This is a genomic window from Paracoccus liaowanqingii, from assembly GCF_004683865.2.
Taxonomy (GTDB): Bacteria; Pseudomonadota; Alphaproteobacteria; order Rhodobacterales; family Rhodobacteraceae; genus Paracoccus; species Paracoccus liaowanqingii.
On record NZ_CP040764.1, the window covers coordinates 1 to 230,686 of the forward strand.

General features: G+C 69.3%; 190 protein-coding genes, 1 tRNA gene and 12 pseudogenes (1 of these 203 cut by a window edge). 99 read left to right on the plus strand and 104 right to left on the minus strand.

Going from position 1 to position 230,686, the window contains the following annotated elements; genetic code table 11:
* Positions 1-124: 124 nt before the first annotated feature.
* The 7 genes from E4191_RS20940 (at position 125) to E4191_RS24390 (ending at position 7,229) form a co-directional block, all read left to right on the plus strand.
* Positions 125-1,642, plus strand: a complete 1,518-nt coding sequence (locus E4191_RS20940) for a polysaccharide biosynthesis/export family protein (RefSeq protein ID WP_139616291.1) — start codon at positions 125-127, stop codon at positions 1,640-1,642.
* On the plus strand, positions 1,639-2,319 hold the full coding sequence (locus E4191_RS20945) for a hypothetical protein (protein ID WP_139616292.1): 681 nt from the start codon (positions 1,639-1,641) through the stop codon (positions 2,317-2,319). The genes E4191_RS20940 and E4191_RS20945 overlap by 4 nt, the downstream gene beginning before the upstream one ends.
* Positions 2,312-3,136 (plus strand): hypothetical protein, encoded by an 825-nt coding sequence (locus E4191_RS23950; RefSeq protein ID WP_176562839.1) that lies wholly within the window; start codon positions 2,312-2,314, stop codon positions 3,134-3,136. The genes E4191_RS20945 and E4191_RS23950 overlap by 8 nt, the downstream gene beginning before the upstream one ends.
* Positions 3,133-4,662 carry a GT4 family glycosyltransferase PelF gene (gene pelF, locus E4191_RS20955; protein ID WP_139616449.1) on the plus strand — a complete coding sequence of 510 codons (1,530 nt, stop codon included), beginning with the start codon at positions 3,133-3,135 and terminating at the stop codon, positions 4,660-4,662. The genes E4191_RS23950 and pelF overlap by 4 nt, the downstream gene beginning before the upstream one ends.
* Positions 4,662-6,086 carry an exopolysaccharide Pel transporter PelG gene (gene pelG / locus E4191_RS20960; protein WP_139616293.1) on the plus strand — a complete coding sequence of 475 codons (1,425 nt, stop codon included), beginning with the start codon at positions 4,662-4,664 and terminating at the stop codon, positions 6,084-6,086. Before pelF ends, pelG begins: the two co-directional genes overlap by 1 nt.
* A gap of 301 nt (positions 6,087-6,387) precedes the next feature.
* Positions 6,388-7,056, plus strand: coding sequence for a response regulator (locus tag E4191_RS24385; protein ID WP_228461904.1), 669 nt, complete (start codon positions 6,388-6,390; stop codon positions 7,054-7,056).
* A complete protein-coding gene (locus E4191_RS24390; RefSeq protein ID WP_228461905.1) occupies positions 6,996-7,229 on the plus strand; it encodes a LuxR C-terminal-related transcriptional regulator in 234 nt (77 codons plus the stop codon). The genes E4191_RS24385 and E4191_RS24390 overlap by 61 nt, the downstream gene beginning before the upstream one ends.
* Before the next feature lie 111 nt (positions 7,230-7,340).
* Here the strand turns inward: E4191_RS24390 and E4191_RS20970 are convergent, their stop codons facing one another.
* Positions 7,341-8,996, minus strand: coding sequence for a BCCT family transporter (locus E4191_RS20970; protein ID WP_139616295.1), 1,656 nt, complete (start codon positions 8,994-8,996; stop codon positions 7,341-7,343).
* A 257-nt stretch (positions 8,997-9,253) separates the two neighbouring features.
* Between E4191_RS20970 and E4191_RS20975 the strand changes: the two genes are divergently transcribed.
* On the plus strand, positions 9,254-10,498 hold the full coding sequence (locus E4191_RS20975) for a glycosyltransferase (protein WP_139616296.1): 1,245 nt from the start codon (positions 9,254-9,256) through the stop codon (positions 10,496-10,498).
* A 15-nt stretch (positions 10,499-10,513) separates the two neighbouring features.
* Here E4191_RS20975 and E4191_RS20980 read toward each other — a convergent pair whose 3' ends face one another.
* Positions 10,514-11,104 carry a DUF2585 family protein gene (locus E4191_RS20980; RefSeq protein ID WP_139616297.1) on the minus strand — a complete coding sequence of 197 codons (591 nt, stop codon included), beginning with the start codon at positions 11,102-11,104 and terminating at the stop codon, positions 10,514-10,516.
* 181 nt (positions 11,105-11,285) lie between these two features.
* Here E4191_RS20980 and E4191_RS20985 point away from each other — a divergent pair, with 181 nt between their 5' ends.
* A complete protein-coding gene (locus E4191_RS20985) occupies positions 11,286-11,636 on the plus strand; it encodes a DUF4112 domain-containing protein (RefSeq protein ID WP_228461906.1) in 351 nt (116 codons plus the stop codon).
* A gap of 3 nt (positions 11,637-11,639) precedes the next feature.
* On the opposite strand, the gene E4191_RS20990 is transcribed toward E4191_RS20985, so the two are convergent.
* A complete protein-coding gene (locus tag E4191_RS20990; protein WP_139616298.1) occupies positions 11,640-12,716 on the minus strand; it encodes a hybrid-cluster NAD(P)-dependent oxidoreductase in 1,077 nt (358 codons plus the stop codon).
* Positions 12,717-13,961 (minus strand): aromatic ring-hydroxylating oxygenase subunit alpha, encoded by a 1,245-nt coding sequence (locus tag E4191_RS20995; protein WP_228461907.1) that lies wholly within the window; start codon positions 13,959-13,961, stop codon positions 12,717-12,719.
* A gap of 236 nt (positions 13,962-14,197) precedes the next feature.
* On the opposite strand from E4191_RS20995, the gene E4191_RS21000 reads away from it, so the two are divergent.
* Complete coding sequence (locus tag E4191_RS21000; protein ID WP_139616299.1) at positions 14,198-15,898, plus strand: ABC transporter ATP-binding protein; 1,701 nt, start codon at positions 14,198-14,200, stop codon at positions 15,896-15,898.
* Between the two features lie 69 nt (positions 15,899-15,967).
* On the opposite strand, the gene E4191_RS21005 is transcribed toward E4191_RS21000, so the two are convergent.
* Positions 15,968-16,948: a siderophore-interacting protein gene (locus E4191_RS21005; protein ID WP_139616300.1), complete on the minus strand. Its 981-nt coding sequence runs from the start codon at positions 16,946-16,948 to the stop codon at positions 15,968-15,970.
* A gap of 188 nt (positions 16,949-17,136) precedes the next feature.
* Here E4191_RS21005 and E4191_RS21010 point away from each other — a divergent pair, with 188 nt between their 5' ends.
* Positions 17,137-19,290 (plus strand): malate synthase G, encoded by a 2,154-nt coding sequence (locus E4191_RS21010; protein WP_139616301.1) that lies wholly within the window; start codon positions 17,137-17,139, stop codon positions 19,288-19,290.
* Between the two features lie 84 nt (positions 19,291-19,374).
* Positions 19,375-20,550 (plus strand): nucleotide sugar dehydrogenase, encoded by a 1,176-nt coding sequence (locus E4191_RS21015; RefSeq protein WP_139616302.1) that lies wholly within the window; start codon positions 19,375-19,377, stop codon positions 20,548-20,550.
* Positions 20,551-20,555: 5 nt separating this feature from the next.
* On the opposite strand, the gene E4191_RS21020 is transcribed toward E4191_RS21015, so the two are convergent.
* Positions 20,556-21,167 (minus strand): hypothetical protein, encoded by a 612-nt coding sequence (locus E4191_RS21020; RefSeq protein WP_139616303.1) that lies wholly within the window; start codon positions 21,165-21,167, stop codon positions 20,556-20,558.
* A gap of 150 nt (positions 21,168-21,317) precedes the next feature.
* Here E4191_RS21020 and E4191_RS21025 point away from each other — a divergent pair, with 150 nt between their 5' ends.
* Entirely contained in the window at positions 21,318-21,581 is a 264-nt protein-coding gene (locus E4191_RS21025; protein WP_135818501.1) for a hypothetical protein, read from the plus strand.
* Here E4191_RS21025 and E4191_RS21030 read toward each other — a convergent pair.
* The 5 genes from E4191_RS21030 to E4191_RS21050 form a co-directional block, all read right to left on the minus strand.
* Positions 21,578-22,942 (minus strand): ABC1 kinase family protein, encoded by a 1,365-nt coding sequence (locus tag E4191_RS21030; protein WP_139616304.1) that lies wholly within the window; start codon positions 22,940-22,942, stop codon positions 21,578-21,580. The two genes, E4191_RS21025 and E4191_RS21030, sit on opposite strands and share 4 nt — an antisense overlap.
* On the minus strand, positions 22,939-23,883 hold the full coding sequence (locus tag E4191_RS21035) for an NAD(P)/FAD-dependent oxidoreductase (protein ID WP_139616305.1): 945 nt from the start codon (positions 23,881-23,883) through the stop codon (positions 22,939-22,941). Before E4191_RS21035 ends, E4191_RS21030 begins: the two co-directional genes overlap by 4 nt.
* A gap of 74 nt (positions 23,884-23,957) precedes the next feature.
* Positions 23,958-24,839 (minus strand): LysR family transcriptional regulator, encoded by an 882-nt coding sequence (locus tag E4191_RS21040; RefSeq protein WP_139616306.1) that lies wholly within the window; start codon positions 24,837-24,839, stop codon positions 23,958-23,960.
* A 99-nt stretch (positions 24,840-24,938) separates the two neighbouring features.
* Entirely contained in the window at positions 24,939-25,196 is a 258-nt protein-coding gene (locus E4191_RS21045) for a hypothetical protein (RefSeq protein ID WP_135819096.1), read from the minus strand.
* A 159-nt stretch (positions 25,197-25,355) separates the two neighbouring features.
* Entirely contained in the window at positions 25,356-26,303 is a 948-nt protein-coding gene (locus E4191_RS21050; RefSeq protein ID WP_176562840.1) for a nucleoside hydrolase, read from the minus strand.
* A 152-nt stretch (positions 26,304-26,455) separates the two neighbouring features.
* Between E4191_RS21050 and E4191_RS21055 the strand changes: the two genes are divergently transcribed.
* Positions 26,456-27,214: a DeoR/GlpR family DNA-binding transcription regulator gene (locus tag E4191_RS21055; protein ID WP_135819094.1), complete on the plus strand. Its 759-nt coding sequence runs from the start codon at positions 26,456-26,458 to the stop codon at positions 27,212-27,214.
* A gap of 3 nt (positions 27,215-27,217) precedes the next feature.
* Here E4191_RS21055 and E4191_RS21060 read toward each other — a convergent pair whose 3' ends face one another.
* Positions 27,218-28,228, minus strand: a complete 1,011-nt coding sequence (locus tag E4191_RS21060; RefSeq protein WP_139616308.1) for a nucleotidyltransferase family protein — start codon at positions 28,226-28,228, stop codon at positions 27,218-27,220.
* Between the two features lie 171 nt (positions 28,229-28,399).
* On the opposite strand from E4191_RS21060, the gene xylB reads away from it, so the two are divergent.
* Positions 28,400-29,848 carry a xylulokinase gene (gene xylB / locus E4191_RS21065; protein WP_139616309.1) on the plus strand — a complete coding sequence of 483 codons (1,449 nt, stop codon included), beginning with the start codon at positions 28,400-28,402 and terminating at the stop codon, positions 29,846-29,848.
* A gap of 46 nt (positions 29,849-29,894) precedes the next feature.
* Here xylB and E4191_RS21070 read toward each other — a convergent pair whose 3' ends face one another.
* A complete protein-coding gene (locus E4191_RS21070; RefSeq protein ID WP_168217608.1) occupies positions 29,895-30,512 on the minus strand; it encodes a helix-turn-helix transcriptional regulator in 618 nt (205 codons plus the stop codon).
* Between the two features lie 142 nt (positions 30,513-30,654).
* Here E4191_RS21070 and E4191_RS23960 point away from each other — a divergent pair, with 142 nt between their 5' ends.
* Both E4191_RS23960 and E4191_RS21075 read left to right on the plus strand, forming a co-directional pair.
* A complete protein-coding gene (locus E4191_RS23960; protein ID WP_168217607.1) occupies positions 30,655-30,858 on the plus strand; it encodes a hypothetical protein in 204 nt (67 codons plus the stop codon).
* 11 nt (positions 30,859-30,869) lie between these two features.
* The gene (locus E4191_RS21075; RefSeq protein ID WP_176562841.1) at positions 30,870-31,478 is read left to right on the plus strand and encodes an acyl-homoserine-lactone synthase; all 609 of its coding nucleotides are present in this window, start codon (positions 30,870-30,872) and stop codon (positions 31,476-31,478) included.
* Here the strand turns inward: E4191_RS21075 and E4191_RS21080 are convergent.
* From E4191_RS21080 to E4191_RS21090, 3 genes are read right to left on the minus strand one after another with little or no spacing between them, the layout of a single operon-like run.
* Positions 31,475-33,019, minus strand: coding sequence for a PhnE/PtxC family ABC transporter permease (locus tag E4191_RS21080; RefSeq protein ID WP_139616311.1), 1,545 nt, complete (start codon positions 33,017-33,019; stop codon positions 31,475-31,477). The genes E4191_RS21075 and E4191_RS21080 overlap by 4 nt on opposite strands.
* Entirely contained in the window at positions 33,012-33,668 is a 657-nt protein-coding gene (locus tag E4191_RS21085; protein WP_139616312.1) for an ATP-binding cassette domain-containing protein, read from the minus strand. Before E4191_RS21085 ends, E4191_RS21080 begins: the two co-directional genes overlap by 8 nt.
* Positions 33,669-33,675: 7 nt before the next feature.
* Positions 33,676-34,539 carry a putative selenate ABC transporter substrate-binding protein gene (locus E4191_RS21090; RefSeq protein WP_139616313.1) on the minus strand — a complete coding sequence of 288 codons (864 nt, stop codon included), beginning with the start codon at positions 34,537-34,539 and terminating at the stop codon, positions 33,676-33,678.
* Between the two features lie 320 nt (positions 34,540-34,859).
* Between E4191_RS21090 and fdnG the strand changes: the two are divergent.
* The 6 genes and pseudogenes from fdnG to selB all read left to right on the plus strand — a co-directional run bounded on the left by fdnG (position 34,860) and on the right by selB (position 43,863).
* Positions 34,860-37,939 (plus strand): annotated as a pseudogene (gene fdnG, locus E4191_RS21095) (formate dehydrogenase-N subunit alpha).
* 5 nt (positions 37,940-37,944) lie between these two features.
* Entirely contained in the window at positions 37,945-38,934 is a 990-nt protein-coding gene (fdxH, locus tag E4191_RS21100; protein WP_139616451.1) for a formate dehydrogenase subunit beta, read from the plus strand.
* On the plus strand, positions 38,934-39,623 hold the full coding sequence (locus E4191_RS21105; protein WP_135818721.1) for a formate dehydrogenase subunit gamma: 690 nt from the start codon (positions 38,934-38,936) through the stop codon (positions 39,621-39,623). The genes fdxH and E4191_RS21105 overlap by 1 nt, the downstream gene beginning before the upstream one ends.
* A 69-nt stretch (positions 39,624-39,692) precedes the next feature.
* Positions 39,693-40,607, plus strand: a complete 915-nt coding sequence (gene fdhE, locus E4191_RS21110; RefSeq protein WP_139616314.1) for a formate dehydrogenase accessory protein FdhE — start codon at positions 39,693-39,695, stop codon at positions 40,605-40,607.
* Positions 40,607-41,968, plus strand: a complete 1,362-nt coding sequence (gene selA / locus E4191_RS21115) for an L-seryl-tRNA(Sec) selenium transferase (protein WP_139616315.1) — start codon at positions 40,607-40,609, stop codon at positions 41,966-41,968. The genes fdhE and selA overlap by 1 nt, the downstream gene beginning before the upstream one ends.
* The gene (gene selB, locus E4191_RS21120; protein ID WP_139616316.1) at positions 41,965-43,863 is read left to right on the plus strand and encodes a selenocysteine-specific translation elongation factor; all 1,899 of its coding nucleotides are present in this window, start codon (positions 41,965-41,967) and stop codon (positions 43,861-43,863) included. Before selA ends, selB begins: the two co-directional genes overlap by 4 nt.
* On the opposite strand, the gene E4191_RS21125 is transcribed toward selB, so the two are convergent.
* Positions 43,846-44,316 carry an Lrp/AsnC family transcriptional regulator gene (locus E4191_RS21125; protein ID WP_135818956.1) on the minus strand — a complete coding sequence of 157 codons (471 nt, stop codon included), beginning with the start codon at positions 44,314-44,316 and terminating at the stop codon, positions 43,846-43,848. The two genes, selB and E4191_RS21125, sit on opposite strands and share 18 nt — an antisense overlap.
* Before the next feature lie 106 nt (positions 44,317-44,422).
* Here E4191_RS21125 and putA point away from each other — a divergent pair, with 106 nt between their 5' ends.
* Complete coding sequence (gene putA, locus E4191_RS21130) at positions 44,423-47,863, plus strand: bifunctional proline dehydrogenase/L-glutamate gamma-semialdehyde dehydrogenase PutA (RefSeq protein WP_139616317.1); 3,441 nt, start codon at positions 44,423-44,425, stop codon at positions 47,861-47,863.
* A 77-nt stretch (positions 47,864-47,940) separates the two neighbouring features.
* Positions 47,941-48,036: transfer RNA gene (locus tag E4191_RS21135), tRNA-Sec, on the plus strand.
* A 55-nt stretch (positions 48,037-48,091) separates the two neighbouring features.
* Here E4191_RS21135 and E4191_RS21140 read toward each other — a convergent pair.
* The 10 genes from E4191_RS21140 to E4191_RS21185 all read right to left on the minus strand — a co-directional run bounded on the left by E4191_RS21140 (position 48,092) and on the right by E4191_RS21185 (position 60,727).
* Positions 48,092-48,349 carry a hypothetical protein gene (locus E4191_RS21140; RefSeq protein ID WP_139616318.1) on the minus strand — a complete coding sequence of 86 codons (258 nt, stop codon included), beginning with the start codon at positions 48,347-48,349 and terminating at the stop codon, positions 48,092-48,094.
* Between the two features lie 192 nt (positions 48,350-48,541).
* The gene (locus E4191_RS21145) at positions 48,542-49,744 is read right to left on the minus strand and encodes an SGNH/GDSL hydrolase family protein (RefSeq protein WP_139616319.1); all 1,203 of its coding nucleotides are present in this window, start codon (positions 49,742-49,744) and stop codon (positions 48,542-48,544) included.
* Positions 49,745-49,760: 16 nt separating this feature from the next.
* Complete coding sequence (locus E4191_RS21150; protein ID WP_176562842.1) at positions 49,761-50,435, minus strand: hypothetical protein; 675 nt, start codon at positions 50,433-50,435, stop codon at positions 49,761-49,763.
* Positions 50,436-50,514: 79 nt separating this feature from the next.
* Positions 50,515-51,581, minus strand: a protein-coding gene (locus tag E4191_RS21155) for an IS630 family transposase (protein WP_135314351.1) whose coding sequence is annotated in 2 segments (ribosomal slippage) — positions 50,515-51,095 and positions 51,095-51,581 — 1,068 coding nt in all. Because the reading frame shifts where the segments join, the coding sequence is not laid out codon by codon here.
* A 553-nt stretch (positions 51,582-52,134) separates the two neighbouring features.
* Positions 52,135-53,484 (minus strand): glycosyltransferase, encoded by a 1,350-nt coding sequence (locus E4191_RS21160; RefSeq protein ID WP_139616320.1) that lies wholly within the window; start codon positions 53,482-53,484, stop codon positions 52,135-52,137.
* Complete coding sequence (locus tag E4191_RS21165) at positions 53,481-55,061, minus strand: hypothetical protein (protein ID WP_139616321.1); 1,581 nt, start codon at positions 55,059-55,061, stop codon at positions 53,481-53,483. Before E4191_RS21165 ends, E4191_RS21160 begins: the two co-directional genes overlap by 4 nt.
* Positions 55,062-55,081: 20 nt before the next feature.
* Positions 55,082-55,639 (minus strand): hypothetical protein, encoded by a 558-nt coding sequence (locus tag E4191_RS21170; RefSeq protein WP_139616322.1) that lies wholly within the window; start codon positions 55,637-55,639, stop codon positions 55,082-55,084.
* A gap of 11 nt (positions 55,640-55,650) precedes the next feature.
* Positions 55,651-58,293 carry a glycosyltransferase gene (locus tag E4191_RS21175; RefSeq protein WP_139616323.1) on the minus strand — a complete coding sequence of 881 codons (2,643 nt, stop codon included), beginning with the start codon at positions 58,291-58,293 and terminating at the stop codon, positions 55,651-55,653.
* 2 nt (positions 58,294-58,295) lie between these two features.
* Entirely contained in the window at positions 58,296-59,675 is a 1,380-nt protein-coding gene (locus tag E4191_RS21180) for a DUF6212 domain-containing protein (protein WP_139616324.1), read from the minus strand.
* Positions 59,676-60,037: 362 nt separating this feature from the next.
* Positions 60,038-60,727: a hypothetical protein gene (locus tag E4191_RS21185; RefSeq protein WP_139616325.1), complete on the minus strand. Its 690-nt coding sequence runs from the start codon at positions 60,725-60,727 to the stop codon at positions 60,038-60,040.
* Between the two features lie 454 nt (positions 60,728-61,181).
* On the opposite strand from E4191_RS21185, the gene E4191_RS21190 reads away from it, so the two are divergent.
* From E4191_RS21190 to E4191_RS21200, 3 genes are all read left to right on the plus strand, one after another.
* Positions 61,182-62,486 (plus strand): AAA family ATPase, encoded by a 1,305-nt coding sequence (locus E4191_RS21190; protein ID WP_139616326.1) that lies wholly within the window; start codon positions 61,182-61,184, stop codon positions 62,484-62,486.
* A complete protein-coding gene (locus E4191_RS21195) occupies positions 62,483-63,586 on the plus strand; it encodes a ParB/RepB/Spo0J family partition protein (protein ID WP_139616327.1) in 1,104 nt (367 codons plus the stop codon). The genes E4191_RS21190 and E4191_RS21195 overlap by 4 nt, the downstream gene beginning before the upstream one ends.
* A 246-nt stretch (positions 63,587-63,832) precedes the next feature.
* Positions 63,833-64,765, plus strand: coding sequence for a DMT family transporter (locus E4191_RS21200; RefSeq protein WP_139616328.1), 933 nt, complete (start codon positions 63,833-63,835; stop codon positions 64,763-64,765).
* Here the strand turns inward: E4191_RS21200 and E4191_RS21205 are convergent.
* The gene (locus E4191_RS21205; RefSeq protein WP_139616329.1) at positions 64,738-65,412 is read right to left on the minus strand and encodes a GntR family transcriptional regulator; all 675 of its coding nucleotides are present in this window, start codon (positions 65,410-65,412) and stop codon (positions 64,738-64,740) included. The genes E4191_RS21200 and E4191_RS21205 overlap by 28 nt on opposite strands.
* 202 nt (positions 65,413-65,614) lie before the next feature.
* On the opposite strand from E4191_RS21205, the gene E4191_RS21210 reads away from it, so the two are divergent.
* The 4 genes and pseudogenes from E4191_RS21210 (at position 65,615) to madM (ending at position 69,628) form a co-directional block, all read left to right on the plus strand.
* The gene (locus E4191_RS21210; RefSeq protein ID WP_176562843.1) at positions 65,615-66,844 is read left to right on the plus strand and encodes a malonyl-CoA decarboxylase domain-containing protein; all 1,230 of its coding nucleotides are present in this window, start codon (positions 65,615-65,617) and stop codon (positions 66,842-66,844) included.
* A gap of 34 nt (positions 66,845-66,878) precedes the next feature.
* Positions 66,879-68,395: pseudogene (locus E4191_RS21215) on the plus strand (malonate--CoA ligase).
* A 71-nt stretch (positions 68,396-68,466) separates the two neighbouring features.
* Entirely contained in the window at positions 68,467-68,859 is a 393-nt protein-coding gene (gene madL / locus E4191_RS21220) for a malonate transporter subunit MadL (RefSeq protein WP_139616331.1), read from the plus strand.
* Positions 68,860-68,863: 4 nt separating this feature from the next.
* Positions 68,864-69,628: a malonate transporter subunit MadM gene (madM, locus tag E4191_RS21225; protein ID WP_135819177.1), complete on the plus strand. Its 765-nt coding sequence runs from the start codon at positions 68,864-68,866 to the stop codon at positions 69,626-69,628.
* Between the two features lie 70 nt (positions 69,629-69,698).
* Here madM and rhaI read toward each other — a convergent pair whose 3' ends face one another.
* Both rhaI and E4191_RS21235 read right to left on the minus strand, forming a co-directional pair.
* The gene (gene rhaI / locus E4191_RS21230) at positions 69,699-70,973 is read right to left on the minus strand and encodes an L-rhamnose catabolism isomerase (protein WP_139616332.1); all 1,275 of its coding nucleotides are present in this window, start codon (positions 70,971-70,973) and stop codon (positions 69,699-69,701) included.
* 3 nt (positions 70,974-70,976) lie between these two features.
* Entirely contained in the window at positions 70,977-73,064 is a 2,088-nt protein-coding gene (locus tag E4191_RS21235) for a bifunctional rhamnulose-1-phosphate aldolase/short-chain dehydrogenase (RefSeq protein WP_139616333.1), read from the minus strand.
* Between the two features lie 184 nt (positions 73,065-73,248).
* On the opposite strand from E4191_RS21235, the gene E4191_RS21240 reads away from it, so the two are divergent.
* The 7 genes and pseudogenes from E4191_RS21240 to E4191_RS21270 all read left to right on the plus strand — a co-directional run bounded on the left by E4191_RS21240 (position 73,249) and on the right by E4191_RS21270 (position 80,281).
* On the plus strand, positions 73,249-74,052 hold the full coding sequence (locus E4191_RS21240) for a DeoR/GlpR family DNA-binding transcription regulator (RefSeq protein WP_139616334.1): 804 nt from the start codon (positions 73,249-73,251) through the stop codon (positions 74,050-74,052).
* A gap of 33 nt (positions 74,053-74,085) precedes the next feature.
* The gene (gene rhaS / locus E4191_RS21245) at positions 74,086-75,075 is read left to right on the plus strand and encodes a rhamnose ABC transporter substrate-binding protein (RefSeq protein WP_139616335.1); all 990 of its coding nucleotides are present in this window, start codon (positions 74,086-74,088) and stop codon (positions 75,073-75,075) included.
* A gap of 51 nt (positions 75,076-75,126) precedes the next feature.
* Entirely contained in the window at positions 75,127-76,650 is a 1,524-nt protein-coding gene (locus E4191_RS21250) for a sugar ABC transporter ATP-binding protein (protein ID WP_139616336.1), read from the plus strand.
* Positions 76,647-77,615 (plus strand): ABC transporter permease, encoded by a 969-nt coding sequence (locus tag E4191_RS21255; RefSeq protein ID WP_139616337.1) that lies wholly within the window; start codon positions 76,647-76,649, stop codon positions 77,613-77,615. Before E4191_RS21250 ends, E4191_RS21255 begins: the two co-directional genes overlap by 4 nt.
* Positions 77,612-78,604 carry an ABC transporter permease gene (locus E4191_RS21260; protein ID WP_139616338.1) on the plus strand — a complete coding sequence of 331 codons (993 nt, stop codon included), beginning with the start codon at positions 77,612-77,614 and terminating at the stop codon, positions 78,602-78,604. Before E4191_RS21255 ends, E4191_RS21260 begins: the two co-directional genes overlap by 4 nt.
* Positions 78,604-78,918, plus strand: a complete 315-nt coding sequence (rhaM, locus tag E4191_RS21265; protein WP_139616452.1) for an L-rhamnose mutarotase — start codon at positions 78,604-78,606, stop codon at positions 78,916-78,918. Before E4191_RS21260 ends, rhaM begins: the two co-directional genes overlap by 1 nt.
* A pseudogene (locus tag E4191_RS21270) lies at positions 78,915-80,281 on the plus strand (FGGY-family carbohydrate kinase). The gene rhaM and the pseudogene E4191_RS21270 overlap by 4 nt, the downstream one beginning before the upstream one ends.
* On the opposite strand, the gene kdgR reads toward E4191_RS21270, so the two are convergent.
* Positions 80,272-81,054, minus strand: coding sequence for a DNA-binding transcriptional regulator KdgR (kdgR, locus tag E4191_RS21275; RefSeq protein ID WP_135816885.1), 783 nt, complete (start codon positions 81,052-81,054; stop codon positions 80,272-80,274). The pseudogene E4191_RS21270 and the gene kdgR sit on opposite strands and share 10 nt — an antisense overlap.
* Positions 81,055-81,248: 194 nt before the next feature.
* On the opposite strand from kdgR, the gene bglB reads away from it, so the two are divergent.
* The 6 genes from bglB to E4191_RS21305 all read left to right on the plus strand — a co-directional run bounded on the left by bglB (position 81,249) and on the right by E4191_RS21305 (position 87,937).
* Positions 81,249-82,367 carry a beta-galactosidase BglB gene (gene bglB / locus E4191_RS21280; protein ID WP_139616339.1) on the plus strand — a complete coding sequence of 373 codons (1,119 nt, stop codon included), beginning with the start codon at positions 81,249-81,251 and terminating at the stop codon, positions 82,365-82,367.
* A 39-nt stretch (positions 82,368-82,406) separates the two neighbouring features.
* Positions 82,407-83,381 (plus strand): TRAP transporter substrate-binding protein, encoded by a 975-nt coding sequence (locus E4191_RS21285; protein WP_228461911.1) that lies wholly within the window; start codon positions 82,407-82,409, stop codon positions 83,379-83,381.
* Complete coding sequence (locus E4191_RS21290; protein WP_139616340.1) at positions 83,381-83,893, plus strand: TRAP transporter small permease; 513 nt, start codon at positions 83,381-83,383, stop codon at positions 83,891-83,893. The genes E4191_RS21285 and E4191_RS21290 overlap by 1 nt, the downstream gene beginning before the upstream one ends.
* Positions 83,894-83,896: 3 nt before the next feature.
* Positions 83,897-85,195 (plus strand): TRAP transporter large permease, encoded by a 1,299-nt coding sequence (locus tag E4191_RS21295; protein WP_135816881.1) that lies wholly within the window; start codon positions 83,897-83,899, stop codon positions 85,193-85,195.
* A 149-nt stretch (positions 85,196-85,344) separates the two neighbouring features.
* Positions 85,345-87,054, plus strand: a complete 1,710-nt coding sequence (locus tag E4191_RS21300; RefSeq protein WP_139616341.1) for a catalase — start codon at positions 85,345-85,347, stop codon at positions 87,052-87,054.
* 127 nt (positions 87,055-87,181) lie between these two features.
* Positions 87,182-87,937, plus strand: a complete 756-nt coding sequence (locus tag E4191_RS21305) for a DUF2243 domain-containing protein (RefSeq protein ID WP_139616342.1) — start codon at positions 87,182-87,184, stop codon at positions 87,935-87,937.
* On the opposite strand, the gene E4191_RS21310 is transcribed toward E4191_RS21305, so the two are convergent.
* The 3 genes from E4191_RS21310 to E4191_RS21320 are packed head-to-tail and all read right to left on the minus strand — an operon-like array spanning position 87,934 to position 91,048.
* Positions 87,934-89,319 (minus strand): M20 family metallopeptidase, encoded by a 1,386-nt coding sequence (locus tag E4191_RS21310; protein ID WP_139616343.1) that lies wholly within the window; start codon positions 89,317-89,319, stop codon positions 87,934-87,936. The genes E4191_RS21305 and E4191_RS21310 overlap by 4 nt on opposite strands.
* Positions 89,316-89,969, minus strand: coding sequence for a ceramidase domain-containing protein (locus E4191_RS21315; protein WP_139616344.1), 654 nt, complete (start codon positions 89,967-89,969; stop codon positions 89,316-89,318). The genes E4191_RS21310 and E4191_RS21315 overlap by 4 nt, the downstream gene beginning before the upstream one ends.
* A gap of 26 nt (positions 89,970-89,995) precedes the next feature.
* Positions 89,996-91,048 carry a fatty acid desaturase gene (locus E4191_RS21320; RefSeq protein WP_139616345.1) on the minus strand — a complete coding sequence of 351 codons (1,053 nt, stop codon included), beginning with the start codon at positions 91,046-91,048 and terminating at the stop codon, positions 89,996-89,998.
* 244 nt (positions 91,049-91,292) lie between these two features.
* Between E4191_RS21320 and E4191_RS21325 the strand changes: the two genes are divergently transcribed.
* Positions 91,293-91,970, plus strand: a complete 678-nt coding sequence (locus tag E4191_RS21325; RefSeq protein WP_139616346.1) for a YciE/YciF ferroxidase family protein — start codon at positions 91,293-91,295, stop codon at positions 91,968-91,970.
* Positions 91,971-92,028: 58 nt separating this feature from the next.
* On the opposite strand, the gene E4191_RS21330 is transcribed toward E4191_RS21325, so the two are convergent.
* Together E4191_RS21330 and E4191_RS21335 are read right to left on the minus strand one after the other, a co-directional pair.
* Complete coding sequence (locus E4191_RS21330) at positions 92,029-93,195, minus strand: extracellular catalytic domain type 1 short-chain-length polyhydroxyalkanoate depolymerase (protein WP_176562844.1); 1,167 nt, start codon at positions 93,193-93,195, stop codon at positions 92,029-92,031.
* Between the two features lies 1 nt (position 93,196).
* Complete coding sequence (locus E4191_RS21335; protein ID WP_139616348.1) at positions 93,197-93,619, minus strand: CopG family transcriptional regulator; 423 nt, start codon at positions 93,617-93,619, stop codon at positions 93,197-93,199.
* A gap of 308 nt (positions 93,620-93,927) precedes the next feature.
* On the opposite strand from E4191_RS21335, the gene E4191_RS21340 reads away from it, so the two are divergent.
* Entirely contained in the window at positions 93,928-94,164 is a 237-nt protein-coding gene (locus tag E4191_RS21340) for a hypothetical protein (protein ID WP_139616349.1), read from the plus strand.
* On the opposite strand, the gene E4191_RS21345 is transcribed toward E4191_RS21340, so the two are convergent.
* The gene (locus E4191_RS21345) at positions 94,114-94,791 is read right to left on the minus strand and encodes a sugar transferase (RefSeq protein WP_139616350.1); all 678 of its coding nucleotides are present in this window, start codon (positions 94,789-94,791) and stop codon (positions 94,114-94,116) included. The genes E4191_RS21340 and E4191_RS21345 overlap by 51 nt on opposite strands.
* Before the next feature lie 808 nt (positions 94,792-95,599).
* Here E4191_RS21345 and E4191_RS21350 point away from each other — a divergent pair.
* The 3 genes from E4191_RS21350 (at position 95,600) to E4191_RS21360 (ending at position 101,811) form a co-directional block, all read left to right on the plus strand.
* Positions 95,600-96,874, plus strand: a complete 1,275-nt coding sequence (locus E4191_RS21350; protein ID WP_139616351.1) for a glycosyltransferase family 4 protein — start codon at positions 95,600-95,602, stop codon at positions 96,872-96,874.
* A 126-nt stretch (positions 96,875-97,000) separates the two neighbouring features.
* Positions 97,001-101,056 (plus strand): non-ribosomal peptide synthetase, encoded by a 4,056-nt coding sequence (locus E4191_RS21355; protein ID WP_139616352.1) that lies wholly within the window; start codon positions 97,001-97,003, stop codon positions 101,054-101,056.
* On the plus strand, positions 101,056-101,811 hold the full coding sequence (locus E4191_RS21360; RefSeq protein ID WP_139616353.1) for a WecB/TagA/CpsF family glycosyltransferase: 756 nt from the start codon (positions 101,056-101,058) through the stop codon (positions 101,809-101,811). The genes E4191_RS21355 and E4191_RS21360 overlap by 1 nt, the downstream gene beginning before the upstream one ends.
* Positions 101,812-101,827: 16 nt before the next feature.
* Here E4191_RS21360 and E4191_RS21365 read toward each other — a convergent pair whose 3' ends face one another.
* The 6 genes from E4191_RS21365 to E4191_RS21390 are packed head-to-tail and all read right to left on the minus strand — an operon-like array spanning position 101,828 to position 109,913.
* Positions 101,828-103,162, minus strand: coding sequence for an oligosaccharide flippase family protein (locus E4191_RS21365; RefSeq protein WP_228461908.1), 1,335 nt, complete (start codon positions 103,160-103,162; stop codon positions 101,828-101,830).
* The gene (locus tag E4191_RS21370; protein ID WP_139616354.1) at positions 103,159-104,085 is read right to left on the minus strand and encodes a T9SS C-terminal target domain-containing protein; all 927 of its coding nucleotides are present in this window, start codon (positions 104,083-104,085) and stop codon (positions 103,159-103,161) included. Before E4191_RS21370 ends, E4191_RS21365 begins: the two co-directional genes overlap by 4 nt.
* Positions 104,082-104,960 (minus strand): SDR family NAD(P)-dependent oxidoreductase, encoded by an 879-nt coding sequence (locus E4191_RS21375; RefSeq protein ID WP_228461913.1) that lies wholly within the window; start codon positions 104,958-104,960, stop codon positions 104,082-104,084. Before E4191_RS21375 ends, E4191_RS21370 begins: the two co-directional genes overlap by 4 nt.
* On the minus strand, positions 104,960-106,537 hold the full coding sequence (locus tag E4191_RS21380) for a GMC oxidoreductase (RefSeq protein ID WP_139616356.1): 1,578 nt from the start codon (positions 106,535-106,537) through the stop codon (positions 104,960-104,962). Before E4191_RS21380 ends, E4191_RS21375 begins: the two co-directional genes overlap by 1 nt.
* Positions 106,537-108,507, minus strand: coding sequence for an acyltransferase family protein (locus tag E4191_RS21385; RefSeq protein ID WP_139616357.1), 1,971 nt, complete (start codon positions 108,505-108,507; stop codon positions 106,537-106,539). Before E4191_RS21385 ends, E4191_RS21380 begins: the two co-directional genes overlap by 1 nt.
* Positions 108,504-109,913, minus strand: coding sequence for a hypothetical protein (locus E4191_RS21390; RefSeq protein WP_139616358.1), 1,410 nt, complete (start codon positions 109,911-109,913; stop codon positions 108,504-108,506). The genes E4191_RS21385 and E4191_RS21390 overlap by 4 nt, the downstream gene beginning before the upstream one ends.
* A gap of 191 nt (positions 109,914-110,104) precedes the next feature.
* Here E4191_RS21390 and E4191_RS21395 point away from each other — a divergent pair, with 191 nt between their 5' ends.
* Genes E4191_RS21395 through E4191_RS21410 form a run of 4 tightly spaced genes read left to right on the plus strand, consistent with a single transcriptional unit; the run spans position 110,105 to position 122,763 of the window.
* Complete coding sequence (locus E4191_RS21395) at positions 110,105-116,455, plus strand: type I polyketide synthase (protein WP_176562845.1); 6,351 nt, start codon at positions 110,105-110,107, stop codon at positions 116,453-116,455.
* Positions 116,452-117,456, plus strand: a complete 1,005-nt coding sequence (locus tag E4191_RS21400) for a glycosyltransferase family 2 protein (RefSeq protein ID WP_228461909.1) — start codon at positions 116,452-116,454, stop codon at positions 117,454-117,456. The genes E4191_RS21395 and E4191_RS21400 overlap by 4 nt, the downstream gene beginning before the upstream one ends.
* A complete protein-coding gene (locus tag E4191_RS21405; RefSeq protein ID WP_228461910.1) occupies positions 117,443-122,065 on the plus strand; it encodes a MupA/Atu3671 family FMN-dependent luciferase-like monooxygenase in 4,623 nt (1,540 codons plus the stop codon). The genes E4191_RS21400 and E4191_RS21405 overlap by 14 nt, the downstream gene beginning before the upstream one ends.
* Positions 122,062-122,763, plus strand: coding sequence for a 4'-phosphopantetheinyl transferase family protein (locus E4191_RS21410; protein ID WP_139616361.1), 702 nt, complete (start codon positions 122,062-122,064; stop codon positions 122,761-122,763). Before E4191_RS21405 ends, E4191_RS21410 begins: the two co-directional genes overlap by 4 nt.
* Here the strand turns inward: E4191_RS21410 and E4191_RS21415 are convergent.
* From E4191_RS21415 to E4191_RS21430, 4 genes are all read right to left on the minus strand, one after another.
* Positions 122,656-123,864 (minus strand): glycosyltransferase, encoded by a 1,209-nt coding sequence (locus tag E4191_RS21415; protein ID WP_139616456.1) that lies wholly within the window; start codon positions 123,862-123,864, stop codon positions 122,656-122,658. The genes E4191_RS21410 and E4191_RS21415 overlap by 108 nt on opposite strands.
* A gap of 83 nt (positions 123,865-123,947) precedes the next feature.
* Positions 123,948-124,628 carry a sugar transferase gene (locus E4191_RS21420; protein ID WP_139616362.1) on the minus strand — a complete coding sequence of 227 codons (681 nt, stop codon included), beginning with the start codon at positions 124,626-124,628 and terminating at the stop codon, positions 123,948-123,950.
* A gap of 262 nt (positions 124,629-124,890) precedes the next feature.
* The gene (locus E4191_RS21425; RefSeq protein ID WP_139616363.1) at positions 124,891-125,730 is read right to left on the minus strand and encodes a glycosyltransferase family 2 protein; all 840 of its coding nucleotides are present in this window, start codon (positions 125,728-125,730) and stop codon (positions 124,891-124,893) included.
* The gene (locus E4191_RS21430) at positions 125,727-126,707 is read right to left on the minus strand and encodes a glycosyltransferase family 2 protein (protein ID WP_139616364.1); all 981 of its coding nucleotides are present in this window, start codon (positions 126,705-126,707) and stop codon (positions 125,727-125,729) included. The genes E4191_RS21425 and E4191_RS21430 overlap by 4 nt, the downstream gene beginning before the upstream one ends.
* A gap of 73 nt (positions 126,708-126,780) precedes the next feature.
* Here E4191_RS21430 and E4191_RS21435 point away from each other — a divergent pair, with 73 nt between their 5' ends.
* From E4191_RS21435 to E4191_RS21470, 8 genes are all read left to right on the plus strand, one after another.
* Positions 126,781-127,476 (plus strand): CpsD/CapB family tyrosine-protein kinase, encoded by a 696-nt coding sequence (locus E4191_RS21435; RefSeq protein ID WP_135818876.1) that lies wholly within the window; start codon positions 126,781-126,783, stop codon positions 127,474-127,476.
* 1 nt (position 127,477) lies between these two features.
* Complete coding sequence (locus E4191_RS21440; protein WP_139616365.1) at positions 127,478-128,941, plus strand: GumC domain-containing protein; 1,464 nt, start codon at positions 127,478-127,480, stop codon at positions 128,939-128,941.
* Positions 128,942-129,101: 160 nt separating this feature from the next.
* Positions 129,102-130,049 (plus strand): 2-hydroxyacid dehydrogenase, encoded by a 948-nt coding sequence (locus E4191_RS21445; protein ID WP_139616366.1) that lies wholly within the window; start codon positions 129,102-129,104, stop codon positions 130,047-130,049.
* A 56-nt stretch (positions 130,050-130,105) separates the two neighbouring features.
* Positions 130,106-131,893 (plus strand): sensor histidine kinase, encoded by a 1,788-nt coding sequence (locus E4191_RS21450; RefSeq protein ID WP_228461893.1) that lies wholly within the window; start codon positions 130,106-130,108, stop codon positions 131,891-131,893.
* Positions 131,841-133,214: a sigma-54-dependent transcriptional regulator gene (locus E4191_RS21455; protein WP_228461894.1), complete on the plus strand. Its 1,374-nt coding sequence runs from the start codon at positions 131,841-131,843 to the stop codon at positions 133,212-133,214. The genes E4191_RS21450 and E4191_RS21455 overlap by 53 nt, the downstream gene beginning before the upstream one ends.
* A 197-nt stretch (positions 133,215-133,411) precedes the next feature.
* Positions 133,412-134,368 carry a TAXI family TRAP transporter solute-binding subunit gene (locus E4191_RS21460; RefSeq protein ID WP_139616368.1) on the plus strand — a complete coding sequence of 319 codons (957 nt, stop codon included), beginning with the start codon at positions 133,412-133,414 and terminating at the stop codon, positions 134,366-134,368.
* Positions 134,369-134,486: 118 nt separating this feature from the next.
* Positions 134,487-136,643 (plus strand): TRAP transporter permease, encoded by a 2,157-nt coding sequence (locus E4191_RS21465; protein WP_139616369.1) that lies wholly within the window; start codon positions 134,487-134,489, stop codon positions 136,641-136,643.
* Positions 136,640-137,008 (plus strand): DUF1850 domain-containing protein, encoded by a 369-nt coding sequence (locus E4191_RS21470; RefSeq protein ID WP_139616370.1) that lies wholly within the window; start codon positions 136,640-136,642, stop codon positions 137,006-137,008. The genes E4191_RS21465 and E4191_RS21470 overlap by 4 nt, the downstream gene beginning before the upstream one ends.
* A 22-nt stretch (positions 137,009-137,030) precedes the next feature.
* On the opposite strand, the gene E4191_RS21475 is transcribed toward E4191_RS21470, so the two are convergent.
* From E4191_RS21475 to E4191_RS21490, 4 genes are all read right to left on the minus strand, one after another.
* Positions 137,031-137,357 carry a hypothetical protein gene (locus tag E4191_RS21475; protein WP_139616371.1) on the minus strand — a complete coding sequence of 109 codons (327 nt, stop codon included), beginning with the start codon at positions 137,355-137,357 and terminating at the stop codon, positions 137,031-137,033.
* 31 nt (positions 137,358-137,388) lie between these two features.
* Positions 137,389-138,567 (minus strand): N-acetylglucosamine-6-phosphate deacetylase, encoded by a 1,179-nt coding sequence (gene nagA, locus E4191_RS21480; protein ID WP_139616372.1) that lies wholly within the window; start codon positions 138,565-138,567, stop codon positions 137,389-137,391.
* On the minus strand, positions 138,567-139,592 hold the full coding sequence (locus tag E4191_RS21485) for an SIS domain-containing protein (RefSeq protein WP_139616373.1): 1,026 nt from the start codon (positions 139,590-139,592) through the stop codon (positions 138,567-138,569). The genes nagA and E4191_RS21485 overlap by 1 nt, the downstream gene beginning before the upstream one ends.
* A 93-nt stretch (positions 139,593-139,685) precedes the next feature.
* On the minus strand, positions 139,686-140,528 hold the full coding sequence (locus tag E4191_RS21490; RefSeq protein WP_139616374.1) for a BadF/BadG/BcrA/BcrD ATPase family protein: 843 nt from the start codon (positions 140,526-140,528) through the stop codon (positions 139,686-139,688).
* 238 nt (positions 140,529-140,766) lie between these two features.
* On the opposite strand from E4191_RS21490, the gene E4191_RS21495 reads away from it, so the two are divergent.
* The 7 genes and pseudogenes from E4191_RS21495 (at position 140,767) to E4191_RS21530 (ending at position 147,982) form a co-directional block, all read left to right on the plus strand.
* A complete protein-coding gene (locus E4191_RS21495) occupies positions 140,767-142,038 on the plus strand; it encodes an ABC transporter substrate-binding protein (protein WP_139616375.1) in 1,272 nt (423 codons plus the stop codon).
* 93 nt (positions 142,039-142,131) lie between these two features.
* Positions 142,132-143,049: a carbohydrate ABC transporter permease gene (locus tag E4191_RS21500; protein ID WP_139616458.1), complete on the plus strand. Its 918-nt coding sequence runs from the start codon at positions 142,132-142,134 to the stop codon at positions 143,047-143,049.
* A 10-nt stretch (positions 143,050-143,059) separates the two neighbouring features.
* Positions 143,060-143,899: a carbohydrate ABC transporter permease gene (locus E4191_RS21505; protein ID WP_139616376.1), complete on the plus strand. Its 840-nt coding sequence runs from the start codon at positions 143,060-143,062 to the stop codon at positions 143,897-143,899.
* Positions 143,896-144,918, plus strand: coding sequence for a Gfo/Idh/MocA family protein (locus E4191_RS21510; protein WP_176562846.1), 1,023 nt, complete (start codon positions 143,896-143,898; stop codon positions 144,916-144,918). Before E4191_RS21505 ends, E4191_RS21510 begins: the two co-directional genes overlap by 4 nt.
* Positions 144,919-144,929: 11 nt before the next feature.
* Positions 144,930-145,931, plus strand: a complete 1,002-nt coding sequence (locus E4191_RS21515; protein WP_139616377.1) for an ABC transporter ATP-binding protein — start codon at positions 144,930-144,932, stop codon at positions 145,929-145,931.
* An 84-nt stretch (positions 145,932-146,015) separates the two neighbouring features.
* A pseudogene (locus tag E4191_RS21520) lies at positions 146,016-146,992 on the plus strand (diguanylate cyclase).
* Between the two features lie 165 nt (positions 146,993-147,157).
* On the plus strand, positions 147,158-147,982 hold the full coding sequence (locus E4191_RS21530; RefSeq protein ID WP_139616380.1) for a manganese catalase family protein: 825 nt from the start codon (positions 147,158-147,160) through the stop codon (positions 147,980-147,982).
* 100 nt (positions 147,983-148,082) lie between these two features.
* Here E4191_RS21530 and E4191_RS21535 read toward each other — a convergent pair whose 3' ends face one another.
* From E4191_RS21535 to E4191_RS21580, 10 genes are all read right to left on the minus strand, one after another.
* The gene (locus tag E4191_RS21535) at positions 148,083-148,844 is read right to left on the minus strand and encodes an ABC transporter permease (RefSeq protein ID WP_135818620.1); all 762 of its coding nucleotides are present in this window, start codon (positions 148,842-148,844) and stop codon (positions 148,083-148,085) included.
* Positions 148,841-149,629: an ABC transporter ATP-binding protein gene (locus E4191_RS21540; RefSeq protein WP_139616381.1), complete on the minus strand. Its 789-nt coding sequence runs from the start codon at positions 149,627-149,629 to the stop codon at positions 148,841-148,843. Before E4191_RS21540 ends, E4191_RS21535 begins: the two co-directional genes overlap by 4 nt.
* 9 nt (positions 149,630-149,638) lie before the next feature.
* Complete coding sequence (locus tag E4191_RS21545) at positions 149,639-150,646, minus strand: ABC transporter substrate-binding protein (protein ID WP_139616382.1); 1,008 nt, start codon at positions 150,644-150,646, stop codon at positions 149,639-149,641.
* A 114-nt stretch (positions 150,647-150,760) separates the two neighbouring features.
* Positions 150,761-151,792 carry a histone deacetylase family protein gene (locus E4191_RS21550; protein ID WP_139616383.1) on the minus strand — a complete coding sequence of 344 codons (1,032 nt, stop codon included), beginning with the start codon at positions 151,790-151,792 and terminating at the stop codon, positions 150,761-150,763.
* A complete protein-coding gene (locus E4191_RS21555) occupies positions 151,789-153,180 on the minus strand; it encodes an FAD-binding oxidoreductase (protein ID WP_139616384.1) in 1,392 nt (463 codons plus the stop codon). Before E4191_RS21555 ends, E4191_RS21550 begins: the two co-directional genes overlap by 4 nt.
* 81 nt (positions 153,181-153,261) lie before the next feature.
* Positions 153,262-154,158 carry a DMT family transporter gene (locus tag E4191_RS21560; RefSeq protein WP_139616385.1) on the minus strand — a complete coding sequence of 299 codons (897 nt, stop codon included), beginning with the start codon at positions 154,156-154,158 and terminating at the stop codon, positions 153,262-153,264.
* A 234-nt stretch (positions 154,159-154,392) separates the two neighbouring features.
* The gene (locus tag E4191_RS21565; protein ID WP_139616386.1) at positions 154,393-154,725 is read right to left on the minus strand and encodes a hypothetical protein; all 333 of its coding nucleotides are present in this window, start codon (positions 154,723-154,725) and stop codon (positions 154,393-154,395) included.
* A 244-nt stretch (positions 154,726-154,969) separates the two neighbouring features.
* On the minus strand, positions 154,970-156,004 hold the full coding sequence (locus E4191_RS21570; RefSeq protein WP_139616387.1) for a DUF3618 domain-containing protein: 1,035 nt from the start codon (positions 156,002-156,004) through the stop codon (positions 154,970-154,972).
* Positions 155,994-156,395, minus strand: a complete 402-nt coding sequence (locus E4191_RS21575; protein WP_139616388.1) for a phage holin family protein — start codon at positions 156,393-156,395, stop codon at positions 155,994-155,996. Before E4191_RS21575 ends, E4191_RS21570 begins: the two co-directional genes overlap by 11 nt.
* Positions 156,388-157,017 carry a hypothetical protein gene (locus E4191_RS21580; RefSeq protein ID WP_139616389.1) on the minus strand — a complete coding sequence of 210 codons (630 nt, stop codon included), beginning with the start codon at positions 157,015-157,017 and terminating at the stop codon, positions 156,388-156,390. Before E4191_RS21580 ends, E4191_RS21575 begins: the two co-directional genes overlap by 8 nt.
* A 286-nt stretch (positions 157,018-157,303) precedes the next feature.
* Between E4191_RS21580 and E4191_RS21585 the strand changes: the two genes are divergently transcribed.
* Positions 157,304-157,687 carry a DUF1622 domain-containing protein gene (locus E4191_RS21585; RefSeq protein ID WP_139616390.1) on the plus strand — a complete coding sequence of 128 codons (384 nt, stop codon included), beginning with the start codon at positions 157,304-157,306 and terminating at the stop codon, positions 157,685-157,687.
* Between the two features lie 18 nt (positions 157,688-157,705).
* On the opposite strand, the gene E4191_RS23965 is transcribed toward E4191_RS21585, so the two are convergent.
* Together E4191_RS23965 and E4191_RS21590 are read right to left on the minus strand one after the other, a co-directional pair.
* A complete protein-coding gene (locus E4191_RS23965) occupies positions 157,706-157,873 on the minus strand; it encodes a hypothetical protein (RefSeq protein WP_176562847.1) in 168 nt (55 codons plus the stop codon).
* A gap of 144 nt (positions 157,874-158,017) precedes the next feature.
* The gene (locus E4191_RS21590) at positions 158,018-158,875 is read right to left on the minus strand and encodes an SDR family oxidoreductase (protein WP_139616391.1); all 858 of its coding nucleotides are present in this window, start codon (positions 158,873-158,875) and stop codon (positions 158,018-158,020) included.
* Positions 158,876-159,107: 232 nt separating this feature from the next.
* On the opposite strand from E4191_RS21590, the gene E4191_RS21595 reads away from it, so the two are divergent.
* The 3 genes from E4191_RS21595 (at position 159,108) to E4191_RS21605 (ending at position 161,061) form a co-directional block, all read left to right on the plus strand.
* Positions 159,108-159,581: a sigma-70 family RNA polymerase sigma factor gene (locus tag E4191_RS21595; RefSeq protein WP_139616392.1), complete on the plus strand. Its 474-nt coding sequence runs from the start codon at positions 159,108-159,110 to the stop codon at positions 159,579-159,581.
* 200 nt (positions 159,582-159,781) lie between these two features.
* Complete coding sequence (locus E4191_RS21600; RefSeq protein WP_139616393.1) at positions 159,782-160,222, plus strand: sigma factor-like helix-turn-helix DNA-binding protein; 441 nt, start codon at positions 159,782-159,784, stop codon at positions 160,220-160,222.
* A gap of 95 nt (positions 160,223-160,317) precedes the next feature.
* On the plus strand, positions 160,318-161,061 hold the full coding sequence (locus E4191_RS21605; protein WP_139616394.1) for a Crp/Fnr family transcriptional regulator: 744 nt from the start codon (positions 160,318-160,320) through the stop codon (positions 161,059-161,061).
* Between the two features lie 19 nt (positions 161,062-161,080).
* Here the strand turns inward: E4191_RS21605 and E4191_RS24395 are convergent, their stop codons facing one another.
* Together E4191_RS24395 and E4191_RS24400 are read right to left on the minus strand one after the other, a co-directional pair.
* Positions 161,081-162,067, minus strand: coding sequence for an HWE histidine kinase domain-containing protein (locus tag E4191_RS24395; RefSeq protein WP_228461895.1), 987 nt, complete (start codon positions 162,065-162,067; stop codon positions 161,081-161,083).
* 52 nt (positions 162,068-162,119) lie between these two features.
* Positions 162,120-163,328, minus strand: a pseudogene (locus E4191_RS24400) (PAS domain S-box protein); the annotation flags it as partial.
* 262 nt (positions 163,329-163,590) lie between these two features.
* On the opposite strand from E4191_RS24400, the gene E4191_RS21620 reads away from it, so the two are divergent.
* Positions 163,591-163,959 (plus strand): response regulator, encoded by a 369-nt coding sequence (locus tag E4191_RS21620; RefSeq protein ID WP_139616396.1) that lies wholly within the window; start codon positions 163,591-163,593, stop codon positions 163,957-163,959.
* Between the two features lie 82 nt (positions 163,960-164,041).
* On the opposite strand, the gene E4191_RS21625 is transcribed toward E4191_RS21620, so the two are convergent.
* The 12 genes and pseudogenes from E4191_RS21625 to E4191_RS21675 all read right to left on the minus strand — a co-directional run bounded on the left by E4191_RS21625 (position 164,042) and on the right by E4191_RS21675 (position 174,677).
* Positions 164,042-164,530, minus strand: a complete 489-nt coding sequence (locus E4191_RS21625; protein WP_139616397.1) for a hypothetical protein — start codon at positions 164,528-164,530, stop codon at positions 164,042-164,044.
* A 143-nt stretch (positions 164,531-164,673) separates the two neighbouring features.
* Positions 164,674-165,660 (minus strand): PRC-barrel domain-containing protein, encoded by a 987-nt coding sequence (locus E4191_RS21630; RefSeq protein ID WP_139616398.1) that lies wholly within the window; start codon positions 165,658-165,660, stop codon positions 164,674-164,676.
* Positions 165,661-165,923: 263 nt separating this feature from the next.
* The gene (locus E4191_RS21635; protein WP_139616399.1) at positions 165,924-166,817 is read right to left on the minus strand and encodes a hypothetical protein; all 894 of its coding nucleotides are present in this window, start codon (positions 166,815-166,817) and stop codon (positions 165,924-165,926) included.
* Between the two features lie 222 nt (positions 166,818-167,039).
* Entirely contained in the window at positions 167,040-167,489 is a 450-nt protein-coding gene (locus E4191_RS21640) for a ferritin-like domain-containing protein (protein ID WP_139616400.1), read from the minus strand.
* A 105-nt stretch (positions 167,490-167,594) separates the two neighbouring features.
* Positions 167,595-168,764 carry a zinc-dependent alcohol dehydrogenase gene (locus tag E4191_RS21645; protein ID WP_139616401.1) on the minus strand — a complete coding sequence of 390 codons (1,170 nt, stop codon included), beginning with the start codon at positions 168,762-168,764 and terminating at the stop codon, positions 167,595-167,597.
* The gene (locus E4191_RS21650; RefSeq protein ID WP_139616402.1) at positions 168,764-169,378 is read right to left on the minus strand and encodes an SRPBCC family protein; all 615 of its coding nucleotides are present in this window, start codon (positions 169,376-169,378) and stop codon (positions 168,764-168,766) included. The genes E4191_RS21645 and E4191_RS21650 overlap by 1 nt, the downstream gene beginning before the upstream one ends.
* Positions 169,379-169,473: 95 nt before the next feature.
* Positions 169,474-169,938 carry a DUF421 domain-containing protein gene (locus E4191_RS21655; protein ID WP_139616460.1) on the minus strand — a complete coding sequence of 155 codons (465 nt, stop codon included), beginning with the start codon at positions 169,936-169,938 and terminating at the stop codon, positions 169,474-169,476.
* An 88-nt stretch (positions 169,939-170,026) separates the two neighbouring features.
* Entirely contained in the window at positions 170,027-171,739 is a 1,713-nt protein-coding gene (locus tag E4191_RS21660; protein ID WP_228461897.1) for an ABC transporter permease, read from the minus strand.
* Positions 171,729-172,697 (minus strand): ABC transporter substrate-binding protein, encoded by a 969-nt coding sequence (locus E4191_RS21665; RefSeq protein WP_139616404.1) that lies wholly within the window; start codon positions 172,695-172,697, stop codon positions 171,729-171,731. Before E4191_RS21665 ends, E4191_RS21660 begins: the two co-directional genes overlap by 11 nt.
* A gap of 84 nt (positions 172,698-172,781) precedes the next feature.
* Positions 172,782-173,528 (minus strand): ABC transporter ATP-binding protein, encoded by a 747-nt coding sequence (locus tag E4191_RS21670; RefSeq protein WP_269436685.1) that lies wholly within the window; start codon positions 173,526-173,528, stop codon positions 172,782-172,784.
* 91 nt (positions 173,529-173,619) lie between these two features.
* Positions 173,620-173,889: pseudogene (locus E4191_RS24650) on the minus strand (ATP-binding cassette domain-containing protein); the annotation flags it as partial.
* 109 nt (positions 173,890-173,998) lie between these two features.
* Positions 173,999-174,677 (minus strand): annotated as a pseudogene (locus tag E4191_RS21675) (GntR family transcriptional regulator).
* A gap of 209 nt (positions 174,678-174,886) precedes the next feature.
* On the opposite strand from E4191_RS21675, the gene E4191_RS21680 reads away from it, so the two are divergent.
* The 10 genes and pseudogenes from E4191_RS21680 to E4191_RS21725 all read left to right on the plus strand — a co-directional run bounded on the left by E4191_RS21680 (position 174,887) and on the right by E4191_RS21725 (position 188,328).
* Positions 174,887-176,122, plus strand: a complete 1,236-nt coding sequence (locus E4191_RS21680) for an NRAMP family divalent metal transporter (RefSeq protein WP_139616405.1) — start codon at positions 174,887-174,889, stop codon at positions 176,120-176,122.
* A 9-nt stretch (positions 176,123-176,131) separates the two neighbouring features.
* Positions 176,132-176,892: pseudogene (locus E4191_RS21685) on the plus strand (LamB/YcsF family protein).
* Positions 176,892-178,450, plus strand: a pseudogene (locus tag E4191_RS21690) (5-oxoprolinase subunit B/C family protein). Before E4191_RS21685 ends, E4191_RS21690 begins: the two co-directional pseudogenes overlap by 1 nt.
* A gap of 16 nt (positions 178,451-178,466) precedes the next feature.
* Positions 178,467-180,191, plus strand: a complete 1,725-nt coding sequence (locus tag E4191_RS21695) for an acetyl/propionyl/methylcrotonyl-CoA carboxylase subunit alpha (protein ID WP_139616461.1) — start codon at positions 178,467-178,469, stop codon at positions 180,189-180,191.
* An 89-nt stretch (positions 180,192-180,280) separates the two neighbouring features.
* Positions 180,281-180,505, plus strand: a complete 225-nt coding sequence (locus E4191_RS21700; protein ID WP_135817684.1) for a hypothetical protein — start codon at positions 180,281-180,283, stop codon at positions 180,503-180,505.
* Positions 180,506-180,613: 108 nt separating this feature from the next.
* Complete coding sequence (treZ, locus tag E4191_RS21705) at positions 180,614-182,332, plus strand: malto-oligosyltrehalose trehalohydrolase (protein WP_139616406.1); 1,719 nt, start codon at positions 180,614-180,616, stop codon at positions 182,330-182,332.
* Positions 182,329-184,602, plus strand: coding sequence for a malto-oligosyltrehalose synthase (treY, locus tag E4191_RS21710; RefSeq protein ID WP_139616407.1), 2,274 nt, complete (start codon positions 182,329-182,331; stop codon positions 184,600-184,602). Before treZ ends, treY begins: the two co-directional genes overlap by 4 nt.
* 106 nt (positions 184,603-184,708) lie before the next feature.
* Positions 184,709-185,881, plus strand: a complete 1,173-nt coding sequence (locus tag E4191_RS21715; protein WP_228461898.1) for a sugar phosphate nucleotidyltransferase — start codon at positions 184,709-184,711, stop codon at positions 185,879-185,881.
* Positions 185,874-187,949 carry a glycogen debranching protein GlgX gene (gene glgX / locus E4191_RS21720; protein ID WP_139616408.1) on the plus strand — a complete coding sequence of 692 codons (2,076 nt, stop codon included), beginning with the start codon at positions 185,874-185,876 and terminating at the stop codon, positions 187,947-187,949. The genes E4191_RS21715 and glgX overlap by 8 nt, the downstream gene beginning before the upstream one ends.
* Before the next feature lie 37 nt (positions 187,950-187,986).
* A complete protein-coding gene (locus tag E4191_RS21725; protein ID WP_228461899.1) occupies positions 187,987-188,328 on the plus strand; it encodes a DUF2934 domain-containing protein in 342 nt (113 codons plus the stop codon).
* 76 nt (positions 188,329-188,404) lie between these two features.
* Here the strand turns inward: E4191_RS21725 and E4191_RS21730 are convergent, their stop codons facing one another.
* The 7 genes from E4191_RS21730 to E4191_RS21760 all read right to left on the minus strand — a co-directional run bounded on the left by E4191_RS21730 (position 188,405) and on the right by E4191_RS21760 (position 194,549).
* Positions 188,405-189,250 (minus strand): SMP-30/gluconolactonase/LRE family protein, encoded by an 846-nt coding sequence (locus E4191_RS21730; RefSeq protein ID WP_139616410.1) that lies wholly within the window; start codon positions 189,248-189,250, stop codon positions 188,405-188,407.
* Positions 189,247-189,852 (minus strand): 2-dehydro-3-deoxy-6-phosphogalactonate aldolase, encoded by a 606-nt coding sequence (locus E4191_RS21735; RefSeq protein ID WP_139616411.1) that lies wholly within the window; start codon positions 189,850-189,852, stop codon positions 189,247-189,249. The genes E4191_RS21730 and E4191_RS21735 overlap by 4 nt, the downstream gene beginning before the upstream one ends.
* 24 nt (positions 189,853-189,876) lie before the next feature.
* On the minus strand, positions 189,877-190,767 hold the full coding sequence (locus tag E4191_RS21740) for a 2-dehydro-3-deoxygalactonokinase (RefSeq protein WP_139616412.1): 891 nt from the start codon (positions 190,765-190,767) through the stop codon (positions 189,877-189,879).
* A gap of 75 nt (positions 190,768-190,842) precedes the next feature.
* On the minus strand, positions 190,843-191,616 hold the full coding sequence (locus E4191_RS21745; protein WP_139616413.1) for a hypothetical protein: 774 nt from the start codon (positions 191,614-191,616) through the stop codon (positions 190,843-190,845).
* A gap of 9 nt (positions 191,617-191,625) precedes the next feature.
* Positions 191,626-193,059 (minus strand): dihydrolipoyl dehydrogenase, encoded by a 1,434-nt coding sequence (locus tag E4191_RS21750; protein ID WP_139616414.1) that lies wholly within the window; start codon positions 193,057-193,059, stop codon positions 191,626-191,628.
* 180 nt (positions 193,060-193,239) lie between these two features.
* Positions 193,240-193,998, minus strand: a complete 759-nt coding sequence (locus tag E4191_RS21755; protein WP_139616415.1) for an anti-sigma factor — start codon at positions 193,996-193,998, stop codon at positions 193,240-193,242.
* Positions 193,995-194,549 (minus strand): sigma-70 family RNA polymerase sigma factor, encoded by a 555-nt coding sequence (locus tag E4191_RS21760; protein ID WP_228461900.1) that lies wholly within the window; start codon positions 194,547-194,549, stop codon positions 193,995-193,997. Before E4191_RS21760 ends, E4191_RS21755 begins: the two co-directional genes overlap by 4 nt.
* A gap of 183 nt (positions 194,550-194,732) precedes the next feature.
* On the opposite strand from E4191_RS21760, the gene E4191_RS21765 reads away from it, so the two are divergent.
* Positions 194,733-195,515: a DUF4394 domain-containing protein gene (locus E4191_RS21765; protein WP_139616416.1), complete on the plus strand. Its 783-nt coding sequence runs from the start codon at positions 194,733-194,735 to the stop codon at positions 195,513-195,515.
* 169 nt (positions 195,516-195,684) lie between these two features.
* Here the strand turns inward: E4191_RS21765 and E4191_RS21770 are convergent, their stop codons facing one another.
* The 3 genes from E4191_RS21770 to E4191_RS21780 all read right to left on the minus strand — a co-directional run bounded on the left by E4191_RS21770 (position 195,685) and on the right by E4191_RS21780 (position 198,442).
* Positions 195,685-197,181, minus strand: coding sequence for a PQQ-dependent sugar dehydrogenase (locus tag E4191_RS21770; RefSeq protein WP_456320287.1), 1,497 nt, complete (start codon positions 197,179-197,181; stop codon positions 195,685-195,687).
* 74 nt (positions 197,182-197,255) lie between these two features.
* Positions 197,256-197,690, minus strand: a complete 435-nt coding sequence (locus E4191_RS21775; protein WP_139616417.1) for a DUF2231 domain-containing protein — start codon at positions 197,688-197,690, stop codon at positions 197,256-197,258.
* A gap of 116 nt (positions 197,691-197,806) precedes the next feature.
* The gene (locus E4191_RS21780) at positions 197,807-198,442 is read right to left on the minus strand and encodes an arylesterase (protein WP_139616464.1); all 636 of its coding nucleotides are present in this window, start codon (positions 198,440-198,442) and stop codon (positions 197,807-197,809) included.
* 100 nt (positions 198,443-198,542) lie between these two features.
* On the opposite strand from E4191_RS21780, the gene E4191_RS21785 reads away from it, so the two are divergent.
* The gene (locus E4191_RS21785) at positions 198,543-199,250 is read left to right on the plus strand and encodes an ABC transporter ATP-binding protein (protein ID WP_139616418.1); all 708 of its coding nucleotides are present in this window, start codon (positions 198,543-198,545) and stop codon (positions 199,248-199,250) included.
* On the plus strand, positions 199,247-201,784 hold the full coding sequence (locus E4191_RS21790; RefSeq protein WP_139616419.1) for an ABC transporter permease: 2,538 nt from the start codon (positions 199,247-199,249) through the stop codon (positions 201,782-201,784). The genes E4191_RS21785 and E4191_RS21790 overlap by 4 nt, the downstream gene beginning before the upstream one ends.
* Before the next feature lie 141 nt (positions 201,785-201,925).
* Here E4191_RS21790 and minE read toward each other — a convergent pair whose 3' ends face one another.
* The 12 genes and pseudogenes from minE to E4191_RS21850 form a co-directional block, all read right to left on the minus strand.
* Positions 201,926-202,204, minus strand: a complete 279-nt coding sequence (gene minE / locus E4191_RS21795; protein WP_176562849.1) for a cell division topological specificity factor MinE — start codon at positions 202,202-202,204, stop codon at positions 201,926-201,928.
* Positions 202,201-203,049 (minus strand): septum site-determining protein MinD, encoded by an 849-nt coding sequence (gene minD, locus E4191_RS21800; protein WP_135819248.1) that lies wholly within the window; start codon positions 203,047-203,049, stop codon positions 202,201-202,203. The genes minE and minD overlap by 4 nt, the downstream gene beginning before the upstream one ends.
* Complete coding sequence (minC, locus tag E4191_RS21805) at positions 203,046-203,786, minus strand: septum site-determining protein MinC (protein ID WP_139616420.1); 741 nt, start codon at positions 203,784-203,786, stop codon at positions 203,046-203,048. Before minC ends, minD begins: the two co-directional genes overlap by 4 nt.
* Positions 203,787-205,408: 1,622 nt before the next feature.
* Positions 205,409-206,155, minus strand: coding sequence for a fumarylacetoacetate hydrolase family protein (locus E4191_RS21810; RefSeq protein WP_139616421.1), 747 nt, complete (start codon positions 206,153-206,155; stop codon positions 205,409-205,411).
* A complete protein-coding gene (locus E4191_RS24655; RefSeq protein ID WP_269436686.1) occupies positions 206,152-206,694 on the minus strand; it encodes a PfkB family carbohydrate kinase in 543 nt (180 codons plus the stop codon). Before E4191_RS24655 ends, E4191_RS21810 begins: the two co-directional genes overlap by 4 nt.
* 1 nt (position 206,695) lies before the next feature.
* Positions 206,696-207,616 carry an NAD(P)-dependent oxidoreductase gene (locus E4191_RS21820; protein WP_139616423.1) on the minus strand — a complete coding sequence of 307 codons (921 nt, stop codon included), beginning with the start codon at positions 207,614-207,616 and terminating at the stop codon, positions 206,696-206,698.
* A complete protein-coding gene (locus E4191_RS21825; protein ID WP_139616424.1) occupies positions 207,613-208,344 on the minus strand; it encodes an amino acid ABC transporter ATP-binding protein in 732 nt (243 codons plus the stop codon). Before E4191_RS21825 ends, E4191_RS21820 begins: the two co-directional genes overlap by 4 nt.
* Before the next feature lie 52 nt (positions 208,345-208,396).
* The gene (locus tag E4191_RS21830; protein ID WP_139616425.1) at positions 208,397-209,185 is read right to left on the minus strand and encodes a transporter substrate-binding domain-containing protein; all 789 of its coding nucleotides are present in this window, start codon (positions 209,183-209,185) and stop codon (positions 208,397-208,399) included.
* Between the two features lie 23 nt (positions 209,186-209,208).
* Positions 209,209-209,865, minus strand: a complete 657-nt coding sequence (locus E4191_RS21835) for an amino acid ABC transporter permease (RefSeq protein WP_139616426.1) — start codon at positions 209,863-209,865, stop codon at positions 209,209-209,211.
* Position 209,866: 1 nt separating this feature from the next.
* On the minus strand, positions 209,867-210,535 hold the full coding sequence (locus E4191_RS21840) for an amino acid ABC transporter permease (RefSeq protein WP_139616427.1): 669 nt from the start codon (positions 210,533-210,535) through the stop codon (positions 209,867-209,869).
* A gap of 69 nt (positions 210,536-210,604) precedes the next feature.
* Positions 210,605-211,618, minus strand: a complete 1,014-nt coding sequence (locus tag E4191_RS21845; protein ID WP_139616428.1) for a LacI family DNA-binding transcriptional regulator — start codon at positions 211,616-211,618, stop codon at positions 210,605-210,607.
* Between the two features lie 1,172 nt (positions 211,619-212,790).
* Positions 212,791-213,835 (minus strand): annotated as a pseudogene (locus E4191_RS21850) (IS5 family transposase).
* A gap of 94 nt (positions 213,836-213,929) precedes the next feature.
* Here E4191_RS21850 and E4191_RS21855 point away from each other — a divergent pair.
* The 3 genes from E4191_RS21855 (at position 213,930) to E4191_RS21870 (ending at position 216,599) form a co-directional block, all read left to right on the plus strand.
* Entirely contained in the window at positions 213,930-214,541 is a 612-nt protein-coding gene (locus E4191_RS21855; protein WP_228461915.1) for a DUF927 domain-containing protein, read from the plus strand.
* A 24-nt stretch (positions 214,542-214,565) separates the two neighbouring features.
* Positions 214,566-215,489 carry a hypothetical protein gene (locus E4191_RS21860; RefSeq protein ID WP_139616430.1) on the plus strand — a complete coding sequence of 308 codons (924 nt, stop codon included), beginning with the start codon at positions 214,566-214,568 and terminating at the stop codon, positions 215,487-215,489.
* A 540-nt stretch (positions 215,490-216,029) separates the two neighbouring features.
* Positions 216,030-216,599, plus strand: coding sequence for an IS630 family transposase (locus E4191_RS21870; protein WP_176562850.1), 570 nt, complete (start codon positions 216,030-216,032; stop codon positions 216,597-216,599).
* Here E4191_RS21870 and E4191_RS21875 read toward each other — a convergent pair.
* From E4191_RS21875 to istA, 3 genes and pseudogenes are all read right to left on the minus strand, one after another.
* Positions 216,566-217,600 (minus strand): annotated as a pseudogene (locus E4191_RS21875) (IS3 family transposase); the annotation flags it as partial. The gene E4191_RS21870 and the pseudogene E4191_RS21875 overlap by 34 nt on opposite strands.
* Before the next feature lie 140 nt (positions 217,601-217,740).
* Positions 217,741-218,505, minus strand: a complete 765-nt coding sequence (gene istB / locus E4191_RS21880; protein ID WP_139616433.1) for an IS21-like element helper ATPase IstB — start codon at positions 218,503-218,505, stop codon at positions 217,741-217,743.
* Positions 218,502-219,989 (minus strand): IS21 family transposase, encoded by a 1,488-nt coding sequence (gene istA / locus E4191_RS21885; protein ID WP_176562851.1) that lies wholly within the window; start codon positions 219,987-219,989, stop codon positions 218,502-218,504. Before istA ends, istB begins: the two co-directional genes overlap by 4 nt.
* 236 nt (positions 219,990-220,225) lie before the next feature.
* Here istA and E4191_RS21890 point away from each other — a divergent pair.
* Positions 220,226-220,649 (plus strand): annotated as a pseudogene (locus E4191_RS21890) (transposase); the annotation flags it as partial.
* Positions 220,650-220,866: 217 nt separating this feature from the next.
* On the opposite strand, the gene E4191_RS21895 reads toward E4191_RS21890, so the two are convergent.
* The gene (locus E4191_RS21895) at positions 220,867-221,868 is read right to left on the minus strand and encodes a sensor histidine kinase (protein ID WP_228461901.1); all 1,002 of its coding nucleotides are present in this window, start codon (positions 221,866-221,868) and stop codon (positions 220,867-220,869) included.
* A 341-nt stretch (positions 221,869-222,209) separates the two neighbouring features.
* Between E4191_RS21895 and E4191_RS21900 the strand changes: the two genes are divergently transcribed.
* The 7 genes from E4191_RS21900 to E4191_RS21935 all read left to right on the plus strand — a co-directional run bounded on the left by E4191_RS21900 (position 222,210) and on the right by E4191_RS21935 (position 227,030).
* Positions 222,210-222,515, plus strand: a complete 306-nt coding sequence (locus E4191_RS21900) for a BufA1 family periplasmic bufferin-type metallophore (protein WP_135819150.1) — start codon at positions 222,210-222,212, stop codon at positions 222,513-222,515.
* Positions 222,516-222,582: 67 nt separating this feature from the next.
* Positions 222,583-223,431: an MNIO family bufferin maturase gene (gene bufB / locus E4191_RS21905; RefSeq protein WP_139616466.1), complete on the plus strand. Its 849-nt coding sequence runs from the start codon at positions 222,583-222,585 to the stop codon at positions 223,429-223,431.
* A gap of 4 nt (positions 223,432-223,435) precedes the next feature.
* Positions 223,436-224,170 (plus strand): HvfC/BufC N-terminal domain-containing protein, encoded by a 735-nt coding sequence (locus E4191_RS21910; protein ID WP_176562852.1) that lies wholly within the window; start codon positions 223,436-223,438, stop codon positions 224,168-224,170.
* Positions 224,164-225,330: a DoxX family membrane protein gene (locus E4191_RS24410; RefSeq protein ID WP_228461902.1), complete on the plus strand. Its 1,167-nt coding sequence runs from the start codon at positions 224,164-224,166 to the stop codon at positions 225,328-225,330. The genes E4191_RS21910 and E4191_RS24410 overlap by 7 nt, the downstream gene beginning before the upstream one ends.
* 16 nt (positions 225,331-225,346) lie before the next feature.
* Positions 225,347-225,757, plus strand: coding sequence for a thioredoxin family protein (locus E4191_RS21925; RefSeq protein WP_139616437.1), 411 nt, complete (start codon positions 225,347-225,349; stop codon positions 225,755-225,757).
* Positions 225,754-226,392, plus strand: coding sequence for a sigma-70 family RNA polymerase sigma factor (locus E4191_RS21930; RefSeq protein ID WP_228461903.1), 639 nt, complete (start codon positions 225,754-225,756; stop codon positions 226,390-226,392). Before E4191_RS21925 ends, E4191_RS21930 begins: the two co-directional genes overlap by 4 nt.
* Positions 226,389-227,030, plus strand: a complete 642-nt coding sequence (locus tag E4191_RS21935) for an NrsF family protein (protein WP_139616438.1) — start codon at positions 226,389-226,391, stop codon at positions 227,028-227,030. Before E4191_RS21930 ends, E4191_RS21935 begins: the two co-directional genes overlap by 4 nt.
* 252 nt (positions 227,031-227,282) lie before the next feature.
* Here the strand turns inward: E4191_RS21935 and E4191_RS21940 are convergent, their stop codons facing one another.
* A complete protein-coding gene (locus tag E4191_RS21940; RefSeq protein WP_139616439.1) occupies positions 227,283-229,307 on the minus strand; it encodes a prolyl oligopeptidase family serine peptidase in 2,025 nt (674 codons plus the stop codon).
* A gap of 304 nt (positions 229,308-229,611) precedes the next feature.
* Here E4191_RS21940 and E4191_RS21945 point away from each other — a divergent pair, with 304 nt between their 5' ends.
* Positions 229,612-230,686: the 5' portion of a glycosyltransferase gene (locus E4191_RS21945; RefSeq protein ID WP_139616440.1), read on the plus strand. Its footprint extends 170 nt past the window's final position; 1,075 of the gene's 1,245 nt are visible here — the first part of the coding sequence; the start codon lies at positions 229,612-229,614; the stop codon falls past the right edge of the window.

Here is a 230,686-nt window from a genome sequence, read left to right on the forward strand (position 1 = left end):
CCTGCGGCGGTCATTCTCCGCTCGCCCTTAAGCCAATTGAGCGCAGATTCGAATTATCGTAGTTTCCCGGCACTGCAAAGTTATTTCTCCAAAGCCCCGCGACATGGCAGGCAGAGGACAGGGCATGACGACTGGTGTAAGTGGTTTTCTGGTCAGCGCGGGCATCGTCGCCACGGGTCTGGGCGGGTTGTGGGTCTGGCCCGCGGTGCAGCAGGACGGCCTGGTCGCGCTGACGGACCGGGCGGCGGAACTGGTCGCGCGCATGGGGATCGCGGGCGGCGGGACGGTCGTGCCGCCCGACAATTCGGGCGAGGGGCGGCTGCCGCGCGCGGCGGTGTCGGAATCCCTGCCGCCCGCGCCGGTCGCGGCGCTGCGGCAACCAGCCTCGGCAATGCCCATCCCCGCGGAATGCGACGCGGCGGGCCGCGGCCCGGACGTGGCCGTGCCGGGCGACCGGATCAGCCTGCGCATCTTCGAGACCTCGGTCCTGGCCGCCCCCGATGCCGCGGCCCCGGCGACCGACATCGTCTTCGAGCGGCTGGACCTGTCAGGGGTCTACGACGTCGCGGGCACCGGCGCCCTGTCGCTGCCCGCCCTGGGGCATCTGGACGTCGCGGGCCGGTCGCTTTCCTGCATCGAGGCGCTGGTCGCCCGCGCGTCCTTCGACCGGATGGCCAGCCAGACCCTGATCAGCGCGGCCTTCGACAGCCGCCCTCCGGTGCTGGTGCAGGGCGCGGTCCGCGCGCCCGGGGCGCATGGCTACAGCCCCGGGCTGACGGTCGCCCGCCTGCTGGCTCAGGCCGGGGCGCTGGACGACCGCGACCCGGCGGCGCAGGTGCGGCTGATCGCGCTGAAGGCACGCGAGGCCGAACTGGCCAAGACCCGCGCCAGCCTGGCGCTGGAGCGCCTGCGCCTGCAGGCGTCGCTAAACGGCACCGGCGACCTGCCCGCGGACAGCTCGGCGGTGCAGGCGGCGCTGGACCTTCTGGGCCCCGAACGCGTGGCCAGCGAACGCACCGCCCTTGCCGCGGACAGGCGTGCCGAGGACCTGCGCCGCGCCCGGACCGAGGCGACGCTGGCCGATCTGGCCGCCCGGATCGAAAGCGCCGAACAGCAGCGCGCCGTGGCCGACACCCAGCTGGCCTATTACGCCGCCCGCCGCGCCCAGCAGGCCGAGATGCTGCAGAACGGCTTCATCACCGACCAGCGCCTGGACGAGACGGCCATGCGGGCGATGGATGCCGAACGCATCCATCTGGAAAAGCTGGACCTGATGTTCCGGCTGCAGGCCGACCGGCGGCTGGCCCAGCAGGACGCCCAGCTGGCCAGGTCCGAGCGGATCCGCGAGATGACCGCCGAGCTGCGCAAGGTCGCCACGGCCTCGGATGCGGCCGACAGCGCCTTCGACACCGTCATGGCCGAGCTGGAGCTGTTCGCGCAGGACGGCCTGCGCCTGTCGGTGACCATCGATCGTCCCGCCGATGCGACCGCGACCACCGCCATCGCGGCGGCGATGGACACGCTGATCCGCCCGGGCGATCTGGTGACGGTCCAGCCCGCCCCGGCCTCTGATGACGAGGATCTGGCCGGACCGGCGGGCGCGACGCCCCCCGCCCCGATCCAGAGCGCGTCGCGCGAATGACCCGGCCCGTCCAGACCCTAACTTCGGACCTGCCCCGCCCCCCGGCCGCCACCGACAGCTTCCTGCGCGGCTTCGTGGGCAGCGCCGTCCTGCTGCTGGCGATCGACCTCTCCGAACGCCTGCTGTTCGGCGAGGGCTATTTCTCAAGCCTCTCTTGGCATCCCTTCTGGATCGTCATCCTGCTGGCCGCCGTCCAGCACGGGCTGTTCGTGGGCCTGTCGGTGGTCGGGCTGGCGACGCTGCTGATGGACTGGCCCACCCGCCCGGTCGGCGTCGACATCACCGAACATTACGGCGACATCGCGACCGTGCCCGCGCAATGGCTGGTCATCGCGCTGTTGATCGGCCTCTACCGCCAGCAGCAGCTGGCGCGCGAGCGGCGGATCATCCTGGAGCGCGACCGGCTGCGCGAGGTCAATCTGGTGCTGGCCGGAGAGATCCACCGCCTGGACGCCTTCGTGGCCCGGGCCGAGCTGGCGGCGGCGACCGGGATGCCGGGGGCCGGGGCGACGCCCGGGCACCCGGTGCTGGCCCCGGTGCCCGAGGACGCCGACGGCGGCGACCGGGACGACCGCGACCCGGGCGGGTCCGAGCCCGCGCCCGAGGTGCCCGAGGATGACCGGCTGCCCGCCGACCGCGCCGCGGTCCCGCACGCCGCGCAGGCGGCCCGTGGCTGAGCGCGCCGCAGCGCGGCCTTGGGCCTTCGGCCTGGCGCCGGCGGTGCTGACGGGGCTGGCGGCCTTGGCGGATATCGTCCTGATCCTGGGCTGGCTGGCGGGGGACCTGTCGGCGACGGCGGTGCTGGGGTGCCATCTGGCGCTGGTAGCGGCCGTCGCGGGCGCGGCGCGGCTGGTCTGCCGCGAGGCCCCGTCCGAGGGGCTGGTCCGGGTCGTCCTGCTGCTGCTCTTCGGTCCCTTCGGCGGGCCGGTGCTGATGATCGCGGCCCCCGGCCCCGCCGCGACCGACACGGCCCTGCGCGGGACCCCGCGCCCGCGCGGCGCCCGGCCCCGCGATGCGGCGGACCGGCTCCACGACCAGATCCGCCAGGGACGCCGCCACCCGCTGCCCCAGATCGCCGCCCCGGCCTTCCTCGACCGGCTGGCGGGCGGCACGCTGGACCAGCAGCAGCAGGCGATCGCCGCGATCTCGCGCAGCTACCACCCCGACATGCGGCCCGCGCTGATGGCGGCGCTGGCCTCGCCCGTGCCGGCGCTGCGCGTGCAGGCCGCCGCCGTCTTCGCCCGGCTGCGCGGCAGCTATGGCGCGCAGGCCAAGGCGCTGCTGGCCCGGCCCGATGCCCCCGCGCAGGCGCTGCGCGATGTCGCGGCCTCGGGCTTCGTCGATGCCGACACCTGCGCCCTGCTGCGGGCGGCGCTGCTGCGGTCCGAGGAGGACCGGGCCGCGCAGATGTCGGGCGCCGCCACCGCCGCCTTCCGCCCCGCGCTGCTGGAGGCGCCGCGCCTGCGCCGCTATGCCTGCGGAGGGGTCGGATGACCGCCGCCCCCACCACCAACCCTGCCGCCACCCCCGCCGATGTCTGCCTGGTGGTCGAGGGCTGCTATCCCTTCGTCGCGGGCGGCGTGTCCTCGTGGCTGGACTGGCTGATCCGCACGCAGCCCGACACGACCTTCGCCGTGGTGGCCATCGTCGCCGACCAGCGCCCGCGCCAGATGCGCTACGAGCTGCCCGCCAATGTCGTGGCCTTCCAGGTCCTGCCGCTAGCCCCGCGCATCCGCAAGCCGGGGCTGCGCCGCCCCGATCTGGACGGGCGGCGGCTGGCCGACCTGATGCACCGGGTGCTGCGCCAGGGCGATGCGGCCGGGTTCGATGCGCTCTGCGACCTGCTGGCCGAACCCGTCAGGCGCCAGCCCTTCGGATTTCTGGGCCCCGCCGCGCCGCCCGATTTCGGTGACCTCACCTCGTCGCCCGCCGCATGGCAGGCGCTGACCGACTGCTACGGACGTATCGCGCCCGAGGCCGCGTTCAGCGACTTCTTCTGGGCGTGGCGCAACCTGGCGGGCAGCCTGCTGGCCATCGCCACCGCGCCGGTGCCGCCCGCGCGGACCTATCACGCGATCTCGACCGGATATGCGGGGCTCTATGCGGTGCGGGCGGCGCGCGCGCAGGGGCGCACCGCGGCCATCACCGAACACGGCATCTATACCAACGAGCGCCGGATCGATCTGGTCATGGCGGACTGGATCGCCGACACCATCGACAGCGGCCTGTCGGGGGACGACGCGCGCACTGATGTGCGCCGCTTCTGGATCGACAGCTTCGAATCCTTTGCCCGCATCGCCTATCAGGGCTGCCTGCGGGTCACGACGCTCTATGGCGCGAACCAGTCGTTCCAGCGGGCCCTGGGCGTCCCCGAGGCCAAGCTGCGCGTCATCCCCAACGGCATCGCGCTGCAGAAATTCGCGGCCATCGCCCCGCAGACCGCAGGCCGCCGCCCTACCGTGGCGCTGATCGGGCGCGTCGTGCCGATCAAGGACATCGAGGCCTATATTGCCGCCGCAGCCCTGGTGCGCCGCGCGATCCCCGATGTGCGGGTGCTGGTCATCGGCCCGACCGACGAGGATCCCGACTACGACGCCCTCTGCCGGCGCCGCGTGGCCGAGCTTGGGCTGGAGGAGACCATCGCCTTCACCGGCAAGGTCGACATCATGGACTATCTGCCCGTCATCGACGTGCTGGTGCTGACCAGCATCAGCGAGGCCCAGCCCCTGGTGCTGCTGGAGGCCGGGGCGGCGGGCATCCCCTGCGTGGCCACCGATGTGGGATCCTGCCGCGAGATCATCGAAGGCGCCCCGGACGAGCAGCCCCCCCTGGGGCTGGCCGGGCGCATCGCGCCGCCCATGGACGCCGAGGCGATCGGCACGGCCATCACCCAGCTGATGGCCGACCCGGCCCTGCGCGCCGCCTGCGGCGAGGTGCTGCGCCGCCGCGTGCAGACCTATTTCACCTCCGAGATCTCGGCGGGGCGCTATGCGGACCTCTATCGCGAGCTGGTCGCCTGATGGCCGCCACGGCGCGCCTCGGCGCCCATCTGCGAGCCATCCTGCGCGAGGCGCGATGGGTCGCGGGCGATCCGCTGCTGGCCTCGGTCCTGCGCCTCGGCGCGGCGATCATCGTGGCGGCGGGGCCGTGGCTGGTCTCGGTCACGGCGCTGGCGATCATCTCGGTCACGATGACGCCGGTGATGGGCTTCGCGGCGGTCGAGGACCTGCGCCTGACGGTCGTCTATGCCTTCTGCATCGCGCCGCTGGCCGCCGGACCGATCGGTGCCATCGCCGCCCGCCGCGTCTCTGCGGCCCTCGAGGCGGGGCGGCCCGCCACCGTTGCCGAGCTGTTCCTGTCCGCCGCCGCCCTGTCCTCGGCCGTGGCGCAGATCATCGCCATCCTCGCCTGCCTCATCCTGGAGATTGAACCCGTGGGCGTGGCCATCGGCTTCGTCTTCCTGACCGGCACGGCGGCGCTGCTGTGGACCAGTTTCGCCGTGCTGGCCGCCCTGCGCGCCTTCGGCTTCCTGATCGCGGCCTTCACCGGCGGCATGGCCCTGTCGGTGGCCTGCGCGCTGGTCGCCGCCAGCCGCGGCCCCACGACCGAGATCCTGATCTGGTGCCTGGCCGCGGGCCTGTCGCTCTGCGTCGCGCTGTCGATCCGCCATGTCCAGCGGCTCTGTCCCAGCAGCTACGCGACCCTGCGCGCCACCAGCCTGGACCTTCTGGCCCAGCTGCGGGCGCATGCGGTCCTGTGTGCGGGCGTGCTGTTCGCCATCTGCGGGGTCTGGATCGACAAATGGGTGTTCTGGTTCGGGCCCGACGGCGTGCGCTCGGCGGCGGGCTATCTGCATGCCAGCGGCTATGACAGCGTGATGTTTCTGGCGCATCTGTCGGTCATCCCCAGCTATGCCGCCCTGCTGATCTTTCACCATGGCGATCTGGTCGCCGCCATCGACCGCTTCCACGCCGCCCTGGAGGATCGCGCGACCTATGCCCTGCTGCAGGAGCGGCTGCAGGATCTGGTCCGCACCGCCTGGTCGGGGGTCTTCACCATCGTCGTGGTGCAGTCGGCGGTGACCGTGGGGCTGGTGCTGATGTCGCCGCTGCTGGAGCGGTCGCTGGATTTCAGCTTCGACCAGTTCCTGATGCTGCGGATCGGGTTCATCGGCTGCCTCGGCCATGCGGTGATGTTCCTGTGCTGCGCGCTGCTGCTGGTCGCCAACCGCACGGCGCATTTCGCGCTGATCCAGGGGGCGTTCCTGGTGCTGAACCTAGGGCTCAGCATCGGGCTGTCCCTGGTCCTGGGCATCTCGGCCTATGCGTTCTTCTGCAGCGCGCTGATCGCCGGCGCGGTGGCCTTCTATGCCGCCTACCGGGCGCTCTCGGATTACGACTACCACCTGTTTCTGGCCGAGAATGATTCGCTTTATGCCAAGTGAGTCGATCGGGCGCGGGGGCCGGGCGCCGTTTCAAATGACCATGCAAATCCTTGGGTTGATCGGGCGGCAAACCCGCTCAATCTGAGTCCGACACCACCCCCCGCCCCGTCGCCCGGATCGGCAAAACCCGGCCGTTTCGCAGGTGAATCCAGACTGATCGGTACCATTTGAGGCGACACCCTCCGCCATTTGTCGTAACGTGGGTGTGATCGGGCCGATGGCGCTGTCGGGCAAGATGCCGATCATGTTTTTTACGGTAACCGGTTCATAACGGGGCGCATTCGGAATGATTTCCTGCACTTTGGTTCTGCACGACCCGAACGCATTGCGGGCGGCAGCTTTCGCATCGATCCTCTCTCCCTGGGCGCAGCAGTCCCAAGTCGAGCTGCGGATCACCCATGACCCGGAGGAGCTGGCGAACCTGCCCGATCTGGGCACGACCGCCTGCATCTATCCCATCGGCGGGTGGTCCCTGCGCCATCCGAACGTCACCCGGACCATCGCCCGGCTGCGCGCCATCTCTCCGACCAGCCCGCTGATCGTCTTTGCCGACGAGGCCGACAGTGCCGAGATCGCGGCGGCGATCAATGGCGGCTTGCAGGGCTTCATCCCGACGACCATGCCCGCGAACGTGGCGCTGGCGGCGATCCAGTTCATCATCAATGGCGGGACCTATCACCCCCATCCGCTGGCAGGCGCCCGCAGCCCGGCGCCCCTGCCGGTGGCGCGTGTCCGCACCTTGGACGATCACCGGCCCGCCGCCCCCGACCGCCCCGCCCCCTGGCCACCCGCCCGTCCCCGGTCCTGGCCGGCAGCCCGCGCTGGACCGGCCCCAACCAACCCGTGGCGCGTCCCGAGACGGAGGCTCCCTTCCAGCCCGACGCCCCGACCAAGCGGCGCCATGTCGAGGTGCTGGAGTTTCTGGCCAAGGGCGAGACGAACAAGGAGATCGCCCGCCATCTCAACCTGACCGAGGCGACGATCAAGGTCTATGTCCGCGAGCTGATGAAGCATTTCAGCGCCAAGAACCGGATGCAGGTCGCGCTGAAGGCCTCGGCGCTGGTGCAGGCTCAGGCGACCACGCCCCAGCCCGAGGACGACCCCGAGCAGATCGCGCCCCGCCCGGCGATGAGCTGCCGCTGACGGATAGGCTGGGGCCCATGTCCAGGACTGGCATTAGCCGGGGACGATGCCCCGGCGACGTCGTTCAACCTGCTGCGAACCGACAGCCGCAGGGGTTGTAAGCCCCAGTATTCAGGTCGGGGACTGCACCTTTTCGGGTTCCTCCGGCACCGTCGGGTCGAACTCGCTCAGGGCGGGGCGCTTGCCGATGGTGATGTGCTCGATGTCCTCGGCCGCGAAGCCCCGGATCAGCGCCGGGATCATCATGAAGACCAGCAGGAAGATCGGCAGGCCCACGACCGTGATGACCTGCTGCAGCGCGGTCAGCCCGGCCTCGCCCGCCAGCAGGATCAGGGTCGCGGCGATGGCGCCCTCGGCCAGGCCCCAGAAGACGCGCTGGCGCACGGGGCCGGGCTCGGCGGTGCCCGAGCACAGCATGTCGACCACCAGCGAGGCCGAATCCGACGAGGTCGCGAAGAAGATTGCTACGACCAGCACCGCCAGCCCCTGCATCAGCGGCGCCCAGGGAAGTTCGGCGAAGAAGGCGAACATCGCCAGCGGCACGGATTCGGTCACCGCTGCGCTGATGCTGCCCGCGGCGGGGCCCATCGCCTCGCGTGCGGCCAGTCCCAGGCCGTCGATCTGCAGCGCCTGCCAGCCGAAGATCGCGAACCAGATCACCGTGAACAGCGACGGCGCCAGCAGCACGCCGAAGACGAATTCCCGGATCGTCCGCCCGCGCGAGATGCGCGCCACGAACAGCCCGATGAAGGGCGACCAGGTCACCGTCCAGGCCCAGTAGAAGACCGTCCAGTCGCCCTGCCAGCCCCAGTCCCCGGTGGCCATCCCCTCGCCATGCAGCATGTCGTTCCAGAACGCCAGCCGCGGCAGGTTGGACAGGTAGAGGCCCATCGTCTCGACGATGCCGCGCAGCAGGAACAGGGTCGAGCCGGTGATCAGCACGAACAGCATCAGCCCCACGGCCATGCCGATATTCAGGTTCGACAGGAACTTCACGCCCTTGTCCAACCCCGCCACGATCGAGATCGTGGCCACGATGGTCAGGCTGCCCAGGATCGCCAGCCGCAGCCCGGTGTCGTTGGACCAGCCGAACAGCTCGGACAGACCCGCCGCCACCTGCGACGATCCCAGGCCCAGGGACACCGCGACGCCGAACAGCGTGCCCAGGATCGAGACGATGTCGATGGTCTTGCCGATGGGCCCGTGGATCCCCTCGCGCAGCAACGGGTAGAAGACAGAACTGACCCGCACCGGCAGGTCGTAGCGGTTGATGAAATAGGCGAAGGCCAGCCCCGGCAGCGCGAAGATCGTCCAGGTGTGCAACGCCAGGTGATAGAGCGAGATCGAGATCGCGTCCTGCGCGGCCTGCAGGGTGAAGGGCTCGACCCCCGGCAAAGGCGGCGTCTGGTAGTGGCTGATCGGCTCGGCCACGCCCCAGAACATCAGGACCGTGCCGATGCCGCCCGCGAACAGCATCGTGAACCATGACAGATTGGTGTATTCGGGGCGCGAGTTGCGCGGCCCAAGCCGGATATGGCCGTGCCGCGACATGGCGGCATAGATCAGGAAGCCCAGCCAGACATTCACCGCCAGGATGAAGAACCAGCCCAGATTGGTCACGATCCAGGCCCGCCCGGTGGCGAAGGCGGCGCCGATCGGCTCGGGCATGGCGACCAGCAGGACCACGAAGACGAGGCTGAGCCCCGCCGAGGCGAAGAAGATTGTCGGGTCCACCCGAAGGCCCAAACGCTGTGCCAACTTGTCCATGTTCTGCCCTCACGTCCTTGATTTGTCAGGGTCAAGTTCCCCGCGCCCCGATCGTTCCGACCGAATGTCGCATTCTTCGATCTGATCGCACGCCAGCCAATTCCGCCGGCAGCGTCTGAGCCCCTGTCACGACCCCGCGCTGGCCGTGTGTGAACGGGTCGTTTCGGCACCACCGGCGGGGCGGGGTTTTCTCCTGCGGGAACAACTCACAGCCGCCATGGTTGAGGGATGACAGAAGGCTGTCGCCGGAGACGACAATGGTACTGCATGACAAGCCGGGGTCGTCCATCGTCATGGTCTGTCCCCCCTATCCCAGCCACGTGCAGGCCTTCGAGGCGCTGGCCCGCGAATTGCGCGCACGCGGGCATCAGGTCCGATATCTCTGTGCCGACAGCGCACGCTGCCTGCCCGTGCCGCCCGTACCCCCGCCCGCGCGGCAGCGGCTTGCAGGGCTGCGCGACGACATCGCGCAGGGCGCGGACCGCACCGACCGGCTGTGCCGCCACGGCCCGGCGCTGATCGCGGGGCTGCGCGCCGACCTGATCCTGGGCGACCAGACCGAGCCGGCCGCCGGGCTGATCGCGGAGCACCTGGGCCTGCCGATGATCTCGGTCGCCTGCGCCCTGCCCTTCGACCCCGAACCCGGCGTTCCGCTGCCCTTTCTGGGCTGGCGCTGCGATCCCTCGCCCAAGGGGGTCGAGAGGCTGGCCTCGGCCCGGCGCATCGCCACCTGGGTCATGTCGGCGCATGGCCGGGTGATGCAGCACCATGCCGATGCCTGGGGGCTGGGGCGGCGGCGCGATTTCGCGGATTGCCTGTCGCCTGAACTGACACTGGCGCAGACCCCGCCGGGCTTCGACTATCCCCGCCCGGTGGGCGGCGCGCGGGTCCGGCATCTGGGACCGTTCCGCGACGCCCCCACCGCGCCCTTCCCAGACGACATCCGCCTCGATCCCGACCGGCCCTTCGTCTTCGTCAGCCTGGGCACGCTGCAGGGTCACCGGCTGGCGCTGCTGGCGCGCATCGCGCGGGCCTGCCGCCGCGCCGGGGCGCAGGTGCTGGTGACCCACGGCCAAGGACTGTCGGCGGCCCAAGCCGCCCGCATCCCGGCCGAGTGGGTCCGCGCCTTCGTGCCGCAGCGGGCGGTGCTGGCGCGGGCCGACCTGTGCGTGACCCATGCCGGGCTGAACACCACGCTGGAATGCCTGGAGCAGGGCGTGCCGATGCTGGCCCTGCCCCTGGCCAACGACCAGCCGGGGGTGGCGGCGCGCATCGCGGCCTGCGGGGCGGGGCTGCGCCTGTCGCCACGCTTCGCGACCGAGCGGCGCCTGTCGGCGGCGGTCCGGCGCCTGCTGGACGAGGGGGCGTTCCGTGCCCAGGCCCAACGCTTTGCCCGCCAGGCCCCGGCCTGGCCCGGCGCCGCGGGCGCGGTGGACCTGATCGAGACGCATCTCTTCGGGCAGGCCAGCGACCCGGTCACCCCGGCGATCCTAAGGGCCTGAAACCCCAAGCCGCGCTCAGATCATCTGCACCGCGCGCAGCGTGGCCATGAGGAACCCGTCCCCGATCCAGAGCGAGACCAGCACCTCGATGGCGGCGGCCAGCACCAGCACCGCCCGCCATGGCAGCAGCCGCCACGCGATCCACGCCCCCAAGGCGGCCGCCGCCGTGTCGGCCATCGCGTTCAGCAGGCTGTCGCCGCGATAGTCGCGCGGGTCGCCGGTGTCATAGTTGAACAGCTGGATGGATTGCGGCAGGTTCTCGGCCAGCTCCCACAGGGTGCTGCCGGTCACGACCACCGCGATCAGGGTCCAGGTCCCCCAGCCCGGGCGCATCCAGGCCAGCCAGGCCACCAAGAGCGCGCCGAAGACCAGATGCAGCAGGCTGTAGGGGTCCAGCATGATCAGCGAGTTCGAGGCCGGGTTGTCCGGCATCGCCCAGATTCGCCCACAATCGCAGCCCAAGGGGCGGTCCAGCACGGCGAAGAAGACAAGCTTGGCCGCCACCGCCAGCGCGATGACCAGAAAGGCCGGGCCGGGGGCCAGCCCCGTGCCGCCCCAGCCCAGAAGCGGGCGGCGGCTTGCGGTCGGGGCGCTGTCATCTGTCATCAGGGTTCATTCTGGTCACGTCCGGCAGGGATGCAAGGCGGCTTCTGCCCGGGCGGGACGGGAACCGCCAGCCCAACGCCGCCCCGCGGCGAACGTTTCCCGGCCCGGATGCCGCAGGCCCCCGCCCGGCCCCTCGCGGCGCGCCAAGGGAACCCGGACCGCCCCCCAAGGCTTCGGCCCCATGACAGATCATCCCGACATGGCCCGATTCCAGCGCCTCGACCGGCTGTCGCAGCGGCTCGATTCGATCTTTCGCATCCCGGGCACGCGCATCCGCATCGGCTTCGATTCCATCGCCGGGCTCTTGCCGGTGATCGGGGATGCGGCGGCGACGGTGCCCGCCGCCTGGATCGTGCTGGAAAGCCGCCGCATGGGCCTGCCGCGCCACAAGATGATGCGCCAGATCGGCAATGTCGCGATCGACGGCATCGTGGGCAGCATCCCGCTGCTGGGCAGCCTCTTCGACATCGGCTTCAAGGCCAACCTGCGCAATGTCGAGATCCTGCGCCGGCATCTGGACCGCCAGCCCTGACGTTCAGACCTCGACGGCGATGCGGCCCATCGGGTTGGAGCAGCAGGCCAGGATCCAGCCCTCGGCGATGTCCTCGTCGCTGATGCCGCCATTGTGGACCATGTGGACCTCTCCGGCGGTCTTGCGGATCCGGCAGGTCCCGCACAGCCCGAAGGTGCAGCCCGAGGGGATGTTCAGCCCCGCCCGCTTGGCCACGGCCAGCACGGTGTCGGTCTCGGCGCAGACCGCCGTCACGCCGCTGGTCGCGAAATGCACCTGCGCGCGGGCGTCCTGATCGGGGGCCACGTCCTCGATCACCGGCGCCTCGGCCTCGGAGGCCACTGGCGCGCCGAAGCTTTCCTGGTGATAGCGGTCCATGTCGTAGCCAAGCGAGACCAGCATCTCGCGCACCGCCTGCATGAAGGGCTCGGGGCCGCAGCAGAAGACCTCGCGCTCCAAGTAATCCGGTGCCATCAGGCCCAGCATCAGGCTGTTCAGGCGACCCTGATAGCCGTGCCAGACGCGGAACGGCTCTGGCTGTTCCACCGTCAGGCGCAGCTGCAGGCCCGGCACGCGGGCGACGTAATGTTCCAGCTGGTCGCGGAAGATGATGTCGGACGGGCGCTGCGCGGCATGGACGAAGACGATGTCGGTGTCCTGCGCCCGGTCCCAGGCCCAGGTGGTCATCGACATCATCGGCGTGATGCCCGAGCCGGCAGAGATGAACAGGTATTTCGCCGCCGGATGGCGGTGAAAGCTGAAGATGCCGTTCGGGCCATAGGCCCGGATCCGCATCCCCGGCGTCAGGTGGTCCAGCATCCAGCGGGTGCCCACCGAGGCCGCCTGCGCCTTGACCGTGACCGAGATCGACAGCGGCCGCGAGGGCGACGAGCTGATCGTGTAGGTCCGCTGCACGTTGCCACCCGGAACCGGCAGGTCCAGCGTCACGAACTGCCCCGGCTGATAGTCAAACCACGCCCCCGAGGGCGCGCGGAAGATGAAGCTGTAGGTGTCGCGCGTCTCGGGCACGACCATGACGCATTCCAGCGCCTCGTCATCCGCCCAGGGTTCGGCGGTCCAGTTCTGGCGGGGGCGCGCCATCTATTCCGCCGCCATCCGCGTTCTCAAGCGCGCCGCCATCAGCCCGCAATACCAGTCGATCAGGTGGATCACCCCGGCCTCCTGGCTGGGGGAATAGGGGCCGGGCTCGTAGGCGGGCGACAGGATGCCCGCCTGGTTCTCCTCGACCACCTGGCGGTCCTCGTCATTGGTGTTCAGCCAGACGCGGGTCAGCGTCTCCAGATCGTAATCCACCCCCTCGACGGCGTCCTTGTGGACCAGCCAGTTGGTGGTGACCTGCGTCTCCGTGGGGCTGATCGGCAGGATGCGGAAGACGATGGCATGATCGGCCAGGAAGTGGTTCCAGGACGACGGGAAGTGATAGAACATCAGGCTGCCCGCGTCATTCCACGGCATCTGGCCCATGCGCCGCGCGACCGCGGCCTTGCCCGACATGGTGAAGCTTTCCTGATCGTCCATCAGCGGCACCCGCGCCATGCGCCACTGCATGTCGGGCGCATTGATGAAGCGCGCGGGCAGCCCCGCCGCATCGCAGCGGTCCCAATGCGCCAGGATCTCGGGCGAGGCCGCGTTCGGCCCCTCCATCACCGTCATCAGCGGATCGTCGGAATAGGTCCGGCAGAGCGAGGGATGGCTGCCGCCGCAATGATAGCATTCGCGGTTGTTCTCCATCACCAGCTTCCAGTTGCCCTTCTCGACGATGGTCGAGCTGTGGGCCACCTTGGCCTCCGCCAGCCCCGAGGGGGCGACATAGCGCATCAGGTTCACGGCCAGCTCGTTGATGGCGGGCGGGATCTGCGCCAGGCAGATGAAGACCATCCCCTTCAGATCGACGCAATGCACGGGCTTGAGGCTGTATTTCGACGGGTCGAAATCGGGGCCCATGTCGCGGGCGAACAGCAGCTTGCCGTCCAGATCGTAGGTCCATTGGTGATAGGGGCAGACCAGCTTGGGGTTGGTGCCCCCCGCCTTTGCGCACAGCCGCTGGCCGCGATGGCGGCAGACATTGTGAAAGGCCCGGATGCGCCCGTCCGCGCCGCGCGTCAGGATCACCGGGTAATCGCCGACCTGCATCGTGACATAGCTGCCGGTCTTGGCCAGCTCGCAGGCGGGGGCCGCGAACAGCCATTCGCGGTACCAGATCTGCTGCAGATCGTCGCGATAGGCGTCCTCGCCGCAATAGAGGTCGCGCGGCAGCGCGTGGCCCGGACGGCGCGTGGCGATCAGCTCGGCGGTGGTCATCGGGGCGGTCGGGGCATGGGTCATGGCGGGCTCGGGGATTTTGGGGCGGGTGGCGTTCGGCTCACCCTAGTCGTCCCGGCGCCGCGACGTGGCAGGATTGCGACATTCGGCCAGCGGAAACAGACATGGGCGCGACATGTGCCGGGGCTAATCCTAGCAATTGGGTAAGGTATGCCTTGACACCCCTGCCCGATTGGGCCGATCACCCCGGCAGCTTGGCCCCCTTCCCCTGCCCGTCCCGCCCGAAAAGGACGCCCCCGATGCTGCGCCAGTTCTTCGCCTATTACCGCCCCTTCATGGGCCTCTTCTGGCTGGATTTCGGCTGCGCCGTCCTGTCGGGCCTGCTGGAACTGGCCTTCCCGCTGGCCGTCACCTATTTCATCGACCGGCTGCTGCCGCAGGGCGACTGGACGCTGACCGTCGCCGCCGCCTGCGGGCTGCTGGTCCTTTATATCGTCAATACCGGGCTGCTGACGGTGGTGATCTACTGGGGCCACAAACTGGGCATCAACATCGAGACGGCGATGCGCGCCCGGGCCTTCGACCACCTTACGCGCCTGTCCTGGCGCTGGTACGACCGCGCCCGCACCGGCAAGCTGATCGCCCGCGTCACCCGCGATCTGGAGGAGATCGGCGAGGTCGCCCATCACGGCCCCGAGGATGCCTTCATCGCCATCATGACCTTTGTCGGCGCCTTCGGGCTCATGTACTGGATCAACCCTCAGCTGGCGGTGATCGTGGCGCTGATCGTGCCCGCCATGCTGGCGCTGGTCATCGTCTATGGCGGCCGGATGACCCGCACCTGGCGCGCCATCTATTCCCGCGTCGGCGATTTCAACGTCCGCCTGGAGGAGACCTTGGGCGGGGTCCGCGTCGTGCAGGCCTTCGGCAACGAGGCGCATGAAAGCCACCTGTTCGCCGCCGACAATGCCCGCTACCGGCAGGCCAAGCTGGACGCCTACCGCGTGATGGCGGCATCCTCCGCGCTGCAATACATGGGGCTGCGGCTGGTGCAGGTGATCGTGATGGTCGTGGGCGCGGGCTATGTGCTGTCGGGCGATCTGACCACCGGCGGCTTCGTGGGATTCCTGCTGCTGGTCGGCGTCTTCTACCGCCCCCTGGAAAAGATCGCCGCCGTGATCGAGACCTATCCGCGCGGCATCGCCGGATTCCGCCGCTATCAGGAGCTGCTGGCCACCGAACCCGAGATCGCGGATGCCCCCGACGCCATCGACGCCCCCGCTTTGGCCGGAGAGATCCGCTTCGACAACGTGGGCTTCGCCTATGACGAGGGCCGCCCGATCCTGCAGGGGATCGACCTGACCGTGCGGGCGGGCGAGACGCTGGCCTTCGTCGGCCCCTCGGGCGCGGGCAAGACGACGCTGCTGGCGCTCTTGCCACGCTTCTACGACCCCACGCAGGGGCTCATCACCATCGACGGCATCGCCCTGCCGCAGATGCGCCTGTCCAGCTTGCGCCGCCAGATCGGTCTGGTCAGCCAAGACGTGTTCCTCTTCGGCGGCAGCCTGCGCGAGAACATCGCCTATGGCCGCCTCGACGCCTCGGAAGACGAGATCCGCCAGGCCGCCGCCAAGGCGCAGCTCTCCACGCTGATCGACGGCCTGCCCGAGGGCCTGGACACGATCGTGGGCGAACGCGGGGTGATGCTGTCGGGCGGCCAGAAGCAGCGCGTGGCCATCGCCCGCGCCTTCCTGAAGAACCCGCCCATCCTGATCCTGGACGAGGCCACCAGCGCCTTGGACAGCCAGACCGAACGAGAGATCCAGTCGGCGCTGGACGCCCTCTCGCAAGGCCGCACCACGCTGGTCATCGCCCACCGCTTGGGCACGATCCGCAATGCCGACCGCATCGTCGTCATGGACCATGGCCGCATCGCCGAACTCGGCACCCATGCCGACCTGATCGCGCAGAGCGGCATCTATGCCCGCCTCGCGGCCTGACCTTTCTTCTTCACGCAAATATCCGGATCCGGCGCCCCCGCCACCCCGCCGCCGGGCAGGGGCGCCGCCTCAATCCCAATAGGCCGCGGCGGTGAAGTCGCGCCGCGGCCAGCCCCGCGCCAGCAGATGCTGCCGCGCCGCCCGCGCCTCGGGCGCGTGGCCCGCCAACCAGACATGGCCCTGGGGCAGATTCGCCGCCGCCAGCGCCCCCAGCAGATCGTCGGTCCGCGTCAGGCGCGGATCATCGGCCAGCGCACCCAGATCCTCGGGCGCCGCGCGGATCCAGGCGCGGACCGGCCCGCTGACCAGATGCGGCGCCAGATCCAGCATCCGGGCGATGGCCGGCAGCGCCGTCTGGTCACCGAAGAGGCTCAGCGCCGGTCCCTCGGGGCACCAGCCGCCGCCCGGGCCGATGATCGCCACCTGCGATCCCTCGACCCCCGACATGGCCCAATCGCAGGTCGGGCTGCCCGCATGGCGGAAGATGTCGAACTCCAGGCAATCCCCCTGCTGCGCCGCAACCGTATAGACGGGCCGGTGCAGCGCATCCGCCCCCTCGGGCCATGAGGTCCGCCCCGAGGCCGCGACGCGCGGCCAGACCGCCGCCCGGCCCGGGGGCGGCAGCAGCAGGCGGAAATGCAGGCTGGTCTCGCCGAAGCGCGCGGCCTCGGGGCCCTGCAGGCGGATGCGCAGAAAGCCCGGGCTGCGGCGGATGACGGCGGCCACGCGCATCACCGACAGGCCCGGCGCCAGCGCGCCCTCGTCGACGCGGTCCCATGCGACCTCCAGCCCGGCCTCGGCGAAGATCTCGGTGGCGCTGTCCTGCAAGGTGCCGATCAGCCGCGCCTCGGGGGCCAGCAGCTCGATCCGGGCGCTGTCGGTCTCGGCGGTCAGGCGCAATTCGCAACCCCAGACAAACAGGGACAGCACCCCCGGCGTCTCGGTCAGGGGCGCCTCCCACGCGCTGGCGCGGGCCTTCAGCGCGGCGGCGGCGGCGCCCGAGGCGCGGGGAATGACGCCGTGGCGGCGGTGGCTGGCAAGAAGCGACATGCGCGGACCCTTTTTTCCTGCCCGCATGTTTCTGGTTCCAGACGGAATTTGTCAACTTTGATTCGTCGCGCTGTTTTGCCGATTCTGGAAAATGCTTCCAGAACGCTTGGCAAATGGTGCCGCCTGTCGTATCCCATGGGGGACGGGCACCGAGTGCCGAATCCCGACAGACCCCGAGGAGACACCCCATGGACCGATCCTTCACCCCCCTTCACGGCCTCGAGGTCGATGCCGAATTCGCCGATTTCATCGCCGACCGCGTCCTGCCGGGCACCGGGGTCGCGCCCGACGCCTTCTGGCAGGGCTATGCCACGTTGCTGGACGGCTTCGCGGCCGAGAACCGCGCCCTTCTGGACCGCCGCGCCGAGCTGCAGGCGCAGATCGACGCCTGGCACAAGGGCCGCGGAAACCAGCCCTGGGACGCCGCCTCCTATCGCGCCTTCCTGACCGAGATCGGCTACCTGACCCCCGAGCCCGCCCCCTTCAGCGTCGAGAACGGCGCCATCGACCCCGAGATCGCCACCCTGGCCGGGCCGCAGCTGGTCGTGCCGGTCAGCAATGCCCGCTTCGCGCTGAACGCCGCGAATGCGCGGTGGGGCTCGCTCTATGATGCGCTCTACGGCTCGGACGTGATGGGGCCGGTGCCCTCGGGCGGCTTCGACGCCGCGCGCCGCGATGCGGTCGTGGCCCGCGCGGCCCAGGTCCTGGACCAGGCGCTGCCGCTGCTGGCGGGCAGCCATGCGGGGGTCGAGGCCTACGGCGCCGACGATCAGGGCCTGGTCGCCACCGTCGCCGGTCAGCCGGTGCGGCTGGCCGATCCCGACGCCTATGTCGGCACCCGCACCGAGGGCGCCCAGACCGCGTACGTGCTGCGCCACAACGGGCTGCATGTCGAACTGGTCATCGACCCCGGCCATCCGATCGGCGCGGCCTCGGCCTCGGGCCTGCGCGACGTGGTGATGGAGGCCGCGCTGTCGGCCATCCAGGACTGCGAGGACAGCGTGGCGGCGGTGGATGCCCCCGACAAGATCGGCGTCTATGCCAACTGGCTGGGGCTGATGCGCGGCGATCTGGAGGACAGCTTCGACAAGGGCGGCAAGACCATGACCCGCCGCCTGAACCCCGACCGCCGCGTGACCCGGCCCGACGGCACGACCGTCACCCTGCAGGGCCGCGCCCTGCTGCTGGTGCGCAACGTGGGCCATCTGATGACCACCGACGTGATCCGCAAGGACGGCCAGCCCACCCCCGAGGGGCTGATGGATGCGATGGTCACCGTGGCCTGCGCGATGCACGACCTGAAGAAGACCGACGGCCCCCGCAACAGCCGCGCGGGCGCCGTCTACGTGGTCAAGCCCAAGATGCACGGCCCCGACGAGGCGGCCTTCGCCGACCGCGTCTTTGCCCATGTCGAAGCCGTGCTGGGCCTTGCGCCCAACACCGTCAAGCTGGGCCTGATGGACGAGGAGCGCCGCACCAGCGCGAACCTGGCGGCCTCGATCCACGCGCTGCGCCATCGGCTGTTCTTCATCAACACCGGCTTCCTGGACCGCACCGGGGACGAGATCCACACCTCGATGCAGGCGGGCGCCTTCCTGGGGCGCGACGCGATGAAGGCGGCGGCGTGGCTGTCCGCCTACGAGGATCGCAACGTGCTGATCGGCCTGGCCTCGGGGATGCGCGGCCGGGCGCAGATCGGCAAGGGCATGTGGGCCAAGCCCGACGCCCTGGCCGAGATGCTGGAGGCCAAGATCGGCCATCCGAAATCCGGCGCCTCGACGGCCTGGGTCCCCTCGCCCACGGCGGCGACGCTGCACGCGCTGCACTACCACGTGGTCGACGTGGCCGCGCGCCAGGACGAGCTGGAAGGCCGCCCGATCCCCGATCTGGACCTGCTGCTGACGCCTGCGCTGGCCGATGCGCCCATGGCCCAGGACAAGGTCGCCCGCGAGCTGGAGAACAGCGCGCAGGGGATCCTGGGCTATGTCGTGCGGTGGGTCGATCAGGGCATCGGCTGTTCCAAGGTGCCCGACATCGACGACGTGCAGCTGATGGAGGACCGCGCCACCTGCCGCATCAGCGCGCAGTATCTGGCCAACTGGCTGCAGCACGGCGTCGTCTCGACCGAGCAGGTCGAGGATGCGCTGCGCCGCATGGCCGCCAAGGTCGATGCCCAGAACGCGGGCGATCCCGCCTATCGCCCCATGGCGCCGGACTTCGACGGCCCGGCCTTCCTGGCGGCGCGCGATCTGGTCCTGACCGGGGCCGACCAACCCTCGGGCTATACGGAACCCGCGCTCCATGCCCGCCGGGCCGAGGCCAAGGCGCTGCAGGCCGGCTGAACCCGCGCGCGCGGGCCGGGCGGTTGCGATGCCGCCGCCGCGCGCCTAGGGTGCGCTCCGCAACAAGGGCAGGAGCGTACCCACATGTCGGGACATATCATCGCGGTCGCCGGGATCGGCTATGTGGGCCTGTCGAACGCGGTCCTGCTGGCCGGGCGCAACACGGTGCGCGCGCTGGACGTGGACGCGGGCCGCGTGGCCATGCTGAACGACCGGCGCTGCCCGATCATCGACGCGGACATCGCCCACCACCTGGCGACCCGCGATCTGGACCTGACCGCCACGACAGATCCCGCCACCGCCTATGCGGGCGCCGACCATGTCATCGTGGCCACGCCCACCAACTACGATCCCGTCACCAACCGTTTCGACACCTCCAGCGTCGAGGCGGTGATCGCGGATGTCATGCGGCTGGCCCCGCAGGCGGTGATCGTGGTGAAATCGACCGTGCCCGTGGGCTTCACGCTGGACGTGCGGGCGCGGCTCGGCACCGATCAGGTGATCTTCAGCCCCGAATTCCTGCGCGAGGGCCGCGCGCTGCACGACAACCTGCACCCCTCGCGCATCGTGGTGGGCGAGGACAGCCCGCGCGGCCGCGTCTTCGCCGACCTGCTGGCCGAGGCGGCGCTGGACGACGATGTGCCGATCCTGCTGACCGGCCCGACCGAGGCCGAGGCGATCAAGCTGTTCGCCAACACCTATCTTGCCCTGCGTGTGGCCTATTTCAACGAGCTGGACAGCTATGCCCTGACCAGCGGGCTGGACAGCCGCCAGATCATCGAGGGCGTGGGCCTGGATCCGCGCATCGGCGGGCATTACAACAACCCCTCCTTCGGCTATGGCGGCTACTGCCTGCCCAAGGACAGCAAGCAGCTTCTGGCCAACTATGCCGACGTTCCCCAGAACCTGATCGCCGCCGTGGTCGAGGCGAACCGCACCCGCAAGGACGTGATCGCCGACCATATCCTGGCGCGGAAGCCGCAGGTGGTGGGGATCTATCGGCTGGTGATGAAGGCAGGGTCGGACAATTTCCGCCAGTCCGCCGTGCAGGGCATCATGAAGCGGCTGAAGGCCAAGGGGGTCGAGGTCATCGTCTACGAGCCCGCCATGTCCGAGGCGCGGTTCTTCGGATCCGAGGTGATCACCGACCTGGCGGCCTTCAAGGCGCGTGCCGGGCTGATCGTGGCGAACCGGCTGACCGACGACCTGACGGGCGTCGAGGACAAGGTCTATACCCGCGATCTCTTCGGCGGCGACTGACCGCCCTACAGCCCCTTGCGCATCTGCGCCTCGATCTCGCGGCGCTGGCGGCGCGAGCGGATCTGCTGGGCGGCCAGGTTCAGCGGACGCAGGGACAGCGTGTCGCCGTCGCGGCGCATGGCGAAGCGGCGGGTGGCGGCGGTGATATGGCTGTCGGCGGCGGTGATGGCGGCCACGGTGATCTGCAGATGGCGGATGTCGGCGGGCGCGATCTGGTCGAAGCCTTGGTGCCGGGCGCGGTCCAGCAGGTCGGTGACGCTGCCGATCTCGACATGGTCGCCGCTTTTCAGCGCGCCCTGCAGCGTCGCCTGGCGCGGGGTCTCGTGCTGGTCGCGGGCGATCTCGGTCCGGTCGGCGACGGATGACATGCGCTCGCCATCGGCGGTCCAGACGGTCAGCATGATCTCCAGCACGTAGAGCGGCTCCAGCCCCAGGTTGCTGACCAGGATGCGGGCGGACAGGTCGCGCGCGCCGCCCAGATGGATCAGGATCTCGGTCCGGCGCTGGCGGCGCATGCCCAGCACCAGGATATGCAGATAGACCACCCAGACCAGCGCCGTGATCGCCGCCATCGCGGCCTGCACCAGCCCGCTGTTCTCCGACACCCAGTCCCACATGGACGCGCCCCCTTTCCTTTTGCAACGCGCCCAACCCCCGCGAGGGGGCGATGTTCCATCGGCGCTTCTTCGCGGCGCCGCCGGACCCCTGCGGCGACGGGGCGCGTTTCCAACGTCCAAGACCCCCCACAACCCCCCATGAGGCCCGCCATGACCGACACCCCCATCTCCGTTCTGGAAGCGCGCCTCGAGGCGCAGCGCCGCCTGCTGGCGCGGATCGTCGCGGCCTTGGCGCCCGAGGCGCGCCAGCCGGTGATCGACTGGCTGGACCAGCACGACACCCTGCGCGACGGGCAGGAGGATCCCGGCGCCGTGCCGACCGAGGATACCGGCGCGGCCCTGGCCGTGTCCGAGGAGTTCCGCATGATCGCCCGGCTGGTGGGAGACCGCCTGCACGAGGTCGACCAGGCCTAGCTGCGCGCCGCCAGCATCCGGTCCAGATCCTCGGGGCGGATCAGCGCGTCCAGATCGACCCGCGCCCGCAGCCGCGCCAGCAGCAGATAAAGTCCCGCGATCTTGCGGTGCAGGAACAGGATCTCGGGCGGGGGCATCTCGGCCGGGGCGCGGGTGCGGGCCGCCTGCATGGCCGCATCTGCCACCTGCTGCGGGATGCCGCTGGAGGCCGGATCGAAGATCCCGCCCGCCCGCAGCGGCGCGAAGGCCACGTCCATCATGCCCAGAAGCATCTCCTGATGCGCCTCGGGCGTCTCGGGCCGGAAATAGCCGATGGCGATGGCGGCCTCGCGGATGTCGGCGCGATCCCCCGACAGGGCGGCCCGCAGCAGCGCCAGATAGCGCGGCGCGACGGGGGGTGAAAATCCCCGCGTGGCGCCGAAATCCAGCAGCACGATGCGGCCTCCGTCGGGATGGCCGCCCTCGGCCTGCCAGCGGTAGTTGGCGAAGTTCGGGTCGGTCTGCATCAGGTCGAAGCGGAACAGCTCCTCGATGACCAGGCGGCCCAGGTTCTGGGCGGCGCGGTCGCGGATGTCCTGAGGCGCCTCGGCCAGGGTCTCGATGGGGCGGCTGTCGATGAAGTCCATCGCCAGCACGTCGGGCGTGCTGAACTGATCGTCGGGCACCGGCAGCAGGAATTCGTCGCGCCCCGCCAGATTGGCGGCGTAGCGGCGCATCTGCTGCGCCTCGCGCAGGTAGTCGGCCTCGGCATGCAGCTGCTCGCGCGCCTCGGTCATCAGCGCGGGCAGGTCGATGCCGGGGGGCAGCAGGCCGGGGATCCGCATCATCAGGCCCAGATTGGCGATGTCGCTGTCGATGCTGTCCCGCACGCCGGGATACTGCACCTTGATCGCCAGATCGCGCCCGTCCTTGGTTTGCGCCCGATGCACCTGCCCGATCGAGGCCGCCGCGATCGGGCGCACCTGGAAGCGGGCGAAATGGCGCAGCCAGCCCGTCCCCCAGGCCGTGTCCAGCACCCGCTGCAGCTGCTTGGGGGGCATTGGGTCGGCATCGGCGCGCAGCCGCGACAGGATCTGCGTCAGTTCGGGCGGCAGCATGTCGCCCGCCTCCATCGAGACCAGCTGCCCCAGCTTCATCGCCGCCCCGCGCATCTGCGCCAGCTGCGCGGCCAGCCGCGCGGCATTGGCCGGGGTCAGGAACAGGTCCTGCGCGTTGGGGCGCTGGCCGGTGGCCAGCTGCCGCGCGCCCTGCGCCAAGGCGCGACCGCCGATGCCGCCCGCCAGCCCGCCGATGCGCAGCATGCGTGTCAGCCGCCCTTGCGGGACGGCGCGGGGGGTGCGGTCCGGGGGATCCTCGCTCATGGCCGGGCCAACAGATGGGCGGCCATCGCCTGCCCGCTGTCCCAGGCATGTGCGGCATCGGACCCAAGCGCCCAGTCCCCGCCCGCGACCAGCCCCGAGGCGTCATCGGCCAGGAAGGGCCGCCCGAGCGCGCGGTCGGTCCGGGCGTAAAGCCAGCGATGCGCCGCGCTGTGGCGCAGATGGGCGGCGTCCGCGCCCAGCTCGGCCAGAAGCAGCGGCGCCATCAGTTCGGCCAGCTCGGCGAAGGGCAGGTCGATATGGGCCATGCTCCAGTCCGGATCGGCATGGGCGACCCAAGGGGTCAGGGGCAGGTCCGCGCGGCCGGGCTTGGCGCCGTCCTGCCAGATCTGGTGCAGCGCGCCCTGGCACCGCCGGTGGACGAAGGGACGCGGCGCGGCGGGGTCCAGCCCCGCCATCAGCGTGACGCAGGCGTGATAGCTGATTTGCCCCAGATCCGCCGCGAAGGGATGATCCGCCCCCAGCAGGTCGCGGGCCTGCGGGGCGGGAATGGCCAGGACGACCAGATCGGCCTGATGCGCGATCCCCTCGCCGCCCAGATGCCAAACGCGGTCCTGGCGCTTAAGGGCGGTGACCATGGCGCCCTGCCGGACGTCCAGCCCTGCCGCCAGCGCCTTGGGGATGGCCGACATGCCGGGCAGGCCGGTCACGGCATGAGGATCGGCGTCGGGCCAGGGGGCGGCATGGCCCCCGGAGATCAGCCCGTCCAGACAGGCGGCAAGGCCGGGATCGCTTGCGGCCAGCCAAGGGGCGCCGTGATCGAAGCGCAGGCCGCCCTCCGCCCGGCGGGTGGCCAGACGGCCCCCGGGGCCGCGGCCCTTGTCGAACAGCGTGACGGACAGCCCCGCCTGCGCCAGACGGCCGGCGCAGGTCAGCCCCGCCAGCCCCGCGCCGATGATGGCCACCCTGATCCGTTCGCTCATGCGCCGCTTCCCGTCGTAATGCTGCGCCCATCAGCGCAGCCCCCGACGCCGGGCGCAAGGCGGCGTTTTGTCCGTCAGCGCAGATCTAGCCGGCCCATGAACTCCAGGAAGGCGGCCAGCGCGGCGGTGACCAGCTTGCGGCTGGAATAGACGATGTGGATGGGCACCCCGGGCAGGGCGTGGTCGGTCAGCACCGCGACCAGCCGCCCCTCGGCCAGATCCTCGGCCACCTGGAACTCGGGGGTCAGCGCGATGCCCTTGCCGCTGACCGCCAGCGCGCGCAGCAACTCGCCGTTGTTGCTGGAGAAGGTCGGCACGATCTTCTGATAGATCACCTCGGATCCCTGCCGCATGGGCCAGGTGCCGGTGCCGGGCAGGTTGGTGTAGTGCAGGCAATGGTGATCGCGCAGGTCGGCCGGACGTCGCGGCTGGCCCATGCGGGCGATGTAATCGGGCGAGGCGACCAGCAGGATGCAGGCATCCTGCAGATGCCGGGCATGCAGGCTGCTGTCCTCCAGCCGGCCGATGCGGATCACCGCGTCGAAGCCGTCGCGCGACAGGTCGGACCGGCTGTCGTCCAGCACCAGGTCCAGCTGGATGTCGGGATATTCCTCCATGAAGCGCAGCAGATGCGGCTGGAAGACCCGCATCGTGTACTGCACCGGCACCCCCAGCCTGAGCGGCCCCGAGGGATGGGCCGAGGCCGCGCGCACCGCCTCGGTCGCGGCGTCCAGGCGGGCCAGGACCTCGATCAGCTCGGCGCAGTAGCCGTGGCCCGCCGCCGTGGGCGTCACCGCGCGGGTGGTCCGCGTCAGCAGCCGGGTGCCCAGGTCCGCCTCCAGGTCCGAGATCATCTTGCTGGCCATGCTTTTCGAGATGCCGACCCGCCGGGCGGCGGCGGCAAAGCTGCCCTCGTCGACGATGGCCACGAACAGGCGCAGGCTCTTGATGTCCATGATCGGCCCCCCTGCCGGGACCGCGACATGCGCAAGGGCCGCCGACCGGATGGTCGACGGCCCTCGGGCCCCGTCAGCGGGGCCGTCCGGTCGCAAGGATCAGTAGAAGCCGCGGCTGGAATTATCAATGCCGGCGGTGTCTTCGCTGGTGTTGATCTGGGTGACCGTCACCAGGTCACGGGCGTTCAGGCCGGCCTGTGCCAGCTCGCGCGAGGTCATCACGTCGCCTGCGGGGACCTGCACGGTCTGGGAGGCCTCGGCGGGAGCGGTGGTTTCGGTCATCCCGCCGCTGCTGGCGGCGAAGGCGCCACCGGAGGCCAGGGTCAGGGCGGTCAGTGCAAACACAAAAGTTTTCATGGTCGTTTTTCCTTGGTTTTGGCAGTCGGCCGGTAAAGGTCGGGGCCGTTTCAATGACTGTCAGATAGTCCGCCCAAGGAGGCGCGATTAGACGCGAATTCGCGCGCTCTGTGTTCGATGAGGCAGGACAATCCGCGCGGATCGTCCTGCATCGGTGATTTATGCGGTGCAGACCTGCGCGATGCGATCCAGGATCGCCTGCGGCTGGCCATCCAGCGCGGCGCCCTGCCGGGGGCGACCCTCCCATGCGCCCAAGGGGCCCTGGCGGTCCTCGGGGTTCATCAGGGTCAGGCCTAGGGCGATGCCCTCGGACAGGACCCGCACCTCGCCCTTGGTCAGCGTGAAGAGGTCGGGATCGGTCAGGAACACCGCCGCCGTCGCGTCATGGACCAGCATCCCGTCATAGCCCGCCGCCTGGTAGAAACGCACGTAGCCCTGCGACAGGGCGGTGACCAGCTGCATCCCCGGCCCCCCGCGCCGTCCCAGATCGTCCAGCAGGGGGCGGTCCATGAAGGTCCGCGTGGTCAGGTCCAGGGGCACCGCCACCACCGGCCAGGAGGCGCCGAAGACGATGTCGGCGGCCAGCGGATCGCCCCAGATGTTGGCCTCGCCCGCCGGGGTGATGTTGCCCGGCACGCGGAAGGCGCCACCCATCAGCGTCACGTCGCGCACCAGCCCGGCGATCTCGGGCGCGATCTGCAGTGCGCGGGCCAGGTTGGTCATGCGGCCCACCGCCAGGATGCGGATCTGGCCGGGATGGGCGCGGATCTGGTCGACCAGGAACTGCGCCGCCGTGTCGGGATCCTCGGTGGGCGCCAGGTCGACCGGGTGGTCCCCCAGGCCGTTCTCGCCATGGATATGGGTGGGAAAGGCGTCCTCGGGCATGTCCGGGGTCAGCGGCCCCGCGGCGCCCGCATGGACCGGGGCGCCGTGGCCCCAGGCCCCCAGCAGGAAGCGCGCGTTGCGGGTGGTCAGCGCCACCGGGGCATTGCCGAAGACGGTGGTGACGCCCACCAGGTCGATCTGCGGATGGCGGATCAGATAATACAGCGCCAGCGCGTCATCCACGCCCGGATCGGTGTCGAAGATCACCTTGTGACTGGTCATGTCGAATGTCCCCCGTTGTGATCGGCCCGGCATAGCGCGGTTTCGCGGCGGGTCAACCGCACTGCGGCGACGCATTGCCCCGAACCGCGCGGAAACGAAAATCTTGCCTGATCGCGGCTGCCATGCGACATCCGGTGAAACAGGGGAACTTCATGTCGCAGACCTTCCGCCAGCCCGAGATCCTGGACATCGCCCGGCGCGACGGCAAGGTGACGGTCGAGGGGCTGGCCGGGCATTTCGGCGTCACCTTGCAGACGATCCGCCGCGACCTGACCGAACTGGCCGAGACGGGGCGGCTGGAACGCGTGCATGGCGGCGCGATCCTACCCTCGGGCGTGGCCAATATCGGCTACGAGGAACGCCGCGCCCTGCATCTGGCCGCCAAGACCGCCATCGCGCGCGCTTGCGCGGCCGAGGTGCCCGACAAGGTCAGCCTGTTTCTCAACATCGGCACCAGCACCGAGGCGGTCGCGCGCGAGCTGCTGGGCCATCGCGAGCTGCTTGTCGTCACCAACAACATGAACGTCGCCAACATCCTGGCGGCCAATCCCGATTGCGACGTGATCGTCACCGGGGGCAGCCTGCGCCGCGCCGATGGCGGGCTGGTGGGCACGCTGGCGGCCGAGACGATCCGCCAGTTCAAGTTCGACCTGGCGGTGATCGGCTGTTCGGCGCTGGACCGCGACGGCGACCTGCTGGATTTCGACATCCAGGAGGTGGGCGTCAGCCAGACCATCCTGCGCCAGTCGCGCCGCACCTTCCTGGTGGCCGACCATTCCAAGCTGGCGCGCAGCGCACCCGCCCGGATCGGATCGCTGTCGGAACTTGACGCGATCTTCACCGACCGCCCCCTGCCCGAGCCCTTGGCCCGGGCCTGCCGGGACTGGCAGACCCGCGTGGTGGTCGTCTAGGCGTCACAGCTCCGCCAGAAGCGCCGCCGTGTCGGGCATCCGCGCCAGGCTGGCCGCGATGCGGTCGCGCCAGCGGGGGCCGCGGGCCAGCGCGTCCTCAAGCGCCTCGGCCAGGTCGTCGGGGCGGTCGCGGGCCAGCACCTCGATCAGCACGGCGGCCTGCGCGCGGTCCTTGGCGGATTTCATCCGGTCCTGCGCGCGCCGCCGGTCCGCCACGATCAGCTTGTGGATGGCGAACCGTTCCGGGCGCGGGATCTGCACCAGCACGCCGCTGCGATAGGGGATGGCCGCCGGGATCGGCTCGGCGATCAGATAGTTCAGATGCCGCAGCGCCTGCGCCTGCACGCCAAGCGCGGGCAGGTCGCGCAGCCCCTCCTCGCCGAAGGCGGGGGTCAGGAACTCGACCAGCGCGGTGCCCGTCGTCTGCCGCCAGCGCCAGGCCCGGCCCGGTTCCAGGCTGGGGGCGGGGGCAAAGTCGAACTCGGCCAGCACCTGCGTGACCGGAGGGGCGGTCACGTCGTCCAGCGCCAGCGACAGGCGCTCGAAGCTGGCGATGTCCAGATCGTCGGTCTGCGCGGTCTGCTCCAGCGACAGGGCCAGGTTCAGCTCTCCCTCGTAGAGGCGGAAGGCATGGGTGCCCACGACCGTGCCGCCAAGCCGGAACACCCCGGCGCCTGCCAGCGCTGCCATCAGGCTGCCGCTGGTGGGATCGAGGCCTAGGAACCCCTCGGCCCGCAGCAGCCGCACCAGCCGCGCCCGGTCGCGGCGGCGCTGGCCGTCGGGCGCGCGGTCCTGCCGCAACGCCGCCATGCGCGCCGCCAGGTCGGGGCTGTCCTCGCCCAGATAGCGCTTGCGGACCTCGGTGCCGACGCGAAAGCTGTCATACCAGTAGCCGCGCCCGTTCCGCGTCACCAGGGTCGGCGTGCCGCGCAGGTCGCGCAGCCCCTCGTCGCGCAGGGACCGCAGCAGGTCGTGATAGGCGGCATGGGCCAGGGCGGAATGGGTGCGGGGCATGATGTTCAACAGTTGGGACGACTGTTGACTACACCCATGTTCAACATCGGGCAAGACTGTTGAACATGAGATGCCGCCGCCCCCCCCCGGCTGGACATTCGCGCCCCGGTCGGCAAGGTCTGGTCCGGGGACAGGGCCGTGCCGCACGGCCCCACGGGAAAGGGACAGGCCATGAGCTATCTGGGAATCGATCTGGGCACGTCGGGCCTGCGGGCGCTGCTGGTGGATGACGAGGGCCGCCCCCTGGGCGCGGCCGAGCGTCATTACGCCGTCGCCAACCCGGCCTCGGGCTGGTCCGAACAGGACCCGGCCGACTGGATCGCGGCCTTCCGGGGCGCCGTGGCCGACCTGCGCGCCGCGCATCCCCAGTTCGCCGGCCTGCGCGGGATCGGGGTGGCGGGCCACATGCACGGCGCCACCGTGCTGGACGCGGCCGACCGCGTGCTGCGGCCCTGCATCCTGTGGAACGACACCCGCAGCCATGTCGAGGCGGCCGCCCTGGACGCCGATCCGCGCTTTCGCGCCCTGACCGGCAACATCGTCTTTCCGGGCTTCACCGCGCCCAAGCTGGCCTGGATGGCCGCGCACGAGCCCGAGCTGTTCGCCCGCGCCGCACGCGTCCTGCTGCCCGCCGCCTATCTGAACCTGTGGCTGACGGGCGAGCATGTGGGCGATCTGTCGGATGCCTCGGGGACCTCTTGGCTGGACACCGGCGCGCGCGACTGGTCGGAGGACCTGCTGGCCGCGACCGGCATGACCCGCGCCCAGATGCCGCGTCTGGTCGAGGGCTCGGGCGCGGCGGGGCGGCTGCGCGCCGATCTTGCCGCCGAATGGGGCCTGGCCGCGCCCGTTACCGTGGCCGGGGGGGCGGGCGACAATGCCGCCGCCGCCTGCGGGATCGGCGCGATGGCCGAGGGGGCGGGCTTCGTCTCGCTTGGCACCTCGGGGGTGCTGCTGGCGGCGCGCGACGGCTATGCGCCCGCGCCCGACACCGCGCTGCACAGCTTCTGCCACGCGGTGCCGGGGCGCTGGTACCAGATGGGGGTGATGCTGGCCGCGACCGACTGCCTGAACTGGCTGGGGCGGATCACCGGCACCAGCCCCGCCGCGCTGACCGCCGATCTGGGGCCGCTGCGGGCGCCGGGGCCGGTGCGCTTCCTGCCCTATCTGTCGGGCGAGCGGACGCCCCACAACGACCCCGCGATCCGCGGCAGCTTCACCGGGCTGGCCAGCGCCACGGGCCGCGACGACCTGACCCGCGCCGTGCTGGAGGGGGTCGCCTTCGGCCTGGCCGACAGCCTGGCCGCGCTGCAGGCGACGGGCGCGCATCCCACCCGGCTGATGGCCATCGGCGGCGGCGCGCGGTCGCGCACATGGCTGCAGATCATCGCCACCGCGCTGGACGTGACCCTGACCCTGCCCGCGGATGGCGAGTTCGGCGCGGCGCTTGGCGCCGCCCGGCTCGGCATGGTCGCGGCGGGCGGAGGCGAGGTCGATCAGGTCATGACCGCGCCCGATGTCACCGACGAGATCGCCCCCGACCAGGCCCTGCGCGGGGCCTTCGACGCGGCGCTGCAGGGGTTCCGCGCCGCCTATCCGGCCATCCGCGCGGTCCAATAGGCCCCGATCGGCCGGCGGGCAGCGAAAACCTGCCCGATCGGACATCTCACAGATAATTGCGCGCCACGGCGATGGCGACGGCCTGGGTGCGGCTTTTCGCGCCCAGCTTGCTGCAGGCCTTCAGGGCCCGCTGCTTGACCGTGGATTCCGCGATGCCCAGATGGCCCGCGGTCTCGATCTGCCCCAGCCCGTCGCGAAAGCAGCGCAGCACGTCCAGCTCGGCCGCGGTCAGGGCGGCGCGGTTCAGCACCATGTCGGTCCACAGGTGGAAGCGCGCGGTGCAGCGCGCGATCTCGTCATCGGTGAACTCGCGGTCGGGATGCGACAGCGTCAGGAACGACCGCTTGCCCGCCACCTTGCGCGAGATCGCCACCCCGTGGTTCAGCCGGAACCGCTTGGCCGCACGCATGACGCCGCGCAGGTCGGGGATGCGCACCTCGGACCAGCGGGCATGGCCGTCATGGGTCATCGTCCACATCGCGATCGGATCGCCGAAGAAGTAGTTGCGCTCTTCGTAGATCGCGCGCCAGGCGTCGGGATAGGCGTTGTAGAGATGCTCGGGGCCCTTGTAGGTCAGGTTGAACCCCATGATCCAGCCCGAGGGCGCCAGCGCATGCATCTGCGCGATCTCGTCGTCAAAATTCGGGATCAGGTCATTCAGCATCGGGCTCTCCTGCCGTGTCGGACGGACATTATGCCTTTTCGGACATACTGAAAAGGCAGCCCTGTCGCTTTTCGCGCGACAGGGGGGGCCGGTCGGTCGCACAGCTTGTCTCATCCAGCTTGCAAGAAGGAGATCGACTGCAATGGGAATCAGAGAACCGAAACTGGCCACCGCGGAATTCAGCCGCGACATGGTCGAGACGATGCTGACCTATTTCGACGCCTATGCCGACGAGGGCGTCCTGAAGGTCGAGGTGACCAGCTGGGGGCTGTGGCTGCCCAACAAGACGACCGGCGGGCGCCAGTTCCTGGGCCTGGCGAAGCTGCCCGAGGGGTATCGGCAATGAAGGATACTCTCATGGCGCATTCCACGTCCGATATTCAGGTCGACACGATCATCCTGCCCCGCGACATGCACCGCTTCGATCTGGTGGCCAGCTTCTTCCGGCTGCGCAAGCAGATCTTCGTGGACCGCATGGCCTGGCCCTTGCACCACGCCGAAGGCATCGAGTTCGAGCAATACGACACCTTCGACACCGTCTACGTGATCGCCCATCAAGATGGTCGCGCGGTCGGTGGCGCGCGGCTGAAGCGCACCGACTGTTCCTTCGGGGGCGGCACGGTGCGCTATTCCTACATGATCCGCGACGCGCATCTGGGGCTGCTGCCGGGCATGCCCACCAATCTGTGCCATGGCGAACCCCCGGTCGATCCGCAGTCCTGGGAACTGACGCGCTTTGCCGCCCTGCCGCTGCCGGGCCTTGCCGAGCGCATCCTGGAGGCGTCGAACACCCATCTGCACCGGATCGGCGCATCGGACTGCCTGTTCCTGGGTCCGCCCGCCTTCCTGCGGATGGCCACGCGGCTTGGCTGGACGCCCCGGAAGATGGGCGATCTGGTCGGCAATGACGACGGCAAGTTCCTGGCCTTCGCCTGCGCCGTGCGCCAGCCGCAGATGGCCGCCTAGCAGATGGACGCCTGGCCGGGGGCACCCCCCGGCCGCGCGGCGTGCTGCTGCAGATCTTTCGCGCCAAGCCGGGCGCGGATCGCGCGCGACAGCGCGTCGATGCCGACCGTGACCAGCCCGGTCGCGGCCAGGATGACGACTGCGCGGTCCATGCGCAGCTCTCCGATCGCGTCGTCCAGATAGAATCCCAGGGTGGCGATGCCCAGGATCCCCATGATCGCGGATTCGCGGATGATGATCTCCCACCGATACAAGCACAGCGCCACGAAGGGCGCGAAGAGGCGCGGCGCCAGCTCCCACCCCCACAGCGTCAGCCCGCGCGGCGCGTCGGGGCGCAGCGCGAGGCCCGTGGCCTGCCGCCCCAGCAGATGGCCGATGATGGCGCCGTTGTGCAGGCCCAGGGCCAGGATGGCGGGCAGCATGGACGGCCCCCAGACCTGCAGGAACAGGTAGGCCAGCATGTATTCGGGAAAGGACCGCAGGATCACCAGCACCAGATGCCCAAGCGCCGCGCCCACGCGCCCTGTCACGCGCGGCACGATCAGCGCCTGCGCGGCGAAGGCCACGGCGCCGGCCAGCACCAGCGCCAGCTGCGCCACGATCAGCGTCGCGGCAAGCCCCGGCAGGATCGCGACGGTGGCCAGATCCCACAGCCATGGCAGCAGCGCGGCCGGATCGCCCTGCCGCAAGGGCGCGGGAACGATGTCGCTGGACAAAAACCGCCACAGCGCCCCCTGCCCCATCGGCGGCGAGGTGACGCGGCCCAGCATCACCACGGCAAAGCCCAGCCACAGGACCACCAGCCGGGGCCGCATCCAGACCCGCACGCCGGCGATCAGTGCGATATAGATCGCCATGACCGCGCCCGCCGCGCCGTAATCCCCCTGCCGGAAAAAGGTGTCCAGCTGATAGCCAAGCGTCGGCAGCCCGACGAAGCCCAGCACCGCCGAGGACCGCAGCCCGCATTCCAGCCGGTAGAGCGCATAGGTCGCCATCTCGGGCACAGCCAGCGGCGCGCGGGCCCAGAGGAACCGCGTCAGGGGATCGACGCGCGGGCCCAGCCACAGGCCCGGGCGGGGATCGGACTCGTCCAGGATCTCGGACAGGACCTTGGCGAAGATGCCCGCATAGGGCAGCGCGATGGCCAGAACGCCGGTCCAGACGCTGATGCCCAGCACCTGGAGAAGCAGCAGCGCCCAGAACAGCTCGTGCACGGATCGCAGCGCGATGGCCAGCCAGCGCACGGGCCTGAGGCGATAGAAGGGCGCCAGCACCAGCCCGGCCAGCCCGCCAAGCGCCACCCCCGCCACGGCGAAGGCCACGGTCAGGGCGACGGCGCGGGCGATCTGCTCGATGGCGCTGAAATCAGGGGACAGGAAGCCCTGCCCCATCCGCGCCAGCGCGGCCCAGGGATCGTGCCCCGCGACGGCCAGATCGGCCAGCGGCAGGCAGACCAGGGCCAGCAGGACGAACCCCGCCACCACGCCGGGGCGTGACAGACGGGGGGACCGCGACAGGCGGGGGGACGCAGGCCTAGCCATAAAGCGCCTCGATCCGCGTCGCATCCAGATCGCCCACCGGCAGATCGAAGAGGAACCGCCCCTGCCGCAGCCCGATCACCCGCGTGGCGAAGGCGCGGGCGATGGCCACGTCATGCAGCGCCAGGATCGCGGTCGGGAAGGCCGCGCGCAGCACCTCGGCCAAGGCCCCGGACTGGCGGGGATCGACGGCGGAGAGGGGCTCGTCGCCCAGGATCAGCTCGCCGCCCCGGTGCAGGGCGCGGGCCAGCGCCACGCGCTGCTTCTGCCCGCCCGACAGCCCCTCGACGGCGCGGTCGGCCTCGGGCGTCAGGCCGACGCGGGCCAGATCGGCCAGCGCCGCCGCCCGGTCGGGGGCCGAGGGCCGGACCAGGGTGCGCAGGTTGCGCCAGGCGCCGTGATCGTCCAGCCGCCCCATCAGCACGTTGCGCAGCGCGCTCAGCTGCGGGACCAGCGCCGCGTCCTGCGGCACCAGCGCGACCCGCAGCCCGCGCGCCTGCGCCACGCCGTGCAGCGCCGCCAGCAGCGTCGACTTGCCCGACCCGCTGCGCCCCAGCAGCGCCACCCGCTCGCCGGGCGCGACATGCAGTCGCACGTCGGCCAGCACGGGGGCGCCGCCATAGCCCAGATCGGCCCCGTCCAGACGCAGCATGGAAGGCTTACTCCAGCAGGTCCAGCTGGCGGCCGACCTCTTCGATGGGGGCGTAATCGTCGTTCGTGGCGGCGATGAAGGCATTGCGGGGGAAGGCCGCCAGCAGGTCGGGATCGTCCATGCCGATCAGCGCCGCCTGCACGCGGTCGGCGAACCCCTCGCCCCACCGCGCGTCCACGTCGCCGCGGATCGTCCAGTTGTAATCGGGATAGGGCGGCGTCTGCCAGATGACCTTGGCCGTCTCGACCTCGGGGGCGCCGTCGGCCACCGCCTGGTCATAGACGGTGAAGTTCAGCGCCCCCACTTGCCAGGCGCCCGAGGCGACCAGCCGCAGCGTCTGGCTGTGATCGCCCGAGAAGCCCACGCGGTCGAAGAACTCCTCGGGCGCCTCGCCGGTATTCTCGCGGATGGCGAACTCGGGCATCAGCCGCCCCGAGGTCGAGGTCTTGGCCCCGAAGGTGAAGGACATGCCCCGCGCGGCCTCGGGGAAATCGTCGGATTGCGTCAGCCCCGTATCGGTATGGGCGATGAAATAGCTGACGAAACTGGTGTCCTCGTCGCCTTGGGCGATGGCGCGGGCGCCCGGCACGACCAGCCGCGCCTGCACGCCCGACAACCCGCCGAACCAGGCCAATTGCACCTGGTCGTTGCGGAAGGCGGTGACCGCGGCGGGATACGACTTCACCGGCACGAACTGGACCGGCACGTCCAGCTCCTCGGACAGGTATTCGGCGACCGCGCCGAAGCGTTCGGCCAGGCGCGTCTCGTCCTCGTCGGGGATGGCCGAGAAATAGAGCGTGTCCTGGGCATGGGCCATGCCGGCCAGCAAGAGGCCGGCGGCAAGGATCGGGGCAGTCAGGCGCAAGGTCATGGGGGGTAGCCTTTCGAAGGAACGCGACAGAAGGGGGATGAGGACCGGCGGGCCCCGCCTTGCGGGCCGCGCGCCATGTCGTCAAGCCCCCGCGTATCGCGGCGCACCTTGCGGCCCGAGCGCCCCCGGCGCATCGGCTTGCCGCCCCTGTCTAGCCCGGCCTCCCGCCCCGCTGCAAGACGCCCCGTGACGCCCCCTGCGCGCGCCCGGACGCGGGCGGACGCACGGGCAGACGCGCGGGCGTGTCTTGACACGGACGGTTCAGCGGCGGACGATAGGCACGTACCTATCTATGACAGACAGGCAAAAGGGGGGGTCCCATGAATATCGACCTTTCGCGCCGCGGCTTTCTGAGGCTGGCGGGTGCGGGGGTTGCGGCAACGTCGCTTGGAGCCATGGGCTTCGGCAGCGCCGAGGCAGCGGAGGCCGCGCAGGTGCGCGCCTACAAGCTGGCCACGACGACGGAAACACGCAACACCTGCCCCTACTGCTCGGTCGCTTGCGGGATCATCATGTATTCGCGCGGCGACGTGAAGGCCGGCGAGACCGCCGAGCTGATGCATATCGAGGGCGACGCCGATCACCCGACGAACCGCGGAACGCTGTGCCCCAAGGGTGCGGCGCTGAAGGATTTCGTCCATGCGCCCACGCGCCTGACGCATCCGCGCATCCGCCGCGCGGGCAGCGACCAGTTCGAGGAGATTTCCTGGGACGAGGCGCTGGACAAGATCGCCCGCGAGCTGAAGGACGACCGCGACGCCAACTTCATCGCCACGAACGATGACGGCACGCCGGTCAACCGCTGGACAACGACCGGCTTCCTGGCGGCCTCCGCCACCACGAACGAAACCGCATGGCTGACCTACAAGACGGTCCGGTCCATGGGGATCGTCGGCTTCGACAATCAGGCGCGAGTCTGACACGGCCCTACGGTGTCCAGTTTGGGCCCGACATTCGGCCGTGGAGCGATGACCAATCCATGGACTGACATCAAGAACACCGACCTGGTGATCGTGATGGGCGGAAACGCCGCCGAAGCGCATCCCTGCGGCTTCAAATGGGTGACCGAGGCCAAGGCGCATCGCGGCGCCAAGCTGGTCGTGGTCGATCCCCGCTATACCCGCACCGCATCGGTGGCGGATTACTACGCGCCCATCCGTCCGGGCAGCGACATCGCCTTCCTGATGGGGGCGATCCGCTGGTGCATGGAGAACGACAAGGTGCAGTGGGACTATGTCCGCAACTACACCAACGCCTCGTTCCTGGTGCGCGAGGACTTCGGCTGGCAGGACGGGCTCTTCACCGGCTATGACGAGGAAAAGCGCGACTTCGACAAGGAAAGCTGGGACTACCAGTTCGGCGAGGACGGCTTCGCGCTGACCGATCCGACGCTTCAGGATCCGCGCTGCGTCTGGCAGATGCTCAAGAAGCATGTCGATGTCTACACGCCCGAATTCGTGGAAAACATCACCGGCACGCCGCGCGACAAGTTCCTGGATATCTGCGGAATGATCGGGGAATGCTCGGCCCCCGACAAGACGATGACCTCGATGTACGCGCTTGGCTGGACCCAGCATTCCAAGGGCGCGCAGAACATCCGCGGCATGGCGATGCTGCAGCTGATCCTGGGCAATATCGGCGTCCGGGGGGGGGCATGAACGCGCTGCGCGGGCATTCCAACATCCAGGGCCTGACCGATATCGGCCTGATGTCGAACCTGATCCCCGGCTATCTGAACATCCCGACCGAGGCCGAGGTCGACTGGCAGACCTATCTGTCCACCCGCAGCTTCACCCCGCTGCGTCCGGGCCAGACCAGCTACTGGCAGAACTATCCCAACTTCATGGTCAGCTTCCTCAAGGCCATGTGGGGCGATGCCGCGACCGAGGAGAACGATTGGGCCTTCGACTACCTGCCCAAGCTGGACGTCCCGGCCTATGACATCCTGCGCATGTTCGAGCTGATGAACCATGACCGGGTGAACCTGTATTTCTGCCAGGGCTTCAACCCGCTCCTGTCCATCCCCAACCGGGAGAAGGTCACCACGGGCCTGTCCAAGCTGAAGATGCTGGTCGTGATGGACCCCCTGTCCACCGAGACCTCGCATTTCTGGCAGAACCACGGCGCGCATAACGACGTGGACACGGCCGCGATCCAGACCGAGGTGCTGGAGCTGCCCACGACCTGCTTCGCCGAGGACGAGGGCGCGCTGGTCAATTCGGGCCGCTGGCTGCAGTGGCACTGGCCGGGCGCGACGCCGCCGGGCGAGGCCAAGCACGACACCTGGATCATGGCGCAGATCTGGACGCGGGTGCGCGAGCTGTATCGGACCGAAGGCGGCGCCTTCCCCGATCCGATCGTGAACCTGTCCTGGGACTATGCCGATCCCGGAGAGCCGCATCCCGCAGAACTGGCGCGCGAGATGAACGGCCGCGCCCTGACCGACGTGACGGATCCGGCGACGGGCGCGGTGGTGGTGCAGGCGGGCCAGCAGGTGTCCGGCTTCGGGCAGCTGCGGGCCGACGGCTCGACCATGGCGGGCTGCTGGATCTATGCCGGCAGCTGGACCGAGGAGGGCAACATGATGGCGCGGCGGGACAATTCCGATCCCGACGACGTGGGCATGTACCTGAACTGGGCCTTTGCCTGGCCCGCCAACCGGCGCGTGCTCTACAACCGCGCCTCGGCGGACATGAACGGCCAGCCCTGGGACGCGACGCGGCCCCTGGTGCAATGGGACGGCGAACGGTGGGGCGGCTACGATGTCCCCGACATCGCGCCCACCGCGAACCCGTCCGAGGTCGGCCCCTTCATCATGAACCAGGAAGGGGTCTCGCGGCTCTTCACCCGGGGCATGATGCGCGACGGGCCCTTCCCGACGCATATGGAGCCCTTCGAAAGCCCGATGGCCAACGTGTTCAACCCGCGCATGCGCGGCAACCCGGTGGCCCGGATCTTCGAATCCGACGTGGCGCGGCTTGGCGGCAGCGACGAATTCCCGTTCGTCGCGACCTCCTATCGCCTGACCGAGCATTTCCACTACTGGACCAAGCACAACCCGGTGAACGCCGCGTTGCAGCCCGAGTTCTTCGTGGAAATCAGCGAGGAGCTGGCGGCCGAACGCGGCATCACCAAGGGTGGTCGCGTGCGGGTCTGGGGCGCGCGGGGCCAGGTCTGGGCCAAGGCCGTGGTGACCAAGCGGATCAAGCCCATGACCTGCGACGGCAAGACCGTCCATGTCGTCGGCATCCCGCTGCACTGGGGCTTCATGGGGGCCGCCAAGAAAGGCTGGGGGCCCAACAGCCTGACGCCCTTCGTCGGTGACGCCAACACGGACACGCCGGAATTCAAGGCGTTCCTGGTCAACATCGAACCCGCCGCAGAGGAGCCGGTCGCATGAACGATATGGCCAACAGCCCGACCACGGCGGTCTCGAACCCGCCCGTGCAGCCGACCGAGGCCTATTTCGATGCGCGCGACATCGTGCGCATCTCGGCCACCCGGAACGTGCCGCAACCCGACCGCCAGCTGGAGAAGCTGGCCAAGCTGATCGATGTGTCCAAATGCATCGGCTGCAAGGCCTGCCAATCCGCCTGCGTGGAATGGAACGACACGCATCCCGAGATCGAGGAGAACGTGGGGGTCTACGAGAACCCACACGACCTGACGCCGAACATGTTCACCCTGATGCGCTTTGCGGAATGGGAGAACCCGGCGACGAACGATCTGGAATGGCTGATCCGCAAGGACGGCTGCATGCATTGCGAGGATCCGGGCTGCCTCAAGGCCTGCCCGGCCCCCGGTGCCATCGTGCAGTATTCCAACGGGATCGTCGATTTCGTGAAGGACAACTGCATCGGTTGCGGCTATTGCGTCACCGGCTGTCCCTTCGACATCCCGCGCATCAGCCAGGTCGATCATAAAAGCTACAAGTGCACGCTCTGTTCGGATCGCGTCGCGGTGGGCCAGGGCCCTGCCTGTGCGAAGGCCTGCCCCACGCAGGCCATCGTCTTCGGCACCAAGGCCGACATGCAGGCCCATGCCGAGACGCGGATCGAGGATCTGAAGTCGCGCGGCTACGAGAACGCAGGCCTCTACGACCCCGCGGGCGTCGGCGGCACGCATGTGATGTACGTGCTGCACCATGCCGACAAGCCGGGCATCTACAACGATCTGGCTGAGAACCCCCGCATCTCGCCCATCGTCGAGGGCTGGAAGGGCGTCACCAAGACCGCCGGTCTGGCCGCCATCGGCCTGGCCGCCATCGGCGCCACGCTGCACGGGCTTCTGGCCCGCGGCAACGAGGTTGAGGAGCATGACACCGAGGCCGCCAAGACGCTGGTGGTCGAGGGTCGCGATCCCGACGAGCCGCATGACAAGGGGGGGCATCTCTGATGGCGCCGCGCCCCTATTATTCGGAACGCGGCGACCGCATCGAAAGCCGTGCCCCGGTCGAGGTGAGTCGCTATCGCGGCTTCACCCGGGCCAACCACTGGGTCACGGCCTTCTGCTTGATCGCGCTGGCCCTGTCGGGGCTGGCGCTGTTCGACCCGGCCCTGTACTTCCTGACCGCCCTCTTCGGCGGCGGGCAGATCACCCGCTGGATCCATCCGATCATCGGCGTGGCGCTGTTCGTCAGCTTCGCGCTGATGTTCATCCAGCTGTGGCGCCTGAACATGCCCAAGCCCGAGGACACGACCTGGGTCACCAAGATCGGCGACGTGGTCAAGGGCAACGAGGACAACCTGCCGGAACTGGGCAAGTACAATGCCGGGCAGAAATTCGTCTTCTGGGGCATGACCGGGCTGATCGTCGTGCTGATCGTCTCGGGCGTGCTGATCTGGCAGCAGGTCGTGGGCCATCTGGTCAGCGTGCCGGTGCGCCGCGTCGCGGTGCTGGTGCATGCGCTGGCGGCGGTGGCGATCATCCTGGTCTTCATCATGCATGTCTATGCCGCCATCTGGACGCGCGGCACGCTGCGGGCGATGACCCGGGGCACCGTGACCGGCGGATGGGCCTGGCGCCATCACCGCAAATGGCTGCGAGAGATCGCCAGCCGCGACACAAAGGGACCGGCAGAGTAATCTGCCGGCCACAACCGCCGACTGAACCCCCGAGGACCATCCCTGTGGCCGGTCGGCCCGGAGACCTTCATGACCCGCTTTCCCCAACCCGACCCCTCCGCGATCGGCGGCGTGCCCACCGCGCCCCTGGCCTTCCTGCCCGATCCGGCGCGGCTGTTTGCGACCCGCGCCAAGCGGCTGGACTTCCTGGCCGGGCACAGCGCCAATCTGGGGCCCTGGCTTGCCTTCCTGGGCAGGCTGTCGGACCTGCAGGCGCGGCTGGCCCGCGACCTGCCCCCCGCCACTCCCCTGTCCCCCGAGCGCGTGCAGCTGGCCCGCGAAAGCCGCATGCCGCCGCTGGACCGTCGGGCCGAGGCGACCGATCCGCAGCTGCACGACATCCTGGACCGGGTGCTGACGGCGGCGGCTGATCTCGAGATGCCCGACCCTGCCCGGATGGCGCTGCTGGCGGTCAGTTCGGCCCCGCTTGGCGACCGGCACTGGCTGCTGGAGAACATCCTGTCCGACACCGTGCCCGAGGACAGCGTCGCCCCGCATCTGTTCGCGGCGTTGGCGGTGCAGCTGCACATGGCGCGCCGCGCCGCGACGCTGGAGGCGCGCCAGCTGGTCGCGATCCGCACCGGGGTCTGCCCCGCCTGCGGGGGGCGGCCCGCGACATCCTCGGTCATCGGGGTGGGCGATCTGGACGGCGTGCGCTATGCCGCCTGCGCCTGCTGCCAGACGCAATGGAACGAGGTGCGGCTGACCTGCCTCTGCTGCGGGTCCACCGCCGCGATCAGCTATCGCAGCGTCGAGACGACCGAGGCGACCGTCCGGGCCGAGGTCTGCGGCGATTGCGATTCGTGGGTCAAGATCCTCTACCAGAACAAGAACCACAGCCTGGAGCCGGTGGCGGATGACGTGGCCAGCTTGGGCCTCGATCTGATGATGAAGGACACCGGCCTTCGGCGCGGGGGCGTGAACCCCTTCCTGACCGGGTTCTGATGTCGGGCTTTCGTGCGCTGCCCGCCGTCGACCAGCTGCTGGCCGCCCTGCCCGCGCTGGTCGAGGATCATGGCCGTCAGGCCGTGACGCAGGCCGCGCGCGCCCGGCTGGACGCGGCCCGCGCGGCCATCCGCGAGGGTGCCGACGGCGCCTCCGAGGCCGCGCGCCTGCCGCATCTGCTGGCCGCCGATCTGGCGGGGCAGGCCGCGACCCGGCTGCGGCCGATCCTGAACCTGACCGGCACGGTCCTGCACACCAATCTGGGCCGCGCGATCCTGGCAGACGAGGCCATCGCCGCCGCCCGCGCCGCCATGGCCGCGCCATTGGCCCTGGAATACGACCTTCAGACGGGCGGGCGCGGCCAGCGCGACGACCACCTGCGCGGGCTGCTGTGCGAGCTGACGGGGGCCGAGGACGCCACCATCGTCAACAACAACGCCGCCGCCGTGCTGATCGCGCTCAACACCTTCGGTCTGGGGCGCGACAGCCTCGTCTCGCGCGGCGAGCTGATCGAGATCGGCGGCGCCTTCCGCATGCCCGACATCATGGCCCGCGCCGGCACCCATCTGGTCGAGGTCGGCACCACCAACCGCACCCATCCCCGCGACTATATGGATGCGATCACCGAGCGGACGGGCCTGATCCTCAAGGTCCACACCTCGAACTATCGCATCGAGGGCTTCACGACCGAGGTCGCGGCCCCCGATCTGGCGGCGCTGGCGAAGACGGCGGGCGTCATCATGATGAACGACCTTGGCGCCGGGTCGCTGGTCGATCTGTCCCGGTGGGGGCTGCGCCGCGAACCCACCGTGGCCGAGGCAGTGGCCGAGGGCGCCGACCTCATCACCTTCTCGGGCGACAAGCTCTTGGGCGGCCCGCAGGCGGGCTTCATCCTGGGCCGCCGCGACCTGATCGCCCAGATCAACAGGAACCCGATGAAACGCGCCCTGCGGCTGGACAAGATCCGCATCGCGGCGCTGGAGGCGACGCTGCGCCTCTATCGCGATCCCGACCGGCTGGACCGGCGCCTGCCGGTGCTGCGGATGCTGTCGCGCCCGCAGGCGGACATCGCCGCGCAGGCCGCGCGGCTGGCCCCGCAGGTGGCGGCGCTGCTGCCGGGTCACGCGGTGACGGCGACCGATTGCGCCAGCCAGATCGGCTCGGGCTCGCTGCCCACCGACACCATTCCCTCGGCAGGGCTGCGGATCACCGGGGCGGGGGGCGATGCGCCCGACCGGCTGGCCGCACGGCTGCGCGCCCTGCCCCGCCCGGTGCTGGGCCATATCCATGCGGGCGCGGTGATCCTGGACCTGCGCTGCCTCGGCGCCGACGGCGACCTGCTGGACGCACTGGCGCCATGATCGTCGGCACCGCAGGCCATATCGACCACGGCAAGACGGCGCTGGTGAAGGCGCTGACCGGCACCGATGCCGACCGCCTGGCCGAGGAGAAGGCGCGCGGCATCACCATCGACCTGGGCTTTGCCTATGCCGACCTTGGCGGCGGCGCGGTCACCGGCTTCGTCGACGTGCCCGGCCACGAACGCCTGATCCACACCATGCTGGCGGGCGCGGGCGGCATCGATCTGGCGCTGCTGGTCGTGGCCTGCGACGACGGCGTGATGCCGCAGACGCGCGAGCATCTGGCGATCCTGGACCTGCTGGGCCTGCCGCGCGGGCTGGTCGCGCTGACCAAGGCCGATCTGGCCGACGACGCGCGGCGCACGCAGGTCACCGCCCAGATCCGCGAGACGCTGGCGGGCAGCGCGCTGGCCGATGCGCCCATCCTGCCCGTCTCGACCGTCACCGGCGAGGGGATCGAGGCCCTGCGCGCCGCCCTTCTGGCGGCCGAGGCCGAGACCACCGCCCGCGCGGCCCTTGGTCCCTTCCGGCTGGCGGTGGATCGCAGCTTCACCCTGCAGGGCGCGGGCACGGTCGTCACCGGCACCGTGCTGACCGGCCGCATCGCGGTGGGCGATGCGGTCACCGTCAGCCCCTCCGGCATCACCGCCCGCGTCCGCGCCATCCACGCCCAGAACCGCCCCGCGACCGAAGGACTGGCAGGCCAGCGCTGCGCCCTCAACCTGGCAGGCGAGGACGTGACCAAGGACGCGCTCCATCGCGGCGACATCGTCCTGAGCCCCGCGCTGCACGCCCCCACCGCCCGCATCGACGCCCGCCTGACCGTGCTGGCCGGAGAGCCGAAGCCCATCGGCACCTGGTTCCCCGCGCGCCTCCACAGCCACGCGGCCGAGGTCGGCGCCCGCATCGTGCCCCTGTCCGATCCCATCGCCCCGGGCGAGGCCGGGCCCGTCCAGATCGTGCTGGACCGCCCCATCGCCGCGGCCATCGGCGACCGCTTCATCCTGCGCGACGTCTCGGCCAGCCGCACCATCGGCGGGGGCCGCTTCCTGGACCTGCGCCCCCCCGCCCGCAAGCGCCGCACGCCCGAACGCCTGGCCCTGATCGAGGCCGCCCGTGCCCCCGATCCTTTGACCGCTCTGCTGGCCATCGCGCCCCAGGACATGACCGTCTTCGCCCGCGACCGCAGCCTGTCCCCGGATCAGGCGCAGGCCGCGCTGGCAGCGGCGGGCGGCACGACCGTCGCGGGCCTCGCCCTGTCGCCCGCCCATCTGGACGCGCTGCGCACCGGCATCACCGAACATCTGACGCAATTCCACGAGGCCAATCCCGACCTGCCGGGCCTGGGGCGCGAGCGCCTGCGCCTGGCGCTGACCCCACGCCTGCCCAAGGACGCCTTCCTCGCGCTGCTGCGCATCGAATCCGACGCGGGCCGCATCGTCCCGGACGGCGCCTTCCTGCGCCTGCCCGGCCACGAGGTCCGCCTGTCGCCCGAGGACGAGGCGATCTGGGACCGCATCCATCCCGCCCTTCTGGGCGATCTGCGCTATCGCCCGCCCCGGGTCCGCGATTTCGCGACCGAGTTCGGCGCGGACGAAAAGGACATCCGCCGCATCCTGCGCCTGACGCAGAAGCTGGGCCGCACCGACCAGATCGCGCATGACCATTTCTTCGCGCGCGAGGTCACCGCCGCCATGGTCGCCATCCTGCGCGACGTGGCGGACGCAACCCCGGACGGCTGGTTCACCGCCCCCCTCTTCCGCGACCGGGTTCAGAACGGCCGCAAGGTCGCCATCGAGATCTTGGACTTCTTCGACCGCCACGGCGTCACCCTGCGCAGGGGCGACCTGCGCCGCCTGAACCCGCACCGGCTGGACCTATTCGGAGAGGCTTAGGCCCCCCTGCTCCACCACCGCCTCCATCGCCACATGGCTGGAGGTCGCATGCACATGCGGCAGCACCGAGATCCGCTCGGCCATGATCCGGCGATAGTCCGCCATGTCGCGCGAGCGCACCTTCAGCAGGTAATCGAACCCCCCCGCGATCATGTAGCATTCCTCGACCTCGGGCACGGCGCGGATGGCCGTGTTGAACGCCTCCAGCGCCTTCTGGCGGGTGTCGCTGACGCGCACCTCGACATAGGTCACATGGGTCAGGCCAAGCCGGACCGGCGACAGGATCGCGCGATATCCGGTGATCAGCCCGGCCTCCTCCAGCTGGCGGATGCGCAGGGCGACGGGGGTCTTCGACAGCCCCACCTTGCGCGCCAGTTCCGTCACCGGGATGCGGGCATTGGCCAGCAGCTCGGCCAGGATGCGGCGGTTGATCGGATCCAGCAGGTCGGTCATGTCAAGGCGCCATCATTTGGGACATCCGCCTGCATCCTGCCCCAAGATTGGTCACAACGTCCAGCCATGCCGCGCTATCCTCTCCATGCAACCAAGGGGGCCCGCCATGCACGATCTCGATTCGACCGCCAAGTTCCAGCCCGAAGGCCCCCTTCTGGACCGCCTGATCCGGGATGCCGCGCTGCCCGCCGACATCCGCGCCCGCATCAGCGCGCGCGCCGCCACTCTGATCCGCCGCATCCGCAGCGAATCGAAGCCCACGATGATGGAGCTGATGCTGGCCGAATACGGCCTTTCCACCCGCGAGGGCGTGGCGCTGATGTGCCTGGCCGAGGCGATGCTGCGCGTCCCCGACCGCGCCACCATCGACGCGCTGATCGAGGACAAGATCGCGCCCTCGGACTGGGGCCGCCATCTGGGCGACAGCTCGTCCAGCATGGTCAATGCCTCCACCTGGGCGCTGATGCTGACGGGCCGCGTGCTGGACGACAACCAGCCGGGACTGGCGGGCACCCTGCGCGGCGCGATCCGACGGCTTGGCGAGCCTGTGATCCGCACCGCCGTCACCCGCGCCATGCGCGAGATGGGGCGGCAGTTCGTGCTGGGCCAGACCATCGATGCCGCGCTGGACCGCGCCCGCGGGCAGGAAGCCAAGGGCTATACCTACAGCTACGACATGCTGGGCGAGGCCGCGATGACCGCCCATGACGCCGACCGCTACGCGCAGGAATACCGCAAGGCGATCACCGCCATCGCGGGCGCCTGCACCCATGGCTCGGTCGCCAAGAACCCCGGCATCTCGATCAAGCTGTCGGCCCTGCACCCCCGCTACGAGGTGGCGCAGGAGGCCCGCGTGATGGCCGAACTGGTCCCCGTGGTCCGCGACCTGGCCCGCCAGGCCCGCGCCGCGAACATGGGCCTGAACATCGACGCCGAGGAACAGGACCGCCTGGCCCTGTCGCTGAAGGTGATCGCCGCCGTGCTTCCCGACCCGCAGCTGGCCGGATGGGACGGCTTCGGCGTGGTCGTGCAGGCCTATGGCAAGCGCGCGGGCGCCATGATCGACGCGCTGCACGCAGTGGCCACCCAGCACGACCGCCGCATCATGCTGCGGCTGGTCAAGGGCGCCTATTGGGACACCGAGATGAAGCGCGCGCAGGTCGAGGGGCTGCCCGACTTCCCGCTCTTCACCTCCAAGACGGCCACCGATGTCAGCTATGTCGCGCTGGCGAAGAAGCTTTTGGCCATGACCGACCGGATCTATCCGCAATTCGCCACCCACAACGCCCATTCGGTGGCCGCCGTCCTCGAGCTGGCCGGCAATCCCGGCCCCGCCGCCCCGTTCGAGTTCCAGCGCCTGCACGGCATGGGCGAACGCCTGCACGACATCGTGCTCAAGGACCACGGCACCGCCTGCCGCATCTACGCCCCCGTCGGCGCGCATCAGGACCTTCTGGCCTATCTGGTCCGCCGGCTGCTGGAAAACGGCGCCAATTCCAGCTTCGTCAACCAGATCGTCGATGACGAGGTCGCCCCCGAGGACATCGCCCGCGACCCCTTCGCCGCCCTGGCCGAGGCCCACGCCCCCGAGGCCCTGCTGCCCCCCCACGCCCTCTACGGCGCGGGCCGCACCAACTCCCAAGGCTTCGACCTGACCGCCGAAGACATCCTCGCCCGGATCTTCGCCGCCCGCGACACCCGTCCCGAAGACGCCACTCCCCTCCTTCATCTTGGCGAAAATATCCCGGGGGGCCCGGGGGGCTGGCCCCCCGGCGATGCGGCGACGCAAGCGATCACCAACCCCGCCACCGGCGAACCCATCGCGCAGGTCACGAACGCCGAAGACACCACCGTCGCCCAGGCCATCACGAATGCCCGCCCCTGGACCGCCCCCGCGCCCGAGCGCGCCGCGATCCTGCGCCGCGCCGCCGATCTCTACGAGGTCGAGTTCGGCCCGATCTTCGGCATCCTCGCGCGCGAGGCCGGCAAGACGCTGAACGACGCGGTGGCGGAACTGCGCGAGGCGGTGGACTTCCTGCGCTACTATGCCGTCCAGGGCGAGGGCGACACGCGCGCCCCGCGCGGGATCATCGCCGCGATCAGCCCGTGGAACTTCCCGCTGGCGATCTTCACCGGCCAGATCGCCGCCGCGCTGATGGCCGGGAATGCCGTCTTGGCAAAGCCCGCCGAACAGACGCCCCTGATCGCGGCCCATGCCGTGCGCCTGCTGCACCGGGCGGGGGTGCCCGCCCATGCCCTGCAGCTCCTGCCCGGAGAGGGCGGCACGGTCGGCGCGGCGCTGACCCGGGACGCGCGCATCAAGGGCGTGGTCTTCACCGGCGGCACCGACACCGCGCGGCTGATCGCCGCCAGCATGGCCGATCACATGGCCCCGGGCACGCCGCTGATCGCCGAGACCGGCGGGCTGAACGCGATGATCGTGGACAGCACGGCCCTGCCCGAGCAGGCGGTGCGCGACATCATGGCCTCCAGCTTCCGCTCGGCCGGGCAGCGCTGCTCGGCGCTGCGCTGCCTCTACGTGCAGGAGGACGTGGCCCCCCACCTGATCGCGATGATCCAAGGGGCGATGGGCCAGCTGCGCGTGGGCGATCCCTGGGACCTGTCCACCGATGTGGGCCCGGTGATCGATGCCAACGCGCAGGCGGGCATCCTCGACTATCTCGCCACGCACCAGGGCCGCATCCTGCATCAGGTCGCGGCCCCCGGAACCGGCCATTTCGTCCCCCCCACCCTGCTGCGCGTCACGGGCATCGAGGATCTGGACCGCGAGATCTTCGGCCCCGTCCTCCATGTCGCGACCTACCGCGCCCGCGACCTGGACAAGGTCGTCGCGGCGATCAATGCGCGCGGCTACGGGCTGACCTTCGGGCTGCACACCCGCATCGACAGCCGCGTGCAGGAGGTGACCCAGGCCATCCACGCGGGCAACATCTACGTGAACCGCAACCAGGTCGGCGCCACGGTCGGCAGCCAGCCCTTCGGCGGCGAGGGGCTGTCGGGCACCGGCCCCAAGGCGGGCGGGCCGCTCTACCTGCCGCGCTTCTTCGCGCCCGAGCCCGCACAGCCCGGCACCGCCTGGACCACCGCCGACACGCCCGCCCGCCTGGCGCAGGCGCTTGGCGCGCCGCCCGCCGCCCCCGCGCCCACCGAGACGCTGATGCCCGGCCCCACCGGAGAGCTGAACCGGTTGCAGACCCTGTCCCGGGGTCCCGTCCTCTGCCTCGGCCCCGGCCCGGCGGCGGTGGCAGCACAGGTCGCGGCGGTGACCCGGGGCAAGGGCCAGCCCGTCGCTGCCCAAGGCGGCCTCGACGCTGCGCAGGTGGCCGGGCTGCCCGATCTGGCGGGCGTCCTCTGGTGGGGCGACGAGGTCACCGGCCGCGCCTTGGCGCAGGCGCTGGCCGACCGCCCCGGCCCCTTGGTCGCGCTGATCACCGCCCTGCCCGACCGCGCGCATCTCTGCCACGAGCGGCATCTCTGCGTCGACACCACCGCCGCCGGGGGCAATGCCGCCCTGCTGGCCGGCTGACGCGTCATCCCGCCACCCTTGTCATCGCAGCGCCCCCGGTCCATCAACAGGACCGGGGGCGCGTGCGTTCTTGGTGCGGAAGGGATTCGTCCCCGGTGGGGCGGCCGGACTTCAACTCCGGTTGGGGCAGCGAGCCTGTCCCGGGTGGGTTCGACTCCCATTCCCTTCCGCCAGTCTTCCGACCGCGATCAGGCATGGTCCGAAGGCGCGATCGCGTCAAAGGTCAACTCAGCACTGAGCGACCGGCTCCGCCAACCCCGCCAGATCCAGCCCCCGCGCCGTCGGCGGCTGCCAGGTCGGAGAGCTGCCCGTCGCCCCCTGGATGTTCGTCCCCAGCTGAGACCCCCCGGTCCCCCCGCTCCACCCCGTCGTCCCGGTATTCTCGGGCGCGGTCGCATCCTCGGAGGGATCGGGCTGGTTCGCCGGCTCCGCCATGGTGTCGGCGGCAGGGCAGGTGCCGGCCTCGCTGAGACGGTCTTGGCTCACTGCTGGTACGGGAGTCTCGCTCCTTGTGACCTGAGCTTGCACGCTGCCCACAAGCCCTGCAACGATGAATGGGCATGAAACCAACACCCTGCGGAAAAAACCCTTTGTCATCGCGTGCCTCACTTTTTGAAAGAAACCGAACGTGAGGTCGCCTGCCTCAGTTCCCGTCGCCCATTTTGCAGGCTTGAGTTTTCACGTCGCGATCACCTTCGGTAGATCAAGACGAGGATCCTCAAGTTCAGAGGTGACATCAACCAACCTGACATTCGACATTCGCCCTGTGTAGAGAATTGCGCAAATGGGCAGTCGCTGCTGCGGCCGGACAGGTTTGCGCGTCCCGATCTGGCGAAGCTGCCGAACCTCTACGCCTTGCGGTGCAGTCCCGGTCATATCATACCGGCGTTTACCTTCGGCTTTTGGCAATCCGGTGAAACTCAGCATAGACAAGAGAAAGCGGTATTTCGGTTCGGCCATTCCGGGCTGCAAACTATCGGTCTGATACCAGTCATCGTCCACCTTGATATAGCAATTACAGATATCTTCGGTACAGACGTAGCGAACAGCCAGCAACGCCCCATCCTCTATGTCAAAGGATAAAACTGCTTTTCCAAGATCAGCCCCAGTCTCGTTGTACATATGATTATGGAAGGTTTGGAGCGTGGCACCAGCCAGAGAGGACGGGTTGAGCATCTGAGCTGAAGCCCAATTCCGATCGTCTAAGGCCCCCGGCAGTTGCTGCCGCACGGATGGTTTCTTCACATGGTCCGCGATCTTTTGGGCGACAAGTTCGGCAGCCAGCGTCGTAAACACAGGTCTTTGATAATGAGCGAAATCGCTGTAGACGCCGGATACGTCATGAATATCTCGGCCAAAACGTTGCATCAGGTTGGCATTCACGTCCACCACCGGAAGGTCATAGTAATGCGCGAGGTAGTGCATGCCTCCGTGAAGGACATTGACAGCGTTGCGATGGACACCAGTCTTTGTTGCGAAAATTACGGGAACTACAACAATAGCTGGATTGACCGTACGGGCGAAGCGAATGGCACCTTCCATAGCCTGACACCAAGTTTCGAACCCTGCCATATCTCGGGAAAACAAGCTGGTATCATTCAGCGTATACTCGACGAGAAGAAGATCAGCGCTTTCGAGAAGATTCCTATTATCGAGAAGATTCAACAGACCCATCTGTATGGTCGTATTGCCAATCGCGAGATTGGCCGACATGTTTAGATTTATCCCATGATGCAAAAGGCACTCTGGAAGCTGGGTCAACCATCCGGGACGCATGACGGTGTTGGAACCACCGATTGCCAAAGCTGTCATCTGTCTCATCTGGCACCCGCAAAAAATAGCGCCGCAGGGCTGCGGCAAAAGCAAAATGGTGGCGCCCAAAGGCGCCACCTTATTGTTATTCGGCTGAGACAGGCTCGGGCTTGGCATCCACCGGTGCAGGATTCGCCAAATTTTCCAGATATGCTACGGGCTTCAACTTAGCACCCCGCAGGAACTCCAAGTACCGACCGACCTTCATTTTGCGATGCGCGTCATAGGCAGCACCGTCGAACTTAATGGCCTCTTTCAGAGAGGTTCGCGTGATCGGGAAAGTCAGATCGGCTGCACGAAGGAAGGGCACGCCGGTCTCGCGGCACATCTCTTCGGTGCGGGTATCGATGGTCACGGTGCAAGCCATGCGCTCGGCTTGGATGCCGAGTTGCGCACCGTGGAAGCGCGGGCCGATCAGCAAGTCATGGCGGCGCAATTCGTCCATCCACGCGGTCACGTCATAGTAGGACCGTGCATAGTTCAGCGCCCACTGCTTGAACTCGTCCATCGTGTAATGAGGAACGGTGTGCTTGTGGATGCGGTCCAGCTTGTCCGGTTCGATCCCATCAAAATCCCCGCGCGAAATACGGATCATCGCGCCCATCGACTGCACGATGTAGCAACCCGGAAACTGCGGATCCATCATCAGCGAGATCAACTGCTGCTCGATCTTGCGCGTATCACGCCAGCTTTCGTGCCCACCCGCTACGGCAACCCGACGCGGCAGCGGACTGGATGCCCATTGTTTGGCGATCCGCATGCCAAGGTCCGGGTTTGGATTCATAAAATGGGACGGGCATCCACCTGCGACCGTCTCGACACCAGTAATACCAACGGCCCTAAGCACTGACCCCTTTTGCGTATTCACGCGTGGCAATCGATCGGACGCGCTCGGGGTCGTTTGCGAAGGCGTTCCATGCGCTGCAGCATCGGTCGACAATGTCTGCGTAGGTGTCAAAGACGGTGATGGCGAGGCAGTTTGCGCGCAGATAGGCCCAGATGTTCTCAACCGGATTCAGCTCTGGCGCATAGGGCGGAAGCGTCACGATGGTGATGTTGTCGGGGATGCGCAGAGCGCTGGAGTTATGCCAGCCGGCGCCGTCCATCACGAGCACGGCATGGGCGCCCGACGCGACGGTTTTCGCGATTTCAGCGAGATGAGCGTTCATGGCCGAGGTATCGGCACGTGGCATGACAAGTGCCGCGGTCGTGGCGCGCGATGGACAGACGGCGCCGAAGATATAGGCCCATTTGTAGCGGGTGTCGCGCGGCGCACGAGGCCGGGTTCCGCACTCGGCCCAGGTCCGGGTGAGCGTCCCCTGTTGACCTACGCGTGCTTCATCCTGAAACCACACCTCCAATGGCTTCCCGTGCGCCGTCTCCGGCAGGGCGGCCTTTACCGTAGCGGCAAAGTTTTTTTAAATGCCTCCTGTGCCAACGGGTCGGATTTGGGGTGCTGTGGGCGCACTGAAAGGCGGCGGAAGCCAAGGGCTGCCAGCTGCTTGCCGACCGTCCGCTCGTGCATGACCACGCCGAAGCGATCTTCGATCTTGCGCTTGAGATCGACGCAGCGCCAGCGGACCACCCCATCGGCCTCAAGGTCAGGCCCTTCACGGACCATCCGGGCAAGTTCCGCTTTCTGCTCAGAGTTCAGGAGCGGCGTCGGGCCTGCCCAATACCGGTTCGACAGACCGGTGATCCCCTCGGCGTTGTAGCGATGAACCCAATCGCGCAGGGTCTGCCGGTCCATGCCGCAGGCCTCCGCCGCCGTCTTGCGATCCGCGCCCTCCAGAACAAGAGCGATCGCCAAAATCCGCCGCACCGCTTTTGCATCCTTTGTGCGCGCCGCCGCCGCCCGAAGCTCACTTGTCGACATATCCGTTCGAGTGATCTCAATCGCCATCAGAACCTCCATCTCTTGATGGCAATGATTCAGATTTTCAGGTCGAAGGGAATCCCGTGAGTCAGAGCTTAGGGCTGTTGGTATAAGCTTGTGGATCTGCTCGGTCGTATACGGACCACGGGTATAGATGTTCTGGATACCATGACGGCGCCCGTTCTCGATCAGCGCGTCCAGCCAGGCACGCGTACCGTCGGAGAGTTCAACATCAGCGCCAAACTCACGCGATTGCGCGCCCAAACCGATGGCAATGACCGGGACAGTCACCTCGGAAACGTTCTTCGCCAGACCACCGAGATCAGTGTGCTTACCCAGCTGATTGGCGCAGGGAATGACGACGATGTCGCACTTTTCGCTCAGAACGGCTCCCTTGGTGTGCCAAGGAAAATATTGGATCGTGCCATCCAGCTGGGTCTTGACCGCATGGACGAAGGCCAAGTTTCCGTTGTTGTGCCCCACCTTGCGATAGAGCGTTTCGAAATCCGAAGTTGCGTACATTCCGCAATCCGGGCTTTCCCAAAGCAGGCCGATTCTCATATTTTGTTCCTTTTAGGGTTCTTCAGTCAACACGCGCTGGACGGCGCCGCTCAGGATGCCGCCTTGCTTCTTCTGTCCCACACGCCACCCGCCATTCCTCCATGAACCCCGCCATATCCAGCGGCGGGGCGATCAGGGCGATGTGCTGGGCCAGGATCTCGGGGCGGTCGTGGACCGACAGGATCGCTGAGGCGAGGGCGTCGGGGTCTCCGACGGGGAACTGGACGCCCCATCCGGCGGTCTTCTCGGCCATCCCGCCGATATCCGAGGCGATCATCGGCGTGCCCGCGGCGCGGGCCTCCTGAATGACCACCGGGGAATTCTCCCACCAGACCGAGGGGATCACGATCCAGCCGAAGCGGCGCATGATCGCGATGCAGTCCTGGGGCCGGTAGCGGCCGCGGAAGCGCACCCAATCGGGCGGCGTCAGCGCGGGCCAGAGCGCGGCGAACCCCTCGGCGGTAACGCCGTAGATCTCCAGCGAGATCGGCGCCAGCGGGGCGGTCGGCACCGCCGCCCTTGGCGCGGACCGGGCCGACGCCTTGGCGGGTGCGGCGACGGGCGGGGCCACGTCCTGCGCGCGCATCTGGGCGTCGATCTCCTGCGTGGCGCGGATCAGCACGTCCAGACCCTTGGTCGGCGTCGCCTGCCCGAAGAAGGCGAAGCGGCGCGACCGGCGGGTCAGGTCGGCCTGGGACTGCACCGGGGGCGCGTCGCCTTGGTCCAGCCCGTTCTCGATCACGCCCACCCGGCCCGGCGCGGTGCCCCAGGCCTCGAAGCGGTCGGCCATGAACTGGCTGGGCGACAGCAGCACGTCGAACAGGTCCAGCATGCCCGCCATGCGCGCGCGGCGCAGCATGAAGTCGGCGGGCGAGCGCTTGAGGCAGGCCGCGCAGGCCACGTCAGACGCGGCATGGCACAGCTCGCCGCTGGTCTTCACCATCTGGCCGTGATTGGCGCAGATCGCGGTCATCTCGTGCAGGGTGCAGATCATCTGCGCCTGCGGGCGGGCGGCGCGCAACCGGCGCAGGGTACCCGCGCCGATGTTCCAGAAATGGTGGAAGTGATAGACGTCCCCCTCCAGCGCCAGCAGGAAGTCCAAGAGCCAGTCCTCGGTCTCGATCCGGGGATGCTCCATCACGAAGGCGTCCATCCCCAGACCGCGCAGGCAGAAGTCGCGGTCCGAGAAGGACAGCACCCGCTGCGCCGGGCCGAAGAAACGCGCGCCATCCTCGGGGCCGATGGTCGAGCCCACGAAATACACGTCCTCGCCGCCCGCCAGCATGTGCTGGAACTGGCGATGAGCCGCGACCTCGCCGCCGCCATAGCGCAGCGCCGGATGCGAATGAGAGATGATCACCGTGCGGGTCATCGCGCGTCCTCCTGCACCAGACGGGCCGAGAGCGCGTCGAAATCATGCCCGGTCAGGCTGTCGAACAGCGGCGCGGCGAAGGGCCCCTGATCGCCCGCGTGAAAGCCGGTGGGATCGGCGGGCAGGATCTCCAGCCGCCCCGCCGCGTCCATCTGCGCGGCCAGTTGCCGGAAGGCCGACTCGGGCACCAGCGCATCGCCCAGGAGCGGCGCCAGCGCGGGCAGCAGCCGGGCGGCATCGCCCCAGCACAGGAAGGCCGGGCGATCGGTGCCGAAGCGTGCGGCGATCCGCCCTGCGCCGCCGGGCAGGCTGGCCAGCACGTCCAGCGCCAGCACCTGCAAGTCGTGACCCGGCACCTCGCCCCGGACGGGCAGCCGCCCCGCCAGATGGAACAGGACCGAGCTGCGGGCATAGACCAGCAGCGCCGGGCCCTGCGCCGCCACCGGAGGCTGCGGTGTGCAGGCGACGATCCGCACGGGCTGCGGACATTCGCGCGCCGCCCCGGCGATGGCGTCGCGCAGGTCGGGCGTCAGCGTCGTGCGCAGCAGGTGCAGGTCGATGCCGCGCCCGGTGGCCTGCGCCACGCGGCGCAGCACGTCGCGCAGATCGGGCGCGGCCAGGTCATGATCCAGGATCAGCAGCAGGGACGCGTCGCCCGGCAAAGGCGGGCTGTCGGGAAGGACGAGGGCGGGCGCGCCGGGGGCGACCAGCGTGGCGCGGTGCAGCGCATCGGCGCCCTCGGGATCCTCCTGCCACAGCCGGGCCTCGACCAGCAGCCGGGCGATCTGCGGCGCGGCCACCTGGGTCAGCGGATGAATAACACCTAACTCCGCCAGCTGCCCCGGCAGCATGACCAGCAGCCGCGCCGCGCCGCTGGCCGGGCTAGCGAAGCGGAAGGCCGCCAGCCAGCCGTCGCGGCCGCCATAGACGTAGCGGTCGGCATAGGCGGCCAGATCGGTGCGCGCCACCGCGCCCTGAGCCATGGTGACCCGCGCCAGCTGCCGGTCGTCGAAGGCCAGCGCGTGCAGTGCCCCTTGGGTCGCCGCGGTGGGCAGAAACCAGCCCGAGGCGACCCCCTGCCCTGCCCCGGCCACCTGACCCAGATCCACGCTCAGCGCATGGGTCTCGGCCTCGGCGGGCAGCGCCCGGGCGGCACGGATGCGGGTGATGACCGGACCCGACAGCGCCCGGTCGGGCATCGGCACCGCGCCCTCGGCCATCAGGCGCAGCAGCGCGAAGAAGGCCTCGTCGACGCCGATCTCGACCATGCTGCGCGCGTCCGAGGACAGGCGCGCGCCGCCGATGCGGGAATGCTCGGCACCCACGGCCAGGAAGATGTCCTCGGAGGGATCGTTCAGCGCGTCGGGATGATCCGACAGATCGAAGACCGCCAGATAGCCAAAGGGCTCCAGCGAGCGCAGATCGCGCCGCGCGAAGCGGACCAGATGCGCGGGCGGCAACGAGGCTGATCCCGCATGGATCATCAGCGCCGGACGTGGGTTCTGGCTCCAACCGGCGGCCACGACCCGGCCACCGGGGCAGGAAAAGCAGAAATCGACGTGCAGTTTCAGGTCCAAGTCGGGCCCCTTCCGGGAGGTCAGATCAGCGTCATTGCCAGCTTGCGGATGGTGAAGCGCACCGGCGGCTGGCGCAGGTGAATGACGATGCGGCGGTTGGCGACATCATCGGCCGCTTCGGGCAGCTCCAGCTTGCAAACGGTGGCGCGGTCGTTGCCCAGCAGCCATTCGGTCTGCAGGCTGTCGCGGATCGTGCCGGCATCGGTGAAGTCGCGCAGGAAGACGTCAGCCACGGTCGGCGTTGGGAAGGCCACATCGGCATCCAGGTAGCAGCCACAGGGATCCATGGACGAGACCAGCCCCTCCATGGTCATCCAGGTCGCGCCGGAATTGCGGAACTCCAGCCCGTCGCCCTCCGGGGTCATCGAGAACTCGCCCCGGGTATCTTGCGGGATGCAGATGCCGAAGCGCGGCGACAGGGTGTTGTAGCCCTCGGTCAGCAAGGCCTTGGGACGTCCGTCCAGCAGGGCTGCGGCCTCACCGGTCAGCACCAGCCTGCGGCCCTGCAGGGCGATCAGCAGGTTGGCGGCCATCTGGAAATTCCGGACCGCGCTGTCGTGGATGGTCTGCGGCATCATCTACTCCGTCTTCAGGAAAATACGTATCTGGGGCGGACCGCATCGGCCGGGGCCGGTGCGGGAAACTCGGGCAGCCGCTGGTCCAGCCAGTCGCGCAGACCTTCGGTGGCCTGGACCCAGGTGCGGCTGGTCTCGGCGGCGGCCTGGGCCATGGCGGCCAGCCGGGCGCGGTCGCCGTCCAGCATCAGGATGCGGGCGACCATCTGTTCGGCGCAGTCCACTTGCGGGACGACAAAGCCGTTATGGCCGTCCTCGATCGCCTCGCGCACGGCCCCCGCCTCGGCCACGATCGGCACCACGCCGCAGCGTTGCGCCTCCAGCACCGACAGCGGCAGCCCTTCGTAGAGCGAAGGCAGGATCAGGATGTCGGTCTGGCCAAGCAGCTCGGAGATCGCCGCCGGGCCGCGCACCGCGCCCAGAAAGCGCGTCTCGGTGGGCCAGCTGAGCGTGGCGCCATCCTCCTCGACGATGGCGCGCCCGGCGACCGACAGGGTGATGCGCGGCGCCTGGTCGGACAGCGCATGGGCGACGGCGCAGACGCGGTCGATGCCCTTCTGCTTGTCCAGCCGGCCCAGAAACAGCACGCGCAGCGGCTGGCGGCGGGTCCGGGCGGTGGCGCGCGCGGCGGTCATGAACCCCTGCTCGGCCCGCGACATGGGATAGCCCGGCGCATTGACCACCGGCATCAGCTTCTCGCGCGGCACGCCATTGGCATGCATCCAGCCCAGCAGCCCCTCCGAGCAGGTCAGGAACAGATCGTAGGCCTGCTCGTAGGCCAAGGCGAGTTGCGGAGGCCCGTAGCCACGACCATAGGTGGAGCGTTCGACCAGATGCTCGTGGTCGATCATCAGCACGCCCCGGCGGCGCAGCCGGTCGGCGACCTTGTGCAGGGCGGCGGAATGGGCGTTGATGACCGCATCCATCCCTCCCAGCAGCCCCATCAGGTCGGCGCCTTCGGCCCCCTGCCCCCATCGGGGTTCGGCGGTGCCCAGGAACTCCTCGCCGCTCCAGTCCAGCGCGTCGCCGTCGGGCTGCCAGGTGATGGTGGTGAAGGGCTCCAGCGACCAGGCGTCGGTGTCGATGGGCCGGTCGCTGAGGACGACCAGATGCAGCCGGTGACCGGCGGCGACCAGCTCGCGCGCGATGCTGGCTGCCACGCGTTCCACGCCGCCGATGTTGAAGATCGGCAGCACCATGGCGATGTCGTGCTTGCCCGGCGCGCGCAGCAGCGGGAAGGTCACCCCGCCATTGACCGCGTTCCTGGGGATCTGCACGGTGCGGTCGCGGCTGATCGCGGCGCCGGGATGGCGCCAGCCCCACCCGGTCTGCAGCGCGCCCAGATAGGGGCTGCGCAGCAACGCCAGCATGGTCCCGCGCAGCACCTCGCCCGCCGCCGCCCCGCCGGCCAGCCCGCCCACCTGCCCGGGCGCGCGCAGCGTCCAGCTGGAGACGTCCTCCTGCGTGGGCACCAGGTCCAGCTTGCGCAGCCGGTCCTCGGCCCCGCGCCGCACCCAATCCTGGGCGGTGGACAGGCGCAGGCAGATCGCGTCGGGCACGCGGTCGGGATTGCCGCTGTCGGTGGCGATGTCATGGCCACCGGACGGATGGCGGTCCAGAAACAGCAGGTCCAGATCGTGCGGGTTGCGCAGCGCCCGGCGCTCGAAATTCCACAGCACCCCGTGCAGCAGCCGCGCCTCGCGCAGATAGTCCTCGACCCCCTCGCGCAGGAAGATCATGTAGGCGGGCGCGTGGTTGGCATGCGGATCGGCCATCGCGGCCAGCACCATCCGCTCGAACTCGGGCGTGGCGACCGGGGTCTGGTGATCGGGGTCGACGCAGGTCGAGACCTGGCGCCCCTCGCCCGTGATCAGGGCAAAGCGCGGAAAGCTGGCGGCCTCCAGCGCGACCAGCGCGGCCGGGTTGAACAGCCACGCATGCTTGTGGCGCAGGAAGCGGCGCAGGTCCTGGTCGACCTCGTGGGAATGGCTCAGCATGCTGGCCGGGCGCTTGCGATACAAAAGCAGAGGCCGTCGCGCAGACCGCCCGGTGAAACCCGCCTTGGCCGCCTGCAGCCAGAAATCCCAGTCCTCGTAGCCCTGCCGCATCTCCTCGTCGAAGCGCAGGCCCGCATCGAAGACCCGGCGCCGGATCAGGCTGCCCGCGTCGCACTGGTTGGCCTCGGCCTGCAGCAGCGGGCTGAAGGCGGGCTCGGTGCGATAGTTGCCGGCCTGCCCGAAAAAGTCGAACTCGGGATAGAACCAGTCCTGATCGCGATGCGTCTCCAGCAGATGGCGCATGGTCAGCCCGGCCCGCTCGGCCAGCAGGTTGTCGCTGTCCAGAAGGAAGATCGCGTCCAGCCCCGGATCCATCCGCAGCGCCGCCTCGATGCCGCGGTTGCGCGCCGAAGACAGCCCGCCATTGGCATGGTGCAGCACCAGCATCTGCGACCCCATCCGTGCCTGCCAGTCGTCCAGGCATTGCCGCGTCTCGGCATAGGCACAGCCGTCGTTCACCACCACCAGCCGCAGGATCACGCCCTCGGCCATCTCGCGGCGGACCGAGGCGATGGCGTCGTCCAGCAGCACCGGATGTCCCTTGACCGGGATGACCACGGTGACCTGCGGGGGCACCAGACGGATCGGGCTGTGCTGCATCGCTATTCCTCCTGCGTGGCACGCTGGCCGGTCACGGCGCGGAAGCTGCGGAAGAGACCCCAGCTGTGCTCGTTGGGCATGTCCTGGGCCAGCGAGGTGGCCAGGTAGATGTCGGCCCGCTCGATCGGGCCCTTGGGCACGCAATGGACCTGGCCCCAGCCATTCGCGGGCAGGCCGTGGACCCAAGACCCCATGCAGCTTTCCCAGATGCCGTCGCGGCCGATGGCGCGATGCGGCGTGACGCCGATGGCAAAGTTCAGGTTGGGCGAGCGGGCATGGCCGGTGTTGACCACCGCCGAGAGCTGCAACAGCCCGCGCATCGGCACGTCCCGGATCACCGCGCAGACGGCGCCGCTGCGCGAGGGATGGACCATGATCGCATCCTCGGCCGCCCAGAAATCGGCGGTGATGTAATCCGTGGCCGAGCTCGGCATCGCGAAGATCTCGGGCGCGGGCAGCGCCGAGGGCTGCAGTAGGCTGGCCGTCATCTCCAGGCGCGGGTCGATCATCGGCGCGTCGCGCCGCTCGGGGATCGAGGCGCCCGCTAAGGCCTTCCAGACCCGCAGCGCCAGGACCTGGTCGCCGGGCATCGTGTCGCCCTGCGCGGTGAAGCGGGCATCGGGCATGCGCATGCCCAGACCCAACACCAGCCGCGCGGGCCCGGCGTTGCGCAGGATCAGCGAGCAGTTGCGCGCATCCCCCTGCAGCGCCATCGGCAGGGCGAAGCGCACCCATCCCGACCCGATCCGCATCTCGTCGGGGATCTCGGCCAGCGCGTGCTCATCGCCGGAGCTGTCCTGCAGCGACACCCGGATCTCGCAGTTGCGGACATGCAGGCGCTCGGGCAGCCACAGATCGATCGCGGTGATGCTGACGATGTTCAGGGGCAGATGCTGGACGACCGAGCCATCGGCGGGCAGCTCCGCCACCGCGCCCGAGGGCTCCCAGTTCAGGGACTGTGCCACATGCGGATTGCCGAGCGCGTACAGGAAGCTTTCGATCTCGCGGAACCGCCCCGCGCCCGAGATGTTTTCACGCCGCAGCAGCGCGGCCGCTTCGCGCGATGCGGCGGCGGCCGTCTCGCTGCGCTGCAGCCGTTCGACCAGAAGCGCGGTGACCCGCTCGGCCAGCAGTTCGGGATGGTCGGGATCGACCTCGATGACGGGCAGCCCGTGATGCCCGCTCTCGGACAGCCGCTTCGCCTCGTCCGCGCCGGCCCCAAGCGGCATCAGCTGCGCCAGGCACGTGCGCCCGGGGACGGGGCCATCGGTCTCGGCGACATCCAGCATGCCGAGCAGGGTCGGTGGCAGATGGCGTTCCAGAAGTCCGTCGCAGACGCGGGCGAGCGTAGGATCAACCGCAATCGAATAGGCAAAGGTCATCGGACCGTTCCACTGTCATAGACATACGCTTTTTGGGGTGCCGACAAAACGACAACTGGTTAGGCCAACTGAGGTCTCCGGCGTCCTCACCTATCTAAATAGACAGTACAGTTTAGGTGGCGCAAGGGGGTAAACAATTGCCTATTATGATCCCCTTTCACCAAGTATACCGGTTTGTTCATTATTTTTGAAGCCCATTCAATCGCTTGACGCAAGCAACCTGTACACTTCGAAAAGCCGAATGTGTGGATTTTTTGCAATATGTGAAAATTTTAGCGTCCAAGTGCGGAATCCGTCACCATTCCGTGATTCACCCGAAAATTCTCCTTTAGCGTGTATTCGGGTTGCCTTGGCTGTCGAAGTTAATCGACGCGGACCGAATGCAGGCTGGCATCGGCCCGCCGCGCCGCCATCTGCAGGCGGCCCAGCAGGTGGGTGCGGACATAGGTCGAGTGAAAGCGCGTGGGGGCGGCCAGGTGCAGGATGCCCTCGCCCTGCCCCGTCTCGACGAGGCAGGCGAACCAGGCCTCGAACAGCGCCGGATCCTCCGCCAGCAGGCGGTCGCGAATCACGGCCCAAGGCCCCTGCCCCACCGGTGTCGCCTCGCTGCGCCGGAACGGCACCACGTTTGGAGCCTCCTCCTCGGGATCGCCCAAGGCCGCCTCGCGGCCGGTCATGCGAGCGATGTAGTCCTCGCCGATGTTCGGCCAGGCCGGGCGGCTGTCCAGCAGCATCCGGTCCAGGTCGATGCCCAAGACCGACACCCGTCCGCGCGCACCCTGGCGCTTGACCGTGATCCAGCCCATCGCCCGCAGCCGGGCCATGTCGCGCTTGACCGTGCGTTCGTCGACGCACCACAGCCGCGCGATCTCCCGCTGGCCCACCGACAGCTCGTTTCTCTGCCAGTTGTAGCGCGTGGTGATCAGCGACATCAGCCGCAGGACCAGCCGCTGCCGATGCGCATCGCCCGCCAGCGCATGCGCCATCAGCGCCGACAGGATGTCGTATTTCTTCGCCGCGGCCTCGCGGCCGACCGGACGGACGATCTGCATCTTGGCTCCTGCCTGCCGGGGGGCCCGGCGCTTGCTCCGGATGGCGGGGTCTGGTGTCTCCCCAAACGCCTTTCACCATCCTGTCGGCATTAGCGTCCTAAATGTCCGATCTGTCAAGCACATCGCCCCGTTGCGCCGTGCAACGCACGCTGACAGTCCAGAAAAATCGGTATCGATGGTATAGGAGGCCGCCCTGCGTGTCCCTCATTTTGCGTCCGATGTCCCCCATTCGGGGTCACCCGACACTGGCCTGTCCCCTGTTTTCCGACCGGTCCGGCCCTGTTGCGGGGCGTTCTCCGAGGCAGGGGCAGCGCGCGTTGCAGGGGCGATTCGCGCAACAGGGGCTGGAAACGGCGTATTCTTCGTCCCGAGTGAACAAGGCTTTTGCCAAAAGCGCAAATCAGGCGTAAAACCGGGTTCAGCAATAATCAGCGTCCTTGGAAACAGGCACAACATGTATACCCACGACGACCTTGCCCGGCTGCAATCCCAATCCCTCAAGATGCAGGGCTGGATCCGCCGCCAGACCTTCAGCCCTGCCAATGAGAAGACGCTGCGGCGCTTCTCCTCCTGGGAGGTGTCCGAACTGATTTTCCGGATCAACCAGTCGACCTTCCGCGGCAAGCTGGCCGCCGATCCGAACCTTCCCCTCGGGGAAGTCGAGGAGGACGGCCGCCAGCGCTGGTTCAGCCTCGACGAGGTCAACGAGCTGCGCCGCCGCATCCGCATCAACAAGAAGTCGCTGATGCCCCACCGCCCCGAGGGCAAGCGCGCCTTCCGTGCGGCCATCGCCAACTTCAAGGGCGGCGCCGGCAAGTCGACCGTGGCCCTGCACTTCGCCCATGCCGCGGCGCTGGACGGCTACCGCGTGCTGGTCGTCGACTTCGACCCGCAGGCGACCCTGTCCCACAGCATGGGCCTGTCCGACGTGGGCGAGGACCACACGGTCTGGGGCATCATGGCCCGCGATCTCGAGCGCGAGACCGACCGCATGAACGCCGCCGCCTCGGGGGCGGAATCGGGCACCACCCTGCCCCATCGCAAGCTGCCGGCCTCGATCCGCGACATGGGCCTGGGCACGCTGCGGCCCGCCGACTTCATCAAGGCCACCGCCTGGCCCACCATCGACATCGTCCCCAGCTGCGCCAACGCGGCCTTCGTCGAGTTCGCCAGCGCCCAGTACCGCCACCTCAATCCGGAATGGACCTTCTTCGGGGCCGTGTCGCGCTTCCTCGACAGCCTGGCGGACGATGCCTACGACCTGATCCTGTTCGATTGCCCGCCGGCCATCGGCTATCAGTCGATGAACGCGGTCTTCGCCGCGGACATGCTCTATATCCCCTCGGGCCCCGGCTACTGGGAGTATGACAGCACAACCAGCTTCATCGGCCAGCTGGCCGAGGCGCTGGAGGATCTGTCCCATGGCTTCGAGAACTTCCCCACGGGGAAGATCGCCCTGCCCAAGACCTTCGCCGACATCCGCTTCCTGATGACCCGGTTCGAGCCTTCGAACGAGCTGCACCAGGCAATGTTCGCGGCCTTCCGGCAGGTCTTCGGTGACCGGCTGGCGCAGCATCCGATCGAGCTGACCCGGGCGGTCGAGCAGTCGGGCCGCTTCCTCAGCTCGATCTACGAGATCGACTATCGCGAGATGACGCGGGGGACCTGGCGCCGGGCGCGGGCGACCTTCGATCAGGGTTACGAGGAGTTTCGCGGCCATGTCCTGGCCGCCTGGACGCAGCTGGAGGAGACAGCATGAGCCGCAAGCGCCGCATGTTCGATATCGACCTGCCCGAGGAGGACGCCCCCGAACCTGCCGAGACCGTCCCCGCGGGGAAGGAACAGCGCCGCGGCCCGATGGCCGCCGCGATCAACGAGACCGCGGAATCCACCCGCGACCGCGCGGCGATGGAGGCGCGGATCCGGGCCGAGAATGACGCGCTGGCACAGGAGCATGTGCGGCTGAAGCGGGCCGGGCTGATCACCGACCTGATCCCGCTGGACGCCATCGACACGGGCAAGCTGGTCCGTGACCGCAAGCCGGTGGCCGATTTCGACCTGGCCGAGCTGGTCTCGTCCATCCGCGAGATCGGGCTTTCGAACCCGATCCAGGTCGAGCCCTCGACCGAAGGCCGCTACGAGCTGATCCAGGGCTGGCGGCGGCTGTCGGCCTATCGGCAGCTGCTGGAAGAGACCGGCGATGCCGAGGCCTGGGGGCGGATCCCGTCCGGGATCGCGGCGCGCGGGGACCAGCTGGAGGCGCTGTATCGGCGCATGGTGGACGAGAACCTGGTACGCAAGGACATCTCGTTCGCCGAGATGGCGCAGCTGGCGGTGCATTACGCGATGGATCCGATGACGGCCGAGCATGATGCCGAGAAGGCGGTGGCGATCCTGTTCCGCTCGGCAGGCTACCAGAAGCGCAGCTATATCCGCAACTTCATCCCGCTGGTCGAGCGCTTGGGCGAGGTGCTGATGTACCCGCAGGAGATCCCGCGGGCCCTGGGCCTGTCGCTGTCGCAGAAGCTGGAGGAGGTGCCGGGCATCGTCGCGGCGATCAAGTCCGAGCTGAAGGACTGGGATACGCGGTCGATCACCGACGAGCTGGCCGTGCTGCGCCGCTATGCGGGGCAGGGGGAGGAGGCGCTGGCCTCGGGCCCCGCACCCCGACCCACCAGCCCCGCGCCGCAGGCCGAGGCCAAGGCCAAGACCACCTTCCAGCTGGCCCGCCCGCAGGGGCAGGCCAAATGCACCGCCGCCAACGGGCGGCTGGAGATCCGGCTGTCGCGGGACTTCTCGACCATCGACCGGCGCAAGCTGGAGGCGGCGGTGGCCTCGATGCTGGACCAGATCGAGTGACCTTCCCCCCGGGGAAGGTCGGCCGCGGCGGGGGAGGGGGCGCCCTCTTCCCCGCGGGGAAGGTGCCGGGGCAGGGCTCGGCAAAGCCTTCCCTTAAGGCAATATTAGATCCTTCTAATATATTGATCTTGCTGGATTAATTCCGAAACGATCCGTTCCCGCCCGGACCATCCCGCGAACCATCTTGCAGATCGTGCAAGCGACGGCTAGCACATCGGGACCCCCGATCCCAGCAAGGCCGCTGCCATGCCCCCCAGTGATTCCCCCCTGCGCGGCATCGCGCTGAAATGCGCCAGCGTGACCGTGTTCACCATCATGGCGGCGCTGATCAAGGCCACGGCGGAAAGCGCCGCGATCCCGCCCGGGCAACAGGTCTTCTTCCGGTCCTTCTTCGCGCTGCCGGTGATCTTCGTCTGGCTGCTGTGGCGCCACGAGATGCGGGTGGGCCTGGGGACCGCGAACCCGATGGGGCATCTCTATCGGGGGCTGGTGGGCACTACGGCCATGGCGCTGAACTTCTGGGCGCTGTCGATCCTGCCCTTGCCCGAGGTGACGGCGATCGGCTTTGCGGCACCGCTGCTGGTGGTGATCCTGGCGGGAATGTTCCTGGGCGAGAACGTGCGCGCCTTCCGCCTTGGCATGGTCGGGCTGGGGCTGGCCGGGGTGCTTCTGGTCCTGTCGCCGCAGATTCGGGCAGGGACGGGGGGCGACCCGGTGCGGATGCTGGGGGCGATGGTGGCGCTTGGCGGGGCGGCGGCCGCGGCGCTGGCGCAGATCTTCGTGCGGCAGCTGGTGCAGGTGGAACGCACCTCGGCCATCGTCTTCTGGTTCTCGGTCACCTCGACGGGGCTGTCGCTGCTGACGCTGCCCTTCGGATGGGTGATGCCGGCGGGCTATGTGCTGTTCCAGCTGGTGCTGACCGGGCTGCTGGGGGGCCTGGGTCAGATCCTGCTGACCTCGGCCTATCGGCATGCGGATGCCTCGGTCGTGGCGCCCTTCGACTATGTGGCGATGATCCTGGCGGTGGCGATCGGCTGGTGGGTCTTTGCCGAGGTGCCGGGGGCGGCGGTGATCGGGGGATCGTCGCTGGTGATCCTGGCGGGCATCCTGATCATCTGGCGCGAGCATGCCCTGGGGCTGGAGCGGCGGCGTCAGCGCAAGGCCACGCCGCCCACCTGAGGGTCCAGCCGACCCACCAGCGCCACCAGGTCGCGGAAGCGTTCGCCCTGCACCAGCACATGGTCGGTCATGGCACGCGCGGCTTCGTCTGCGTCGCCCGTGCGGATGGCGTCGGCGATGCGGCGGTGTTCGTCCAGCGAGCGGGCCACGCGGCCCGGGGCCTGCAGCTGGCGGCGGCGATAGGGCTGCAGGATGGCCTGCAGGCGCAGCGTCTCGCCCTGCAGGAAGTCGTTATGGGCGGCGCGGTAGATCGCCTGATGGAAGGCGGTGTTCTCGGCATAGTAGCGGTCGGGATCGGCGCGGGCGTCGTCGCAGGCGGCCAGCGCGGTGTCGATGCGGCCGAGGTCGGCGGGATCGGCACGGCGGCAGGCCAGGCGCGCGCAGAAGGCCTCCATCTCGGCCATCAGCTCGAAGCGTTCCATCAGCTGCGGCACGCTGAGCTTGGCCACAAAGGTGCCGCGCTTGGGCTGCACGATCAGCAGGCCCGACGCCTCGAGCGCCTGCAGCGCCTCGCGCACGGGGGTGCGGGAACAGCCGTAGTCGGCGGCGACCTGATCGGGGTCGATGCGGACGCCCGGCGCGAAACGGCCATCGACGATGGCGTTTTCCAAGGCAAGGCGGATGCGCTGTGCGGTGGGCAGGGTCATGGCGGCCTGTGCAAGAAAGGTGCAGTCATCTCACCCCAAAGGGGCAGAAAAGTCCATGCGGCGGGTTGTTATATACAACAGGCCAGAATCGGTGTATATCGAATCTCGGGGAGGATCGCATCATGGGCAAGCAGAGACTGGGGTTCCTGTCGGATTTCGTCGAGGCCATCACCCGGCGCAAGCGGGGGGCGAGGCCGAGACCTTGCAGGCGCTGGCGCGGCCCGCATCGGAACGCGCGCGGGTCGCCTGCACGGTGCTGATGGGCCGGATCGGGGACGCAGCAAGGGTCGCGGTGGCCGAGCAGGCGCTGAGCGCCTATGCCGAGCTGGACGCCGATCAGCGCCTCGCCTTCTTCCGGTCGATGCGCGACGATCACGGCGTCGATCCGCAGGCGATCCGCGAGGCCTATGCGGCCTGGGACAAGGCGCCCGATGCGGCGGCGGTGGCCGATCTGTTCCGGGTGGTCGAGCCCGCGCGACAGACGCTGCTGCGGCGGCTGAACCTGGCGCCGGGGGCCACGCTGCAGCTGGTGCGGATGCGCCAGGACCTGCTGGCCGCCATGCGCGCCGATCCCGGGCTGGCGCCCATCGACCAGGATTTCGCGCATCTGCTGGCCTCGTGGTTCAACCGGGGCTTCCTGACCATGCGCCGGATCGACTGGAACGCGCCCGCCGCGATCCTGGAGAAGCTGATCGAATATGAAAGCGTCCACCGGATGGAAGGCTGGGGCGATCTGAAACGGCGCCTGGCCGAGAACGACCGCAGGCTCTATGCCTTCTTCCATCCCGCGACCGGGGACGAGCCGCTGATCTTCGTCGAGGTCGCGCTGACCCAAGGGATGCCCGACGCCATCGGCCCGATCCTGACCGCGCCCGAGGCGAAGCTGCCCGAGCCCGCGGACACGGCGGTCTTCTATTCCATCAACAATAGCCTGGCGGGGCTCAAGGGCGTCAGCTTCGGCAACTTCCTGATCAAGCAGGTGGTGGCAGTGCTGAAGGCCGAGCTGCCCGAGCTGAAGACCTTCGTCACCCTGTCGCCGGTGCCGGGCTTCGCCGCCTGGCTGGCCGCGCAGACCGACGCCCCGGCGACCGAGCTGCGCACGGCGCTGGCGGGCGACTGGCCGTCCAACCCCGGCGCGGTCGTGGCGCTGCGCCCGCAGGTCATGGCGGTGGCCGCGCGCTATATCCTGCAGGCGCGGGCGCGGGGCGGGCAGCCCGCCGATCCGGTGGCGCGCTTCCATCTGGGCAACGGCGCCGCTGCCCATCGGCTGAACTGGCCCGCCGACCTGTCGGCCTCGGCGCAGAAGACCGCGCATGGGCTGATGATCAACTATCTTTACGAACTGGACCGGATCGAGGATCGCCACGAGGCGTTCATCCGCGACGGCACCGTCGCCCATGGCCCGCAGCTTGCCGAGGCGCTGAAGGGCTGAGACGACCAAGACGCATCAGGGGGAGGAGAGACCCATGCAGACCATCCACGAGCATTTCATCCAGACCGCAGAGGTCATGCAGGGCAAGACCCTGTTCGAACGTCCGGGGCAGCCCGACATCAGCTTCGCGCAGATGCGCGGATCGGTCGAGGCGCTGGCCGGCGCCCTGACGGCCCTGGGCGTCGCGCCCGGCGACCGGGTGGCGGTGCAGGTCGAGAAATCGCCCGAGGCCATCGCGCTGTACCTGGCGACCTTGCAGGTGGGGGGATCTTCCTGCCGCTGAACCCGGCCTATACCGGGGCCGAGATCGACTATTTCATCGGCGATGCCGCGCCGCGCCTCTTCGTCTGCGATCCGGGCCAGCAGGAGGCCCACGCGCATCGGGCGGGGCCGTCGCTGGCCCTCGAGACGCTTGGCGCGGACGGGCAGGGGTCCTTGATGGACCGCGCCGCCGGCGCCGTGCCGCGCGAGGACGCGCATCCCTGCGGGCCGGACGACCGGGCGGCGATCCTCTATACCTCGGGCACCACGGGGCGGTCCAAGGGGGCGGTGCTGACGCATGGCAACCTGACCTCGAACACCGAGGCGCTGCTGGACTGCTGGCAGTTCACCGCCAACGACCGGCTGATCCACGCGCTGCCGATCTTTCACACCCACGGGCTGTTCGTCGCGGCCAACATGGCGCTGGTCGCAGGCGCCACGATGATCTTCCTGACCAGGTTCGACGCGGATCAGGCCATCGACCTGATGGAGCGTGCGACCGTTCTGATGGGCGTGCCGACCTTCTACACGCGGCTGCTGAAATCGCCCCGGCTGGACCGCGAAGCGACCGCGGGGATGCGGCTGTTCGTGTCGGGATCGGCGCCGCTTCTGGCCGAGGATCACCGGGCGTTTTCGGACCGCACCGGCCAGATGATCCTGGAACGCTATGGCATGACCGAGACCTGCATGATCGCCTCGAACCCCTATGAGGGCGCGCGGATCGCGGGCGCGGTGGGCATGGCGCTGCCCGGCATCGCCATCCGCATCACCGACCGGGAATCGGGCGCGTCCCTGCCGGAAGGCGAGATCGGGCTGATCGAGGTCAAGGGGCCGAACGTCTTCGAGGGCTACTGGAACATGCCCGAGAAGACCGCGTCCGAGTTCCGCGAGGACGGCTATTTCATCACCGGCGATCTGGGCACGATCGCCGAGGACGGATACCTGCGGATCGTGGGGCGCGACAAGGATCTGGTGATCTCGGGCGGCTACAACGTCTATCCCAAGGAGGTCGAGGAGGCCATCGACGCGTTGCCCGGCGTGCTGGAAAGCGCGGTCATTGGGCTGCCCCACGCCGATCTGGGCGAGGCGGTCACCGCCATCGTCGTCCCCAAGGGCGGCCCCCTGGAGGCCGAGGCGATCCGCGCCGCGCTGGAGGGCACGCTGGCCCGCTTCAAGCAGCCCAAGCGCGTGATCGTCGCCGAAGCCCTGCCCCGGAACGTCATGGGCAAGGTGCAGAAGGCGGAACTGCGCAAGACCCATGCGGGGCTCTACGACCACGCCACGGCCTGACATCCGACCGGCCCGCATGACGAGGAGGTCATGCGGGGCCATCCGGTCCACATCATCACGGGAGGAAGATCATGATCATTTACGGAGTCGCGGCCCTGGCCGCCTGCCATCTGGCGGGCGTCATCCTGGGCGACCTGCTGGGGTCCCTGCTGGGCGTCCAGTCCAATGTGGGCGGCGTGGGCTTTGCCATGCTGCTGCTGATCGTGGCCAGCGACTGGCTGCGCCGCACCGGCCGCCTGCCCGCGCTGTCCGAACAGGGCATCCTGTTCTGGAGCGCGATGTACATCCCCATCGTCGTGGCCATGGCCGCGCAGCAGAACGTCGTGGCGGCCCTGGCGGGCGGGCCGGTGGCGATCATCGCGGGCGTGGGCGCGACCCTTGCCTGCGTGGCGCTGGTGCCGGTCGTCGCCCGCATCGGCGGGCAGGACGCGCCGCTGCCGCCCCTCATGGCGCAGGAGGCCTGAGACCATGGAGATGATCACCGAAATCCTGTCCAAGAACGGGCTGGTCTTCGCCTTCGTCGTCGTCGGCGTGGTGATGTGGGTGTCCTATCAGATCTCGGACCGGCTGTCGGCGGGGCGGCTGCACGGCTCGGCCGTGGCCATCATCATCGGGCTGGTGCTGGCTTGGTGGGGGGGGCTTGCCACCGGCGGGTCCAAGGGCCTGGCCGACGTGCCGCTGTTCGCGGGCATCGGGCTGATGGGCGGCGCGATGCTGCGCGACCTGGCCATCGTGTCGACCGCCTACGGCGTCGACATCCGCGAGATCCGCAAGGCGGGGGCGGCGGGCGTCGTCGCGCTGGCGCTTGGGATCGTGGTGTCCTTTGCCGTGGGGGCGCTGGTGGCGGCGGCCTTCGGCTATACCGATGCGGTCAGCATGGCGACCATCGGCGGGGGGGCCGCGACCTATATCGTGGGGCCGGTCACCGGGACGGCGCTTGGCGCCAGCTCGGACGTGATCGCGCTGTCGGTCGCGGCGGGCCTCTTGAAGGCCGTGCTGGTGATGATCGGCACGCCGCTGGTCGCGCCGCTGATCGGGTTGAACAACCCGAAATCGGCCATGGCCTATGGCGGGCTGATGGGCACGACCAGCGGCGTCGCGGGGGGCCTGGCCGCCACCGACAAGCGGCTGGTGCCCTATGGCGCGATGACGGCGACGTTCTATACGGGGCTGGGCTGCCTGATGGGGCCGTCGGTCATGTACCTGGCGCTGCTGGCGATCACCGGGGGCTGAGCAGGCCCCTTGACGCAGAAGGCGGCGCCAGTTTGGCGCCGCCTTTTGGCGTTCGGGCAGGGCAGGGGGGTCAGACGATCCCGCCGCCTCCGCCCGCGCTGGCCGGGCGCACCGCCGCCACCTGTGCGCGCCAGCCGGACGCGCGGAAGGCCGCGATCGGGTCGATGGCCGCGCCTTGCCGCTGGCGGGCCATCTGCAGGATCGGCTCGACATCCGTGCGGAAGGCCGCGCGCAGGGTCGCCGCCGCCATCAGCGCGTCGTTCTCGGTGCGGTATCCCTCCAGAGCCGCGCGGTCGACAAGGCTGGCCTGCACATAGGCGCGCTGGATTTCGACCGCCGAGATCATCAGGCTTTCCATCGGGTCCGTGACGTTGTGGCTCTGGTCGATCATGTGGGACAGGTTCAGGCCGGGGGTGTCCTCCAGCTCGACCAGCTCGTTCCAGACGAGGAACAGGCGGAAGGGCTCGATGGTGCCCGCGTCCAGATCGTCGTCGCCGTACTTGCTGTCGTTGAAGTGGAAACCGCCCAGCTTGCCCGCGCGGATCAGGCGGGCGACGATCATCTCGATGTTCACGTTGGGCGCGTGATGGCCGAGGTCCACGAGGCACTGCGCCTTGGGACCCAGCTCCTGCGCGATCATCAGGCTGGTGCCCCAGTCCTGCACGACGGTCGAATAGAAGGCGGGCTCGTAGATCTTGTGTTCCGAGAACAGCCGCCAGTCGTCGGGCAGGCCGGCATAGACCTGGGCCATCGCGTCCAGATAGCGGTCGAACTGGCGCGACAGCGAGGTCTGGCCGGGGAAGTTCGAGCCGTCCCCGATCCAGACCGTCAGCGCCTTCGACCCGAGGGCGCGACCGATCTCGATGCAGTCGAGGTTGTGGTCCACCGCCTGCGCGCGGGTGGCGGCATCGGTATGGGAGAGCGAGCCGAACTTGTAGCTCAACGCCTGGCCGGGCTGGTCCTGGAAGGTGTTGGAGTTCATGGCATCGAAGCCCAGCCCCGTGGCCTCGGCCTTTTCCAGCAGCAGGGCGGGGTCGGTGCGGTCCCAGGGGATGTGCAGGCTGACCTTTGGCGTTGCGGCGGTCAGCTGGTGGATGACCCCGCAATCGTCCATCTTGTCCATGATGCCGCGCGGCTCTCCGGCGCCCGGGAAGCGGGCGAAGCGGGTGCCGCCGGTGCCGGTGCCCCAGCTGGGGATCGCCACGCCGAACCTCATGGCGCGGGCGGTCAGGGCCTCGATGTCGATGCCCCGGCGCGACAGGCGCGCGCCGAGCGCGTCGTAATCGGCGGACAGGTCGGTCTGGCGGGCAGCGTTGTCCGCCTCGATGATGTCGCGGTTGATCATGGCTTACCTCGTGAAGGCCTGGACGTTGCCCGCGTCCACGTTGAGGATGTTGCCCGTCGACTTGGCCGACAGGTCGGAGGCGAAGAAATACGCGCCCTCGGCGATGTCCTCGGGCAGGACGGATCGCTTGAGCAGCGAGCGTTGGCGGTACATCTCCTCCAGCCCTCCCTTGTCGGTGCCGTAGGTGCTGGCGCGCTGGTCCAGCCATTCGCCCTCCCAGATGCGGGATCCGCGCAGGACGGCGTCGGGATTGACCACGTTGACGCGGATGCCGCCCTCGGCGCCCTCCAGCGCCAGGCAGCGGGCCAGGTGGATCTCGGCCGCCTTGGCGGTACAATAGGCGCTGGCGTTGGGGCTGGCGGCGAGGCCGTTCTTGGAGGCGACGAAGATCACCGATCCGCCGATATCCTGGGCGCGGAAGGTGCGGAACGCCTCGCGCGAGACCAGGAAATAGCCGGTGGACAGGATGTCCATGTTGCGGTTCCACAGCGCCAAGGTGGTCTCCTCGACCGGGGCGGAGGAGGCGATGCCCGCGTTCGACACGAGGATGTCGATGCCGCCGAACTCGACCGCCATCTGCGCATAGGCGGTGGCGACCTGCGCCTCGTCGGTGACGTTCATCTGCACCGCGCGCACGACATCGGCGCCGAAGCTTTTGGCCAGCCCGTCATGGGTGGTGGCCAGCGCGCCTTCGTCGATATCGGCCAGCATCACGCAGGCGCCCTCGCGCAGGAAGCGTTCGGCGGTCGCCGCCCCGATGCCGCCCGCGCCGCCGGTGACCAGCGCCACGCGGCCCGCCAGCGACTTGGGCCTGGGCATGCGCTGCAGCTTCGCCTCTTCCAGCAGCCAGTATTCGATGTCGAAGGCCTCCTGCTCGGGCAGGCCCTGATAGGTGCTGACGGCACTGGCACCGCGCATCACGTTGATGGCGTTGACGTAGAATTCGGCCGAGACGCGGGCGGTGGGCTTGTCCAGCGCGAAGGTGATCATGCCCACGCCGGGGATCAGGTAGACGACCGCGTTCGGATCGCGCAAAGCCGGGCTGTCGGGCCGTCTGCAGCGGTCGTAATAGGCGGCGTAGTCGTCGCGATAGGCGGCCACCGCCTGCGGCAGGGCGGCCAGCGTGGCGTCCAGATCGGGGGCGGCGGGGTCGAAGTCGACGACCAGAGGCCGGATCTTGGTGCGCAGGAAATGGTCGGGGCAGGAGGTGCCCATCGGCGCCAGGCTCTCCAGCATCGCAGAGCCGACGAATTCCAGCACCGCGGGCTGGTCGTCGAAATGGCCGACCTTGTGGCGGTCCTTGGAGATCAGGCCCCGGATCACCGGCATCAGCCGCGCGGCGATCTTGCGCCGTTCGGGGGCGTCCAGCGTGGGGCGGGCGGGGCCGCCGAAGGCAGGCGCCGTGCTGCGGGATTCCAGCCATTCGGCGGCGGTGTTGATGATCTCCAGCGTGGTCAGGTAGCAGTCCTTGGCGTCATCGGCCCAGGTGAACAGACCGTGGCTTTCCAGCACCGCGCCGCGCATGCCCGGGTTCTCGACCGCAAGCCTCTCCAGCCACAGGCCCAGCTCGTAGCCGGGCTTCTTCCACGGCAGCCAGCCGATGTCGGTGCCGAAGATCTCGGCGGTCAGCTCCTTCGAATTGACCGAGGCCGCGAGGGCGATGATCGCGTCGGAATGGACATGATCGACATGCTTGCTGGGGACATAGGCGTGCAGCGGGGTGTCGATGGAGGCGGCGCGCGGGTTCAGCGCGAAGGTGCAATGGGGCAGATAGGCGACCATCTCGTCCTCATGCGCCAGACCGCGATACTTGCCCTTCAGCGCGCGCAGCTTGTCCATGTAGAGGGTCGAGAAGCCGTCCATCGCCATGGACCCGATGTCGCCGCCCGAGCCCTTGACCCACAGCACCTCGACCGTCTCGCCGGTCAGAGGATCGACCTCCTGCACCTTGGCCGAGGTGTTGCCGCCGCCGTAATTCGTCACGCGCTTGTCCGAGCCCAGCAGATTCGAGCGGTAGAGCAGCTTTTCGGGCTCGCTCATGCTGGCGGCGCGGGCGTCGTCCCACAGGTTGTCCAGTCGATTGGCGGTCATGGATGCCTCCCCTTCTGGCGGCATCGTGCCGCGCGGTCCTGCTGCCCGGATAGCCCGGCGGGCGGCGGTCGGTCAATCATTTTCGATCATAACCGATCATTGTGCAGGTGCAGAAAGACGATCACGATCAAAAATGATTGACAGTGAGCGGCAATGATGGAAACTGGCCGTCAGAGGGGGAGCCATGCTGGAAACCGAACGCCATCGCATCATCCTGTCCGCCGTGCAGGAACGGCCCGTGGTGACGGTGGCCGATCTCTGCGCGCTGACGGCGGCCTCCGAGGCCACGGTGCGCCGCGACATCGCGCAGCTGCATCTGGCCAAGAAGCTGCGCCGGGTGCGCGGCGGGGCCGAGGCGATCTCTCCGCCCCAGTTCGTGGGGATCAACGCGCGGCCCTTCGCGATCAACCAGACGATCAACATCGCCTCGAAGCGGGCGATCGCGCAAGCGGCGGTGGATCTGTGCGAGGATGGCGACGCGATCATCGTGAATGGCGGCACGACGACCTTCCAGATGGTCCATCCGCTGACGACCAAGCGGCTGCAGGTCTTCACCAACAGCTTTCCCATCGCGGAACATCTGCTGAAGCAGTCGAAGAACACGGTGATGCTGCCCGCCGGTGCGATCTATCGCGAACAGAACATCATCCTGTCGCCCTTCGACGACGACGGCAGCAATCATTTCTATGCGCGGCGCATGTTCATGGGCTGCCGGGGCCTGGGGCCCCTGGGCCTGATGGAGGGCGACCCGCTGCTGGTGCAGGCCGAGCAGAAGCTGATCGGGCAGGCCGACGAGCTGGTCGTGCTGGCCGACAGCTCGAAGTTTTCGCAATGCTCCAGCCTGCTTCTGTGCCCCTTGTCGCGCATCCACACGGTCATCACCGATGACGGGATCGACGACCGGGCCGCAAGCATGCTGGAGGCTGCCGACATTCGCCTGATCGTGGCGGACGCCCGGCGGGACGGAAGGACACGCGCCGAGGAGTAGGGGCGCGGGGGATCACTTATTAGGGAGGATGAGATGAGCATTTCGAGGACATTACTGACGACGGCCACGGCGCTGGCGTTGATGGCGGGCGCGGCGCAGGCCGAGACCGTGCGCATCGCGCTGGTCGCCAAGGCGCTTGGCATCGGCTTCTTCGAGGCCGCCAACAAGGGCGCCGAGGAGGCCGCCGCCGAGCTGGGAGATGTGGAGATCATCTATACCGGCCCCACCGACACCACCGCCGAGGGCCAGATCGAGGTGATCAACAGCCTGATCGCGCAGCGCGTGGATGCCATCGCCGTCAGCGCCAACGACACGGACGCGCTGGTGCCGACGCTCAAGCGCGCCATGGATCGCGGCATCACCGTCATCAGCTGGGACAGCGGCGTGGCGCCCGAGGGGCGGGCGATGCACCTGAACCCGTCCTCGGCGCCGCTGATCGGCAACACGATCATCAAGCTGGCCGCCGACCATCTGCCCGAGGGCGGGCAGGTGGCGGTGCTGTCGGCGACCACCACCTCGACCAACCAGAACATCTGGATCGAGGAGATGACCAAGGTGATGGGCGACTATCCCGGCATCGAGGTCGTGGCGACGGTCTATGGCGACGACCTGGCCGACAAGTCCTATCGCGAGGCCCAAGGGTTGATGCAGAGCCATCCGGACCTCAAGGCGATCATCGCGCCGACCAGCGTGGGGATCGTGGCGGCGGCGCAGGCGGTGACCGATGCGGGCAAGGTGGGCGAGGTCAATGTGACGGGCCTGGGCCTGCCGTCCGAGATGGCGGGGCATGTGAAGTCGGGGGCATCCAAAAGTTTCGCGATCTGGAATCCGATCGATCTGGGCTATTCGGCCACGATGATCGCGCATGCGCTGGCGACGGAAGGTGCCACGGCGGAACCCGGTGCCACCATCCCGATCGGGCGCATGGGCGAGGTCACGCTGGACGAGAACGGCGAGGCCGCGATGGCCGATCCCTTCACCTATGACGCCGGCAACATCGACGAATTCTCGTCGGTCTTCTGAGTGTGTGCCCCCGGCCCCGCGCCGGGGGCGCCTTTGCCCAAGGATCCCATCATGCAGCCAGACCCCGCATCGCGGGACGGCGCCGTGCTGTCGCTGCGCGGTATCGTCAAGACCTTCCCGGGCGTGCGCGCACTGGACGGCGTGCGGCTGGACCTGTTCCCCGGCCAGGTCACCGCGCTGATCGGCGAGAACGGCGCGGGCAAATCCACCATCGTCAAGGTCCTGACCGGCATCTATCAGCCCGACGAGGGGCAGATCTTCGTGGCGGGCGAACCCGTCCGATTTCCCACCGCGCAGGCGGCGGGCGCGGCGGGCGTCACCGCCATCCATCAGGAGACGGTGCTGTTCGACGAGATGACGGTGGCCGAGAACATCTTCATCGGCCATGCGCCCCGTAACTGGTTGGGCCTGATCGATCGCCGCGCGATGCGCAGCCGGGCGGCGGCGATCCTGCGCGGGATCGGCTCGGATCTGGACCCGGCCACGCGGCTGCGCGATCTGGGCATCGCCAGCAAGCATCTGGTGGCCATCGCCCGTGCCCTGTCGGTCGATGCCCGCGTGGTGATCATGGACGAGCCCACCGCCGCCCTGTCCCACAAGGAGATCGGCGAGCTGTACGAGCTGGTCGAAAAGCTGAAGGCGCAGGGCAAGGCCATCCTGTTCATCAGCCACAAGTTCGACGAGATCTTCCGCATCGCCGACCGCTGGACGGTCTTCCGCGACGGCGCCTTCGTGGGCGAGGGGGCGATGGCCGACGTGACCGAGGGCGATCTGGTGCAGATGATGGTCGGCCGCAGCGTCGATCAGATCTATCCCAAGCGGCCCGCGAAGATCGGGCCCCCGGTGCTGACGGTCGCGGGATATTGCCACCCGACGGAATACGAGGACATCACCTTCACCCTGCATCAGGGCGAGATCCTGGGCTTCTACGGCCTCGTCGGCGCGGGCCGGTCCGAGGTGATGCAGGCGCTGTTCGGCATCAGCCAGCCCGCCAAGGGCGCGTGCCGGATCGCGGGCGACGTGCGGGTGATCCGGTCCACCGCGCAGGCGGTTCAGGCGGGCATCGTCTATGTCCCCGAGGATCGCGGGCGGCAGGGCGCGGTCAAGGGGCTGCCGATCTTCCAGAACGTCACGCTGCCCTCGCTGGCGCGGACCAGCCGGGGCGGGTTCCTGCGGCTGGCCGAGGAATTCGCGCTGGCCCGCGAGTACACGCAGCGGCTGGACCTGCGGGCGGCAAGCTTGGACCAGGACATCGGCCTGCTGTCGGGGGGCAACCAGCAGAAGGTGGTGATCGCCAAATGGCTGGCGACCCAGCCCCGCATCATCATCCTGGACGAGCCCACCAAGGGCATCGACATCGGATCCAAGGCCGCCGTCCACGACTTCATGTCGGAACTGGCCGCCCAAGGGCTGGCCGTGATCATGGTCAGCAGCGAGATCCCCGAAGTGCTGGGCATGTCCGACCGCATCATCGTCATGCGCGAGGGCCGCATCGCGGGCGAGTTCGCGGGCGCCGCCATGACGCCCGAGAACCTGATCCGCGCCGCCGTGGGCATCGAGAGGACCGCCGCATGAGCATCCTGAAATCGCGCGAGGTGGTGCTGGGCGGGGTGATCCTGCTGCTGCTGGCGGCCATCGCCAGCCGCTTTCCGGGCTTCGTCGCGCCTGCCAATCTGGCGCGCGTGTTCACCGACACCTCGCCGCTGATCCTGCTGGCGCTTGGGCAGATGGCGGTGATCCTGACGAAATGCATCGACCTGTCGGTGGCGGCCAATCTGGCGCTGTGCGGGATGGTGGCGGCGCTGATGGACGGGATGGGGGTGCCGATGCCCGTCATCCTGGGGACGGTCGTTGCGATGGGTGCGGGGCTGGGTGCGATCAACGGCGCGCTGGTCTGGGGCCTGGGCATCCCGTCCATCGTGGTGACGCTTGGGACGATGACGATCTATCGCGGCTCGATCTTCCTTCTGACCGAGGGCGCGTGGATCAACGCGCATCAGATGAGCGACGCCTTCAAGGCCGTGCCGCGCCAGGTGATCGGGGGCCTGCCGGTCATGGCCTGGATCGCGGTGGGGGCGATTGCCGGGGTCGCGGTGCTGATGACGCGCACGCCCCTGGGGCGGGCCTTCTATGCGGTGGGGGGCAATCCCCATGCGGCGGTCTATACCGGCATCTCGGTCGGGCGCACGCAGTTCGCGGCCTTCGTGCTGGCCGGCGCGCTGGCCGGGCTGACCGGCTATCTGTGGGTCGCGCGCTATGCGGTGGCCTATGTCGACATCGCGGGCGGGTTCGAGTTGGACGTGGTCGCCGCCTGCGTGATCGGCGGCATCGCCATCGCAGGGGGCGCGGGCACGGTGGCGGGCGCGGTCATGGGGGCCCTCTTTCTGGGCATCATCAAGAACGCGCTTCCGGTCGTGGGCATCTCGCCCTTCTGGCAGATGGCGATTTCCGGGGCGGCGATCCTGGCCGCCATCGCCTTCAACGCGCGCCGCCAGGGTCCCGGCCGCATCATCCTGAAACGGGCCGAGGTGCGGACATGAGCCATTCTCCCCAACCCGGGCGCGTCATCCCCGACCGCCTGACCAGCCCCGCCGTCCGCGCGCTGAAAAGCTGGGAGGCCCTGCTGGCCGTCGTGGCGGTGACGATCTTCCTGCTGAATGCCTGGGCCTCGCCCTATTTCCTCGACCCGTGGAACCTGTCGGACGCGACCTTCAACTTCACCGAGAAGGCGATGATCGCCTTTGCCATGGCGTTGCTGATCGTGTCCGGAGAGATCGACCTGTCGGTGGGCGCCATCGTCGCGCTGGCCTCGACCGCGATGGGCGTGGCGATGGGGATGGGCGCGCCGACCCCGGTGCTGGTGGCGGTGGGTCTGGCCACGGGGCTGGCCTGCGGGGCCTTCAACGGGGCGCTGGTCGCGCGCTTCGGCCTGCCCTCGATCGTGGTCACCATCGGCACGATGAGCCTGTTCCGGGGCATCAGCTATATCGTGCTGGGCGACAGGGCCTTCACCGGCTATCCCGCCAGCTTCGCATGGTTCGGGCAGGGATATGTGGTCTGGGTCATCACGGTCGAGCTGGTGATCTTTGCGATCTCGGCCGTCGTCTTCGCCGTCCTTCTGCACCGCACCAGCTTTGGCCGCACCGTCTATGCCATCGGCAACAACGCCACCGCCGCGCGGTTCTCGGGCATCCGGGTGGACCGCGTGCGGTTCATCCTGTTCCTGCTGACCGGGCTGATGAGCGGGATCGCGGCGGTCTGCCTGACCTCTCGGCTCGGCTCAACCCGCCCCTCCATCGCGGCGGGGTTCGAGCTGGAGGTGGTGACCATCGTGGTCCTGGGCGGGGTCAGCATCCTCGGCGGATCGGGGACGATCCCCGGCGTGGTGCTGGCCGCCTTCGTGCTGGGGCTGGTGACCTTCGGGCTGGGCCTTCTGAACGTGCCGGGCATCGTGATGTCCATCGTGGTGGGCCTGCTGCTGATCGGGGTCATCGCCGTGCCCCGCCTGATTTCGAAACTGAGGACATGATGCCAAAACACGCCTTTCGCATGCAGTTGAACCCGGGCGCGGCCGAGGAATACCGCCGCCGCCATGACGCGATCTGGCCCGAGCTGGCCGCCCTGCTGCACGAGGCGGGGGTGCGGGACTACTCGATCCATCTGGACGAGGAGAGCCACGCGCTGTTCGCCGTGATGTGGCGGGCCGAGGATCACAGCATGGACGCGCTGCCGGATCACCCGGTGATGCGGCGCTGGTGGGCGCATATGGCGGACCTGATGCAGACCAACCCGGACGGATCGCCCGTGGCCGTGCCGCTGGTGCCGATGTTCCACCTGCCATGACCCATGTCGCGGTCATCGACATCGGCAAGACCAATGCGAAGCTGGCGCTTGTCGATGGCACGACCCTGTCCGAGATCGCGGTCGTCACCCGCCCCAACCTGTCCCTGCCGGGCCCCCTTGGCCGCATGTGGATCTGGAGGGGCATTGGGACTTCTTCCTGACCCATCTGGCGGTGTTCCAGGCGGCGCATGGGGTGGATGCGATCTCGGTCACCACCCATGGCGCGGCGGCGGTGCTGCTGGACAAGCAGGGCGGGCTGGCCGCACCCATGCTGGATTACGAGCATGACGGCCCCGAGGGGATGGCCGATTACGACGCCCTGCGCCCGGGCTTTGCGGTGACCGGATCGCCGCGCCTGCCTTTGGGCCTGAACCTGGGCGCGCAGCTGCACTGGCTGATGGCGCAGCCGGGGGTGGGGACCCGGGTGGCGCATGTGGTGACCTATCCGCAATACTGGGGCTGGCGGCTGACCGGAGAACTGGCCAGCGATGTGACCTCGCTTGGCTGCCACACCGACCTGTGGGACCCGTGGCAGGGGCGGTTCTCGCCGCTGGTGGGTGCGCTTGGGCTGGCGGGGCGCATCGCGCCCGCGCGGCGGTCGGACGCGGTGCTGGGCGGGCTGACCACGGCGGTCGCGGCGGCCACCGGCATTCCGGCGGGGACGCCGGTCTCGGTGGGCATCCATGACAGCAACGCGTCGCTGATGCCCCATCTGCGGGGGCGGCAGGGGGTGTTCTCGGTCGTGTCCACGGGCACCTGGGTGGTGGCGATGGCGATGGGGGGCGGGGCCGCGGCGTTGGACCCGGCGCGCGACGTGCTGGTCAACGTGAACGCGATGGGCCGGCCCGTGCCCTCGGCCCGCTTCATGGGCGGGCGCGAGTTCGAGCTGGTCCGGGCCGGATGCGACGCGGTGCCGTCAGATGCAGACCGCTGTGCGGTGCTGGCGGCGGGGGCGATGATCCTGCCCTCCGTCCAGCCCGGATCGGGGCCGTTCCCGGACCGCGCGACGGGCTGGACCGCGCCGCCTGCGACCGAGGGCGCGCGGATGGCGGCGCTGTCGTGGTATCTGGCGCTGATGACGCAGACCTGCCTGGATCTGATCGCCGCAGACGGTCCCGCGATCATCGAGGGGCCCTTCGCGCGCAATCCCGATTTCCTCGACATGCTGGCCGCCCTGCGCCCGGGGGGCGTCGAGGTCGCGGCCTCGGCCACCGGCACCAGCGTGGGGGCGGCGCTGCTGTGCCTGCCGGACGCGCAGCCGCCCGCGACGCGGAGCCATGCCGCGCCCGGCCATGCCGAGGGGCTGCGCGCCTATGCCCGCGACTGGCAGGCCAGAACGGCCCGCCCGGAATGTCAGCTGTAGCCGAGCGCCGCCGAGGCGCCGGCCCCGGCCTGCAGCAGCAGGGCGGCATATTCCGCCTTGCGCGTCTCGTCGAAGCGGACCAGCGGAAAGGCGATGCTGATCGCCGCGACCGACCGGCCCGCATGGTCCATCACCGGCACCGCCATGCAGCGCACCCCGGCCTCGCTCTCCTCGATCTCTTCGGCATAGCCGCGGGCGCGGGTGGCGGCCAGTTCCGCCCGCAGGGCATCGGGATCGGTGATCGTGCGGGGCGCCAGCTTCCTGAGGTCCATCAGGGCCAGCCGTTCCTCGATCTCGGCCGCGTCGCGGAAGGCCAGCAGCGCCTTGCCGAGCGAGGTCGAGTGCAGCGGGTTGCGCTTGCCAAGCGTGGACTGCATCGACAGGCCATAGGCGCTGTCGTACTTGTGGATATAGGCGACGCGCTGGTCGATGTCGTCCATCACGCCCAGGTTGATGGATTCGCCCGTGGCGCGCGACAGGCGCCCCATTTCCCGGTCGCAGGAGCGCAGCAGATCCTCCTGCCCGCGCAAGACGCGGGCGCCCAGCCCGAACAGCTTCAGCGTCAGGCCGTATTTCTCGGTCTCGGGCTCCTGCTCGACATAGCCCAGATCGACCATGGTCTGCAGCAGCCGGTGCGCGGTGGTCTTGGACGTCATCGCCCGCTGCGCGATCTCGGCCAAGGGGGCGCGGCGCGCCTCGGCCAGCGATTCGAGGACGGCGAAGACCTTGAGAACGGCGGCGGCATTCTCGGTCCTGGGGGGTGTCGGTGCCATGATGCCATTCCTGAAAATTCGGAACCCTATTCTGAAAAGCAATCACTCTTCTGTCAAGGGGCGGCGTGAAGTCAGTTGATGCTGGCTAACCCGATCTTCCCAGCCCATGTCAGAAATCTGTTGATTTCCGAAACGGGCTGTGGTTCCTTGAATTCCGGAACGGCGTTCCGAAAATATCAAAGGGAGAGTCGACCATGCATCCGCTGCTGCGCCAGAAAGACCGCTTCATCTCGCGCGCCGAGGTCGGGGGCCTGATCGAGCGTCTGGCCGACAACCTGGTCAACATCACCGACGAGACGGGCGAGTTCCTGCTGCGGCTGGAGGATGGCCGCGTGATCGACACCAAGGGCTGGGCCGGGTGGGAATGGACCCATGGCATCGGGCTTTACGGGCTGCTGCAATACTGGCAGCTGACCGGCAGCGACACCGCCATGGGCATCATCCGCGACTGGTTCGAGGCGCGGCTGTCCGAGGGCACGCCCACCAAAAACATCAACACCGTCGCGCCCTTCTTGACGCTGGCGCATCTGTACGAGCGCGACCGCAATCCGATGTGGCTGCCCTATCTGGATGCCTGGGCCGAATGGGTCATGCACGAGATGCCGCGCACCCGCGAGGGGGGCCTGCAGCACATCGTCTACAACAGCGTGAACGACCAGCAGCTGTGGGACGACACGCTGATGATGTCGGTCATGCCGCTGGCCAAGATCGGGCTGGTCCTGGACCGTCCGCAGTATGTGGACGAGGCCAAGTACCAGTTCCTGCTGCACGCGCAGTATCTGGCCGACACGCGATCGGGCCTGTGGTTCCACGGCTGGACCTTCGAGGGCGATCACAACTTCGCCCGCGCGCTCTGGGCGCGGGGCAACAGCTGGATCACCATCGTCATCCCGGAATTCATCGAGCTGCTGAACCTGCCCGAGGGCGACCCGACGCGCCGCCATCTGCTGTCGCTGTTCACCCGGCAGGCCGCCGCGCTGAAGGCCACGCAGGATGACAGCGGGCTGTGGCATACGCTGCTGGACGACAAGGGCAGCTATCTGGAGACCTCGGCCACCGCCGGCTTCGCCTATGGGCTGCTCAAGGGCGTGCGCCGCCGCTATCTGCCCGCCGATTACGCGCCGGTGGCCGAACGCGCCATCCGGGCGGTGATCGACAACATCTCGCCCGCGGGCGAATTGCAGAACGTGTCCTTCGGCACCGCCATGGGCCACGATCTGGACTATTACCGCCGGATTCCGCAGACCTCGATGCCCTATGGGCAGGCGATGGCGATGCTGGCGCTGGCCGAATATCTGCGCGGCTATATCTGACCGCGCCTGTCCTTGGAGGAGGAGACCCTGATGACCCGCATGATCCCGATGATCCCGATGATCCCGATGACCGCGCTGGCCGTGATGCTGACGACCGCCGCGCAGGCCGAGACGCTGCGTTTCGGCTATGCCCAGAACGCCACCCCCACCGTCGAGGCGATGCAGACCTTCGCCGATCTGGTCAGCGAAAAGACCGGCGGCGAGGTGACCGTGCAGTTCTTTCCCGATGGCCAGCTGGGCGGCGAGCGCGAGATGGTCGAGATGGTGCAGGGCGGCGCGCTGGACGTGACCAAGGTCTCGGGCGGGCTTCTGGAAAGCTTCGCGCCGGTCTATGGCGTCTTTCCGATGCCGTACCTGTTCGACGACCAGGACCATTTCTATGCGGTCATGGATGACGGCGCGATCATGGACCCGATCTATCAGTCGACCGCCGATCTGGGGTTCCTGGGGCTGACCTACTACAATTCGGGGGCGCGCAACTTCTATACCTCAAACACGCCCATCGAAAGCGTCGAGGATCTGGCCGGGCTGAAGATCCGCGTGCTGCAAAGCCCCACGGCGATCCGCATGACCGAACTGCTGGGCGCCACCCCCGTCGCGATGGGGCAGGCCGAGGTCTATACCTCGTTGCAGCAGGGCGTGCTGGACGGGGCCGAGAACAACGAGTTCGCCCTGACCATCGCGCGCCATGCCGAGGTCGCCAAGCATTACAGCTATGACGGGCATACCCGCATTCCCGACATCCTGCTGATCGGCACCGCCACCATGGACCGCCTGTCCGAGGAGCACCGCACCGCCGTCACCGAGGCCGCCGCCGAATCCACTGCCTTCCACAAGACCGTGTGGGACGCCGCCGTCGAGGCCGCCGCCACGGAAGCCGCCCAGCAGTTCGACGTGCAGTTCTACGAGCCCGACCTGGCGCCGTTCCGCGAGGCCGTGGCGCCCATGTATGACGAGCTGGACGCGGGCAATGCCGCCGTCGTGGACCAGATCCGCGCCGCCGGGGGGGCCTGATGGACCGGCTGCGGCGCGGGCTGGACCTTGCCTTGGGCAGCCTGTGCTGCGGCCTTCTGCTGGTGCTGGTGGCAGTCCTGGTCTGGCAGGTCTTCAGCCGCTATGCGTTGAACGCGCCCTCGTCCGTGACCGAGGAGATCCTGCGCTACGGGGTCATCTGGATGTCGCTGCTGGGGGCGGCCTATGCCACCGGGCGCGGCGCCCATATGAGCGTCGACATGCTGCGCGACCGGCTGGCCCCGCGCGGGCGGCTGCGGCTGGACGCGTTGGTCGCGGTGGCCTTCGTGGCCTTCGCGGGCATCGTGCTGATCTGGGGCGGGATGAAGGGCGTCAACATCGCCGCCCGCCAGACCAGCGCGGTCATGCGCATCCCGATGAGCTGGGTCTATCTGTCGCTGCCGGTCAGCGGCGGGCTGATGATCGCCTATGCGCTGCTGAACCTGGGCGATCTGATGCGGGGGCGGACCCGGCATCTGGATTCCGAGACGCAAGCCGAGATGATGGGGGAATAGACCATGGCCGGACCCGCCAGCCTGATCCTGATCTCGGTCTTCGCGGTGCTGACCGCGCTTGGCATCCCGCTGGCGCTGTCGATCACGGCGGCGGCCATCGCGGCGGTGCTGCTGGTCCTGCCCTTCGATATGGCGCTGTTCACGGCGGCGCAGAAGATGCTGGCCAGCCTCGACAGCTTCACCCTGCTGGCGGTGCCCTTCTTCATCCTGTCGGGCGTCATCATGAATTCGGGCGGCATCGCCATCCGTCTGGTGGATTTCGCCAAGCTGATCGCGGGGCGCATCCCGGGATCGCTGGCCCAGACCAACATCGCGGGCAACATGCTGTTCGGCGCGATCTCGGGCTCGGCCATCGCGGCCTCCACCTCCATCGGCGGCGTCATGGTGCCCATGCAGAAGCGCGAGGGCTATGACCCGGGCTTCGCGGCCGCCGTCAACATCGCATCCGCGCCCACGGGCATGCTGATCCCGCCCTCGACCGCCTTCATCATCTATTCGCTGGTGGCGGGGGGCGCGTCGATCAGCGCGCTCTTCATGGGCGGGGCGGTGGCGGGCGCGCTGTGGGGGGTCGGCATGATGATCCTGACCGGGATCATCGCGCGGCGGCGCGGCTGGCCGGTGGCCAAGGGCATCAGCGCGCGCGACGCGGTGGGCGTGGTGGGCCGCGCGATCCCCAGCCTGATGCTGATCGTGCTGATCATCGGCGGCATCATGGCGGGCATCGTCACGGCCGTCGAGGCGTCGGGCATCGCCGTCATCTACACCATGCTTCTGGCCTTCGTGATCCACCGCACCGTGCCCTTGCGTGCGCTGCCGGGCTTCCTGATCGAGACGGTGCAGATGACCGGGGCGATCATGCTGCTGCTGGCGGCCTCGGCGGCGCTCAGCTTCGCGATGGCCTTCACGGGGATCCCGGCGGCGGTCACCTCGATCATCCTGGCGATCTCCGAGGATCCGGTGATGGTCATGCTGATCATCAACGTGCTGCTGCTGGTGGTGGGCTGCTTCATGGACATGGGCCCGGCCATCCTGATCTTCACGCCGATCCTGCTGCCCATCGCGCAGAAGGTCGGATACGACCCGGTGCATTTCGGGGTCATCATGATCTTCAACCTGGCCATCGGCACGATCACGCCCCCGGTGGGGACGGGCCTCTTCGTGGGCGCGAACGTGGCCCGCGTGAAGGTCGAGACCGCCGTCCGCGCGCTTGGCCCGTTCTACCTGCTGCTGCTGGCGATCCTGCTGGTCGTGACCTATGTGCCGGCGCTGACCATGTGGCTGCCGCGCCATTTCGGGCTGTGACGCAGCGGGACTGTCCGCAGGCGACGTGAAACATAATCACGTCTCGCGGGTTGGGCGGGTCGAACACGGGATCGGCGGGCACCTGCGCGCCGTCCCCTGCGGCGCCCGGACGGGCGCCCGGAGCCGACCCTGCACAAGGATGCATTTCCATGACAGATCATGACAACCAAGGCACCCGCCCCGCCGCCCGCAGCGATGGCACGCTGACCAACCGCCAAGGCCACGCCGTGTCCGACAACCAGTCGCAGCGCACCGTGGGCAGCCGCGGTCCCGCCACGCTGGAGAACTATCAGTTCCTTGAGAAGATCTCGCATTTCGACCGCGAGCGGATCCCGGAGCGGGTCGTCCATGCGCGCGGCTTCGTCTGCTATGGCGAGTTCGAGGCGACCGGCATGATCGGCGACGAGCCCGCCAGCACCTATACCCGCGCCAAGCTGTTCCAGGAGAAGGGCAAGAAGACGCCCCTGGCGATCCGCTTCTCGACCGTGATCGGCGGGCGGGATTCGTCCGAGACCGCGCGCGATCCGCGCGGCTTCGCGGTCAAGTTCTATACCGAGGACGGCAACTGGGATCTGGTCGGCAACAACCTGGCGGTCTTCTTCATCCGCGACGCGATCAAGTTTCCCGACGTGATCCACTCGCTCAAGCCCGATCCGGTGACCTTCCGCCAGGAACCGAACCGCATCTTCGACTTCATGAGCCAGACGCCCGAGGCGATGCACATGCTGACGCATCTGTTCAGCCCGCGCGGCATCCCGGCCAGCTATCGCCACATGGAGGGGTTCGGCGTGAACACCTACAAGATGGTGAATGCGGCGGGCGATCCGGTGCTGGTCAAGTACCACTTCCACCCGCGCCAGGGCGTGGCCTGCCTGACCGGCGAGGAAGCCGCCAAGGTGCAGGGGCAGGATCTTGGCTCGGCCTCCAAGGACCTGTTCACCGCGATCGAGATGGGCAACTTCCCGCAATGGGACATGTTCGTGCAGGTCATGGACGATCACGACCATCCCGAGCTGGACTGGGATCCGCTGGACGACACCAAGATCTGGCCCGAGGACGATTTTCCGCTGCGCCATGTCGGCACGATGACCCTGAACCGCAACGTGCAGGACTTCTTCAACGAGAACGAGCAGATCGCCATGGGCACGGGCGTGCTGGTGGACGGTCTGGACTTCTCGGACGACAAGATGCTGGTGGGGCGGACGTTCTCCTATTCCGACACGCAGCGCCACCGGGTCGGCACGAACTATCTGCAGCTGCCGGTGAACCAGCCCAAGGGCGCGGCGGTGGCCACGAACCAGTCGGGCGGGCAGATGTCCTTCTATCGCGACTCCGCTCCCGGGCAGAACCCGTCGGTCAACTACGAGCCGTCGATCCATGACGGGTTGCGCGAGGCGCCGCGCCAGCCTTCGACCAGCCCCGAGATCACCGGACGCCTGACCCGCAGCGTCATCGAGCGCCGCAACGACTATGTGCAGGCGCGCGCCCGCTATTGCACCATGATGGACTGGGAGCGCGACGATCTGGTCAAGACCATGGGCGAGCTGCTGGCGCAATGCGAGGCCGATGTGCAGCAGCGCATGGTCTGGCATTTCCTGATGGTCCATGACGATTACGGCACCCGCGTGGGCGCGGCGATCGGCCTGTCCGTCGCGGATGTCCGCGGCATGGCCCCGCTGGACGGTCAGGTGCTGACCGACGAGGACCAGCGCCGGCTGCAGAAGCTGGGCGCCAACGGCGACGCCATCGACGGCGCGCCTTGGGGCCAATGGACCGGCTCGGTCGAGAACCGGCAGGCCAAGGCCGACGAGGTGCTGGCCGGATCGCTGCCCGAGACCCACAAGATCGCCGCGCAGTAAGCCGCAACTGACTGGTGTGACCTTGGCGCCTGTCCCCGGAAGGGGGCAGGCGCCTTGCCATGCGGGAACATCGCCACGGCGGGGCGGTTGACGATGTGCGGCACGACGCCGCGCGGGGGGCAGGCGCATGGGATCATCGAGCAGGGGACTGGCGGCGGGCACCTTGGGCGTCGCGCTTGGCGGCTTCTTCGACGGCATCCTGCTGCACCAGATCCTGCAATGGCACCATCTGCTGAGCCTCGTGCCCGGGATGGACGACCTGCGCGGCCAGGTGCTGTGGGACGGCTATTTCCACGCGGGCATGTATCTGCTGGCGCTGATCGGGCTGGTCGCCATCTGGCGGGGCCGGGCGCGGATCGGGCAGGACACGCGGGCGCGGTTGTGGGCGCCGATCGTGATGGGCTTCGGCGCGTGGCACGTGCTGGACACGATCCTGTCGCATTGGCTGCTGGGGATCCACCGGGTCAAGCTGGATGCGACATATCCGCTGGCTTGGGATCTGGGATGGCTTCTGGCCTTCGGGCTGCTGCCGGTGCTGGCCGGGCTCCGCGTGGCCCGGAGGGGCGGGGGCGGCAGCGGAAGGCTGCCCGCGGGGACATGGGCCGCGCTGGTCCTGCTGACCGGGGGCCTCGGGGCTTGGGGGCTGGTGCCGCCACCGGGGATGCCGCTGACGGCGGTGGTCTTTCGCGCCGGCGTGACCGAGGACCAGATGCAGGCGCGGTTGGCCGAGGCGGGGGCCGAGGTCGTCTGGCAGGACGGCGCGGGCGGCATCGCCATCGTCGCGCTGCCTGGCGGGCAGGGCTGGCGCCTCTATGGTCAGGGCGCGCTGCTGGTCGCCGGATCGGGGCTGCCGGCGGGCTGCTTTTCCTGGACCGAGGCCTAGGCCGGGCCGCCCGTCTCGGCAATGTCCCAGTAGAGGCCGGTCATCGCGATCAGCGCCTGGCGTGACAGGGGCATCAGGACGTGTTCGTCCGGGGCATGCTGGCTGCAGCCCGCATAGGAATGCGGCACCCAGAGGGTCGGCAGGCCCAGCACCTCGGCAAAGCAGTCATTGGGCAGCGAGCCACCCAGGTTCGGCAGCAGATGCGGCGCCTCGCCGGTCGTGCGCTGCAGCGAGGCCGCGGCAAAGCGCACCCAAGGGTGGTCGGGGTCCAGGCGGGTGGCGGGAAAGGATCCGTTCTCGGGCGCGGTGATCGTCACGCCCTGGAAGCCGTGACGGTCCAGATGGCGGCGCAGCGCGGGCAGGATGTCGCCGGGATCGGTGCCCACCACGAAGCGCAGCTGGCAGGTCGCCCGCGCCCATCCGGCGATGGCGTTCAGGGGCGCCTCGGGGATGCCCGCGACCATCGCCAGCACCGCGAAGCTGTTCCAGCCGAAGACACGCTCGGCTAGGGTCTGGTCCTCCTCGCCCCACTCGGCGTCCAGCGGGATGCCGGTATCGGGATCGGGCAGGGCGGCCAGCACCTGGCGGATGCGCGGCGTCAGGCTGTCGGGGCGCCATTCCGGCACCGTGATCCGCCCGCGCCGGTCGGTGATGCACGCCAGCGCATGGGCCAGGATGATCGCCGGATCGGCCAGAAGCCCGCCGAAATTGCCGGAATGGTTGGCGCCCTCGCGCAGGTCCACCCGCAGATCGAAGCTGGCCCCGCCGCGCGATCCGGTGAAGATCGTGGGCCGCGCGGGCGACAGGCGCGGCCCATCCGAGGCGATCAGCACATCCGCCGCCAGCCGGTCGCGATGCGCCTCGCAGAAGGCCCGCAGTCCCGGAGAGCCGATCTCTTCGCCGGTCTCGATCAACACCTTGGCGTTGAAGCCCAAGGCCCCGCGCGCCGCGATCACCGCGCCCATCGCGCGCAGGTTGATCAGGTGCTGCGCCTTGTTGTCGGCGCTGCCGCGACCGTACAGCCGGTCGCCCTTGGCCGTCAGCACGAAGGGCTCAAGGCCTGCCCGCCAGCGATCCTCCTGCGCGCGGACCACGTCGCCATGGCCATAGGTCAGGACGGTGGGCAGGGCGGGATCCTCGATCCGCTCGGCCACCAGCAGGGGACCCGCGCCGGGCACGGGGTTGTCGAGGACCTCGCAGGAAAAGCCCATCGCCTGCAGCATCGGCGTCATCGCCTCGGTCAGGTAGGCGCGCAGATGCGGGGCGCCGCGCGGGTCCTGGCTTTCGGTCGGGCGGGCGACCAGGGCCGCCAGATCGCTGCGGAACCCGCCCGCGTCGGCATAGGCGGCGATGTGGTCCAAGGCGGCGGCGCGGTCGGTCACGGGGCGGTCCTTTCGCGGTGGCGGCGCCAGACCTCGATCATCCAGCCCAGCATGACGGCGTTCAGGATGTGCCACATCGGGTGGGTGCCAAGCGGGAAGACCTCGCAGAGCGGCTGGTCCAGCGTGCGGAAGGTCAGCGAGACGACCAGCACCCCCGCCCCGATCGCCAGCCCCCGCGCGGTGGCGGGATCGCGGTGGCGCAGGATCAGCGCATAAATGGCGATCAGCAGCGGCACCGGCGCATAGCCCGCCGAGGACCCCAGGCCCGGCACCATCGAGAAGACCGGCACCGTCAGCGCCGCATAGGGCAGGAAGGCCAGTGTCGCCAGCCCCGCGACCCAAGGCCGGGCGCCCAGGAAATCGCGCGTCGCGGCAAAGACATAGAGCAGGATGAAGCCCAGGATCGGCAGCACGTCCATCAGCGAGGTCAGGCCGTTTGCATGGGTGTGAAACAGCCAGGAGCCGATGCCGATGACGAACAGCACCCCGGCCAGCGCCCGCCCCATTGCCATGCCCGGCCCGCGCAGGCGGCGGGCCATGATCAGCGCGGCGATGAGGAAGGCGAGGTTGGTCAGCGCGTTGACCGGCTCGGACCAGTAGTCCGGGCCGGTGCGCTCGCAATAGGCGTCGATGGGGGCCAGCCAGTCCATCGCGTCACGGCCCTCCGATCAGGTCGTCAGGCCGCGCCGGGCGTGCCATAGCGCGTGCGCGCCTCGCGGAAGGACATCAGGCGGCCCAGCTTCTCGTCCCACAGGTGCAGGTTGACCGAGCGCAGGCTTTCGCCAAGCGTCAGCCGCTGCGCCTGCGCCAGCTCGGCATGGTCGCGCAGGATCTCGGGCAGGCGATAGAAGGGGATGCGGCTGTAGAGGTGGTGGACGTGATGCACGCCGATATTGGCCGTCAGCCAGCGCAGGGGCTGGGGCAGGATGTAATGCGACGACCCGGCCAGGGCGGCGTGATGCAGCTGCCAGTCGGGGGGCTGGGCCCAATGCGTCTCCTCGAACTGGTGCTGGACGTAAAAGAGCCAGACCCCAAGCGTGCCCGCCACGACCGTGGTCGGCAGGAAGATCAGCAGCACGGGCGCGGGCCCTGCCAGCCAGATCATGATGCCCAGGATCACCGCCAGCGCCAGATTGGTGCCGAGCGCCGAGGCCCAGAAGCGCCATCCCGCCCGCATCAGCCCCAAGGGCAGGCGGTTCTGCAGCAGGAAGAGGTAGCTGGGGCCCAGCACGAACAGCACGAGCGGGTGGCGATAGAGCCGATAGAGGAAGCGCCCCCACCGGCTGCGGCTGCGATATTCCTCGACCGTCAGGGTCATGACGTCGCCGATGCCCCGCTCGTCCAGATTGCCGTGCTGGGCGTGGTGCAGCGAATGGGTGCGCCGCCAGACGTCGTAGGGGGTCAGCGTCAGCACGCCCAGGCCCCGCCCGATCCAGTCCTGGACCTGGCGGCTCTTGAAGAATGAGGCATGCCCGCAATCGTGCTGGATGCAGAAGATCCGCACCAAAAACAGCCCGTTCACCATGGCGATGGCCACGGCCAGCAGCCAGCTGTAGGACAATGTGGCCCAAGCCAGCGCCCAGAGCGCCAAGAAGGGGAGAATCGTCACCACCAGCTCGAACACGCTGCGGAAGGTGGACGGTTCGCGGTATTTTGCCAGGATCTGCACCCATTCCTTGGCCTGGCGGGGCGCGGCCGGTTGGGAGGCAGCCTGGTTCGGATTCGTCATGTTCAGCGCCTTATGCCTTTCCAGAGCCGGAAGACGATGGTTAGCACGGATTGCCCGGTGCCGACTATGGCCCGTTTGATGCAGCAGTGTCGCGGGGTCCATCCTCACGCAGGTGTCATCGCTTCCGGTCCGAAGATCTGACCGATCAGGTCCGCTTTTGTCAACGGAACATCCGGGCGCTTTCGCGGTTCTTGGGAAACTGAACGATCCAGGCAATTTTGCCGCGACACAGTGAGACAGTATCATGGCCACAACAGCCGACGACACGAAGACCAAGACCGCCACCCGCAAGAGCGCCCGCGCCTCGGGTGCCAAATCGACCAAGGCCACCCCCGAGGCCCGCAAGAAGCGGTCCCAATCGGTGGCCAGCAAGTCCAAGGCCAGCAAGACCGCCCAGAAGGCGCAGTCGAACGGCAAGGGCCTGGCGGACCTGTTCGAGCATGCGCTGGCGGACATCTATTACGCCGAGAAGAAGATCTACAAGTCGCTGCCCAAGATGATCAAGGCGGCCGACCATCCCGACCTGATCGCCGCGCTGACCCAGCACCGCGAGGAGACCGCCGACCAGATCGAGAAGCTGGAGCAGATCTTCGCGCTGCTGGACCAGCGCCCCCGGGCCGAGAAATGCGACGCCATCGACGGCATCCTGGAGGAGGGCGACGGCCTTCTGGAGGATTTCGGCGACAGCATGGCGGCGGATGCGGCGATCATCTTCAGCTGCCAGGCGGTCGAGCATTACGAGATCACCCGATACGGCTCGATGGCGGCCTTTGCGGATGCGCTTGGCATGGACGAGGCCAAGGCGCTGCTGGACGAGATCCTGGCCCAGGAAAGCGCCACCGACACCAAGCTGAGCGCGCTGGCCGAGGATTCGGTCAACGATGCCGCCGCCGATTACGACGAGGACAGCGAAGCCGCCTGATCGCGGTTCGCATCGTCCAATCAGGAAGGGGGCCCCGGCAAGGGGCCCCCTTTTCGCATCAGTCCAGGAAGAACTTGAGCATCGCCTGCGTGGCCGAGGGGCCGGTCGCGGTGTGGCTGCCCTGCGGGTTGCCGCCCGACCAGGCGTGGCCCAGCCCCTCGACACGCCAGCTTTCGATGCGCAGTTCGCCTGTCGCATTGCGATAGCGGCCGATCTGGACGTTGCGGCCGTCCAGCTTGGCGTCGGCGGCGCGGCGCTGCAGACCCTCCTGCCGGTGCAGGGCCTGGGACAGGACCGCATCGCCGTTGCGCGGCGAGACCGTCCCGTCGGTCGATCCGTGCAGCACGAAGAGGCGGCACCCCACCCCGGTGCCCCGGTCCGACCCGCCCTGCGACATCGCCTGGAAGGCGCCCGACATGTCGCGGGCCGCGCCGTTGGGCAGGCCCGAATGGCAGGCGACCGCGCCGAAATCATCGGCGAAGACCGCGCCCAGGGTCACGGCCATCGCGCCCCCGGCCGACAGGCCCGCCGCAAAGCGCAGATCGGGCGGCACCGCGAATTCATGCGCGATGGTGCGGGTCAGGTCGGCCAAGAAGGCGGCCTCGCCGCTGTCCGTGCCGCCGTGGCGGGCCTCGAACCAGTTCCAGCAGCGGTTCATGTTGGCCTGCGACGGCTGCTTGGGAGCGATCACGATGACGCGGTGCTGCTCGGCGGCCTCGAGGATGCCGGTGCCGCGCGCGAAGTCGTCGGGATCCTGCGTGCAGCCGTGCAGCAGCAGCAGCAGGCCCGCGGCAGGCTCGCCCGCCAGCGAGGCAGGGACATAGAGGCGCAGGTCGCGGGTCTCGCCCGCCGCCTGATGGCGCCGCCAGGTCCATTCGGCGCCCTCGGGCAGGACGGGGGCGGGGCCCGAGGCGCGGGCGCCCGGCAGGCCGGCACCGAAGCCGCCGGTCAGGCCGCCAGAGAGGCCGCCCGCCAGACCACCGGGCAAGCCGCCCGTGAGCCCGCCGCCGCCCATGCCGGGCAGGCGCAGGTTGCTCAGCAAAGCCTGCATGTCGGGCAGGTCGGGGGCGCTTGCACCCGCACCGGCACCGGGTGCCGCATCGGGCGCCGCGCCGATCCCGCCCGAGCCGAGGCCCGTCTGGATCATCTGTGTCGCCTCGGACAGTTGGCCCGCACGCATCAGGCGGGTGATCTCGGCCATGTTCATCTGGATCGGTTTGGTCATCTTACAGTCCTTTTTTCGGGCGGCAGGCGTCGAGGGCCGACTTGACCCCCGCATCCGCCTGAAGGGTTCCCAGAACCTCGATGGTCCTGATCGTTTGGGTGACGAGGTCGGCGGGAATGTCGCGGGCGAATCGGGCCAGCCCGATCACCCGCAGGTCCAGCATCTGGTTGGCGGCCTTCAGGCCCTGCAACTCGGCCAGGGTGACGTCGCGCAGGCCCATGACGAAGTCGTCGCGGATGATGGTGGGGGCCACCGCCGTGTCGTGGCGGTCCAGCTGTGCGCGGATCGCGGTGCGGATCAGGTCGCTGCGGCTGGCATAGAACCCCTCGCGCACCAGAAGGTCGATCCGTCCCAGATCGACGAAGCCCAGGTTGATGGTGATCTTTTCGGTGTCCGCGCTGCGGGCCGGTGATGGTGATGCCATGTCATGTTCCTCTGTCTACCATCCATATGGATGTCTGACGGAGGGTTTGCGACTTGATCTTTGTCAATTCGGACGGAAATCGTCACAACGCCGCGACGCCCCGCAAGCGGGGGGGAACCAGCGGGTCCGTCAGGCGTCAGGTTCTTGCGCGTGAGGGAAACCGCCGGCGGGACGCCTGAAAAGGACGCTGCGTCCTGTTGTCCTGCTTGGCGTGCAAATCAGTCAATTGAACCGGATTGGTAATTGACAACCGTAGGATAAAGTCCACAACGGATCGGGCCGAGGAGGCGCGTGACATGCTTGTTGGAATGATCGGAACTTCCGTCCTGGTCGGCCTCATCGCAGCGCTGGCGATGGCTTTCAGCGGCGCCGATCTGCTGACCGCGTTCCTGCAGGGCTATGTGGGGGGCGGGGTCGCATCCATGGTCGTGCTGGCCACCGCCCTGTCCCTGCGCGACCGCCTGTCCCGCCGGGCCGAGGAGCGGCGCGACCGGCTAGCAGCCGGTGGCGCGCAGCACAATCCGGAAGGTCCGTACAATCAGTGACAGGTCCATCGACAGGCTGACCTCTTCGCAATAGCGCTGGTCATAGACCGACCGGGCCGCGAAGGTGGTGCCGTTGCGCTCGGACACCTGCCACAAGCCGGTCAGGCCGGGGCGGTGCAGGGCATAGTAGGACCCGGGATACATGGACCGCTGTTCGGTCATCATCGGACGGGGGCCCACCAGGCTCATCTGGCCGAACAGAACGTTCAGCAGCTGCGGCAGCTCGTCCAGCGAGGTCTTGCGCAGGATGCGGCCCACGCGGGTGATGCGGGGATCGTCGCGCAGCTTCTGGTGATGGTCCCATTCGATCCGGGCTGCGGGGTTCGCTTGCAGATGGGCGGTCAGCAGGGCATCGGCCCCGGGCCTCATCGTGCGGAACTTGTACATGCGGAAGGGCGTCCAGGCCCGGCCAAGTCGTTCCTGGACATAGAACGGCGAGCGCCCGTCCAGCATCACCGCCAGGGCCACCACCACCAGGAAGGGCAGCAGGATCGGCAGGGCGATCAGAATGAGGAAGGTGTCCAGAAGGCGCTTGCCTCCCTGGACGTAAAGTCCTTGCGTATCAAGCGACAGATCGAGCGCCGGATCCGAGGTCAGGCCGTTTCCAGCCTCGTTGTGGTGAGCCATGTGACAACTCCGGCCTGGGAACCAGTAAAAAAGACCACGTTTTCAAGATGAAGACCGACCGTGTCTCATTCATCGGCAACGGGTTCTGTCTACCGGTGCAGTTCAGGTATTGATAGTTGTCTAAAAAGAGAAGTTTGGTTTAAAAATAGGAATATCCGAGCCTGCCGCGCAGGCGGCCGGTGCGGGGAAAACCGGGGCGGTCGATCCGGTCATTCCTGCAGTGATCCTGCCCCGCATGGGTCCGGGGAGGGGGCCTGTCGCATCAGATCAGCTCGACCTCCCCTGACAGAAGGCCCGAATCGATGCCGCCCAGGTTGAGTAACCCGCCATCCCGAAGATCGCGGTCAAGACAGAGACGGTCGCCCAGGTGCAGAACGTCCGGCTCCCACGGGGTATCGGTCCTGGCCGTCCCCCGCAGGATCTCGATTCTGGTCGTTCCGCGAATCCTGAGCATTTTTGTCTCTGCACTAAGCTGTCCCGGATATGTGCTAACCCAGAATTGTCCGGCAGAGAGGCCCGATCTTCGTCCGGAGGCGCCGAGCGGCGGGAAGTTGCAAATGTACAGCTTTGTTCAGCAGATTTTTGCCTAAGAAAAACATGCATATGCATCATGTTGCTTCCTGAAGTTGCAGCCGGTGCGGTCGCGTGCTGCCAGCGGCTGAGCCGCGGCCCCCTCGGGCAGCCGTCCGCTTGGGCAGGCGGACGGTACGGCACGGACCTTGGGCGCAGACCCGCGCAGATCGTCGTAGCCTCGCGCAAGGGTTTGAGTTACCGTCCCGTTCAGTCGTTTCCAGTAAGGTTGTCCTGCATGCCCCACCGCCCGCGTGTCCTGATCATCGCCGAGGCGGCCAATCCGGAATGGGTGTCGGTTCCCCTGGTCGGCTGGTCCCTGGCCCAAGCGATGCGCCGCCGTGCCCATGTCCATGTCGTGACGCAGACCCGCAACCGCGACGCCTTCGTCCGCGCCGGGCTGGTCGAGGGGCAGGATTTCACCGCCATCGACAGCGAGGCCGTGGCGGCGCCCATGTACCGGCTGGCCAACCTGCTGCGCATGGGCAGCGGCAAGGGCTGGACCATGGTCACCGCCATCGCCTCGCTCAGCTATCCCTATTTCGAGCGGCTGGTCTGGAAGAAGTTCGGCGCCCGCATCCAGGCCGGGGAATTCGACGTGGTGCATCGAATCACGCCGCTGTCGCCGACCATCGCCTCGTCTCTGGCGCCCAAGGTGGCGGCGGCCAAGGTGCCCTTCGTGCTGGGCCCCCTGAACGGCGGCGTGCCCTGGCCCAAGGGTTTCGACAGCGAACGGCGGCGCGAGCGCGAATGGCTGTCCTATGTGCGCGGCGCCTACAAGGCGAACCCGGCGCATCGCAAGATGCTGCGGTCCTCGGCGCTGATCATCGCCGGATCGCGCCACACCGCCGGAGAGATCCCGGCCGCCCATCAGCACAAGACCGTCTGGCTGCCCGAGAATGCCATCGACCCCGCCCGCTTCAACCTGACCGCCCCGCAGGACCTGACCGGCCCGCTGCGCGCCTGCTTCCTGGGCCGCCTGGTGCCCTACAAGGGCCCCGACATGCTGCTGGAGGCCGCGGCGCCCCTGATGCGCGAGGGCAAGCTGGTCCTGGACATGATCGGCGACGGGCCGATGGCGGACGATCTGCGCGCGCAGGCCGAGCGGCTGCAGATTTCCCATGCCGTCACCTTCCACGGGCATCTGCCCCATGACCAGGTCCAGCCGGTGCTGGCGCGGGCGAACCTGATGACCTTCCCCTCGATCCGCGAATTCGGCGGCGGCGTCGTGCTGGAGGCGATGGCCCTGGGCGTCGTCCCGATGGTCGTCGACTATGCGGGCCCGGGCGAGCTGGTGACCGGAGAGACGGGCTATCTGATCCCGGTGGGTCCGCGCCCGCGCATCGTCGCGGCCTTCCGCGCGGCGCTGGAGGCGCTGGCCGCCGACCCCTCGGGCCTGCCCGTCAAGGCGCAGGCGGCGCGGCGCACGGCGCTGGCCGACTTCACCTGGGACGCCAAGGCGGCCCGGATCCTGGCCTTCTATGCCGCGATCCCCGACCTGCAGGCCGCCTGATCCCGCAGGATCCGCCCGTTCAAGGGGGCTTGTTTGCCTTGACACCCTGATGGCATGCTGGCACGCCGGACGATGATGTAAACCAGATCGTTCTTGGTTTCCACAACTGCGGGTAGGCATAGCCAGATGACACAGACACGTCCTGCCCCCAGGACCCCGCGGGACGACATCACCGATCTGGGCCCCGCCACCGACAGCCAGCTGGGCTTCCTGCTGCCGACCCTGTCGGGCCATGCATGGGCGCATGTCGAGCAGATCCTGGTCGATGCGCCGTCAGACCTGCTGGACCCCCGGCGCCTGGAAGAGGCCTGGACCACCCTCGCCACCCGCCACGAGTCGCTGCGCACGGTGCTGCGCGCGGACGGCTCGGGCGAGATGCGGCTGATGGTGCTGGACCGCCCTGCGGTTGATCTGCGCCATCACGATCTGTCGGGCGGCGATCTGGGCGCGCAGGGCTGCGCGATGGACGCGCTGCTGCGCGCCGACCGCGAGGCCGGGGCCGATCCGGCGCAGGTCCCCTCGTGGCGCGTGACGCGGATCGAGCTGGGCGGCGGGCAGGCGCGGCTGATCTGGACCATCCACCACGCGCTGATCGACGGCACCGGGATCGAGGTCGTGCTGACGCAGCTGTGGCTGCTGCTGGGCGGCCAGCCCGTCGCCTCCACCCCGCCCGCGCCGGATTTCTCGACCGCCGTGGCGGGACGGGTGCTGGACCGCGCCGCGGCGCAGGCGGTCTTCGCGCCGATGCTGTCCGATGACGAGCTGGCCTCGCCCCTGCCCGCGCGCGCAGCCAACGGACAGGGGCGCATGGTCCAGCTGTCCCATGCGCTGCCCGGGGCCGCCGCGCAGGATCTGCGCGCGGCGGTGGGGGCTGCCGGGGCGACGGTGCTGAACGCGGTGCAGGCAGCTTGGGCATTGGTGCTGGCGCGCTGGACCGGGCGGTCGGGCGCGGCCTTCGGGCTGGTCGAATCCGGGCGCGCGGGCCCCGACATGGCCGAGGTCGTGGGCTGCCTGATCTCGACCCTGCCGATGCAGGTGCGGCTGGACGACGTGCCCGACATCGCCACCCTGCTGACCCGCATGCGCGAGACGACCCTGCGCCTGCGCCCCCATGCCGGGGCCAGCCAGACCCAGATCCGCCGCCTGGCCGGGCGCAGCGGGGCGGAATCCCTGTTCGACACCATCGTGATGTACCAGCGCGGCACGCTTGGCGCCCGGCTGGCCGACCGGGGCTGCGGCTGGACGAATGTCCGCCTGCTGGAGGAGGGGACGGCGCTGGTCACCGTCTCGGTCCATGACGAGGCGCGGGGTCAGGCCCGCACGGCCTCGACCGGGGATGCGGGGCGCGGGCTGCGGCTGGACATCGAATACGATCCCACCCGCCTGCCTGGCGACATGGGCGCACGCCTGCTGGACCATCTGGCCCGGCTGCTGGAGGCGATGGGCCGGGTCGATCCCGCCACGCCGCTGTCCGACCTGGACATGCTGGGCCCCGACGAGACCGCGCGGCTATTGGCCCTGGGCACCCCCGATCAGGGCCCGAGCGATGCCGCGCCCTGCCTGGCCACCCGCTTCGAGGCGGTGGCCGCCGCGCGCGGCGATCATCCGGCGGTGATCGAGGCCGCGACGGGGCAGGCGACCTCCTTTACCGCGCTGGACCGCAGCGCCAATGCCTTGGCGCATCAACTGACGCGGGCCGGGATCGCCGAGGGGCAGGTCGTGGGCGTGGCCCTGCCGCGCGGCGCGGGCCAGATCGCGGCCATGCTGGCGGTGCTGAAATCCGGCGCGGGCTTCCTGATGATGGACGAGGCGCAGGCCACCGACTATCTGGCCGGGCTGGTCCGCAGCACGGGCATGCGGGTGCTGATCGCCCCCGCAGGCTCCGCGCTGGCTGCCAGCCTGCCCGGGGACGGGCCGCTGCATGTGGTGCCGACCGCCGATCTGGCCGACGCCGCGCCCCCGCGCCCGGCACCCCGGGCCGACCGGATGGCCTATGTCATCCACACCTCGGGCTCGACCGGCACGCCCAAGGCGGTGGTCGGGCTGACCGGCGCGCTGGCCGCCCATGCCGAGGCCGTCATTGCCCGCTATGGCCTGCAGCCGCAGGACCGGGTGCTGCAGTTCGCGGCGCCCAGCTTTGACGTGATGCTGGAAGAGGTCTGGCCGACGCTGCTGGCCGGCGCCACCGTCGTCGCCCGCGACGACCGGCCCACCGATTCGATCGACGGGCTGTGGCAGCTGGTGGCGCAGCACCGCGTCAGCGTGCTGAACCTGCCTGCCAGCTACTGGCGCCACCTGGTCGCGGAACTGCACGAGGCCGCGCCCGCCGGGCCCGCCCGGCTGCCCGACAGCCTGCGCCTGCTGGTCACCGGCAGCGAGCGGATCGCGCCGGCCTCCTATCGGCACTGGCGGGCGCTGGCCCCGGACATCGCGTTCTTTAACGCCTATGGCCCGACCGAGGCCACGATCACCTGCGCCGCCTGGCAGGGGGGCGATCTGCCCGAGGGGGCGGAACTGCCCATCGGGCGGCCCCTGGACCACGCGCGCCTGCTGCTGCGCGCGCCCGACGGCACGCTGACCCCCAAGGGCGGCGAGGGAGAGCTGTGGATCGGCGGCGCCGCCGTCACCGGCGGCTATCTGGGCGATCCCGACCGCACGACGGCGGTCTTCGCGCCCGATCCCTGGACCCGCGACGGGCGGCTCTATCGCAGCGGCGACCGCGCCGCCTGGTCGGCCGAGGGGCAGCTGATGTTCCTGGGGCGCGGCGACCGTCAGGTGAAGCTGCGTGGCCACCGGATCGAGCTGGGCCAGATCGAAACCGTGCTGGCTCATCAGCCCGGCATCGTCGAAAGCCATGTCGATCTGGACGCGGGCCCGCCCGCCCGGCTGCTGGCCTGGGTCGTGGCAGAGCCCGGCACGGATCTGGGCGCAGTGACGGCGGGCATGGGATCGCGCCTGCCCGCCTACATGCTTCCCCGCCTGATCGCGGTCCCGGATCTGCCGGTGACTGCCAGCGGCAAGATCGACCGCCGCGCGCTGCCCCGCCCCGATCCCGCGCGGTTGGGCGCCGTGCCCGACGCGGCGGGGGATGCCCCCGCGGACGTGCTGGCCCGCACCATCGCCGCCTGCATGGCCGAGCTGCTGGACCATGCTCAGGTCTCGATCGACGACGATTTCTATGACCTGGGCGGGGATTCCCTGCTGGCCCTGCGCCTGTCGGGCATGGTCGCGGCGCGCAGCGGCCTGCGGCTGCAGACCACCGACCTGATGCGCAACGCGACGCCGCGCGAGCTGGCCCGGTTGTCGCAGGGCGATCCGGCGCGGCCCGACAGCCTGGTGGTCATCCAGGCGGATGGCCCGCATATCCCGGTGATCGCCGTCCATGTGCTGGGCCGCAACCAGGACCTGTTCCGGCCGCTGTCCGCGGCGCTCGGGCCCGACTACCCGGTCTGGGGCCTGACCGTGGGCGTGCCCGGGGACCTGTCCCAGATCGACGTGCGCGCCACCGCGCGTGTCTATTTCGACGAGCTGCAGCAACATGCCCCCGGCCAGCCGGTCTGCCTGATCGCGGTGTCGATGGCGTCCTATTTCGCCTTCGAATTGGCGCGGCTGCTGACCGAGGCCGGGCGGCAGGTGCCGGTGCTGGCCATCCTGGACGCCACGGGGCCGGGCGGGCGCCCCTCGGTCCAAGGCTTTGGCAAGCTGCGCGCGCATCTGGGGCAGTTGCGCCGCCTTGGCTGGGGCCATGTCGAGACGCTGCTTGAACAGGTCCGCGAGCGCCGCATCCAGGCCCGCGACCAGGCCCAGATCGACGCGCATCCCGACGCCGCGGCGACCGAGGTGGTGAACATGGAACAGGTGATCCAGGCCAATGTGCTGGCGGTCGCGGCCTATGATCCCGTGCCCATCGACGCGCCGATCGCGGTCTTCCGCGCCGATCACAGCTTCTGGGACGCCCCCGAGGCGCGGCGGACGGGCCTGGGCTGGGCGCCGGTCGCGCGCGGCGGCTGGTCGCTGCACGACCTGCCCGGCACGCATCTGTCGATCCTCGAGCCGGGCAATGTCGACGCGCTGGCGGGCCATCTGCGCCGGATGATCGCCGCCGCCGAGAAGGCGGCCGAGGACGCGGGGCACAGCGAATCCGTCCGGGGCACGGGTCCCGGACCAGGGAGGAACGGATAATGCAATTTCAGGTGGGCCAGGGGCGCGTGGCGCTGACCGTGCCCGATTCCGAAAGCCTTCTGGCGATCATCGGGCGGCGGCTGGAGGAGGGGCGGGGCTTTGCCTTGGCCACTATGAATGTCGACCATCTGGAGAAGCTGCGCTCGGACGACCGCTTCCGGACGGCCTATGCCGCCCATGACCTGATCGTGGCGGATGGCAACCCGATCGTCTGGCTGGCGAAGCTGGGCGGCGAGCCGGTGTCGCTGGTGCCCGGCTCGGATCTGGTCGAGGCGCTGTGTGCGGTCGCGGCGGGCAAGGGCCGGTCGGTGGCGATCATCGCGGGCACCGAGGAGTCGGGCCGGATCGCGGCGGACCGGCTGATGGCGAAGATCCCCGGCCTGCGCGTCGCGATGATCTCGGCGCCGGGCTTTCCCTTCGATCCCGAGGGCCCCGAGGCCGACGCGCTGCTGGACCGGTTGACCGACAGCGGCGCAGGCCTGTGCCTGCTGGCCGTGGGCGCCCCGCGGCAAGAGATCCTAGCGGCGCGCGGGCGCGGGCGTTGCCCGAACGTGGGCTTCGCCTCGGTGGGCGCGGGGATCGACTTCATCGCGGGCCGGCAGAAGCGGGCGCCGGGCCTGGTGCGGGCGGCGCGGATGGAATGGCTGTGGCGCGCCTCGCTCAGCCCGATGCGGCTTGGGCCGCGCTATCTGCGCGGGGCGCTGATCCTGCCGGGCCATGCGCTGCGCGCGCTGGCGCATCGGCGGCGCCGCTAGGCGCCGCCGCCGGTCCTCAGACCAAGAGCGCCGCCGCCAGGATCAGGCCCAGGATGGCAAAGCCCAGATCGTGCCAGGGGTCCCAGACATTGTGGCGCCGGGCCAGGCGGACCAGCATCGGATAGGCCAGGATCGCGGCCATCGCCTGTCCGGCCAGCGCGCCCGGGATGCCCGCCTGCCAGGCGCCAAGCGTGAACAGCGACAGGAACAGCGTCGCGCGCACCAGCGTCACCCAGAAGAAGTTGCGCGAATCCCCGGCGGCCAGTGCCGCCTGGTCGTAGCTGAGCCCGATCAGCGCCGGGATGCCCGCCAGCGCGATCAGCGTGACCAGTTCCCCGGCCGCCGTGTAGCGGTCGTCATACATCAGCCCGACCAGCCCCTCGCCGAAAGTCGCCAGCAGGGCCAGCAGCAGCATGAAGCTGCCGGTCATGCCGATCCGCATCAGCCGCACGCGACGCATGTGGTGGGGCGTGGGATCCTCGGCGGTGGACCGATAGATGGGGATCATCACGCGCGAGATCAGCGCGATCCCCAGCATCATCGGAAAGCTGGCGAGGAAGAAGGCGATGTTGTAGATGCCCAGGTCGGTCAGGCTTAAGAGCCGCGCCAGCACCGCCTTGTCGCCCTGCGAGATGACGAAGCCCACCACGGTCGCGGGCAGGATCCACTTGCCGAAGCTGATCAGCTCGGCCGCGCAGTCGCGGTCCCACTGGAAGCGATTGGTGGGGCCCGGCATCAGCCATTGCACCATGGCCACCTTGATCAGCGCGCCGGTCACAAGGCCGATGATCAGCGCCCAGGCCGAACCCAGGATCGCGGCCAGGATGATGGTGAGGATGGTGGTCACCGCCGACGAGGCCAGCTCGACCATGGTCAGGCGGCCCATGCGCAGGTGGCGGTTCGCGGTCTCCTCCTTGGTGGGCAGAAGGCCGAAGATGATGGTCGTGGTCGCCGCCACCGGCAGGAACCAGGCCAGCTCGGGCACGTCGTAGAAGCGCGCGGCGGGCACCGCCAAGATGCAGCAGCCCAACCACAGGATCACGCCCCGGATGGCCTGCATCGTGTAGGCGGTGTTCAGGAAGGTCTGGTCGTCGCCGCGCTTGCTTTGCAGGATCGCGGGCGTGATGCCCACGTCCGAGAAGTTGTTCAGGCCCTGGATGATCACCATGATCAGCGTCATCAGGCCGAAGGTCTCGGGGAACAGCAGGCGCGTCAGGATCAGGTTGGACGCCAGCCGGATGGCCTGCATCCCCCCGAAGCCCAGGATCGTCAGCGCCGAGCCGCGCACCGCGCGCTGCACCAGGCTTTCCCCGCTGAAGAGCAGCCCGATCCGGGCCCGGCGCAGGTTCACCGGGCGCCGTCCTGCAGGATCTGCCAGATACGCTCCGCGGTCTGGTCATAGGCCGCGGCGAATGTCGGGTCGATCGTGTCGGGGAACTGCATCCCGGCCGGGGGCGGCGCGCCATAGATCGAGGCATAGGTGATCATCGCGGCCAGCAGGTAGATCGTCTCGGTCCCGTGGGGCGAGAGGTCGGAATAGAGCACCTCGGCCGGGATCTGCACCAGGGGCTCTTCGGACAGGACCTGCGCCATGACGCGGCCCACGGGGATCAGCGCGACCCCGGCATCGGGGCGCAGCGCCGCCAGGCGGGCGACGTAATCGTCGTACCACCGGGCATAGGTGCCGCTGGCATGGGCATAGTACTGCGCCATCTCGGGGGCGGTCGGGGGGAACTCCCGCGCGAAGGGGTGCAGGTCGGCCCAGCCCTCATAGATCAGGAACTGCGGCGCCTCGGCATTCTCCATGACCCAGTCCAGCACGTTCATGGTCGCGCCGAGCGGCGTCGCCCGATCGGGATTGTCGCCGTTGTAGGGCTGGTCGGCCCGGTCGTACTGGATGAAGTTCTCGGGGTTGAAGATGATCGTGTCGAAGCCCGCCGCGCCGAAGGGCTGGCGATAGGAATTCCACACCTTCTCGACCTCGGCGAATTCCCAGTTGGTGTGGGGCGGCAGTTCGGTCGCGAAGTTGCGCGGAAAGCCCCACCGGCCATCGGCCCCGAACTCGCGCCCGTCCTGCCGGGCCATCAGTGCCATCCAGTGCGGCACCGTCGTCTCGTCGCTGTCGGTCAGGTGGTGGACCAGGCTGTTGCCGAAGAAATAGATCCGCGCCTCGTCGCGCGCGGCGGCGGGGGGGATCTCGGCCAGGGCGGGGGCCCCCAGGGTGATCCACAGGGCGGCGGCGGCGGTGGCAAGGCGGGCAGGCGGGCAGGTCATTCAGGGTCTCCGGTTCGGGGATCGGCAAGGGCGGGGGCGGGCGCCATGGCGGGGGCCAGGATGCGCGGGCGCCGGGAGGGTTTCAGCAGCAGCGCGTCCTTGACGCGCCGGCGCAGCGAGCGGGGCGGCAGCATCTCGGCGTCGCAGAGGAAGATCGCGCCGTGCAGGTCGGGGCTGTCGTCCAGCGCCAGGGTCGCGCCCCAGGCCGCCACCGTCTCGGGCGGGATGCCCGAGGGGCGGCCGGTGCGCGTGGCCATGATGCCGGGGATCCATTCGGTGACGGTGATATGGGGCATGCGGCGGGCCAGCTCGACCGTCAGGGCCTGGGAAAAGACCCGCGCCCCCGCCTTGGACACCGTATAGCCCAGGCTGCCCGGCAGGGGATTGCCGCCCGCGAAGCTGGAGACGTTGATGATCCGGCCCCGCCCGCGATCCAGCATGCCGGGCATGAAGGCCGCCGTGACATTGATCGGGCCGCAGGTGTTGACCATCACGTGGTCCACGACCTCTTCCGCGACGGCGCCCAGGAAATCCTGGCGGCGATAGATCGCGGCGTTGTTGACCACGATCGAGACCGGGCCGACCTGTGCCTCGACCTGCGCGGCCAGCTCGCGCATCGGGCCGGGCTGGCTGACATCGCCGCGCAGCGCCGTGAACTGGCCGGGCACGCACAGATCGCCGGTCTGGGCCAGATGGCAGGGGTCGCGTCCGATGCCCGCGACATGGATGCCCCGCCGGGTCAGCTCGACCGACAGCGCGCGGCCCAGGCCCAGGCCCGCGCCGGTGATCACCGCCACCTGCCGTCCGCCGGCGGCGAGGCAGGTCCCGGTCGCGCGGTGCCGCAGCACGGGGCTGGCCGTCATGTCGGCGCGCATCACGTCTGCTCCTTCAGGCGGCGGGTCATGGCCTCGGCCACGCGCAGGGCGTTGGCCACGATGGTCAGCCCCGGATTGACCCCGGTGGAACTGGGCATGAAGCTGCCATCCACCGCATAGAGGTTGTCCAGGTCATGCGCCCGGCAGTCGCGGTCCAGCACGCCCCGCTTGGGGTCGTCGGAAAAGCGCAGCGTGCCGCAGGGATGGGCGATGTTGAGTTCGGGCGTGTGGTTCAGCCACATGGACCGCACTCCTTTCAGCCTGGCCTTGAGCAGCCGCCGGAAGCGCTTGCGCCGCGCCATCAGCTCGTCCGACATCGTGTAGTCGTAAAGCAGCATCTCGGGTCGGTCCGGGTCGAAGCGGACGCGGTTGGCGTCGTCGGCCAGATCCTCAAGGATGCCGGCGAAGACGCGCGCCTCGCCCAGCATGCGCGCGGCGATCAGCGCGGGGATGCGCATGAACTCGCGTCCCATCCCCAAGCTGCCCAGCATCGAGGCGTCGTAGCGCTCGTGCAGGACATAGAGGATGTTGCCGTAATCGGCGGGCAGGCCGAGCGACTGGAACAGCCCCATGCGGTCGCCCTTGTGGGCATAGAAGTCGCGCAGCGAGAAGGTCTTGAGCGGCCCGGGCGAGGGCGGCGGGGCGTCGCGCGGCGGCCAGATGGCGATGCGTTCGTTGATGTGGAACATCAGTCCCCGGCCCACCAGCCCGCTGGAATCCGCGCCGCCCTGCGGCCAGGCGTCGGTGCCCGAGGCCATCAGGAGGCGCGGCGAGGCCAAGGCGCCGGCCGCCAGCACCACCGCCCGGCCCTGCAACTCCAGTTCGGCGCCGTCGCGCAGGACGCGCAGGCCGGTCACGGTGCGTCCCTGCCCGGTCAGGGCCAGCGCCCGGGCGCCGTGCAGCACCTCGGCCCGGCCGGTGGCCAGCGCGGGCAGCACGCCCGCCGAGCGGCCGTCCATCTTGCAGTCGCGTGGGCATTTGCGCCCGATGCATTCCATGCAGCCCTCGACCTGCCGGATGCCCAGCTGCGCGCGATAGGGGTGCAGCCCGACGCCTTCCAGCGCCTTTCCCAAGGCCGCGTCGCGCGGCGACAGCGGGCGGGGTGTGGCCAGCCCCGTCACCGGATCGCCCAAGGGATCCTGACCGCCATTGATGCACATCAGCTGCCGCGCCCGGTCGTACCAGGGCTGGAACTCGTCATGACCCACCGGCCAGCCGCCGGTCGGATGGGGCATCTCGGGCGTCGTCTCGAAATCGTGCCGCTCGGGCTGTTCCAGCGCTGCCGCGTAGAAGGCCGAGGTGCCGCCGATGCCCACGCCCTGCGAGCCGTAGGCGGTCGTCGTCTCGCCGTTCACGGTGGATTCGACCGGCAGCGGCCAGCTGCCATACATCAGGCGGGCGAAGGGATCCTCGTGCTCGGTCTCCTGACCGTTCTCGGCCTGGCGGGGCGTGGCGGGGCCCTGCTCGACAAACAGGACCGACAGCCCGGCCTCGGCCAGGGCGCGACCGCAGAGGCCCCCGCCCAGGCCCGCGCCGACGATGATCACATCCCAAGTCTTGTCCGCGACATCCTTCATCAGGAGCGGTTCCGCAAGGTCAGCAAGGGGTCGAAGAGATGCCGCATCTGCAGGGCCCCCTGGTTGGTGAGGTGGTTGTTATCAAAGTAAACAGTTCGACCGTTCCGCAGAACGCTGCAGGTGTTCGCGTCGCAGTGCAAGGGCCAGGGGTCGATCAACTCGATCCTGGACGGTCCTGCGACAAATGGCGCAAGCCCCGCAGCCTCTCGGGACAAAGCATCAAGCAGCGCGACCTGAAAACGATCCTGCGGGACGGCTTCGTTGCGGGCCAACGCGCGCGCCACCGGAAGGGATCCATAATTGGGAATTTCCGGGGCCTGGCGCAGCACATGGACGCGGCTGCCCATCGCGGTCAGCGCCCGCAGCGTGGCGTCGACGGCGGTGGGCCAGGCCGGGACGACCTCGATCCGGTTGTGGGCATCCGCGCCGACGCCCGAGCCGGTCGCGTAATAGCTCCACCGGCCGACCAGCAGCACGTCGGGGAAGGGGTTGTCGCGCAGCGCGGCCTCAATCCGGGCATTCGCATGGGTGCAGGCGATGTCCTGCACGCGGGTCGCGGCGGATTCGCGTTTCTCGACCCCGAACATCGGCGGGCAGCCCGCGCGCCAGATCAGCAGGCCCGGGGTCCCGGCCTCGTGCGCAGCGCGGTCCAGCCCCTCCTTGATGGCGCGCAGGTGGCTGTCGCCCCAGGCCAGCATCTGCGGCGGGCCCTCGGGGCCGATGGGGCAGGTCTGGATCCCGGCGAAGTGCCCCGTTTGCGGCGTGAAGCAGCGCGACCAGTCCTGGATGAAGTCCTGCGCGGCATCGGCATGGGTCAGCACCGTGGGCGACCAGCGTTCGGGCAGGCCGTCGCGCGTGTAGGACCAGCCCCCCAGGCTCAGCAGCAGGAGGGATGACAGCGCCACCCCCGCGATCATGCGCCGCGAGGGCAGCCGCGTGGCATTGCGGGTGGGCTGTTCGACCCACCGCCAGGTCGCATAGGCCAGCAGGACCGACAGCCCGATCAGGCCGATATTGCCCAGCAGCCCCCGCCCGGGGCCAAGCGCGAAATCCGACAGGCTGCGGATCGGCCAGTGCCACAGGTAGAGAGAATACGAGATCAGCCCCAGCCCCCGCATCGGCCCCCAGGCAAGCAGCCGGTTGACCGGGTTGGCGGCCTGCCCGTGGCGGATCAGCAGCAGCGTGCCCAGGACCGGGATCAGCGCCCAGGCCCCCGGAAAGCCCGCGCCGGGCCGGATCACCATCATCCCCGCCACGACCAGCGCCAGCCCCGCCGCCGAGCCCATCCAGCCCCGGCGCGGCCCCGGACGATCCTGCGCCCAGATGGCCAGCAGGACGCCGGACAGCAGCTCCCATGCACGAAAGGGGAACAGGAAGAAGGCCGCCGTCTGGTCGCGCGCGGTCAGGCCCACCGACAGGGCCAGCGACAGCGCCGCGCCCCCGCCCAGCAGCACCAGCGCCAGCCGGGGCCGGCGGATGCAGATCAGCAGGACCAGCGGCAGGACGATGTAGAACTGCTCCTCCAGCGACAGCGACCACATGTGCAGCAGCGGCTTTTCGGCCGAGCTGCTGTCGAAATAGCCCGCCTGCCGCCAGAACTGGATATTGGCGATGAACAGCGAGGCGGCGATCAGCGACTTGCCCAGCTCGCGCAGGTCGTGGGGCAGAAGGATCAGGTAGCCGGCCGCGAAGACCGCCAGCGCCACGACCGACCAGGCCGGCGCCAGCCTGCGGAAGCGGCGCAGGAAGAAGCGGACCGGGTCGATCCGCCCCGTGGCGGTGAACTCGCGCCACAGGATCGCCCCGATCAGGTATCCCGACAGCACGAAGAACACGTCGACGCCGGTGAAGCCCCCGGGCAGGCCCGGCAGGTCGAAGTGATACAGCACCACGCCCCCCACGGCGACGGCGCGCAGGCCGTCGATCTCGGGGCGATAGCCTGCATGGCGGTCGGCCAGCGGGCCGCTCATCTCAGGATGGTCCGCAGGGGCGCCTCGCCCCGGGAGACGGGGACCAGCCGCGCATCCTCGGCCGCGGGCGCGGTGGCGCCGCGTGCGGCCAGCCCCGCCAGCGCGCCGGCGGTCAGCCAGCTCAGCGGCGTGATGGTGGCGTTGGGGATCAGGTCGACCAGGTTGGCCGCCATGATCAGCGTCAGGCCCGCCGTCCAGCGGTCGATCCCGTCCCGCCGCGCCGCCATCCACAGCCGGATCACAGATCCGCACAGAAGCCCGAAGGCGCCCACATAGCCCATGACCCCGCTCATGGTCATGACCACGATCCAATAGCCGTCGCTGACGCTGGTGTAGTCGCCCGAATTGGGATCCACCTCCAGGTTGCGGCCCCATCCGCCCCAGCCCGCCAGCGGCTTGAGGCTGGCGCGGTCCAGCAGCACCTGCTCGTTGTTGAAGCGGAAGATCAGCGAGCGGCCGCGTTCGGCGTCCAGCGCCAGGGCGGTGTCGGCGAAGAAGCTGACCGGGAACAGCCCCAGCCACAGCAGCAGCGGATACATCAGCGCCGCCAGCGCCAGCGCCGCCGCCGCCCGCACGTGCCAGATGGGGGGCATGAACAGGATCAGCGGCACCATCGTCAGCGCATAGAGCATCGAGGCGACGCTCTTGCACAGGAACAGCACCAGCAGCAGATAGAGCAGCACCGCCCAGTGCCGCGTCCGCGACGTCCCCTGGGCGTCGCGCAGCGCGACCGCCGCGCTCAGGATGCCCATGACGGCGAACAGCGCCACCCACAGCCCGTGTTCCAGGAAGACCATCGGGCGATAGCCGCCGTAGCGGATCGACTGGCTGAAATCATGGGCGAAGAAGCCATAGATCCACACGTTCAGCTGCGGGCTGAGGCGGATCTCCAGCAGCATGGGCAGCGAATAGGCCAGCCCCGCCAGGGTCAGCGCGGTCATCCAGGCCCGGATCCCCGCGATCGAGGACAGGATCATGTAGCCCAGCAGGAAGGGCAGCAGCTCCAGCATGACGGCCAGGGTGCCGTTGATGAAGTCGAAGGCCGTCAGGCCGGGGCGGTAGGACACGCCCTCGATCAGCGGCTCGGGATTGGTGATGACGGTGAAGAGGGGCGTCGCCAGCATCAGGCCCGCCAGGAAGACGACCCAGCCCTCGGGGCGCCGCCAGGGCAGGGGGGACTGCTGGCGCAGCATCAGCGCGCCCACGGTCGCGGCGAGCGCCGCGATCGAGTACTTGTTCATCTGGGGCAGAAGCGGGATGTTGATGGCGACAATCGCCGGCGGCAGCAGCAGATAGCCTGCCAGGACGGTCCAGATCACGGCCTTCGTCTGGTCCAGCCGCGAGAACAGGACGGCCGCAACAACCGGCCACGCGGCCAGCATCATCAGCGCCAACGGATTACCCAAGACCACCCCCTCAACAATGGGTCATCGCCTATGCGAAAAGGGACCCTATTTCCATACACTTTCGTTTAAATTAACATGCATCCGTCTGGCGGGTTTGGTAAAGCTTTCGTCGCAGGTTCACATGGTATGTCCTGATCGGCCGATGCCTCTCGGTACCGGGGATAAAAGAGTTGTCAGTCAGGGAGCCGGTCTTGTCAAAGATCCCAGCCAACGCGCGAGATATTGCTATTGTCGGTTTCGGCCTTGATTTGCCCGGTGCGGGCGATCCGGACAGCTATTGGCACAACCTGAGGGAGGGGGTCGAATCGATCCGCGACCTGACGCCAGAGGACCTCCGCGCGGCGGGCGAATCACCCGCGCGCAGCGGCCATCCCGATTACGTCGCCCGGGCCGCGCTTCTGGACGGGTTCGACCAGTTCGATGCCGAATTCTTCGGATTCAGCCCCAAGGACGCGGCGGTGATGGACCCCCAGCACCGAAAGTTCCTGGAAACCTGCTGGCACGCGCTGGAACATGCGGGCCACCGGCCCGACGATCTGGGCGCGGTCGGGGTCTGGGCCGGCTGCGGCATGGGCAGCTACTTCTCGGTCAACATCTGTTCCAACCGCGACCTGGTCGAGGAGACGGGCCTGTTCCTGCTGCGCCATACCGGCAACGACAAGGATTTCCTGTCCACCCGCATCAGCTATACCTTCGATCTGCGCGGGCCGAGCGTGTCGGTCCAGACCGCCTGCTCGACCTCGCTGGTGGCGGTCCACTCCGCCTGCCAGGCGCTGATCGCGGGCGATTGCGACGCGGCGCTGGCGGGCGGCGTGACCATCGAACTGCCGCAGGGGCGCGGCTATCTGTACAAGCCCAACGAGATCCTGTCGCCCGACGGCCATTGCCGCGCCTTCGACCATCGCAGCGAGGGCACGGTCTTCGGCAGCGGTGCGGCGGTCGTGCTGCTGCGGCGCCTGTCGGACGCGCTGGCCGACGGCGACCACATCTGGGCGGTGATCCGGGGCAGCGCCATCAACAACGACGGCTCGGCCAAGGCGGGCTATCTGGCCCCCTCGGTCGAGGGGCAGGCCGCGGCCATCGCCGAGGCGCATCTGCTGTCGGGCGTCGATGCCGCGACCATCGACTATGTCGAATGCCACGGCACCGGCACGCGGCTTGGCGACCCGATCGAGGTCACCGCACTGACCGAAGCCTTCTCCCTGGGCCAGGGGGGCGGGCGCACGGGGCTGGGTTCGGTCAAGACCAATATCGGGCATCTGGACACGGCGGCGGGCACGGCGGGGCTGATCAAGGTCGCCCTGTCGCTGCATCACCGCGAGATCCCCCCCAGCCTGAACTTCGAGGCGCCGAACCCGGTCATCGACTTCGAGGGCACGCCCTTCCATGTCGTGGCCGACCGGATGCCCTGGCCCCAGACCCCGGGCCGGCCGGCGCGGGCGGCGGTGAACTCGCTCGGCGTGGGCGGCACCAACGCGCATGTCGTGGTCGAGGCCGCACCCGAACGCATGGCCTCCGAAGACTCCGACTGGCCGGTGCAGCCGCTGGTCGTCTCGGGCCGCACCCGGGCGGCGCTGGACGCCAATTCCGCCGCGCTGGCTGCCTGGCTGCGCGACAACCCGGGTGCCGATCTGGCCGACGTGGCCTTCACCCTGCAGCAGGGTCGCAAGACCTTCGACAAGCGCCGCGTGCTGGTGGCGGCGGATGCGACCGAGGCCGCCGATCTGCTGGAGCGCGGCGATCCGCGCCGGGTCTTCACCCATGACCGCCCGGCGGGCACGCCGAAGCTGGCCTTCCTGTTTCCCGGCGGCGGCGCGCAATCGGTGCACATGGCGCGTGGCCTGTACGAGACCGAGCCGGTCTTCCACGACTGGATGGACCGGGGCCTTGCGGTGCTGGAACGCCTGACAGGCCGCGATCCGCGCCCCCTGTGGCTGCCCGAACCGGGCGCCGAGGCCGAGGCCGCGCAGGCGCTGAACCGCCCCTCGGTCCAGCTGCCGCTGATCATGATCGTGGAATATGCGCTGGCGCAGCTGTGGATCAGCTGGGGCGCGGTGCCGAAGGCGCTGGCCGGTCACTCGATGGGCGAGAACACCGCCGCCTGCCTGGCCGGGGTCCTGAGTTTCGAGGACTGCATCGCGCTGGTCGAACTGCGCGGGCGCCTGTTCGACACCGTCGCGCCGGGCGGCATGCTGAGCGTGCCGCTGCCGGTCGAGGAGCTGCTGGCCGAGGCGGGCGAGGGGCTGGATCTGGCCGCCGACAACGCGCCGGGCCTGTCGGTCGTGTCCGGCCCGCAGGACCGCATCGCGGCCCTGCAGGCGCGGCTGGAGGCGCGCGGCATCGACTGCGCGCGCATCGCCATCGACATCGCCGCCCATTCGCGGATGCTGGACCCGATCCTGCCGGAATTCGAGGCCTTCCTGCGGTCGATCACCCTGTCGGCGCCGCGCATCCCGCTGCTGTCGAACCGCAGCGGCGACTGGATGACCGACGCGCAGGCGACCGATCCGCGCTATTGGGTGGAGCACCTGCGCCATTCGGTCGATTTCCGCGGCTGCCTGACCACGCTGCGCGCCGATCCCGACCGGGTCTTCCTGGAGGTCGGGCCGGGCCGCGCCATGTCGGCGCTGGCCCAGGCCAATGGCGCCGCGCCCGACCGGGTCATCAGCAGCCTGCGCCATCCCGACCAGCAGATCGACGACGACGCCTTCTTCCTGATGGGCTTCGCGCGGCTCTGGGCGGTGGGGCTGCCGCTGGACTGGTCGCCCATCTGGGGCGAGGGGCGGCAGCGTGTGCCGCTGCCCGGCTATGCCTTCCAGAGCCGGCGCTATTTCATCGAGCCCGCCACCGCCGAGGCCTCGAGCGCCGCGAACGACACCGCGCCGCTGCGCCTGCCCGATACTCAGGGCTGGGCCTGGCGCCCCGCCTGGCGCCTGTCGGCCCCCGATGTGGAACTGGACGCCAAGGGCGCGCCGCAGGGCGACACGGCCCGCTGGCTGGTGCTGGCCGATGACAGCGGGCTGGCCGATGCGGTCATCGCCCAGCTGCGCCGCGCCGGGCACGAGGTCGTCACCCTGCGCCCCGGCGACTGCTTCGCGCAGCCGGGCGCGGACGACTTCATCCTGGCGCCCGAGAACGGCGCTTCGGATTTCGAGCTGCTGATCGCCGCGCTGGTGGCGCAGAACCGGCTGCCGCAGCGGATCGTCAGCTTCTGGCTGGTGCCCGATGCCAGCCGGGCCGGCGCCCGCGCGGGCTTCAGCCCCTTCCACCGCCATCTGGAACAGGGCTTCAACACCGTCCTGCACCTGATCCGCGCCCTGGCGGGCGAGGGGGGCGGGCAGCCTATCGACCTGGTGGCCATCACCTCTGATGCGCAGCGGACCGGCACCGAAGCCGTGCGCAATCCCGAAAAGGCGATGGTGCTGGGCCCCTTGGCCGTCGGCATGCGCGAGTTTCCCTGGCTGTCGGCGCGCAGCATCGATCTGGCCGCGCAACCCGACATGGCGGCGCTGGCGCCGCGCCTGGTCGAGGATCTGATGGATCCCGCGCCGCCCGCCCGCACCGCCTGGCGCGACGGGCGCCGTCTGGCGCGCCACTTGGTGCCCGCGGCCCTGCCGGAAGGAGGCACGCCCGCCTTCGGGCCGGGCGACGTGGTGCTGATCACCGGGGGCCTGGGCGGCATCGCCCTGACGCTGGCCCGCCATGTGGCGGATCAGGGCGCCGCCGTGGCGCTGCTGTCGCGGAGGCCCCTGCCGCCCGAGGCCGAATGGGACGCGCGCATCGCGGCCGATCCCGACCACCGGCTGGCCCATCAGATGACGGCGGTGCGCGCCCTGCGTGCCTCCGGTGCCCGGCTGGTGCTGGACGCCGCCGACGTGACCGACGCCGCCGCCCTGACGCAGGCCGTGGCGCGTATCCGCGCAGAACTGGGCCCCGTCACCGACCTGATCCACGCGGCGGGCCTGGTGGCCGACGCGCCCATGCAGGTCAAGTCCAGCGCCGAGATCGAGGATGTGCTGGCCCCCAAGGTCCACGGCACCCGCAACCTGGCGCTGGTCTTCGCCGAGGCGCCGCTGCGCCGCACGATCCTGTTCTCGTCGACCTCGACCGAGATCGCGGCGACGGGGCAGGTCGATTACGTGGCCGCCAACGAATATCTCAACGCGGTGGCGGCGATGCAGCCCCGCGCCCTGGGGCAGGTCACCGCCGTGAACTGGGGGATCTGGGCCGATGTCGGCATGGCCGCCGATGCGCTGACGGGGCGGCGCGACGTCGCGGCCCCGGTGCCCGTGACCCAGCCCCTGCTGAGCGCCCGCGCCGATCAGGGCGGGGTCGAACGGCTGACCGGACGGCTGTCCTCGGACGACTGGATCATCGCCGAACACCGCACCCGCGACGGCGTGGCGCTGATGCCCGGCACCGGCATGATCGAGCTGGCGGCCCAGGCCCTGCAGGCCACCGGACGGGCGGGCGGCGCATGGGCGCTGCGCGACCTGACCTTCCTGCATCCGCTGATCGTGGGGCCGGGCGAAAGCCGCGACTTCACCGTGACCCTGACCCCGGACGAGGGCAGCACCGCCTTCCTGCTGGAGGCCGATTTCGGCGCGGGATCGGTCCCCGTGGCCGAGGCGCGCATCGACGCCGCCGACCGCGCCGGACCGCCCCTGGATGCGGACGCGCTGCGCGCCGCGATGACCGTCGATCAGGCCCCCACCGGGCATGCGCTGGAATCGGCGCAGGAAGGCCAGCTGGCCTTCGGTCCCCGCTGGCGGGTGCTGCGCGCCACCTGGCTGTCGCCCGCGACCTCCGAGGGGCTGGCCGAGCTGCGCCTGTCGCGCGACGGGCAGGCCGATCTGGACCAAGGCTACATCCTGCATCCCGCGCTGATGGACATCGCCACCGGATGGGCCATGTCGCTGATCGACGGCTATGACCGCGCCCAGCTGTGGGTGCCGCTGTCCTACCGGTCGCTGTCGGTCCACGGCCCGCTGCCGGCCGAGATCCTTAGCCATGTGCGGCTCAGCCATGCCTCGGACGGCTATGCCAGCTTCGACGTGACGCTGGCCGATCCGCAGGGCACCGTTCTGGTCCGGATCGAGGGGCTGACGCTGCGCCGCCTGGAAGGCGCGCCCGCCATGCTGCTGACCGTGCAGCAGGCCGGGCCGCGCCCCGTGTCCCATCCCGGCCACGGGCCGGGTCAGGACCGGCTGGCGCGCATGGTGGCCCAAGGCATCCCGCCCGATCAGGGCCCTCTGCTTCTGGACCGCGCGCTGCGCTCCGGGCTGGGGCAGATCGCCATCTCCAGCATGGACCTGCCGCAGCTGATCGCGCAGGAAACCCGCAGCAGCCGCGCCCGCGAGGCAGGCGCCGCCACCGCCTTCGAGCGCCCCGAACTGGACCACGACTATGTCGAGCCGCGCAGCGATCTGGAACGCAGCCTGGCCGGGTTCTTCCGCGAACTTTTGGGCGTGCAGCAGGTGGGGGTCGATGACGGCTTCTTCGATCTGGGGGGCCATTCGCTGATCGCGGTGAGGCTCTTCTCGATGATCCGCAAGGCCTATGGTCTGGACCTGCCGCTGGCCACGCTCTTCGAGGCGCCGAACGTGGCCGCGCTGGCCACGCTGATCGAGGGCCGGATCGGGGTGCGTCCCGACGCCCCCGCGGGCGCGGTGGCCACGACCGCCCCGGCGGCGCAGGGCTTCACGCACCTGATCTCGATGAGCCAGGGCGCCGCCGGAGGCGGGCGGCCCCTGTTCATCGTCGCGGGCATGTTCGGCAACGTGCTGAACCTGCGATCCCTGGCGCAGCGCCTGTCCCCCGACCGCCCGGTCTGGGGCCTGCAGGCGCAGGGCCTGTTCGGCGACGCGCCCCCGCATGCCACCCTGGCCGAGGCCGCCGCCAGCTGCCTGGCCGAGATCCGCCAGATCCAGCCCGACGGCCCCTATCTGATCGCGGGCTTCTCGGGCGGCGGGCTGACCGCGCTGGAGATCGCGCGCCAGGCCGACGCGGCGGGCGAGGCCACCGCCCGGCTGATCCTGCTGGACACGCCGGTGCCGATGCGTCCCGTCCTGTCGCGCCGCGACCGGCTCATGATCCGCGCCGCCGAGATCCGCGAGGAGGGCGCGGGCTTCGCCGCCCGCTGGCTGCGCGACAAGCTGGCCTATCGCCAGGCGCAGCGCCGCCCCTCGGGCGAGGCCGAGGCGACCGGGTTCCACAACGCCGCCATCCACGCGGCCTTCCTGGGCGCGCTGCCACAGTTCAGGATGGAGACCTGGGACGGCCCGGTGACGCTGTACCGGCCCCGGCTGGACCGGCGCTTCAAGGTCTCGAACGGGATGCATGTCAGCGCGGCGCGGGAATACGTGTTCGAGGACAACCTGTGGTCGCCCTGGATGCCCGACCTGACCGTGACCGAGGTGCCGGGCGATCACGACAGCATGGTGCTGGAACCCTGCGTGCGGGTGCTGTCGGCGCGCATGCGCGAGGAGCTGGCGGCCGCCGACCGGGCCGTCCCCGCGCTGCTGCAGAGGGCCGCGGAATGAGCGACGGAACGATGAACGGCGCCTCGGTCCATGTGATCATCCTCAACTGGCGCAGCGCCCCCATGACGCTGCGCGCGGCCCAAGCGGCGATGACGGCGATGGCGGGGATCCCCGGCACCGTCACGCTGGTCGACAACGATTCGGGCGATGGCAGCTTCGAGGCGATGACCGAGCACGCGGCGGCGCAGGGCTGGACCGAGGGCGGCCGGCTGCGGGTGCTGCAATCGGGCCATAACGGCGGCTTCGGCGCGGGCAACAATGCCGCGCTGCGGGTGCCGCTGCCGCAGGCGGCGGATTTCACGCTGGTCGTGAATTCCGACGCCTTCCTCGCCGCCGACACGATCGGGGCGATGCGCGACTATCTGCAGGCCCATCCCCGCGTGGGCCTCTTGGGCTGCCGCGTGGTGGGCGAGCACCAGAACCACCATACCACCCATTTCCGCTTTCCGACCGCTGGCAGCGAGCTGGAGGACAGCGCCCGCACCGGCCCGGTGACCCGGCTGCTGCGCCGCCATGTCGTGACCCTGCCCATGCCGAAGACGGCCGGGCCGGTCGATTGGGTGGCGGGCGCGTCGCTGATGATCCGGGCCGAGGTGCTGGCGCAGATCGGCGGCTTTGACGAGGCGTTCTTCCTCTATTTCGAGGAGACCGACCTCTGCCTGCGCGCCGCGCAGGCGGGCTGGCCCACGCATTACCTGCCCGATGTCCAGGTCGTCCATATCGGCTCGGTCAGCACGGGCATGCGCGAATGGACGCTGCCGCCCGACTACTGGTTCGCCTCGCGCGAGCATTACTATCGCCGCAACCATGGCCGCGCCTATGCCGTCTTAGCGCTGGCGGCGCATCTGACGGGGCTTGGCATCCGCCGCCTGCGCGGGTCGATGGGCCGCCCCGATCCCGACTTTCCGCGCGGTCAGGGCCGCGCGCTGATCCGACATGCGCTGGCCCCCTCGCGCCCCCGACAGATCTTCCGACCGGAGAATGACCGTGACCCAGCTTGATATCGCGCTGATCGGCAACGCCTCGCTGACGCTGGAGGCGGCGCGCCTTTTGACCGCGCGCGGACACCGGGTGGTGTCCTTCACCGTCGAGGATCCGGCCCTGGCCGAGGCCGCGCGCGGCCTGGACCTGGCCGTGGGACCGGTGGCGCCCTGCGACTATCTGCTGTCGGTGGCGCATCTGACGGTGATTGCGCCCGAGGTGCTGGCGCAGGCCCGGCGCGGCGCGGTGAACTTCCACGACGGGCCGTTGCCCGAGCGCGCGGGCCTGAACGCGCCGATCTGGGCGCTGATCGAGGGAGCCTCTGCCCATGCCATCACCTGGCACCGCATCGGCGGCGGCGTGGACGAGGGGCCGGTGCTGCTGCGCGTGCCCGTCGAGATCGCCCTGGGCGAGACCGCGCTGACCCTGAACGCCCGCTGCTGGGAGGCCGCCCTGCGCAGCCTGCCCGATCTGGCGGCGATGCTGGAACGCGGCGAGGATGCGGGCACGGCCCAGCCCCATGCCCCCACCCGCCGCCACATGCGCATCGACCGCCCCCAAGGCGCGGCGGTGCTGGATTTCGCGCAAGGCGCCGATGCGATCGCGCAGCTGGTCCGCGCGCTGGACCATGGCCCCTACTGGAACCCGATGCTGCGCCCGCGCGTGGCGCTGCTCCAGGGGCTGCTGCTGGTGGGTCAGGCCGATCCCGCGCCGCGACCCGACGCCCCCGCCGCGCCCGGCACGGTGCTGCGCGCCGGGGCCGACGAGCTGCTGGTGGCCTGCGGCGACGGCCGCGCCATCGCGCTGTCCGGGCTGACCGGCATGGATGGCCAGCCCCGCCCGCACGGGCTGTCCGTGGGCGACCGCCTGCCGGTGGGCACCGCCACCCCCGATCTGGACGCCGCCATCCGCCGCGCCGCCCGCGACGAGCCCTTCTGGCGCGCGCGCATGGCCCGGCTGGCGCCCTTGGTCCTACCCGAACTGACCGCCTCGGATGCCGCGCCCGACTGGCAGGCGGCGCGTCTGGTCCTGCCGCAGCCGCAGGAGGCAGGCCGCGTGCTGGCCGCCCTGGTAGGCGCGCTGATGCGGATGACCGGCTCGACCGCCTTCGACATCGGCCTGGCCCCGTCGCTGCCCGAGGGGGTGCGCGATCACATGCACGGCTTCCGCCCGCTGGCCGTCGATGCCGACGACCAGACCCTGGCGGCGCTGGCCGAGACGCTGACCCGCGATCTGGCGGCCCTGTCCGCGCGCGGCCCGATCCTGGCCGACCTGATCGCCCGGGCGCCCGAGCTGGGCCGCCCCGGCACGCCCGGGCTGGTCGTCGCCCGCGACCCCGCCGACGTGCCCCAAGGCGCCGCGATCTGCGTCGACCTGCCCGACGGACCGCAGGCGCAAATCGCCCTCTGGTGGGACCGCGCCCGTCTGCCGCAGGGCGCCTGGCAGGCCATCCTGGACCTGGCCGAGACGCTGGCCGCCGCCGATCCCGCCCTGCCGCTGGCCAAGGCGCCGACCCTGCGCGACGGCCGCGCCGCCACCGTGGCCGTGAACGACGCGACCGCGGGCGATGCCCCCGCCACGATTGCGGCCGCCTTTGCCGCCCAGGTCGCGGCCAGTCCCGACGCCACCGCGCTGGTCTTTCGCGGCGAGACGCTGAGCTATGCCGATCTGGACCGTCGCGCCACGGCGCTGGCCCGCCAGCTGGCGGCGATGGGGGTCGGACCCGACCGCCCCGTGGGCCTGTTCGCCCCGCGCGGCATCGGTCTGGTGGTGGGCGCGCTGGCCATCCTGAAGGCCGGGGGCGCCTATGTGCCGCTGGACCCGGAATACCCGGCCGAGCGGCTGGAACATTACATCGCCGACAGCGGCGCGCAGGTGGTGCTGGCCGATCCCCGCATCGCCGGCGACCTGCCGCCGCACCAGGCGCAGGTGCTGATGCTGGACGCCGTGGGCCAGGGGTCCGACCCGACGCCCGCCGGCGCCGCCGATCTGGCCTATCTGATCTATACCTCGGGCTCGACCGGCACGCCCAAGGGGGTGATGGTCGAGCATCGCAACGCGATCAACTTCTTCGCGGGCATGGACACGGCGCTGCAATCGCCCCAACCCGGGACCTGGCTGGCCGTCACCAGCCTGTCCTTCGACATTTCCGTGCTGGAGATCTTCTGGACCCTCACGCGCGGCTGGAAGGTCGTCATCGCGGGCGACCTGCTGGGCGGGGCCGAGGCGCCGGACGGCGCGCGGGCGGGGACCGAGATGTCGCTCTTCTACTGGGGCAACGATGACGGCGCGGGCCCGCGCAAATACGAATTGCTGCTGGAGGGTGCGAAGTTCGCCGACCGCCACGGCTTTGCCGCCGTCTGGACGCCCGAGCGGCATTTCCACGCCTTCGGCGGCCCCTATCCCAACCCCGCCGTCACTGGGGCGGCGGTCGCGGCGGTCACCAAGACCATCGCCGTGCGCGCCGGATCCTGCGTGGCGCCGCTGCACCATCCCGCGCGCATCGCCGAGGAATGGGCGGTGATCGACAACCTGACCAACGGGCGGGCGGGGCTGGCCATCGCCTCGGGCTGGCAGCCGGACGATTTCGTGCTGCGCCCCGAGAACACGCCGCCCGCCAACAAGGCCGCGATGCTGACCGTGATCGACCAGCTGCGCCGGTTGTGGCGGGGCGAGGCGGTGGAATTCCCCCGCGCCGACGGCACCCCCTTTGCGGTCGTCAGCCAGCCGCGCCCGGTGTCCAAGGAACTGCCGATCTGGGTCACCACGGCGGGCAATCCCGCGACCTGGCAGGAAGCCGGACGGATCGGTGCGAACGTGCTGACCCACCTGCTGGGCCAGAGCATGGCCGACATCGCCGCGCGCATCCCCGAATACCACGCGGCCCTGCGCGAGGCGGGGCACGATCCGGCCGATTTCTCGGTCACGCTGATGCTGCACAGCTATCTGGCCGACACGCGCGAACAGTCGATGGAGGTCGCACGCGAGCCGATGAAGGATTACCTGCGGGCCGCCGCCGCCCTGGTCAAGCAATATGCCTGGGCTTTCCCGGCCTTCAAGCGCCCGGCGGGCGTCAGCGATCCCATGGCGATCGACCTGTCCACGCTGGACGAGGGCGAGATGGAGGGGATCCTCGACTTCGCCTTCCAGCGCTATTTCAACGACAGCGGGCTGTTCGGGACCGTCGACGAGGCGGCGGCGCGCGTGGCCGAGCTGAAGGCCATCGGCGTGACCGAGATCGCCTGCCTGATCGACTATGGCATCGCGCCCGCGCAGGTGCTGACGGGGTTGGAATATCTGGCCCGGCTGCATGACCGCGTGAACCCCGCGTCCGAGGGCGATTACGGCATCGCCGCCCAGATCGCGCGCCACAAGGTCACCCATCTGCAGGCCACGCCGTCGATGGCGCGGCTGCTGCTGGAGGATGCGGCCTCGCGCGCGGCGCTGTCGCAGCTGCAGCTGATCTGCCTGGGGGGCGAGGCGCTGAGCCCCGGCCTGCTGGCCGACCTGCGCGCCGCCAGCCCGGCGCGGATCATGAACATGTACGGGCCCACGGAAACCACCATCTGGTCGGCCACCGCCGATCTGGGCCATGCGGGCGATCAGGTCTGGCTGGGCGATCCCATCGCCGCCACCAGCCTGCACCTGCGCGACCCGTCGGGAGATCCGGTGGGCGACGGCGTCGCCGGAGAGCTGTGGATCGGCGGGGCGGGCGTCACGCGCGGCTACTTCGCCCGCGAGGCGCAGACGGCTGCCGCCTTCCCCGAAACGCCCGAGGGGCGGCTCTATCGCACGGGCGATCTGTGCCGCCGCGACAGCGCGGGGCGGCTGCGGTTCCTCGGTCGGGTCGACCAGCAGGTCAAGCTGCGCGGCTACCGGATCGAGCTGGGCGAGATCGAGGCGCGGCTGGCCCGCCTGCCCGGCATCGCCGAGGTCGCCGTGGTGGCGCAGGCACAAGTGTCGGGCGAGCGCCAACTGATCGGTTTCGTCACCGGGGCGGCGGATCTGGATCCGGCCGGGCTGCGCGCGGCCCTGTCGCGCGATCTGCCCGATTTCATGGTGCCGCTGCGCATCCATGTGCTGCCCGCCATGCCGCTGACGCCCAATGCCAAGATCGAACGCAAGGCGCTGGCCAGCGCCGCCCCGGCCCCCGCACCCCGCCCGGTGCCCGCGACCGTGGTGGCGCCTGCGCCCGCAGCAGCGACCAACGGCGCGGTCCCGGCCCCCGTGGCCCCGGCCCCGGCGGGCAGCGTGGATGCGGCGGATCTGCAGGACCGGATCGGCCAGCTGATGGCGCGGATCTTGGGCCTGCCCGCCGTGCAGCCCGGCGACAACTTCTTCGATCTGGGCGGCCATTCGCTGCTGGCGGTGCAGCTGCACCGTGCGATCCGGGACGAGCTGGGGGTGGCGCGCAGCTCGATCACCGACATCTTCCGCTTTCCGGTGATGGGGAACCTGGCCGCGCATCTGGCGGGGACCCGACAGGCCGCGGCGCCTGCCGCCCCTGCCGCCGCCCCGACCCCGGTGGCCGCTCCTGCGGACGCTCCGGCTCCGGCGGCAGCCACCGACCTGATGGCGGCCAGGCGCGCCCTGCGCGCACGGATGAGGCCACAGGGCACCGGCCAGTGACACCCGCGGCGCTGCACGCCCTGCTGCCCCAGGGCGTGGGCGCGGCGCTGCGCCGGGTGGAGGCGCCCGCCCCGCCGCTCTGGGCGGGCGAAACCAAGGCGGTGGCCCGCGCCATTCCCGCCCGGCAGCAGGAATTCGCTGCCGGGCGGGCTGCCGCCCGCGATGCCCTGCAGCAGGCGGGGCTGGCGCCCTGCAGCCTGCCCATCGGCCCCGATCGCGCCCCGATCTGGCCCGAGGGTGCGGTGGGGTCGATCAGCCATGCCGGGGGTTGGGCGGCGGCGGTCGCCGCGCGCAGCGATGTCTGGGCCGGAATAGGACTGGATCTGGAGATCGTCGCCCCGATGCCGGGGGACATGGCCGCGCTGGTCCGCGCGCAGGGGGACGACGATGGCGGGCTTCTGCCCCCGGCCCTGACGGCCACGTTGGTCTTCAGTCTCAAGGAGGCCGCGTTCAAGGCGCAGTTCCCCCTGACAGGCCTGTGGCTGGAGCCGCGCGACGTTCCCCTGACCCTGACGCCGGACCGGTTTCACCTGCAGGTCGGAGGGGTCGCGCTGTCGGGCCGGTGGGCCCGGGCGGGCGCGATGTTCGTCTCAGTCCTGCTGGTGGGCGCGGAACAGGGCCGCCAGCTTGGCCGCCTCGGCGTGGATGTCATGGCGCGACAGGGCGCGGGCGCGGGCGGCGAGGCCCATCTGGCGTAGCTGGTCGGGGTCGGTCGTCGCCGCCCGATCCAGCGCGCGGGCCAGCGCCTCGGCATCGCCTGCGGGGACCAGCCAGCCGGTCCGGCCGTCGACCATCAGCTCGGGGATGCCGGCGATGATCGTGGCGATGGCGGGGCGGGCGGCGGCCATCGCCTCCATCAATGCAACCGGCAGGCCTTCGGCAAAGCTGGGCAGCACCATCGCATGCGCCTGCGCCAGCGCGGCGCGCACCCCGGCCTCGTCCGCCCATCCGGGCAGGGCCACGCGGTCGGTCAGGCCCGCTTGCGCGATGGCCGCGCGCAGGGCCGGGGCCAGCGGGCCGTCGCCCACCAGCGTCAGGTGCACGGGGGCGGTGGTCCGCGCCATCGCCTCGATCAGCAGCATCTGGCCCTTCTGCTCGGCAAAGCGGCCGACGCAGACCAGCCGCAGGGGATGGTCGGCCGAGGGGCCGGGCGGCAGGGGCAGGGGGTCAGGGAAGGCGGCGGGGTCGATGCCGCAATGCACGACCTTCAGCCGGTCCCACCGGTCGAACGGCGCCCACCGGGACAGCTGGCTGCGCCCGAAGGCGCTGACGGCCACGGCAAAGCGCGCCTCGCGCAGCTTGTCCCCCAGGGACAGGGCGTGGGGCGCGTCGAACTCCTCGGGGCCGTGGGTGGTGAAGCTGTAGCCGGGACCCTCCAGCAGGCGCACATAGCGCACGACGTCGGTCGAGTTCGTGCCGAAATGCGCGTGCAGGTGGGTCAGCTTCTCGTCGCGGCAATGGCGGGCCAGGATGGCGGCCTCGGCCAGATAGATCAACTGCCGCAGCCGCCCGCGCCCCGGGCCGCCCCGCGCCCCCGCCCGCAGCGCGGCGCGCAGGGCCGAGGGGTGGCGCAGCACCGCGCCCGCCAGCGCCAGCGCCAGCCGCAGGGCGCCGCTGTCCAGCACATAGCGGGTCTTGTCCTGTTCGGCGCGATCCTCGGCCGAGGTGACGGGATCGGCGTCGCGGCGCATGGCGAAGCGCGCGACGGGGATGCCCTGCGCCTCCAGCGCCAGGATCTCGCGCCGGATGAAGGTCTGCGAGGGACGGGGATAGGTGTTCACGACATAGCCGACGCGCAGGGCCGTGTCGGCCTGCGCGTCGGGCAGTGTCGCGGAAAGCTGTTGCCGCATCGCGAGCCTCGCCTGGTGGACCAGTCTGCCCCTTAGCAGCCGGTGCAGCGGGCGACGACCGCAAAGGTGCGGAAGATCGTGGAAAGATCCAGGCGCAGGCTCAGCTCGCGGTAGTAGCGCTCGTCATAGATGGCGCGGGCGGCGAAGGTCGATCCGCTGCGGGCCGAGATCTGCCACAGCCCGGTCAGGCCCGGACGGTGCGCGGCATAGTAGGTGCCGGGATACAGCACGCGCTGTTCCAGCATCATCGGGCGGGGACCCACCAGGCTCATCGAGCCCAGCAGCACGTTGATCAGCTGCGGCAGCTCGTCCAGCGAGGTCTTGCGCAGGAAGTGGCCCACGCGGGTGATGCGGGGATCGTGGCGCAGCTTCTGGTTCATGTCCCATTCAGCCCGGGCGGCGGGATCGGCGGCCAGATGCGCCGCCAGAATGGCGTCGCCATCGGGACGCATCGTGCGGAACTTGAACAGGCGGAACCGCTGCCAGCCGCGACCAAGGCGCATCTGGCTATAGATCGGCGACCCGCCGTCCAAGGCGACGACCGCCGCGACCACGATCATGATGGGAAGAAGGAAGGGCAGAGCCAGCAGGATCAGCATCGTGTCCAGCAGCCGCTTGCCCCCGCTCATGTACAGGCTCTGCGGCTCGGATGCGGGCAAGTCGCACGCGTACTTGGCGCGGCCGACATTCAGCCCGTTATTATCGAACAGCATTATTAACTCCGACCACTAAATACGGATACATTGAGTAGATTTGTAAGGAAATTTTGCCGGTACCCACTCAAATCACCAGCATTTTGTCTGTGCATCCGATCTATTGGCCGATCAGAGCCGAGACAACCTGTCTAAAAAGGGGTGTGCAATGTCGCAGGGTCAGGTCAAAACAGATGGAACCCGCCTGAAATGCAATTCAAAATTGTTTTGAATGCCGGGAATGGGCTCATACTCAACCTGGAGGAGGGCGCAGGCCAATTGTCTATCTGGCCCGTTCCCAATGATGTGAAGGACGGCGCAGCCGCACGGCCAGGCTGACGACCGCATAAGCGGCAAATCCGGCCGGATCCGCCAGTCCCAGGTGCAGCGCGCGGCGTCCCGAGGGGCGGTCGCCCGAGGCATGGCCCGCCAGGTCGGGATAGAGCCGCGCCAGCTCGGCCGTGCCGGCATCCTGCCTGCGCCGGACTCGGATCAGGGTGGCCAGCCCCTCGCTGATCGGCCAGTGATAGGGCACCTCGACGCGCTGGCGCTCCGAGGGGGCGAAGTTGAGCCGCGCGAAGCCGTCATCCGAGATGACCTGCGGAAAGCGCCCCCACCGGGCGCGGCCCTCGGCATTGACGGCGAAGAGCCCGGCGCCGGTGACGCCCTCGGCCACGAAGGGCAGGCGCTGCCAGAACCGCGCATAAGCGGCCGAGACCGGGCTGGCCGGGCGCGGCACGACCAGCCGGGCGCCCGCATAGCGCGCGCCCGGCCCGTCCAGCGCCGCGATCAGGGCCGCGATCATGCCCTCGCCCACCACCACGTCGGCATCCAGATACAGGCGCAGATCCCCGCGGGCGGCCTCGTCGCCCAGGTTGAGGGCACCGATCTTGCCGCCCTCGGCCGTCTCGATCACCGTCAGCGTCCAGCCCGCCGCGGCAAAGGCCGGACCTTCGGACCGGGCGCGGTCGGCGGTGGCGTCGGTGCAGCCGTTGGCGACCACGATCACCTCCTTGCCCCAGGCCTCGGCGCCGGTCTGGCGGGCGAGGGCGCGAAGGCAGCACAGTATGTGGTCCTGTTCCTGATGGGCGGGCAGGATCACGCTGAGACGGGTCTGGGTCATTTGTATTCGATCAGTGAGGCGCGGCGGTTCGTCAGCCGGTTGGCATGGAAACCGAGGGCGCCGAGGGCTTCGGGGATCTTGCCCAGCACGGTGAAGGCCGCGCGGGCGGCCCCCATGCGGGGGGTCAGGCGCAGGATCTGCGCGGGATAGGCCAGCAGCAGCAGGATCAGGGCCGGATGGACCAGCAGCGCGCCCAGAGCCGCCAGCAGCGGCAGCGCCGCACCCCAGATCAGCGCGCGGCGCGTCTCGGCCCGCCAGTGGCGTTCGGGGGGCGCGCCGTGCAGGGCCGCGCCCTCGGCGAAGGCATGGCCCGCGCGGCGGGTGCGGCGCCACCATTGCCCGAACCGGGTCATGTCGGCATCGTGAAGCGTCATCTCGACCGCCAGGCGGCGGATGGTCCAGCCCGCCGCGCGCAGGCGCACGCACATCTCGGGCTCTTCCCCGGCGATCAGGGTCGGGTTGAAGCCGCCGATCCCGGTGATGGCCGCGTGGCGCACCAGCATGTCGCCGCCCACCGCCCGGGCCGGACCCACCGGCGTGTCCCATTCCGCGTCGCAGAGCCGGTTATAGACCGAGCGTTCGGGATGCATCTCGCGCCGCCGCCCGGCCACCGCGCCCAGGGTCGGGTCGGCCTGCATCTCTGCCCGCGCGGCAGGCAGCCAGCCAGGCTGCAGGACGCAATCGCCGTCCAGGAACTGCACGAACTCCGGCGGCGCCTCGGCCAGCGCCTGCAACCCGGCGTTGCGTGCCCGGGCGGCGGTGAAGGGCTGCGTCATGTCCAGCGCCACCAGCTGGGCGCCGATACTTTGGGCAAACGCCCCGCTGCCATCGGTCGAACCCGAATCGACATAGACGATTCGGGTCATCTGTGCCGACAATGCGGCCAGACAGGCGCGCAGACGGGCGCCTTCGTTGCGGCCGATGACCACGGCGGCGACAATACTGCCCGAGAGGACAGGTTCGGAAAGTGGGGACATTTCATACTTCTTTATGCTATCGGGCTAGCATTACGATATGATTCGGTCATTGGGCGAGAGAAAAGAGTTGCGTATGGACGGAGCCGTCAGCGGCTATCACGACGGGCGGCCACGGGCATGGGCAGGATTGCTGCCTTTGGCCCTGCCGCACAGGGCGGGGCTGCGCGCGGTCATTGCCGATGAAAAAAACCCTGAGCGTGCAGAAGGTTACGATTTGCTGCGGACGCGCATCCTGGCGGGCACCAGTGCCTTGGGATGGACGCGGATCGGCGTGACGCAGGCGCGGGGCACATCCGGTGCCGCGCCCCTGACGGCACTCAACCTGGCATTGTCCGAGGCGCGTCGCCCGGACCGCCGAGTCGTGCTGGTCGATCTGGACATCGCCCGGCAGCCGATCCTGAAGATTCTGGGGGCCACCGTGCCCGCCCCCGCCCCCACGATGGCCTGGCAGGGCCATGCCCTGTCTGAACGCCTGGCGCTGCTGACCATCTCGGCCCCGGCGGTCGAGGCGGCGACGATGCTGATGTCCGACCTGTTCCAGGCGGAACTGGCGCAGCGTCTGGCCTCGCTGGACCCGGATGTGGCAATTCTGCATCTGCCGGCGCTGCTGACCGGCGATGCGGGCCTGGCGGGACTGCCGCTGGCGCAGACCGTGCTGCTGGCGATCGACGGACGTTCCGACACCGGCGCCGACCTGCGCGCCTGCGAGCGCCGGATCGGCGAGACCCGCCCCATCCTGGGGCTTTTCCTGCACGACGGAGAGGTGTGACATGGGACCGATCGTCGGAGTGAGGGAATTCGTGGCCATGCTGCGCCGTCGCGGCCCGCTGATGGCCTTCGTGGCGGCGGTGGGCATCTACCTGGCCATGGCCTATGCGATGTCGCTGCCCCGCGCCTACGAGGCCATCACCGTCATCCAGATCCAGCCGACGCTGCTGTCGGGAGGCGCCACCGCGGCCGCGCAGGGGGAACCCGACACCGCCAACCGCCTGCGCCTGATCGAGCAGCGGCTGATGGCGCGCGACAACATCACCGACATGATCGAGCGCTTCAACCTGTTCGAGGACGCGCCCGAGCTGACCGATGACGAGCGCATCGCCCAGTTCCGCCAGGACGTGCGGATCGACTTCGTCCCCGCCGTGGGCGGCGTGCCGGGGGCCGAGCGCGAGATCTCGGCCATGATGATCACGGTGCGGACCGGCCGGGCCGCCGATGCCGCGAACCTGGCCAACGACATGGCCGACCAGATCATGACCGGCAACCAGGCGGGGCAGGCCCGGCGCCTGGTCGAGCTGATCGAGACGCTGGAGGCCGAGAACATGCGCGCCACCGCCGCGGTGACCGAGGTCGAGTCGGAGCTGTCGACCTTCCGCAGCCTCAATCCCGACCGCATGCCCGAGAACCTGGACAACCTGACCGCCGAGCAGACCCGGCTGGAGAGCCAGCGCAGCGCGCTGCTGCTGACCCTGCAGTCGCTGGAACGCGAGCGGCTGGCGCTGGAGGTGGGAACCTCCGCGGACGGACCCCCGGCCTCGCTGTCCCAGCAGCTGCGCATCCTGGAGGTCGAGCTGGCCCAGGCCCGCCGCACCTTGCCGGCCGAGCACCCCGAGGTCATGCGCCTGATGCGCGAGATCGAGATGCTGCGCGACGGCACCGAACAGCAGCTGCCGCAGCGCCTGAGCCGCCAGATCGAGCTGATCCGCGACCAGGAGGCCGCGCTGAGCGCCGAGCGCGCCGAGATCGACCGCCGCCTGCCGCAGATCGAAGCCGCGATCGAGGGGATGCCCGACGTCGCCTCGGAACTGGCCGACTATCAGCGCCGCATCACCGCGCTGGAACTGCCGCGCGCGGCCATCGCCGAACGCCTGGCCGCGGCGCAGCTGGAACAGCGCCTGGCCTCGGGCAATTATGGCGAGCGGATGGTGGTGCTGGAACGCGCCACGGTCCCGGAACATCCGCTCAGCTCCGGGCGGCGCCGGGTCGCCGTGCTGGGCGCCGCGATGGCGGTGGCGATGGCGCTGGCGGCAGGCTTCGTGATGGAGCTGGCCCGCCCGGTGCTGCGCACCCCCGCCCAGGTCCGCAAGGCCCTGGGGGTCGAGCCGATCGCCTTCGCCCCCTATCGCCCCACGCCCAAGGCGCAGGTCATGGCGCGGGTGCAGGATGTGGTGGCCTTGGGGATCCTGGCCTTCGGCGCGCTGGCCGTGGTCATCCTGATCCTGCAAGGCGCCGGCTGACACGCTCTGCCCCCTGCCCGCGATCGCGCGGGCGGGGGGCCTCGGCCACGCGGGCCCTTGCGCCCGCCCGGTCGTTTCCCGATGCTGGTGCGAACATCCGCCGCATGAAGGACCGACCCATGACCCATCCCCGCCCGCCCCTGGCCCTGCCGGTCCGCGCATGAAGCCCTCCGTCCTGATGCTTGCCCCCGCCCGCCCCTCGGCCATGGAACGGCTGGCGCGCGACTACGACCTGCTGCGGCTGGACGAGGCGGAGGACCGCGACGCCTTCCTGGACCGCCACGGCGCGACCTGCCGGGCCATCGTCACCCATGGCCACAAGACCATCGACGACGCGCTGTTGGACCGCCTGCCCGCGCTGGAGATCGTCAGCTGCTCCTCGGCCGGATACGACGCCTTCGACGTGGACGCGCTGGCGCGGCGCGGCATCCGGCTGACCAACGCCTCGCCCGCGCTGGCGCAGGAGGTCGCCGACATGGCGATGCTGCTGGCCGCCGCCGGCTGGCGCCGCCTGGTCGAGGCCGATGCCTGGGTCCGCAGCGGGGACTGGGCGCGACAGGGCGAGTTCCCCCTGCGCCGGGGCCTGCGCGGCCGCACCCTGGGCATCGTCGGCATGGGCACGATCGGCCAGCGCGTCGCCGATCTGGCGGGCGCCTTCGGCGTGAACGTGGCCTACTGGAACCGCAGCGAGCGGCAGGTGGAGGCCGTCTATCACGCCGATCTGGTCGATCTGGCGCGCGCCTCCGACATCCTGATCGTCATCGTCGCGGGCGGCGAGGGGACGCGGCACCTGATCTCGGCCCCGGTCATCGCGGCGCTCGGCCCCGAGGGGCTGCTGGTCAACGTCGCGCGCGGATCTGTCGTGGACGAGGAGGCGCTGATCACCGCGCTGCAGGACGGCACCCTGGGCGCGGCGGCGCTGGACGTCTTCGCCAGCGAGCCCGAGGCCGACCCGCGCTTTGCCGCGATGGCCAATGTCACCCTGTCGCCGCATCTGGGCTCGGCCACCGTCGAATCGCGCGAGGCGATGTCGGCGCTGATGGTCGACAACCTGGATGCGCATTTCGCGGGCCGCCCGCTGCTGAGCGAGGTCGCCCTGGCGCGGTGACCCCCGCCCGCCGGAGGGGGCTTTCCTTCGGCGGGAAACCTGCCACGATGCGGGCCATGACGCCGCCGCGCCCCCGCCATCTTCTGCGCCTCGCCGCCCTCGTCGCGGCGATGGCGGCGCTGGCGCTGCTGGTGCTGGACGGTGCGCGCCAGGCCGGGCTGGCGCGGCTGGACGCGGATCTGCAGAACCGCCTGACCCTGACCCGCCACGCCGTCACCGCCCAGATCGAGCGCTATCGCTATCTGCCCGCGCTGATCGGGCAGGATGCGCGCATCCTGTCGCTGCTGGACCGTCCGGGCGACGACCGCAGCGCGGCCAATGCCTATCTGAAGGCCACGCGGGCCCTGTCGGGCGTCGACCAGATCTATGTGCTGGATCCGCAGGGCCGCGCGCTGGCCGCCAGCAATGCGGGCGAGCCGGGCAGCTTCGTGGGCCAGGACTATGCCTTCCGCCCGTATTTCCGGCAGGCACTGACGCGGGGGGCGGCGCGCTATTACGCGGTGGGGGTCACGACCGGCATCCCGGGCTATTTCCTGGCCTCGCGCATCGGGTCGGCCGAGGCGCCCCTGGGCGTGGCGGTGGCCAAGGTCGACATGGGCGGGCTGCAGGCCACCTGGGCCAGCGCGGACCAGTCGGTGGCGCTGGCCGACGCGGCGGGGGTGGTGTTCCTGGCGGGCCAGCCCGACTGGCTGTTCCGCCCGCTGGATCCGCTGGACGACGCCACCGCCCGGCAGCTGGACGGCGAGCAGCGCTATGCCGGGCAGGCCGTCCCCACCGCCGCCCCCCTGCGTGCCGCGCTGACCGGCCTGCGCCTGGCCGAGGTGCCGCTGCAGCCCGACGGCTGGCCCATCTTGGCCGCCGAGCCGCTGGCCCCGGTCGAACGGCAGGCGCAGCTGCTGGCGCTGCTGGCCGGGCTGTCGGGGCTGCTGGTCTCGGCCCTGGCGGTGGGCTGGCGGCAGCGGCGCCAGTTGATCCGCGTGCGCCTGAACCAGAATGCCGAGCTGGAGCGGCGCGTGGCCGAGCGGACCGAGGCGCTGGCCCATGAGATCGACCAGCGCCGCCGCGCCCAGGACGAGCTGCGCGAGGCGCATGAAAGCCTGGTCCATGCCGCCAAGCTCGCGGTGCTGGGCCGCATGTCCACCACCATCGTCCACGAGGTCAGCCAGCCTCTGTCGGCGCTGGACAGCACGCTGGCGGCGGCGGAACTGCACCTGGGCGCCGGCCGCGAGGCGCGGGCGGTGGCCAGCCTGGCGGCGGCGCGGGCGCTGCTGATGCGGATGCAGAAGATGGTGCGCAACCTGAAATCCTTCGGCGCCCGCCAGCGTGCCGACCCGCCCGAAGCTGTGGACATGGCCCGTGTCCTGACCGCAGGCGCCGAGGTGCTGGCCCCGCGCCTGCGCGATCTGGGCCAGCGGCTGGCCCTGACCCTGCCGCCGGGCCTGCCCGCCGTCAGCGGCCAGGCCGTGCGGCTGGAACAGGTGGTCATCAACCTGATCCTGAACGCCGCCGAGGCCGCCGCCGGCGCGGGCGCCCGCGCGCCTGTGCGCGTGGCGCTGGAGCCCGCGCCGGGCGGGCTGCGGCTGACCATCCTGGATCGCGGGGCGGGGATCGACCCGGCGCTGCAGGACCGCATCCAGGAGCCCTTCTTCACCACCCGCGTCACCGGCGAGGGGCTGGGGCTGGGCCTGTCGATCACGCGCGGCATCCTGGACCAGATCGGCGCCACGCTGGCCTTCCACCCGCGCCCGGGCGGGGGCACGGTGACGGTGGTGGACCTGCCGCTGTATCACGATGCCGCCCATCCGGCCGCTGCCCCGCGCCTCGACGACCGGCTGGCGGGCTGAGGGGCGGATGCGCGGCCGGATCGCCTTCATCGACGACGAGGCGCCGCTCTGCGCGGCGGCGGCGGACTGGCTGGAGGCCTCGGGCTTCGAGGTGGCGACCTTCACCGATCCCGCCGAGGCGCTGGCGGGCATCCGGGCCGAGGCCTGCGACTGCGTGGTGACCGACCTGCGGATGCCGGGCCTGTCGGGCCAGCAGGTGCTGGACGCGCTGCGGGGCCAGGACCCCGACCTGCCGGTGATCCTGCTGTCGGGCCATGCCGACGTGCCGGTGGCGGTGGCCGCGATGCGCACCGGGGCGCATGACTTCCTGGAAAAGCCCTATCGCGCCGAGCATCTGGTCGAGGTGCTGGACCGCGCCGTCGACCTGCGCCGGATGCGGCGCGAGGCGCGGATCCGGCGGGCCTCGCCCCTGTCGGCGGGGCGGCTGGAGACGCGGCTGCCCGGCAACAGCCCCGCCCTGCACCACCTGCGCCGCGCGGTGCAGCACCTGGCCGACCTGCCGCTGGACCTGATGCTGGTCGGAGAGCCGGGCTCGGGGCGGTCCGAGGTCGCGCGCTGCCTGCATGATCTGGGCCGCCGTGCGCGCCGCCCCTTCGTCGTCATCCACGGTGCGGGCCTGCCCGACGGGGCGCTGGAGGCGGAATTGCTGGGCCACGAGCGCGGCCATCTGGCCGGCGTCTCGGGCGCGCGGGCGGGGCGGCTGGAACAGGCACAGGGCGGCACGCTGTATCTGGCCGACCTGCAGGCGGTGCCGCTGTCGGTGCAGGCGCGGCTGATGCGGGTGCTGCAGGCGGGCGCGGTGGAACGCATCGGCGGGCAGACCGCGCGCCCCGTCGATCTGCGCCTGATCGCGGCGGTCGAGGGCGATCCCGCGGCGCTTGTGGCGCAGGGGCGGCTGCGGCCCGACCTGTTCCACCGCCTGTCCGCCGGCGCGCTGCACATCCCGCCCCTGCGCGACCGGGCCGAGGACGTGCCCGCGCTGTTCACCGCCATGGCCGAGGCCGCCGCCGCGCGCTTGGGCCTGCCGATGCCCGACCTGCGCCCCGCCGATCTGGACCGCCTGTCCGCCCGGCCCTGGCCCGGCAACCTGGCCGAACTGCGCGCCAGCGCCGAGCGCGCCGTGCTGGCCCTGCCCGCCGGTCCCGCGCCCGCAGGCGACGCCCCCAGCCTGCCCGACCGCATGGCACGGGTCGAGGCTCAGATCATCGCCGAGGCGCTGGCGGTGGCCGACGGCTCCTCGGCCCGGGCCGCCGATGCCTTGGGCATCCCCCGCCGGACGCTGAACGAAAAGATCGCACGGCACGGCCTGCGCGCCGATTGAGGGGCGGATTTCTGCCCGCGCCCTGGCGGGTCGGGCAAGAAAATGCCCGAACCGGTGGCGATAACAGCCGAAATTCCGACGCCATGTCAGGGAGTTGCGCCAATTCACCTTTCCGCTCGCCGGATCGTGACTCCGCCGCTGTTTCACGAACGCAATCTTGCTACTCTGCCTGCCAGAACATCATGGGAGGAAACCGCATGTTCCATCGTATCGCCGCCACCGTTCCCGCCATCGCCCTGGGGGGCCTGATGGTCACGGCGCCGCAGGCGCAGGCGCAGGACTTCATCAACGTGCTGACCGGGGGCACCTCGGGCGTCTACTACCCCCTGGGCGTCGCGCTGTCGGAAATCTATGCCGAGGGGATCGAGGGCTCGCGCACGCAGGTCCAGGCGACCAAGGCCTCGGTCGAGAACCTGAACCTTCTGGCGCAGGGCCGGGGCGAGATCGCCTTCGCCCTTGGCGACAGCGTGCAGGCCGCGTGGGACGGCAACGAGGAGGCCGGTTTCCCGCGCCCCCTGACGGAATTGCGCGCCATCGCCGCGATCTATCCCAACTACATCCAGATCGTCGCGGATGCGGCGGCGGGCGTCTCGACGCTGGAGGATCTGCGCGGCAAGACCCTGTCCGTGGGCGCCCCGGCCTCGGGGACCGAACTGAACGCGCGGGCGATCTTTGCCGCCGCCGGCATGAGCTATGACGATCTGGCCAAGGTGGAATACCTGCCCTATGCGGAATCGGCCGAGCTGATCAAGAACCGCCAGCTGGAGGCGACGCTGCAATCCTCGGGCCTGGGCGTGGCCTTCATCCAGGATCTGTCGGCGACCCACGACATCACCATCGTGTCGATCCCCGAGGAAACCGTGACCGCCATCGGCGCGCCCTTCGCGCCCGCGATGATCCCGGCGGGCACCTATGCCGGCATCGACGAGGACATCCCGACCGCGGCCATCGGCAACATGCTGATCAGCCACGAGGGCGTGTCCGAGGAGACCGCCTATCAGATGACCAAGCTGATGTTCGACAATGTGGACCGCATGCGGTCCTCGCACGGGGCCGCCGAGGGCATCAGCCCCGAGACCGCACTGGAGGGGATCTCGATCCCGCTGCATCCGGGCGCCGAGCGGTATTACCGCGAGATCGGCCTGATCGAGTAAGCGACCCCGGCCTGCGCGCAGAGGCGCGCGGGCCTGCCCCTTGCGGGTCGGTCCCCGAGCGGACCCGGCCCTTCAGGCCCATCCCCCCTCAGGCCAGCCCCCCTTTCAGGAGAGTGCCATGTCCGCATCCCCCGTTTCCGGCGGGTCGCCCCGCCCTGCCTCGTCGATCCCCGAAACCCCCCGCCCCGGTCATGCCCCAGGCCATGGGCACGAGCCCGAGATCGAGGTCAGCGAGGGCCTGCCCCCCGGCTTCGGCGAGGGCTGGACCGGCCGCGTCGCCTTCTGGCTGGCCGTCGCCTTCTCGCTCTTCCAGCTGTGGGCCGCGGCCTATGGCACGCTGCCCAGCCAGATCGTGCGGGCCATGCATGTGGGCTTCCTGCTGCTGGTGGGCTTCGTGCTGGTCGGCAACCTGGTCGCCAAGACCAAGGGCGGGCAGGCGTTCTTCTGGGCGCTCGGGGGTCTGGGCTTCTTCACCGGCCTCTATCAGTGGATCGAATATGCCGACCTGATCCGGCGCACCGGGTTCCTGACCCAGATGGACCTGATCATGGGCACCGTGCTGGTGCTGCTGGTCTTCGAGGGGGCGCGGCGCCTGATGGGCTGGCCCTTGGCGGTGATCGCGGGGATCTTCCTGGCCTATTGCTTCTTCGGCCAGCACCTGCCCGCGCCCTTCATCCATCGCGGCTACGGCTATGAGCAGATCGTCGAGCATTTCGCCTTCGGGACCGAGGGCATCTATGGCAGCCCGATCTATGTCAGCTCTGCCTATATCTTCATCTTCGTGGTCTTCGCGGCCTTCCTGGAACGCGCGGGCATGCTGAACCTGTTCAACGACTTCGCGCTTGGCATGGTCGGCGGCGTGCGCGGCGGGCCCGCGCAGGTGGCGGTGCTGTCCTCGGCGCTGATGGGCACGATCTCGGGGTCGGGGGTGGCCAATGTGGTGGCCTCGGGCCAGTTCACCATTCCGATGATGAAGAAATCGGGCTTCCGCGCCTCCTTCGCGGGGGGTGTCGAGGCGACGGCCTCGATGGGCGGGCAGATCATGCCGCCGGTCATGGGCGCGGTGGCCTTCATCATGGCCGAGACGCTGAACGTCCCCTATGCGGCGGTCGTGCAGGCGGCGATCATCCCGGCGGTGCTGTATTTCGGCGTCGTCTTCTGGATGGTCTGGCTGCAGGCCGGGCGCGACGACCTGAAGGGCCTGCCCAAGGCCAGCCTGCCCAATCCCTGGCAGGCCGTGCGCGAGCAATGGCCGCTGATCCTGCCGCTGGCCGCCCTGGTCTATCTGCTGTTCGCGGGCTACACCCCGATCTTCGCGGGCACGATGGGGCTGGCGCTGGTGACCGTGCTGATCCTGGGGGCGCCGCTGGCCGCGATGATCGGGCCGATGGTCTTCCGCGTGGTCTTCTGGGTGGCGCTCGGCGTGGCCTCGGCGTCCTTCGTGGAATACGGGGTCGATCTGCTGGCCATCGTCATCGCCGGTCTGCTGGTCGCCTGCGCGCTGTTCAAGGGCGCGCGCCCGACCATCGGGATCGTGCGCGACGCGCTGGCCCAAGGGGCGCGCAACGCCCTGCCGGTGGGCATGGCCTGCGCGATCGTGGGCATCGTCATCGGCACGCTGACCCTGACGGGCATCGCCTCGACCTTCATCGGCGCGATCATCGCCATCGGCGAGAACAACCTGTTCCTGTCGCTGGTCCTGACCATGCTGACCTGCCTGGTGCTGGGCATGGGCATCCCCACGATCCCCAACTACATCATCACCTCGTCGCTGGCGGGTCCGGCGCTCTTGGAGCTGGGCGTGCCGCTGCTGGTCAGCCACATGTTCGTCTTCTACTTCGGCATCATGGCCGACCTGACGCCGCCCGTGGCGCTGGCCTGCTTCGCGGCAGCGCCCATCGCCAAATCCTCGGGGCTGAAGATCTCGATGCAGGCGATCCGGCTGGCGGCGGCGGGGTTCATCATCCCCTTCATGGCGGTCTATACCCCGTCCCTGATGCTGCAGGACGGCGGCGCCATCGCCGAGGCCTACGGCTATCCGGTCGAGGTCGCCTACATCCTGCTGAAGACCGTGATGGGCGTCGGCATGTGGGGAATCGCGGTCGTGGGCTATCTGTGGGACCGCACCACCCTGATCGAGCGGTTGCTGGCCTTCGCGGCGGGGGTCTCGCTGATCCTGGCGATGCCGTGGACGGATGAGGCAGGCTTCGCGCTGACCGCCGCCTTCCTGATCGTGCACGGGATGCGCACCCGTCGCAACCGGGCGGTGGCCTGATGCTGTGCGTGGCGGCGGGGGCCTTCGCGCTGTCGCTCGCCACGGAGGGCTTCACGCTGGACTGGACCCATTCGGTGGCGCGGACCGTCTGGTGGGAACGCTGGCAGATCACGGATGCGGGCCTGACCCCGGTCGAGGCCCGCATCACCGGCACGGGCGCCGGGATGGAGCCGCCGCCCGACGCCCGCCTGCGGGACGGCGTCTGGCACTATGCCCCGCAGGTGCCGCCGCAGCGGCAGGTGGTGCTGGCGGCCTCGGGCGCGACGGGCGCGGGCTGGCGGCTCTGCGCGCAAGGCACGTGCCATGCTTTGACCGAGGATCAGGGACCGCTGCGCCTGTGGTCGGCGGAACGCTGCGAAGGGTGACGGGGCCGCGTCTGACGGGGGCCTAGTCCGCGTCGTCGGACGGCAGGGCCGCGAACCAGTCCGCATAGGGGGAGTTGCGCGCCATGGTCCGGTTCAGGTCCGGCGCGCCGTCCTGCCACCAGACCGGGCCGCGTTCGCCCAAGGCGATCTTGGCCACATCGACGGCGCGGTGGGCGGCGTCCTCGGCATCCGGGTCCGCGGCGGCGCGGGCCGTCTTGACCGCGCGGCGGGCCTGCATCAGTTGCGCCACCAGATCGGCCCGCCGCGTTTCGTCCAGATTCGGGTTGGCCGCGCGCCACAGCCGCCCCCGGACGACGATGTAGCGCTGATCGGGGGTTACTGGCGGCATGGTGGCAGTCCGTATCGTGGCGTGGCCCGGATCAAGCCCCGGGGGCGGGGTTGCGTTCCGGGCCCCTGTCGTCGGGCGGCACGGGCCGCAGGTCACCGTCCTGCCAGATCCCTGCCAGCCTCAGGTCATCGTCCAGCAGGATCACCTCGGCCGCCCGCCCCGGAGCCAGCGCGCCCACGCGGTCCCCGATCCGCGCCAGCCCGGCGGGCACCCGCGTCGCCATGGCCAGCGCGCGCGCCACCGGCACGCCCAGGTCGGACACCAGCAGGCGCAGGGCCCCGTCCAGCCGCAGGTCGGCCCCGGCCAGCGTGCCGTCGGGCAGGGTCAGGCGCCCGTCCTCGCGTTGCACCGTGCGGCCGTGCAGGGTCATCCGGGTCCGGTCGGTGCCCGCGAAGGCCATGCAGTCGCTGACCAGGAACAGCCCCTCGGGCCGCGCGGCCAAGGCGATGCGCAGCGCCTCGGGATGGACATGGAGGCCGTCCGCGATCAGCCCCGCGAAGGCCTGGCCCGACAGCACCGCCCCCACCAGCCCCGGCGCGCGATGGCCCATCTGGCTCATGGCGTTGAAGAGATGCGTGGCGGCCTGCGCGCCGGCGCCAAAGGCCGCGCGGGCCGCCTCGAAGCTGCAATCGCTATGCCCCAGGCTGACGATGACGCCCGCCTGCGTCAGGGCGGCGATCTGCGCAGGGGTCGCGGCCTCGGGCGCCAGCGTCACCATCAGCACCGGCAGGGCGCGGGCCGCCGCGATCAGGCGGGCCAGATCGGCCTCCTCCATCGGGCGGATCAGGGCGGGATCATGGGCGCCCGCGCGGCGGGGGTCCAGATGCGGCCCCTCCAGATGCAGGCCCAGAAAGCCGGGGGTGCCGTCTTGCGCGGCCCGGATCCCGGCGGCGATGACACGGGCGGTGACCTCGGCCGTGTCGGTGATCAGCGTGGGCAGGATGCCCGCACAGCCAAGCGCCCGGTGCGCGGCGCAGATCCGGCGCAGCGCGTCCGGGTCGGTGTCGCCGCCGACCATCAGCCCCGCCCCGCCATTCACCTGCAGATCGACGAAGCCCGGCGCCAGGATCCCCGCCACCTGCCGCGTCGCGGGGGGCGCCTCGGCCAACGGCGGAAGGCCCGCGATGCGCCCGTCCTCGATGACCAGCGCATGATCCGTCAGCAGGCGGGTGCCGTCGAAGATGCGGGCGCCGGTCAGGACATGGCGCATCACAGCGTCTCCGTCACCTTGCGCAGATGCGGGGGCGTGTCGGGATCGAAGCCCCGGCGCCGGGCCAGCCCCTCGACGCAGGCGTAATGGGCGGCGATCAGCACCAGCGGCGCGACCAGGGGATGCAGGGCTGCCACATGGGGCAGGCGCGTGGCCCCTCGCGCGTCGGTGCCGGTCACGAAGACATCGGCGCCCTGCGCGGCCAGCCGGGCGGCGGTGTCGCGGACATGGGGCAGGGCCGCGTCCTCGACCCCCAGCACCAGCACCGGAAAGCGCGCCTGCACGATGGCGGCGGGGCCGTGCAGCACCTCGGCGGCGCTGTAGGCCTCGGCATGCAGGCCGCAGGTCTCCTTCAGCTTCAGCGCGGCCTCGGCAGCGATGGCGATGGCAGGGCCGCGCCCCAGCACGAAGGCGTGCGACGCCTCGTGCAGCCGGTCCGACAGCGGCTGCCAGTCCAGCGCCACCGCCTGCGCCAAGGCCTCGGGCAGGGCATCCAGCGCGGCGCGCAGGGGGGCGTCGTCCTGCCATTCGGCCAGCAGCGCCAGCCCCGCGACGACCGAGTTCACGAAGGTCTTGGTGGCCGCGACCGAGCGTTCCTCGCCCGCCTCCAGCGGCAGGCAATGGGTGGCGGCCTGCGCCAGGGGGCTGTCGGGATGGTTGGTGATTGCCACCGACAGCGCCCCCCCCGCGACCGCCGCCGCCATCAGGTCCACGATGTCGGGGCTTTGGCCCGATTGCGAGATGCCGATGCAGGCCCCGCCCGCCAGCCGCAGGGGCCGGCGATAGACCGAGGCGATGGACGGCCCGATCGAGGCCACGGGCAGGCCCGCCTGCAGCTCGACCGCGTATTTCAGATAGGTCGCGGCATGGTCCGAGGATCCGCGCGCCACCGTCGCCAGCAGGGCGGGATCGCGGTCGCGCAGCGCCCGGGCGGTGTCCGCCAGCGCGGGCCGGGCGCGGTCGAGGAATCGGGCGGCGGCCTGCGGGATCTCGGCCACCTCGCGGGCCATGTGGCTGGGGGTCATCGCGATCTCCTGTCGGGGCGGGGTGGGGAAGACGGGCACGGGGTCACGTGGACATGGGGCGTTCCGCCGCCGCCGAAAGGCCGGGCAACCCGCCTAGGCATCGGGCAGGCCTTCGAGGTCGCGGGCCATGGCCAGCGCCCCGTCCAGCGCAGTGCCGCGCGGGGCCTGGACGGGCAGCGCGTCGGCCAGCCGGGCGGCGTAATGGGGGCCGAGGCCGCCGGTGAAGACCACGGGCAGGGGCTGGCCGTCCCGCAGCACCGTCAGGATCTGCAGGATGTCGCGGGCGGCCTCCTGCAGGATCGCCTCGGCGGCCGGGTCGCCCTGCAGCATCTCGGGCGCCAGCCGGGCGAAGTCGCCGGGGCGGGCGCGGTTGCCGAACTCGATGATCCCCTCGATCCCGCCATGGCGGTCCAGCATGGCCTGCAGCAGCGGCGTCATCGGTGCTAGCCCGTCGCCCGCCCGCATCGCCTGCGCCAGAAGGCTGCGCCCCAGCACCGCGCCGCTGCCCTGATCGCCCATCAGGAAGCCGCGCCCGCCGACCTGGAGGACCTCGCCCGCGCGCTGGCGCACGAAGACCGATCCCGTGCCCATCGCGGCCAGCACCCCGTCGCGGTTCCCAAGCGCGCCGCGCGCCGCCGTGATCCCGTCATTGACGATGCGGATGCGGGCGAAGGGCAAGAGCCCGCGCAACTGCCGCACCGCGCCCTGCATCGCGCCGCCCGCCAGCCCCAGCACCGCGACCAGTGCCCGCGGATCGACGCCGCAGTCGCCGATGGCTTGGGCAGTCGCGGCGCGGATGCTGGCCGCCGCGCCCTCGATGTCGGTGTTGATGTTGGCGGCCCCGCCCTGGCCCTGGCCCAGCAGGCGCCCCCGGGCGTCGCACAGCGCCGCCCGGCATCCGGTCCCGCCGCCATCGATTCCCAGAAAGACCGTCATCGCGCACCTCTTGGCCCCGGACCCTAGCGAAGCCCGACCGGCCCGGGAAGCCGAAACCGGCGGTTCATCCCGTGCGACGAGAGGGGTTTACAGGATGCGGCGTTTTGTCATGATCACCCCCAAGCGACGCGGAGTCGGGCGAAGGGCTTGGGGACGCATGCGCCCGGGGGGACCGGGACCGATCCGGTGCCGCGAACCAACAGCGGCCCGTCAGAGGCCCGATCACAGGGAGACCACCATGACCCGAACCCTTCGCCTGGCGCTGCTGGCCAGCACGGTCCTTGCCGGCGCAAGTCTGGGAAGCGCAGCCGCGGCTCAGGACGTGACGCTGACCATCGAAAGCTGGCGCAACGACGACCTGCAGATCTGGCAGGACACCATCATCCCCGCCTTCGAGGCCGCGAACCCCGGCATCGGCGTGGTCTTCGCGCCCACCGCGCCCGCCGAATACAACGCCATCCTGAACTCCAAGCTGGATGCGGGCTCGGCGGGCGACCTGATCACCTGCCGCCCCTTCGATGCCTCGCTGGAGCTGTTCACTTCCGACAAGCTTGCCGACCTGACCGATCTGGCGGCGATGGAGAATTTCTCGGACGTGGCGAAATCGGCCTGGCAGACCGATGACGGGGCGGCGACCTTCTGCGTGCCGCTGGCCTCGGTCATTCACGGTTTCATGTACAACCGCACCGCCTTCGACGAGCTGGGGCTGGAGCCGCCCGCGACGATGGACGAGTTCTACACCCTGCTGGACGCGATCCAGGAGGACGGCACCTACATCCCCATGGCCATGGGAAGCGCCGACCAGTGGGAGGCGGCGACGATGGGCTACCAGAACATCGGCCCGACCTTCTGGAAGGGCGAGGAGGGCCGCCGCGCGCTGATCGCGGGCGAGCAGTCCCTGACCGACGAGGGCTGGGTCGAGCCTTTCCGCCATCTGGCCCGGTGGGGCGCCTATCTGGGCGAGGGGTTCGAGGCGCAGACCTATCCCGACAGCCAGAACCTGTTCACCCTCGGCCGCGCCGCCATCTATCCCGCCGGCAGCTGGGAGATCGGCGTCTTCACCCCGCAGATCGACGGCGCCTTCGAGATGGGGGCCTTTCCGCCCCCCGTCCTGGCCGAGGGCGATACCTGCTATATCAGCGATCATACCGACATCGCCCTGGGCCTGAATGCGGCCTCGCCCAATGCGGACGCGGCGCGGACCTTCCTCGAATGGGTGGGATCGGCCGAGTTCGCCACGCTCTATGCCAATGCGCTGCCGGGGTTCTTCTCGCTGAACTCGGCGCCGGTCGAGATGGAGGATCCGCTAGCGCAGGAGTTCGTGGGCTGGCGCGAGACCTGCGAGCCGACGATCCGGTCGACCTATCAGATCCTGTCGCGCGGCACCCCGAACCTGGAGAACGAGACCTGGAATGCCAGCGCCAACGTGCTGGCCGGGACCGAGACGCCCGAGGATGCGGCCGCAAGGCTGCAGGAGGGGCTGGCGTCCTGGTACGAGCCGCAGCAGTGACCGGGGGCCTGCCCTGACGGGCAGGCGACAAGCCGGGGGCTTCGCGCCCCCGGACCCCCGCGGGATATTTTCGTGAAGAAGAAAGGGCTGGGCATGGCGGGGCGGCGGGCGGTGCGCTGGCATATCGGGGTGTTCCTGGCGCCGGCCGTGCTGGTCTATACGGCGATCATGATCGTGCCGCTGCTGGGCACGCTGAACCTGTCGCTGTTCGCGCGCGGCGAGGAGGGGCGCGTGTTCGTGGGGCTGGCGAATTTCGCGACGCTCTTTGGGGATCCGCGCTGGTCGGGGGCGTTCTGGAACGCGCTTGGCAACAATGCCTGGTTCTTCCTGATCCACATGCTGGTGCAGAACCCGGTGGGGGTGGCGCTGGCGGCGCTGCTCTCCTCGCCCCGGCTGCGGATGGCGGCGTTCTATCGGACGGCGATCTTCATTCCGACGATCCTCAGCTTCGTGATCGTGGGATTCGTGTGGAAGCTGATCCTGTCGCCGATCTGGGGGATCGCGCCGGGGATGCTGGACGGCATCGGGCTGCGGTCGCTGTTCGCCCCCTGGCTGGGGCGCGAGGAATATGCGCTGACGACGCTGGCGCTGATCTCGGTCTGGCAGTTCGTGGGGATCCCGATGATGCTGATCTATGCGGCCCTGCTGTCGATTCCTGACGAGGTGATCGAGGCGGCCGAGATCGACGGCATCACCGGTTGGTCGCAGTTCCGGAAGATCAAGCTGCCGCTGATCCTGCCCGCGATCGGGATCATCAGTATCCTGACCTTCGTGGGCAATTTCAACGCGTTCGATCTGCTCTATGTGAGCCAGGGGGCGCTGGCGGGGCCGGACTTCTCGACGGACATCCTGGGGACGTTCCTCTATCGGACCTTCTTCGGGTTCCAGCTGCAGCTGGGCGATCCGCATATGGGCGCGGCCATCGCCACGGCGATGTTCGGGATCATCCTGCTGGGCGTCTGCGTCTATCTGTTCGGCATCCAGCGGCGGCTGCGCCGCTATCAGTTCTGACGGGGGCGGCATGAGCCTGGCCCGCCGGTCCCTTGCGCGCAGCATCGCCGCCCATGCGGTGCTGATCACCTATACCGTGATCGCGCTGTTCCCGGTCTTCGTCATCGTGGTCAACAGCGTCAAGTCGCGCCGGGCGATCTTTGCCGATCCGCTGGCCTGGCCCACGGCCGAGACCTTCGATCCGGTCGGATACCAGACGGTGCTGCGGCAGGGCGATTTCCTGCTGTATTTCCAGAACTCGATGATCGTGACGGTGGCCAGCCTGTTCTTCGTCCTGCTGTTCGGGGCGATGGCGGCCTTCGCGCTGTCGGAATACCGCTTCCGGGGCAACAGCCTGATGGGGCTGTATCTGGCGCTTGGGATCATGATCCCGATCCGGCTTGGCACGGTGGTGATCCTGCAGATGATGGTGGCCAGCGGGCTGGTCAACACGCTGACGGCGCTGGTGCTGGTCTATACCGCGCAGGGGCTGCCCCTGGCGGTGTTCATCCTGTCCGAGTTCATGCGCGGCGTGTCCGACGATCTGAAGAATGCGGGGCGCATCGACGGGCTGTCGGAATACGCGATCTTCTTCCGGCTGGTGCTGCCGCTGGTGCGGCCCGCGATGGCGACGGTGGCGGTCTTCACCATGATCCCGATCTGGAACGACCTGTGGTTCCCGCTGATCTTGGCGCCGTCCGAGGCGACCAAGACGATCACCTTGGGCAGCCAGGTCTTCATCGGGCAGTTCGTCACCAACTGGAACGCGGTGCTGGCGGCGCTGAGCCTTGCCATCCTGCCGGTTCTGGTGATGTATCTGATCTTCTCGCGCCAGCTGATCCGGGGCATCACCGCAGGAGCCGTCAAATGATCAGGGTGCTTGTCGTGGGCCTGGGGAACATGGGGATCAGCCATGCGCTGGCCTATCACCACAGCCCCGAGTTTGAGATCGTGGGGCTGGTCAACCGCAGCGCGCCCGATCTGCCCGAGGCACTGGCGGGCTATCCGGCCGGCACCGATTTTGCCGAGGCGCTGGCGCGGCTGGCCCCCGATCTGGTCTGCGTGGCGACCTATTCCGACAGCCATGCCGACCTGGCGGTGGCCGCGATGCGGGCGGGGGCGCATGTGTTTGTCGAGAAGCCGCTGGCGACCTCGGTCGCCGATGCGCGGCGGGTGGTGGAGTGCGCGGCCGAGACCGGGCGCAAGCTGGTCGTGGGATACATCCTGCGCCACCATCCCAGCTGGCAGCGGCTGATCGCCGAGGCGCGGGCCTTGGGCGGGCCCTATGTGTTCCGGCTGAACCTGAACCAGCAGTCGTCAGGCCCCACATGGGAGGTGCACAAGGCGCTGATGCGCACCACGCCGCCCATCGTCGATTGCGGCGTCCATTATGTCGACGTGATGTGCCAGATCACCGATGCCGCACCGATCGAGGTGCGCGGCATGGGCCTGCGCCTGTCGGACGAGATCGCGCCCGACATGTACAATTACGGCCATTTCCAAGTGATCTTCGAGGACGGGTCCTGCGGCTGGTACGAGGCCGGGTGGGGGCCGATGATGTCGGACACCGCCTTCTTCGTGAAGGACGTGATCAGCCCGCGCGGCGCCGTCTCGATCCGCATGGCCGAGGATGCGCGCTCGGACGACATCGACACGCATACGCGCACGGCCCGCCTGCGGGTGCATCGCGCCGGCATCGGCACGCAGGATCTGGACATGACGGACGAGCCCGGCCACCAGCAGCTCTGCGACGCGCAGGCGGGTTTCGTGGCCCGCGCCATCGGAGGTGATCTGGACCTGACGCGGCACATGGGCGATGCGGTGGCCTCGCTGGCCGTCTGTCTGGCGGCGGATGAAAGCGTGCGATCCGGCCAGCCGGTGCGCCTGTGACGGAGGATGCGATGGACGCCCTGACCCTGACCCAGGTCACCAAAAACTTTGGCCGCACGCAGGTCATCGACGGCATTGACCTGGCCGTCGCGCCGGGCGAGTTCTGCGTCTTCGTCGGCCCCTCGGGCTGCGGGAAATCGACGCTGCTGCGGATGATCGCGGGGCTGGAGGACGTCACCTCGGGGCAGATCGCCATCGGGGGGCGGCGGGTCAATGATCTGCCCCCGGCGCGGCGCGAGATCGCGATGGTCTTCCAGTCCTATGCGCTCTACCCGCATCTGAGCGTGCGCGACAACATGGGGCTGGCGCTGCGGCAGGCGGGCACGCCCAAACCGCAGGTGCTGGCGGCCACCGACCGCGCCGCCGACATGCTGTCCCTGACGGCGCTGCTGGACCGCCGCCCCGCCGATCTGTCGGGCGGGCAGCGCCAGCGCGTGGCCATCGGCCGCGCCATCGTGCGCCGCCCCAGGCTGTTCCTGTTCGACGAGCCTCTGTCGAACCTGGACGCCGCGCTGCGCGTCGCCACCCGGATCGAGATCGCGCGCCTGCACCGCGAACTGGGCGCGACCATGATCTATGTGACCCATGATCAGGTCGAGGCGATGACGCTGGCCCACAAGATCGTCGTGCTGCGCGCGGGCCGGGTCGAACAGGTAGGCGCGCCCATGGACCTCTACAACGATCCCGACAACCGCTTCGTGGCGGGCTTCATCGGCAGCCCGGCGATGAACTTCCTGGATGCCGGGGCGCTCGGCCTGCGCTCGGACAGCCTGGGGGTGCGGCCCGAGCATCTGGCGATCTCGGCGCAGGCGGGGACGATCCCGGGGCGCGTCAGCCATCTGGAACGCTTGGGCGGCGAGACGCTGAGCTATGTCCAGACCGAGGCGCATGGGCTGCTGACCGTGCGCCAGTTCGGCGAACACGACCATGCGGTGGACGGTCCGGTCTGGGTGACGCCGGACCTGACCCGCGCGTTCCATTTCAACGCCGAGGGAGGGCGGCTGCGGACCTGAACCGCCTTCCGGTTGTGTAAACCTTGTAGTTTAGCCCGAAACTTTGCACAGTGCCCCGAGGGAAGCCATCGGCGGGGTGTCGGAATGTATGACGAAGCGAAGCTGGAGGACGAGGCGGGACGGCTGGCCGCGCTGCGGCGCTATCACGCGCTGGACACGGCGCCCGAGACCGAGTTCTCGCAGATCGTCGGGCTGGTGCGCGACATCTTCCAGGTCGATCAGGCGGCGGTCACCCTGATCGACCGCAAGCGGCAGTGGATGATGGCTTCGGCGGGCGGACCCCGGGCCGAATGCCGCCGCGAGGATGCCTTCTGCAACCACACGATCCGGTCCGCGAAGCCGATGGCAATCCCCAACCTGCTGGAGGACGACCGCTTCCGCGACAACCCCTTCGTGCAGGGCGATACGCATATGCGCGCCTATCTGGGCGTGCCGCTGACCTCGCCCGAGGGCTACAATGTCGGCGCGCTCTGCCTGCTGCACAGCGCGCCGCGCCCGTTCACGGCCACCGATGCGGATATTCTGGTGCGGTTTTCCGAACTCGTCGTCTCGCAATTGGAGATGCGGCTGATCGCGCAGCAGGACGAGCTGACCGGCACCCTGTCGCGCCGCGCCTTCCTGCAACGGCTGGACGGGGCACTGGCCTCGCCGGATCCCTTCGCGCTGGTGGTGATGGATCTGGACCTGTTCAAGGCGATCAACGACGGGTTCGGCCATCCCGTGGGCGACATCGTGCTGAATCCACGGCCCAGATGATCGGCGGCCAGGTCCGGTCGGGCGACGCCTTCGGCCGCTTGGGCGGCGAGGAATTCGGGCTGCTGCTGGCGGGCGCCGACAGCCGCGATGCGATGGCCCTGGCCGACCGCATCCGCGCCCATGTCGGCGCGCAGGTCATCGCCGAGACGGGCCGCCCGGTGACGCTGAGCCTGGGGGTGGCGATGCGCATGGCCGCCGACGACCGCATCTCGATGCTGCGGCGCGCGGATCTGGCGCTCTACGAGGCCAAGCATGACGGGCGCAACCGCACGGTCCTGGCCCGTGCGGGCGAGGCCGCCTGCTGACGGGGCGATCCCCGATCCTCCGAGTCTTTCAGGCGGGAACAAAGCGCCCCTCCACCGGTTCAGGCGCCCGATGACCGACACCCTGCCCAAGCGGCCGCGTCATTGCCCGGTCGGGACATCTTGTCCCACGGCCGGGCCGCCGCCTGACAGCAACCGGAGACAGACATGTTCTATACCGACAACAAGCTGCAATTCCCCGTCCGCGTCGACAGCCCCGATCCCCTCTTCGCGCGGGCCCTCCAGCAGGCCATCGGCGGCGTCGAGGGCGAGATCCGCGTCGCCATGCAGTATTTCTTCCAGGCCTGCGGCGCGCGCGGCGATGTCCGCTTCCGCGACCTCTTGATGAACACCGCCGCCGAGGAGCTGGGCCATATCGAGATGCTGGCCACCGCCGTGGCGCTGAACCTGGAAGGCGCGCCCTTGGCCCTGCAGGAAGAGGGCGCCCGCGACAAGGCGGTCGAGGCCGTGATGGGTGGCATGAACCTCAAGAACCTGCTCTCGGCGGGCATGTCGGCCATGCCGGTGGACAGCGACGGCGTACCGTTCAACATGTCCCACATCTATGCCAGCGGGAACATCGCCGCCGACATGACCGCCAATATCGCGGCGGAATCGACCGGTCGCATCCTGGCCGTGCGCCTGTACAACATGACGCCCGATGCCGGGATGAAGGAGATGCTGTCCTATCTGATCGCCCGCGACACCATGCACCAGAACCAGTGGATGGCCGCATTGGAGGAACTGGGCGGCGCGCGGGGCGTCTTCCCGATCCCCAACAGCTTCCCGCAGGAGCAGGAAAACCAGGACTTCAGCTATGCCTATCTGGGCTTCCAGGCGGATGGCAGCGCACCCGCACCGGGCCGCTGGTCCGAGGGTCCCTCGGTCGACGGCAAGGGCACCTTCGTGACGCAGCCGATGGGCGCGCTTGGCGAACAGCCCGATCTGGGCCCGGCCAAGCCGAACAGCGGCGCGCAGGTCGAACAGATGTGATCCAAGGCCCCGGGGCCGAACTGACGGGGGCGGACCCGGCATTGCGCCGGGCCCGCCCTTTCTCGTGCCGGGGATCCGATGCCCCTTGGCTGCGCCCGCATCAGGTCGGGCTGCGGTCGGCCCATCCGGCGAAGATCCGTTCCAGCGCCACCACGATGTAATAAAGGACGATCCCCAGCCCGGCCAGGGCCAGCAGCACCGCAAACATCAGCGGATAGTCGGAATTGGTGCGCCCGCTGTCGAACAGCGCGCCCAGGCCCCGCCCGTGGGGCGAGACGATCTCCATCAGGTTGGTGCCGATGAAGGCCAGCGTGACCGCGACCTTCAGCGCGCCGAAGAACTCGGGCAGGGTCTTGGGCAGGGCGATCTTGCGAAAGATCGTCAGCTTGGACGCGCCGAGCGAGCGCAGGATGTCGCGGTATTCCGGCTCCAGCGTGGACAGCCCGATTGAGACCGACACCGCGATGGGAAAGAAGCTGATCATGAAGGCGATCAGCACCGTGTTGAAGTCATGCGCGCCCACGAACATCAGCGCCACGATGGGCACCACGGTCGCCTTGGGCACGGCATTGAACCCCACCAGCAGCGGATAGAGCGCGTCGCGCATGGTGCGCGAGAAGCCCATGACCATGCCGAGCGCGGTGCCGAAGACCACCGCCAGCAGCAGCCCCGCCACGGTGCGCCACAGCGTCTGCCAGCCCATCACCACGAACAGCTCGGCATAGCGGACATAGGCCGGACCCAGATCCGAGGGCGAGGCCATGCGATAGTTGGGCCACTGGTTCCACCAGACCAGAGCCTCCCACAGGCCGAGGAAGATCAGGATGGCCAGGACGGGGATGGCGATGCGGCGCAGGCTCATGCGGGGACCTCGGCCCGGCCTTGGGCGATCTGGATCTGGTGGCGCAGCAGGTTCAGGCGTTCGGCCGCGTCGGGGGTGTAGAGGTCGTCCAGCGTCCGGGCGGTGCCGCCCGGCACGGCCATGCGGTATTGCGCCGTGGCCGGGCGGCCCGACAGCACCACCACCTCGTCGGCCAGGAACAGCGATTCCCGCAGGTCATGGGTGATGAGCAGAGTGGTGAACGGCTCCTGCCGGCGCAGCGCGTGCATGGTCTGCCACAGATCCTCGCGGGTGAAGGCGTCCAGCGCGCCGAAGGGCTCGTCCAGGATCAGCACCTCGGGCTTGTGGACGATGGCGCGGCACAGCGAGGCGCGCTGGCGCATGCCGCCCGACAGCTCGGACGGGCGCTTGTCCTCGAACCCCTCCAGACCCACCAGCGCCAGCAGTTCGCGGGCGCGGGCCACGCGGTCGCGCCGCGGCATGCGCGGGGTCACGATCTCCAGCGGCAGGATCACGTTGTCCAGGATCGACCGCCATTCCAGCAGGACCGGGTTCTGGAAGGCCATGCCCACCGTGCTGCGCGGGCCGCGCACGGCCTCGCCATGCAGGAAGACCTCGCCCCGGTCGGGCTTCATCAGCCCCGCGATCAGCCGCGTCAGGGTGGATTTCCCGCAGCCCGAGGGGCCGACGACGGCGCAGAACGCGCCCTCGGGGATGGCCAGCGACAGATCGTCCAGAACCGGCAGCGGGCCGTTGGGCGTCTTGTAGGCATGGGTGACATGCCGGATCTCGACGGTGTTGGTCATGCGCGCGGATCAGTCCATCGTCAGGCTGCCGTCATCGGGCAGCCAGGCGTCGCTGAAATAGAGCGCGGGGTCGGGCTCGTTCTGGAACTCGTAGGTCAGCTTGATCTGTTCGACCGCATTGGCGAGCCGGTCCGGATCGACATTGCCCATGCCGTTCTCCGTGACCCACTCGGTCATCACGTTCTGCTCCATCGCCAGGGTCAGGCGCTGCAGTTCCAGATCCGCATCCATCCCTGGATTGCGCGAGCCGAGCGCCGCGATCGCGGCCTCGGGGTCGGCGGCGGTGTCCTTCCACCCGGCGGCAACCGCGCGCAGGAAGCCGGTCACGGCCTCGGGGTTCTCGGCGGCGAAGTCGGTGTTCACGATCACCGCATTGCCGTACAGATCCACGCCGTGATCGGCCATCAGGATCACCGACAGATCGTCGCCGTCCACGCCAAGCCGCATGGTGTTCAGATAGGACGTGAACGAGAACCCGGTGACCGCCGCCACCTTGCCCTCGGCCAGCATCGGCTCGCGCGTGGGGAAACCCACCGGCTCGATGGTGATGCGGTCCATGTCCAGGTCGTTCTCGGCGGCGAAGATCGGGAACTGCGCCCAGGCCCCGTCCGGGGGCGGGGCGCCCAGGACCTTGTCCATCAGGTCGGCGGGTTCGCTGACGCCAAGCGACTTGCGCCCGATCACCGCGAAGGCGGGCTTGTCATAGACCATCATCGCCGCGATCACCGGGGCGCCGGGGTTCTGGTCCAGGAAGCGGACCAGGCTGTTGATGTCGGCAAAGCCCACCGGGAAGGCGCCGGTCGCCACCTTGGGGATCGCGTCCAGCGAGCCCTCGCCCGCCGTCACCTCGACCTCCAGCCCCTCGGCCTCGAAATGGCCCTGATCGACGGCCACGAAATAGGGCGCGGCGGGGCCTTCGAAGCGCCAGTCCAGCGCGAAGGGCATCGAGGTCTGGGCCGCCGCCGCCCCGGTCATCAGAAGGGTGGCGGCAAGCGGGGCGAGGGAGCGGTGGAACATGGGTCGGCAACCTTCCTGACGGGCGATGGGTGCCGCGACTTTGGGCAGCAACGCCGGGGCGGTCAAGCGACAGGTCGCGGGGCGAAGCCGTCGGTCCGGGTTGCTGCCCGAAAATCAGGCAGACACGCCGCCGCGCAGGCCGGTCAGATAGCTGGCCAGATTGTCGCCCAGCACGGGCTGCAGATAGCCGCCCTCCTGCACGTTCAGGACCGGCAGGCCAGCCGCCGCGATGGCCGCAGCGATCCGCGCGAAGCCCTGGGTCGTGACGGTCATCCCTTGGAACGGGTCGCCCTCATGCGCGTCCAGCCCCAGGGCCACGACGATGACCGAGGCGCCGAAGGCCGCGATCTGGTCCAGCGCGCCCGCCAGCGCCTGCAGATAGGCCGCGTCCCCGCTGCCCCGCGCCAGAGGCAGGTTCAGGGTATAGCCCGTGCCCCGCCCGATCCCGCATTCCTGCGCCCCGCCCGCGTAGAAGGGATAGAACTCGGCCGGATCGACATGGATCGAGACGGTCAGCACGTCGTCGCGATCCTCGAAGATGCCCTGCGTGCCGTTGCCGTGATGCACGTCGATGTCCAGGATCGCGGGCCGGTGCCCCGCCGCGCGCAGATGCTGCGCCGCGATGGCGGTGTTGTTGAGAAAGCAGAACCCCCCCGCCACCTCGCGATAGGCATGGTGCCCCGAGGGACGGCACAGCGCATAGGCCCACCGCTCGCCGCGCAGGATCGCATCCGCCGCCGTCAGGGCCGATTGCGCCGACCAGTAGACCGCGTCCCAGGTCGCGGCCGAGACGGGGCAGGAGGTGTCGGCGTTGTGAAAGCCGATCTGCGCCTCGGTGCCGGTCGCGTAATGGACGTTGCGGTCGGGCGCAATGCGGCTTGGCACGACCTCGTCCAGGCCCGGCACCTCGGCGGCGCGGCGCGCGTGGATGCCGCGCAGATAGGTCAGGTAGCGCGGCGTGTGGATCGCGGCCAAGGGCGCCATACCGTGATCGACGGGCGGGACAGGCTGCAGCCCCGCGCGGGCCACGCCTGCCAGCAGCGCCTCGACCCGGGCGGGGCGGTCGGGGTTCTGCACGATCTTGCCATCCACCAGCCGGAAGCGGGGATCGTGCAGGCGCTGGCGGTCGTCGAAGATCACGGTCATGGGGTCGTCCTTGGAATGGTCTTGCCGGGGTTGAGGATGCCTTGGGGGTCCAGCGCGTCCTTGATGGCACGCATCACCTCCAGCGCGACGGGGTCCTTGTGCCGCGCCATCGGCGCCAGCTTCGAGATGCCGACCCCGTGCTCGGCCGAGAAGGTGCCCGCCATCCCGACCGCCAGCGCGTCGATCTGCGCCCTGAGCGCGAATTTCAGCGCCGGATCGTCGCGCGAGGGCCAGCAGGTGTAATGGATGTTGCCGTCGCCCAGATGCGCGACCGACAGCACCTCGCATCCGGGGTCGATCTCGCGCAGCAGCGGCTCGATCCGGCGCAGGAAGTCGGGGACCACGTCGCGGGGCAGGGCGATGTCGGTGTCCAGCACCGGGCGGCGGGCGAAGGCGATCTCGGCCGCCGCCTCGCGCCGCGCCCACATGGCACGCCGCTGCGCCTCGCTGGCGGCGATGACGGCATCCGCGATGATCCCGGCCTCCAGCTGGGTCGTCAGGATCTGCTCGACGCGCTCGGCCAGATCGCCCGCGCGGGTGGCGGCCAGCTCGACCAGCAGGTTGACGGGATGGGACGCGTCGAAGGGCTCGCGCGCGCCGGGATGCAGGGCCAGATGCCCCTCGATGAAGGCGCGGGGCATGAACTCGAAGGCCACGACCGCATCGCCCGAGGCGTCCTGGATGGTGTTCAGCAGATCGGTCGCGGCATCCAGCGAGGCCATGGCGACCATCGCCGTCACCCGTTCGGCCGGGCGGGGATGCAGCTTCATCACGGCGGCGGTGATGATGCCCAGCTGCCCCTCGGCCCCGATCATCAGGTCGCGCAGGTCCAGGCCGGAATTGTCCTTGTGCAGCGCCTGCATCAGGTCCAGCACCCGCCCGTCGGCCAGCACCACCTCCAGCCCCAGGCACAGCTCGCGCGTGTTGCCATAGCGCAGCACGTTGGCGCCGCCCGCATTGGTCGACAGCACGCCGCCGATCATCGCCGATCCCGCCGCCCCGAAGGACAGGGGAAAGATCAGCCCGTGATCGTCCGCCGCCGCATCCAGGGCGGCGACGATCACCCCGGCCTCGACCACCGCGACGCGGGACCGGGGGTTGATCTCGCGGATGCGGTTCATGCGGTCCAGCGACAGCACGATCGCGTCCTGCCCCATCGCCCCGCCGTTGAGCCCGGTCTTGCCCGAGACCGGCACCACCGGCAGGCCCCGCGCACCCGCCAGCCGCAGGACCGCCGCCACCTGATCGCGGTCGGCGGGGCGGGCGACGGCCAGCGGCTCGCCGTGATACTGGCCGGTCCAGTCGCTGATCCAGGGAGCCATGTCCGCGCCGGTCAGGACATGCGGCGCCCCCAGGATCTGGGACAGGTCTGCGGTCAGGTCGGTCATGGGGTCTTCCTCGGGCAGGGTATCGGCGGGGTCAGCCTACAGGCCCGCGCGGGGCATCGGAAGAGGGATGGGGCGACCGGCTCAGATCCGCCAGATGATCAGCACCACCGAGGCCCCCAGGGCCGCCATGCCCGCCAGCTCGACCGCCCGCAACCGCTCGCGAAAGACCACGACCGAGGCGAGGATCGAGAAGATCAGCTCGACCTGCCCCAGGCTGCGGACATAGGCGGCGTTCTGCAGCGCGAAGGCGGTGAACCAGCCCAGGCTGCCCAGCACCCCGGTCACGCCCACGGGCAGCACCGCCCGCCAGCGGGTGGCGACGCGTGACAGCTCGCCCGGTTCGCGCAGCGCCAGCCACAGGGTCATCACCAGCGTCTGGAACCCGGTCGCCGCGACCAGCGCCACCAGCGCACGGACCAGCGCCTGCGGGTGATCGACCTGCAGGGTGGCGGCGCGATAGCCGATGGCCGACAGGCCGAACAGCGCGCCCGCCGTCAGCCCCAGCATCAGCGCGCGCCGATCCACCCCCTGCGCGGCCCAGCCCCCCGCCGGGCGCGACAGCAGCAGGACACCCGCCGTGCCCACCAGTATCGCGGCCAGCCCGTCGGGCGAGACCGGCTCGGACAGAAGCAGCGCCGAGAGGGCGGCGACCAGCAGCACCTCGGTCTTGGTGAAGGCGATGCCTACCGCGAAGGACCGGGTGGCAAACAGCGCGACCGTGGCCAGCGTCGCCACGATCTGCGCCAGCCCCCCGGCCATCGCCCACAGCCAGAAGCCGGGCGACAGTGCCGGCATCCCGTCCCCGCGTGTGATCAGCAGCGCGGCCAAGGCGACCCCCGCCAGCGGCGCGGCGAAGACGAAGCGCGCATAGGTCGCCCCGCCGGTCGACAGCCCCGCCGCCCGCAACCCCTTCTGCAGCATGAACCGCCAGGTCTGCACGGCAGCGGCGGCTAGGGTGATGAGGACCCAGGGTTCCATCGTCGGCTCCGATCGCACGGTCCGCGCGGGGTAGCGCCGGGGAAGGGGGAGGGCAAGGGTAGCGAAGATAGGATCTGAGGTTCGTTCCGCTCAGGGCTCAACGGTCCGACAGGGTGCTGTCACGGGCGGAACAATGAAGGTGGGCTTGGCGCGCGACAGTCCGTTCAACTCTTGGCACTCGTTTGCTTCTGCAAAAGTCACCTTGGAGTAGAGCAAAATTCTCTCGGACTGCGTCTAGCAACCTGTTCGGCGCGGATCGCTTGGGTCCAGAACCCATACCTCTGCCTGCGTCAGTTCTCTCCGGTCGAGTTCCAAGGCCTGTCGTTTTGCGCCTCTGTCCGTCAACAGATAGTGGCCTTCGCTATAGCCTGCCAGATGTCGCGAAAAGACGCCAAGGGCGTAACCCAGTATCAGCTTTTGCTGCGCAAACGGGGTATCGTCATAGAGTGCCGCGACCTGAAAGATGCTCGTGAGGTTGTAAAGCGATGCGGCCTCTGCTCGCTGTCCGTGAAAGATCAGCGCGGTCAGGCCGTCATACCAGCCAAGCCGTGATTTGTAACGCTGCATCTGTCACCTGCATGCCTGACCCATCTTGATGGGCGAATGAACCATGGCTCCGTCCGGCATGCTACGTCAAACGATGAGTAGTACTGGCAGCGCAGAGGTGTCGGCCATTCGCGCTCGTGGAAAAGCCGAAGGACCAGAGACCAGGTCGGTTTGGGTGAAGGTGCTTCCTTGGCGGTGCCCCATCATGGTCAAAAGAAAAGGCCCCGCAGGTGCGGGGCCTTTCGGGATTGCGGGGGCTGTCGGTTCAGACCTTGGGTGTTCCGGTCGCGTTCGGCGTTCCCGTCGTGCCCGAAGCGCCGGTCGACCCGGTCGCGGCAGGTGTTCCCGAGGGTGCCGTGCCGGCGGTCGGCTTGTCTGCCTTGTCGTCGGTCAACTCGTCCTTGGCGGCGGCGACCACGTTGGAGGCGGCGGACTTGGCTTCGTCCAGACCGGCCGAGACGGCGTTGCCGACGCGGCTCTTCTCTTCCTGGTAGACGGCCTCGGCCTCGTCGAAGAGCTGGTCGCGATAGTCGCCCATCAGCTCGTCCTCGCGCCGGGTGCCGGGCAGCATGGCGCCCAGGGCCGCGCCGCCGATCAGGGCCAGCGCGCCGAAGAGCAGCGGCTCGCTGTCATAGCTGCGCGCGACCTTGCGGTTGGCCTGCGCCAGCTGGCGGTGGGCGGCGTCGCTGGCGTCCAGCGCCTTGCGGCGCGCGGTCTCGATCCGCTGGCGGGCCTCGTCGCCCAGGCCCTCGGTGCCTTCTCTCAGGCGGTCGCGCAGATGGCGCGCCTTGTCTTTTGCCATGTCCGTCATGCCATGCTCCTTGCTGGATCCGGTGGTCAGGCCGGAAAAAATGCCCGAGGTGCGGCTCGTCGTCCGGTCCGTCGCCTGTCCTTGGTCCGACGCCCAACCCGGGGGCTGCGCCATCGGCCGGGGCGCGCGGGCGGGGGTCGGTGCCGGGGTGGGGGTCGGCGCGAGGACCGGGGTCGCGGGGCGGTCGTGGCGCACGGGCCGGTCGTCCGAGGACGCGCCGAAGCCGTGGACCGGGTCATGGCCGCGCCCGAAGATCATCCAGGCCAGACCGATGCCGGTCAGGCCCAGGGCCACGGGATTGGCGCGGGCTGCGGCGCTGGCCGATTCGGCCCATTCCGCGCCGTTCCTGCGGACCGAGCCGGTCAGGCGGCGCGACAGGCCGTCCAGCGACAGCTCGCTCTGCAGGTCGTCGAGGGTGCGGCGCAGGGCCTCGCGGTCCTTCTCGATCTCGCGTTCGATATGGTCGGGATTGTCGGCGTCATGCGTCATGATAGGCTTCCTTCACCGCGCTTGCGTCGCGCTGGACATTCTCGGCCGTGCGCGTCGGCATGAGGTTTTCGGGCTTCAGATCGGCCATGCCCTTGCGCAGCAGCACATAGGCCAGGATCGCCAGGATCACGCCGACGATCACCGCGCTCCAGATCGGGCCGAGGTCGGTCTCGGCCAGGGCGGCGACCAGGGCGGCGGTCAGCACGTTCAGCGTGACGATGCCCAGGACGGCGGCGGCCGCGACCATGCCCAGACCCGCGCCGGCGCGGGTCAGGTTCTGGCGCATCTCGGCCTTGGCGAGGGTGATCTCCTTGCGGACCAGTTCGCCCGAGAGGCGCAGGGCGTCGGAGGCCAGCGAGGCGGGGTTCTGCGAGCGGACGGGATCAGGCATGCGAGCCTCCGTCGTTGCGGCCACCGGCGCCGGGGATGGGGCCGGTCGGGGCGGGGCCAGTCGGAACGGTGCCGGTGGGGACCGCGCGAGCGGCGCTGGCGGCCGAGGGGGTGACGGTGGCGGTGCCGGCCGGGCCGACCGTCGCAGGGGCGTCCGGGGACGGGCGGCGGGTCATGCCGGCGTCGCCGAAGCCGCTGGTGTTCATGGGGGTCGAGGACGGGACGGAGCCCGCGCGCAGGAAGCGGATCGCGGCGAAGCCCGCCAGGGCCGAGAGGCCCAGGAAGGCGCCCGGCTGGCGGCGCGCGAAGCTGCGCACGTCCTCGACCATCTGGGCCGGGTCGGTCGCGTTCAGGCTGCCCGCCAGACCGCTGACGCTGTCGGCGGCGCGGTCGAACATGGTGGCGATGGACGAGTCCGGGTCGATCTCGGACCCAGCCTTGCGCAGGCCCGCGGCCACGCTTTCGGCGCGCTCGGCGATGCCCGAGCGCAGGTCCTTCTCGCGGCGCGTGACCTCGTCCTTGACGCTGCCCGCGAGGCGCGAGGCCTGGTCCGTGGCCTCGGACGCGATGTTGTCCTTGGCGGAGGTGCCGGTCGCCTTGGTGTGCGGATCGTCGACGGTCATCTGGGATCTCCTTCGGTTTGGATCGGTCTTGGCCCGGGCGCGATGAACGGCTCATCGACCCCGGTTGCTGGGGGCTCCAACCGGCGAAGGCGGCCGATGTTCCAGGGCGGTTCCGGGAGGGGAGCCGCCGGGCCCCGGTGGCGGGCGCCGGAGCGGGGGTTTTGCACCCCCGCACCCCCGCAGGATATTTGGGCCAAGATGAAGGGGTTGGGTGCCGTCATGGTGCAACTTCGCCAGGGCGGGGACGTTGGCGCGGGATCTTGGAGCGGCACAGGGGTTTTTGGGGATGCAGCTGGACGAGGGAGTGGTGTTCTCGCTGTCGGATCACCTGGGGCGGCTGGCGGGGCCGCTGGAATGGCTGGTGGTGCTGATCGAGCTGTTCGCGATCGCCATCCTGATCCTGGGGGTCGTGCGGTTCCTGGGCTGGTTCCTGTCGGGCGAGGTCCTGCGGCGGGCGGCGCATGACCCGGGCCACCAGCTGAACCGCGGGCGGCTTGCGCTTGGCCGGCACATCCTGTCGGCGCTGGAGGTGCTGATCGTGGCGGACCTGATCCGCACGGTGCTTCACCTGACCTTCGACAACATCCTGCTGCTGGGCGGGCTGGTGCTGATCCGGTCCTTCATCTCGGTGAGCCTGGACTACGAGATGCGGGCGCTGGAGACGGAGTGACGGCCGGGGGCCGGCCGGTCACCTGTCGTCGGCCTCGCGCGCCCGGGCCAGGGCTTCCTGCAGGCGCAGGGCCAGTTCGCGCAGGCGCGGGGGGATGTCCTCGCGGGCGACCTCGGACATGAGATCCTGCATGGCCCGGTCCAGATGCGGATCCTCGGGCGAATTCTTGTCGTGATCGGTCATCATGTCCCCGGCTGTCCTTTCCTCGTCTGGTGGCATGCGGCCCGGCGCCTGTCACGCGATTTCATGGCTTGCGTGCGCCGGGGCATGTCACGATATGGTTGGCGGTCCGGAGCCGGGGCCGGGGCCGGGGCGTCGGTTCGGGCCGTCCTACATCATCGGCTTGCCGCCCGTCACGGCGATCGTGGCGCCCGAGACGTAGCTGGACATCGCCTCGGCCAGCATGACGTAGGCCGAGGCCAGCTCGACCGGCTGCGCGGGGCGGCCGATGGGATAGTCGGCGCCGAACTGCGCCACCTTCTCGGCGGGCATGCTGGCGGGGATCAGCGGGGTCCAGACCGGGCCCGGCGCCACGACATTGGCGCGGATGCCGCGATCGGCCAGCATCTGCGCCAGGCCCAGGGTGAAGTTCTGGATCGCGCCCTTGGTGGTGGCATAGGCCAGCAGCGTCGGGTTGGGCTGGTCCGAATTGATCGAGGCGGTGTTGATGATCGAGCTGCCGCGCGGCATATGCGCCACCGCCGCCTTGGTCAGATGGAACATCGCGTCAATATTGACCGCGAAGGTGTGGCGCCATTCGTCGTCGCTGATGTCCTCGATCCGGGCGAAGCTGCGCTGGTGGGCGGCGTTGTTCACCAGAATGTCGATGCGGCCGAATTCGGCCACCGTGCGGTCCACCACGTCGCGGCAGAACGCGGGCGAGGACAGATCGCCGGTCAGCACCAGGCAGCGGCGCCCGGCCTCGCGCACCAGGCGGGCGGTGTCGGCCATGTCGCGGTCCTCGTTCAGGCAGACCAGCGCCAAGTCGGCCCCCTCGCGGGCATAGGCGATGGCGACCGCCCGGCCGATGCCGCTGTCGCCGCCGGTGATCAGGGCGATGCGCTCGGGCAGGCGGTTCGCCCCGCGCCAGCTGTCCTCGCCGTGATCGGGAAGGGGGTCCATCTCGAGGAAGCTGCCGGGCAGGTCCTGCTGCTGTTCGGGAAAGGGCGGTGTGGGATGGTCGGTCATGGCGCGTCTCCTGCAAAACATCCGGATCTGGGCATCCGGATCTGGGGCGTGCAACCGGCACCTGCATCCGATGTTCCCGGCCTTCGGTGCCCCGGGCGCCGGCCCGCGTCGGCGCAAACCGGCCGGTCGGGGCCACGGGCTGCCCGATCGGGCCGGGATGCGCGCCGCGATGGAACCCCGCCCCGGTCGGACCTGTTGTTTCACCAGCGCAGATTGGGGGGCGCCATCCCGCATGTCCGACAATATCATGGAACACATCCCCGCCTTGCGCGCCTATGCGCGCTCGCTCTGCGGACGGGCGCATGACGCCGACGATCTGGTCCAGGAAACCCTTCTGAGGGCCATCGAATATGCCGACCGCTACAAGCCCGGCAGCTACATGCGGGCCTGGCTGTTCACGATCATGCGCAACCGCTTCTACACCAACGTCAAGAAGGCCGCGCGCGAGCGGACCGGCGGCGCGGACTGCGTGTCGGGCACGCCCATCTCGCAGCCGGGGCAGGAATGGTATCTGCGCCATCGCGAGCTGTGCGACCAGCTGGAGCGGATGCCGGCGCATTACCGCGAGGCGCTGGTCTTGGTCTCGGTCTTGGGGGAAAGCTACATCCGCGCGGCCGAGGTGATGGACTGCGACATCGGCACGGTCAAGAGCCGGGTGAACCGGGCCCGGGGGATCCTGCGCAAGGCCTTGGAACCCGAGTTCTGACGTCCGGCACGCTCGTGTACCGATCGGTTCAGTTTGAAAAAAGACCTGCGATATTCAGTGCTTCCAATGCTATGGGGAACGGCACGCGGCCAAGATGCCGCAGGTGGCCGCCGCAAATTTCTCTTTTTAAGAACAAATGTTCTAGAACGACACGTTCAAGTTGTTCCTAATGGCGGTCAGACGAAAGGAAGGCGCGCCAGATGATTCAACATCCCCATTCCAATCTGACAACCTATGTTCCCGCGCTGCGGCTGTATGCGAGGGTCCTGTGCGGCAATGCCGGGACCGGCGACGGACTGGTCGCCTGGTCGCTTCATCGGGCCGACGAGCTGGCCTGCCGCGATGCGGCCCAGAGATGCCGCTTCACGTGGCTTCTGTCCACGCTGCGCGATCTGCATCGCAGCGGCATGCTGGACCGGGCCTCGAACATGCCCTGCGCGAATGACCTTCCGGGGCACGAGGATCTGGCCCTGCTGATGACGCTGCCCCCGGCAGAGCGCGAGGCCCTGACCCTGGTCCGGTTCATGGGCTGCACGCGGGTCAACGCGGCGCGGATCATGGGCGTGTCGCGGTCCAAGGTGGACCGGCTTCTGGCCATGGCGCGCCTGCGCCTGGATGGCCCGCCGATGGGATCCGCCTGAGCCGTCGGGAACATCGCATGCCCGGAAAGGTTCCATCCCTTGCAGCGACGACTGCACATCGGGCGCCCCACGGGGCGCCGCGGGAATGGAGACGCATGACCGACAACCTACTGGCGCGGAAACTGGGACAGGTGGTCCAGTTGTCCGCCGCCGATCTGGCCCTTCTGGACGGGCTGAGCGAGCGGTCCTACACCGTCGGCTCGGGCGAGGATATCATCAAGCAGGGCGACGAGCCGCGCTATGTCCACCTGGTGCTGGACGGCATCGTCTGCCGCAACAAGGTGCTGCCCAATGGCGACCGGGCCATCGTGGGCCTGCTGCTGCCGGGCGACCTGTGCGACCTGCACATCGCGATCCTGGGGCGGATGGACCACAACATTTCGGCCCTGTCGGACTGCCGGATCGTCGACATCCCGCATCGCACGGTGGTGGAGATGACCTCCAGCTCGCGGCGGCTGGCGATGGCGCTGTGGTGGGCGACGCTGGTCGACGAGGCGATCCTGCGCGAATGGCTGGTGGGCCTGGGACGGCGCCGGGCGGACCGGCGCGCGGCGCATCTGCTGTGCGAGATCCTGGCGCGGCTGGAGGCGGTGGGGCGCGGTCAGGACCGGGTCGTGCCGCTTGGGCACCAGCAATTGGCCGATGTGCTGGGGATCACCTCGGTCCATCTGCACCGGGTGCTGGGAACGCTGAAATCGCAGGGGCTGATCGTGCAGCAGGATCGCCGCATCGTCGTGAACGACGTCGCGGCGCTGCGCGAATACGGTCAGTTCGATCCCGACTACCTGCACCGCGACGACAATCTCAGTCCGCTGGCCGAATGGATGCTGGCGGGCTGATCGCGCGTCCGGTCCGGGTTCAGCCGAACAGCAGCTTGGCGCAGCGCTTCAGGTCGACGGGCTTCTCGCACAGCGGGATGTCGCGATAGGGGGCGGCGATGGTGGTGCGGTCGTATCCCGAGGCGAAGACCACCGGCACGCCCCGCGCCCGCAGCCGGTCCACCACGTCATAGGACATGGTGCCGCCCAGGTTGATGTCCACCACCGCGCCGTCCAGCCGTTGCGTCCGCGCGATCAGGCCAAGCGCATGGTCGATGCTGGCCGCCGGCCCCACCACCTGCGCCCCCGCCGATCCGAACGAAGTCGCCAAGTCGTCGGCGGCGAAGTAGTCGTCCTCGACCAGCAGGATATGGCGGCCCGACAGCTGCGGCGCGGTCACGAGGCCATCTCCGCCATCCGCGGCCGGTCCAGCGGCAGGTCGATGCTGCAATCCAGGCAATCCGCGCCCCAGGTGATAGCTGGTCAGCGCGCCCAGGCTGTAGGGCAGGGCCTTCTCGATCAGGCGCCGGCCATAGCCGCCGTCCGAGGTCTCGGCCTCGACGGGACCGCGCAGGATGCCCTCGTCGTGCCAGTCGATCATCAGGCGGCGGCCCGTCTCGCCCTCCTCGACCCGCCAGCGGACGTTCAGCCTCCCGCCGCAGCCCGACAGCGCGCCGTATTTGCGGGCATTGGTGGCCAGCTCGTGCAGGCCCAGGGCCAGGGTCTGGACCAGCGTCGGGCGGATGCGGACCTGGGGGCCGTCCAAGCGGACCGCCTCGCCCTCCTTGGCGCCAAGCGCGTCCAGTTCCAGCCGCAGCAGGGCGCGCAGGGTGATGGGTTCCTGTTCGGCCCGCGACAGCAGGCCCTGCACCCGCGACAGCGCCGACAGGCGGTCGTTGAAGCGGTCGAGGAAGGCCGGCGTCGGGCCGGTGCCCGCCATGGTCTGGGTGGCGATGGACCGGACCACGCTGATCAGGTTGCGGGTGCGGTGCTGCAATTCGGCGACCCAGCACGCTCTGGCGTTCATGCGCTTCCTTCTGGGCCTGCACCTCGGTCGAGGTGCCCAGCCATTCGGTGATGCGGCCGGTCTTGTCGCGCACCGGGCTGGACCGGGTGCGGTGCCACAGATAGGCCTTGTCGGTGCTGCGGCGGATGCGGAATTCGGTGTCCAGCAGGCCCTCGACCCGCGCCCGGTCCCAGGCCAGCATCGCCCGGTCGCGGTCGTCGGGATGCACGACATCCAGCCAGCCCCATTGGCAGGCCTGATCCTGCGACTGCCCGGTGAAGGACATCCATTGCGGGCTGGCCCAGATCCAGTGCCCGCGGTCATGGGACCGCCAGACCAGCTGGGGGATGCCCTCCATCAGCGTGCGCAGCGATTCGTCGGCCTTGTGGCGTTCGGTGACGTCCTGGCCGATCTTGACGAAGCCGGTCAGCATGCCCTGGCGGTCGTGCAGCGCGCGCACCACGCCCTCGATGAAGACGCGCGAGCCGTCCTTGCACAGATGCTCGCGCATGTTCAGCGCCGAGCCGTTGCGGCTGGCCGCGTCGATGTCCCGGTGCGGCTGGCCGATCTTGCGATCCTCGGGGGTATAGACCAGCGCGCCGGGCCGGCCCACCGCCTCCTCGGCGGTCCAGCCGAAGACCCTCTGGGCGCCGGGCAGCCAGTCGGTGACGATGTCGTCGGGATCGGTCACGAAGATCGCGTAGTCGGTGATCGATTCGACCGTCAGGCGAAAGCGTTCCTCGGAATGGCGCAGGGCGTTCATCTTGAACAGCCGGTCGATCAGCGGCCCCAGGATGGCGCTGTAGGTGCGCAGGAACTGGATGTCGTGTTCGGTGAAGTGATGCGGCCGGGTGTCGTCGACCTGCAGCAACCCGTAGACGACACCGCCCGGCAGCATGATCGGCACGTTGGCCAGCGCCACCACGCCCTGGTCGCGCATGAACTGCGGGACCTCGAAGCGGGTCTCCTTTGCGATGTCCGGGCTGGTGATGGGGCGGCCGCAATTGATCGAATAGCTCTCGGACGAATGGTCGGACATGGGCACGCGGACCTGTCCCACGACGTCCCGGGTCCAGCCGATCCCCGCGCGCAGGAACAGGGTGCGGCCGTCGTCCTGCAGCTCCAGCACCTTGGCGCGGCGGGTGCCCAGGGCGGCGGCGACCAGCCGGCAGGCCTCGTGCAGCACCGCGTCCAGGTCGTCGTGCAGCGTGGCGAAATCGCCGAAATCGGCCAGCGTCTTCTGGCGCGCCGCGTATTTCCGGATGATGTCGTCTTCGGTCATGAAGGGCCGGACCCCGCTGATGAAATCGAATTGCAGTCTATGCACCCACAGGCAACTTCCGAGTGCAAAACGCAATAGTTTAATTCATGCCAGATTGTGGATGCAGACATGCAACAAATGTGCAACTCTATATGTCTAAGTCCGTCGAACCGGCAGTCTTGTCGCTTCATAAATTTTTCGTGCGACCCGGATTAGCGCATGTCGGTCGGGGCAGAAAACCGCCCAGACCTCTGTCTGCGATCCCGGAGGGGTGAGAAAAGACATGATGTACCGAATCATGATCGTCGAGGACGAATACTGGACCGCGATGCATCTGGCCAATGAGGCCCGCGATCGCCGCGCCATCGTCCTGGGACCGATCAGCTCGATCGAGAAGGCCGTCAAGTTCCTGGAAAGCGCCGAGCCGCCGGATGTCGCGATTCTCGACATCCAGCTGCGCTTCGACGAGGTCTTTCCCTTGGCCGACATGATGCGCGAGGCGCGGATCCCGTTCATCTTCGCCACCGGCTACGAGCCCGAAGACCTGCCCGAGCGCTTCTCGGACGTCCCGCATTTCGTAAAGCCGTTCATGGGCGGCGAATGCATCGAGGCGGTGCTGGACCTGGCGGCGGCCAAGCGCGCCGCCGAATAGCCGCGTCAGACGCCTTGCGACATGGAAAAAGGCCGGGCATCGCTGCCCGGCCTTTCGTCGTTTGGTATCCCTGACTGCGGGATCAGTTCGCCGGAGCGGGCTCCGGGCTTTGCAGCGGGACCGTCGTGGTCTCGGTGCCCTCGACCGGGGCGGTCGTCTCGTCGGGCTCGATGATCTCGACCGTCACGCTCTCCTCGGCGATATCCGCCGGGGCGGCATCGGCCTCGATGTCGGCCGCGGGGGCCGTGTCTGTGGCAGGCGCTGCCTCGGGCGTCACGGCGGGGGCCGGTTCGACCTCGGGCTCGGGCTCGACCGGATCGACCACGACCGGGGTGGGCGTCGTGTCGGCCTCGGCGTCGTCCATCTGCGTCTCGGCGACCGGCTCGGTCGTCTCGACCTCGTCATCCGACGACATCATGCCCAGAAGGAAATAAGCCAGGATCGCCAGCACGATCACGCCGATGACGATCGGCAGGACCTTGGACTTCTTCTCCGTCTCGGCGGGCCGGTCGGTGGCGTAGGGATCGGTCGTGCGGGGATGGTTCGGGTCGTTGATGGGGGTCTTGGCCATGAAAGTCTCCTGTCTGGCGGGGGGCCGCACCCGCGTCGCCGGAAGGGTGTCGGCCGGGAAAGTCGGTCGTCAAGGCCCGGCTGCCGTCCAGGGACTGCAGCCGGGCCATCGAAGCATCGTGTCAGGCGCCGTAGACGGGCGTCTTACTCGACTTCGTATTCCGGCATGGTCTCGATCGAAGCCGAGTCGGTGGCGATGAAGCCGCGGATCTCGTCACCATCGGTCGCCTGCTGGAAGGACACTTGGTCCATCGGCAGCGACACGTTGCGCTCGCCCATTCCCAGGAATCCGCCGACACCGACGATGACCATCTCGATCTGGCCGTCATCCGTCAGCACCAGGTCGTTGACCTGACCGATGTTTTCGTCATCGGCGGAATAGATGGCCACGCCCTCGACGGTTTCCGCCGTCAGCATCTGCATGTCGGCGGCCTGATAGCCGTCGCGCATCTCGGTGTCCATCATCGGCGCGCCGGTCACGTCGACCTGCGGTTCGGCCTGCGTCACGTCGACATTGGCTTCGCCGCCTTCGACGACCTCGACCTCGGCTTCGGCTTCCTCGACCGAGACATCGGCCTCGCCGCCCTCCTGGATGTTCACGTCCGGCTCGGCGGTGCGCAGATTGACCTCGGCCTGCTCGGCTGCGGCCACATCGACCTCGGCTTCGGATTCCTGCACGTTCACCTCAGCTTCGGCGTCACTGACGACGATGTTGGGCTCGGGTGCCTGGTAGCGGACAACGGGCTCGGGAGTGTCGACCATCACGGTCGGCTCGCCCTCGGCCACTTCCACGGTGGGATCGGCCATGCGGACCGCGACGCGCGGCTCGGGGATGTCCACGGTGACGGTCGGCGGAGCCTGGGTCACGGTGATGGTCGGCGCGCACTGCTCGACAGTCACCTGCGGCGGCGCCTGCTGGACCGTCACGGTGGGCTCGGGCTGATCGACGGTCACCTCGGGGGGCGACTGGCTGACATCGACCTGGGGGGCGGGGACGGTGACGTCGACCTGCGGATCGGCCTGGTCGACGATGACCTCGCCGCCCATCGGAGTGGTGGCGGCTTCCTGTGCGACGCTGGCGGTGGCCAGCAATGCGGTGGTGGCGACGGTTCCCATAAGCTTCATGAACATGAAGTATCTCCTGATTTAGATTTAATGCTATTGCTAGCGTTCCTGTCCACCCAACACGAGAAATGCTTTGACGTTCCAATAATAATTAACTTCATTTAATTGGGATTATTCCGGGTTAATCCAGGAACAAACCGGCGCTTAAAAGTATAACACGGGTTTTTGAAAATCCGGGTCTGGCGCCTCGGCAATGGCCCGGCCCATCCGCCCTTTGGACATGCAAACGGGCGGCGCTTTCGGCGCCGCCCGGTCATGATGTCCCGCGATCACTCGCTGCGGTCGTCCACGATGATCTCGACGCCGTTCTCGGTCCGATAGACGGCGATCACCTGGTCGGCGGCGTGGCCCTCGGCCTCCAGCATCTCGACGATGCGGGCGTCCTGCTGCAGGGCGGCCTGCAGGGCCTGGCGGCTGTCACCGGCCTCGTCCATCGCCTCGTCCAGATCGGTGCGCGTGCCCATCGAGGTGCCCATGACCTGCGTGGTGCCCGTGGCCAGACCTTCCGAGATGCCCGCCGGGCTGGCCGTCGACTGACCCGCCGTGCCCGCGGCCGAGCCGGGCGCGCCGCCCGAGCCCTCGACCGTCTCGTTGGTCGTGCGGCCGCCGGTCATCGGGGGATTGCCCTCCTCGGCGGTGGCCATCGAGGCGCCGCCCGCCGCGTCGACCTCGCTCAGGGGCAGGATCTGCAGCCGGGTCGTGGTCTCCAGCGTCTCGACGACGTCCTGGCCGATCTGGCCCGCGCGCAGGTCGGTGGCCAGCTGGGTGCGGGTCAGCGACGCGGATTCGGCAGAGCCGCCCGAATCCGCCGCGGAGCCGGTGTTCTGGCCGCTGCCGGTGATCGTGGGCTCGGTCCCCTCGGGGGCGGGTTCGTCCGAGCCGGAATCGGCGCCGGTCACCGGCGCGTCGGTCGCGGTGCCGGTCGCCTCCATGTCCGCCGCACCGTCCATGTCCGCGGTGTCGTCCGTGCCTTGGGTGACGTCCGTCGCGGCAGGCTGCTCGCCGCCGCCGCCGACGACCGATCCGGCAGCACCCGCGCCGCCGCCCAGCTCCTGTTCGGTCTCGGCGGTGGGGGTGATTGCGGCGTCCTGCGCCCAAACCGGGGTGGCCAGGGCGGTGGCCAGAAGGGCTGCGTAGCTGGTCTGCATCAGATGTCGTGCCATGTCGTGTCGTCCTTTTCCGGGGGTCCGCCGTTCGCGGGCGGTGCGGGGATCCAACCGGGGGCAGGGGGGAATGTTCCGGGGCGCCGGGGGCCCTGCGCCCGATCGCCGCGCAAACCCGGTCACGTTCGCGCGTGACTGTCGTGACCCCGGGCCCGGGGACGAAAAGGACCGGCACCCTGGGCGGGGTGCCGGTCCCGGAAAGCCGATCCGCGACAGCTGGTATCAGGCGGTCTCGGAGGCGCGGATCATCCACTCGCGGTGGCGCTGCTCGTCCGCCAGCGCCTTGCGGAAGAAGATCTTGGACTTCGGCAGCGCGTCGCTGTGGGTCGAGGCGCGCTCGTAGGCGGTCACGGTGTCCTCCTCGTTCGTGCGCATCGCCTTGAGGATCGCGCCGTCGCCGAAGAGGCCCGCCAAGGCGACCTTGCCGGTGGTCAGCATCTGCTTCATGTCGCCGTCCAGCGGCGCCTCGGCCCCGATCTCGGCGGCCATCTCGTTCAGGACCTCCAGATGCTGCAGGTGATCCTGGCGGAACGCCTCGACCTGCGCGACCAGGGTGTGGTCGGACAGGCGCGAGGTGGTGGATTCGTAGGCCGCGATGGCGTCGCGTTCCAGAAGGATCAGGTTGGTGACCAGATCCGCGATCAGGTCTTCGGTTCCGACGGTGGTAACCATGGGCAGTCTCCTTTCGGGCGCCGACCCGAAACGGGGCCGGCATCGGGGGGCGTGCAACCGGGCGGGGCGCGGGATGTTCCCGGCCCGCCCGGCGGCAACGGGGCGTTAGGGCGTCAGCACGACCTTGGTCCATTCGTTCTGGTTGTCGGCGAAGTTGCGATAGCCGCGCGGCGCCTCTTCCAGCGAGAGGCGGTGCGAGATCAGGAAGGTCGTGTCGATCTTGCCCTCCATGATCATGTCCAGAAGCCGGCTGCCGTAGCGCTGCACATGGGTCTGGCCGCTGCGAACCTGCAGGCCCTTCTCCATCAGCGCGCCAAGCGGGAACTTGTCGGCCATGCCGCCATAGACGCCCGGGATCGACACGCGGCCGCCCTTGCGCACCGCCATCAGCGCCATGCGCAGCGCGTGGGCCCGGTCGGCGCCGATGCCGACCTTCTGCTTGGCGGTGTCCAGCAGGTTGTCGGGCGCCATGCCGTGGCTTTCCATGCCGACCGCGTCAATGACCGCGTCGGGGCCCATGCCGCCGGTCATCTCCATCAGCGCCTCCAGCACATGGGTCTGGGTATAGTCGATGACGTCGGCACCCAGGCCCCGGGCGAGGGCCAGGCGGTTCGGGTGGTGGTCGATGGCGATCACCCGCCCCGCGCCCATCAGCAGCGCGGATTGCACGGCGAACAGGCCGACCGGCCCGCAGCCCCAGACCGCGACGCTGTCGCCCGGCAGGATGTCGCAATTCTCGGCGGCCATCCAGCCGGTGGGCAGGATGTCGGACAGAAACAGCACGTCCTCGTCGGGCACGCCGTCGGGGACCACGATCGGCCCCACGTCGGAATAGGGCACGCGCACATATTCCGCCTGACCGCCGGGATAGCCGCCGGTCATGTGCGAATAGCCGAAGAGCCCGCCGACTGCATGGCCGTACAGCAGCTCGGACGCCTCCTGCGTCTCGACCGGGTTGGCGTTGTCGCAGGCCGAGAACAGCGTGGCCTTGCAGAAGAAGCAGCTGCCGCAGGAGATGGTGAAGGGCACCACGACCCGCTGGCCCTTCTTCAGCGTCGATTTCGGGCCGGTCTCGACCACCCGGCCCATGAACTCGTGGCCCAGGATGTCGCCGCCCTGCAGCCCCGGAATGACCGCGTCATACAGGTGCAGGTCCGATCCGCAGATCGCGGTCGAGGTGACCTCGATGATCGCGTCGCGGGGGTTGACGATCTGGGGATCGGGGACCGTGTCCATGCGGACGTCGTGCTTGCCGTGCCAGGTCAGTGCGCGCATCAGGTATTCCTCTGGTTCGAAGCGGTGGCGATCTCGCCGGTTTCCAGCAGCATCTTCAGCCGCTTCAGTTCCTGCCGCCCGCGGGTCTTGGGATCGATGCCGCGCAGCTTGGCGGCCCAATGGCCCAGAAGCCCGTAGGGCGGGACATAGGCGACATGGGCCTCGACCTCGGTGCCGCGCCCGGCGGGGGCGTCGCGCAGGCGGATCTTGGCCTCGACCTGGAAGTCGGCACCCTCGACCGAGCGCCAGGCCAGGGATTCGCTAGCGCGGTCCTCGACCAGCCGCGTCTCGATGCGGAAGGGGCCGTGGCCGCCGTCGATCACCCAGATGGGGCGGTCGGGCGTGCCCTCGATGGCGACCAGGTCCTGCATGAACAGGGCCAGCTGCCTGGGATCGCGCCACATGGCGTGGATGCGGTCGCGGGGCGCGTCGATGGTGACGGTGCGGCCCGTGACCTGATAGCCGCCGAACTGCAGCCGCTTGGCGGTGCGGCCCGGCGCGCTGTCGGCGGGATGGCGGGGGCCGGGCGTCATCAGGCGGGCCACCCCCACCACGCCCAAGGCCAGGACGGCCACGCCGAGGATGGGGAAAAGATCGGATCTGCGGTCGGTCATGAAACCTCCTTGTCGCAGGGAGCGCCGCGTGCGGCTGCGAGGGGGCCAGAACCGGACCGATGGGCTTTTGTTCCCGCCCACCCCGTCCGCGCGCCTCAGCGCGGGATGACGGTCATCGAGCCGTCGGTCTCCAGCACCACCGACTTTACCTGCGTCAGATCGGTCTTGCCGCTGGAGCGCAGCGCGGCGTCGATCTCGTCGCGGGTGACGCGCTGCGTCTTCATCGCGCCCTCCAGCGGGCGGCCGTCATGGACCAGCAGCGTCGGCTCGGCCTTGATCAGCGCGCGGAAGCGATCCGAGCGGACGGAAGCCCAAGTGATCGCATATTGCAGATAGACCAGCAGGGCCAAGGCCACGACCCCCTCGACCAGGGGCACGCTGGCGGTCAGCAGCACGGTGGCCAGGGTCGAGCCCAGGGCCACGGTCACCACCAGATCGAAGGCGTTCATCTTGCTCAGCGTCCGCTTGCCCGAGGCGCGCAGCATGACGATCAGCGCCAGATAGGCCAAGAGGCCGACGATGACCGTGCGGATCACGCCTGCCCAGTCATCGAAGAACATCGGATCGGACATGGGTCGGCCTTTCATCGCGGAAAGCTGTGGGGTGAGCCGGGTCAAGCCGCCCCGTCCCCGATGGTTCCCCGCTGCCCTATCCCTGGTGCCACGGCAGCGCCCGGGCCCCGGCACCCCGCAGGCTGACCTGCGCCAGCGCACACAGCGCCAGCAGCAGCAGCGTCGACAGGACCGAGACGGCGGCGGCGGCGGTCGAATTGCCCTCGTATTGCAGGGAAAAGACCATGACGCCGATGGTCTCGTGCCCCGAGGACCACAGCAGCGCCGACAGGGTCAGCTCGTTCATCGCGGTCATCACGACCAGCATCCCCCCGGCCAGCGCCGCAGCCAGGACCGAGGGCGCAAAGATCCGGCCCATCCGGTCGGCCAACCCCAGCCCGGCGATGCGCGCGGCCTCGTCCAGGCCCGGGTCGGCACCCTGTGCCGCCGCCATGACGGGGCGCAGCACCAAAGGCAGGAAGCGCGCCAGATAGGCGATGAGCAGGATCGCGGCGGTCCCGTAGAGCGAGACCCCCAGCAGCGGCAAAGGCGGCAGGAAGGCCAGGATCATCGCCAGCGCGACCACGGTGCCCGGCACGACCCACGGCGCCTCGGCCAGCAGGTCCAGCGCGGTGACGGCGGGGCTGGGGCGGCGCGTCGCCAGATAGGCCAAGGGCAGCGTCACCGCGACGCACAGGATCGCCGCCGCGCCCGACAGCATCAGCGAATTGCCGAAGGCGCGGGTGACGGCGGCATTGGCCAGCACCCGGGCGTACTGGTCCAGGCTGGCCACCTCCCTCGAGAAGGGCACCCCGATCGCGGGCACCAGCGAGGTCAGGACCAGCGCGGCCAGCGGCAGGATCGCGATGACCGCGACCCCCGCCCAGATCAGCGCCTGAGCCCAGAGGGGGGCGCGGCGGGTGGGCGCGAAGGCGCGCCCGCCCTCGATCCGCATGCGCAGCTGCCGCATCAGGACCGCGCGCAGGGCCAGCGCCGCCACCGCGATCAGCGTCAGGATCAGCGCCAGCACCGCCACCTGCCCCGCGACCGAGGGGCCGAAGCCATTGAGCCGCTGATAGATCAGCGTGGTCAGCATCGGCACGCGGCCGGGGATGCCCAGCAGCGCCGGGATGCCGAAATTGCCCACCGCGGCGGTGAAGGCCAGCAGCGCGCCGGCCAGCGCCGAGGGCGCGACCAGCGGCAGGATCACCCGGGCCAGCACGCGGGCGGGCGGGACGCTGGCGATCCGCGCGGCCTCGACCAGATCGGCGGGCACGGATTTCAGCGCCGCGCGGATGGCGATGAAGACCAGCGGCATATGCTCGATCCCCATGACCAGCGCGATGCCCATCCGGGAATAGAGCGGATTGCCCTGCCCCGGCGCGGGCGCCAGCCCAAGGGGGCTCAGGATCGGGGATTGCGACCCCAGCAGCTCGATCCAGGACAAGGCGAGGATCTGCGAAGGGATGATCAGCGGCATCAGGATCAGGAAGGACAGGACCGCGCGGAACGGCATCCGCATCAGCCCCACGGCCAGCGCCAGCCCCGCCCCCAGCACCACCGACACGCCGACCGAGACCAGCGACAGGGTCAGCGTGTTCCAGAAGGCCCGGCCCGTGGCGCGCGCCGACAGCGTGTCGCGCATCGTGCCCAGCAGCTGCCCCTCGTCGCCGGGGCCGAAGGCGGTCAGCAGCAACTGCCCAAGCGGCCAGACGGTGATCAGGCCGACATAGACGCACAAGGCGAGGGCCAGCATGCGCTCGCCCCCGCCGGTCCTGCGGTCGCCGAGAAGGTGCAGGTCAGCCGCCATAGAGGTCGGCGAACTCCATCTTGACGTCCTCGCCATCCGACAGAAGCGCGGCATTGTCGGCGCCGATGATGCTGAGGCTGTCGGCCTCGGGATAGCCCTCGGGCGCGGCCATCCCGGCGACCAGCGGGAAATAGCCCTGCGCGACCGACTGCTCCTGCGCGGCCCGGCCCAGCTGCCAGTCGACGAAGGCCTTCGCGGCATCGGGCACGTCGGTCCCGGCCAGGATCGCCACCGGCTGCGTCACCGCCGTCACGCCCTCGGACGGGAAGACGAAATCGACGGGCGAGCCCTGCGCCTTGGCATTCATCGCCATGTATTCGACCAGCACGCCATAGGCCTTCTCGCCGCGCGCGACGGCCTCCAGCACGGTGCCGTTGCCTTGGCCCGCGACGGCGCCGCCCTCCGCCAGCGTCTCGAAATACTCCCACCCGAACTCGGGCTGCTGGACCATCGTGCCGACATGGATCGCCGCCGCCCCGGAATACAGAGGCGAAGGCATGATCGTCTGCGCGGCGGCCTCGGGGGCGGCCAGATCGGCCCAGGAGGTCGGCGCCTCGACCATGGAGCTGTTGTAGACGATGCCGGTGGTGATCAGCTTGGTGGGAAAGAACATCGCCTCCGCATCCAGCAGGGCCGGGTCGATCCCGTCCACCGGCGCGTCGGGATGCGCCATCAGGCGGTCGTCCTGCTTCAGCTGGGTCATGGCGACGGCATCGGCGATCAGCAGCACGTCGGCGGGGGTGTCGCCCGCCGCGAACTCGGCCTGCAGCTTGGCCATCACCTCGGTCGTGCCGGACCGGAACAGCTCGACCTCGATCTCGGGGTGGTCCTCGTTGAAGGCGGCGATGACCTCGGTCATCTGCTCCTGCGGCTGCGAGGTGTAGACGGTCAGGGTCTGCGCCAGGGCGGGCAAAGCAAGGCCGGTCAGGGCGGTGGACAGCATCAGGATGCGGGTCATGAAAGCCTCTCGGGGGTCGGGGACAAAGGGCACGCGCAGGGCGGCAGGGCGGCCGCTGCGGGGGTGCGGAAAAGGATGGGGCGGTCAGGCATCGGCATCCGCCGTGGCGGCGACCGAGGGTTGGCGCAGGGGGGCGGCCTCGCCCTCGCGGGCGATGACCCAGCCCCCGGTGATGTCGATGCCGACCTCGTCCTGCGCGGGCAGGGGCTGGTCCAGCGCCAAAGTCAGCAGGTCGGTCCCGATGCCGCGCGGCAGGACATGGGTCAGATAGCGCCCGTGCTGGAAGCTTTGCGACAGGATCTGGGCGCGGAAATGGCCCGGGCCCCGCGACAGGCGCAGATCCTCGCGGTGCAGGCACAGCCAGGCGGGGCCGGGACCCGCCCCGCCGGGAACCCTCAGGGCGCCGCCGTCCAGCATCAGCGTACAGATCCCGTCCCGCCGGGCGGTCACCCCCACGGGCAGGGTCGCGCCATGGCCCACGAAGCGGGCGACCATCGCGGTGGCGGGCTGGCGGTACAGATCCTCGGGGGTGCCCACCTGCTGGATGCGCCCGCCCTCCATCACCGCGATATGGCTGGCGACCGCCATCGCCTCGTCCTGATCATGGGTGACCAGGATGAAGGTCGTGCCGGTGGCGGCATGCAGGCGCCGGAACTCGGCCAGCATGCGGTGGCGCAGATGCGCGTCCAGATTGGCCAGCGGCTCGTCCAGCAGCAGCAGCGCCGGGCGCAGCACCAGCGACCGCGCCAGGGCGACGCGCTGCCGCTGCCCGCCCGACAGCTCGTGCGGGCGCCGCTCGGCCAGGGGCTCCAGCCCCACCGCCTGCAGCATCTGGTCGACACGCTCGCGGGCGCTCGGCCCGGGGCAGGCGGCGGGTCTTCAGCGCGAAATCGACATTGCCGCGCACGGTCATGTTGGGCCAGAGCGCATAGGACTGGAACACCATGCCCAGATCGCGCGCCTCGGGCGGCACGAAGCTGTCGGCCGAGGCGATCAGCCGGTCGTCGAAGCGCAGCTCTCCGGCATCGGGCAGCTCCAGCCCGGCGATCAGGCGCAGGAGCGTGGTCTTGCCGCAGCCCGACGGACCCAGCAGCGCCATGAAGGCGCCCTGCGGCAGGTCCAGATCGACATCGTGCAGGACCTGCTGGCCGCCGAACGACTTTCCGATCCCCTTGGCCTGGACGCGCGGCATCTGCCCTCTCTTTCAGCCGCCTGACTATCGCGGCGGCGTGACGGTTCGTCGTCGATCCGGTGACAATGGTGTAACGAACCGGACAGTCGCGGGCCAGTCCGCAGCGGCCCTAGCCCTGCGCCGTCGCATGTTCCAGCCGGGCGAAGGCGGTCATCACCACCCGCTCGGATCGGTCCAGATAATTCGCCAGCCGCGCGGCGGCCGCCTGTGGATCGCCCGCCTGCAGCCGCTCGAGGATGGCGGCATTGTCCTGCAGGAAGGGCGCGTGCAGCTGTTCGGGATCGTCCAGCAGCCCGAAGGCCAGCCGCAGTTCCGCCATCGCCTGCGCGAAGAAGGCGGTCAGGCGGGGGCTGTCGGCCAAGGCCACGATGCCCGCGTGAAAGCGCATGTTGGCGCTGCCCACCCCGCGCCAGTCGCCCGCCGCCTGCGCGGCCTGCGCCTGCGCCACCTCGGCGGCCATGCGGGCGACGGCGGCGTGGCGCGGGCCAGGCCTGCGCCAGCGCCGGGATCTCGATCAGCCGGCGCAGGCGATAGATGTCCAGCACCCCGGCCATCGAGGGCACCGCGACCGACACCCCGCGATGGGGCAGGTGGGTCAGCAGCCCCTCGTGGACCAGCAGGCGGAACACCTCGCGCAGCGTGTTGCGCGAGACGGACATCTCGGCCGCCAGCCGCGCCTCGGACAGCCGCTCTCCGGGGCGCAGGCGGCCGGTGATGATCCGGTCGCGCAGCCGGGCGGCGGTCTCGGGCGCGAGGCCCGCAAAGGGGTGGGCTGAGGCGTCGGTCATGGCGGTCCCGCTGGTTGCGAGGCGATCATGGCGGTCCCGTCCCCGCAAGGCAAGGCGGCAGGCTGCACAGGGATGCGGCAGATGGCCGGGCATGTGGCGCCTGATTGTTCAACAATATGGCCAACTCTGTCAGATAATTCTTGACGGATCACGGGACCGTGCGCCAGCCTTCGGAAAACTTCCCCGATCCCAACCGACGAGGTCCTGCCATGCCCACACCATCCCCTGCCCCCTCGGTGGCGGCAGTCAGCCTTCGCGGAGGGTTGCTGGCGGCGATCTTCCTGATGGCCACCTCGGCCATCGGGCCGGGCTTCATCACCCAGACCGCCAGCTTCACCGCGCGGATGGGATCGGCCTTCGCCTTCGCGATCCTCGCCTCGATCCTGATCGACTTCGTGGTGCAGCTGAACATCTGGCGCATCACCGCGCTGACCGGACGGCGCGCGTCCGAGACGGCCAATGCCGCGATCCCCGGGGCGGGCTATCTGCTGACCGCGCTGGTGGTGATCGGCGGCCTGGCCTTCAACGTCGGCAACATCGCGGGCGGCGGGCTGGGGCTGAACGCGATGGTCGGGCTGGACCCCAAGATCGGCGGCGCGATCAGCGCGGCGCTGGCCATCGGCATCTTCCTGTCGCGGCAGGCGGGCCTGCTGCTGGACCGGATGATCATCGGGCTGGGGATCGTGATGATCCTGCTGGTGCTGTTCGTGGCGCTGCAATCCAACCCGCCGGTGGGCGAGGCTTTGCGTCAGTCGGTCTGGCCCGATTACATCGACTTTGCCGCGATCACCACCATCGTGGGCGGCACGGTCGGCGGCTACATCACCTATTCCGGCGCGCACCGCCTGCTGGACAAGGGCCTGACCGGAGAGCGTCACCTGCCCGCCGTCACCCGCGCAGCGTTAACGGGAATCGCGGTCACGGGCGTCATGCGCTTCGTGCTGTTCCTGGCGATCCTGGGGGTCGTGGCATCCGGCGTGACGCTGGATCTGTCGAGCCAGGCCGCGAACCCGGCGGCGCAGGCCTTCCAGGCGGCGGCGGGCGATTGGGGGATGCGCGTCTTCGGCGTGGTCCTGTGGGCGGCGGCGCTGACCTCGGTCATCGGGGCGGCCTATACCTCGGTCAGCTTCCTCGACGTGATGGGGGTGCGCAGCGACGCGGCCCGCAGCCGCGCGACGGTGGTCTTCATCGCCTTCTCGCTGGCGGTCTATCTGTCCTTGGGCACCGCGCCCGCCGCGATCCTGGTCTTCGTGGGCGGGTTCAACGGGTTGATCCTGCCGATCGGACTGACGATCTTCACCTATATCGGCTATGCCCGGTCCGACCTGATGGGCGGGCACCGCTACAACCGGGTGCTGCTGGCGCTTGGCGCCATCGTCTGCGCGCTGACCTGGTACATGGGCGCGCGGTCGGTCAGCACCATCTTTGCCTTTCTGGGCACGTAAGGAGGCCGCATGCAGATCGACCTGAACAGCGACCTGGGCGAGGGCTATGGCGCCTGGACCCTGGGCGACGACGCCGCGATGCTGGACATCGTCAGTTCCGCCAACGTGGCCTGCGGCTTTCACGCGGGCGATCCGCGCGGGCTGCTGGAGACGCTGCGGCAAGCGGCGGCGCGCGGCGTCGCGGTGGGGGCGCATGTCAGCTATCCCGACCGCGTGGGCTTTGGCCGCCGCGCGATGGACGTGGCGTCGGACGAGCTGACGGCGGACGTCATCTATCAGATCGGCGGGCTGCAGGGCTTGGCCCGGGCGGCGGGCACGCGGGTGACCTATGTGAAACCGCACGGGCGCGCTCTACAACACCATCGCCGATGATGCGCGGCAGGCGGATGCGGTGATCGCGGGCGTGCTGGCCGCGGATCCGGCGCTGGTGCTGATGGGGCTGGCGGGCGCCCCGGTGCTGGAGCGTGCGCGGGCGGCGGGCCTGCGCGTGGTGGCCGAGGCCTTCGCCGACCGCGCCTATACGGCGGCGGGGGCGCTGGTCTCGCGCCGCCAGCCGGGCGCGGTGCTGCACGAATCCGGATCTGGTCGCGGCGCGGATGGTCCGGCTGGCCACCGAGGGCGTGATCGATGCCCAGGACGGCAGCACCCTGACCTTGCGGGTCGACAGCCTCTGCGTGCATGGCGACAGCCCCGGCGCGGTGGCGATGGCGGCTGCCGTGCGCAGGGCGCTGAGCGATCGAGGCGTCACCGTCGCAAGTTTCGCGCCGTGATGCGGGTCCTACCTGTCGGGCCGCGCTGCCTGCTGGTGGAACTGGCCGATCTGGAGGCCACGCTGGCCCTGTTCGACGCGCTGGCCGCCGATCCGCTGCCCGGCGTGACCGAGATCGTGCCCGCCGCCCGCACCCTGATGATCCGTACCGCGCCGGGCGTGGCCGCCGATGCGGGCCTTGCCCGCGCACTGCGCGCCCGCCAGCCCGCCCCGGGCACCGCCCCCGCCCCCCGCGCCACCGAGACGGTCGAGATCCCGGTGACCTATGACGGCGAGGATCTGGACGAGGTCGCGCGCCTGATGGGCCTCACTGTCGCCGAGGTGATCGCCGCCCATCGGGACGCCGCTGTGGCAGGTGGCCTTCTGCGGCTTTGCGCCGGGCTTCGCCTATATGACCTGCGAGGATGCGCGCTTCGATCTGCCGCGCCGGTCGGCGCCGGCGCACGCGCATCCCGGCGGGCTCGGTCGCGCTGGCGGGGCGGTTCTGCGGCATCTATCCGCAGGAAAGCGCCGGGCGGCTGGCAGCTGATCGGGCGGTCCGAGCTGCCGATGTTCGACCTGACCCGCGATCCCCCCGCGCTGCTGCGCCCCGGCGTGCGGGCGCGCTTCGTGGAAGGCGGCGCCAAGGTCCATCCGGCTGCTGTCCCCCCCAAGCGCCTTGCGCAGGGGCTGCGCGTCGTGCGGACGGCCTTTCCGATCCTTCTGCAGGATGCCGGGCGGATGGGGCAGACGGGGCAGGGGGTCAGCGGCCTCGGGCGCGCTGGATCAGGGCGCGCTGCGCCGGGCCAATCGTCGCGGTGGGCAACCCGGCGGGGGTGGCGGCGCTGGAGATCACGCTTGGCCCCGTCACCCTGCGGGCCGAGGCGCCGCTGGTGTTGGCCCTGTCCGGCGCGGCCCAAGCCGAGGTCGCGGGCCACCCCGTCGCGCCGGGGGCGGCCTTCGCGCTGGATGCGGGCGACGAGGTGCGGATCGCCGCCCCGACGAAAGGCATGCGCAGCTATCTGGCCCTGCGCGGCGGTATCAAAGTGGACCCGGTGCTGGGATCTGCCTCGACCGACACGCTGGCCCATATCGGCCCGCCCGCGCTCGTGGCGGGCGACGCTCTCGTCCCGGCCCATCGCCCCGCAGGCGCGGTAACCGATCCCGGCCCCGCGCCCGACTTTCCGGCGGCGGGCGATCTGGTCACGCTGCCCGTGGTCCTGGGGCCGCGCACCGACTGGTTCGCGCCCGAGATGGTCGACCGCTTTCTGGCGCAGGACTGGCAGGTCACGGCCCAATCCTCCCGCGTGGGCATCCGGCTGGCGGGCGATCCGATCACCCGCGACGGGGCCGAGCTGCCAAGCGAAGGCACCGCGACCGGCGCCATCCAGATCCCGCATTCCGGCCAGCCGGTGCTGTTTCTGGCCGATCACCCTCTGACCGGGGGCTATCCCGTCATCGCCACGCTGCATCCCGACGCGCTGGACCTGGCGGGCCAGCTGCCCCCCGGCACGCGCATCCGCTTTGCGGCCCGTGCCGCCTTTGCCCCCATCGACCCGGAGGACCCCCGTGTTCCTTGACACCCCACTGACGCCCATCCGCCGCATCCTGATCGCCAATCGCGGAGAGATCGCGCTGCGCGTCATCCGTGCCTGTGCCGACGAAGGGATCGCCTCGATCGCCGTCTATGCCGATCCCGACCGCGACGCGCCCTTCGTGCGGCTGGCCGACGAGGCCTGGCCGCTGGAAGGCTCCAGCCCCTCCCGGACCTATCTGGATGCGGGCAAGATCCTGGCCATCGCGGCCCGGGCCAAGGCCGACGCGATCCATCCGGGCTACGGCTTCCTGTCCGAGAATGCGGATTTCGCCCGCGCCGTGCAGCAGGCCGGGCTGATCTGGATCGGCCCCGATTCGGACGTGATCGACGCGCTTGGCGACAAGATCCGCGCGCGCGAGATCGCGCAGGCCGTGGGCGCGCCGCTGGTCGCGGGCAGCCCCGGGCCGGTCGCCAGCGGGGCCGAGGCGCTGGCCTTTGCCCGCAACCACGGGCTGCCCATCGCCATCAAGGCGGCCTTCGGCGGCGGCGGGCGCGGCATGAAGGTCGCGTGGGATCTGGACGAGGTCGAGGAGCTGTTCGACAGCGCGACCCGAGAGGCCGTGACCGCCTTCGGGCGCGGCGAATGCTATGTGGAGCAGTTCCTGGACCGCCCCCGCCATATCGAGGCGCAGGTCCTGGGCGACCGCCACGGCACCGTCCGCGTGCTGGGCACCCGCGACTGTTCCCTGCAGCGCCGCAACCAGAAACTGGTCGAGGAGGCCCCCGCGCCGTTCCTCACCGACGACCAGCGCGCCCGCATCCATGACAGCGCGCGGGCGATCTGCGCCCATGCCGGCTACAGCGGGGCGGGGACGGTCGAATTCCTCCTGGCGTCAGACGGCAAGATCAGCTTCCTCGAAGTGAACACAAGGCTGCAGGTCGAACATCCGGTGACCGAGGAGACGACCGGCATCGACATCGTCCGCGCGATGATCCGCGTGGCGCAGGGAGCGCGGCTGGCCCCGGGCTGCGTGCCCGAGCCCCAAGGCCATGCCATCGAGTTCCGCATCAATGCCGAGGATCCGGGGCGCGGCTTCCTGCCCACGCCGGGGCCGATCACGCTGTGGTCCCCGCCCGGCGGCATCGGCATCCGGCTGGACAGTGGCGTGGAACAGGGCGGCCAGGTCGCGGGCCAGTTCGATTCGATGATGGCCAAGCTGATCGTGCATGGTCCCGACCGCGCCACCGCCCTTGCCCGCGCGCGGCGGGCGCTGCGCGAGTTCCGGATCGAGGGCGTGGCCTCTGTCCTGCCCTTCCACCGCGCGGTGCTGGAGGCGCCGGAGTTCACGACCGACTTCGCCGTCCACACCCGCTGGATCGAGACGGATTTCGCCGACCGCCTGGCCGCCGCCGCGGGCCCCGCGCCGCGCGTCACGCCCGGTCCAGACGGCCCGATGATCCGCTTCGCCATCGAGATCGACGGCCGCCGCCATGACATCGCCCTGCCGCCGGGCATGCTGGCCGCCGCCGCGCCGGGCGTCGCGCCCAAGGCCCCCGATGCCGCGCCCGACACGGTACCCGCCCCGGTCGCGGGCACGCTGTCGCTGTGGCAGGTCGCGGATGGCGCCGAGGTCGCGGCGGGCCAGGTCATCGCCATCGTCGAGGCGATGAAGATGGAGACCCGGGTCGAGGCCCCCCATGCCGGGCGCCTGACCCGCCTGGCCGCCGAGGGCGACATGCTGGCCCAGGACGCCCCCCTGGCCCGCATCGACCGCCCGAAGTGACGCAAAAGGACAGGTTTTGCAGACTGTTCAGGGATGCCCGGCGCCGCTAGATTGACGTCGTATAAATGTAGGCGTTTCCCGAGGTTATCATGATTCACCCGACCGCCCCCGAGTGTGGCGAGCCCTCGCCCGTCCTCGCGCGGGCCAGTTTCACCTTGGCGATGTTGCAGAACCTGGTCGTCATCTTCGAGGCCGCAGCCGAGAACCACCCCATCGTCATCGAGATGACCGCGGGCGAGGTCTGGGCGGTCACCCCCGACGGAACGCGCCTGTCGATCGGCGTCACGACCCTGCCGCCGCCGACGGATGCCTGAATAACGACCCCCGCGGCTGCTTTTTATCAGATCGGGGGAACGCCCGACGCTCCCGCTCATTGAGCAGCGGCACCCGTGACCGGGGCCGCAGCCGCAAGGGAGCATCGAATGACGCGCAGCAGCTATTGGGGACCCGTCCGCGGGACGGACGGATGGACCTTCCGGCTGTGGGCACCGCGCGCCGCCACGGTCGACCTGTTGATCGACCAGGCGGCCTTGCCGATGGCGCAAGGGCAGGACGGGCTGTGGTCGCTGGACCATGCCGCCACGCCCGGCGCCACCTATCGCTTCCGCGTCGACGGCCAAGAGATGCCCGACCCCGCCAGCCGTCTGCAGGCGGGCGGCGTCAGCGATGCCTCGGTCCTGCTGGATTCGCCGCCGCCGCGCGACTGGCCGGGCCGTGACTGGTCCGAGGCGGTGATCTATGAACTGCATGTCGGCACCTTCACCCCCGAGGGCACGCTGACCGCCGCCACCGGGCATCTGGCGCATCTGGCCGCCTTGGGCTTCACCGCGATCCAGCTGATGCCGGTGGGCCAGTTCCCGGGCGACCGGGGCTGGGGCTATGACGGCGTGCTGCCCTTCGCGCCCCATCCCGCCTATGGCAGCCCGGGCGATCTGCGCCGCTTGGTCGAGGCCGCGCATCGCGAGGGGCTGATGGTCATCCTGGATCTGGTGATGAACCATTTCGGCCCCGAGGGCGCTTGGCTGCACCATTCCTCGCCCGACTTCTTCGACGAGGGCCGCCAGACCCCCTGGGGCGCGGCCATCAACTTCGACCGGCCGCAGGTGCGCGACTTCTGGTCCTCCTGCGCGCTGCACTGGCTGGAGGCCTATGGCATTGACGGGCTGCGGCTGGACGCGGTCCACCAGATCGCCGGGCCGGGGGCCGATGCCTTCATGGCCGATCTGGCCACCCAGGTGCATGCCCTGCAGCCCCGCCGCCACCTGATCACCGAGGACGAGCGCAACATCCCCGACCTGCGCGAGGCGGGCTATGACGCGACTTGGAACGACGATTTCCATCATGCGGTCCATGTCGCGCTGACCGGCGAATCCGACAGCTATTACGCGCCCTTCGCCGCCGATCCGGTGAGCGATCTGGCGCTGGCCCTGCAGCGCGGCCATGTCGAGGAGGGCCAGCCCCGCCCGCCCCGCGACGAGCTGCGCGGCGCCCCCTGCGGCCACCTGCACCCGGTGACCTTCGTGAATTCGACCCAGACCCACGATCAGGTCGGCAACCGCGCGCAGGGCGACCGCCTGCTGGCGCTGGCCGACCCGCAGGCTGTCGCTGCGGTCTATGGGCTGCTGCTGGTCGCGCCCTTCATCCCGATGGTCTTCATGGGCGAGGAACGTGGCGAGACCGCGCCCTTCCAGTTCTTCGCCGATTTTACCGGCGATCTGGCGGCGGCGGTCCGCAAGGGCCGGGCGGCCGAGTTCGCGGGGATCGCCGCGCTTGGCGACGCGGTGCCCGACCCGCTGTCGCCCGACACGATGGCCCGGTCGCGCCTTGGCTGGGCCGAGGACGACCGCGCCCGCGACTGGATGGCACTGACCCGCCGCGCGCTGGACTTCCGCGCCGCCCATGTCGTGCCGCTGCTGAAAAGCGGCATGCCTGAGACCTCGGTGACCCGCGACGGCCCCGGCCTGATCCGCGCAACTTGGCGCTTTCCGGCGGGCGGGCTGACCCTGTCGCTGGCCCTGGGCCAGACCGACCCCGCGCCCTTGGCGGATGCCGATTTCAGCGTCGGCGCGCCTGACGCCTCTCATTCCCTGACCGTGAAGGCGCTGCCTTCGGCCCCCCTCTCCCAGAAAGACCCTGCATGACCCCGCGCATCCCGACTGCCACCAGCCGCATCCAGCTGCGCGAGGGGTTCGACTTCGCGGCCCTGTCCGAGCGTCTGGACCAGATCGCCGATCTGGGCGTCACGCATCTGTACCTGTCGCCGATCTTCACGGCGACCGAGGGCTCGACCCACGGCTATGACATCACCGACCCGAGCGAGATCGACCCCGCGCTTGGCGGGCGTCGCGGCTTCGACCGGCTGGCGCGGCAGGCGCAGGCCAAGGGTCTGGGCATCATCCTGGACATCGTCCCGAACCACACCGCCTTCTCGGTCCAGAACCCCTGGCTGGCGGATGTGCTGGCGCATGGCCGGTCCAGCATGCGCGCCCGGCATTTCGACATCGACTGGCAGGCCGGGCCGCTGGTGCTGCCGTGGCTGCCCGAACCCTTCGAGAAGATGCTGCTGGGCGGCGCCTTCAAGGTCCGCGACGGGCAGTGGCAGTTCAACGGCATGTCCCTGCCGCTGTCGCCGGGCTCCGACACGACCTCGGACCTGCGCGCGCTGCACGAGGCGCAGAACTGGCGTCTGGTCCATTACGCGATGGAGCGGGATTCGATCACCCATCGCCGCTTCTTCAACGTCACCGACCTGATCGGCATGCGGGTCGAGGACCAGCGCGTCTTCGACGACACCCATGCGCTGATCATCGATCTGGTGCGCGGGGGGCAGGTGCAGGGGCTGCGCGTCGACCATGTCGACGGTCTGGCCGATCCCGCGGGCTATCTGGACCGGCTGGCGCGCGCCCTGCCCGTCACCCCCATCTGGATCGAGAAGATCCTGACCGGCGACGAGATCCTGCCCGAGGGCTGGCAGACCGTCGGCACCACCGGCTACGAGGCCGGGCGGCTGATCTCGCGCATGCTGACGCCTCAGGCGGGCCTGGACGATCTGGACGGCATCTGGCGTGAGGCCACCGGCGAGACCTCGGACTTCCACAGCGCCCTCATCCGCGCCAAGCACGACGTGCTGGACAACGAACTGGCCGCCGAGCGGCGGCAGCTGGCGCAGATGGCGGGGCAGGCGATGGCCGGATCGGTCGAGGCCGAGCCCGGCCCCGAGATGCTGCGCGAGGCGGTCACCGCCCTGCTGGTCGCGATGCCCTGCTATCGCAGCTATGTCATCCGCGACGGCGCGGGCGAGCATGACCGCGCGATGATCGGCCGCGTGGCGGACGAGGCGGCGGCGACCCTGCGCCATGACGAGGTGCTGCGCGCGCTGGCCGCGATCTGGACCGATCCGGCCAACCATGCGCAGATGGATTTCGTGACCCGGCTTCAGCAGGTCTCGGGCGCGCTGCTGGCCAAGGCGCAGGAGGATACGGCGGGCTTCCGCTGGACCCGCTACCTGCCCGGCAACGAGGTGGGGGCCGAGCCCGACGAGGCGACCGTGACCGCCGAGGATGCGACGAAGACGCTGAACCGCCGCCGCCCCGGCGACATGGTGCTGACCTCGTCCCATGACAGCAAGCGCTCCGAGGATGCGCGCGCCCGCCTGATCGCGGCCAGCCACCTGCCGCAGGATCTGGGCGCGCTGGACCAGGCCGCCGCCGCCATGTCCGCGGCCAAGGACGTGCCGCCCGCCTGGCGCTGGTACATGGTCCAGTCCGCCCTGGCGCTGCATGGCGCGGACGAGGCGCCCGAGCGTCTGGCCCGCCACGTGCAGAAGGCCATGCGCGAGGCCAAGGAGGACAGCTTCTGGACCAATCCCGACGAGGCGCTGGAAGAGCGCGTCGCGGCTCTGGGTGCCGCGCTGCTGGCCGAATGGGAGGGCACGCCGCCCGAGGCGCTGACCCGGCTTCTGGACCGGTCGCAGGCGCTGGTGCTGATGCAGCTTCTGCTCAAGATGATCATGCCGGGCTTTCCCGACATCTATCAGGGCACGCAGGACCTGTTCCTGGCGCTGACCGATCCCGACAACCGCCGCCCGCCCGATTGGGACGGGCTGGCGATGATCGGGGACCGCGATGATCTGGGCAGCCTCAAGGCGCAGTGGACGCGGAGCCTCTTGCAGATGCGCCAAGCCGAGGCGGACCTGCTGCGCGACGCCACCTCCGAGGCACGGATCGACGCGGCGGGCGTCTCGCTGATTCGGCGTCTGGACAGCCGCCGCCTGATCGCGCGGCTGGACCTGCCGGACGCCCCGGGCGACGATCTGCCGCAGGGCGAGACGCTGCTGGACTGGACCGGGCCGGATGGCTGCCGAGTGCGTCTGGTTGACGCCAAATCGGGCAGGGGCCGGGCTGATATTTGACGGCCCCGGGAACATCCTGAGCGCGAGTTGGTTCGGCAAGGACCAGCCCGCGTCGCGTCCCCGTGCCGCCCGCGCGGCACCACCCCCGAAGCCAGAGGAGCCGCCCGTGTCCGTTCTTCCTCCCCATCCGCCGGGCACGCCCGCCATGCCCCTGCGCGCGCCGATGACGCCCCGCGCGACCCCCGCGCCGGACATGGCGACGCTGCTTCTGGCGGGGGGCAAGGGCACGCGGCTGCACGATCTGACCGCGCGCGACAGCAAGCCCGCCGTGCCCTTCGCCGGGTCGAACCGGATCATCGACTTCGCCATGGCGAACGCGGTGCGCTCGGGGCTGCGGCGGATGCTGGTCGCCACGCAATACGCGCCGCGCAGCCTGCATCACCACCTTCCCACCCGGTGGGGCCACCGGTTCGAGCCGCGCGGATTGCAGACCCGCGACGGACGCGACCTGTACCAGGGCACCGCCGATGCCGCCCGCCGCTGCTGGGCGCCGATCGAGGCGATGGGCGGCGATCAGGTGCTGATCCTGGCCGCCGACCATGTCTATGACATGGATTACGGCGCGCTTCCGGCCGCGCACCGCGCCTCGGGCGCGGCGGTGACGGTCGCGGTCGACACCGTGCCGCGCGCCGAGGCGACCGAGTTCGGCGTCATGCAGGCCGATGCGACGGGGCGCATCCTGTCCTTTCGCGAAAAACCGGCCGATCCCGCGGGCATGATCGGCGATCCAGATCGGACGTTGGTGTCGATGGGCATCTACGTCTTCGATCGCCGCTGGCTACGGGCGGCGCTGTTCGACCGTCCCGCCCCGGCGATGGATTTCGGCCATGACGTCATTCCCGATGCCGTGACCCAGGGGCAGGCCGCCGTCTGGCAGCTGCCCGCCGGGCCCTCGGGCAAGGCCTACTGGCGCGACGTCGGCACGCTGGACGCGCTGCGCCGCGCGCAGCTGGACTTCATCGAGACCCCGCCCGCGCGCCTGCCCTTCGCCTGCCCCGTCACGGACTGGTATCTGGGGCAGGGCAGCATCGCCATGCCCGGGGCCGTCGTGCCGCAGGGCGCCCGCCTGACCAACAGCCTGGTCGCGCCCGGAACGCAGGTCCCCGCCGGACTTGTCACCGGCGACGACCCGGACGAGGATGCCCGCTGGTTCACCCGCACCGATGCGGGTACAGTTCTGATAACCCAAGCGATGCTGGACCGCCGTGCGGCACATGCCCATATCCGGCGCTCGGTCACATCGCCCGCCCCTTTCAAACGTCGAGGACTTCATGCGTGATCAGACCCCCCCTTCCTTTGATGCCAGCCAGGCCCGATCCGATATTCTCGGGGCCGAATACGTGGGCGAGGGGACGAATTTCGCACTGTTTTCCGACCACGCCACCAAGGTCGAGCTGTGCCTGTTCGACGAGACGGGGCAGGAAGAACTGCACCGCCTGACCCTGCCCGACATGGAGGGCGGCGTCTGGTTCGGATACCTGCCCGACATCCTGCCGGGCCAGGTCTACGGCTATCGCGTCCACGGCCCCTACGAGCCCGAGAACGGCCACCGCTTCAACCCCAACAAGCTGCTGCTGGACCCCTATGCCCGCGAGTTGCGCGGCGAGATCATCTGGGACGACGCGCTGCACGGCTATACCATCGGCGAGGACGACCTGTCCTTCGACACCCGTGACAGCGCGCCCTTCATGCCCAAGGGCGTGGTCGTGGACAGCCGCTTTGACTGGGACACCGAGCGCGCGCTGCGCACGCCCTGGACCGACACGGTGATCTACGAGGCCCATGTGAAGGGCATGACGCAGGCGCATCCCGACGTCCCCGAGGAGTTGCGCGGCACCTTCCGCGGCCTCGTGAGCGAGCCGATCATCAGCCACCTGCAGAAGATCGGCGTGACCACGGTCGAACTGCTGCCGATCCACGCCTATGCCAACGACCGCTATCTGGTCGAGAAGGACCTGTCGAACTACTGGGGCTATTCGACCCTGTCCTTCTTCGCGCCGCATGCGCCCTATCTGAAGACGGGCCAGATCCGCGAAGTGAAGGAGGCCATCCGCCGCTTCCACAAGGCGGGGATCGAGGTCATCCTGGACGTGGTCTTCAACCACACCTGCGAGGGCTCGGAACTGGGCCAGACCCTGTCCTTCCGCGGCATCGACAATGCCAGCTACTACCTGCTGTCGGACGACAAGCGCCACAGCTTCGACACCACCGGCACGGGCAACACCCTGAACGTCGCGCATCCGATGGTGCTGCGCATGGTCATGGACAGCCTGCGCTATTGGGTGCAGTCCATGCATGTGGACGGCTTCCGCTTCGACCTGGCCTCGACTCTGGGGCGCGAGACCGAAGGCTTCGAGCGCGACGGCAGCTTCTTCAACGCGATCCGCCAGGACCCGGTCCTGTCGGGCATCAAGCTGATCGCCGAGCCTTGGGACGTGGGCGACGGCGGCTATCAGGTCGGCGGCTATCGCTGGCCCTTCCGCGAGTGGAACGACCAGTTCCGCGACGACACCCGCGCCTTCTGGCGCCGCGACCCGGGCATGCTGGGCGCAATCAGCGAGCGTCTGTCGGGATCGCCCGTGCAGTTCAACCACAGCCACCGCCCCGCGACCAGCTCGGTCAACTTCGTGGCGGCGCATGACGGCTTCACGCTGTGGGACACGGTCAGCTACAACGACAAGCACAACGACGCCAATGGCGAGGACAACCGCGACGGCCACGGGCACAACCTGTCCGACAACATGGGCGCCGAGGGTCCGACCGAGGACGCTGCCATCGACACGGCCCGCCTGCGCCGCGTGCGCGGCATGCTGGCGACGGTCTTCCTGTCGCAGGGCGTGCCGATGATCCTGGCCGGCGACGAGCTGGGCAACAGCCAGGACGGCAACAACAACGCCTACTGCCAGGACAATGCGATCAGCTGGCTGGACTGGGACGCCGCCCGCGCCGATGTGCGCGACGCGGTGGTGGCACTGGCCGCCTTCCGGACCGAGACGGGGCTGGCCTCGACCCGCTTCGCCAGCACCGCCGAGGATGCGATCGAGGGCCATCCGATCAGCCGCTGGCTGCATCCGCGCGGCGAGGCGATGCAGGAGGGCGACTGGTCCGACGGCGAGCAGCGCGCCCTGGGCCTGCTGCTAGAGCCCGTCTCGGGCGGTGAGGTCCTGATCGTGATGAATGCGGGCGACGACACCGAGTTCGCCCTGCCCGAGGGCGAGTGGTGCCTGCGCATCGACACCGCACGTGACGACGTCGCCTGCAGCGAGATCATCTCGGGGACGTTGCCCCTGGGTTGGCAAAGCGTGGCCGCGCTGACGCGCGTGGTCCCGTCCTCCGGCGCGCATTGACGCGCCGGACAGAGTTCAAGAAAAAATGGAGGACAAGATGATGGACGACCGCACACCCGACCGGAACGAGGCGATCCGCAGCCGCGCGCACGAGATCTGGGAGAGCGAAGGCTGCCCCGAGGGCCGCGAGGCCGAGCATTGGGCCCGCGCCGAGGCGGAACTGTTCGCGACCGACGAGGGCGGCGCCCTGTCGGACACGGCGGCGGAGACCGGGACCATGCACGAGGCGATGCCCGATGCCTCGGGATCTGACGCGATGACGGCGGATGCGGCACCCGATGCCTCGGCCGAGGATGCGTCGGGGCTGGCTTCGACAGGGGACAATGCGCTTGGCGCCAAGCCCGCCCGCAAGCCGCGCCGCAAGCCTGCTGCCAAGTAGGTTCAGAACCAAGCCGAACGGAAACGGCGCGCGACCCTGCCCGGGGTCGCGCGCCGTCTTCGTTCGGCCGCCTTGTTCAGCCCAGGATCACCCGATGCTCCGCCTGGCCCTTGGCACCCGATGCGACGGCGAAGGTGCAGCCGTCCTCGGGCGTCGGGGCGTCCAGGCCGACCTTGGCCGAGGTGACGAACAGCGTCGTCAGATCGGCGCCCCCGAAGCCGGGGCACGTCGTCTGCACCGCCGGCAGGTCGATGGCCCGGTCGAAGCGTCCCTGCCGGTCATGGCGCGCCACCCGGCCCGCGCCCCATTGCGCCACCCACAGCCCGCCCTCGGCATCGATGACCGCGCCATCGGGATTGAGACCCTCGGCGCCGAGGTCGATGAAGACCTGCGGATCGCCCTTGGGCCAACCCTGCGCGTCCAGCGCCACGCGCCAGATCACCCCCAGATCCGTATCGGCGAAATGCGCCAGATCGCCGCCGGGCGCGAAGCAGATCGCATTGCTGATGGTGATGTCCTCGAACAGGCGCCGCAACTCGCCCTTGTAGTAGCGCCAGATCGAGCCCGCGCCCGCCTGACCCTCCATCCCCATCGTGCCGATCCAGAAGCCGCCCTGCGGATCGGCCCGCCCGTCATTCGAGCGGGTCAGCGGGTTGTCGGCCTCCAGCGGCACCAGCAGCTGGCGCGAGCCGTCGGCCAGACCGACCAGCGACAGCGCCCGGCTGGAGGCGACCAGCAGGTGGTCGCGGTCCACGATCCCGGCGGCCGAGACATGGTCGTCGAAATCCCAATGCTGCCGGGCGCCGTCGAGCGGCTTGAGATACATCCGCTTGCTCAGGATATCGAACCAGATCACCGCGCGGCGGTCGGAATGCCACAGGACGCCTTCGCCCAGATCGCAGGCTGTGTCGTCAAAGATCATGCTGCCACCTCGTCCCATGCGACCACCAGAGCGCGCGCGCGTTCCGACACCGTATCCGCATCGTCGCCGGGCCGATAGAGCGCCGAGCCGATCCCCAGCCCCGCCGCCCCCGCCTGATGCCAGTCCCCCATCGTCGCGGCCGAGACGCCGCCCACCGCCCAGAGCGCGGTGTCCGGCGGCAGCACCGCCTGCATCGCGCGCAGGCCCGCGGGGCCGATCAACTCTCCGGGGAACAGCTTCAACGCGGTGGCCCCGGCGGCCAGCGCGGCGAAGGCCTCGGTCGGGGTCATCACGCCGGGATAGCTGTCCATCCCGGCGGCCACGGTTGCGCGGATCACGGCCGGGTCGCAATTGGGCGACAGGACCATGCGCCCGCCCGCCTGCGACACCGCCGCGACCTGATCGGGATGCAGCACCGTGCCGGCGCCGATCCGCGCCCGGTCCCCGAACTCGCGCACCATCGCCGCGATGCTGTCCAGCGGATCCGGAGAGTTCAGCGGCACCTCCAGCCGGGTGATGCCGGCGACGATCAGGGCCTGCGCGATGGCCGGAGCCTCGGCCGGGGTCAGGCCGCGCAGGATGGCGATGAGGGGTCGGGACATGGGACGGATCCTTGCGGTCGGAGGTCAGGCGGGATCGAGGACGGACCGGTGCGCGGCGGTCAGCCCCGCAAGCGTCGCATCCCGGTCGGACATGCGCGACACGGGCACGCCTTGGGCGGCCAGCGCATCGGCGTAAAGCTGAGACAGGGCGGGGGCGCCGATCACGGTCACCTCGCAGCCCAGCCACCACGGCCGGGCGGCGGCCAGTTCCCACCCGATCAGCGTGCCCGACAACCGCGCCCGCGCCACGGCCGGGTCCAGCCCCGACAGCAGCGATTCCGCACGCAGCTGGAACAGCCCGCCATAGCCGCGCTCGGGCCGCGCCATCGCATCCGAGACGGCGGCCAAGAAGGCCTGCGGATCACCCTCGCCCTCACCCTCGCCCAGGGAATGGCGCAGCACCGAATGCCCGGCGATCAGGGCGAACAGCTCTCCGGTCATGAAGGTCTTGAAGTTGCAGATCTCGCGGGCCGAGATGCGGACCCATTTCGTATGGGTGCCGGGCAGGCAGGCGATGCCGTCGAAATCGGGTGTCAGCGCCAGAAGCCCCGCGATCTGCGTCTCTTCGCCGCGCATCACATCGGCAGGGCTGTCCTGCCGCAGGCCCGCCGCGATCCGCACGGGCCGCCCGCCGGGATCGCCGGGCACCGGGATCAGCTGCGGCACGGCGGGGCAGGGCACGGGGATGTAGGGCGCCTCGACCCAGCCCTGGCGCGATCCGACCATGCCGCAGGCGATCACCGGAACGGCGGGCCAGCCCGCCGTCGCCTCGGCCAGCACGGGGGCGAAGTCCTGCGGCGCCAACCCGCCCATGCCGCGATCGAAGGTCCGGGCCTCGACGATGCTGCGCCCGGACATGGCCCAGAGCCGCAGGTTCGTCGTGCCCCAATCGGCGGCGATCCAGTCTATCGTCATGCAGTCCCCCCGGTCCCGGGTCCATCTGTGCGGGAAGGCGGCGCGCAGGGCAAGCCCCTCGCCCGCAGGCCCTCCTCAGTCGCTGCGCGCCTCGGCGCGGGCCAGCTTGTCCTCGACCCGGCGGAAGGCGGCCAGCAGCTCGTCGCTGAACTGCCCCGGCGCGAACTCCCGCAGGCCCGAATGCGCGGCGCAGAGCCAGCGCAGATCGCGGGTCTTCGCGGCCAGCCCGTGCAGCCAGTCGCGGAAATCGCGCACCGCGCCCACGCGCGGCAGCAGCGCCTGCGGCAGCGTGGGGTGCAGGAAGACGCGCGGTTCGGGGAACAAGCGGCGCAGCAGGCCCGGCACCGGCATCAGGTTGATCGTGTCGTCGACATGCAGGGTCCGGCTGGCGGGATGCCACGCCAGCAGCGATCCCGCATGGACCTTGGAATTGCGGCTGACATAGTCGATGCCGCGCGGCAGCAGGAATTCCAGATCCGGCGCAAACATCTGCGCCACTTCGGGGCTTTCCACGGGTTCGGACCGCCAGTCCAGATCTGGATGGCGCAGCCGGTGACGATGCGAGCCAAACAGCGCGGCACCGGGGAAGTCGCGGGCGATGGCCGCGCAATGCAGGGTGTGGAACGGATGCAGGTTCAGGACGGCCCGCACCTCGCGCCCCTGGCCTGTCAGCTCCATGACCGCCTGCCGCACCGCGCCGCGCAGGGGATAGCTGTCCAATATCGCGAAGCCGCCCGAGGACAGGCGTACCAGCGCCGCCTGCGTGCCCACGTTCAGCACGCCGCCGATGCGCAGATCGCCGCGGATCGTCCAGAAGTCTGCGCCCAGATCGCGGATCGCCTCGGTCATGGGCGGGCCTCACGCATTGCGGGCACCACCCGCCGAGGCCTGGCGGTCGGCCTCGGGCAGCCTGACCTGACGGCAGATCTGGTTCAACGCGCCCTTGAGCCCCTCTTCCAGCGTCGGGTGGTAGAAGGGCAGCAGCAGCATGTCGGCCGCGGTGGTGCCGGACTGCACCGCCCAGACCAGAAGATGCGACAGATGCTCGGCCCCGGGGCAGCACAGCTCGGCCCCGGTCAGGCGGCCCTGTGGGTCGGCGTAAAGGACGACCAGCCCCTCGGCCCGCGCCTCGGCCCGGGCGCGGCCCTGATCGGAATAGTCGCTGCGCGCGATGATCGTGTCGTCGCCGGGCGCGTCGCCCACCTGCGCCAGCGGCGGATCGGTGAAGGTCAGGGTGAAGGGCGTGCTGCGATGCCCGGGCCGCACGCGCGGATGGCAGGCGGCGTTGCGCCCGGCGATCTCGCCCTCGGTCGAGGCCTCGTGCAGCAGCGGCACATCGGCATCGGCGTCGCCCGCGATGAAGATGGCACTGCCGCCGCAGCGCATCGTGTCGCGGTCGAAGACCGGCGTGCCGTGTTCGTCCAGATCCAGTCCCGACGCCGCCAGATCCAGATCGTCCAGCAGGGGCGCCCGGCCCGTCGCGACCAGAACGTGGCTGAAGACCGCATGGCCTTCGCTGTCGCCGCTCCAGTCGAGGCGGATGCCCTGCGGATCGGCGCGGGCCTCAGTGTCGACGCCCAGGCACAGGGTCAGGTCGCGGCCGACGGCGCGGGACAGCGCGTCGTGGATGTCATCCTCGCGCGCCTTGCCAAGCCGCGTCTCGTGGTCGAACAGCGTCACCGCGACGCCGAGGCGCCCCATGGCCTGCGCCAGTTCCAGACCGATGGGACCGCCGCCGATCACCGCCAGGCTGTCGGGCAGATCAGGCAGCTCGAACAGCGTCTCGTTGGTCAGGATGCGCGGGCCCAGATCGCGGAAGGGCGCCGGCACGACCGCGGCCGAGCCGGTCGCGATGACCACGGCCTTGGCCTCGACCCGGCGTCCGTCCTCCAGCATCAGGGTCGCAGGCCCGGTGAAGCGGGCGCGCCCGGTGATGGCCGTGTCGGGGGGCAGGTCGTCGAAGCTTTCGCGCGTGAACTCGACGAAGCGGTCGCGTTCCTCGCGCAGTCGCGCCATCACGGCGGGACCGTCGATCTGCACCGATCCGGACTGCACGCCGAAGACCGGCGCGCGGCGTGCATCATGGGCCGCGCGCGCCGCGACGATCAGCAGCTTGGAGGGCATGCAGCCAGTATTGGCGCAGAGCGTGCCGCGAAACTCGGGGTCGATCAGCAGGGTGCGGGCGCCATGTTCGCGGGCCGACCGTTCGGCGGCGATGCCGGCGGTGCCGGCGCCGATGACGGCCACATCGCAGATCAGGTCGGGGCGGGCGGCCTCGGGCAGATCACGCATGGGCCACCGCCACGCAGGCCAAGGATGGATGCCGGGCGAGACCGCCTGCGTGAACGGAACGGAGAGGTGCGCGGATCATCCGGATGGCCTTTGGGGTTGTTCACAGCCACAACCGGCCCGCCCCCCGCGCGTTCCCTGCCGCGCCATCACGCGCGCGTGTGCCGCCCGCAGCGCCGCCCGTCAGGTGCCCTGCGCGGCTGCTAGTCCTTTGGCGATGATCGGACCCGTCGGGCGCCCGGTGGGCGATCCGCCCTCGGGCTCCAGCGTGATCTCGTAGAGCTGCGCGTCCGTGGGGCGGGGCAGGTCGGGACCGGCCAGGCGCGCGGCACTTGGCCCCTCCAGCACGCCAAGCGAGCGTGGCCCCATCTCGGCCGAGGGCAGCGTCCAGGCCTGGATCGAGAAGCCCTGCGGCACCTCGACATCCGAGACGAAGCGGATCTGCGCGGTCTCGTCGCCGTAATCCTCGATCACCGCGCGGGGCAGGCCCTGATCGTCCAAGAGCACGGCGACCACCTGCGGCGCGGGCGCGGGCTGCAACCCGGCGCCGCCAAGGCCAAGCGCGACGCCCAGGACCAGCGCCGCCGCCAGCCCCGCCAGCCAGCGGCGCGGGGCGGAGGGCAGGTTGGCGGGCTGCGCCGGGCGCATCGTCGGATCGCCCGACAGCCCGGGCGGGACCGCGGCGGGCGCCAGATCCTGCGCGGCGTCCTGCGGGGTCTCGGCAAGCTGCAAACGCAGCCGGTCCGCGAAGCCCTGGGGCAGGGGCAGCGGGGTCGCGGACTGGTCCAAAGGCAGCAGCTGGTCGCGCAGGCGGGCCACCTGGGCGGCCAGTGCCGGGTCGCGGACCATCAGCGCCTCGAACAGCTGCGCCTCGGCCGGGGTCAGCAGGCCCAGGGCATGGTCGTCGGCATGGCCGGTCAGGTCGTCCTGAAGCGGGTTCATGACAGGCACTCCCTCAGCGAGGCCAGCCCGCGCCGGATCCAAGATTTCGCTGTGCCGAGCGGCACGCCCTGCCGGGCCGAGATCTCGCCATGGCTGTAGCCCGCGACATGGGCCAGAAGGATCGCGCGGCGGCTTGGATCGTCCAGCGTGTCCAGGCATTCGCCAAGCCGCCCGGTCCCGGCCAGCAGCTTCCAGTCGTCATCGGGCTGCAGGTCCTGGCGGGCCTCCTGCATGCGGGTCAGGTCCTCGGGGGACAGGCTGGCCAGCCGCTTGTCGTCGCGCAGGATGGTCAGGCAGCGGTTGCGCAGCACGGCATAGATCCAGCCGCGCGCCGATCCGCCCGCCCGGTCCTGCTGGGGCGCCTTGCGCCAGACCTGCACCATCGCATCCTGCAGCGCCTCCTCGGCCAGGTCGTGACGGCCCAGGATGCGATAGGCCACGCCCAGAAGCTGCGGCCCCTCGTGCTGCAGGATGACGTCGATCCCCTCGGGGCGACCTTCGGCGCAGGCGTCCAGCGCCTGTTCCAGATGGCGTCTTGGCTGATCGTTCACGATGTCCCCCCGGCGTGTCGCGGCCATCCTGACCCGAAGCCGCCATGGGGGAAACCCCGTCCCGGGCCGAAGCGAAGATTTTTTGATTTTTTCTGCATCCGGTTGTGCGGATGCCGCGTCATCGGGTCAAGGGACGGCGAAACCGCCGCCCGCCACAGGAACCCGAACGGAAAGGAACACCCCATGTTTCGCATCACCGCCGTCTCCGCCTCTGCACTCGCCCTTTCGGTCGCCACGGCCGCTGCCGCCACCGGTGTCGGCCTGACCGACGACCGCACGCTGGTCATGTTCGACACCGAGACGCTGGAGGTCACCGGCACGATGGAGGTCGAGGGCGTCGACCGCCTGCTGGGCATCGACCTGCGCCCGTCGAACAACACGCTGGTCGGCGTCACCGACGACATGCGCATCGTGACGATCGACCCCGCCACGGGCGCCGCCACCGACCTGTCCACGATGGACACCCCCCTCGAGGTCGGCGACATGCCGGTGATCGTGGACTTCAACCCGATGGCCGACCGCCTGCGCTTCATGACCGGCACCACGAACCATCGCGTGAACGTGGACACCGGCGAGGTCACCGTCGACGGCAGCCTGAACTGGACGCCCGAGGACGAGAATTCCGAAGCCGCCCCGATGATCGCCGCCGCCGCCTACATCAACAGCTACGGCACCCCCGAGGCGACCGCGATGTACAACATCGACGCGGGCCTGGGCGCGCTGCTGCAGCAGACCGCCCCCAATGACGGCACGCTGGCGACCATCGGCATGCTGAACGTCGAGGATGCGGGCGAGGCGATGGCCTTCGACGTGCAGACGGACGACCAAGGCGTGAACATGGCCTGGCTGATCACGAACAACATCATTCACTCGGTCGATCTGGAGACCGGCGCGGCCACCGCCGCCGGCGAGATCACCGGGGTCGAGGGAGAGATCCGCGACCTGACCGTGATGCCCGCGATGTAAGTTGCGGGCTGTGGCCCGGGCCGCGTGGCCCGGGACTGTTTGACCAGTTCAGGCGCATCCTTCGGGATGCGCCTTTTTTCGTCGGATGCCCTGCTAATCCTCGGATGCCTCGCGGGCAGCAAAAAGCCCGGCCCCGTCGCGGTGGGCCGGGCGGATCAGGGGACCCGGATCAGTTCGCCGGGGCCGGGGCCGGGTCGGCCTGCGTCGGGGATGCGGGCAGGCTGTCGCGCGGCAGCGGCGCGGGCTCGGCAGGAGCGGGCTCTGCCGCGGCAGGGGCCGGGTCGACGGCAGCAGGCGCCGGCTCCACGGCGGCGGTGGCCGCCGCCTCGAAGCGGTCGCTGTCGATGGGGCCGTCCGACACGGATCCATCGGCGGCGGCGACCCGCCAGACCGTGTTGCCTGCATCGTCCGCGACCAGCAGCGCGCCGGTCCCGTCAAGGCCCACGCCGACCGGGCGTCCGCGCACCTCGCCATCGACCAGGAAGTCGGTGACCACGTCCTGCATCATCCCGTCGGGTTCGCCATCGGTGAATGGGACGTAGGACACCTTGTAGCCATTGAAGACATCACGGTTCCAGCTGCCGCGCTGGCCCACGAAGGCGCCCGCGCCGAAGCCCTCGGGCATGGCCGAGCCGTCCGTGAAGACCAGCCCCAGGGCCGCGACATGGCTGGACAGCGCATAGTCGGGCGACAGGGCCGTCTCGACCAGATCGGGGCGGGCGGGGCGCACCCGCTCGTCCACGTGATCGCCGTAATAGCTGTAGGGCCAGCCGTAGAAGGCGCCGTCCTGCACCGAGGTCATGTAGTCCGGGACCAGATCGGGGCCCAGCTCGTCACGCTCGTTGATGACCGCCCACAGCTCGCCCGAGGTCGGGTTGAAGGTCAGCCCGTTCGGGTTGCGCAGGCCCGAGGCATAGATGCGCGAGGCCCCCGTCTCCCGGTCGATCTGCCAGATCGCGGCGCGGCCCTTCTCGGCCTCCATCCCGTTCTCGGCGGCGTTCGAGTTCGAGCCGACCGAGGCATAGAGCATTGTGCCGTCCGGGCTGAGCGCCAGGTCCTTTGTCCAGTGGTGGTTCAGCGGCCCGCCAGGCAGGGGCGCCAGGGTGGTGGGCTGGGCGGTGATCGCCGTGTCGCCCAGAACATAGGGATAGGCCTCGACCGCATCGGCGGCGGCGACATAGAGCGTGTCGTCGATCCAGGCCAGGCCGAAGGGCGAATGCAACCCGGTCAGCAGGTCGTGGCGTTCGTCCACCACGCCGTCGCGGTCGGTGTCGCGCAGCAGTGTGATCAGGTTGCTGTCCGCCTGCGGCCCGCTGCCGCCGCCCGAGGCGAAGGCCATGATCCAGCCGCGGATGTAGTCCTTGGGCCGGTATTTCGGCTTCCCCTCGGGGGCGCGGGACTGCACGACCAGCACGTCGCCGTTGGGCAGGGTGTGGACGGTGCGCGGGTTGACCAGGTCGGTGGCATAGGCGGTGATCGCCAGCCCCTCGGCCACGGTGGGGGTCTGGCCCTCGGCCCAGCCCACGACCTCGGCCACGTTCACGCTTGGCAGCAGGTTGACGAATTGCGGCTCGGGCAGGACCGGGTCGGGGCCGATCTGGCTGGCGACGTCGAAGGCATCGGCGGGCGCATCCTGCGCCATGCCCGCATGGGGCAGGGCCAGCATCAGGACGGCGCCGCCGGTCAGCAGGATCGCGCGGTGCGACAGAACAAGGGGGGTCATCATGGGGGTCGTCCTTCTCAGGCGCGGATGAGGGGGCGGCGGGCCGCGCGGCGGTTGAGCAGGGCGGCGCCCAGCATCACGAGACAGGTCACGGCGGACAGGGCGATCCCCCAGGGCATGATCGCCGTCCAGCCGTCGCCCGCATGCATCAGGCTGTTCACGAAGCCCAAAACGAGCGTCAGCACATAGAGGCCAAGGACGCCCCAGCCCGGCCGGGCGCGCTTGGTCAGCGCGCCGATGATCCAGAACAGCGCAGCGATGCCGCCCGCGATCAGGCCGAAGAACAGCAGCCAGGACGAGAAGTCCTGCCACATCAGCACAGTGGTGCGCAGATAGGCGGTGTCGGTGACCACGGTCAGCGCCAGGAAGGCGGCGGCGAAATGCGTCAGCACCACCGCTCCGGGGAAGGGTCTGGCGAGAGGCGCGCCGTCGAAGGAGGGGTTTACGGCCATGGTCTCGCTTTCCTGAATGCGTTCTGCGGCCAAGAACGGCCCCGCCGGGCGGATGTTCCGGACGATTTCGGGAAATCGTTCCGAAGCGCTCCGCACGGGGCGGGGCCGCGCGGACCCTAGGGCTGGTCGGCGGGGCCCGAGGCGCGGGCCAGAAGATCCTCGACCTGCGGGCCGATGGCCTCGACGATCTGGCGCACGCCTTCCGCGTTGGGGTGGATGCGATCCTCCTGCATCAGGTCGGACAGGGACAGCCCCTGGGTCGCCTTCTCTCCGATCGGGCCCAGGAAGTCGGGGACCAGGATCGCGTCGTGCTGGGCGGCCAGATCGACATACATCGCCTCGAAGTCGCGCTTGAAGTCGGGGCCGTAATTGCCCGGCGCGGGCAGGCCCGCCAGCAGCACGGGCACGCCCGCCGCCCCGGCGCTCTGCAGGATCGCGTCCAGATTGGCGCGGCTGGAGGCCGGGTCGATCCCGCGCAGCAGGTCGTTGCCGCCAAGCGCCACGATCATCGCGTCGGGATCCTCGGCCAGGGTCCAGTCGATGCGCGCGGCCCCCCCGGCGGTGGTGTCGCCCGACACGCCCGCATTGGTGATCTGCACCTCGTGGCCGCGCCCCTGCAGCCAGTCCTCCAGCACCGGCACGAAGCCCTCCTCCTGCGGCAGGCCGTAGCCCTGCGTCAGACTGTCGCCCATCGCGGCCAGCCGCAGCGCCTGCGCGTCAGCAGGGACTGCCCCCAGGGCCAGCAGCCCCATCACCATTGCGGCAAGGGCCCCGGTCGGGCGGTTGCCAAGCCGCGCGCGGCGCCCGTATCGTGGCCCCGAAATCCGTGCGCGGACTGTGAGGACTGACCAGATGGCCGACCCCGTGATCCGCCTGCGCGACGCGCAACTGACGCTGCAGGGCAATGCGGGGCCGGTGAACATCCTGCGCGGCATCTCGCTGGAGGTCGGGCGGGGCGAGACGGTGGGGCTGGTGGGTCCGTCGGGGTCGGGCAAATCGTCGCTCCTCATGCTGATGGGCGGTCTGGAACGCGCCAGCGGCGGCCAGGTCCATGCGCTTGGTCAGGATCTGACCGCGCTGGACGAGGACGCGCTGGCGCGCTTTCGTCTTGGCAATATGGGGGTGGTGTTCCAATCCTTCCACCTGATCCCGACGATGACCGCGCTGGAGAACGTGGCGACGCCGCTGGAACTGGCCGGACGGGCCGATGCCTTCGATCGCGCGGCGGCCGAGTTGGAGCGGGTGGGCCTGGGGGGGCGGCTGGATCACTATCCCGGCCAGCTGTCGGGGGGCGAGCAGCAGCGCGTGGCGCTGGCCCGCGCCGCAGCGCCGCGGCCCGCGATCCTGCTGGCGGACGAGCCCACCGGCAATCTGGACGGCGCGAATGGGCAGGCGATCATGGACCTGCTGTTCGGGCTGCACCGCGATCACGGCGCGACGCTGATCCTGGTCACCCACGACCCGGCGCTGGCCGAACGCTGCGACCGGGTGATCCGCCTGGATGACGGCCGCATCGCCGCAGAGCCTGCTTCCGGGCCCGCCTCCGGGGCCGCGACATGAGCCTGCGTCTGGCGGCCCGGCTGGCCCGGCGCGATCTGCGCGGGGGCTTGCGCGGCTTCTGGGTGCTGCTGACCTGTCTGGCGCTTGGGGTGGCGGCGATCACCGCCGTGGGCTCGGTCCGGGCGGCGATCCAGGCGGGGCTGACCCAGCAGGGCGCCGCCCTTCTGGGCGGCGATGCCGAGGTCAGCCTGACCTATCGCTTCGCCGATCCCGCCGAGCGCGCCTGGCTGGAGGGCCGCGCCACGACCGTCTCCGAGATCGTCGATTTCCGGTCGATGGCCGTGGTCGGGCAGGGCGACGGGGCCGAGCGCGCGCTGACCCAGGTCAAGGGCGTCGACGACGCCTATCCGCTGGAGGGCGCGCTGGTCCTGGACCCGCCGCAAGGCATCGCGGAGGCGCTTGGCCCCACGCCCGGGGGCCTGCCCGGCGGCGTCATGGCGCCGCTTCTGGCCGATAGGCTGGGGCTTGCGGTGGGCGAGGTGTTCCGGCTTGGCGTGCAGGATTTCGTGCTGACCGCCCGGCTGGTCAGCGAGCCCGACGCGGGCGCGGCCAGCTTCGGCTTCGGCCCGCGCACGCTGGTCCCGCGCGCCGCGCTGGAGGACAGCCAGCTGCTGGGCGCGGGCACGCTGTTCGACAGCCGCTATCGCCTGACCCTTCCGCCCGGCACCGACCTTGACGCGCTGCGGGACGACTGGCGCACGGATTTTGCCGACAGCGGCGCGCGCTGGCGCGACAGCCGCCGGGGCGCGCCGGGCATCGACACCTTCGTGGACCGGATCGGCGCCTTCCTGGTGCTGGTGGGCCTGACCGGGCTGGCCGTCGGCGGCGTCGGCGTCTCGGCCGCCGTGCGCGCGCATCTGGCGCGCAAGACGCAGGTGATCGCGGTCCTGAAGACGCTCGGCGCCTCGGGGCGGGTGATCTTCCAGGTCTATTTCCTGCAGGTCGGCGCGGTGGTGCTGGTCGGCGTCGCGGCGGGGCTGATCCTGGGCGCGCTGATCCCTTGGGCCCTGGCCCCCTTCCTGGCGGCGCGGCTGCCGGTGCCCGCGGTCTTCGCGCCCTATCCGGGGCCCCTGGCCGAGGCGGCGCTCTACGGCATCCTGACCGCCTTCGTCTTCACGCTGTGGCCCTTGGCCCGGGCGCGGCAGATCCGCGCGGCGACGCTGTTCCGCGACGGGGGCGGCGACGGGCAGGGCTGGCCGCAGCCGCTGTTCCTGGCGCTGATCGGGGCCGCGCTGGTCCTGCTGGTCGGGGCGGCGGCGATCTTCTCGGGCCTCTGGGGGCTGACCTTGGGCGTGGCGGGTGGCGTGGCTGCGGCCTTCGTCGTGCTGGCAGGGGCGGCGGCGTTGGTGCGCCGTGCCGCGCGCCGGGCTGGCCGGGCGCGGAGCCTGCAGGGCCGACCCGCGCTGCGGCTGGCGCTGTCGGCCATCGGCGGGCCGCGCGACGAGGCGCTGTCGGTCATCCTGTCCCTGGGGCTGGGCCTGACCGTGCTGGCCGCCGTGGGGCAGGTCGATTCGAACCTGCGCCGCGCCATCGCGACCGAGCTGCCCGACCGCGCGCCCACCTACTTCTTCCTCGACATCCAGCCCGACCAGCTGGAGGACGTGCGCACCCGCCTGACCGAGGATCCGCTGGTCTCGGACGTGCAGACCGCCCCCATGCTGCGCGGCGTCATCACCCGGATCAACGACCGCCCCGCCCGCGAGGTGGCGGGCGATCACTGGGTGCTGCGCGGCGACCGGGGCGTGACCTATGCCGCCACCCCGCCGCCCGGCACGCAGATCACCCAAGGGGAATGGTGGCCCGAGGATTACACGGGCCCGCCCCTGGCCAGCTTTTCCGACGAGATCGCGACCGAGATCGGCCTGAGCCTTGGCGACACGATCACCGTCAACATCCTGGGCCGCGACCTGACCGCCACCATCGCCAGCCTGCGCGAGGTCGATTTCTCGGATGCCGGGATCGGCTTCGTGATGGCGCTGGATCCCGCCGCCCTGCAGGGCGCGCCGCATACCCATATCGCCACGGTGCATGCAGGCCCCGAGGCCGAGGCACGGATCCTGCGCGACCTGGGCATGCGCTTTCCCAATGTCACCGCCATCCCCGTGCGCGAGGCGATCGACCGCGCCGCCGCCGCCCTGTCGGGGATCGCGGCGGCGACCTCTTGGGCGGCGGCGGCCACGCTGGTGACGGGCTTCGTCGTGCTGATCGGCGCCGCGGCGGCCGGAGAGCCCGCGCGCGTCTACGAGGCCGCAGTCCTCAAGACCCTGGGCGCCACGCGGCGGCGGATCCTGGGCAGCTTTGCCCTGCGCTCGGGGATCCTGGGGGCGGCGGCGGGGCTGGTCGCGCTGGTCGCCGGGGGGCTGGCCGGATGGGCCGTCAGCCGCTTCGTCATGCAGGTGCCGTTCCGGCTGGACCTGGGATCGGCGCTGACGATCGTGCTGGGGGGCATCCTGGTCACGCTGCTGGCCGGGCTGGCCTTCGCCTGGCGCCCGCTGGCCGCCCGCCCCGCGCAGGTGCTGCGCGGGCGGGATTGAGAAAGGGTCTGGACGCCCCTCCGATCCCGGCGGTCGGTGTCGGAGCGCCCGACACCCCCGCAGCGTGACGCACCACCTGGCCCCGCGACGCACGACAACCCCGGAGGCCGGGGTTGCTGGCAGGGCGGTCCTGTCAGGCTGTCAGCCGGTCGTCGACGCGGCGGCGGCGGGCAGTTCGATGTTGATCTCGAGACTGGACATCTGGTCGCCGCGTTCCATCCGGACCTCGACATCCTTGTCTCCGATGGGGACGTGCTTGCGGATCGCGGCCACGATGTCGCGCTGCAGCATCGGCAGGTAATCCGCCTCGGCGGTGCCGCTGCTGCTGCGCTCGTGGGCCAGAAGGATCTGCAAACGATCCTTGGCCGTGCGCGCGCTCGGGGTCGGGGGCTTCTTGCGGGCGAATCCGAACAGGTTCATGACGCACGTCCGAACAGGCGCTGGAACAGGCCCGGACGACGCTCGCCCTGCATGCGCATCTCGACCTGGGTGCCGGTCAGGCGGGACACGGCATCCTCGTAGGCCTGGGCCGCGGCCGAGGGGCCGTCCAGCACGACGGGCGTGCCCACGTTCGAGGCCTTCAGGATCGCCTTGCTTTCCGGGATCACGCCCAGAAGCGGCACGGCCAGGATCTCCAGCACGTCGGTCACGGTCATCATCTCGCCGATGTCGACGCGCGCCTGGTCATAGCGCGTGATCAGGACCTGCGCCTTGATCGGCTCGGCGCCCGCGGATTCGGCGCGGTGGGTCTGGCTGCTCAGAAGGCCCAGGATGCGGTCGCTGTCGCGCACGGACGAGACCTCGGGGTTGGTGACCACCACCGCCTCGTCGGCGAAATGCATCGCCATCTGGGCGCCATGCTCGATCCCGGCGGGGCTGTCGCAGATGATATAGTCGAACTCGGCCTTCAGCTCGGTCAGGACCTTCTCGACGCCGTCCTTGGTCAGGGCGTCCTTGTCGCGGGTCTGCGAGGTCGGCAGGATGAACAGCGTCTCGAGCCGCTTGTCCTTGATCAGCGCCTGCTTCAGCCGCGCATCGCCCTGAATCACGTTGATGAAGTCGAACACGACCCGGCGTTCGCAGCCCATGGTCATGTCCAGGTTGCGCAGGCCCACGTCGAAGTCGATCACGACCGTGCGGAAGCCCGCCTTGGCCAGCCCCGCCGAGATGGCGGCGGAGGAGGTCGTCTTGCCCACGCCCCCCTTGCCCGAAGTGACCACGATGACCCGCCCGAGGGGCGGCGTTTTCTTGGGTTCTGTCGTCATGCGATCACCTCCATGCGAAGTTTTTCATCCTCCAGGTATATATGCGTGCAGCGTTGCCGGGCGGCATCCTCCAGCGTCTCGCTGGTCCGGTAGAGACCCGCGATGGCCACCAGTTCGGCGTCCAGGCTCTGGCAGAAGATATGCGCGCTCTCGTCGCCGTGGCAGCCGGCCATGGCCCGGCCGCGCAGGGGGCCGTAGACATGGATGTTGCCCGACGCGACCAGTTCGGCCCCCGAGGCGACCGAGCCGATCACCGTCAGGTCGCCCTGATCGGCGACGATCATCTGACCCGAGCGGACCGGAGAGCGGATGACCTTGTTCTGGACGGGGGGCGGCGCGGCAACGGCAGGGGCAGCCGCCGTGGCGGCGGCGGTGGTGGCACGGGCGGGGACGCCCTCGCGCGGCAGCGGCGCGTCGCGGCCCGTCAGGACCGAGATCAGGCCCAGTTCCTGCAGGGCGGCGGCGTCGATGCCGCGTGCGCTCTGGACCCCGAAGACGCGCAGCTCGCGGGCGCGCAGGTTCTCGACCAGTTCGCGCATGCGCGACGGCTCGCTGAAGCCCGGGGCATTGATGAGGTCGATGACCACCGGTGCGCCCGCGAAGAACTGGGGCGTGCGGCGCAGCTGGTCGTCCAATTGCGCATAGAAGGCCTCGCCTGCGGCCTCGGTATCGATGCGGATGGCCAGCGCGGTCAGGAAGCGGCCGCGCACCTGGAAAGCGGCGACGGTGGCCGGCATGGGATCATGCCGCGTCCGGGCGTTCCGTTCTGACACGTCGAAACTCTGCTCCTGCTCTGTGGCGGATCGCGACTCGGCGTCGGACCGCTCTTGTTGCATGCCCCTTAATCATGAACGGACGCCCGACGAAAGACGCCCCGCGCATGTTCAGCAGGAACCTGCCGGATTTTTGGCCGTGACGATAGAGGGGTTGGGCAGAGATTGATCACCGGGAGGGGTCAGGATGGTCTTTCGGGGACCGCGCTGCTACGGATGGGGATTTTTTGATGCATAAGACAGATTATCACGAGCGTTGATTGTCGAACCGAAGTAGAATTGTCGCGAACTGGCAAAGTTGATTTGTCGCCTCTGCCCTGACCGATGATGCTCTGTGTCATCAGGTATCTGGACACGGCCGTACCCGCCGTGGCCCCTGATCAACGCGGACCTCTCCGAAGGACGGGGCTCCTACGCCATTCGGTGGGACATAGCCCCCAGGCCCCGACGCGGCGCCGCGAACTGCGCCGTGTTTCTGTCCTGTGGCAGTAGACATCCCATAACCCATTCCAGACGCCACCTCCTCGTCGCCGCTGCCCTCGCCGCAGGGTTTCTCGCCACGCTTATTCTGATGCTCACCGGCGGCGGCCTTTCGGGCGCCGAACGCCGGATCATTGACCGCATGGAGGAAGCCTCGAGCTTTGTTATGCCGACGATCTGGACACTCTCAGCGAGGTTGCCGACTGCTTGGAGGGAAAGCGGATCCGCGAGCAGATCGAAGCGCGGGGCCTTTGCCGTGATCTCAACGCAGAGGGGAACGCCTATCGTCGCGTGATACGTTGTGATGGCTGAGCGGGCCGTCGGCGCATTTCCGATTAGATTGGCAGATGCTTCGCGCAGGGTGTTTTGAAACGCCGTGCGCTCCTGACTGCCCCGCCGCTACATGGGGGCTCAAACTGAAACTGGAAATTCAAGAATATTTTAAACGCCTTTCAGTGGCAGCACGGCCTTTGCAAGACCGTCACGCTAATTTTGACGACGCAAGGGTTTTGATATTTAATTCTTTCGTTATAAATAAGCAAATATTGAAAATCGCGCATACCACAATTTGAATTCTGTTAAATTTTTGTTAGATGCAAAAAGTGTGTAAAGATGTTCCTAATTTTCAAATCCTGAAAAAAACATTAACGGTAATCATCATGCCCTTTGGAGATCCGCAGTGAAATAGAGAAATTATAAAATATTTATAAACGGAACATTTACTGAACTCCGTAATACGTTCCTCCAACGGCTCAGGCTGCTGTCGGTGAGAAGGACCCGGCCGATATTCGCGATGGTAATCAACAGAAAAAATGAACTGACGAAAACAGCCGTTCTGAACATGAAGAGAAAAATGACATCGCTGTGTCCCGTCGTCCGATAGCGAACATAACGTTCGGCTTGCCTGGCGTCTGCAGGCTGATCATCAACCTTCCGGACGGGCCTGAGCTTGGGGATTCCTTTGGGACAAACAAGGCCTTTTCAGTTTTACGCGCGTCTCCCAAACGCCATGCCATGTCGGGGGGCGAACCGTTCCGCAGCGACCTGCATGGTCCACACCGGTCGCAGGCCTTGGCTTTCGCGGCACGATCCGCACAAGGCGTCAGCTAGGCTTCTCCAGACAAAACAGCCCTCACTTGAATTGGCCCGAAACAGGCAAGGGCCTCTCGCGCGCCGCGAAGTGGGATCGGTCCGATGCGCGCGCCTGTAATAATGACCGTTCCCGCGGAGAGCTGCATGTTCTGCCCTGCGGCATGAGTCGCGAGCCAGGCAAGGAAATCTGCAGTTCCGGTCAGGGTTGGGGTCTGTTCGGTCGTGGCGACCGGCTGCCCGTCCAGAGCCAGTGTCAGGCCGAGGGGCTGGTCCAGATCGGTTCGCCAATCGGGAATAGGGTCGCCCAGCACGATGCCCGCCGAACTGAAGCAGTCAGCCATGGCCTCCAGTGGTGGCACGGATGTCCGATCATGGTAGCGGGATGAGACAATCTCGAATGCCAGCCGGACCTCGGCAACCGCCTCGAGCGCTGCATCAGGCGTGCTTCCAGCCGGCAGGTCGGCGCCGAGGATGAAGGCGGTCTCGACCTCGATCGCTGCATCTGGGGGGAGCACCGGGAGGGTGCAGCCGCTGGCCACGACTTCGCTGCCGGGCATCGCGGCCGTGTGACGGTCGCGGCCGCCCAGGAGGGCCATCTTCCAGCTGGCACGCCCTCCCAACTGGCGCGTGACCTCGGACTGCACGGCATAGGCAGCGGTCGTATCGGGAGGCGTCACGGAAAGGCCCGCGGGGCGTGGGGCTCCGGCACGAACGTCCAGCAGCACGCGCGCGGCGGCCTTCGGATCAAAGGTCGGGGTCATTCGGACATCTCCTCGATTGCGGGCATGGTTTGGCGCGGCAGGATCGCGCCGGGATGCTGGACGACTTCAGCCGCAAGGCGGGCGGCGCGTGCAATGGTATCGGCGGGCGCAAGGCCGGCCTGACGGGCCGCCAGCCAGCCGGCGTTGAAGCTGTCGCCGGCGCCGGTGGTATCGACTGCCGCCGTTCCAACGCATGCAGAAGACTGTCGCGCCCATCTGGCAGCAGCATTGCCAAGGTCACGCCCGAGAGCACCAGCGTATCTGCCTGGTCCAGCACGGCCAACTCGTCCGGGACGGCCGCCAGGCTGTGTGGTGCAAAGATCGGTGATGCCCTCCTCGGCCAATATGTCCCTCAGAAAACCGCTCATCGCGTCATCGCCCAAACGGGAGAGATCGCCGACGCTGCCGGAAGCAGTCAGCCGGGCCAGGTGGATCGCGGTGTTCAGCATGTCGCCGCCCGCACGGCGGTCGAAACATCCCGGTGTTTCGGGACTGCTGGTGACCTCGATCAGGGGTTCACCTGTGCAGAGGAACTCCATCTCAGTCCTCATACGGTGTTGGAAGGGGGCGTCCGGCGACATGCGCCGTGATATTGTCCAGAACCAGAGCGGCCATCGCGGCGCGGGCCGCATCCGTTGCCGAACCCAGATGCGGCGTCAGCACGCAGTTCGGCGCATCAATCAGGCTTTGCGGCACGTTCGGCTCGTCGTCGAAGACATCCAGCCCGGCACCATCGCTGGTGCCTGCTTGCAAGGCGCGGGCAAGTGCCCCGGCATCGACGACCGGCCCGCGGGCGACGTTCACCAGGATGCCGTCGGACCCGAGAGCCTTCAGCACGGCCTTGTCGACCAACCCGCGGGTGTCAGAACCACCTGCGGTGGTCACGAACAGCAGGTTGCAGTCGCGCGCCAATGCCTCCGCATCGGCACGAAAGCCGTCGGGGCTGTTCGGCTTTTCGGAACGCGCGGCGTAAAGAACATCCATCCCCAGACCTCGCAGTAGATCAGCAAGCCTGTGCCCGATGCGGCCATAGCCCAGAATGCCGGCGCGCCCCTGGATCACGGGCCTGCCAAGCGCGGGTTTTTCGCCCGCGGCCCATGACCCCGCCCGGACAAAGCGGTCGCCCTCGGCGATGCGGCGTCCCACGGCCAGTGCAAGACCAAGCGCCATCTCGGCCACGGCGGCGGACAGAACATCGGGTGTGGTGGTCACGCGGATGCCGCGACGGCGGGCTTGGGCCAGGTCGACCGCGTCCACGCCGACGCCATTCACGGCGATCAGCTCCAGCGCCGGCAGCCGGTCCATCTGCGCGCACGAGAGGCCCGCAGCGCCCGAAGTGAGAGCGATCCGCACATCCGTTGCAGCGTCAATATCGTAAAGAACGTCATAGTCGGCCAGCAGCCGGTCTTGCGTCTCGTCTGGCTTCAAGGAGGCAAGTGCCAGAACCTTGGGACGGTTCACGCGATCTGTCCCAGGAAATTCTGCAGACGCTCGTTCTGGGGGTTGCCGAAGAACGCCTCGGGGGCATTTTCCTCGACGATGACGCCCTTGTCCATGAAGATCACCCGGTCGGCGACAGCGCGGGCGAACTCCATCTCGTGGGTGACGCAGAGCATGGTCATCCCCTCACGGGCCAGATCGATCATCGTGTCCAGCACCTCCTTGACCATCTCGGGGTCCAGCGCGCTGGTGGGTTCGTCGAACAGCATAATGCGGGGTTTCATGCACAGCGCCCGGGCGATGGCGACGCGCTGTTGCTGGCCACCCGACAGCTGGGCGGGATACTTCTCGGCCTGCTCGGGGATCTTCACGCGCTCCAGATATTGGCGGGCCGTCGCCTCGGCCTCGGCGCGGGGGATCTTCCGGGTCTTCATCGGTGCCAGCATGCAGTTTTCCAGCACCGTCATGTGCGGAAACAGGTTGAAGGACTGGAAGACCATGCCGACATCCTTGCGAACCTTGGCCACGTTGTCGCTGCCCGTCAGCGCGATCCCGTCCACGACGATCTGGCCGGATTGGATCGCCTCCAGCTGGTTGATGGTGCGGATCAGGGTTGACTTGCCCGACCCCGAGGGACCGCAGATCACGATCCGCTCTCCGCGCTCGACGGTCAGGTCGATGTCGACGAGCGCATGGAAGGCGCCGTAATACTTGTTGACGGCGCGCATGGTGATGGCGTGTTCGGTCATCGCGGGTCCCCTTGGGAAAGGGCGCCCGGCCACAAGGGCCGGGCGCGTCCGGTCACTCCGCAGTTGCGACGAAGTCGGGCAGCGGCTCGCCCAACCATTCCTGATGGATGGCGTCCAGCGTGCCGTCGGTGCGCGCCGCGGTCACGAAGGCGTTGATTTCCTCCAGAAGCGCGTCCGAGTCCGGGGCGACGGCAATGCCCTGCACCTGACTGGACAGGTCGAACTTCTTGTCGAAGCGGTCACCTGCCACGCCCGCGATCTGGGAAAAGACCACGTTCGAGAGCCCGATTGTCTGCACCTGCCCCGACATCAGTGCCTGCACCGCGCTTGCATCGTCGTCAAAGCGGCGGATCTCGGTCCCTTCGGGCGCCACGTCGGTCACGCCTGTGTCCTGAGTGGAGGCCCGGGCGACCGCGATGGACTTGTCGGCCAGATCCTCGGGGCCCGCCACCGTCACATCGGCGCCACCATAAACGCCGATGGCAATGCCCGCATAGGGGGTCGAGAAATCCACGCGCTCGGCCCGTTCGGCGGTGATGCCAAGCGACGCGACCAGAACGTCCACCTGCCCCGACAGCAGATAGGGGATGCGGTTGGGGCCAGTGACTGGCACGATCTGCGCCTCGACCCCAAGATGTTCGGCCAGCGCCATGGCGACGTCGGCATCATAGCCATCGGGAGTGCCCGAGGCATCCTGAATGCCGAAGGGCGGGAAATCGACCAGCATGCCGATGCGGATGGTTCCCGCATCGCGAACAGCCTGAAGATCGGCAGCCAGCGCCGGGGCGGTGATCAGGGTGGTGGCCGCAAGGGCCGCGAACAGGCGACGGGTCAGTCTCATGGTCTTCTCCTCCTCGAAAAAACTCAGCGGGTGATGGCCAGGCGCATCCGGGCCTCCATCCGGCGGGCCAGCAGCGACAGCGGCCAGCACAGAATGAAATAGAGCGCGGCGACCGTGCCAAACACAAGGAAGGGCTGGAATGTCGCGTTGTTGACGATCTGGCCCGCGCGGGTCAGTTCGGTGAAGCCGATGATCGAGGCCAACGAGGTCCCCTTGATCAGCTGCACCAGAAACCCGACCGTGGGGGCGGTGGCGACGCGCATGGCCTGCGGCAGCACGACATGGCGCATCCGGTCGCGGTAGGACAGGGCCAGCGCGGTCGCGGCCTCGGACTGGCCTTGAGGGACGGCCTGGATGGCACCGCGCCAGATCTCGCCCAGAAACGCGCTGGCATGCAGCGTCAGGGCGACCGCAGCGGCCACCAGCGGGTCGATGGGCAGCCCCAGGACGGCCAGCCCGAAATAGACCAGAAACAGCTGCATCAGCAGCGGCGTGCCTTGGAAGACCTGAATGAAGGACATGGACACCAAACGCAGCGCCCGGCTGTGGGAGGTGCGCGACAACGCCAGAACAAGGCCACCTGCAGCGCCGCCGACAAAGGCAATGATCGACAGGATCAGCGTCCAGCGGATCGCCATCGCGATGAAGATCAGGTCGACGGACGAGAATTCGCGGATCATCTCAGCGCCCCGCCGGATAGTTGAAGAACACCCGCCGCAATGTCCCGAAGAGGGTCGAGAATCCCAGAGCGAGCAGAAAATACATGATCGTCAGCACCAGATAGATCTCGAAGCTGGCGAAGGTGCGCGCGTTCAGGTCCGCCCCCGCCGCCGCAAGGTCATTGGCCGAGATGACCGAGACCACGCTGGAAGTCAGCATCAGATAGATGAACTGGCTGGTCAGTGAGGGATAGATGTTGCGCAGTGCCGGCTTCAACACGACATGGCGAAAGATCTGCGTGGGCGTCAGGGCCAAGGCACGTCCCGCCTCGATCTGGCCCTGCGGAATGGATTCGATGCCCGCGCGGATGATCTCGGTCCCGTAGGCGCCGACATTGACCACCAGCGCCACCAGTGCAGCCGTATTGGGCGACATGCTGATACCAAACGCGGGCAGGCCGAAGAAGATGAAGAAGATCTGAATCAGGAACGGCGTGTTGCGGATCACTTCGACATAGACGTCGACGATCCAGCGCAGCGGCCGGATGCCCGAGGTCTTTGCGACCGCCCCCAGGATCGACACGACCAGCCCGATGGCCATGGCCGTGAACGACAGCTGGATGGTCAGCCAAGCCCCGTAGGCCAGCATGTCCAGGTTGTCGAAAACGGGCTGGAAATTGAAGCGATACATCTGCCCTCCCCTGCGGATGTGTCATTTTCCTGCGACTTAGAACGATCTAAAACGCAAACGAGCCGTGTGTCAACCTCTCTGCCCGCCGGAGCTTTCACGTGCCACCAGCCTTGGCGGCTGAACGAACCTCTCAATAGGCCGCCCGGGTTCCGCAAGCCGCCGGGTCAGCAACCGGGCAGCCTCGGTGCCGATCCGGGCGGGACACATGGCGACGCTGGTCATCGGCGGATAGGTCAGTTCCGCCAATGGCAGATCATCAAGGCCCACGACGGCGATATCCCGGCCCGGCTGTCGGTCCGCGCGGCGTAACCCCAGCATGAGTCCCGCCGCCAAGACATCGTTGAAGCACAATACCGCCGTCGGACACGACGTCAGGGCCAGCACGGCGTCGGCGGCATGGGCGGCGTCCTCCCACGTCAGGTCGGCTTCGATAATCCCCGCATCGACCGCGCCGTTTTCCGCCAGGGCCCGCGAAAAGCCCTTCAACCGTTCAGCCTTGGCCGAGGTCATTGCGCGCACCGATAGGAACGCGATATGCCGATGTCCCAAGGCAACAAGGTGCTGCAGCGCCATGCCGATGCCGGCGACATAGTCCGCGCCCGCATAATCCGTTTCCTGCCCGCCGACCTCGCGCAGGGCCTGCACCAAGGGAAGCCCCCAACGCCGCATCCGCTCCGGCAGCGCGGCATCCGTCCCCGCCGCCGGGCAGAGGATCACCCCATCCACACCGTGCCCCCTGAACCGCTGCAGGATCTCATCCTGTCGCTGCGGGTCATCCTCGCTGTTGGCCAGCAGCACGACGCGGTCCTGCTGGCGCATCACCTGCTCGACGCCCGACAAGAATTCGGTGAAGAACGAGTTCAATAGGTTCGGAACGATGACTCCCACCGTCCGGCTGCTGTTGTTGCGTAGTCGGGCGGCACCGATGTCGCGAACATAGTCGAGATCGGTCATGACTTTTTCAACCCGCAGGCGGGTGTGCTTGGCCACAAGGGGGGACCGTCGCACGACAAGCGAGACCGTCGCCCGCGAGACTCCCGCGACCAAGGCGATGTCGTAAAGCGTGGGACGTTTGGCGTTCATGAAAGCACTGCTTTTTCAGGTATGTCTCTATTGCTATCGGATCCAGGCCCGACGTTGAAGCGCTACTGGGGACCTGCCCCGACCGGTCAGCCCCATGCGATTGGCACGCATTTCTCGCCAGATCAGGCCCGAGCGTGTCAGTCGCCGGCACGACTGTCTTTTGCGAAGTATCGTGGACCCAACTCGGCTCGCAGCCCCCTTGGATAGCAGCCACACTATCTGAGAAGTCCACCGCGATTATCGGCATACTCTGGATGCAGCGACTTCGACAAACTGATTTTTCATTTGACGTGGCAACATGGAAACGAAGATCGCCGTATTTTAGTCAGTTTTTTTAATTCATTAAAATGAAAATTCTTCATATCATCGCAAAGAATTTGACTGGACCTCCCCGTTGCAGCGGCCCGTAGCTCGTAAAGCTGCTATTCTCCGAAAGGCATCTTCCGCTACACGATCTTCAGAACTTGACGTGGAACCTTGAAATAAGGACCCCCCAGAATACTTTACTGATTATAAAACCTGTATTTATTTAAAAGCACAAAAATTTAGTCATCGCCTAAGTTGATGTAAGCTTGTGCCTGAGTGCCGCATTCGAGACAGACGCCATCATTATGACGACATATGCACGCATTGGCGTTCATTTACTGCTGCAGCATCAATTTTCACCATTGATATTTCATCATAGACCCCCCTAATTATATATCAATCCAATAAGGCTAGAGTGGATAAGGGATTATTGCATGATGCAAAATGACATCGCGGAACAAATTGCAACGGTTAAATTTTCCTTGAAGATCCTGGAATAACACGCCGAGTTTGGAATTATCGACGACTTCATAGGAGCCGGTCCAATGGTCCAATGGACTATGAATAAAAGAGAAACAGTCCAAGCGGCGCACCTGAGGACGGACGCAGGGTGGACTTTGGAATAGCGATAGGAAAATACGTGACGGCTAAGCTCGTCGCCCTTCTTGATTCGGAGGAAGAAATCGCTAAGCAGTTCCTGCAGGGCACCTCGATTTTTGCGCTTTCCGGCCTCGAATAACAGGTTGGGCGGCTTGAGGCAGGGATGATGTCACCCGTCGGCGTCCTTGCGTGCTGTGTGGTCTTCGGTGCTGCGCCTGCCACGCGCGGCGTTTCCTGCCTCTTGGCCTGATTGCCGTGCCCCGGGGTCAGGCCGGGCACGGGTTCAGGCGGCGCAGCTGACCAAGGCGCCGCATGTTGTAAGCCAGGTTCTTCATCCCGATTTTGGCCTTCGCCCGAACCATGCCGATCGTGCGCACCAGCGTGCCGCCCATGTCGTTGGCTTGCGCGCCAAAGATATGCTCGACCCGCGCACGCACCGAGGATTTGGTCCGATTGCTCCCCTTAGCCTGTTCGGTCAACGGCTTGCCGCGCATGCCCTTGCGGTGGATGTGGCTCTTCAGCTTCAAGGCGCGCAGCCTGGCCTCCATCTCCTCGGACCGATAGGCGGGATCAGCCCAGACCCCCGCGCCGGTATTGCCCCGCATCAGCAGGTGGTCCACCGCCTGGCTATCGTGCAGGGCCGCATCGCTGACATGGTAACGCCGCACCAGCTTGTGCTTGCTGTCCATGTTCACATGGTTCTTGTAGCCGTAATGGGATTTCCCGTGCTTCTTGGTCCAACGCGCATCAACGTCCTTCTGTGACCGCTTGGCGGGCTTGTCGGCCCAGTCTTCGGGCACCTCACCGTTCTTGATCGCCTTGTTTTCATCACGCGCATTATGGTTGCGCGGCACCGGGACAATAGAGGCATCGAGGATCTGCCCGCCCCGCGCGATGTAACCCTGTCGCGCCAGATAGCTGTCGAACTGCTTGAACAGCGTCTCCACCAGGCCTGCCTGCGCCAACGCCTCGCGATAGAGCCAGACCGTCTTGGCATCGGGCACCCGGTCCTCGAGCTCCAGGCCCAGAAACCGTCCTGGCCGACAGACGGTCGCGCACCTGATACTCGATCTGGTCGTCGGACAGGTTGTAAAGCGCGCCCAGCACCAGTGTCTTGAACATCAGCACGGCATCCATGGGTTTGCGCCCGGCACGTGACTTGCGCTCTGCATCCGGCTTGCGCCAGACACGCTCCAGCGTCGGGCGGAACTCATCCCACGGCACGACAACGTCGATCTCGACCAGTGGGTCCCTCTTGGCGTCCAGGCTCGCGTAGCGGTCCGAAAGATCAAAGAAACCCAACTGCGCCATCGTCAAAATCCAAGCCGCCGATCACCCTCACTCATACCGCAGCAAGACGGGTCAGGCAATTCTTCGAGGTGCCCGTAAGCCCGTTTGCGACATCATTCGTGTCGAGCAATGGGCACGACGTCCAGATATGTCCGGCTATGCCCTGAAGGTGACTTTCGCGGCACGCGACGGGGGTATCAAGACCCTGATTCTGGAAGAATTCGATCTAAGCAGTCGCAACGGAATCTCAAGGCTTGTGGATCATGGTTTTTGCCTCCTTGGTTCAAAGACCAATCTAATTAGATTGTTGCGGAGCTGGGAAAATGTGCCGGTTGCATGGCGGGTTGATAAAACCGGTTGGATGGAAACTCCGTGCGGTAGAATATTCATTAGGGCTGATGGACAAACCATTTTGCGACAAACTCATTCCGTCGAACCTGTAATCATGTTCAACCCTGAGCGGGTGGACATGATATCGGGCGGCACGTTCGCGGGATGGAAAGAGCAGGTGGCCCGTCTCGCCTTAGGCAATGATCTCCTTATTTTTGCGATTTGCGCTGCAATTATGCCCGCGCTTTTAAAATCCGCCGCCATCGAGACTGCGGTATTCAACCTTTTCGCGAACGGACCGGTCGGCAAGTCCTTGATCCTCGCGGTCGCCACCAGCGCCGACCGCTCTCCAGAGACGGGTGCTCGCTGGTCGGACGCATCTCAGTCCTTGCAGTGATTGAACGCGCTGACGCGTGGTGGAATGCTGGCCCTCGACGCCTTGCCAGAAAACCCGCCAGGGAAACTCCTCGCCCATCTGACCAGCTTGGGCGATGACGGGATTTACACCCAAAACGAAAACGACTGGCGCGGCGTAACAATGTCGACTAGCGAAAGGCCCCTGACGGGACTTCTCCACCGCTTTCGCAGGACGGTCCCCGCGGCGATGATTGCCAGGAACATCGACATAAGAGCCGATATCGGGCGCTACGGATGCCTAAATGACCTCCACGGACATCCCGACTACCAAGGATTTGCGGCCGCAATGCACGTTGGATTTAGGACCCATTATGGTCATCTGGCGCCTGCATTCACTCAGATTATCGTTAACAGGCGGGAGGACATTGAGGCGGCGCTTCCCGCGTGGATCCGGGACGCCATTGCAGAAATCAAGCGTCGGGCCGGGATCTCCGAACCAGTGACGGATGTTGCACGGAAGGAGGCCCTTCGCCGGCTTGCCTTGGCGGCGGTCGCGGGTGAGAAGGCCACTGGGTTCGGACTGCTTCCCTGGCCTGAGGGCACGGAGATGAGTGCGATCTGCACAGTCGCAAGCCTCTGGAATGTCACGGATGCCCAAGGCGGCGGACCCGCAAATGTTGTTTGTCAGTTGAGGGCGTTCCTGAATGACAACGGCACTGGTTTTGTCTGGACGAACACCGTCCATCCGTCTGCAAATTACGATTTGGCCTCAGGCTGGCAAGATGACGATCATTACTATCTTACGGCCGGGCATGTCGATGCAATGCCAGGCTTGAGAGAGGCCATGATCGAGTTAGCGGCAAGGAATATTCTGGCCCCCGGCGGCCAGACCAATTCCTGGCAATACAAGATGGGGCGGAACATCCCGGGTCGTCCCAACGTATATCGCATTCGAAAAAATTGGTTGCGTGCCGAGTTTGAAGCATAAGCGCCATTTATGCACACCTTGGCCATTGTCACGGGGTAGATGCCGATTTCCAGTAGTGCACGATCCATGCGGGTGTGTGCAGTGACAGCCGACCCTGCAATCTAAAGCGTTTCTGCAAAACCCGGAATCAGGGGATTTCCAAAGGGGCCTGCTTGTGATTCATCCTTTCTGGGAGGATGGATCATGTCAGCACCGTTGCCGAATGCGCTGCGCGCGCGGTTCAAGGCTTGTCTCGAAGAGGGTTTGAGCGGACGAGCTGCGGCGGCGCGATTGATGCTCTCGCCTGCGACGGGGTCTCGTTGGGCCCGGGCGATCCGGTAGCACGGGGAGGCAGCGCCCGCGCCGCAGGGGTGGCCACGCGGGCGCGGAAAGCTTTCGCCGCATCAGGCCTTTCTCGAGGAGCTGGTCGCCCAAGGACCCGGACATCACGCTCTCTGAACTGCGCGATGCGCTGGCCATGGCCGAGGGCGTGAAGGTGCATCACTCCTCGCTTGCGGCGCTGCTCAAGCGGCTCGGTTTCAGTTGTAAAAAAAATCGTTGGTGGCCTCCGAACAGCACCGCGCTTGTGTAAAGCAGGCCCGGCGCGCGTGGCAGGAGCCGCGCATTCCCTTCCTGCGTCGCCAGCCCGAACGGCTGGTGTTCATCGACGAAACTTCCGTGAAGACGAACCTGACCCGACTGCGGGGGCGCGCCCGCCGCGGCCAGCGGCTGCGGATGGACGCGCCTTTCGGAGGCTGGGGGACGCAGACATTCCTTGCGGGCCTCACGTCGGAGGGGCTCATTGCGCCTTGGGTGATAAAGGGGGCGATGGATGGCTCCGCCTTCGCGACCTATGTCCGCGATGTCCTGGCCCCGGAACTGACGCCCGGCACGGTCGTCATCCTCGACAACCTCGCCACTCATCGCAACATCGAGGCCACTCACGCCATCCGTGACGCCAAATGTTGGTTTCTGTATCTGCCGCTCTATTCACCCGACCTGACCCCCATCGAGCAGGCATTCTCGAAGCTGAAGGCGCATCTCCGTGCGCTGCTCCCCAACCTTGGACCGCCGGATGCTGGAGTTTTCCGGCTCGGTCATGGCGACGGGCTGGCTGCGCCGCCGGGATAATGCAGGGCGATCGGGACGTTATATCCGATCGCACTATGAGGTCGGTCCTCGTTGTAGTGCCTACGCCAAGTCTCCAGTTTTTCCTGCGCGTCCACAAAGCTCATGAAGTTGCCATTGTCGCGCCATTGGTCCGAGCGGCAATGGCGACGCGCGTTCAGGCATTCGGACCGAAGCTTGCTGTTGAACGCCTCGATGAAGCCATTGTCAGTAGGCTTTCCAGGGCGTGAGAAGTCCAAGGTAACGTCGTTGGCATAAGCCCACAGGTCGAGATCGCGAGAGATAAATTCGGCTCGCCATCGTCGACCCGGATCGTCCTGGGATAGCCGACCTCGGCACAGACCCGTTCCAGTGTCCGGACCACATCCTCACCGCGGTAAGCGAAGCGCGGGTCGACTGCTGGACAAAAACGGGAATGCGTATCCACGATCGTCAGAATCCGCAGCTTGTTGCCGAGGGCGAGTTGGTCATGAACAAAATCCATGGCCCAGACATCGTTCGGTCCGACTGCCTCCTGGCGATCATCGCGCAGCTTCGCCTTCACCCGACGTCTTGGATTCTTGTTCCTCAGCTGCAGACCCAACTCATTGTAGATCCTGCGCGTCTTCTTGATGTTCACCTGCCAGCCCTCCCGTCGCAGCAAGACATGGACACGCCGATATCCGTAGCGCACCCGTGTTTCGCAAATCTCCCGGATCCTCAGTTCCAATGCGGCCTGCCCGGTTCGGCGGGACTTGTAGTGGTAGCTCGACGGGTCAAAGCGCAGGGCCTCACATGCCCGGCGGATCGATATGCCCCAGCCCACCAACATCCCGTCAACCAGTTCCCGTGTCCGGGCAGGGTGAGCCAGCAGGCGCCACCGGTTCAAGCCGGCTGGCGAACGAGCTTTCGGCGGATGACGTGCCTCGCAACATCTCCCGGTCGAGGGTCAGGTCGGCCACAATCTTCTTCAACCGGCTGTTCTCGTCTTCCAGTGCCTTCAGCCGGCGCATCTCGTCTGTCAACGGCGGCGTAAAAACCGGCCACGCGGCGGCGCAAAACCAGGCCAGTGGCGAGGCGCCAAGCGCCATGGCGCGCGCGCTCCCCAAATAGCTGGCGCGTGCCATGGCGCTTTGGCCCGCAGGGCCAATCTCGCAAGGTGCGATTATGTGGTTGCTTCGGCCTTTCGGGCGCGGCTTTGTCCGAGCCGATAACTGTCGCCGTTCATCTCGAGGATATTGACGTGGTGGGTCAGTCGATCGAGCAATGCGCCGGTCAGGCGTTCGGTGCCGAAGGTTTCAGTCCATTCGTCGAATGGCAGGTTGCTGGTGATCATCTTGGAACCGCGCTCATAGCGCTGAGAGATGAGCTCGAACAAGAGCTCGGCACCGGTCTTGGACAGCGGCACAAAGCCTGGTTCATCGATGATGAGCAACTTGACGCCATCCAGCTGCTTTTGCAGGCGGAGCAGGCGGCGTTCGTCGCGGGCCTCCATCAGCTCGTTGACCAACGTCGCGGCGGTGGTGAAGCTGACCGCCATGCCCTTCTGACAGGCGGCCAGCCCCAGTCCGAGGGCAACATGGGTCTTGCCCGTGCCGCTCGGCCCGAGGACGATGACGTTCTCGCGCCGTAGGATCCATTCACAGCGGGCCAATTCCAGCACCTGCATCTTGTTGAGCTTGGGGATCGCCTTGAAGTCGAAGCTGTCGAGGCTCTTGGTTGTCGGGAACTTCGCGACCTTAATGCGTCGCTCGACCATCCGCCGCTCGCGGTCGATCAGTTCCAGTTCGACCAGGCGCGACAGGAACTGGACATGGTCCAGCCCTTCGGCGGCGCATTGGCGCGCAACCTTCTCATACTCCCGCAGGAACGTCGGCAGCTTCAGCGTTTTCAGATGGTGGGTGAGCAGGATCCTCGGGGCTTCAGTCATGCTACATCTCCCGACAGCAGGGACATGTAGCTCGCCACGGATGTGGTCGCGACGTTGGCGCGCGGCAGGTAGGGGTAGACATCAAGGTCCAGCTTCGGCGGACGCCTTTCGACCTGACAGAGCACAAGGTGCTTAACGGCATCGAAGCTGACGGCACCCAGTTGCAGCGCCTTCTTCACAGCGGCGTGCAGGTCGTCGAGGCAGAAGGTCTCGAGCAGGCGTAAAACCTGAACATACTCGCGGCGTCCGACTTTGTTCATCCGCGCCTCCATCAGTCGGCGTAGGGTCGCGAACTCTGGTGGTAGATCCCACTCGGCCAGGGGCGCCGCCTGGTCCAGGGCGTTGATCTTGCGCTCGATGAGCGGAAGATAGTGCACCGGATCGAAGACCATGTCCTCGCGGTCATAGCAGCGGAGATGACGTGCGATGACCTCGCCACCGCAGCCGATCACGACCTCGGCGACATAGCCCCTGATCCAGACATCGCGGTGTCCGTAAGCGACCGGCACCGAATAGTCGTTGGTCCTGTAACGCACCAGCGCCTGCGAGCTGACCCGGCCAGTGGCCTGATCGCAGGCTTCGAACGGTGCGGCCGGCTGGTCGGACATCGCAGCCAGATCCCGCCCAAGGCGCTGGCCGATCGTCTCGGACTGGCCGCGCAGGACATCCCCCTGACGCCTGCGGCATTGCGCCTCCAGATGGGCGTTGAACGCGTCCCAAGTCGCAAACTGCGGGATCGGCACCATGAAGTTGCGGCGAGAGTAGCCAACCAAGCCCTCAGCGTTACCTTTGTCATTCCCCTTGCCCGGGCGGCCGTAGCGGTCGCGGAACAGGTAATGCGACAGGAACCCGTTGAAGAGCGTGGCTCGCTGGCGCGCCCCGTCCGGCAGGATCTTCGCAACCAGGCAGCGGTCGTTGTCGTAGAGGACCGATGCGGGCACCTTGCCGAAGAATGCGAAGGCCTGGACGTGACCGTCAACCCAGGCTTCCGCGGTCGCCGCTGGATAGGCCCTGACATAACAGGCATCGCCGTGCGGAAGGTCCATGACGAAGAAATGCGCCTTCTGCTCGACACTGTCGATGATGGCCACCGCCTCGCCGAAGTCGGCCTGGGCATGTCCGGGCGGGTGTGCCAGCGGCACGAACATCTCGCGGCCGCGCCGTTCGCGCTCCCGCATGTAGTCCTTCACGATCGTGTAGCCGCCGGCGAACCCGTGCTCATCGCGAAGCCGCTCGAACACCCGCTTCGCCGTATGCCTCTGCTTGCGATGGACCTCCCGATCGCCCTCCAGCCAGCCGTCGATGATCCCGGTGTAGGCATCCAGCTTCGGCCGCTTCACAGGGGCCGTCCGCCGATATCCGGGCGGAACCGAGAACGTCATCATCTTGGCTACGCTGTCGCGCGCGATGTTGAAATGACGCGCTGCCTCGCGCTGGCTCATCCCCTCGGCACAGGCCAATCGCACTCTACGATACAAGTCCACGGTGAAAATCCTCCCGCCCTCCCTGTCGCCAGAAAGGGTAAAGGTGGACGACTTTTACGCCGCCCGCAGCAGGGTCATCCCGCCGCTACCGTGGCCGATCTTTGCACCGCCGTTCTCACTGGAACTACTTCAACGCGGCAGGGTATGTATTAGGTTAAGACCGAAATGCTCTAGATACACAAAGTTCATGACACTCCCCATTCGTCGGCAAAACATTCCACCGGACTGTTCTCTTGTCCTCCTCATTGCCTGACTCAATGAACCAGATCCCGGCCGACGAACAGATCGGCACCGCGACTGGCGACGGCGCCTTCGGCACCCGGGGCTGCCCACACCGCAATCGTGATCGCGACGGCACGGCCGTCATACCCTTCCGCAGGAACGGACGCCTCTGGAAAGAGGAGTGGCCCTGCCGCCCGTCACCGCAATGACATCCTGCCGGCGAGCAAGCGCAATTGGCGGGCCAACTGGAAGCACTGGTCCGGCTATCACGCCCGAAATCGGATCCAAGCGAAGATGCGCTGCCTAAAGGCCTTCGGCGAACGGATCGCCTCGCGAGACCCGGACAGACAGACGGCCGAAGTCCACATCCGCATCGCGCTCATGAACCGCTTCAACCCGCTCGGCACTGCCGAGATCAAGCGCGTGGCCTACCGTTAGCGGGGCAAGGGGAAAACACGCCTTAACGCCGAGCTTTGCAGCAATGCCCGAGGCGGGCGCTCTGCAGATACCGCTCAAACCAGCAGGCTTCCTCATCGGCAAGGGGCCTGGAGGGGTGGGTCGCCGGTATAAGCCATTTAGGGCGTTTTTGGTCATGCCTCGAAATCGGGTCAACCGTAACAAGCCGAGTTGAGGTTCGGCCTGACCGCAGCAGCAATCACTCCGCCATGCGCGTGGTGTTCACCACCAAGGTGATGATCGCCCCGCTTTCGGACCAGTCGTAGCGGACCGAGCCACCCAGCTGCCCCTCGATCGTCTGCCGGACCAGGCTGCTGCCATAGCCGCCCATCTGCGGCGGGGCGGCCACCGCGGGGCCGCCCTGCTCGGTCCAGGTGATCTGCACGTCCTCCCCGGCCGTCGTGCCCGAGATGTCCAGCGTTCCGTCATCGACCGACAGGGCGCCGTACTTGACCGAGTTCGTCGCCAGCTCGTGCACCGCCAGGGCCAGCGCCGTCGCCGTGTCCTGCCCGACCCCCATCCGCGGCACCGCGACGCGGATGCGTCCCGAGAACGCGCCGTCATCGTCGTAGGGCGTCAGCAGCACCGTGAAGATGTCGCCCAGAAGCGCCGTGCGCCCCTGCCCGCCCGGCAGCGGCCGGACCAGATCATGCGCCCGGTCCAGCGCCGTCAGCCGGGTCATCAGCTGCGTGGTCATGTCCTCGATCGAGCTGGACGAGCGCGAGGTGATCCGAGTCAGCCCCGTCGCGATGGCCAGCAGGTTCTTGACGCGGTGGCTCATCTCGCCGGCCAGCAGCTCGTGGCCCTCTTCGGCCTGCTTGCGGTCGGTGATGTCGAGAAACACGCCCGAGACCTTGCGCTTCTCGATTCCGGCATCGTCGCCCTTGCCCCGGGCCGAGATCCAGCGGACCTCGGAGCCGTGGACGGTGCGGAAATCGATCTCGTAGGACCCGACCAGCGCCCGCGTCGCCGCAAAGGCCGCCCGGACCCGGTTGCGGTCGGCCGGGTGGATCTTGCCGGACAGGGATTCGAAGGTCAGCGCGGCGTGGTCCTCGATCCCCCACAGGTCATGGCCCCGGTCGTCCATCGCGAACTCGTCGGTGTCGACATTCCACGTCCACAGGCTGATGCCCGCAGCATCGATCGCCCGCCGCAGGACGTCATATCCCCATTCGGGGTCGATCGGGGCAAGCTCTGTCAAAATCGGGCGCTTTTCCAAGGACGGACGGGCGGGTTCGCCTGTTCATGCGGTGGCGCTGCCCCCGTGTCAACCGTTCCGGCGGGGAAGACGCGGCCCCTGTCGGCCACGGCACCGGCCCCTGCGGGTTTCGGCGGCGGTCGGGTGTCCGAAAGCCCCGCATGCCCTGATGCGGGCGGATGTCGCGAACGCCTGCGCTGTTTTCCGTCTCGGACGGATGGAAGGATGGCACCCCGACGGCCCGGAAAAAACAATCTGCACCCGCCCTGTAACACCGCCCGCATCCTTGGCGATCTGCCCTTCAGGAAGGTGCCTGACGCCCTTCCGTGATAGGGAGAACCGACATGACCGCAACGACCTCGCGCCTCGCCTTGGGCGCCACGCTGGCCTGTGCCATCGGCGCCATGGCCACGACCCCCGTGCAGGCCCAGGAGATGGAGAAATGCTTCGGCGTCTCGCCCGCCGGGCAGAACGACTGCGCGGCGGGACCGGGAACGACCTGCGCCGGAACCTCGACCGTCGACTATCAGGGCAACGCCTGGACCCTGGTCCCGGCGGGCACCTGCCTGTCGATGGAGCTGCCCGCTGCCGAGGATGGCAGCGCCCGCGCGGCCTCGCTGGAGCCGCTGTCCCGCGACATCCCCGCCTGACCCCCGCCCAAGACCGGCCGGGCGCGACGCCGCGCGCGCCCGCCTTCCCCCCGAGGTCCCAAGGAGGATCGTCATGACCCACCTGCCCCCGCGCGCCGGCGTCGGATTCAAGCCCGAGCATTTCGCGGCCATCCGCAGCGCCCCGCACCCGGTCTCGTTCTTCGAGATCCATGCCGAGAACTACATGGGCGCGGGCGGGCTGCCCCATGCGCAGCTGACGGCGCTGCGGGCCGACCACGCGATCTCGGTCCATGGGGTGGGGCTGTCGATCGGCGGGGCGGACCGGCCCGACGCCGCGCATCTGATGCGGCTGCGGCGGCTCTGCACCCGCTACGAGCCCGAGAGCTTCTCCGAACATCTGGCCTGGTCCAGCCACGGGACGGAATACCTCAACGACCTGCTGCCCCTGCCCTACACGCAGGAGACGGTGGACCGGGTCTGCGCGCATGTGGACGAGGTGCAGGACCGGCTCGGCCGCCGCATGCTGCTGGAAAATCCCGCGACCTACGTCCTGTTCGCGCAATCTGACATCCCCGAGACGCAGTTCCTGGCCGAGATCGCCTTCCGCACCGGCTGCGGGCTGCTGCTGGACGTCAACAACGTCTTCGTGTCCTGCACCAACCATCGCACCGATCCGCGTGCCTATCTGGACCGCTTCGCCATGGCCGCCGTGGGCGAGATCCATCTGGGCGGGCACGATTCCGAGGACCTGCCCTCGGGCCCGCTGCTGATCGACAGCCACGGGGCGGCGGTGGCCGATCCGGTCTGGACGCTCTATGCCGAGGTGATCGCCCGCATCGGCCCCCGCCCGACGCTGGTCGAATGGGACAGCGACCTGCCCGCTTGGCCGGTCCTGGCCGCCGAGGCCGCCCGCGCCGACCGGATCCTGACCCGGGTGCTTGCCCATGCCGGCTGAGGTCATGGCCCGCTTTCGGGCCGCCCTGCGCGGCGGCGCCCTGCCGCCCGGCGTGACCGCGACCGACCCGACTGACGCCGCGCGCCGCTTCGACGTCTATCGCAACAACGTGGCCGTCAGCCTGTCGCAGGCCCTGGCCCGGCGCTTTCCGGTGATCCTGCGGCTGGTGGGCGAGGATTTCTTTCGCGCGCTGGCCCGGGAATACCTGGTGGCCGATCCGCCCCGGACGCCGGTGCTGGCGGAATGGGGCACGGGCTTCGCAGGCTTCCTGGCAGGCTTTCCGCCGCTGGCGCCGTGGCCGTGGATGGCCGATGTCGCGCGGATCGAGGTCGCGCGGGGCCGGGCCTTCCACGCCGCCGATGCGCGGTCCCTGGACCCGGCGGCGCTGGCGGGAACCGATCCCGCGCGCCTGTGCCTGCATCTGCATCCGTCGCTGGCGGTGCTGCGGCTGGATCACCCCGCCGTGTCGATCTGGCGCCGCCATCAGCCGGGCGCCCCGGACCACCCCCTGCCCGCACTGCCCGAGATCGCGCTGATCCTGCGCGACCCCGGCTTCGACGTGCCGGTCGAGGCGATCCCCCCCGCCGATGCCGTCCTGATCGAGGCGCTGGCCGGCGGCGCCCCGCTGGCCGAGGCGGCCCTTGCGGCGCAGCAGGTCCAGCCCGGCCACGATCCCGGCCCGCGCCTGGTCCGGCTGATGCGCGCGGGCACGATCGTCGAGGGGGTGAGCCCGTGCTGAGCCGCTTCAACGCCCTGCCCGCCCGCATCCCCGCCGACCTGGTGGCGCTGATGCTGCGGGTCTTTCCGGCGCTGGTCTTCTGGCAATCGGGGCGCACCAAGGTCGACGGGCTGAGCATCCGGGAGGCGACATGGTTTCTCTTCGAACACGAATACGCCCTGCCGCTGATCCCGCCCAACGTGGCGGCAGTGCTGGCCACGCTGGCCGAGCACGCGCTGCCGGCACTGATGATCCTGGGCCTGCTGACGCGGATCTCGGCCTTGGGGATGCTGGCGATGACGGCGGTGATCCAGATCTTCGTCTATCCCGGCGCATGGATCACGCATGGGCTGTGGGCGGCGGCGGCGCTGGCGGTCGCGGCGGGGGGCCGGGGCGGATCTCGCTGGATCACCTGCTGCGGCTGGACCGCGCACGGGGGGCGGGCTGAGATGGACCTGATCCTCGCCTATCTGGCCGGGCTTCTGACGCTGATCAATCCCTGCGTCCTGCCGGTGCTGCCCATCGTGCTGACCGCCAGCCTGGGCGCCGACCCGCGCGGGCCACTGGCGCTGGCGGCGGGCCTGTCGGCGTCCTTCGTGACCCTGGGCCTGGGCATCGCCGCGCTCGGCCCGGCCATCGGGCTGTATCCCGAGGATGTGGCGCGGGTCGCGGCGCTGGTGATGATCGGCTTCGGCCTGGTGATGCTGACCCCAGCCCTGGGGCGCGGCTTTGCCACCGCCACGGTGGGGCTGGCGGTCGCCGCCAATGCGCAGATGCCGCAGGGCCGGGGCCGGGGCCGGGGCCAAGGCCGGGGGCTGCGGCAGGAATTCGCGGGCGGCGCGCTTCTGGGCGCGGTCTGGAGCCCCTGCATCGGCCCCACCCTGGGCGCCGCCATCGCGCTGGCCAGCGCGGGCCGGGACCTGCTGCGCGCGGGCGCGATCATGGCGGCCTTCGCGCTCGGCGTCTCGACCCTGATCCTGGCGGGGGCCTATGGCCTGCGCGGCCGGCTGCGCCGCCATGCGGGCCGGATGGCCCGCCTGTCCGCCCGCGCCCGCCCCGCCCTGGGCCTGGCCTTCGTCGCCGTGGGCGCGGCGCTGGCCACCGGCCTTCACCACCGGGCCGAGGCCCTGCTGATCGACCGCCTGCCCGCCTGGCTGATCGACCTTTCCGTCACCTTCTGACCCTCACGAGGACATCATGAACCGTCGCACCCTTCTGATCTCTGCCGCCGCCCTGACCCTGGCCCCCGCGGCCCGGGCCTCGGATCGGGTCTTCTACACGCCGGGCTTGGCCGAGGCCGCCCTGGAGGCGGGCGAGACCGTCGTGCTGGATTTCTGGACCGACTGGTGCAGCACCTGCGCCGCCCAGCAGCGCGTCCTGGCCGCGCTGAAGGCCGGGAACCCGGATTACGAGGCGCATCTGCGCTTCATCACCGTCGATTGGGACCAGCACGGGCGCGGTCCGCTGTCGCGCGCGCTGGCCATTCCCCGCCGCTCGACCCTGGTGGCGCTGAAGGGCCGGCAGGAGCTGGGCCGCATCGTCGCCGGCACGGCCCCGGACGACATCGCCGCGCTTCTGGACCGCGCGCTGCACGCCGCGCGGGCATGACCCAAAGCCCGGATCTGGCGCAGCGCTGGCATTGCCCGGCTGCGGCAGGCCGGGTTACACTGCACGGGCGCGCGCATCCGCCAGAGGAGGCAGCCCTGGACGGCCAGACTGACTGGGACCTGCTGCTGGCACGGGCCAATTCCGGCGACGCGGCCGCCTTCCTGCGGCTTCTCACCAAGGTGACACCGCCCCTGCGCTGCCTGATCCGCGCCCGCGGGCGGGGCCTGCCGCCCGACCTGCACGAGGACATCCTGCAGGAGGTGCTGCTGGCCATCCATCTCAAGCGGCAAAGCTGGGCGCCGGGCAGCCCCGTCCGCCCATGGCTTTACGCGGTGGCGCGCCACAAGGTCGTCGATGCCTTCCGGCGGCGCGGTCGCCGGGTGCATCTGCCGATCGAGGACGTGGCCGAGATCCTGGCCTCGGAGGCCGATCCCGCACCCCTGGCCGCGCATGATGCCGACCGGATGCTGGGGATGATCGACGCCCGCTCGGCCGCCTTGGTACGCGCGGTCCGGCTGGAGGGGCACAGCACCGAGGAGGCCGCGCAGGGGATGGGCCTGACGGCGGGCGCGGCCCGCGTCGCCCTGCACCGGGCCATGAAACGTCTGTCCGAGCTGGCAGAGAGGATGAAATGACGAACCGACCCACGACCGAGGATCTGATCCACCGCCTGGCCACCGCCCCGCCCCCGGCGCGGCTGTCCGCGCGCGGGGCCACGGGCACGCTGCTGGGCGCGGCCGCCGCCACCGTGGGCCTGTTCCTGCTGCTGGTCGGTCCCCGCGCCGACCTTCTGCCCGCCCTGGCCGACCCCCAGGTCCTGGCGAAACTGGTCCTGCCCGTCGCGCTGTCGGTGCCTGCGCTGTGGCTGGCGCTGCGATCGGCCCGGCCGGGCGCGCGCCTGCCGCTCTGGGTGCTGGCGCTTCCGGCGCTGGTGGCCGCGGGCCTGTTCCTCGCCCGCCTCGTCCAGACCCCCCCGGGGCTGATCGCCCCCGGCATCCTGGGGCACAGCGCCGCCGCCTGCCTGCTGTCGATCACCGCCCTGTCCAGCCCGGCCATCGCCTTGGGCCTGACCCTATTCCGCCGCGGCGCCGCCCTGCGCCCGGCCCTGACCGGAGGACTGATCGGGCTTGCCGCCTCGGCCGGGGTGACGGCGGGCTACGCCCTGCATTGCAACGAGGATTCGCCGCTGTTCTTCACCACTTGGTACGGGCTGGCGATCCTGATCTGCACGACGGCAGGCGCTTTGGCCGGACGGCGGCTGCTGCGCTGGTAGACGGGCCGGCGGGGTGCTGTTCCCCGTGGCGACAGCCGGACACTCCTTCCACAGGTAAAACATCTCGATCCCCCCGCGCTGGCAGGTCGGAAAGCGGGCGCCCTTAGTGGCCGGGACGATCATGACGGGCGCGACCGCGACACCTGACTTGTCTGATCCGATCCGGCCCGGCAGATGATCCTGCCCCCGCGCACGGTCGATCCCGACCCCGTCGCGGGTATCGCGCCACGCCCCCCCCTGCGAACCGACCGCTCAGGCCCCGGCCAGCGTCCGGCGGAAGAACGCCGCCGTCAGCGCGATGTCGGTCGCGGCGCGGTCGCTGGTCTCGCCGCCGCCATGGCCGCCAGTCTCGCTGGTGCGCAGCATCACGTCCTGCCCCGCCTCCTGCAGCTTGAGCGCGAAGCGGCGGGCATGGGCGGGATCGACCCGGTCGTCATGTGCGGGGGCGTCGATCAGGATCGGCGGATAGGCGACCTCGGCTCGGGGCCGGACCTGATGCAGGGGCGAATAGGCGCGAAGGTAGGCGGCATCCTCGGGAATGTCCGGATCGCCGTATTCCTCGATCCAGGCCGCCCCGGCGGGATAGAGGTGAAAGCGCAGCATGTCGGTGACCGGCACATCGGCCTTGATCGCCCCCCAGTCCGCCGGGTTGCGCGTTGCCATCACCGCCGCCAGCAGCCCGCCGTTCGATCCGCCGACGAAGCCCACCCCGCCCGGCGGCGCGATGCCCCGCGCCACCAGATCCCGGGCCACGGCCACGCAATCGTCGAAGGAGGTCGGGCGCTTCGGCCCCATGGCCTGCCGGTGCCACGAGGGCCCGAACTCTCCGCCCCCGCGCAGATGGGCGACCGCCACGCCGATGCCCCGGTCCAGCAGCGCCGGGCCGTCGAACTTCAGATAGGGGGCGGGCATAGGCATGCCGTAGCCGCCATAGGCCTGCACCACGACCGGGACGGCCCCCTGCGCCACAGCTTTCGGCAGGGCCAGATGATAGGGCACCTGCGTGCCGTCCCCGGATCGTGCCTGCAGCAGATGCGCCTGCATGCCCGAGGCGTCGAAGGACGGCTTGGAGGATGCGACCAGATGGGGCTGCGGCGCCTTGGCCAGGGTGTCCAGGTCGATCCGGTACAGGCTTGGCGGCAGCAGCTGCCCCTCGGCCCAGATGTTCAGGCGCATGTCGCGCGCGCCCTCGGCATCCGGCTCGATTGCGTGCCAGAGGATCCAGACGGTCGACGCCTCGGCCGGCAGCGGCAGGTCGCGCAGCGGGCCTTCGGGCTGGCGCAGATCCAGGACCCGCAGCCAGGGCCGCAGGTCGTCATGCCCGGTCATCACCAGCCAGTCGCGCGTCATCAGCAGCTGGTTCGTCCCGCTGCGCGGACCCGGCACGAAGATCACCCGCTCCAGCGGCGGGCCGTCGAAACGGCGCAGGACGGTGGCGCCGGCGGGGTGGTCGCCATCCTCCTGCGGCTCCCACACGACGAAGCGGTCGTTGGCGAACTTAGGGGCCAGACGCGGCAGGTCCAGGACGACCCGCCGGCCGTTCTTCTCGACGGCCAGGGTGCTAGAATGGATCGTGTGATGGGTCGACAGCAGCAGCGTGCCGTCACCCTCGCCCTCGCCCGGAAGATGGGAGGCCATGGCCTGGACATCGTCCGGCCCCGCCTCGAAGATCACCGGCGCATCGTCCAGCGCGGTGCCGCGCGTCCAGGCGCGCACGGTGCGCGGCCACCCCGACCGGGTCGCGTGCCGGGGATGGGTGGCGGCGAAGACCAGCAGCCGGTCGGGACCCTGCCAGGCGACCCACTGCCGGGCCAGCGGCGTCTCGAACCCGCCCGGGACGAAATCCCGCGCGGTAAGGTCGAATTCGCGCCCGACCAGCATGTCGGACCCGTCCAGCGACAGCATCATCATCGCCCGGCCCCGGTCCGGGCGGCCGACCGGGCCGCGCCAGGCCCATTCTTGCCCCGTCTCGCGGCAATAGGCATCGAGGTCGAAGACCGTCTGCCAAGGCGCATCGGGCGCCGGCGTCAGATCGTCGGGAATGCGCCGCCACAGGCCGCGCGGATGCTCTGCGTTCTGGTGGAAGTCGTACAGATGGCCGCCGCCCTTGCCGCAGAGGAACAGCTTGTCATCCTCCTCGAGGATGGCGCGCAGGCGCTGCCGGTCGGCCTCGAAGACCTCGTCATGCAGGCGCCGGGCGACCTCGGCATTGCCCTGCGCGACCAGCGCCGTCGAGCGGGGGGCCTCGGGATCGTCCAGGTCCAGATCGTCGGGCATGACGGGCCTCCTTGGCTGGCGGATGAAGGGAAGGATGGCGCGCGGGGGAGGAATTTCCTAGCCGGAATTTTCGGCCCGGTCCGGCCAGAAAGCCGACCCAACCCGCCCTGCCCCGGAAACGGCACCTGTCAGCCGACCGGATACGCGGACAAGCCCGGCGCGCGGCGCAGTCTGACACATCAGGCCCGCCTGCCGAACAGGCCTCGGCGCGGCTTATGGTCACAGCGGCGCGGACATCATAGTCTTATGGATACATAGCCTTGCGGGATATTTTGACATATTGCCTGAACGTACAAGTTTACCGATGACGTGGGATCTGGCCTTGAACGACACGCTTCTGCTCTATGCGCCCGTCCCGCTGCATCAGGACGCTCAGGGTGGGTTCTTCGTCGAATCCCAGGCCCTGAACGGTCTGCAGCTGTGGACGCGCAACTTTGCCCGCGTCATCGTCATGATGCCGCTGGATCCGGGCCCGCCCCCGCCGGGATGGGTGCCGGTCCTGCCGGACGATCCCCGGCTGGACAGGGTCGTCTTCGAGGCCCTGCCGATGGCCTTCCGGCCCGACCAGTTCCTGCGCCACCTGCCCGCCACGCAGCGCCGCATCCGGGCCCTGATCGCCGAGGCGCAATGGCTGAGCTTCGCGATCGGCGGGCTGTTCGGGGACTGGGGCGCGGTGGCCTGCCTGACCGCGCACCGGATGGGCCGCCCCTTCGCCGCCTGGACCGACCGCGTCGAATCGCAGGTCGTGCGGCAGGAGATCGGGACCGGGCACTGGCGGGCCAACCTGCGCGCGCGCCTGACCCACCGGCCCATGGCGATGCTGGAACGCGCCATCGTGCGCCGCGCCGCACTTGGCCTCTTTCACGGGCGCGAGACGTTCGAGGCCTATGCCCCCTATGCGCGCGGCCCGGCCGAGATCGTCCACGACGTCCATATCTCGGCCGAGGACCATATCGAAGCGGACCGCCTGGCGGCCAAGGCGGCCGAGGCGCTGACCGGTCCGCTGCAGCTGGTCTATGCGGGCCGGGCCGATCCGATGAAGGGCCCCTTCGACTGGATCGAGGTGCTGGAACGGCTGGCGCAGAAGGGCATCGATTTCCGCGCTCGCTGGCTGGGGGACGGCACCGACCGCCCCGCGATGCTGGCACGGCTGGAGGCCTCGGGGCTGGCGTCGCGGGTCGAGATGCCGGGCTTTCTGGTGGACCGGGCCGCCGTGCTGGAGGAGCTGCGCGACGCGCATCTGTTCCTCTTCTGCCACCTGACGCCCGAATCGCCGCGCTGCCTGATCGAGGCGCTGGCCTCGGGCTGTCCGCTGGCGGGCTATGCCAGCGCCTATTCGACCGACCTGATCGCCGGGCATGGCGGCGGCGCGCTGGTCC

Bases quoted from the DNA above. Each gene is read 5' to 3' on its own strand.
- E4191_RS20975 (WP_139616296.1), top strand. From the start codon at position 9,254: ATGGTACTGCATGACAAGCCGGGGTCGTCCATCGTCATGGTCTGTCCC.
- E4191_RS21770 (WP_456320287.1), bottom strand. From the start codon at position 197,181: ATGCTGGCCCTGCCCCATGCGGGCATGGCGCAGGATGCGCCCGCCGAT.
- E4191_RS21285 (WP_228461911.1), top strand. From the start codon at position 82,407: ATGATCCCGATGATCCCGATGATCCCGATGACCGCGCTGGCCGTGATG.
- E4191_RS21045 (WP_135819096.1), bottom strand. From the start codon at position 25,196: ATGAAAACTTTTGTGTTTGCACTGACCGCCCTGACCCTGGCCTCCGGT.
- E4191_RS21320 (WP_139616345.1), bottom strand. From the start codon at position 91,048: ATGACGAATCCGAACCAGGCTGCCTCCCAACCGGCCGCGCCCCGCCAG.
- E4191_RS21235 (WP_139616333.1), bottom strand. From the start codon at position 73,064: ATGACCGCCAATCGACTGGACAACCTGTGGGACGACGCCCGCGCCGCC.
- E4191_RS21655 (WP_139616460.1), bottom strand. From the start codon at position 169,938: ATGTTCTTCGATGACTGGGCAGGCGTGATCCGCACGGTCATCGTCGGC.
- E4191_RS21785 (WP_139616418.1), top strand. From the start codon at position 198,543: ATGGCCGACCCCGTGATCCGCCTGCGCGACGCGCAACTGACGCTGCAG.
- E4191_RS21700 (WP_135817684.1), top strand. From the start codon at position 180,281: ATGATTCACCCGACCGCCCCCGAGTGTGGCGAGCCCTCGCCCGTCCTC.
- E4191_RS21295 (WP_135816881.1), top strand. From the start codon at position 83,897: ATGGCCGGACCCGCCAGCCTGATCCTGATCTCGGTCTTCGCGGTGCTG.
- E4191_RS21740 (WP_139616412.1), bottom strand. From the start codon at position 190,767: ATGACGATAGACTGGATCGCCGCCGATTGGGGCACGACGAACCTGCGG.
- E4191_RS21475 (WP_139616371.1), bottom strand. From the start codon at position 137,357: ATGCCGCCAGTAACCCCCGATCAGCGCTACATCGTCGTCCGGGGGCGG.
- E4191_RS21650 (WP_139616402.1), bottom strand. From the start codon at position 169,378: ATGACCGACCGCAGATCCGATCTTTTCCCCATCCTCGGCGTGGCCGTC.
- rhaM (WP_139616452.1), top strand. From the start codon at position 78,604: ATGCCAAAACACGCCTTTCGCATGCAGTTGAACCCGGGCGCGGCCGAG.
- E4191_RS21555 (WP_139616384.1), bottom strand. From the start codon at position 153,180: ATGACCGACCTGACCGCAGACCTGTCCCAGATCCTGGGGGCGCCGCAT.
- E4191_RS21345 (WP_139616350.1), bottom strand. From the start codon at position 94,791: ATGGCTCACCACAACGAGGCTGGAAACGGCCTGACCTCGGATCCGGCG.
- E4191_RS23960 (WP_168217607.1), top strand. From the start codon at position 30,655: ATGGGAATCAGAGAACCGAAACTGGCCACCGCGGAATTCAGCCGCGAC.
- glgX (WP_139616408.1), top strand. From the start codon at position 185,874: ATGCGTGATCAGACCCCCCCTTCCTTTGATGCCAGCCAGGCCCGATCC.
- E4191_RS21840 (WP_139616427.1), bottom strand. From the start codon at position 210,535: ATGTATCGCTTCAATTTCCAGCCCGTTTTCGACAACCTGGACATGCTG.
- E4191_RS21195 (WP_139616327.1), top strand. From the start codon at position 62,483: ATGAGCCGCAAGCGCCGCATGTTCGATATCGACCTGCCCGAGGAGGAC.
- E4191_RS21015 (WP_139616302.1), top strand. From the start codon at position 19,375: ATGTCGGGACATATCATCGCGGTCGCCGGGATCGGCTATGTGGGCCTG.
- E4191_RS21600 (WP_139616393.1), top strand. From the start codon at position 159,782: ATGATTCAACATCCCCATTCCAATCTGACAACCTATGTTCCCGCGCTG.
- E4191_RS21010 (WP_139616301.1), top strand. From the start codon at position 17,137: ATGGACCGATCCTTCACCCCCCTTCACGGCCTCGAGGTCGATGCCGAA.
- E4191_RS21380 (WP_139616356.1), bottom strand. From the start codon at position 106,537: ATGAAGGATGTCGCGGACAAGACTTGGGATGTGATCATCGTCGGCGCG.
- E4191_RS21430 (WP_139616364.1), bottom strand. From the start codon at position 126,707: ATGTCCCCACTTTCCGAACCTGTCCTCTCGGGCAGTATTGTCGCCGCC.
- E4191_RS21290 (WP_139616340.1), top strand. From the start codon at position 83,381: ATGGACCGGCTGCGGCGCGGGCTGGACCTTGCCTTGGGCAGCCTGTGC.
- E4191_RS21910 (WP_176562852.1), top strand. From the start codon at position 223,436: ATGGCCCGCTTTCGGGCCGCCCTGCGCGGCGGCGCCCTGCCGCCCGGC.
- E4191_RS21900 (WP_135819150.1), top strand. From the start codon at position 222,210: ATGACCGCAACGACCTCGCGCCTCGCCTTGGGCGCCACGCTGGCCTGT.
- E4191_RS21665 (WP_139616404.1), bottom strand. From the start codon at position 172,697: ATGACCCGCATCCTGATGCTGTCCACCGCCCTGACCGGCCTTGCTTTG.
- E4191_RS21000 (WP_139616299.1), top strand. From the start codon at position 14,198: ATGCTGCGCCAGTTCTTCGCCTATTACCGCCCCTTCATGGGCCTCTTC.
- selA (WP_139616315.1), top strand. From the start codon at position 40,607: ATGTCGGGCTTTCGTGCGCTGCCCGCCGTCGACCAGCTGCTGGCCGCC.
- E4191_RS21575 (WP_139616388.1), bottom strand. From the start codon at position 156,395: ATGCCTGATCCCGTCCGCTCGCAGAACCCCGCCTCGCTGGCCTCCGAC.
- E4191_RS21755 (WP_139616415.1), bottom strand. From the start codon at position 193,998: ATGAACCCGCTTCAGGACGACCTGACCGGCCATGCCGACGACCATGCC.
- minC (WP_139616420.1), bottom strand. From the start codon at position 203,786: ATGCCGGCCACCGTCGCCGCTTTCCAGGTGCGCGGCCGCTTCCTGACC.
- E4191_RS21535 (WP_135818620.1), bottom strand. From the start codon at position 148,844: ATGAGCCTGCGCCGCATCGCCATCCCCGTCCTGGCCATCCTGATCTTC.
- E4191_RS20985 (WP_228461906.1), top strand. From the start codon at position 11,286: ATGACAGATCATCCCGACATGGCCCGATTCCAGCGCCTCGACCGGCTG.
- E4191_RS21080 (WP_139616311.1), bottom strand. From the start codon at position 33,019: ATGGCTAGGCCTGCGTCCCCCCGCCTGTCGCGGTCCCCCCGTCTGTCA.
- xylB (WP_139616309.1), top strand. From the start codon at position 28,400: ATGAGCTATCTGGGAATCGATCTGGGCACGTCGGGCCTGCGGGCGCTG.
- E4191_RS21510 (WP_176562846.1), top strand. From the start codon at position 143,896: ATGATCAGGGTGCTTGTCGTGGGCCTGGGGAACATGGGGATCAGCCAT.
- E4191_RS21780 (WP_139616464.1), bottom strand. From the start codon at position 198,442: ATGGGGCTGCTGGCCCTGGGGGCAGTCCCTGCTGACGCGCAGGCGCTG.
- E4191_RS21330 (WP_176562844.1), bottom strand. From the start codon at position 93,195: ATGACCAAACCGATCCAGATGAACATGGCCGAGATCACCCGCCTGATG.
- E4191_RS21445 (WP_139616366.1), top strand. From the start codon at position 129,102: ATGAAGCCCTCCGTCCTGATGCTTGCCCCCGCCCGCCCCTCGGCCATG.
- E4191_RS21305 (WP_139616342.1), top strand. From the start codon at position 87,182: ATGGGATCATCGAGCAGGGGACTGGCGGCGGGCACCTTGGGCGTCGCG.
- E4191_RS21860 (WP_139616430.1), top strand. From the start codon at position 214,566: ATGCTGGCCCTCGACGCCTTGCCAGAAAACCCGCCAGGGAAACTCCTC.
- E4191_RS21790 (WP_139616419.1), top strand. From the start codon at position 199,247: ATGAGCCTGCGTCTGGCGGCCCGGCTGGCCCGGCGCGATCTGCGCGGG.
- E4191_RS21205 (WP_139616329.1), bottom strand. From the start codon at position 65,412: ATGACCCTGCCCACCGCACAGCGCATCCGCCTTGCCTTGGAAAACGCC.
- E4191_RS21385 (WP_139616357.1), bottom strand. From the start codon at position 108,507: ATGAGCGGCCCGCTGGCCGACCGCCATGCAGGCTATCGCCCCGAGATC.
- E4191_RS21170 (WP_139616322.1), bottom strand. From the start codon at position 55,639: ATGATGCCGCAGACCATCCACGACAGCGCGGTCCGGAATTTCCAGATG.
- E4191_RS21185 (WP_139616325.1), bottom strand. From the start codon at position 60,727: ATGCAGATCGTCCGTCCGGTCGGCCGCGAGGCCGCGGCGAAGAAATAC.
- E4191_RS21030 (WP_139616304.1), bottom strand. From the start codon at position 22,942: ATGAGCGAGGATCCCCCGGACCGCACCCCCCGCGCCGTCCCGCAAGGG.
- E4191_RS21605 (WP_139616394.1), top strand. From the start codon at position 160,318: ATGACCGACAACCTACTGGCGCGGAAACTGGGACAGGTGGTCCAGTTG.
- E4191_RS21765 (WP_139616416.1), top strand. From the start codon at position 194,733: ATGTTTCGCATCACCGCCGTCTCCGCCTCTGCACTCGCCCTTTCGGTC.
- E4191_RS21005 (WP_139616300.1), bottom strand. From the start codon at position 16,948: ATGTCGCTTCTTGCCAGCCACCGCCGCCACGGCGTCATTCCCCGCGCC.
- E4191_RS21485 (WP_139616373.1), bottom strand. From the start codon at position 139,592: ATGACCCCCAGCCACATGGCCCGCGAGGTGGCCGAGATCCCGCAGGCC.
- E4191_RS21540 (WP_139616381.1), bottom strand. From the start codon at position 149,629: ATGACCAACACCGTCGAGATCCGGCATGTCACCCATGCCTACAAGACG.
- E4191_RS21375 (WP_228461913.1), bottom strand. From the start codon at position 104,960: ATGCGCGCCGACATGACGGCCAGCCCCGTGCTGCGGCACCGCGCGACC.
- E4191_RS21315 (WP_139616344.1), bottom strand. From the start codon at position 89,969: ATGGACTGGCTGGCCCCCATCGACGCCTATTGCGAGCGCACCGGCCCG.
- bglB (WP_139616339.1), top strand. From the start codon at position 81,249: ATGCATCCGCTGCTGCGCCAGAAAGACCGCTTCATCTCGCGCGCCGAG.
- E4191_RS21625 (WP_139616397.1), bottom strand. From the start codon at position 164,530: ATGGCCAAGACCCCCATCAACGACCCGAACCATCCCCGCACGACCGAT.
- E4191_RS21515 (WP_139616377.1), top strand. From the start codon at position 144,930: ATGGACGCCCTGACCCTGACCCAGGTCACCAAAAACTTTGGCCGCACG.
- E4191_RS21150 (WP_176562842.1), bottom strand. From the start codon at position 50,435: ATGCGGATCGCCAAACAATGGGCATCCAGTCCGCTGCCGCGTCGGGTT.
- E4191_RS21925 (WP_139616437.1), top strand. From the start codon at position 225,347: ATGAACCGTCGCACCCTTCTGATCTCTGCCGCCGCCCTGACCCTGGCC.
- E4191_RS21040 (WP_139616306.1), bottom strand. From the start codon at position 24,839: ATGGACATCAAGAGCCTGCGCCTGTTCGTGGCCATCGTCGACGAGGGC.
- E4191_RS20995 (WP_228461907.1), bottom strand. From the start codon at position 13,961: ATGACCCATGCCCCGACCGCCCCGATGACCACCGCCGAGCTGATCGCC.
- E4191_RS21355 (WP_139616352.1), top strand. From the start codon at position 97,001: ATGACACAGACACGTCCTGCCCCCAGGACCCCGCGGGACGACATCACC.
- E4191_RS21255 (WP_139616337.1), top strand. From the start codon at position 76,647: ATGAGCATCCTGAAATCGCGCGAGGTGGTGCTGGGCGGGGTGATCCTG.
- E4191_RS20990 (WP_139616298.1), bottom strand. From the start codon at position 12,716: ATGGCGCGCCCCCGCCAGAACTGGACCGCCGAACCCTGGGCGGATGAC.
- E4191_RS21400 (WP_228461909.1), top strand. From the start codon at position 116,452: ATGAGCGACGGAACGATGAACGGCGCCTCGGTCCATGTGATCATCCTC.
- E4191_RS21435 (WP_135818876.1), top strand. From the start codon at position 126,781: ATGGACGGAGCCGTCAGCGGCTATCACGACGGGCGGCCACGGGCATGG.
- minE (WP_176562849.1), bottom strand. From the start codon at position 202,204: ATGAACCTGTTCGGATTCGCCCGCAAGAAGCCCCCGACCCCGAGCGCG.
- E4191_RS21550 (WP_139616383.1), bottom strand. From the start codon at position 151,792: ATGACCGTGATCTTCGACGACCGCCAGCGCCTGCACGATCCCCGCTTC.
- E4191_RS21750 (WP_139616414.1), bottom strand. From the start codon at position 193,059: ATGCGTGATCTGCCCGAGGCCGCCCGCCCCGACCTGATCTGCGATGTG.
- E4191_RS21670 (WP_269436685.1), bottom strand. From the start codon at position 173,528: ATGCTGCAGGCGGTGGGGCTGGAGCCCCTGGCCGAGCGGCGCCCGCAC.
- E4191_RS21680 (WP_139616405.1), top strand. From the start codon at position 174,887: ATGCCCACACCATCCCCTGCCCCCTCGGTGGCGGCAGTCAGCCTTCGC.
- E4191_RS21460 (WP_139616368.1), top strand. From the start codon at position 133,412: ATGTTCCATCGTATCGCCGCCACCGTTCCCGCCATCGCCCTGGGGGGC.
- E4191_RS21025 (WP_135818501.1), top strand. From the start codon at position 21,318: ATGACCGACACCCCCATCTCCGTTCTGGAAGCGCGCCTCGAGGCGCAG.
- E4191_RS21935 (WP_139616438.1), top strand. From the start codon at position 226,389: ATGACGAACCGACCCACGACCGAGGATCTGATCCACCGCCTGGCCACC.
- E4191_RS21425 (WP_139616363.1), bottom strand. From the start codon at position 125,730: ATGACCCAGACCCGTCTCAGCGTGATCCTGCCCGCCCATCAGGAACAG.
- treY (WP_139616407.1), top strand. From the start codon at position 182,329: ATGACCCCGCGCATCCCGACTGCCACCAGCCGCATCCAGCTGCGCGAG.
- madL (WP_139616331.1), top strand. From the start codon at position 68,467: ATGATCATTTACGGAGTCGCGGCCCTGGCCGCCTGCCATCTGGCGGGC.
- rhaS (WP_139616335.1), top strand. From the start codon at position 74,086: ATGAGCATTTCGAGGACATTACTGACGACGGCCACGGCGCTGGCGTTG.
- selB (WP_139616316.1), top strand. From the start codon at position 41,965: ATGATCGTCGGCACCGCAGGCCATATCGACCACGGCAAGACGGCGCTG.
- E4191_RS21260 (WP_139616338.1), top strand. From the start codon at position 77,612: ATGAGCCATTCTCCCCAACCCGGGCGCGTCATCCCCGACCGCCTGACC.
- E4191_RS21455 (WP_228461894.1), top strand. From the start codon at position 131,841: ATGCCGCCCATCCGGCCGCTGCCCCGCGCCTCGACGACCGGCTGGCGG.
- E4191_RS21635 (WP_139616399.1), bottom strand. From the start codon at position 166,817: ATGGCACGACATCTGATGCAGACCAGCTACGCAGCCCTTCTGGCCACC.
- E4191_RS20940 (WP_139616291.1), top strand. From the start codon at position 125: ATGACGACTGGTGTAAGTGGTTTTCTGGTCAGCGCGGGCATCGTCGCC.
- E4191_RS21020 (WP_139616303.1), bottom strand. From the start codon at position 21,167: ATGTGGGACTGGGTGTCGGAGAACAGCGGGCTGGTGCAGGCCGCGATG.
- E4191_RS20945 (WP_139616292.1), top strand. From the start codon at position 1,639: ATGACCCGGCCCGTCCAGACCCTAACTTCGGACCTGCCCCGCCCCCCG.
- E4191_RS21495 (WP_139616375.1), top strand. From the start codon at position 140,767: ATGACCCGAACCCTTCGCCTGGCGCTGCTGGCCAGCACGGTCCTTGCC.
- fdxH (WP_139616451.1), top strand. From the start codon at position 37,945: ATGGCCAACAGCCCGACCACGGCGGTCTCGAACCCGCCCGTGCAGCCG.
- madM (WP_135819177.1), top strand. From the start codon at position 68,864: ATGGAGATGATCACCGAAATCCTGTCCAAGAACGGGCTGGTCTTCGCC.
- E4191_RS21370 (WP_139616354.1), bottom strand. From the start codon at position 104,085: ATGACCTGCCCGCCTGCCCGCCTTGCCACCGCCGCCGCCGCCCTGTGG.
- treZ (WP_139616406.1), top strand. From the start codon at position 180,614: ATGACGCGCAGCAGCTATTGGGGACCCGTCCGCGGGACGGACGGATGG.
- E4191_RS21240 (WP_139616334.1), top strand. From the start codon at position 73,249: ATGCTGGAAACCGAACGCCATCGCATCATCCTGTCCGCCGTGCAGGAA.
- E4191_RS21620 (WP_139616396.1), top strand. From the start codon at position 163,591: ATGATGTACCGAATCATGATCGTCGAGGACGAATACTGGACCGCGATG.
- E4191_RS21645 (WP_139616401.1), bottom strand. From the start codon at position 168,764: ATGCGCGCACTGACCTGGCACGGCAAGCACGACGTCCGCATGGACACG.
- E4191_RS21350 (WP_139616351.1), top strand. From the start codon at position 95,600: ATGCCCCACCGCCCGCGTGTCCTGATCATCGCCGAGGCGGCCAATCCG.
- E4191_RS21105 (WP_135818721.1), top strand. From the start codon at position 38,934: ATGGCGCCGCGCCCCTATTATTCGGAACGCGGCGACCGCATCGAAAGC.
- E4191_RS21570 (WP_139616387.1), bottom strand. From the start codon at position 156,004: ATGACGCATGACGCCGACAATCCCGACCATATCGAACGCGAGATCGAG.
- pelG (WP_139616293.1), top strand. From the start codon at position 4,662: ATGGCCGCCACGGCGCGCCTCGGCGCCCATCTGCGAGCCATCCTGCGC.
- E4191_RS21735 (WP_139616411.1), bottom strand. From the start codon at position 189,852: ATGTCCCGACCCCTCATCGCCATCCTGCGCGGCCTGACCCCGGCCGAG.
- E4191_RS21825 (WP_139616424.1), bottom strand. From the start codon at position 208,344: ATGACCGAACACGCCATCACCATGCGCGCCGTCAACAAGTATTACGGC.
- E4191_RS21360 (WP_139616353.1), top strand. From the start codon at position 101,056: ATGCAATTTCAGGTGGGCCAGGGGCGCGTGGCGCTGACCGTGCCCGAT.
- putA (WP_139616317.1), top strand. From the start codon at position 44,423: ATGCACGATCTCGATTCGACCGCCAAGTTCCAGCCCGAAGGCCCCCTT.
- E4191_RS21940 (WP_139616439.1), bottom strand. From the start codon at position 229,307: ATGCCCGACGATCTGGACCTGGACGATCCCGAGGCCCCCCGCTCGACG.
- E4191_RS21300 (WP_139616341.1), top strand. From the start codon at position 85,345: ATGACAGATCATGACAACCAAGGCACCCGCCCCGCCGCCCGCAGCGAT.
- E4191_RS21035 (WP_139616305.1), bottom strand. From the start codon at position 23,883: ATGAGCGAACGGATCAGGGTGGCCATCATCGGCGCGGGGCTGGCGGGG.
- E4191_RS24395 (WP_228461895.1), bottom strand. From the start codon at position 162,067: ATGAACGCCAGAGCGTGCTGGGTCGCCGAATTGCAGCACCGCACCCGC.
- E4191_RS21450 (WP_228461893.1), top strand. From the start codon at position 130,106: ATGACGCCGCCGCGCCCCCGCCATCTTCTGCGCCTCGCCGCCCTCGTC.
- E4191_RS21050 (WP_176562840.1), bottom strand. From the start codon at position 26,303: ATGACCAGTCACAAGGTGATCTTCGACACCGATCCGGGCGTGGATGAC.
- E4191_RS21565 (WP_139616386.1), bottom strand. From the start codon at position 154,725: ATGCAGCGTTACAAATCACGGCTTGGCTGGTATGACGGCCTGACCGCG.
- E4191_RS21845 (WP_139616428.1), bottom strand. From the start codon at position 211,618: ATGAACGCCAAACGTCCCACGCTTTACGACATCGCCTTGGTCGCGGGA.
- E4191_RS21775 (WP_139616417.1), bottom strand. From the start codon at position 197,690: ATGGCCGTAAACCCCTCCTTCGACGGCGCGCCTCTCGCCAGACCCTTC.
- nagA (WP_139616372.1), bottom strand. From the start codon at position 138,567: ATGCGCCATGTCCTGACCGGCGCCCGCATCTTCGACGGCACCCGCCTG.
- E4191_RS21490 (WP_139616374.1), bottom strand. From the start codon at position 140,528: ATGACGGTCTTTCTGGGAATCGATGGCGGCGGGACCGGATGCCGGGCG.
- E4191_RS21725 (WP_228461899.1), top strand. From the start codon at position 187,987: ATGATGGACGACCGCACACCCGACCGGAACGAGGCGATCCGCAGCCGC.
- E4191_RS21055 (WP_135819094.1), top strand. From the start codon at position 26,456: ATGTCGCAGACCTTCCGCCAGCCCGAGATCCTGGACATCGCCCGGCGC.
- E4191_RS21930 (WP_228461903.1), top strand. From the start codon at position 225,754: ATGACCCAAAGCCCGGATCTGGCGCAGCGCTGGCATTGCCCGGCTGCG.
- E4191_RS21830 (WP_139616425.1), bottom strand. From the start codon at position 209,185: ATGAGACTGACCCGTCGCCTGTTCGCGGCCCTTGCGGCCACCACCCTG.
- E4191_RS20970 (WP_139616295.1), bottom strand. From the start codon at position 8,996: ATGGACAAGTTGGCACAGCGTTTGGGCCTTCGGGTGGACCCGACAATC.
- E4191_RS21530 (WP_139616380.1), top strand. From the start codon at position 147,158: ATGTTCTATACCGACAACAAGCTGCAATTCCCCGTCCGCGTCGACAGC.
- E4191_RS21545 (WP_139616382.1), bottom strand. From the start codon at position 150,646: ATGTTCCACCGCTCCCTCGCCCCGCTTGCCGCCACCCTTCTGATGACC.
- E4191_RS21745 (WP_139616413.1), bottom strand. From the start codon at position 191,616: ATGACCGAGGCGATCCGCGATCTGGGCGCAGACTTCTGGACGATCCGC.
- kdgR (WP_135816885.1), bottom strand. From the start codon at position 81,054: ATGGCACCGACACCCCCCAGGACCGAGAATGCCGCCGCCGTTCTCAAG.
- E4191_RS21125 (WP_135818956.1), bottom strand. From the start codon at position 44,316: ATGACCGACCTGCTGGATCCGATCAACCGCCGCATCCTGGCCGAGCTG.
- E4191_RS21500 (WP_139616458.1), top strand. From the start codon at position 142,132: ATGGCGGGGCGGCGGGCGGTGCGCTGGCATATCGGGGTGTTCCTGGCG.
- istB (WP_139616433.1), bottom strand. From the start codon at position 218,505: ATGACTGAAGCCCCGAGGATCCTGCTCACCCACCATCTGAAAACGCTG.
- E4191_RS23965 (WP_176562847.1), bottom strand. From the start codon at position 157,873: ATGATGACCGATCACGACAAGAATTCGCCCGAGGATCCGCATCTGGAC.
- E4191_RS21560 (WP_139616385.1), bottom strand. From the start codon at position 154,158: ATGGAACCCTGGGTCCTCATCACCCTAGCCGCCGCTGCCGTGCAGACC.
- rhaI (WP_139616332.1), bottom strand. From the start codon at position 70,973: ATGATCAACCGCGACATCATCGAGGCGGACAACGCTGCCCGCCAGACC.
- E4191_RS21075 (WP_176562841.1), top strand. From the start codon at position 30,870: ATGGCGCATTCCACGTCCGATATTCAGGTCGACACGATCATCCTGCCC.
- E4191_RS21630 (WP_139616398.1), bottom strand. From the start codon at position 165,660: ATGTTCATGAAGCTTATGGGAACCGTCGCCACCACCGCATTGCTGGCC.
- pelF (WP_139616449.1), top strand. From the start codon at position 3,133: ATGACCGCCGCCCCCACCACCAACCCTGCCGCCACCCCCGCCGATGTC.
- E4191_RS21175 (WP_139616323.1), bottom strand. From the start codon at position 58,293: ATGCAGCACAGCCCGATCCGTCTGGTGCCCCCGCAGGTCACCGTGGTC.
- E4191_RS21730 (WP_139616410.1), bottom strand. From the start codon at position 189,250: ATGATCTTTGACGACACAGCCTGCGATCTGGGCGAAGGCGTCCTGTGG.
- E4191_RS21590 (WP_139616391.1), bottom strand. From the start codon at position 158,875: ATGACCGACCATCCCACACCGCCCTTTCCCGAACAGCAGCAGGACCTG.
- minD (WP_135819248.1), bottom strand. From the start codon at position 203,049: ATGACGACAGAACCCAAGAAAACGCCGCCCCTCGGGCGGGTCATCGTG.
- E4191_RS21090 (WP_139616313.1), bottom strand. From the start codon at position 34,539: ATGACCTTGCGCCTGACTGCCCCGATCCTTGCCGCCGGCCTCTTGCTG.
- E4191_RS21580 (WP_139616389.1), bottom strand. From the start codon at position 157,017: ATGACCGTCGACGATCCGCACACCAAGGCGACCGGCACCTCCGCCAAG.
- E4191_RS21085 (WP_139616312.1), bottom strand. From the start codon at position 33,668: ATGCTGCGTCTGGACGGGGCCGATCTGGGCTATGGCGGCGCCCCCGTG.
- E4191_RS21420 (WP_139616362.1), bottom strand. From the start codon at position 124,628: ATGCTGTTCGATAATAACGGGCTGAATGTCGGCCGCGCCAAGTACGCG.
- E4191_RS21070 (WP_168217608.1), bottom strand. From the start codon at position 30,512: ATGCTGAATGACCTGATCCCGAATTTTGACGACGAGATCGCGCAGATG.
- E4191_RS21060 (WP_139616308.1), bottom strand. From the start codon at position 28,228: ATGCCCCGCACCCATTCCGCCCTGGCCCATGCCGCCTATCACGACCTG.
- E4191_RS21200 (WP_139616328.1), top strand. From the start codon at position 63,833: ATGCCCCCCAGTGATTCCCCCCTGCGCGGCATCGCGCTGAAATGCGCC.
- E4191_RS21810 (WP_139616421.1), bottom strand. From the start codon at position 206,155: ATGACCCCGACCTTTGATCCGAAGGCCGCCGCGCGCGTGCTGCTGGAC.
- E4191_RS21465 (WP_139616369.1), top strand. From the start codon at position 134,487: ATGTCCGCATCCCCCGTTTCCGGCGGGTCGCCCCGCCCTGCCTCGTCG.
- E4191_RS21180 (WP_139616324.1), bottom strand. From the start codon at position 59,675: ATGACCTTTGCCTATTCGATTGCGGTTGATCCTACGCTCGCCCGCGTC.
- E4191_RS21640 (WP_139616400.1), bottom strand. From the start codon at position 167,489: ATGGTTACCACCGTCGGAACCGAAGACCTGATCGCGGATCTGGTCACC.
- E4191_RS21335 (WP_139616348.1), bottom strand. From the start codon at position 93,619: ATGGCATCACCATCACCGGCCCGCAGCGCGGACACCGAAAAGATCACC.
- E4191_RS21660 (WP_228461897.1), bottom strand. From the start codon at position 171,739: ATGGCGGCTGACCTGCACCTTCTCGGCGACCGCAGGACCGGCGGGGGC.
- E4191_RS21160 (WP_139616320.1), bottom strand. From the start codon at position 53,484: ATGACCCGCACGGTGATCATCTCTCATTCGCATCCGGCGCTGCGCTAT.
- E4191_RS21190 (WP_139616326.1), top strand. From the start codon at position 61,182: ATGTATACCCACGACGACCTTGCCCGGCTGCAATCCCAATCCCTCAAG.
- E4191_RS24655 (WP_269436686.1), bottom strand. From the start codon at position 206,694: ATGGAGTTCCTCTGCACAGGTGAACCCCTGATCGAGGTCACCAGCAGT.
- E4191_RS21505 (WP_139616376.1), top strand. From the start codon at position 143,060: ATGAGCCTGGCCCGCCGGTCCCTTGCGCGCAGCATCGCCGCCCATGCG.
- E4191_RS21440 (WP_139616365.1), top strand. From the start codon at position 127,478: ATGGGACCGATCGTCGGAGTGAGGGAATTCGTGGCCATGCTGCGCCGT.
- E4191_RS21595 (WP_139616392.1), top strand. From the start codon at position 159,108: ATGTCCGACAATATCATGGAACACATCCCCGCCTTGCGCGCCTATGCG.
- E4191_RS21250 (WP_139616336.1), top strand. From the start codon at position 75,127: ATGCAGCCAGACCCCGCATCGCGGGACGGCGCCGTGCTGTCGCTGCGC.
- E4191_RS21325 (WP_139616346.1), top strand. From the start codon at position 91,293: ATGGCCACAACAGCCGACGACACGAAGACCAAGACCGCCACCCGCAAG.
- E4191_RS20980 (WP_139616297.1), bottom strand. From the start codon at position 11,104: ATGACAGATGACAGCGCCCCGACCGCAAGCCGCCGCCCGCTTCTGGGC.
- fdhE (WP_139616314.1), top strand. From the start codon at position 39,693: ATGACCCGCTTTCCCCAACCCGACCCCTCCGCGATCGGCGGCGTGCCC.
- E4191_RS21835 (WP_139616426.1), bottom strand. From the start codon at position 209,865: ATGATCCGCGAATTCTCGTCCGTCGACCTGATCTTCATCGCGATGGCG.
- E4191_RS21340 (WP_139616349.1), top strand. From the start codon at position 93,928: ATGATCGGAACTTCCGTCCTGGTCGGCCTCATCGCAGCGCTGGCGATG.
- E4191_RS21585 (WP_139616390.1), top strand. From the start codon at position 157,304: ATGCAGCTGGACGAGGGAGTGGTGTTCTCGCTGTCGGATCACCTGGGG.